205 protein-coding genes, 2 pseudogenes and 2 riboswitches (2 of these 209 cut by a window edge) are annotated in these 228,217 nt (G+C 72.5%); of the genes and pseudogenes, 120 read left to right on the forward strand and 87 right to left on the reverse strand.

What is annotated here, in order from left to right; translation table 11 throughout:
- Positions 1-206: the 5' portion of a sensor histidine kinase gene (locus ACTFAP_RS21575; protein ID WP_500467163.1), read on the reverse strand. The gene continues 994 nt to the left of window position 1, outside the view; only the first 206 of its 1,200 coding nucleotides appear in the window; the start codon lies at positions 204-206; its stop codon lies beyond the left edge, outside the window.
- A gap of 80 nt (positions 207-286) precedes the next feature.
- Between ACTFAP_RS21575 and ACTFAP_RS21580 the strand changes: the two genes are divergently transcribed.
- Positions 287-1,534: an outer membrane protein assembly factor BamB family protein gene (locus ACTFAP_RS21580; RefSeq protein ID WP_495681975.1), complete on the forward strand. Its 1,248-nt coding sequence runs from the start codon at positions 287-289 to the stop codon at positions 1,532-1,534.
- A gap of 129 nt (positions 1,535-1,663) precedes the next feature.
- The gene (locus ACTFAP_RS21585) at positions 1,664-2,242 is read left to right on the forward strand and encodes a hypothetical protein (protein WP_495681976.1); all 579 of its coding nucleotides are present in this window, start codon (positions 1,664-1,666) and stop codon (positions 2,240-2,242) included.
- A 14-nt stretch (positions 2,243-2,256) separates the two neighbouring features.
- On the opposite strand, the gene ACTFAP_RS21590 is transcribed toward ACTFAP_RS21585, so the two are convergent.
- Positions 2,257-2,868: an NADPH-dependent FMN reductase gene (locus ACTFAP_RS21590; RefSeq protein ID WP_500467164.1), complete on the reverse strand. Its 612-nt coding sequence runs from the start codon at positions 2,866-2,868 to the stop codon at positions 2,257-2,259.
- A 101-nt stretch (positions 2,869-2,969) separates the two neighbouring features.
- Here ACTFAP_RS21590 and ACTFAP_RS21595 point away from each other — a divergent pair, with 101 nt between their 5' ends.
- Entirely contained in the window at positions 2,970-3,821 is an 852-nt protein-coding gene (locus ACTFAP_RS21595) for an MmyB family transcriptional regulator (protein WP_495681978.1), read from the forward strand.
- 20 nt (positions 3,822-3,841) lie between these two features.
- On the opposite strand, the gene ACTFAP_RS21600 is transcribed toward ACTFAP_RS21595, so the two are convergent.
- From ACTFAP_RS21600 to ACTFAP_RS21610, 3 genes are all read right to left on the reverse strand, one after another.
- Positions 3,842-4,414 (reverse strand): cob(I)yrinic acid a,c-diamide adenosyltransferase, encoded by a 573-nt coding sequence (locus ACTFAP_RS21600; RefSeq protein WP_495681979.1) that lies wholly within the window; start codon positions 4,412-4,414, stop codon positions 3,842-3,844.
- A gap of 17 nt (positions 4,415-4,431) precedes the next feature.
- Complete coding sequence (locus ACTFAP_RS21605) at positions 4,432-5,187, reverse strand: ABC transporter permease (RefSeq protein ID WP_495681980.1); 756 nt, start codon at positions 5,185-5,187, stop codon at positions 4,432-4,434.
- A gap of 64 nt (positions 5,188-5,251) precedes the next feature.
- The gene (locus ACTFAP_RS21610; RefSeq protein WP_500467165.1) at positions 5,252-6,040 is read right to left on the reverse strand and encodes an ABC transporter ATP-binding protein; all 789 of its coding nucleotides are present in this window, start codon (positions 6,038-6,040) and stop codon (positions 5,252-5,254) included.
- A gap of 81 nt (positions 6,041-6,121) precedes the next feature.
- Between ACTFAP_RS21610 and ACTFAP_RS21615 the strand changes: the two genes are divergently transcribed.
- From ACTFAP_RS21615 to ACTFAP_RS21625, 3 genes are all read left to right on the forward strand, one after another.
- Entirely contained in the window at positions 6,122-6,796 is a 675-nt protein-coding gene (locus ACTFAP_RS21615; protein WP_390121374.1) for a TetR/AcrR family transcriptional regulator, read from the forward strand.
- 134 nt (positions 6,797-6,930) lie between these two features.
- A complete protein-coding gene (locus ACTFAP_RS21620; protein ID WP_500469535.1) occupies positions 6,931-7,701 on the forward strand; it encodes a putative protein N(5)-glutamine methyltransferase in 771 nt (256 codons plus the stop codon).
- Between the two features lie 59 nt (positions 7,702-7,760).
- Positions 7,761-8,261, forward strand: coding sequence for a GNAT family N-acetyltransferase (locus ACTFAP_RS21625; RefSeq protein WP_500467166.1), 501 nt, complete (start codon positions 7,761-7,763; stop codon positions 8,259-8,261).
- 55 nt (positions 8,262-8,316) lie between these two features.
- On the opposite strand, the gene ACTFAP_RS21630 is transcribed toward ACTFAP_RS21625, so the two are convergent.
- Both ACTFAP_RS21630 and ACTFAP_RS21635 read right to left on the reverse strand, forming a co-directional pair.
- Positions 8,317-8,700: a hypothetical protein gene (locus ACTFAP_RS21630; protein ID WP_500467167.1), complete on the reverse strand. Its 384-nt coding sequence runs from the start codon at positions 8,698-8,700 to the stop codon at positions 8,317-8,319.
- A gap of 122 nt (positions 8,701-8,822) precedes the next feature.
- Positions 8,823-9,833, reverse strand: a complete 1,011-nt coding sequence (locus ACTFAP_RS21635; RefSeq protein WP_500467168.1) for an acetylxylan esterase — start codon at positions 9,831-9,833, stop codon at positions 8,823-8,825.
- A 13-nt stretch (positions 9,834-9,846) separates the two neighbouring features.
- Here ACTFAP_RS21635 and ACTFAP_RS21640 point away from each other — a divergent pair, with 13 nt between their 5' ends.
- The 12 genes from ACTFAP_RS21640 (at position 9,847) to ACTFAP_RS21695 (ending at position 27,766) form a co-directional block, all read left to right on the forward strand.
- On the forward strand, positions 9,847-11,106 hold the full coding sequence (locus ACTFAP_RS21640; RefSeq protein WP_500467169.1) for a LacI family DNA-binding transcriptional regulator: 1,260 nt from the start codon (positions 9,847-9,849) through the stop codon (positions 11,104-11,106).
- A complete protein-coding gene (locus tag ACTFAP_RS21645) occupies positions 11,103-12,701 on the forward strand; it encodes an FAD-dependent oxidoreductase (RefSeq protein ID WP_495681986.1) in 1,599 nt (532 codons plus the stop codon). The genes ACTFAP_RS21640 and ACTFAP_RS21645 overlap by 4 nt, the downstream gene beginning before the upstream one ends.
- A 33-nt stretch (positions 12,702-12,734) precedes the next feature.
- Positions 12,735-14,732 carry an ABC transporter substrate-binding protein gene (locus ACTFAP_RS21650; protein ID WP_500467170.1) on the forward strand — a complete coding sequence of 666 codons (1,998 nt, stop codon included), beginning with the start codon at positions 12,735-12,737 and terminating at the stop codon, positions 14,730-14,732.
- 49 nt (positions 14,733-14,781) lie between these two features.
- A complete protein-coding gene (locus ACTFAP_RS21655; RefSeq protein ID WP_500467171.1) occupies positions 14,782-15,762 on the forward strand; it encodes an ABC transporter permease in 981 nt (326 codons plus the stop codon).
- Positions 15,763-15,772: 10 nt separating this feature from the next.
- The gene (locus tag ACTFAP_RS21660; protein ID WP_500467172.1) at positions 15,773-16,894 is read left to right on the forward strand and encodes an ABC transporter permease; all 1,122 of its coding nucleotides are present in this window, start codon (positions 15,773-15,775) and stop codon (positions 16,892-16,894) included.
- Positions 16,895-16,906: 12 nt separating this feature from the next.
- On the forward strand, positions 16,907-17,956 hold the full coding sequence (locus ACTFAP_RS21665; RefSeq protein ID WP_495681990.1) for an oligopeptide/dipeptide ABC transporter ATP-binding protein: 1,050 nt from the start codon (positions 16,907-16,909) through the stop codon (positions 17,954-17,956).
- Positions 17,953-18,990, forward strand: coding sequence for an oligopeptide/dipeptide ABC transporter ATP-binding protein (locus tag ACTFAP_RS21670; protein ID WP_495681991.1), 1,038 nt, complete (start codon positions 17,953-17,955; stop codon positions 18,988-18,990). Before ACTFAP_RS21665 ends, ACTFAP_RS21670 begins: the two co-directional genes overlap by 4 nt.
- Positions 18,987-21,494 (forward strand): beta-glucosidase family protein, encoded by a 2,508-nt coding sequence (locus ACTFAP_RS21675; RefSeq protein ID WP_500467173.1) that lies wholly within the window; start codon positions 18,987-18,989, stop codon positions 21,492-21,494. Before ACTFAP_RS21670 ends, ACTFAP_RS21675 begins: the two co-directional genes overlap by 4 nt.
- A gap of 44 nt (positions 21,495-21,538) precedes the next feature.
- Positions 21,539-23,521 carry a cellulase family glycosylhydrolase gene (locus ACTFAP_RS21680; protein ID WP_500467174.1) on the forward strand — a complete coding sequence of 661 codons (1,983 nt, stop codon included), beginning with the start codon at positions 21,539-21,541 and terminating at the stop codon, positions 23,519-23,521.
- Between the two features lie 203 nt (positions 23,522-23,724).
- Positions 23,725-24,573: a 3-hydroxyacyl-CoA dehydrogenase family protein gene (locus ACTFAP_RS21685; RefSeq protein ID WP_390121355.1), complete on the forward strand. Its 849-nt coding sequence runs from the start codon at positions 23,725-23,727 to the stop codon at positions 24,571-24,573.
- A 164-nt stretch (positions 24,574-24,737) separates the two neighbouring features.
- Complete coding sequence (locus ACTFAP_RS21690; protein WP_030733620.1) at positions 24,738-25,031, forward strand: STAS domain-containing protein; 294 nt, start codon at positions 24,738-24,740, stop codon at positions 25,029-25,031.
- 308 nt (positions 25,032-25,339) lie between these two features.
- Positions 25,340-27,766, forward strand: a complete 2,427-nt coding sequence (locus ACTFAP_RS21695; protein WP_500467175.1) for a P-loop NTPase family protein — start codon at positions 25,340-25,342, stop codon at positions 27,764-27,766.
- A gap of 67 nt (positions 27,767-27,833) precedes the next feature.
- Here ACTFAP_RS21695 and nucS read toward each other — a convergent pair whose 3' ends face one another.
- Entirely contained in the window at positions 27,834-28,505 is a 672-nt protein-coding gene (gene nucS, locus ACTFAP_RS21700; protein ID WP_030733623.1) for an endonuclease NucS, read from the reverse strand.
- A 268-nt stretch (positions 28,506-28,773) separates the two neighbouring features.
- Between nucS and ACTFAP_RS21705 the strand changes: the two genes are divergently transcribed.
- Positions 28,774-29,166 (forward strand): SCO5389 family protein, encoded by a 393-nt coding sequence (locus ACTFAP_RS21705; RefSeq protein ID WP_030733625.1) that lies wholly within the window; start codon positions 28,774-28,776, stop codon positions 29,164-29,166.
- Here the strand turns inward: ACTFAP_RS21705 and ACTFAP_RS21710 are convergent.
- Positions 29,135-30,250 (reverse strand): LLM class flavin-dependent oxidoreductase, encoded by a 1,116-nt coding sequence (locus ACTFAP_RS21710; protein ID WP_495681995.1) that lies wholly within the window; start codon positions 30,248-30,250, stop codon positions 29,135-29,137. The two genes, ACTFAP_RS21705 and ACTFAP_RS21710, sit on opposite strands and share 32 nt — an antisense overlap.
- Before the next feature lie 163 nt (positions 30,251-30,413).
- Here ACTFAP_RS21710 and ACTFAP_RS21715 point away from each other — a divergent pair, with 163 nt between their 5' ends.
- Positions 30,414-30,743: an Rv1322 family protein gene (locus ACTFAP_RS21715; protein WP_400010635.1), complete on the forward strand. Its 330-nt coding sequence runs from the start codon at positions 30,414-30,416 to the stop codon at positions 30,741-30,743.
- 18 nt (positions 30,744-30,761) lie between these two features.
- On the opposite strand, the gene ACTFAP_RS21720 is transcribed toward ACTFAP_RS21715, so the two are convergent.
- From ACTFAP_RS21720 to mce, 7 genes are all read right to left on the reverse strand, one after another.
- Positions 30,762-31,793, reverse strand: a complete 1,032-nt coding sequence (locus ACTFAP_RS21720) for an ABC transporter permease (RefSeq protein ID WP_500467177.1) — start codon at positions 31,791-31,793, stop codon at positions 30,762-30,764.
- Positions 31,790-32,833 (reverse strand): ATP-binding cassette domain-containing protein, encoded by a 1,044-nt coding sequence (locus tag ACTFAP_RS21725; protein WP_495681997.1) that lies wholly within the window; start codon positions 32,831-32,833, stop codon positions 31,790-31,792. Before ACTFAP_RS21725 ends, ACTFAP_RS21720 begins: the two co-directional genes overlap by 4 nt.
- A gap of 71 nt (positions 32,834-32,904) precedes the next feature.
- Positions 32,905-33,672 carry an ABC-2 transporter permease family protein gene (locus ACTFAP_RS21730; protein ID WP_386541973.1) on the reverse strand — a complete coding sequence of 256 codons (768 nt, stop codon included), beginning with the start codon at positions 33,670-33,672 and terminating at the stop codon, positions 32,905-32,907.
- Between the two features lie 3 nt (positions 33,673-33,675).
- Positions 33,676-34,683: an ATP-binding cassette domain-containing protein gene (locus ACTFAP_RS21735; protein ID WP_495681998.1), complete on the reverse strand. Its 1,008-nt coding sequence runs from the start codon at positions 34,681-34,683 to the stop codon at positions 33,676-33,678.
- 95 nt (positions 34,684-34,778) lie between these two features.
- On the reverse strand, positions 34,779-35,720 hold the full coding sequence (locus ACTFAP_RS21740) for a coiled-coil domain-containing protein (RefSeq protein WP_030733631.1): 942 nt from the start codon (positions 35,718-35,720) through the stop codon (positions 34,779-34,781).
- A 205-nt stretch (positions 35,721-35,925) separates the two neighbouring features.
- Entirely contained in the window at positions 35,926-39,303 is a 3,378-nt protein-coding gene (locus tag ACTFAP_RS21745) for a polarized growth protein Scy-related protein (RefSeq protein WP_500467178.1), read from the reverse strand.
- A 184-nt stretch (positions 39,304-39,487) separates the two neighbouring features.
- Entirely contained in the window at positions 39,488-39,940 is a 453-nt protein-coding gene (mce, locus tag ACTFAP_RS21750) for a methylmalonyl-CoA epimerase (protein WP_390123399.1), read from the reverse strand.
- Positions 39,941-40,106: 166 nt separating this feature from the next.
- Here mce and ACTFAP_RS21755 point away from each other — a divergent pair, with 166 nt between their 5' ends.
- The 3 genes from ACTFAP_RS21755 to ACTFAP_RS21765 all read left to right on the forward strand — a co-directional run bounded on the left by ACTFAP_RS21755 (position 40,107) and on the right by ACTFAP_RS21765 (position 43,696).
- Positions 40,107-41,315: an acetyl-CoA C-acyltransferase gene (locus ACTFAP_RS21755; RefSeq protein WP_495682000.1), complete on the forward strand. Its 1,209-nt coding sequence runs from the start codon at positions 40,107-40,109 to the stop codon at positions 41,313-41,315.
- 288 nt (positions 41,316-41,603) lie between these two features.
- On the forward strand, positions 41,604-42,557 hold the full coding sequence (gene meaB, locus ACTFAP_RS21760) for a methylmalonyl Co-A mutase-associated GTPase MeaB (protein WP_390123645.1): 954 nt from the start codon (positions 41,604-41,606) through the stop codon (positions 42,555-42,557).
- Positions 42,554-43,696, forward strand: coding sequence for a M24 family metallopeptidase (locus ACTFAP_RS21765; protein WP_500467179.1), 1,143 nt, complete (start codon positions 42,554-42,556; stop codon positions 43,694-43,696). Before meaB ends, ACTFAP_RS21765 begins: the two co-directional genes overlap by 4 nt.
- Here the strand turns inward: ACTFAP_RS21765 and ACTFAP_RS21770 are convergent.
- Entirely contained in the window at positions 43,680-47,147 is a 3,468-nt protein-coding gene (locus ACTFAP_RS21770) for an AfsR/SARP family transcriptional regulator (protein WP_500467180.1), read from the reverse strand. The genes ACTFAP_RS21765 and ACTFAP_RS21770 overlap by 17 nt on opposite strands.
- 64 nt (positions 47,148-47,211) lie before the next feature.
- On the opposite strand from ACTFAP_RS21770, the gene ACTFAP_RS21775 reads away from it, so the two are divergent.
- Positions 47,212-48,123 (forward strand): pentapeptide repeat-containing protein, encoded by a 912-nt coding sequence (locus tag ACTFAP_RS21775; RefSeq protein WP_500467181.1) that lies wholly within the window; start codon positions 47,212-47,214, stop codon positions 48,121-48,123.
- Between the two features lie 6 nt (positions 48,124-48,129).
- Here the strand turns inward: ACTFAP_RS21775 and ACTFAP_RS21780 are convergent, their stop codons facing one another.
- Entirely contained in the window at positions 48,130-49,065 is a 936-nt protein-coding gene (locus tag ACTFAP_RS21780; RefSeq protein ID WP_500467182.1) for an aminoglycoside phosphotransferase family protein, read from the reverse strand.
- A gap of 225 nt (positions 49,066-49,290) precedes the next feature.
- Positions 49,291-50,253, reverse strand: coding sequence for a helix-turn-helix domain-containing protein (locus ACTFAP_RS21785; protein ID WP_500467183.1), 963 nt, complete (start codon positions 50,251-50,253; stop codon positions 49,291-49,293).
- 72 nt (positions 50,254-50,325) lie between these two features.
- Between ACTFAP_RS21785 and ACTFAP_RS21790 the strand changes: the two genes are divergently transcribed.
- On the forward strand, positions 50,326-51,363 hold the full coding sequence (locus tag ACTFAP_RS21790) for a saccharopine dehydrogenase family protein (protein ID WP_500467184.1): 1,038 nt from the start codon (positions 50,326-50,328) through the stop codon (positions 51,361-51,363).
- 130 nt (positions 51,364-51,493) lie between these two features.
- Here ACTFAP_RS21790 and ACTFAP_RS21795 read toward each other — a convergent pair whose 3' ends face one another.
- Both ACTFAP_RS21795 and ACTFAP_RS21800 read right to left on the reverse strand, forming a co-directional pair.
- Positions 51,494-52,345 (reverse strand): phosphotransferase, encoded by an 852-nt coding sequence (locus ACTFAP_RS21795; RefSeq protein WP_500467185.1) that lies wholly within the window; start codon positions 52,343-52,345, stop codon positions 51,494-51,496.
- Positions 52,346-52,445: 100 nt separating this feature from the next.
- Positions 52,446-52,880 (reverse strand): VOC family protein, encoded by a 435-nt coding sequence (locus tag ACTFAP_RS21800; RefSeq protein ID WP_500467186.1) that lies wholly within the window; start codon positions 52,878-52,880, stop codon positions 52,446-52,448.
- A gap of 133 nt (positions 52,881-53,013) precedes the next feature.
- Here ACTFAP_RS21800 and ACTFAP_RS21805 point away from each other — a divergent pair, with 133 nt between their 5' ends.
- Positions 53,014-53,811 carry a hypothetical protein gene (locus ACTFAP_RS21805; protein ID WP_500467187.1) on the forward strand — a complete coding sequence of 266 codons (798 nt, stop codon included), beginning with the start codon at positions 53,014-53,016 and terminating at the stop codon, positions 53,809-53,811.
- Here the strand turns inward: ACTFAP_RS21805 and ACTFAP_RS21810 are convergent.
- Genes ACTFAP_RS21810 through ACTFAP_RS21820 form a run of 3 tightly spaced genes read right to left on the reverse strand, consistent with a single transcriptional unit; the run spans position 53,804 to position 55,070 of the window.
- Positions 53,804-53,977, reverse strand: a complete 174-nt coding sequence (locus tag ACTFAP_RS21810) for a DUF397 domain-containing protein (RefSeq protein WP_500467188.1) — start codon at positions 53,975-53,977, stop codon at positions 53,804-53,806. The genes ACTFAP_RS21805 and ACTFAP_RS21810 overlap by 8 nt on opposite strands.
- A 19-nt stretch (positions 53,978-53,996) precedes the next feature.
- Entirely contained in the window at positions 53,997-54,188 is a 192-nt protein-coding gene (locus tag ACTFAP_RS21815; RefSeq protein ID WP_500467189.1) for a DUF397 domain-containing protein, read from the reverse strand.
- Between the two features lie 3 nt (positions 54,189-54,191).
- Positions 54,192-55,070 carry a helix-turn-helix domain-containing protein gene (locus ACTFAP_RS21820; protein WP_390123424.1) on the reverse strand — a complete coding sequence of 293 codons (879 nt, stop codon included), beginning with the start codon at positions 55,068-55,070 and terminating at the stop codon, positions 54,192-54,194.
- 328 nt (positions 55,071-55,398) lie between these two features.
- On the opposite strand from ACTFAP_RS21820, the gene ACTFAP_RS21825 reads away from it, so the two are divergent.
- Positions 55,399-55,686 (forward strand): ATP-binding protein, encoded by a 288-nt coding sequence (locus ACTFAP_RS21825; protein WP_500467190.1) that lies wholly within the window; start codon positions 55,399-55,401, stop codon positions 55,684-55,686.
- On the forward strand, positions 55,667-56,104 hold the full coding sequence (locus tag ACTFAP_RS21830) for a DUF7848 domain-containing protein (protein WP_500469537.1): 438 nt from the start codon (positions 55,667-55,669) through the stop codon (positions 56,102-56,104). The genes ACTFAP_RS21825 and ACTFAP_RS21830 overlap by 20 nt, the downstream gene beginning before the upstream one ends.
- A gap of 236 nt (positions 56,105-56,340) precedes the next feature.
- On the opposite strand, the gene ACTFAP_RS21835 is transcribed toward ACTFAP_RS21830, so the two are convergent.
- From ACTFAP_RS21835 to ACTFAP_RS21855, 5 genes are all read right to left on the reverse strand, one after another.
- On the reverse strand, positions 56,341-57,246 hold the full coding sequence (locus ACTFAP_RS21835; protein WP_500467191.1) for a class I SAM-dependent methyltransferase: 906 nt from the start codon (positions 57,244-57,246) through the stop codon (positions 56,341-56,343).
- Positions 57,247-57,364: 118 nt separating this feature from the next.
- On the reverse strand, positions 57,365-58,471 hold the full coding sequence (locus ACTFAP_RS21840) for an NAD(P)-dependent alcohol dehydrogenase (protein WP_500467192.1): 1,107 nt from the start codon (positions 58,469-58,471) through the stop codon (positions 57,365-57,367).
- On the reverse strand, positions 58,468-59,877 hold the full coding sequence (locus ACTFAP_RS21845) for an aldehyde dehydrogenase family protein (RefSeq protein WP_500467193.1): 1,410 nt from the start codon (positions 59,875-59,877) through the stop codon (positions 58,468-58,470). The genes ACTFAP_RS21840 and ACTFAP_RS21845 overlap by 4 nt, the downstream gene beginning before the upstream one ends.
- Positions 59,878-59,885: 8 nt before the next feature.
- Positions 59,886-60,653 (reverse strand): (5-formylfuran-3-yl)methyl phosphate synthase, encoded by a 768-nt coding sequence (locus ACTFAP_RS21850; protein WP_500467194.1) that lies wholly within the window; start codon positions 60,651-60,653, stop codon positions 59,886-59,888.
- 228 nt (positions 60,654-60,881) lie between these two features.
- Positions 60,882-61,319, reverse strand: a complete 438-nt coding sequence (locus ACTFAP_RS21855; RefSeq protein ID WP_500467195.1) for a VOC family protein — start codon at positions 61,317-61,319, stop codon at positions 60,882-60,884.
- 77 nt (positions 61,320-61,396) lie between these two features.
- Between ACTFAP_RS21855 and ACTFAP_RS21860 the strand changes: the two genes are divergently transcribed.
- Positions 61,397-62,026 (forward strand): TetR/AcrR family transcriptional regulator, encoded by a 630-nt coding sequence (locus ACTFAP_RS21860; RefSeq protein WP_500467196.1) that lies wholly within the window; start codon positions 61,397-61,399, stop codon positions 62,024-62,026.
- A 6-nt stretch (positions 62,027-62,032) separates the two neighbouring features.
- On the opposite strand, the gene ACTFAP_RS21865 is transcribed toward ACTFAP_RS21860, so the two are convergent.
- Positions 62,033-62,743: a B3/B4 domain-containing protein gene (locus ACTFAP_RS21865; protein ID WP_500467197.1), complete on the reverse strand. Its 711-nt coding sequence runs from the start codon at positions 62,741-62,743 to the stop codon at positions 62,033-62,035.
- A gap of 70 nt (positions 62,744-62,813) precedes the next feature.
- Positions 62,814-63,653, reverse strand: a complete 840-nt coding sequence (locus ACTFAP_RS21870; protein ID WP_495682022.1) for an EamA family transporter — start codon at positions 63,651-63,653, stop codon at positions 62,814-62,816.
- 121 nt (positions 63,654-63,774) lie between these two features.
- Here ACTFAP_RS21870 and ACTFAP_RS21875 point away from each other — a divergent pair, with 121 nt between their 5' ends.
- Positions 63,775-64,368 (forward strand): helix-turn-helix domain-containing protein, encoded by a 594-nt coding sequence (locus ACTFAP_RS21875; RefSeq protein ID WP_500467198.1) that lies wholly within the window; start codon positions 63,775-63,777, stop codon positions 64,366-64,368.
- Positions 64,369-64,425: 57 nt separating this feature from the next.
- On the opposite strand, the gene ACTFAP_RS21880 is transcribed toward ACTFAP_RS21875, so the two are convergent.
- Together ACTFAP_RS21880 and ACTFAP_RS21885 are read right to left on the reverse strand one after the other, a co-directional pair.
- Complete coding sequence (locus tag ACTFAP_RS21880) at positions 64,426-64,746, reverse strand: hypothetical protein (protein WP_500467199.1); 321 nt, start codon at positions 64,744-64,746, stop codon at positions 64,426-64,428.
- Positions 64,747-65,022: 276 nt separating this feature from the next.
- On the reverse strand, positions 65,023-65,571 hold the full coding sequence (locus ACTFAP_RS21885; RefSeq protein WP_500467200.1) for a hypothetical protein: 549 nt from the start codon (positions 65,569-65,571) through the stop codon (positions 65,023-65,025).
- Positions 65,572-66,199: 628 nt separating this feature from the next.
- On the opposite strand from ACTFAP_RS21885, the gene ACTFAP_RS21890 reads away from it, so the two are divergent.
- Positions 66,200-67,084, forward strand: coding sequence for a nitroreductase/quinone reductase family protein (locus ACTFAP_RS21890; protein WP_500467201.1), 885 nt, complete (start codon positions 66,200-66,202; stop codon positions 67,082-67,084).
- A 64-nt stretch (positions 67,085-67,148) separates the two neighbouring features.
- On the opposite strand, the gene ACTFAP_RS21895 is transcribed toward ACTFAP_RS21890, so the two are convergent.
- Complete coding sequence (locus ACTFAP_RS21895) at positions 67,149-67,838, reverse strand: PepSY domain-containing protein (protein WP_500467202.1); 690 nt, start codon at positions 67,836-67,838, stop codon at positions 67,149-67,151.
- 126 nt (positions 67,839-67,964) lie between these two features.
- On the opposite strand from ACTFAP_RS21895, the gene ACTFAP_RS21900 reads away from it, so the two are divergent.
- Together ACTFAP_RS21900 and ACTFAP_RS21905 are read left to right on the forward strand one after the other, a co-directional pair.
- The gene (locus tag ACTFAP_RS21900) at positions 67,965-68,639 is read left to right on the forward strand and encodes a response regulator transcription factor (RefSeq protein WP_500467203.1); all 675 of its coding nucleotides are present in this window, start codon (positions 67,965-67,967) and stop codon (positions 68,637-68,639) included.
- Positions 68,632-70,125 carry a sensor histidine kinase gene (locus tag ACTFAP_RS21905; protein ID WP_500467204.1) on the forward strand — a complete coding sequence of 498 codons (1,494 nt, stop codon included), beginning with the start codon at positions 68,632-68,634 and terminating at the stop codon, positions 70,123-70,125. Before ACTFAP_RS21900 ends, ACTFAP_RS21905 begins: the two co-directional genes overlap by 8 nt.
- A gap of 29 nt (positions 70,126-70,154) precedes the next feature.
- Here ACTFAP_RS21905 and ACTFAP_RS21910 read toward each other — a convergent pair whose 3' ends face one another.
- Positions 70,155-70,634: a MarR family transcriptional regulator gene (locus ACTFAP_RS21910; RefSeq protein WP_495682028.1), complete on the reverse strand. Its 480-nt coding sequence runs from the start codon at positions 70,632-70,634 to the stop codon at positions 70,155-70,157.
- 77 nt (positions 70,635-70,711) lie between these two features.
- On the opposite strand from ACTFAP_RS21910, the gene ACTFAP_RS21915 reads away from it, so the two are divergent.
- Positions 70,712-71,056: a DUF3817 domain-containing protein gene (locus ACTFAP_RS21915; protein WP_495682029.1), complete on the forward strand. Its 345-nt coding sequence runs from the start codon at positions 70,712-70,714 to the stop codon at positions 71,054-71,056.
- A 58-nt stretch (positions 71,057-71,114) separates the two neighbouring features.
- On the opposite strand, the gene ACTFAP_RS21920 is transcribed toward ACTFAP_RS21915, so the two are convergent.
- Positions 71,115-72,338 carry a peptidoglycan bridge formation glycyltransferase FemA/FemB family protein gene (locus ACTFAP_RS21920; protein ID WP_495682030.1) on the reverse strand — a complete coding sequence of 408 codons (1,224 nt, stop codon included), beginning with the start codon at positions 72,336-72,338 and terminating at the stop codon, positions 71,115-71,117.
- 172 nt (positions 72,339-72,510) lie between these two features.
- Here ACTFAP_RS21920 and murJ point away from each other — a divergent pair, with 172 nt between their 5' ends.
- The 6 genes from murJ (at position 72,511) to icmA (ending at position 78,496) form a co-directional block, all read left to right on the forward strand.
- Positions 72,511-74,214, forward strand: a complete 1,704-nt coding sequence (murJ, locus tag ACTFAP_RS21925) for a murein biosynthesis integral membrane protein MurJ (protein ID WP_495682031.1) — start codon at positions 72,511-72,513, stop codon at positions 74,212-74,214.
- A 31-nt stretch (positions 74,215-74,245) separates the two neighbouring features.
- Complete coding sequence (locus ACTFAP_RS21930) at positions 74,246-74,827, forward strand: SigE family RNA polymerase sigma factor (protein ID WP_495682032.1); 582 nt, start codon at positions 74,246-74,248, stop codon at positions 74,825-74,827.
- Positions 74,824-75,711 (forward strand): hypothetical protein, encoded by an 888-nt coding sequence (locus ACTFAP_RS21935; RefSeq protein WP_500467205.1) that lies wholly within the window; start codon positions 74,824-74,826, stop codon positions 75,709-75,711. The genes ACTFAP_RS21930 and ACTFAP_RS21935 overlap by 4 nt, the downstream gene beginning before the upstream one ends.
- Positions 75,712-75,753: 42 nt before the next feature.
- Positions 75,754-76,263 carry a MarR family transcriptional regulator gene (locus ACTFAP_RS21940; protein ID WP_495682034.1) on the forward strand — a complete coding sequence of 170 codons (510 nt, stop codon included), beginning with the start codon at positions 75,754-75,756 and terminating at the stop codon, positions 76,261-76,263.
- A 76-nt stretch (positions 76,264-76,339) separates the two neighbouring features.
- Positions 76,340-76,696, forward strand: a complete 357-nt coding sequence (locus tag ACTFAP_RS21945; protein WP_386534505.1) for a DUF3817 domain-containing protein — start codon at positions 76,340-76,342, stop codon at positions 76,694-76,696.
- 102 nt (positions 76,697-76,798) lie between these two features.
- Positions 76,799-78,496 carry a coenzyme B12-dependent isobutyryl-CoA mutase large subunit gene (icmA, locus tag ACTFAP_RS21950; protein ID WP_495682035.1) on the forward strand — a complete coding sequence of 566 codons (1,698 nt, stop codon included), beginning with the start codon at positions 76,799-76,801 and terminating at the stop codon, positions 78,494-78,496.
- Between the two features lie 68 nt (positions 78,497-78,564).
- Here the strand turns inward: icmA and ACTFAP_RS21955 are convergent, their stop codons facing one another.
- Complete coding sequence (locus ACTFAP_RS21955) at positions 78,565-79,911, reverse strand: cytochrome P450 (protein ID WP_495682036.1); 1,347 nt, start codon at positions 79,909-79,911, stop codon at positions 78,565-78,567.
- Between the two features lie 105 nt (positions 79,912-80,016).
- The gene (locus tag ACTFAP_RS21960; protein WP_030733680.1) at positions 80,017-80,772 is read right to left on the reverse strand and encodes a squalene/phytoene synthase family protein; all 756 of its coding nucleotides are present in this window, start codon (positions 80,770-80,772) and stop codon (positions 80,017-80,019) included.
- 223 nt (positions 80,773-80,995) lie between these two features.
- Here ACTFAP_RS21960 and ACTFAP_RS21965 point away from each other — a divergent pair, with 223 nt between their 5' ends.
- The 5 genes from ACTFAP_RS21965 (at position 80,996) to ACTFAP_RS21985 (ending at position 86,368) form a co-directional block, all read left to right on the forward strand.
- A complete protein-coding gene (locus ACTFAP_RS21965) occupies positions 80,996-81,985 on the forward strand; it encodes a terpene synthase family protein (protein ID WP_495682037.1) in 990 nt (329 codons plus the stop codon).
- An 87-nt stretch (positions 81,986-82,072) separates the two neighbouring features.
- Entirely contained in the window at positions 82,073-83,044 is a 972-nt protein-coding gene (locus tag ACTFAP_RS21970) for a tetratricopeptide repeat protein (RefSeq protein WP_500467206.1), read from the forward strand.
- A gap of 488 nt (positions 83,045-83,532) precedes the next feature.
- Positions 83,533-84,150 (forward strand): DUF6230 family protein, encoded by a 618-nt coding sequence (locus ACTFAP_RS21975; protein WP_400010585.1) that lies wholly within the window; start codon positions 83,533-83,535, stop codon positions 84,148-84,150.
- Positions 84,151-84,288: 138 nt separating this feature from the next.
- The gene (locus ACTFAP_RS21980) at positions 84,289-84,939 is read left to right on the forward strand and encodes a DUF6114 domain-containing protein (protein ID WP_390123481.1); all 651 of its coding nucleotides are present in this window, start codon (positions 84,289-84,291) and stop codon (positions 84,937-84,939) included.
- Positions 84,929-86,368 carry a hypothetical protein gene (locus ACTFAP_RS21985; protein ID WP_500467207.1) on the forward strand — a complete coding sequence of 480 codons (1,440 nt, stop codon included), beginning with the start codon at positions 84,929-84,931 and terminating at the stop codon, positions 86,366-86,368. Before ACTFAP_RS21980 ends, ACTFAP_RS21985 begins: the two co-directional genes overlap by 11 nt.
- A 71-nt stretch (positions 86,369-86,439) precedes the next feature.
- Here ACTFAP_RS21985 and ACTFAP_RS21990 read toward each other — a convergent pair whose 3' ends face one another.
- The 4 genes from ACTFAP_RS21990 to pta all read right to left on the reverse strand — a co-directional run bounded on the left by ACTFAP_RS21990 (position 86,440) and on the right by pta (position 92,669).
- On the reverse strand, positions 86,440-87,657 hold the full coding sequence (locus tag ACTFAP_RS21990; RefSeq protein WP_500467208.1) for a DUF418 domain-containing protein: 1,218 nt from the start codon (positions 87,655-87,657) through the stop codon (positions 86,440-86,442).
- A 144-nt stretch (positions 87,658-87,801) separates the two neighbouring features.
- Complete coding sequence (gene pyk, locus ACTFAP_RS21995; RefSeq protein ID WP_390123487.1) at positions 87,802-89,232, reverse strand: pyruvate kinase; 1,431 nt, start codon at positions 89,230-89,232, stop codon at positions 87,802-87,804.
- 60 nt (positions 89,233-89,292) lie between these two features.
- Positions 89,293-90,501, reverse strand: coding sequence for an acetate kinase (locus tag ACTFAP_RS22000; RefSeq protein ID WP_500467209.1), 1,209 nt, complete (start codon positions 90,499-90,501; stop codon positions 89,293-89,295).
- Positions 90,498-92,669, reverse strand: a complete 2,172-nt coding sequence (gene pta / locus ACTFAP_RS22005; protein ID WP_495682041.1) for a phosphate acetyltransferase — start codon at positions 92,667-92,669, stop codon at positions 90,498-90,500. The genes ACTFAP_RS22000 and pta overlap by 4 nt, the downstream gene beginning before the upstream one ends.
- 221 nt (positions 92,670-92,890) lie before the next feature.
- Between pta and ACTFAP_RS22010 the strand changes: the two genes are divergently transcribed.
- Both ACTFAP_RS22010 and ACTFAP_RS22015 read left to right on the forward strand, forming a co-directional pair.
- Entirely contained in the window at positions 92,891-93,916 is a 1,026-nt protein-coding gene (locus tag ACTFAP_RS22010) for an ATP-dependent 6-phosphofructokinase (RefSeq protein ID WP_390123493.1), read from the forward strand.
- Between the two features lie 98 nt (positions 93,917-94,014).
- Positions 94,015-95,553 (forward strand): alpha/beta hydrolase, encoded by a 1,539-nt coding sequence (locus ACTFAP_RS22015; RefSeq protein WP_500467211.1) that lies wholly within the window; start codon positions 94,015-94,017, stop codon positions 95,551-95,553.
- 71 nt (positions 95,554-95,624) lie between these two features.
- Here ACTFAP_RS22015 and ACTFAP_RS22020 read toward each other — a convergent pair.
- The 4 genes and pseudogenes from ACTFAP_RS22020 to ACTFAP_RS22035 form a co-directional block, all read right to left on the reverse strand.
- Positions 95,625-95,984: pseudogene (locus tag ACTFAP_RS22020) on the reverse strand (Scr1 family TA system antitoxin-like transcriptional regulator); the annotation flags it as partial.
- Between the two features lie 93 nt (positions 95,985-96,077).
- Complete coding sequence (locus tag ACTFAP_RS22025) at positions 96,078-96,590, reverse strand: DUF6879 family protein (RefSeq protein WP_500467212.1); 513 nt, start codon at positions 96,588-96,590, stop codon at positions 96,078-96,080.
- Positions 96,580-96,795: a hypothetical protein gene (locus ACTFAP_RS22030; protein ID WP_500467213.1), complete on the reverse strand. Its 216-nt coding sequence runs from the start codon at positions 96,793-96,795 to the stop codon at positions 96,580-96,582. Before ACTFAP_RS22030 ends, ACTFAP_RS22025 begins: the two co-directional genes overlap by 11 nt.
- 85 nt (positions 96,796-96,880) lie before the next feature.
- Positions 96,881-97,165, reverse strand: coding sequence for a hypothetical protein (locus tag ACTFAP_RS22035; protein ID WP_500467214.1), 285 nt, complete (start codon positions 97,163-97,165; stop codon positions 96,881-96,883).
- A gap of 111 nt (positions 97,166-97,276) precedes the next feature.
- Here ACTFAP_RS22035 and ACTFAP_RS22040 point away from each other — a divergent pair, with 111 nt between their 5' ends.
- The 4 genes from ACTFAP_RS22040 to ACTFAP_RS22055 all read left to right on the forward strand — a co-directional run bounded on the left by ACTFAP_RS22040 (position 97,277) and on the right by ACTFAP_RS22055 (position 99,565).
- On the forward strand, positions 97,277-98,485 hold the full coding sequence (locus ACTFAP_RS22040) for a Shedu anti-phage system protein SduA domain-containing protein (RefSeq protein WP_500467215.1): 1,209 nt from the start codon (positions 97,277-97,279) through the stop codon (positions 98,483-98,485).
- 285 nt (positions 98,486-98,770) lie between these two features.
- The gene (locus ACTFAP_RS22045; protein WP_500467216.1) at positions 98,771-99,160 is read left to right on the forward strand and encodes a DUF5753 domain-containing protein; all 390 of its coding nucleotides are present in this window, start codon (positions 98,771-98,773) and stop codon (positions 99,158-99,160) included.
- A gap of 10 nt (positions 99,161-99,170) precedes the next feature.
- Entirely contained in the window at positions 99,171-99,374 is a 204-nt protein-coding gene (locus ACTFAP_RS22050) for a DUF397 domain-containing protein (RefSeq protein ID WP_495682049.1), read from the forward strand.
- The gene (locus tag ACTFAP_RS22055; protein WP_495682050.1) at positions 99,371-99,565 is read left to right on the forward strand and encodes a DUF397 domain-containing protein; all 195 of its coding nucleotides are present in this window, start codon (positions 99,371-99,373) and stop codon (positions 99,563-99,565) included. The genes ACTFAP_RS22050 and ACTFAP_RS22055 overlap by 4 nt, the downstream gene beginning before the upstream one ends.
- Here ACTFAP_RS22055 and ACTFAP_RS22060 read toward each other — a convergent pair.
- Complete coding sequence (locus tag ACTFAP_RS22060; RefSeq protein WP_495682051.1) at positions 99,554-99,943, reverse strand: MerR family transcriptional regulator; 390 nt, start codon at positions 99,941-99,943, stop codon at positions 99,554-99,556. The two genes, ACTFAP_RS22055 and ACTFAP_RS22060, sit on opposite strands and share 12 nt — an antisense overlap.
- A gap of 56 nt (positions 99,944-99,999) precedes the next feature.
- Here ACTFAP_RS22060 and ACTFAP_RS22065 point away from each other — a divergent pair, with 56 nt between their 5' ends.
- The 4 genes from ACTFAP_RS22065 to ACTFAP_RS22080 all read left to right on the forward strand — a co-directional run bounded on the left by ACTFAP_RS22065 (position 100,000) and on the right by ACTFAP_RS22080 (position 104,039).
- Positions 100,000-100,749: an alpha/beta fold hydrolase gene (locus tag ACTFAP_RS22065; protein WP_500467217.1), complete on the forward strand. Its 750-nt coding sequence runs from the start codon at positions 100,000-100,002 to the stop codon at positions 100,747-100,749.
- Between the two features lie 117 nt (positions 100,750-100,866).
- Positions 100,867-102,090, forward strand: coding sequence for an amidohydrolase family protein (locus ACTFAP_RS22070; protein ID WP_495682053.1), 1,224 nt, complete (start codon positions 100,867-100,869; stop codon positions 102,088-102,090).
- 138 nt (positions 102,091-102,228) lie between these two features.
- Complete coding sequence (locus ACTFAP_RS22075) at positions 102,229-103,128, forward strand: alpha/beta fold hydrolase (protein WP_500467218.1); 900 nt, start codon at positions 102,229-102,231, stop codon at positions 103,126-103,128.
- A 2-nt stretch (positions 103,129-103,130) separates the two neighbouring features.
- Entirely contained in the window at positions 103,131-104,039 is a 909-nt protein-coding gene (locus tag ACTFAP_RS22080) for a Vgb family protein (protein ID WP_500467219.1), read from the forward strand.
- Here ACTFAP_RS22080 and ACTFAP_RS22085 read toward each other — a convergent pair.
- From ACTFAP_RS22085 to def, 4 genes are all read right to left on the reverse strand, one after another.
- Complete coding sequence (locus ACTFAP_RS22085) at positions 103,997-104,377, reverse strand: VOC family protein (RefSeq protein ID WP_453856745.1); 381 nt, start codon at positions 104,375-104,377, stop codon at positions 103,997-103,999. The genes ACTFAP_RS22080 and ACTFAP_RS22085 overlap by 43 nt on opposite strands.
- A gap of 41 nt (positions 104,378-104,418) precedes the next feature.
- The gene (locus ACTFAP_RS22090) at positions 104,419-104,664 is read right to left on the reverse strand and encodes a DUF7848 domain-containing protein (RefSeq protein ID WP_030733700.1); all 246 of its coding nucleotides are present in this window, start codon (positions 104,662-104,664) and stop codon (positions 104,419-104,421) included.
- The gene (locus ACTFAP_RS22095; protein ID WP_390123516.1) at positions 104,661-104,798 is read right to left on the reverse strand and encodes a hypothetical protein; all 138 of its coding nucleotides are present in this window, start codon (positions 104,796-104,798) and stop codon (positions 104,661-104,663) included. Before ACTFAP_RS22095 ends, ACTFAP_RS22090 begins: the two co-directional genes overlap by 4 nt.
- Positions 104,799-104,949: 151 nt before the next feature.
- Positions 104,950-105,555: a peptide deformylase gene (def, locus tag ACTFAP_RS22100; RefSeq protein WP_500467220.1), complete on the reverse strand. Its 606-nt coding sequence runs from the start codon at positions 105,553-105,555 to the stop codon at positions 104,950-104,952.
- A 68-nt stretch (positions 105,556-105,623) separates the two neighbouring features.
- Here def and ACTFAP_RS22105 point away from each other — a divergent pair, with 68 nt between their 5' ends.
- Positions 105,624-106,145: a winged helix-turn-helix domain-containing protein gene (locus ACTFAP_RS22105; protein WP_500467221.1), complete on the forward strand. Its 522-nt coding sequence runs from the start codon at positions 105,624-105,626 to the stop codon at positions 106,143-106,145.
- Here the strand turns inward: ACTFAP_RS22105 and ACTFAP_RS22110 are convergent.
- The 6 genes from ACTFAP_RS22110 to ACTFAP_RS22135 form a co-directional block, all read right to left on the reverse strand.
- Positions 106,075-106,758: a response regulator gene (locus tag ACTFAP_RS22110; protein WP_400010560.1), complete on the reverse strand. Its 684-nt coding sequence runs from the start codon at positions 106,756-106,758 to the stop codon at positions 106,075-106,077. The two genes, ACTFAP_RS22105 and ACTFAP_RS22110, sit on opposite strands and share 71 nt — an antisense overlap.
- A complete protein-coding gene (locus ACTFAP_RS22115) occupies positions 106,755-108,326 on the reverse strand; it encodes a sensor histidine kinase (RefSeq protein WP_500467222.1) in 1,572 nt (523 codons plus the stop codon). The genes ACTFAP_RS22110 and ACTFAP_RS22115 overlap by 4 nt, the downstream gene beginning before the upstream one ends.
- Positions 108,327-108,525: 199 nt before the next feature.
- Positions 108,526-110,700: a 1,4-alpha-glucan branching enzyme gene (gene glgB / locus ACTFAP_RS22120; protein ID WP_500467223.1), complete on the reverse strand. Its 2,175-nt coding sequence runs from the start codon at positions 110,698-110,700 to the stop codon at positions 108,526-108,528.
- Positions 110,701-110,787: 87 nt separating this feature from the next.
- On the reverse strand, positions 110,788-112,236 hold the full coding sequence (locus tag ACTFAP_RS22125; protein WP_500467224.1) for a maltokinase N-terminal cap-like domain-containing protein: 1,449 nt from the start codon (positions 112,234-112,236) through the stop codon (positions 110,788-110,790).
- Positions 112,237-112,447: 211 nt separating this feature from the next.
- Positions 112,448-114,154: a maltose alpha-D-glucosyltransferase gene (treS, locus tag ACTFAP_RS22130; RefSeq protein ID WP_495682063.1), complete on the reverse strand. Its 1,707-nt coding sequence runs from the start codon at positions 114,152-114,154 to the stop codon at positions 112,448-112,450.
- Positions 114,141-116,186: an alpha-1,4-glucan--maltose-1-phosphate maltosyltransferase gene (locus ACTFAP_RS22135; RefSeq protein ID WP_500467225.1), complete on the reverse strand. Its 2,046-nt coding sequence runs from the start codon at positions 116,184-116,186 to the stop codon at positions 114,141-114,143. Before ACTFAP_RS22135 ends, treS begins: the two co-directional genes overlap by 14 nt.
- A gap of 256 nt (positions 116,187-116,442) precedes the next feature.
- On the opposite strand from ACTFAP_RS22135, the gene ACTFAP_RS22140 reads away from it, so the two are divergent.
- The 6 genes from ACTFAP_RS22140 (at position 116,443) to glgP (ending at position 124,921) form a co-directional block, all read left to right on the forward strand.
- The gene (locus ACTFAP_RS22140) at positions 116,443-118,116 is read left to right on the forward strand and encodes an ABC transporter substrate-binding protein (protein ID WP_495682065.1); all 1,674 of its coding nucleotides are present in this window, start codon (positions 116,443-116,445) and stop codon (positions 118,114-118,116) included.
- Between the two features lie 102 nt (positions 118,117-118,218).
- A complete protein-coding gene (locus ACTFAP_RS22145) occupies positions 118,219-119,223 on the forward strand; it encodes an ABC transporter permease (RefSeq protein WP_500467226.1) in 1,005 nt (334 codons plus the stop codon).
- Positions 119,223-120,173 carry an ABC transporter permease gene (locus ACTFAP_RS22150; RefSeq protein ID WP_500467227.1) on the forward strand — a complete coding sequence of 317 codons (951 nt, stop codon included), beginning with the start codon at positions 119,223-119,225 and terminating at the stop codon, positions 120,171-120,173. Before ACTFAP_RS22145 ends, ACTFAP_RS22150 begins: the two co-directional genes overlap by 1 nt.
- A gap of 5 nt (positions 120,174-120,178) precedes the next feature.
- On the forward strand, positions 120,179-121,189 hold the full coding sequence (locus ACTFAP_RS22155) for an ABC transporter ATP-binding protein (protein ID WP_030733713.1): 1,011 nt from the start codon (positions 120,179-120,181) through the stop codon (positions 121,187-121,189).
- A complete protein-coding gene (locus ACTFAP_RS22160; protein WP_234389663.1) occupies positions 121,186-122,286 on the forward strand; it encodes an ABC transporter ATP-binding protein in 1,101 nt (366 codons plus the stop codon). The genes ACTFAP_RS22155 and ACTFAP_RS22160 overlap by 4 nt, the downstream gene beginning before the upstream one ends.
- Positions 122,287-122,377: 91 nt before the next feature.
- Positions 122,378-124,921 (forward strand): alpha-glucan family phosphorylase, encoded by a 2,544-nt coding sequence (glgP, locus tag ACTFAP_RS22165; protein WP_500467228.1) that lies wholly within the window; start codon positions 122,378-122,380, stop codon positions 124,919-124,921.
- A gap of 94 nt (positions 124,922-125,015) precedes the next feature.
- On the opposite strand, the gene ACTFAP_RS22170 is transcribed toward glgP, so the two are convergent.
- Complete coding sequence (locus ACTFAP_RS22170) at positions 125,016-126,881, reverse strand: ABC transporter ATP-binding protein (protein WP_500467229.1); 1,866 nt, start codon at positions 126,879-126,881, stop codon at positions 125,016-125,018.
- Complete coding sequence (locus ACTFAP_RS22175) at positions 126,878-128,713, reverse strand: ABC transporter ATP-binding protein (protein ID WP_500469539.1); 1,836 nt, start codon at positions 128,711-128,713, stop codon at positions 126,878-126,880. The genes ACTFAP_RS22170 and ACTFAP_RS22175 overlap by 4 nt, the downstream gene beginning before the upstream one ends.
- Before the next feature lie 139 nt (positions 128,714-128,852).
- On the opposite strand from ACTFAP_RS22175, the gene ACTFAP_RS22180 reads away from it, so the two are divergent.
- Positions 128,853-129,173: a hypothetical protein gene (locus ACTFAP_RS22180; RefSeq protein ID WP_030733718.1), complete on the forward strand. Its 321-nt coding sequence runs from the start codon at positions 128,853-128,855 to the stop codon at positions 129,171-129,173.
- Here the strand turns inward: ACTFAP_RS22180 and ACTFAP_RS22185 are convergent.
- From ACTFAP_RS22185 to ACTFAP_RS22195, 3 genes are all read right to left on the reverse strand, one after another.
- A complete protein-coding gene (locus ACTFAP_RS22185) occupies positions 129,160-129,633 on the reverse strand; it encodes an ATP-binding protein (protein ID WP_390123545.1) in 474 nt (157 codons plus the stop codon). The two genes, ACTFAP_RS22180 and ACTFAP_RS22185, sit on opposite strands and share 14 nt — an antisense overlap.
- A gap of 205 nt (positions 129,634-129,838) precedes the next feature.
- Positions 129,839-130,615, reverse strand: a complete 777-nt coding sequence (locus tag ACTFAP_RS22190; protein ID WP_495682069.1) for an enoyl-CoA hydratase-related protein — start codon at positions 130,613-130,615, stop codon at positions 129,839-129,841.
- 83 nt (positions 130,616-130,698) lie between these two features.
- Positions 130,699-131,910: a L,D-transpeptidase gene (locus tag ACTFAP_RS22195; RefSeq protein ID WP_500467230.1), complete on the reverse strand. Its 1,212-nt coding sequence runs from the start codon at positions 131,908-131,910 to the stop codon at positions 130,699-130,701.
- A gap of 274 nt (positions 131,911-132,184) precedes the next feature.
- On the opposite strand from ACTFAP_RS22195, the gene glgX reads away from it, so the two are divergent.
- From glgX to ACTFAP_RS22255, 12 genes are all read left to right on the forward strand, one after another.
- Complete coding sequence (glgX, locus tag ACTFAP_RS22200; protein ID WP_500467231.1) at positions 132,185-134,404, forward strand: glycogen debranching protein GlgX; 2,220 nt, start codon at positions 132,185-132,187, stop codon at positions 134,402-134,404.
- A 42-nt stretch (positions 134,405-134,446) separates the two neighbouring features.
- A complete protein-coding gene (locus tag ACTFAP_RS22205; RefSeq protein ID WP_500467232.1) occupies positions 134,447-135,040 on the forward strand; it encodes an ADP-ribosyltransferase in 594 nt (197 codons plus the stop codon).
- 163 nt (positions 135,041-135,203) lie between these two features.
- Positions 135,204-137,045, forward strand: a complete 1,842-nt coding sequence (locus tag ACTFAP_RS22210; protein WP_500469540.1) for an AfsR/SARP family transcriptional regulator — start codon at positions 135,204-135,206, stop codon at positions 137,043-137,045.
- A gap of 7 nt (positions 137,046-137,052) precedes the next feature.
- Positions 137,053-139,164 carry a TOMM precursor leader peptide-binding protein gene (locus ACTFAP_RS22215; RefSeq protein ID WP_500467233.1) on the forward strand — a complete coding sequence of 704 codons (2,112 nt, stop codon included), beginning with the start codon at positions 137,053-137,055 and terminating at the stop codon, positions 139,162-139,164.
- Positions 139,165-139,208: 44 nt separating this feature from the next.
- Positions 139,209-141,080, forward strand: coding sequence for a TOMM precursor leader peptide-binding protein (locus tag ACTFAP_RS22220; protein ID WP_500467234.1), 1,872 nt, complete (start codon positions 139,209-139,211; stop codon positions 141,078-141,080).
- Between the two features lie 12 nt (positions 141,081-141,092).
- The gene (locus ACTFAP_RS22225) at positions 141,093-142,688 is read left to right on the forward strand and encodes a nitroreductase family protein (protein ID WP_500467235.1); all 1,596 of its coding nucleotides are present in this window, start codon (positions 141,093-141,095) and stop codon (positions 142,686-142,688) included.
- 234 nt (positions 142,689-142,922) lie between these two features.
- Positions 142,923-145,565 carry a lantibiotic dehydratase gene (locus ACTFAP_RS22230; RefSeq protein ID WP_500467236.1) on the forward strand — a complete coding sequence of 881 codons (2,643 nt, stop codon included), beginning with the start codon at positions 142,923-142,925 and terminating at the stop codon, positions 145,563-145,565.
- On the forward strand, positions 145,565-146,626 hold the full coding sequence (locus ACTFAP_RS22235; RefSeq protein ID WP_495682077.1) for a lantibiotic dehydratase C-terminal domain-containing protein: 1,062 nt from the start codon (positions 145,565-145,567) through the stop codon (positions 146,624-146,626). The genes ACTFAP_RS22230 and ACTFAP_RS22235 overlap by 1 nt, the downstream gene beginning before the upstream one ends.
- A complete protein-coding gene (locus ACTFAP_RS22240) occupies positions 146,608-147,726 on the forward strand; it encodes a peptidase M50 (protein WP_500467237.1) in 1,119 nt (372 codons plus the stop codon). The genes ACTFAP_RS22235 and ACTFAP_RS22240 overlap by 19 nt, the downstream gene beginning before the upstream one ends.
- Positions 147,727-147,763: 37 nt before the next feature.
- Positions 147,764-148,669: an ABC transporter ATP-binding protein gene (locus ACTFAP_RS22245; RefSeq protein WP_390123567.1), complete on the forward strand. Its 906-nt coding sequence runs from the start codon at positions 147,764-147,766 to the stop codon at positions 148,667-148,669.
- A gap of 19 nt (positions 148,670-148,688) precedes the next feature.
- On the forward strand, positions 148,689-149,444 hold the full coding sequence (locus tag ACTFAP_RS22250; RefSeq protein WP_500467238.1) for an ABC transporter permease: 756 nt from the start codon (positions 148,689-148,691) through the stop codon (positions 149,442-149,444).
- A 15-nt stretch (positions 149,445-149,459) separates the two neighbouring features.
- Positions 149,460-151,328 (forward strand): TOMM precursor leader peptide-binding protein, encoded by a 1,869-nt coding sequence (locus ACTFAP_RS22255; protein ID WP_500467239.1) that lies wholly within the window; start codon positions 149,460-149,462, stop codon positions 151,326-151,328.
- Positions 151,329-151,771: 443 nt separating this feature from the next.
- On the opposite strand, the gene ACTFAP_RS22260 is transcribed toward ACTFAP_RS22255, so the two are convergent.
- Positions 151,772-151,987, reverse strand: a complete 216-nt coding sequence (locus ACTFAP_RS22260; RefSeq protein ID WP_500467240.1) for a hypothetical protein — start codon at positions 151,985-151,987, stop codon at positions 151,772-151,774.
- Between the two features lie 197 nt (positions 151,988-152,184).
- On the opposite strand from ACTFAP_RS22260, the gene ACTFAP_RS22265 reads away from it, so the two are divergent.
- Entirely contained in the window at positions 152,185-153,525 is a 1,341-nt protein-coding gene (locus ACTFAP_RS22265) for a helix-turn-helix domain-containing protein (protein WP_500467241.1), read from the forward strand.
- On the opposite strand, the gene ACTFAP_RS22270 is transcribed toward ACTFAP_RS22265, so the two are convergent.
- The 3 genes from ACTFAP_RS22270 to ACTFAP_RS22280 all read right to left on the reverse strand — a co-directional run bounded on the left by ACTFAP_RS22270 (position 153,522) and on the right by ACTFAP_RS22280 (position 155,237).
- Positions 153,522-154,136: an HAD-IA family hydrolase gene (locus ACTFAP_RS22270; RefSeq protein WP_500467242.1), complete on the reverse strand. Its 615-nt coding sequence runs from the start codon at positions 154,134-154,136 to the stop codon at positions 153,522-153,524. The two genes, ACTFAP_RS22265 and ACTFAP_RS22270, sit on opposite strands and share 4 nt — an antisense overlap.
- 59 nt (positions 154,137-154,195) lie before the next feature.
- The gene (locus ACTFAP_RS22275; RefSeq protein WP_500467243.1) at positions 154,196-154,930 is read right to left on the reverse strand and encodes a class I SAM-dependent DNA methyltransferase; all 735 of its coding nucleotides are present in this window, start codon (positions 154,928-154,930) and stop codon (positions 154,196-154,198) included.
- Between the two features lie 130 nt (positions 154,931-155,060).
- A complete protein-coding gene (locus ACTFAP_RS22280; RefSeq protein WP_030733737.1) occupies positions 155,061-155,237 on the reverse strand; it encodes a thiazolylpeptide-type bacteriocin in 177 nt (58 codons plus the stop codon).
- Between the two features lie 176 nt (positions 155,238-155,413).
- Here ACTFAP_RS22280 and ACTFAP_RS22285 point away from each other — a divergent pair, with 176 nt between their 5' ends.
- Positions 155,414-156,751: an amidohydrolase gene (locus tag ACTFAP_RS22285; RefSeq protein WP_500467244.1), complete on the forward strand. Its 1,338-nt coding sequence runs from the start codon at positions 155,414-155,416 to the stop codon at positions 156,749-156,751.
- Positions 156,741-157,013, forward strand: coding sequence for a hypothetical protein (locus tag ACTFAP_RS22290; RefSeq protein WP_046724895.1), 273 nt, complete (start codon positions 156,741-156,743; stop codon positions 157,011-157,013). The genes ACTFAP_RS22285 and ACTFAP_RS22290 overlap by 11 nt, the downstream gene beginning before the upstream one ends.
- Positions 157,014-157,062: 49 nt before the next feature.
- On the opposite strand, the gene ACTFAP_RS22295 is transcribed toward ACTFAP_RS22290, so the two are convergent.
- Positions 157,063-158,058, reverse strand: a complete 996-nt coding sequence (locus ACTFAP_RS22295; protein ID WP_495682086.1) for a LuxR C-terminal-related transcriptional regulator — start codon at positions 158,056-158,058, stop codon at positions 157,063-157,065.
- Positions 158,059-158,520: 462 nt separating this feature from the next.
- Positions 158,521-158,709, reverse strand: a complete 189-nt coding sequence (locus ACTFAP_RS22300; protein ID WP_500467245.1) for a CsbD family protein — start codon at positions 158,707-158,709, stop codon at positions 158,521-158,523.
- A 140-nt stretch (positions 158,710-158,849) separates the two neighbouring features.
- Between ACTFAP_RS22300 and ACTFAP_RS22305 the strand changes: the two genes are divergently transcribed.
- From ACTFAP_RS22305 to ACTFAP_RS22315, 3 genes are all read left to right on the forward strand, one after another.
- A complete protein-coding gene (locus tag ACTFAP_RS22305; protein ID WP_030733745.1) occupies positions 158,850-159,020 on the forward strand; it encodes a hypothetical protein in 171 nt (56 codons plus the stop codon).
- A gap of 81 nt (positions 159,021-159,101) precedes the next feature.
- Positions 159,102-159,350 (forward strand): DUF6186 family protein, encoded by a 249-nt coding sequence (locus ACTFAP_RS22310; RefSeq protein WP_390123582.1) that lies wholly within the window; start codon positions 159,102-159,104, stop codon positions 159,348-159,350.
- Positions 159,351-159,359: 9 nt separating this feature from the next.
- Positions 159,360-159,731 carry a DUF6256 family protein gene (locus ACTFAP_RS22315; protein ID WP_500467246.1) on the forward strand — a complete coding sequence of 124 codons (372 nt, stop codon included), beginning with the start codon at positions 159,360-159,362 and terminating at the stop codon, positions 159,729-159,731.
- 19 nt (positions 159,732-159,750) lie between these two features.
- Here the strand turns inward: ACTFAP_RS22315 and ACTFAP_RS22320 are convergent, their stop codons facing one another.
- The 5 genes from ACTFAP_RS22320 to gcvT form a co-directional block, all read right to left on the reverse strand.
- Complete coding sequence (locus ACTFAP_RS22320; RefSeq protein ID WP_500467247.1) at positions 159,751-160,185, reverse strand: hypothetical protein; 435 nt, start codon at positions 160,183-160,185, stop codon at positions 159,751-159,753.
- Between the two features lie 553 nt (positions 160,186-160,738).
- A complete protein-coding gene (locus tag ACTFAP_RS22325; protein ID WP_500467248.1) occupies positions 160,739-162,121 on the reverse strand; it encodes an L-serine ammonia-lyase in 1,383 nt (460 codons plus the stop codon).
- A 70-nt stretch (positions 162,122-162,191) separates the two neighbouring features.
- The gene (glyA, locus tag ACTFAP_RS22330; RefSeq protein WP_500467249.1) at positions 162,192-163,463 is read right to left on the reverse strand and encodes a serine hydroxymethyltransferase; all 1,272 of its coding nucleotides are present in this window, start codon (positions 163,461-163,463) and stop codon (positions 162,192-162,194) included.
- Between the two features lie 14 nt (positions 163,464-163,477).
- The gene (gene gcvH, locus ACTFAP_RS22335; RefSeq protein WP_262833958.1) at positions 163,478-163,858 is read right to left on the reverse strand and encodes a glycine cleavage system protein GcvH; all 381 of its coding nucleotides are present in this window, start codon (positions 163,856-163,858) and stop codon (positions 163,478-163,480) included.
- A gap of 102 nt (positions 163,859-163,960) precedes the next feature.
- The gene (gene gcvT, locus ACTFAP_RS22340) at positions 163,961-165,070 is read right to left on the reverse strand and encodes a glycine cleavage system aminomethyltransferase GcvT (RefSeq protein WP_500467250.1); all 1,110 of its coding nucleotides are present in this window, start codon (positions 165,068-165,070) and stop codon (positions 163,961-163,963) included.
- Between the two features lie 58 nt (positions 165,071-165,128).
- A riboswitch (glycine riboswitch) is annotated at positions 165,129-165,218 on the reverse strand.
- Position 165,219: 1 nt separating this feature from the next.
- Positions 165,220-165,314: riboswitch (glycine riboswitch) on the reverse strand.
- Between the two features lie 113 nt (positions 165,315-165,427).
- On the opposite strand from gcvT, the gene ACTFAP_RS22345 reads away from it, so the two are divergent.
- Both ACTFAP_RS22345 and ACTFAP_RS22350 read left to right on the forward strand, forming a co-directional pair.
- Positions 165,428-166,231 (forward strand): enhanced serine sensitivity protein SseB, encoded by an 804-nt coding sequence (locus tag ACTFAP_RS22345; RefSeq protein WP_500467251.1) that lies wholly within the window; start codon positions 165,428-165,430, stop codon positions 166,229-166,231.
- Complete coding sequence (locus ACTFAP_RS22350; protein ID WP_500467252.1) at positions 166,228-166,947, forward strand: enhanced serine sensitivity protein SseB C-terminal domain-containing protein; 720 nt, start codon at positions 166,228-166,230, stop codon at positions 166,945-166,947. The genes ACTFAP_RS22345 and ACTFAP_RS22350 overlap by 4 nt, the downstream gene beginning before the upstream one ends.
- On the opposite strand, the gene ACTFAP_RS22355 is transcribed toward ACTFAP_RS22350, so the two are convergent.
- Positions 166,923-167,486 carry a GNAT family N-acetyltransferase gene (locus ACTFAP_RS22355; RefSeq protein ID WP_500467253.1) on the reverse strand — a complete coding sequence of 188 codons (564 nt, stop codon included), beginning with the start codon at positions 167,484-167,486 and terminating at the stop codon, positions 166,923-166,925. The genes ACTFAP_RS22350 and ACTFAP_RS22355 overlap by 25 nt on opposite strands.
- A 96-nt stretch (positions 167,487-167,582) precedes the next feature.
- On the opposite strand from ACTFAP_RS22355, the gene ACTFAP_RS22360 reads away from it, so the two are divergent.
- The 3 genes from ACTFAP_RS22360 (at position 167,583) to ACTFAP_RS22370 (ending at position 170,071) form a co-directional block, all read left to right on the forward strand.
- Positions 167,583-168,056, forward strand: coding sequence for a Dps family protein (locus tag ACTFAP_RS22360; protein ID WP_030738798.1), 474 nt, complete (start codon positions 167,583-167,585; stop codon positions 168,054-168,056).
- Positions 168,057-168,371: 315 nt separating this feature from the next.
- Positions 168,372-168,833, forward strand: a complete 462-nt coding sequence (gene kilB, locus ACTFAP_RS22365; protein WP_500467254.1) for a plasmid transfer protein KilB — start codon at positions 168,372-168,374, stop codon at positions 168,831-168,833.
- A 158-nt stretch (positions 168,834-168,991) separates the two neighbouring features.
- Positions 168,992-170,071, forward strand: a complete 1,080-nt coding sequence (locus ACTFAP_RS22370) for a peptidoglycan recognition protein family protein (protein WP_500467255.1) — start codon at positions 168,992-168,994, stop codon at positions 170,069-170,071.
- Between the two features lie 36 nt (positions 170,072-170,107).
- On the opposite strand, the gene ACTFAP_RS22375 is transcribed toward ACTFAP_RS22370, so the two are convergent.
- The 3 genes from ACTFAP_RS22375 to ACTFAP_RS22385 form a co-directional block, all read right to left on the reverse strand.
- Complete coding sequence (locus ACTFAP_RS22375) at positions 170,108-170,293, reverse strand: hypothetical protein (protein ID WP_390123623.1); 186 nt, start codon at positions 170,291-170,293, stop codon at positions 170,108-170,110.
- 42 nt (positions 170,294-170,335) lie between these two features.
- Positions 170,336-170,953 carry an SRPBCC domain-containing protein gene (locus tag ACTFAP_RS22380; protein ID WP_390123625.1) on the reverse strand — a complete coding sequence of 206 codons (618 nt, stop codon included), beginning with the start codon at positions 170,951-170,953 and terminating at the stop codon, positions 170,336-170,338.
- 62 nt (positions 170,954-171,015) lie between these two features.
- Complete coding sequence (locus ACTFAP_RS22385; protein WP_500467256.1) at positions 171,016-171,672, reverse strand: N-acetylmuramoyl-L-alanine amidase; 657 nt, start codon at positions 171,670-171,672, stop codon at positions 171,016-171,018.
- A gap of 89 nt (positions 171,673-171,761) precedes the next feature.
- On the opposite strand from ACTFAP_RS22385, the gene ACTFAP_RS22390 reads away from it, so the two are divergent.
- Entirely contained in the window at positions 171,762-172,931 is a 1,170-nt protein-coding gene (locus tag ACTFAP_RS22390) for an aminotransferase class V-fold PLP-dependent enzyme (protein ID WP_495682106.1), read from the forward strand.
- A gap of 408 nt (positions 172,932-173,339) precedes the next feature.
- Complete coding sequence (mnmA, locus tag ACTFAP_RS22395) at positions 173,340-174,509, forward strand: tRNA 2-thiouridine(34) synthase MnmA (RefSeq protein WP_400013658.1); 1,170 nt, start codon at positions 173,340-173,342, stop codon at positions 174,507-174,509.
- On the opposite strand, the gene ACTFAP_RS22400 is transcribed toward mnmA, so the two are convergent.
- From ACTFAP_RS22400 to ACTFAP_RS22410, 3 genes are read right to left on the reverse strand one after another with little or no spacing between them, the layout of a single operon-like run.
- Entirely contained in the window at positions 174,490-174,720 is a 231-nt protein-coding gene (locus ACTFAP_RS22400) for a helix-turn-helix domain-containing protein (protein WP_030738822.1), read from the reverse strand. The two genes, mnmA and ACTFAP_RS22400, sit on opposite strands and share 20 nt — an antisense overlap.
- On the reverse strand, positions 174,720-175,430 hold the full coding sequence (locus ACTFAP_RS22405; RefSeq protein WP_500467257.1) for a DUF2975 domain-containing protein: 711 nt from the start codon (positions 175,428-175,430) through the stop codon (positions 174,720-174,722). Before ACTFAP_RS22405 ends, ACTFAP_RS22400 begins: the two co-directional genes overlap by 1 nt.
- 35 nt (positions 175,431-175,465) lie before the next feature.
- The gene (locus ACTFAP_RS22410) at positions 175,466-176,269 is read right to left on the reverse strand and encodes a nitrilase-related carbon-nitrogen hydrolase (RefSeq protein WP_495685003.1); all 804 of its coding nucleotides are present in this window, start codon (positions 176,267-176,269) and stop codon (positions 175,466-175,468) included.
- Between the two features lie 133 nt (positions 176,270-176,402).
- On the opposite strand from ACTFAP_RS22410, the gene ACTFAP_RS22415 reads away from it, so the two are divergent.
- The 10 genes from ACTFAP_RS22415 (at position 176,403) to ACTFAP_RS22460 (ending at position 190,037) form a co-directional block, all read left to right on the forward strand.
- Entirely contained in the window at positions 176,403-177,092 is a 690-nt protein-coding gene (locus ACTFAP_RS22415) for an SDR family oxidoreductase (protein ID WP_495682109.1), read from the forward strand.
- Between the two features lie 43 nt (positions 177,093-177,135).
- The gene (locus tag ACTFAP_RS22420; protein ID WP_451749739.1) at positions 177,136-178,188 is read left to right on the forward strand and encodes a methionine synthase; all 1,053 of its coding nucleotides are present in this window, start codon (positions 177,136-177,138) and stop codon (positions 178,186-178,188) included.
- A 16-nt stretch (positions 178,189-178,204) separates the two neighbouring features.
- A complete protein-coding gene (gene ligA / locus ACTFAP_RS22425; protein WP_500467258.1) occupies positions 178,205-180,448 on the forward strand; it encodes an NAD-dependent DNA ligase LigA in 2,244 nt (747 codons plus the stop codon).
- 193 nt (positions 180,449-180,641) lie between these two features.
- Positions 180,642-182,783, forward strand: a complete 2,142-nt coding sequence (locus ACTFAP_RS22430) for an EAL domain-containing protein (RefSeq protein ID WP_495682111.1) — start codon at positions 180,642-180,644, stop codon at positions 182,781-182,783.
- 166 nt (positions 182,784-182,949) lie between these two features.
- Positions 182,950-183,249: an Asp-tRNA(Asn)/Glu-tRNA(Gln) amidotransferase subunit GatC gene (gene gatC, locus ACTFAP_RS22435; protein ID WP_019434265.1), complete on the forward strand. Its 300-nt coding sequence runs from the start codon at positions 182,950-182,952 to the stop codon at positions 183,247-183,249.
- Entirely contained in the window at positions 183,246-184,739 is a 1,494-nt protein-coding gene (gene gatA, locus ACTFAP_RS22440; protein WP_400013662.1) for an Asp-tRNA(Asn)/Glu-tRNA(Gln) amidotransferase subunit GatA, read from the forward strand. Before gatC ends, gatA begins: the two co-directional genes overlap by 4 nt.
- Positions 184,736-184,978 (forward strand): hypothetical protein, encoded by a 243-nt coding sequence (locus tag ACTFAP_RS22445; protein WP_030738856.1) that lies wholly within the window; start codon positions 184,736-184,738, stop codon positions 184,976-184,978. Before gatA ends, ACTFAP_RS22445 begins: the two co-directional genes overlap by 4 nt.
- Positions 184,979-184,990: 12 nt before the next feature.
- The gene (gene gatB / locus ACTFAP_RS22450; RefSeq protein WP_030738860.1) at positions 184,991-186,502 is read left to right on the forward strand and encodes an Asp-tRNA(Asn)/Glu-tRNA(Gln) amidotransferase subunit GatB; all 1,512 of its coding nucleotides are present in this window, start codon (positions 184,991-184,993) and stop codon (positions 186,500-186,502) included.
- Positions 186,503-186,777: 275 nt separating this feature from the next.
- A complete protein-coding gene (locus ACTFAP_RS22455) occupies positions 186,778-186,939 on the forward strand; it encodes a hypothetical protein (protein WP_495682113.1) in 162 nt (53 codons plus the stop codon).
- Complete coding sequence (locus tag ACTFAP_RS22460) at positions 186,936-190,037, forward strand: helix-turn-helix transcriptional regulator (protein WP_500467259.1); 3,102 nt, start codon at positions 186,936-186,938, stop codon at positions 190,035-190,037. Before ACTFAP_RS22455 ends, ACTFAP_RS22460 begins: the two co-directional genes overlap by 4 nt.
- Here ACTFAP_RS22460 and ACTFAP_RS22465 read toward each other — a convergent pair.
- Positions 190,003-190,194 carry a DUF6191 domain-containing protein gene (locus tag ACTFAP_RS22465; RefSeq protein ID WP_495682115.1) on the reverse strand — a complete coding sequence of 64 codons (192 nt, stop codon included), beginning with the start codon at positions 190,192-190,194 and terminating at the stop codon, positions 190,003-190,005. The genes ACTFAP_RS22460 and ACTFAP_RS22465 overlap by 35 nt on opposite strands.
- Positions 190,195-190,433: 239 nt before the next feature.
- Here ACTFAP_RS22465 and ACTFAP_RS22470 point away from each other — a divergent pair, with 239 nt between their 5' ends.
- Positions 190,434-190,640, forward strand: coding sequence for a hypothetical protein (locus ACTFAP_RS22470; protein ID WP_400013667.1), 207 nt, complete (start codon positions 190,434-190,436; stop codon positions 190,638-190,640).
- A 77-nt stretch (positions 190,641-190,717) separates the two neighbouring features.
- Positions 190,718-193,732 (forward strand): helix-turn-helix transcriptional regulator, encoded by a 3,015-nt coding sequence (locus tag ACTFAP_RS22475; protein ID WP_500467260.1) that lies wholly within the window; start codon positions 190,718-190,720, stop codon positions 193,730-193,732.
- A gap of 95 nt (positions 193,733-193,827) precedes the next feature.
- Here the strand turns inward: ACTFAP_RS22475 and ACTFAP_RS22480 are convergent, their stop codons facing one another.
- On the reverse strand, positions 193,828-194,844 hold the full coding sequence (locus tag ACTFAP_RS22480) for an aldo/keto reductase (protein ID WP_390125965.1): 1,017 nt from the start codon (positions 194,842-194,844) through the stop codon (positions 193,828-193,830).
- A gap of 145 nt (positions 194,845-194,989) precedes the next feature.
- Between ACTFAP_RS22480 and ACTFAP_RS22485 the strand changes: the two genes are divergently transcribed.
- From ACTFAP_RS22485 to serA, 6 genes are all read left to right on the forward strand, one after another.
- Entirely contained in the window at positions 194,990-195,931 is a 942-nt protein-coding gene (locus tag ACTFAP_RS22485; protein WP_500467261.1) for a 2-hydroxyacid dehydrogenase, read from the forward strand.
- A 229-nt stretch (positions 195,932-196,160) separates the two neighbouring features.
- Positions 196,161-199,232: a putative bifunctional diguanylate cyclase/phosphodiesterase gene (locus tag ACTFAP_RS22490; protein WP_500467262.1), complete on the forward strand. Its 3,072-nt coding sequence runs from the start codon at positions 196,161-196,163 to the stop codon at positions 199,230-199,232.
- 234 nt (positions 199,233-199,466) lie between these two features.
- Positions 199,467-201,338 carry an acetolactate synthase large subunit gene (locus ACTFAP_RS22495; RefSeq protein WP_390125956.1) on the forward strand — a complete coding sequence of 624 codons (1,872 nt, stop codon included), beginning with the start codon at positions 199,467-199,469 and terminating at the stop codon, positions 201,336-201,338.
- A gap of 44 nt (positions 201,339-201,382) precedes the next feature.
- A complete protein-coding gene (gene ilvN / locus ACTFAP_RS22500) occupies positions 201,383-201,907 on the forward strand; it encodes an acetolactate synthase small subunit (RefSeq protein WP_019434252.1) in 525 nt (174 codons plus the stop codon).
- A 107-nt stretch (positions 201,908-202,014) separates the two neighbouring features.
- Entirely contained in the window at positions 202,015-203,013 is a 999-nt protein-coding gene (ilvC, locus tag ACTFAP_RS22505) for a ketol-acid reductoisomerase (RefSeq protein ID WP_390125952.1), read from the forward strand.
- Positions 203,014-203,290: 277 nt separating this feature from the next.
- Positions 203,291-204,880 (forward strand): phosphoglycerate dehydrogenase, encoded by a 1,590-nt coding sequence (serA, locus tag ACTFAP_RS22510; protein ID WP_030738885.1) that lies wholly within the window; start codon positions 203,291-203,293, stop codon positions 204,878-204,880.
- Between the two features lie 72 nt (positions 204,881-204,952).
- Here the strand turns inward: serA and ACTFAP_RS22515 are convergent, their stop codons facing one another.
- Together ACTFAP_RS22515 and ACTFAP_RS22520 are read right to left on the reverse strand one after the other, a co-directional pair.
- Positions 204,953-205,993 (reverse strand): NAD(P)-dependent alcohol dehydrogenase, encoded by a 1,041-nt coding sequence (locus ACTFAP_RS22515; RefSeq protein ID WP_500467263.1) that lies wholly within the window; start codon positions 205,991-205,993, stop codon positions 204,953-204,955.
- 134 nt (positions 205,994-206,127) lie between these two features.
- A complete protein-coding gene (locus ACTFAP_RS22520) occupies positions 206,128-207,147 on the reverse strand; it encodes a glycoside hydrolase family 6 protein (protein WP_495682121.1) in 1,020 nt (339 codons plus the stop codon).
- A gap of 245 nt (positions 207,148-207,392) precedes the next feature.
- On the opposite strand from ACTFAP_RS22520, the gene ACTFAP_RS22525 reads away from it, so the two are divergent.
- The gene (locus ACTFAP_RS22525; RefSeq protein WP_495682122.1) at positions 207,393-208,145 is read left to right on the forward strand and encodes a hypothetical protein; all 753 of its coding nucleotides are present in this window, start codon (positions 207,393-207,395) and stop codon (positions 208,143-208,145) included.
- On the opposite strand, the pseudogene ACTFAP_RS22530 reads toward ACTFAP_RS22525, so the two are convergent.
- Both ACTFAP_RS22530 and ACTFAP_RS22535 read right to left on the reverse strand, forming a co-directional pair.
- A pseudogene (locus ACTFAP_RS22530) lies at positions 208,129-208,383 on the reverse strand (hypothetical protein); the annotation flags it as partial. The gene ACTFAP_RS22525 and the pseudogene ACTFAP_RS22530 sit on opposite strands and share 17 nt — an antisense overlap.
- Positions 208,384-208,442: 59 nt before the next feature.
- Entirely contained in the window at positions 208,443-209,531 is a 1,089-nt protein-coding gene (locus tag ACTFAP_RS22535; RefSeq protein ID WP_500467264.1) for a PucR family transcriptional regulator, read from the reverse strand.
- A gap of 184 nt (positions 209,532-209,715) precedes the next feature.
- Between ACTFAP_RS22535 and ACTFAP_RS22540 the strand changes: the two genes are divergently transcribed.
- From ACTFAP_RS22540 to ACTFAP_RS22575, 8 genes are all read left to right on the forward strand, one after another.
- A complete protein-coding gene (locus ACTFAP_RS22540; protein ID WP_390125939.1) occupies positions 209,716-210,645 on the forward strand; it encodes a proline dehydrogenase family protein in 930 nt (309 codons plus the stop codon).
- A 34-nt stretch (positions 210,646-210,679) separates the two neighbouring features.
- On the forward strand, positions 210,680-212,311 hold the full coding sequence (gene pruA, locus ACTFAP_RS22545) for an L-glutamate gamma-semialdehyde dehydrogenase (protein ID WP_500467265.1): 1,632 nt from the start codon (positions 210,680-210,682) through the stop codon (positions 212,309-212,311).
- Between the two features lie 274 nt (positions 212,312-212,585).
- On the forward strand, positions 212,586-212,765 hold the full coding sequence (locus ACTFAP_RS22550) for a hypothetical protein (RefSeq protein WP_030738909.1): 180 nt from the start codon (positions 212,586-212,588) through the stop codon (positions 212,763-212,765).
- Positions 212,766-212,854: 89 nt separating this feature from the next.
- Entirely contained in the window at positions 212,855-213,907 is a 1,053-nt protein-coding gene (locus tag ACTFAP_RS22555; protein ID WP_500467266.1) for a 3-isopropylmalate dehydrogenase, read from the forward strand.
- Positions 213,908-214,159: 252 nt separating this feature from the next.
- Positions 214,160-215,269, forward strand: coding sequence for a branched-chain amino acid aminotransferase (locus ACTFAP_RS22560; protein WP_500467267.1), 1,110 nt, complete (start codon positions 214,160-214,162; stop codon positions 215,267-215,269).
- A 378-nt stretch (positions 215,270-215,647) separates the two neighbouring features.
- Positions 215,648-217,258, forward strand: a complete 1,611-nt coding sequence (gene cimA / locus ACTFAP_RS22565) for a citramalate synthase (protein WP_436978513.1) — start codon at positions 215,648-215,650, stop codon at positions 217,256-217,258.
- A 184-nt stretch (positions 217,259-217,442) separates the two neighbouring features.
- Positions 217,443-219,026 carry a carboxyl transferase domain-containing protein gene (locus ACTFAP_RS22570; RefSeq protein WP_495682128.1) on the forward strand — a complete coding sequence of 528 codons (1,584 nt, stop codon included), beginning with the start codon at positions 217,443-217,445 and terminating at the stop codon, positions 219,024-219,026.
- Positions 219,027-219,055: 29 nt separating this feature from the next.
- Entirely contained in the window at positions 219,056-219,268 is a 213-nt protein-coding gene (locus ACTFAP_RS22575; RefSeq protein WP_030738921.1) for an acyl-CoA carboxylase subunit epsilon, read from the forward strand.
- Between the two features lie 137 nt (positions 219,269-219,405).
- Here the strand turns inward: ACTFAP_RS22575 and ACTFAP_RS22580 are convergent, their stop codons facing one another.
- Positions 219,406-219,585, reverse strand: a complete 180-nt coding sequence (locus ACTFAP_RS22580) for a hypothetical protein (protein ID WP_390125922.1) — start codon at positions 219,583-219,585, stop codon at positions 219,406-219,408.
- A gap of 538 nt (positions 219,586-220,123) precedes the next feature.
- Between ACTFAP_RS22580 and ACTFAP_RS22585 the strand changes: the two genes are divergently transcribed.
- The 5 genes from ACTFAP_RS22585 to ACTFAP_RS22605 form a co-directional block, all read left to right on the forward strand.
- Positions 220,124-223,954, forward strand: coding sequence for a sensor histidine kinase (locus ACTFAP_RS22585; protein ID WP_500467268.1), 3,831 nt, complete (start codon positions 220,124-220,126; stop codon positions 223,952-223,954).
- 19 nt (positions 223,955-223,973) lie between these two features.
- Positions 223,974-224,387: a roadblock/LC7 domain-containing protein gene (locus tag ACTFAP_RS22590; protein ID WP_390125918.1), complete on the forward strand. Its 414-nt coding sequence runs from the start codon at positions 223,974-223,976 to the stop codon at positions 224,385-224,387.
- A gap of 67 nt (positions 224,388-224,454) precedes the next feature.
- Positions 224,455-224,862 (forward strand): DUF742 domain-containing protein, encoded by a 408-nt coding sequence (locus ACTFAP_RS22595; RefSeq protein WP_030739487.1) that lies wholly within the window; start codon positions 224,455-224,457, stop codon positions 224,860-224,862.
- Complete coding sequence (locus tag ACTFAP_RS22600) at positions 224,843-225,436, forward strand: GTP-binding protein (RefSeq protein ID WP_046724916.1); 594 nt, start codon at positions 224,843-224,845, stop codon at positions 225,434-225,436. The genes ACTFAP_RS22595 and ACTFAP_RS22600 overlap by 20 nt, the downstream gene beginning before the upstream one ends.
- Before the next feature lie 367 nt (positions 225,437-225,803).
- Positions 225,804-228,217 carry the 5' portion of a sensor histidine kinase gene (locus ACTFAP_RS22605; protein ID WP_500467269.1) on the forward strand. The gene runs 388 nt beyond the window's last position, so 2,414 of the gene's 2,802 nt are visible here — the first part of the coding sequence; the start codon lies at positions 225,804-225,806; the stop codon falls past the right edge of the window.

The following is a 228,217-nucleotide window of genomic DNA, read 5'->3' on the forward strand; positions in this document are numbered from 1 at the left end:
CCGATGCCCAGACACCACCCCGGTGCGTTGCGACGCAGCAGCTCCGCGCCGCACATGACGAGCAGCCCGATCAGCGCCACCGGCGAGTACGGGCCGACGCTGACCACCGAGAAGACGTCGTACCGGACCCCGGTCAGCCCGCCGGCCAGTCCGACGACGGCGATACCGATGTCGTAGCGGTGCGGGCGGACCAGTGGCAGGGGCATGGAACCATCACAGCACGCCGGGCATCTTGTGGGGGAGCGCGGGACGGTGTCGTGGACCGGCGCGATGTGAGGGGAACGGGATGCGTGGAAGTCAGCTGCTCCGGGCCGGTGTGCTGGTGGGGGCGGTCCTCGTGGTCGGCGGGGTGGCACTGCTGACGTCCGATCACACGCCGGACCCGCCGGAGCTCGCCGAACGCTGGGTCTCCGGCTCGATGGCCGGTGTGCACGAGCCGGGCGATGTGGTGGCGACCTGGTTGACGGATGGCGCCGTCGTCGCCGTCACGGGGGTCGGCACGTGGGCGTTCGACGCGGCCACCGGGGAGAGGCGGTGGGAGCTGCCGGTCCGGGAGACCGGGCTGGTGCCCTGCGCGGCCTCCCCGGCACCGAACGCCGACGGGATCGCCGCCCTCCTCTTCGAGGATGTCGCGGAACCGTCGAACGACGGGGAAGGTGGGCGTTGCGACACCGTGGGCGCGCTGGACACCCGCACCGGCGAACTGCTCTGGAGTGAGCGGCTGGACTGGGGCCCGGGCCCGGACCATCGGTCCGCGACGCTGCTCACCGCCGGCAGCGAGGTGATCACCGCGGACGTCGAGGAGTGGTCCAGCCACCGGTTCACCCTCGACGGCACGGCACTGCCGCTGCCGGTGCGCCCGGGCAGCGACCCGTGCTCCGAGACACGATGGATCCAGGGCAGTGAACTGACGCTGCACCTCCATCTGTGCGAGGAGTACAGCATCACCGCCTTCGCCACCCAGAGCGGGGAAGAACTCTGGACCGCGCCCACCACGTACAGCTGGTCCGTGCTGCGCTGGTACGTCGCCGTCGCCGACGCTCCATTCGTCGTGACCACCGAGACCGGGGCGACGGTCTACGGGTCGTCCGGAGCACCGATCCGTCACGTCGAGTACGAGGGCCGGTTGGGCGGCGCGCCGGAGGTGGTGGGCGGGTCCGTGCTGGTGGCTCCGGAGGAGGACGGCACGGGGTCTGGATGGCGCGGCATCCCGTTCGGCTCCGACCCGGAGTGGGTGCACCTGGGGCCGGAAGGCTCCGTGCCGGCGGGCGCCGTGGAAGAGCACGTTCTGCTGGTCTCTCCGGCCGGCGGTGCCGAGGCAGGGGCGCACGAGAATCGGGAAGAGGCCGGTGGCGAGTACCGCCTGTCGTACGTGGCCGCCGCCAACGGGAAGGCGACCGAGAAGGGCCGCTTCCGCACGGACCCGGTGATCGCCGCCGTCGCCGGCGAGGACACCCTCTACACGATCACGGCCGCCGGAACACCCGCCGGGCACCCGATCGCCCACCTCAGCGCTTACCGCCTCCCGGGCTGACGCGCCGGGCGGCGGCCCGCGCTCTTACATCGAAGTGTGTAGCCGGGCGAGTCCGATCTCCTCACGGATGACGACGCGGGGACGGGGTGGCGGGCGGCAGGCTTGAGGGGTGCGGAAGGAGCCCCTGTCGTGATCGTGTACCTGATCATCGCTGCCGAGATCGCCTTCTGGGTGGTCCTGGCGGCCGGTCTCGCGGTGCGGTACGGACTGCGCCGGCCCCGCGCGGGCGGCGCGCTGCTGCTGTGCGTGCCGCTGATCGACGTGCTGCTGCTGACGGCCACGGTGCTGGACCTGCGCGGTGGCGCGGAGCCCGCGATGTCGCACGCGCTGGCCGTGCTGTATCTGGGCTTCACGGTGGGCTACGGCCACTATCTGATCCACTGGGCGGACGGCTGGGCCGCGCACCGCTGGGGCGGCGCGCCGCGCCCGGCCAAACCGCCGCGGTACGGCTGGGCGCGGGCCCGCCACGAATGGCGGTTGTGGCGGATGACGCTGGTGGGGATGGGCCTGTCGCTGGTGGTGGCGCAGCTGATGCTCTGGCTGATCGACCGTCCAGCGGCGGCGGAGCCCCTGCACGGCGCCCAGTGGGCGGCCGTGCGGATCCTGGGCATCCACGGGATCATCGCGCTCAGCTACACGATCTGGCGCAAGAACCCCCCGGCGCCCGCCGCCCCGGCCGCGGAGCGGCGGGAGGCACCGGTGGCCTGAGCGCCCGTGGCCCGTCAGGCGCCCGGGTACGGGCGGTCGCGGCGGGCGTCGTGCAGGATCGAGGCCCACCAGTGGAGCTGGTCCAGCATCGTCCGGGCCGCCTCCGCGGGCTCCTTCGGCTCCTTCAGGCCGCCGTCCGCCTCGAACAGCGTGTAGTAGCGCGGGAAGGCGATGTAGTCACGGACGGTGTGGGCGTGCAGTTCGTTGAAGACCTGCCGCAACTGCTCGATGGCCAGCAGGCCGCCGCTGGCCCCGCTGTAGCCGACGAAGCCGATCGCCTTGTGCCGCCACTCGGTGTAGTGCCAGTCGATCGCGGCCTTGACCGAGGCGGGGAAGCTGCGGTTGTAGTCCGGGGTCACCACGATGAACGCGTCCGCGTCCCGCAGGCGCGCGGTGAGCCCGGCCATGGCGGCCGGGCGTTCCATGTCCGGGTCGAGCGCCGGGGGGACGGCGGGCAGGGCCAGCGGCAGCGGGTGGTCCGCCAGGTCGACGGTGTCCACCGCGAAACGGCCGTGGTCCGCGGCCTGCGCGGTGATCCAGTCGGTCACCACCGGAGCGAACCGGCCCTCCCGGACGCTGGCGGTGATCACGGCGAGACGCAGCGGGGTGGTGTGCTGTGAGGTCATGCCCCGACCGTGCCCGCCCACCGCGCCGCCGGGGAGACCGGGCGGAGACCGGTAGTGACAGGGCCACGATCCGCCCCGCCGCGTGCTGTTACGTTCGCTGGGTGAGCGAGAACGAGCTGGGCCGGTTCCTGCGGAGCCGCCGTGAGGCGGTCACCCCCGCGGAGGCCGGCCTGCCCACCGGGCCCCGGCGGCGCACCCCGGGGCTGCGCCGCTCCGAGCTGGCGATGCTGGCCGGGGTCAGCGTCGAGTACGTCACCCGGCTCGAACAGGGCCGTGACCGGCGGCCGTCCGCCTCCGTGCTCTCCGCGCTGGCCGAGGTGCTGGGTCTGGGCATGGCCGAGCGCATCCATCTGCACCGGCTGACCAAGGCGGCCGAGCCCGGGTTCTCCTGCGGCGCCGAGGGCACCACGCCGACCCGCACCGTACGGTCCCCGGTGCGCGCGCTGCTCGATCAGCTGGAGCCGGGCGCGGCCGTGCTGATGAACCGGCTGGGTGAGCTGCTCGCCTGGACGCGGGGGTTCGAGCGGCTGGCCGGGCCGGTGGGGATGCTGGAGGGCTCACCGGCCAGCATGGTGCGCTACGTCTTCGCCGACGAGCGGGCGCGCACCGCGTTCCCGGACTGGGGGCGGCTGGCGGACGATCAGGTGGCGGCGCTCAAGGACGGCCCGTTCCGCGCCGATCCGCATCTGGCGCGGCTGGCCGACGAGCTGACGGTGACGGCCGGTGCCGGGTTCACCGAACGTGAGGCGTCGGTGTCAGGACCGCCGCGCGCCTCCGGGGTGCTGCGGATGGTCCATCCGGGGCTGAGCGGCGAACTGCGGCTCGCGTACGAGACGCTGGAGCTGCCGGTGGACGACGATCAGCGGCTGCTGGTGTATCTGCCGGCCGACGAGGCCACGGCGGCGGGGCTCGCCGCCCTGACCTCGGCGGGGGAGAGGCTGCGGGCCGTGTAGGGCCCGGCGGCCGTGGCGGTTCAGCGGTTCTCGCCCGGCACCCACAGCACGTCGCCCTGCTCCTTGTTGGCCGTCCTGGCGAGGATGAACAGCAGGTCGGAGAGCCGGTTGAGATAGGTGGCGGTCAGTTCGTTCATCGTGTCGCCGTGCTCGGCCAGCGCCGCCCAGGTGGAGCGCTCGGCGCGGCGTACGACCGTGGTGGCCTGGTGCAGCAGCGCCGCGCCGGGGGTGCCGCCGGGGAGGATGAAGCTGCGCAGCTTCTCCAGATCGGCGAGGAAGCGGTCGCAGTCCTCCTCCAGCCTGTCGATGTAGCTCTGCAGTACGCGCAGCGGCGGGTGCTCCGGGTTCTCGACGACCGGGGTGCACAGATCGGCGCCAACGTCGAAGAGATCGTTCTGCACCCGGATCAGCACGGCGCCGACCTCCTCGGGCAGCGCGCCCAGGGCCAGCGCCGCACCGATCACCGCGTTGGCCTCGTTGGCGTCGGCGTAGGCGGCGATCCGCAGATCCGTCTTGGCGGTGCGGCTCATGTCGCCGAGCGCCGTGGTGCCTTTGTCTCCGGTACGGGTGTAGATCCGGGTGAGATTGACCATGCGGCCGAGACTAGCGCTCAGGCACCGGCCTTGGTGAAGAGGCGGGTGCCGAGGGTGAGGGTGAGGGCGGACAGTGCCAGGGCCACGCCGGTGCCCAGCAGGAGAGTGCCGTCGCCGTAGTTGCCGACGAACGCGGCGCGGACGGCCTCGACCAGGTAGCGGAACGGCACGACGTGCGAGATGACGTTCAGCCAGGTGGGGGCGAGGGCCATCGGCAGCAGGATGCCGGAGAGCAGCATCATCGGCAGGTTGATGGAGTTGATGACGGGGGCGAATTCCTGCATGGTCGTCACCCGCATGGCCAGGGCGTAGGAGAGCGAGGCCAGCGAGATGCCCAGCAGGCCGACGATGACGAAGCCGATGAGCACGCCGAGTACGGGGGCGCGCAGTCCGAACAGCAGCCCGGCCGCCACGACCAGGCAGGACTGGACGAGCAGCAGCAGGGCGTCGCGCAGGATGCGGCCCAGCAGCAGGGCGAGCCGGCTGACGGGGGTGACCCGCATGCGTTCCACGATGCCGAACTGCTTCTCCATGATGATGCCGAAGCCCGCGAACGCGGCGGAGAACAGTCCGAGCTGGATCAGCAGGCCGGGGACCAGGGTCTGCCAGGAGTCGCCCTCGCCGCCGAGCGGCATGTCCTGGAGCAGGGGGCCGAAGAAGGCGAGGAAGAGCAGGGGCTGCATCAGCCCGAAGACGACGCTGATCCGGGAGCGCAGGGTCTGCCGCAGGTAGCGCTGGAAGATCAGTCCGGTGTCCGAGAGCACGGTGGACATGGTGGGGAGGAGTTCCTGTCTGTGTTCGGTGTGGGTGGGTGGCGCGGTCCTGATGCCGGTTCCGTCAGACGGCGACGGGGGCCGGGTCCCGCTCCGGCTGGGGGCCGCGTCCGGTGATGGAGATGAAGGTGTCCTGGAGGGTGGCGTCGGGGGAGCCGCCGTACCGGGTCTTCAGCTCCGCCGGGGTGCCCTCGGCGGCGACGCGGCCGTCGTCCACCACGATCAGCCGGTCGGAGAGGGCGTCCGCCTCGTCCAGGTAGTGCGTGGTGAGGAAGATGGTGGTGCCGTCCTGGGAGCGGATACGCCGGATCAGGTCCCACAGGTCGGCGCGGCTGCCGGGGTCGAGCCCGGTGGTGGGCTCGTCGAGGAAGAGGACGCGCGGGCGGTGGGTGAGCGCCATGGCGATGTCCAGGCGCCGCCGCTGGCCGCCGGAGAGGGCGGCGCACTTGCGGTCCAGGAGGTCGGTGAGGCCGAGGTCCTCGGCCAGTTCGGCGACCCGGGCGCTCGCCGCGGCCTTGGGGAGCCGGTAGAGCCGGGCCTGGAGGGTGAGTTCGTCCCCGGCCGTCTCGTTGGGGTCGGTGCCGCCGGACTGGGCGACGTAGCCGATCGCGCGGCGTACGGCGGCCTGCTCGGTGGCGAGGTCGTGCCCGGCGACGGTGGCGGTGCCCCGGGTGGGGGCGAGCAGGGTGGTGAGCATCCGCAGGGTGGTGGACTTGCCCGCGCCGTTGGGGCCCAGGAACCCGAGTATCTCGCCGGGTTCGACGCTCATGTCGATGCCGCGCACGGCGTCCACCGTGCCGCGTTTGGTGGTGTACGTGAGGGCCAGGTCGTGCGTGGTGAGGATCGGTGCCATGCCGGACACAAAAGCAGAGCCGCTTAAAAAATGCAATCGCCCCAAGTTTTAAGTTGGTCAAGGAACCTTTAGGATGGCGTCATGGCCGGGCTCAGGGAACGCAAGAAGCAGCAGACCAGGCAGCACATCTCCGACGTGGCCACCGGGATGTTCCTGGAACGGGGCTTCGACGAGGTGACGGTGGCGGAGGTCGCGGAGGCGGCGGACGTCTCCGTCAACACCGTCTACAACTACTTCCCGGCCAAGGAGGACCTGTTCCTGGACCGGCAGGAGGAGGTCATCGACCACCCCTCCCTGCTGGTGCGCGAGCGCGCCCCGGGGCAGTCGGCGGCCGAGGCGGTGCTCGGCGCGATCCGGCAGGAGATCATCAGCCGCAGCGTGCGGATCGGCCTGGCCGAGGGCATGGGCCGCTTCATCCAGGTGATGTTCGGCTCCGAGTCGCTGCGGCGCCGGATGATGGAGGTCAACCAGCGGACCGGGGAACGCCTGACCGAGACCCTGCGGGAGGCGGCGGGCGCCGACGAGCGCGACCACCTGCCCGATCTGATCGCCGGCCAGCTGCTGGCCATCCAGGCGATGATCTTCCGCACCGCCGGGCACTGCATGGTCGAGGGGCGCCCGCTGGACGAGGTGGCGGACCTGGCGCTGGAGAAGCTGGACGCCGCCGAGTCGCTGCTGTCCGAGCGGCTGCTCGACTACGCGCGCCGCCCGGCCGGCCCGGACGCGCCGCGGGGCGGCCCCGGCGGCACGGGCTGAGCGAACGGTCCCCGCCCGGCGCATACTGAGAGCCGGTACGACGGACGAAGGAGGTGAGACCCCCGTGACCGCAGTGGCAGGTGGGGTGTTGCCGTGGGCGCCCCCGGGGTGTTCCGAGAGGTCGTCTGTTGATGATGCCGGACGGGAAGATCGTCGAGCGGCTGCGCGCCGCCGGCTGTGTGTTCGCCGAGGATGAGGCGCGGCTGATCATGGGCGCCGCGTGTGGCGCCGCCGAGCTGTCCGCCATGGTGGACCGGCGCCTCGCCGGGCTGCCGCTGGAACAGGTGGTGGGGTGGGCCGCGTTCCACGGCCTGCGGATCGTGGTGGAGCCGGGGGTGTTCGTCCCCCGGCGGCGCACCGAGTTCCTGGTGCGGCAGGCCGTGGCCGGCGGCGCGGTCGCGGCCGGGGACGTGGTGGTCGATCTGTGCTGCGGCTCCGGGGCTGTGGGGGCCGCAATCGCCGCCGCCGTACCGGGCGTCGAACTGCACGCCGCCGACATCGACCCGGCCGCCGTACGGTGCGCCCGGCGCAATGTGGCGGCTGCCGCGGGGCGCGTGTACGAGGGCGATCTGTACGCGCCGCTGCCGCCCCGGCTGCGCGGCACGGTGGCCGTGCTGGCCGCGAATGTGCCCTATGTGCCGAGCCGGGAGGTCGGCCTGCTGCCGGCCGAGGCCCGCGACCACGAGCCGCTGGTGGCGCTGGACGGCGGCGCCGACGGCCTGGACGTGCTGCGCCGGGTGGCGGCCGGCGCGCGGGAGTGGCTGGCCCCCGGCGGGCGGCTGCTGGTGGAGACGACGGAGCGTCAGGCGGCGCGGGCCTCGGCGGTGTTCGCCGCGCACGGGCTGACGGCCCGCACGGCGGCCGACGAGGACGGGACCGCCACCGTGGTCATCGGCACCCGGTAGAATGACGGCAGCGTGCAAGCCTCCCGGCCGGTTATTCTCCGGCCGGGAGGCTTTCTTTCATGACAGAAACACCTGATGTGCGCGTGCGCCGCGCGGGCGCCGACGACTTTCCCGTGCTGGAACGCCTGTGGCCGATGTTCCGCCACGACCTCTCCGAGGTGCGCGGTCAACTGCCCCGCCCCGACGGCACCTTCCGCAGCGACCGGCTGACGGCCGCGTTCCGCGACCCCGGCTGGGCCGCCTATCTGACGCTGTGGGGGGACCGGCCGGCCGGCTTCGCCCTCGTCCGGGCGCTGGAGACCCCGGTCCGGGTGCTCAACGCCTTCTTCGTGGTACGCGGCGTACGCCGCTCCGGGGTGGGGATGACCGCCGTCCGGGAGGTGGTGGCCCAGCACCCGGGGCGCTGGGAGATCCCGTTCCAGGACGACAACCACACCGCCGCAAGGTTCTGGCGCCGGGTGGCCGGTGAACTCGCCGGCCGGGACTGGACCGAGGAGCACCGCCCGGTTCCGGGCCGGCCGCAGTCGCCCCCGGACACCTGGATCGGCTTCACGGTCTGAGGCACACACGTGCCGTGGCCGCCCCCGGGTGCACCGGGGGCGGCCACGGCACGGCTCAGCCGAGGGAGTGGACCGCCACGTGCGGGGCCCCCGTCACACCGGTGCCGTGCGGCGCGGCGGACGTCGCCCACGCCGGCTGGACGATGCCCGGGTCGGCGATCGGCAGGGTACGCGGCACCTCGGTGGCGCCGGCCCCGTGGACCGCTCCGCGCCCGGGCCGGACGATGCCGGGGTCGGCGATCGGCAGTGTGTGTGCCTCGACGGCAGCCTCCTCGATCGTTCCCTCCGCCGGCTGCACGATGCCCGGGTCGGCGATCGGCAGGGTGCGCGGGGCGTCCGCGGCCACCGGCGCGAGGGCCAGGGCCGGAACGGCGCCGAGGGTGAGGGCGGCAGTGGCGACCGCGCCCAGAACACCGGCGCGGAGGCTGGCGTGCGTCATGGGGGTTCTCCCGATTCTCCGAGGTGGGGATGAGACAGCCTCAGAGGTACCCGACGCACGCGGCCCGGCCGTCCCCTTGTGGGTGTGTGTCGCCCGCACGGGGGAAGAGCGGGATGCCTGTGCTAGCCCTCTTGGCGGTGGACGTCCAGGAACCGGTGCTGCGCCGCGATCAGCGCGCTCGCCTCCACCTCCGCCGCCGGATGGCCGAAGTGTCCCGCGGTCAGCACGAACAGCTCCCGGGTGCCCGGCAGCGCGTTGTGGATCGCGAACTGGCCCGGCGGCGGGACCACCGGGTCGAACATCGCCGCGCCCACGTGCACCGGGATGTCCAGGAGGCCGGCGGCCGTCGCCGCGTCGAAGTACGACAGCACCCGGGCCACCCGGGGATCACCAACGTGCCGCTCCCGCACCGCCTCCCCGCTGCCCGCGCACGGCAGGGTCAGCCGCAGCGGATGGTTGCCGAAGCTCGGTACGACCAGGGTCGCCGCCCGGAAGCGGTCGTCCCAGGGCAGGGCGAGCGGGCCGATCCCGCCGCCGAAGCTCGCCCCGTGGTACGAGAGTCCGGCCGCCGCCTCCGGGATCAGCTCCAGCAGTGCCGTCGCCGCGCACCAGATGTCCGCCGCGCAGTCGCCGTGCACATAGGTCTCGCGCGCGTCGATGCCGTGCAGCACGTGTGCGCCGCCCCGCTCCGGGATGTCGGGGAACCGGCTGGCGGTGCCCAGGCCCCGCAGTACCGGCCAGATGGTCGCCGCGCCGGGCGGCGGCAGCCGGAGTTCAGGGAATTCGCGACCGCCATAGCCATGGGTGGCCACACAGCCCCGGGTGACCCGCCCGTCTGCCGGAACGGTCAGCCAGCCGCCGATCCTCCGGCCGCCCACCGAGAGGTAGTCGAGACGGTGCACCCGTATGCCGCCCCCCTCGTGCTCCACCGGGCCCAGGCGCGGGGCCACCTGCACCTCCATCGCCGCCGCGTGCCGCGCCCGCCAGAAGCCGGCGAAGTCCTCCGGGGCCGGCGGGGCGCCCACCGCCAGCAGGGCGTCCAGGTCGTAGCCGTAGGTCGGATCGAAGGGGAAGTCATGGAAGAGATCCACGCGCTGAGTATTCGCTTTCGTCAATTCCTGCTGCCGGGTCATGGGTTCCTCACGGATGTGCGAGCGGGCGGTTCCAGCCAGCGGCGATGAGCCTCCGAGTGGGGCAAGCATCCCTCTTGTCATCCGCCTGAAACTTTTTCGGTCCGCTCCCTTGACGCTCATCACAGCGGTCCCTACGGTCGCTGCAACGAATCAGCAGACAACTCATTGTTGCTGCTTATCAGTTGCTGATACGAAACAGCAAGGGGACGCAGTGCCAGTCAAACGCCACCGGCAGGCGCCGACGCAGTCGGATGTGGCGCGCCGTGCAGGGGTGTCGCAGGCGACCGTGTCGGCCGTGGTCAACGGCCGGGCAGCCAGCAGCCGTATCCCGGCCGAAACCGAACGGCTCGTCAAGGACACCATCCGCGAATTGGGCTATGCGGCGAATCCCGCCGCCCGCTCCCTGAAGGGCAAGGGAAACCGGCTGCTGGGGGTGCACACCTTCGAGGCTGTCTTCCCGATCAGCAGCCGCGACTTCTACCACGGGTTCCTCATCGGAGTGGAGGAGCAGGCCGTCGCCGAGGGCTACGACCTGGTCCTGTTCACCTCCACCGAGGACGACAACGGCGAACGCCGCCTCTACCGCGACGGCACCAACCGCCTGAACGTCGCCGACGGCAGCGTGCTGCTCGGTATCACCCACGACCACTCCGATGTGGCCCGGCTCAGCCGCGACGGCTACCCCTTCGTCCACATCGGGCGTCGCGCCGTCTCCGGCGCCGACATCGCCTGGGTGAGCGCGGACTACACCGCCGGGACCCGGGACGCCGTCCAGGACCTCATCGAAGCCGGCCACACCCGCATCGGATACCTCGGGCTCACCGACCGCACCGAACCGCTCGCCGACCGCGAGGCGGGCTACCGTGCCGCCTGCGCCGCCGCAGGCATCCCGCCGCTGCCCGTACTGATGAACCCGCACGACCTGGAACAGGAGTGGTTCGACCTCGCCATCGGCTCCGGTATCACCGCCTTCGTCGCCGAGGAGGAGTCCCTCACCGACCGGATCGCCGCGTTCGCCGCGCACCGCGCCCTGCGCATCCCCGCCGACCTCTCCGTCGTCACCCTCCGCGACACCAGCGGCGGCCCGTACCCGGGCACCTCCTGGAGCTCGCTGGGCATTCCGCGCAACGCTATCGGCCGCGCCGCCGTCCGGCTGCTGGTCGAGACGCTGCACGAGCCCGACACCCCGCGCCCCCGGCAGATCCTGCTTGCCTGCGCACCGCCCGCGCCCTCCACCATCGCCGCGCCGCCCACCCGCCAGGGAGTGTCATGACCCGGATCAGTGCCGACATCGCCGTCATCGGCGGCGGCCTCGGCGGGGTCGCCGCCGCCCTCGCCGCCGCCCGCAGCGGGCTGCGGGTGGTGCTCACCGAGGAGTACGACTGGGTCGGCGGCCAGCTCACCGTGCAGGGCACCCCGCCCGACGAGCACCCGTGGATCGAGCAGTTCGGCTCCACCGCCTCCTACCGGGCGATGCGCGAGGGCATCCGCGACTACTACCGGCGCTGGTACCCGCTCACCGCCGAGGCTCGCGCCGACCGCGCCCTGAACCCCGGCAACGGCCGGGTCAGCGCGCTGTGCGCCGAGCCGCGGGTGGCACACGACGTGCTGCGCGCGCTGCTCGCCCCGCACCAGGCCGCCGGCCGGCTCGACCTGCGCACCGGGTACCGGCCGGTGGCGGCCACCACCGACGGCGACACGGTCACGAGTGTGACGCTCGATCCGGTACGGGAGGGGGAGCCGTTCACCGTCACCGCCCCGTACATCCTGGACGCCACCGAGACCGGTGACCTGCTGCCGCTGACCGGCACCGAGCATGTCACCGGCTTCGAGTCCCGCGAGGTCACCGGCGAGCCGAGCGCCCCCGCCACCGCCCAGCCGCACAACATCCAGGCCGCCTCCTGGTGCCTGGCCCTGGAACACCGGGCCGGCGAGGACCACACCATCGACAAGCCCGACGACTACGGATTCTGGCGCGACTACCAGCCCCCGTACTGGCCCGGCCCGTTCTTCGGCCTGCTCGCCCCCAAGCCGCAGACCCTGGAGCCCACCCGGCGGCTGCTGGACCCCAACCCCGACCTGGCCGCCCCGCCGCCGCCCATCGCAGGTGACCTCGATCTGTGGGCGTTCCGCCGCATCCTGGCCCGGGAGAACTTCACCCCCGGCGCCCTGGAGTCCGATGTCATCATCGTCAACTGGCCGATGATCGACTACGTCGAGGGCCCGCTGTTCGGCGGCGGCCCCGAGGAGGACGCCCGCCATCTGGCCGGCGCCCGCGCCATGAGCCGCAGCTTCCTGTACTGGATGCAGACCGAACTGCCGCGCGCCGACGGCGGTACGGGGCTGCCCGGGCTGCGGACCCGCCCCGATGTGGTGGGGACGGCGGACGGGCTGACCATGGGCCCGTACCACCGCGAGTCGCGCCGTATCCAGGCCGTGCACACCATCACCGAGCAGGAGGTGTCGCTCGCGGTACGCGGCGCGCACGGCGCCGTCACCCACCCGGACTCGGTCGGCATCGGCTCGTACCGCATCGACCTGCACCCCTCCACCGGCGGCGACAACTACATCGATGTCGGCTCCTGCCCCTTCCAGATCCCGCTGGGGGCGCTGCTGCCGCGGCGGATCACCAATCTGCTGCCGGCCGCGAAGAACATCGGCACCACCCACATCACCAACGGCTGCTACCGGCTGCACCCCGTCGAGTGGAACATCGGCGAGGCCGCCGGGCTGCTGGCGGTCTACTGCCTGCGTGAGCGGGCCACCCCGCACCAGGTCCGCGAGGATGCCACCCATCTCGCGGACTACCGCCGCCTGCTGACCGGCCACGGTGTGGAACTCGCCTGGCCCAAGGTCCACGGCTACTGAGCAACCCCCCGTCCCACCTGGGAGAGACAGCACATGAACGCAATGACGCGTAAGTCCTGGCAGTTCGACCGAAGAAGATTCCTCGCCGCCGGCGGCGCCGTCACCCTGGGGGCCGGCGCGCTGGGTGCTCTCAGCGCCTGCACCCTCTCCCCGGAGGGCGGTTCCGGGGACGGCGGCGGCACGGCCGACGCACAGGGCGAGGCGCCCGAGCTGAAGCGGCTGGTGGACGAGGGCGAGCTGCCGCCGCTGGCCGAGCGCATCCCCGCAAAGCCGCTGGTGGTGACCCCGGTGGACGAGGTGGGCCGGTACGGCGGCACCTGGCGGAACGCGCTGATCGGTGCGGGCGACACCTTCCGGCTCCAGTTCACCCTCGGCTACGAGAACCTGGTGCGCTGGGACCTGGACTGGAACGCGACGGTGCCCAATGTCGCCGAGTCGGTGACCGTCAACGAGGACGCCACCCGGTTCACCTTCGTGCTGCGGGAGGGCATGAAGTGGTCCGACGGCGAGCCGTTCACGGTGGACGACGTGCTGTTCGCCTTCCACGACATCGCCATGAACAAGGCCGTCGTCCCCGACACCCCGGGCCATCTGTCGGTGGACGGCGAACCCGCCCGGCTGGAGCGGATCGACGACCTCACCCTGGAGTTCACCTTCGCCGCGCCCCGGGCGCTGTTCCTCGAACAGCTGGCGAGCGGGCCCAGCGACATGCTCACCCGGCTGCCCAAGCACTATCTGAGCCAATTCCACCCCGATTACGCCGAGGACGCCGAGCAGGCCGCCAGGGACCTGGACTACTCGGGCGCCATGGAACTGCTCCAGGACGCCATGTACGCGGGCGCGCTGTGGACCAATCCGGCGCTGCCCCGGCTGCACGCCTGGATACCGGGGAACGCGGTCGGCGACGGCACCAAGATGCGGTTCCGGCGCAATCCGTACTACTGGAAGGTGGATACGGCGGGCAATCAGCTGCCGTATCTCAACGGCATCGACTTCGCCATGGTGCAGGACTCCGAGGTGCTGCTGCTCAATGTTCTCCAGGGCGAGATCGACATGCTGGACCGGCATGTCAACACCACGCGCAACAAGCCGGTGCTGGCCGCCGAACGCGAATCGGGCGGCTACCGGTTCTTCGATCTGGTGCCGGACAAGCTCAACACCCTCACCATCATGCTCAATCTCACCTGCCAGGACGAGGCGCGGCGGGAGGTCTTCCAGAACCGCGACTTCCGGATCGGGCTCTCGCACGCCATCAACCGGCAGGAGCTGATCACCACCGTGCACGCCCGGCAGGGCGAGCCCTGGCAGGTGGCGCCGCTGCGGGAATCCGATCTCTTCGACGAGGAAATGGCCAAGCAGTACACCGAATTCGATCTCGATCTCGCCAATGAGTATCTGGACCGCACCGGCTGGACCCGGCGCAATGGCGAGGGCATCAGGCTCGGCCCGGACGGCAAGCCGATCTCGTTCCGGGTGCTGGTGGGAACCGGGGCCGGCAAGCCGGAGCTGGCGGACGCGCTGGAACTGATCCGCCCGGGCTGGCGCGCGGTCGGGGTCGACATGCGGGTCCAGAACGAGGACGAGACGCTGCGTACCCAGCTCATCCAGGCCAATGAGCACCAGGCGCTGGTCTGGGACGGTGACGGCGGCCTCGACACGGTCAACACCCCCAATTTCTTCATGCCGGAATGGGGCGACAATTCGGCATTCTGCCCGGATTGGTTCACCTGGCTGGCCACCGACGGTGCCGATGGACAGGAACCCCCGGAGCCGGCCAAGGAGCAGTACCGGATCTACCACGAGCAGATCGCCGCCGAGCCGGACCGCGAGCGCCGCAACGCCCTGATGCGGCAGATCCTGGCCATCGCCAAGGAGCAGTTCTGGACGATCGGCGTGTCCACCGCGCTGCCCGGCTACGGCATCGTCGGCGAGCATTTCCGCAACATGGTCCAGCAGACCTATTTCGCCGGCAAGTTCCCCTATCCGGGTGTCACCAACCCCGAGCAGTACTACCTCGATTCCGACTCCTGACACCTGACATCCGGAAAGACTGACGGGACGGTCTGCGGTGCTGAGCTATGTGGCACGACGGTGCCTCTATATGATCCCGACGCTCTTCGGGATATCGGTGGTGGCCTTCGCCATCATCCAACTGCCGCCGGGCGACTTTCTGACCACACTGGTCGCCCGGATGGAGAACCAGGGCGAACGCATGGACCAGGCCCAGATGGCGGCCCTGCGCGAACGCTACGGCCTGGGCGACCCGATCTACCAGCAATATCTGAAGTGGATCGGCAACATCCTCTTCCACGGTGACTTCGGCCAGTCCTTCGAATACAGCAAGACCGTCTCCTCCCTGGTGATGGACCGGCTTCCGATGACGATCCTGCTGGCCGTCACCACCCTCCTCGCCGGCTGGATCATCGCCTTCCCCATCGGGCTCTACTCGGCGGTCCGGCAGTACTCGGCCGGCGACTACCTCGCCACCACCATCGGATTCCTCGGACTCGCCATCCCCAACTTCATGATCGCCTTGGTGCTCATGTATCTGGGCTACAGCGTCTTCGGCATGAGCGTCGGCGGCCTCTTCTCACCCGAATTCGAGGACGCCGCCTGGAACCTCGGCAAATTCCTCGATCTGCTCGGCCATCTGTGGGTGCCCATCGTGGTGCTCGGTACCGCCGGCACCGCCGGGCTCATCCGCATCCTGCGCGCCAATCTCCTCGACGAACTGCGCAAGCCGTACGTGGTGGCCGCCCGCGCCCGCGGCATGAGCGAACGCCGACTGGTCCGCAAATATCCGCTGCGGGTCGCCCTCAACCCCTTCGTCTCCACCGTGGGCTGGGTGCTGCCGGGCCTGGTCTCCGGCGAGGTCATCGTCTCCCAGGTGCTCTCCCTGCCCACCACAGGACCGCTGCTGCTGGGCGCGCTCCGCAGCCAGGACATGTACCTGGCCTCTTCGATCATCCTCATCGTCAGTGTGCTGACCGTGATCGGCACACTGCTCTCCGACATCCTGCTCGCCTGGCTCGACCCCCGGGTCCGGCTCGGACAGCGGTAGGGGGCCCGCCATGTCAGCCGATCTGTCCACACCCGCCGCCCAGAACTCCGACGACACCGCCGACAAGCGGTTCACCGCCTCCCAGTGGCAGCTCATCTGGTGGAAGTTCCGCCGCCACAAGCTCGCCATGGCCGGCGCCGTCGTCACCTTGCTCTTCTACTTCGTCGCCCTGTTCGCCGAGTTCCTCGCCCCCTACGGCACCGAACACTTCAACGGCGACTACACCTACGCCCCGCCCCAGACACTCCACCTCGACGGCGACGGCCTCTACGTCAACGGCTACACCGCCACCATCGACAACGACACCTACGAGCAGACCTACACCGAGGACCCAGGACAGCGGATCTCCGTCGGCTTCTTCGTCCGGGGCGAGGAGTACAAGATCCTCGGCCTCATCCCCCTCGACCGCCACCTCATCGGCCCCACCGAACCCGGCGCCCCCGTCTACCTGCTGGGCGCCGACCGCACCGGCCACGACCTGCTCTCCCTGCTCATCCACGGCACCCGCGTCTCGATGACCATCGGCCTGGTCGGCGTCGCCCTCGCCTTCGCCCTCGGGGTGGCCCTCGGCGGCGTCTCCGGCTACTTCGGCGGCAAGACCGACACCGTCATCCAGCGCCTCGTCGAGTTCTTCATGTCCGTACCCACCCTGCCGCTGTGGCTCGGCCTGGCCGCCGCCCTCCCGTACGACTGGGGGCCCGTCCAGCGCTACTTCGCCATCACCGTCATCCTCGCCATCATCGGCTGGACCGATCTGGCCCGGGTGGTACGCGGCAGGTTCCTCTCCCTGCGCGGCGAGGACTTCGTCACCTCCGCCCGGCTGGACGGCTGCCGGCAACCCCGGGTGATCTTCCGGCACATGCTGCCCTCCTTCTCCAGCCACCTCATCGCGTCCCTGTCGCTGTCCATCCCCGGGATGATCCTCGCCGAGACCTCCCTCAGCTTCCTGGGCCTTGGCCTCCAGTCACCCGTCGTCAGCTGGGGCGTCCTCCTCCAGGACGCCCAGAACATCCGGGTGCTGTCCACCGCCCCCTGGCTGATGATCCCGGGCCTCGCCGTCATCCTCGCCGTCCTCGCGCTGAACTTCGCCGGCGACGGACTGCGGGACGCCGCCGACCCCTACAAGAAATAGCGGAGTACGACCATGACGACCGCGCAGAAGCCAAGCGCCGAGACCCCGCTGCTGGACATCGCCGGGCTCAAGACCCACTTCCACACCCGGGAGGGCACCGTACGCGCCGTCGACGGCGTCAGCTTCACCGTCCCGCGCGGCAAGATTGTCTGCGTCGTCGGCGAATCCGGCTGCGGCAAGAGCATGACCGCCCGCTCCGTCCTCGGCCTCGTCGACGAACCAGGGCGCATCGAGGCCGGCACCATCCACTGGCACCCCGGCAGCCGCGAACGCGCCGTCGATCTCGCCGCCCTCGACCCCACAGGCCCCGAACTGCGCGCCGTGCGGGGCGGGGAGATCGCCATGGTCTTCCAGGAGCCGATGGCCGCGCTCTCCCCGATGTACTCCATCGGCGACCAGCTCACCGAAGCCATCCAGCTGCACCTGCCGCTGAATCGCGCCGCCGCCCGCGAACGCGCCGTGCACCTGCTGCGCAAGGTCGGCATCCCGCGCCCCGAGGAGCGCATGGACGCCTACTCCTTCCAGCTCTCCGGCGGCATGTGCCAGCGCGCCATGATCGCCATCGCGCTCGCCTGCGACCCCGCCCTGCTCATCGCCGACGAACCCACCACCGCGCTGGACGTCACCACCCAGGCCCGCATCATCGACCTGCTGCGCGAACTCCAGGCCGACACCGGCATGTCCGTCCTCTTCATCACCCACGACCTCGGCGTCGTCGCCGAGATCGCCGACGAGGTCGTCGTCATGTACCTCGGCCGGGTCGCCGAACAGGGCCCCGTCGACGCGATCTTCCACGACCCGCAGCACCCGTACACCCGCGCCCTGCTCGGCTCCGTCCCCCGCATGGGCGCCGGCACCGGACAGCGCCTCACCACCATCCCCGGCAACGTCCCGCACCCCTCCGAACGCCCCGCCGGCTGCCCCTTCCACCCCCGCTGCGACCGCGTCCGCGCCGGGTTGTGCGACACCACCGAACCCCCCGAGATCCGCACCGCGCCCGACCGCCGGGTCCGCTGCGTGCTGCACGCCCCGCACCCGCTCACCGAAGGAGCACCCGCATGACCGCGCCGCTGCTCGACATCCAGGGGGTACGGGTCCACTTCCCCGTCAAGCGCGGGCTGCTGGGGCGCACCGTGGGCCACATCCGCGCCGTCGACGGCATCGACCTGGCCGTCAAGGAGGGCGAGACCCTGGGCCTGGTCGGCGAATCCGGCTGCGGCAAGACGACGCTGGGCCGCTCCCTGGCCCGCATCCTCGCCCCGACGGCCGGCCGCGTCGCCTACCGCCGCGCGGACGGCACCTCCGTCGACGTCGCCACCCTCTCCGGCACCGCCCTGCGCGACTTCCAGCGCGAGGTCCGCGTCGTTTTCCAGGACCCCTTCTCCTCCCTCAACCCCCGCATGACGCTGCTCCAGATCATCGGCGACCCGCTGCGCTCGTACGGCATCGCCACCGGCAGCGAACTGGAGGACCGCGTCGCGGCGATGCTGCGCCGCGTCGGGCTCTCCCCGCGCTATCTGCACCGCTACCCGCACGCCTTCTCCGGCGGCGAACGGCAGCGCGTCAACATCGCCCGCGCCCTCATCGTGCGCCCCCGCCTGGTCATCGCCGACGAACCCGTCTCCGCCCTCGATGTCTCCGTCCGCGCCCAGATCCTCAATCTGCTGCGCGACCTCCAGGAGGAGCTGGGTCTCACCTACCTCTTCATCTCGCACGATCTGTCCGTCGTCGAAAGCGTCTGTGACCGCGTGGCCGTGATGTACCTGGGCAAGATCGCCGAGGTGGCCGACACCGGCGAGCTGTACTCCCGGCCGCACCACCCGTACACCGAGGCCCTGCTGTCCGCCGTGCCCCGCCCCGACCCCCGGCTGCGCGACACCGGGCGCCGCATCCGGCTCACCGACGACCTGCCCGACCCCGCCCATCCGCCGAACGGCTGCTCCTTCCACACCCGTTGCCGCTACGCCGTGCCCGGTGTCTGCGACGTGGCGGGAGCACCGCCGGCCCTGGGCGGCGAAGGCCGGCTCGCCGCCTGCCACCGCACCACCGAACTCGAACTGACCGGCGTCGAACCGACAGGAGCCCCGACACCATGACGCCCCGCACCACCACCGACGCGACCGATACGACCGACGCGACCGACACCGCCGCGCTGCGCGCCCTCGCCGGCCGGCTCACCCTGGAGCAGAAGGTCCGGCTGCTGACCGGCGCCGACAGCTGGAGCCTGCACGCGGAACCCGCCATCGGACTGCGCCGTATCGTCGTCTCCGACGGCCCCAGCGGCATCCGCGGCGAGAGCTGGGACGGCCGCTTCTCCGCCCTCAACCTGCCCTCCGCCACCGCCCTGTCCGCCTCCTGGGACCCGGACCTCGCCGCCCGCTACGGCGCCGTCCTCGCCGTGGAGGCCCGCCGGATGGGCGCCGACGTGGTACTCGGCCCCACCATCAACCTGCACCGCAGCCCGCTGGGTGGCCGGCACTTCGAGGCGTACTCCGAGGACCCGCTGCTCACCTCCCGGCTGTGCGCCGCCTATGTCCGCGCCGTCCAGGCCGGTGGCGTCGGCGCCACCCCCAAGCACTACATCGCCAACGACTCCGAGACCGACCGCTTCACCTACGACGCCCGCATCGACGAACGCACCCTGCGCGAGGTCTATCTCGCCGCCTTCGAGGACACCGTCGTCCACGAGCGCCCCTGGCTGGTGATGTCCGCCTACAACTCCGTCAACGGCCACACCATGACCGAGAACCCGCTGCTCGCCGAACCCCTGTGCGGCGAATGGGGTTTCGACGGCGTGGTCTGCTCCGACTGGTGGGCCGCCCGCACCACCGAGCCCGCCGCGCTCGCCCGCCAGGACCTGGTGATGCCGGGGCCCGACGGGCCGTGGGGCGAGAAGCTGGTGGCCGCCGTACGCGAGGGACGGGTCCCGCAGGCCGACATCGACGAGAAGGTGCTGCGCGTCCTGCGGATGGCCGCCCGGGTCGGCGCCCTGGACGGCTTCACCCCCGCCGTCACCACCCCGCCCGCCGCCGAGGACGGCCCGGCACTGGCCCGGGAGGCCGCCGCCGAGGGCATAGTGCTCGTCCGCAACGCCGGCGGCGAACTCCCCTGGGCACCCGGCTCCCTGAGCTCCGTCGCCGTCATCGGGCACAACGCCTATCTGGCCCGCACCCAGGGCGGCGGCAGCGCCTCGGTCGAGCCCGACCATGTGATCTCTCCGCTGGACGGGCTGCGCGCCGCCCTGCCCGGTGCCGACATCTCCTGGCACATCGGCGCCGAGGCGCAGCGCGGCATCGCCCCGTTCGCCGGCACCGACCTGACCGACCCGGTGAGCGGGGAGCGTGGGGTACGGCTGATCGCCCGCCGCGCGGACGGCACCGTCGTCATCGACGAACGCCGCCGGGACGCCAACCTGGTACGGCTCGGCACCGCCCGGCTCGCCGACGCCACCCGCATCGAGCTGCGGACCCGCTACACCCCCACCCACAGCGGCCCCGCCCGGATCGGCGTCGCCACCGCGGGGCGGCTGCGGCTGCTGGTGGACGGCACCGAGGCGGTCGCCACCGAGCTGACCCACGACGGCGAGGAATTCGGCGGCGGCCTGGTGGCCCCGCCGTCGGCCGCCACCCCCGTCGAGCTCACCGCGGGCACCCCCCTCGACCTCACCGTCGAGCTGACCATCCCGGAGCGCGAGGGTCCCGAGTCCGGCGTCACCCTGGTGGCCGGCTTCGACCTGGTGACCGCCGACGGTGACCGGCTCATCGCGGACGCCGTGGCCGCCGCCCGCGCCGCCGAGGTCGCTCTCGTGGTGGTCGGCACCAGCGCCGAGGTGGAGAGCGAGGGCTTCGACCGCACCACTCTCGCCCTCCAGGGCCGCCAGGACGAACTGGTACGCGCGGTCGCCGCCGTCAACCCCCGCACCGTGGTCGTCGTCAACTCCGGCGCCCCCGTACTGCTGCCCTGGCGCGACGAGGTGGCCGCGATCCTGCTCACCTGGTTCGGCGGCCAGGAGTTCGGCCACGCGCTGGCCGACGTGCTGCTCGGCCTGCGCGAGCCCGGCGGCCGGCTCCCCACCACCTGGCCGAAGAGCGAGACGGACGTACCCGTCCTCGACACCACCCCGCGCGACGGCGCGCTCCCGTACTCCGAGGGCATCCACCTCGGCTACCGCGCCTGGCTCAAGGCCGGCACCGAACCCGCGTACCCCTTCGGCTTCGGCCTTGGCTACACCGACTGGGAGCTGACCGGCGCGCACGCGGAAGGTACGGAGCTGACCGCGACCGTACGCAACACCGGCCGGCGGGCCGGCAAGCAGGTCGTCCAGGTCTATCTCTCCCGTCCGGAGTCGGCGATCGACCGCCCGGTGCGCTGGCTGGCGGGCTTCGCACCGGTACGCGCGGGCGCCGGTGAGGAGTCCACCGTCACCCTGCGGCTGCCGGCCCGCGCCTTCCAGCACTGGGCTTGTGGGGGCACCTCCCAGACGGAGTCCGGGGGAGGCGGCTGGCGCACCGAACCCGGCGCCTTCCGCGCCCACCTCGGCTTCGACAGCCGGCAGTTGCCGCTGGCCGTCGATCTGACCATCACGGAAGAGGAGGCGTAACCGCACCACCCGGCACACACCCCCCACTCCACAAGGAGAGCCGCGTGCTCAGTACAGCGAAGAAGCTTCTGAGAACCCTGACCGCCCTCGCCATCCCGCTCACCCTCCTCGCCGGCCCGGCCTCCGCCGCGCGCGCCGAGGAGCCCACCCCGCAGCCCGCCGCCGACGCCATCCAGTGGCTGTCCGTCGACGGCAATCAGATACGGGACGAGGACGGCCGTCCCGTCACCCTGCGCGGGGTCTCGGTGCTGGCCCCGCGCCACAACGCCGAGTGCGGCGACTGCAACCCCAAGCCCATCTCCGAACTCATCGACATGTCGGTGGACGCCGCTGGGGGCTGGCACTCCAAGGTGCTGCGGCTGCCGGTCACCGAATGGGCGCCGAACGACTCGCTGCCGCTGGCGGAGAACTTCGCCCGGCATGTGGACCCCTATGTCCAGCAGGCCATCGACCTCGGCATCTATGTCATCGTCGACTTCCACCGGGTGCAGAACTACGGCGACGGCAACGGCGGCGTGCCGCAGTCCATCGTCAAGGAGTTCTGGGACTATGTCGCGCCCAAGTACGCCGGCGTCCCCAATGTGATTTTCGAGGTGTACAACGAGCCGCTGGCGCCCACCAACTGGGCGACCTGGAAGAGCTACATCACCCCGGTGGTGGACTCCATCCGGCAGGTGGCCCCGGACAACCTCATCCTGATGGGCAGCCCCAACTGGTCCACCATGGTGAATGAGGCCGCCGCCGACCCGATCGACGACGCCAACACGGCGTACGTCTATCACCTCTACCCCAACCAGGGGCCCTCCAGCGTCGCCAACCTCGACCAGAAGTTCGGCAACGCGTCCCGGTCCATCCCGGTGATCCTCACCGAGTTCGGCTGGAACCCGGCGGGTGAGTTCACCGACCCGGCCGTCACCCAGGGCACCACCAAGTGCTGGGGGAACGGACTGCGGAACTATCTGGACGAGCGTCCCTGGATCAGCTGGACCGCCTGGGTCTTCGACAACTACTGGAAGCCCCAGATGTTCGACAAGAACTGGAATCTGCTGGGCGGCGACCACCAGGGCCAGTTCGTCAAGGACTGGCTGGGCCAGCTGAAGGACCACAACCAGCCGGGCACCGACAACCCGCCGGGTGCCGGTGACAACCTGGGTGTGCCGCCGTCCCGCACCGGCGTCGTGGTGGACAACACCTCGCCCGGCTACAGCGACAGCGGCGACTGGACCACGGCCGACACCGCGCACGGCTTCCACGGCATCGACTACAAGCACGACGGTTCCGGCACCGCCTCCGCCAAGACCGCGACCTTCACCCCCGACCTGCCCGCCTCCGGCCGCTACAACGTCTACATGTGGTGGTCCCCGAACAGCAACCGCACCGCGGCCGCCCCGGTGAGCATCACGCACGCCGGTGGCACCGCCGCGCTGACGGTCGATCAGCGCACGGGCGGCTGCGACTGGGGGCTGCTGGGCACGTACGACTTCGCCGCGGGCGCCGGACAGAAGCTGACCCTGTCGGCCGACAGCCCCGGCTACACCATCGCCGACGCGGTGCTCTTCGAGCCGGCCGACGGCACCGACCCCGGCACCGGTGACGAACTGCTGGTCAACGGTGACTTCGCGGCCGGTCTCGACCCCTGGTACAGCATCGGCCAGGCCACCCCCGGCACCCCGGCGGGCGGTGAGCTGTGCACCGCGGTGGCCGGCGGCACCACCCAGACCTGGGACGCCCTGATCGGCCAGGACAACATCCCGCTCACCAGCGGCGGCCAGTACGCGCTGAGCTTCACCGCCAGCACCTCGGCAGCGGCGGCGCACACCATCCGTGCCGCCGTCGAGAGCACCGTCTTCCCGCATCCGACCCAGCTGGACGCCTATCCCCGGCTCACCGGCGAGGAGCGGCGTTACACCTACGTCTTCAGCCCCACCGACTCACTGGACGCCGCCCGGCTGCGTTTCCAGCTCGGCGGCCAGGCCCAGCCGTACACCTTCTGCCTCGCCGAGGCTTCTTTGACCCGGCGGAACTGACGACACACCGACCCCAGCCACATCTCTGACACCATCCGCACCACCCGCACCACGGGCCCCCGGTACGGCAGCCGCCGCACCGGGGGCCCCGGCGTGATGCGCGTCTCTTCATCCCCACGGGGTACCTGACGGACACTAAGGTCTAGGGTCCCCGGGAACGCGACCCTGAGGGGGTCGTCGTTGAGGATCAAAGGAGATCACACGTGGCCAGGAACCTCGCCGTCGTCGGAGCCGGACTCATGGGCTCGGGCATCGCACAGGTCGCCGCCCAGGGCGGCTGGACCGTGACGCTGGTGGACACCACCGAGCAGGCACTGGCCAGGGGACGCGGCGGCATCGAGGCGTCGCTGGAGAAGTTCACGGCCAAGGGGAGGATCAGCGCCGAGGACGCCGGGGCCGCGCTCGGCCGCATCAGCACCGGCACCGAACTCGACGCCGCCGCCGACGCCGACCTCGTCGTCGAGGCCGTCTTCGAGCAGGCCGACATCAAGCGCGACATCTTCGCCACCCTGGACGGCCTGGTGAAGGACACCACCGTGCTGGCCTCCAACACCTCGGCCATTCCCATCACCAAGCTGGCCGCCGCCACCTCCCGCCCCGAACGCGTCGTGGGCACCCACTTCTTCTCCCCGGTGCCGATGATGGCGCTGTGCGAGCTGGTGCGCGGCCGGCACACCAGCGACGAGACCCTGGCCACCGCCCGGGAGTTCGCGGAGTCCGCGGGCAAGACCTGCATCGTCGTCAACCGGGACGTGGCGGGCTTCGTCACCACCCGCCTCATCTCCGCGCTCATCGTGGAGGCCGCCAAGCTGCACGAGTCGGGCGTGGCCACCGCCGAGGACATCGACATCGCCTGCAAGCTGGGCTTCGGCCACGCCATGGGGCCGCTCGCCACCGCCGATCTGACGGGTGTCGACGTCCTCACCCACGCCAGCGAGAACATCTACACCGAGTCCCGCGACGAGAAGTTCGCCCCGCCGGAGTCGATGCGCCGCATGGTGGACGCCGGTGACCTGGGCCGCAAGACCGGGCGCGGATTCCACAGCTACTGACCCGGTCCGGGCGGGCGGGGGCCGCGGGCCGCGCTCTTCGCACACTCACCCCCATGGGTGAATTCGCTGCAGATCCCTTACCCAGGGCAACCGGACGGGGGATAGAAGCCGTCAGGTGGAGAGACAGTTGAAGTCAACACGAAAGCAATTCCGGGGAGTGTTATATGCACATCAAAGGCGACCACGCTGAGCTGGTCGTCGAAGGCCGCCTGGACGTCCGCAGCGCCGCGGACGCCCGTACGGCGTTGCACGACGCCGTCGACTCCGGGCAGGGGGACCTCGTGCTCGATCTGAAGGCCCTGCACTCCTGGGACGCGACCGGTCTCGGAGTCATCATGGGGGTGCACCGCAGGGCCGGCCGCTGCGGCCGCAGGCTGGTGCTGCGCGATGTGCCCCCGCAAATGCAGCGGGTCCTGGTGGCCACCCGGCTGCACCGCATCCTGACCATCGCGTCCTGAGCCTCCTCCCGGATCACGGGGCACCGATCACCGGTCACGGGTCACCGATCACACCACCGGTCACGGTCACGGTTCACGGGTCGCACAGCCCCGCGACACCGGGAGGAGGCCGCCCCGGCGGCCCCGCCACGACGCCCCGCGCGCCACGGAACGCCCGAGACGTCCGGGACGCCCGGGTCCGGTGGGACGGATGAGGCCGGTGCGCGGGGCCGCCTACCATGCCGGTGGAGCCGGGCCAGTAGCGTGGAAGCTGCCCGGCGTCCACGCCGCACCCCATCCCGCCCCCGCCGCACCCAGAGGACACATTGATGGAGTCCAGCCAGCCGGCCCCGCACGGTGACCAGCCCCGGGAGTCCGGAGGCACCGGACGCACCACCGAGTTGGTCGCGGGCGACTTCCTGCTGACCATCAACCCGGTGGACGGCAGCGAGATCGCCTCCTGCCCGCCCGGCCGGCGCCCCATATCCCCGCGCAAGGCACCCAGAGGCACCGGCCAGGACACCACCCGCGACCCGCTGGCCCCGCCCCTGCTGGAACGCGAGGAGGAACGCCGCCGCCTCTACCGGCTGCTGGCCCGCGGCCGTTCGGTCCGCCTCACCGGGCCCACCGGAACCGGCCGCACCGCGCTGCTGAACGCCCTCGCCCAGGACTGCGCCGAACTCGCCCCCGACGGCGTCATCCGGCTCAGCGGCCACCGCCGCACCCCCTCCGACCTCCAGCACGAGCTGTACGCCGCCGTACGGCACACCCCCGGCTACCGGCCAGGGCCCACCGAACTGCACGCCGGACTGCGGGAGATCGGCGCCGTCGTCATCGTCGACGACATCGAGTTCGGCGGCACCGCCCTGGACGAACTGCTCGACGCCACCCCCGAGTGCGCGTTCCTGCTCTCCGCCCACCCCGGCACCGCGGCCCCCACCAGCACCTCCCGGATCGAAGAGGTCTTCCTCTCCGGACTCAGCCGCACCGCCGCCCTGGAACTCCTGGAGTTCGCCGCCGCCCGCCCGCTCACCGACGCGGAGACTGACTGGGCCGCCGACCTGTGGATCGCCTCCGAAGGCCGCCCGCGCCGCTTCGTCCAGGCCGCCGCCCTGCTGCGCGCCCGCGACCTCACCGCCGCCTCCGGCGCCCCCACGGGACCGCTGCCGGAGGAGGAGATGCTCATCGCCTCCCTGGCCGCCGCGCTGCCGGACCCCGACCGGGACACCCTGCGCTTCGCGGTCGCCCTCGCCGGTGAACTGCCGGGCCCCGAGCAACTGCCCGCCCTCACCGGCGGCGCCGTCACCGGCCACGAGCAACTCGCCGAGACCGGGCTGCTCACCGCCGCCGGCGGCCGGCTGCGCCTCGCCGAGGGAGTGGCACCCGCGCTGGCCGCCATCGGCTTCGAGGAAGGCGCCGGCTCCCGTGGCCTGGCCACCGCCCAGCACTACACCTGGTGGCTGGTGGACCCCTCCGTCGGTGCCGCCCGCGCCGCAGCCGAGGGCGACGTGCTGCTCGCCGTCATCCAGGCCACCCACCGCGGCGGGCACTCCGCCGCCGCCGCCAACCTCGCGCACAGCGCCGCCCCGACCCTGGCCGCCGCGGGCCGCTGGTCGGTGTGGGAACGCGTACTGCGCTCGGGCCAGGAGGCCGCCCGCGCGGCCGGCGAGGTCGACCAGCAGGCGTACTTCCACCACGAGCTGGGCATCCACGCCATCTGCGAGGGCCGCCTGGACCGGGCCCGCGCCGAACTGGAGGCGTCGATAGCGCTGCGCGGCGTCCTGGCCGACGCCGGCGGCGTGACCGCCGGCCGCCGCGCCCTGGCCCTGGTCCGTGACCTGTCGGGGCCGCCCGCGCTGACCGCGGGACCCACCCCCACCGCGCTGGGCGCCGCCACCCCGCCGCTGGGCCTGCCCGCCGCGCCGGTCCGCGAGGAGGCCGCGGACGAGGCCAGCACCCAGGCCATCCCGCGCCACGCCGACCTGGCCGCCACCGGCGAACTGACGGCCGTGCTGCCCCCGCTCATGCCGCACGGCGAACAGCCGGCCGAGCCGCTCCCCGCCCGGGGCGGCGGCCGGGGCGGACGCCGCACCATGGCCGCGGCGGGCGCCGGGGTGCTGCTCATCGGTGTCCTGGGCACCGTGGTCGCGCTCGGCATGTCCTCGGACGAGGACCCCGCCGGGCCCGAGGACGAGCGCACCACCCGCCCCGTGGTCACCGACCGGGACCGGGAGCCGGTCGAGGAGAGCGAGGAGCCCTCCACCGACCCCGGCACCCCCACCGCCGACGCGGACCCGGAGAGCGAGGAACCGCCGCAGGAGACGCCCACCGACCCGGAGACCGGCGAGCCGGTGGACCCCTCCACCAGCGGCACCCCGGACAACGGCAACGCCACCGGCAGCCCGGAGCCGCCCCCGCCCACCAGCGAGGACCCGGCCTCGGGCGGCAGTGCGGGCAGCGGTCCGGGCGGCAGCGGCCCCGGCGGCAACGGCAATGTCTCCAACGGGAACGGCAACGGCCCCGGCCCTGGTGACGGCGGCGCCGACGCCGGTCAGGACGGCGGTGCGGACAGCGGCACCGGCGAGACGGACGGCGGCGGGGACGACGCGGCCGGCGGCGGCGGTGACTCCGGAGACCCGACGGGCGGCGACGACGGCGACCCCACCGACGGTGCCGCGGGGGACAACGCCACAGCCTCCTCGCCCCCGCCCACCGAGGACCCCGACCCCTCGCCGAGCGCGACCAGCACGGCCTGAGACGGCGAACGGGAGCGGGGCGGGACGGATCCGGTGATCCGCCCCGCCCCGCTCCCGTTCCCGCCCGTCAGAACAGCCGCAGCTTGTCGTCCTCGATGCCGCGCAGCCCGTCGTAGTCCAGCGTCACACAGCGGATGTCGCGGTCGGTGGCCAGCACCCGCGCCTGCGGCTTGATCTCCTGCGCCGCGAACACGCCCTTCACCGGCGCCAGGTGCGGATCCCGGTTCAGCAGTTCCAGGTAGCGGGTCAGCTGCTCGACCCCGTCGATCTCGCCGCGCCGCTTGATCTCCACGGCCACCGTCGTACCGTCCGCGTCCCGGCCCAGGATGTCCACCGGGCCGATCGCCGTCGGGTACTCCCGCCGGATCAGGCTCCAGCCCTCGCCGAGCGTCTCCATGCGGTCCGCCAGCAGCTCCTGGAGGTGCGCCTCCACCCCGTCCTTGATGAGGCCGGGGTCCACCCCGAGCTCATGGGAGGAGTCGTGCAAGACCTCCTCCATGGTGATGATGAGTTTTTCGCCTGCCTTGTTCTCCACCGTCCACACGGTGTGACCGTTGCTGTCGCTCTCCTTGAGCACGCACGGCGGCGACATCCAGTTCAGGGGTTTGTAGGCCCGGTCGTCGGCATGGATCGACACGGACTGATCCGCTTTGACGAGGATCAGCCGGGGCGCGGACGGAAGGTGAGCGGTGAGCCGGCCGGCGTAGTCGACGGAACAGCGGGCAATGACGAGACGCATGGTCGATCACGCTACCGGGCCGGAGGGGCAGCTCGCGACGTGGTCCTCGGGGCAGGCGATGGCTGACGGTATGGGAGGGATTCTTGGGATCCGGTGAGTGGCCGGTTATGTGCTCATTCCACTGACGTGTGCGGGTCAGCAGGCATACGGTGGTCCTCAGGGGGCGTCGCCGTCCGGGTACACCTCGGTTCAGACGCGGTGGCGGTGGTGGCGGGGCCCCTGTGTCCCGTTCGCCCGGCCCCTCCCGGGGCCGCGAAAGGAGAGATCCATGTCGCTCGACGTCTCACCGGCGCTGCTCGAGCAGGCCGAGCGAGGCGAGGTCGACGAGGCCGACTTCGTCGACTGCGTCCGAACCTCCCTTCCCTTCGCCTGGCAGATGATCAGCTCCCTGGTGGCCCAGCTCAAGGTGGACGGCGGTGAGTTCGCGGACAACACCACGCCGCCGCCGGATGAGCAGGCCCGTGGCCAGCTGCTGCGCGCCCTCGCCTCCGACGCCATTCGCGGCGCCCTGGAGCGGCACTTCGGCGTCCGCCTGGCCTTCCAGAACTGTCACCGGGTCGCCGTCTTCCCGCTCGACGCCTCCGCCGACGACCGGCTGGAGAAGTTCACCTCGGTACGCGGACAGTTGCTCAACCAGTCGCCGGAGCTGCGTGATTGCTGAACGCCGGCGCCACGGACGGCCCGGCTGAGGTGCTGGCCGGACCGCCGGGTGCTGCCGCTCCTCCCGGGGGTGTCGGGAGGAGCGGCACCACATCCGCGGCCAGCCGCCGCACATTGTGCTCCGTCGCCCCCGTCTGGCCCGAGCCCTCCACCACCAGGGCGAAACGGCTGATGCCGGTACGCTCCGCCGTGGCCGCGAGCCGGTCCGCGCACAGCTGCGGCGTGCCCACCGGGTGCAGCTCGCACAGCAGCTCGGTGTAGGCGAGCGGATCCCGCATCCGGCGCGGGGCTCCGTCCAGCGTGCGGTGCGCGGCGAGTCCCTGCCGCAGCCAGCCGGGCAGCGTCCGGCGCAGCGTCTGCACGGCCTCGGTGTGGCTGTCGGCGACCTGCGCCACCCCCGCCGACACATGGCCGGCGGTGGCGATGACCTCGCCGTCGACCCCCGCCTCCCGCGCCGCGGTGCGCCACAGGTCCACCATCTGCGCCTTCTCCTCGTCCCCGATGTGCATGCCCAGCAGCATCGGCAGTCCGCGCTCGGCGGCCAGCCGTACGGTGCCGGGCGAGGTGCAGGCCACCACCACGGGTGGGCCGGCGCCGCACACCGAGGGGACCACCGAGACCTCGCGGAAGCGGTACCGGTCGCCGTCCGCCCCGACCTCGCGCTCGCCCAGCCAGCGCAGCAGCAGGTCCAGTGATTCGGGGAAGCCCCGTTCGTACGCGTCGGCCCCGGCGCCGAAGACCTCCAGGTCGACCCACGGCCCGCCCCGGCCCACCCCCAGGGTGAAGCGTCCGCCGGTGAGCAGGTGCAGCAGCGCGCCCTGTTCGCCGAGCGCCACCGGATGGGCGGTGGGCAGGACGGAGATGGCGGTGCCGACCCCGATCCGCCGGGTGCGGCCCAGCAGCAGCGCGGCCAGGGTCACCGCCGAGGGACACAGTCCGTACGGCACGAAGTGGTGTTCGGCGAGCCAGACCGCGTCGAGCCCGGCCTCCTCGGCGACCTCGGCGGAGCGCACGGCGCGCTGGAGGGCCTCGCTCTCCGACTGCCCGGGGTACTGGCCGGCGAGTACAAAGGTGCCTATCCGCATGGTCCTGCCCTTCGTCCGGTGGAGCTCGGTCCCTGTGGGCATTAACGCCTGACACGTGCCAAAGGCACGGTCCAGCGGGAGGTTTTTCCGATGATCTCCCGGCCGTGGGGGATGCGTAGACTTTGTCCCCAGGACGGTGCCGATCCACTCCGAGGTGTTGAACGTGTCCCCGCGTCGCAACCGCTCACGCGGTCAGCAGCAGCCCGCTCGCCGGTCAGGCGAGGAGGAGGGCGGGAACCGGTACGGCCTGGAGAGCACCGAGGACTGGCGGGGCGAGGAGTGGGTGGTGCGCCGGATCAGCGGGGGCGCCGCGGTCAAGCACTACCGCTGCCCCGGCTGCGATCAGGAGATCCCGCCCGGGGTGCCGCACGTGGTGAGCTGGCCGCGGGCCGGGGCGGTGGACGACCGGCGGCACTGGCACCGCTCGTGCTGGGAGGCGCGGGACCGCCGGGGCGTGCGCACCCAGCGGTCCCGCAACGCGCCGCGCTACTGAGCCGGCGCGGCGCCGTGCTCAGGCGTCGGTCGTGGTGAGCTTGGCGTAGGCGGCGATGAGCGCCGCCACCGTGACGGCGGCCAGCACGCCCAGCAGGCCCCAGCCGGACATCGCGTCCTCGTTGCCCATCGGCATGCCGAACAGGGTGGCCAGACCGTTGAGCGCCGAGTACTCCAGCAGGAACTCCTGGAGCGAGGCGAGGCTTTCGCTGAACATGAACATGGCGGCGATCAGCGGCACCAGGACCAGCGCCATCATCGTCGTGATGGCACCCGCCGAGTGCCGCAGCAGGGCGCCGATGGCCAGGCCGAGCACGCCGAGCAGCGAGACGAACAGCGCGGCGCCCACGGTGGCGTCCATCCAGTGCTCGCCGGTGGCCACCACGGTGCCGTTCTCGATCGAGCTCTCCATGTAGGACTCGATGTAGCGGTCGGTCGTCGTCTGGTCGCCCAGCAGCGAGGACTGGATCAGCCCGCTCAGCCCGGTGGCCAGCAGCGTCATGGTGAAGGAGACGGCGAAGAACACCAGCACCTTGGCCAGCAGCACCCGGCCACGCTGCGGGCTCGCGGTCAGGGTGGTGCGCATCATGCCGGTGCCGTACTCGGAGCTGATCACCAGCACGCCGAGGGTCATCACACAGATCTGGCCCAGCATCAGCCCGAAGAAGGTGCCGGACAGCAGCGGCAGCCCCACGTACTCCTCGCCGCTGAGGGCGAGCGCGAAGAGCGACCCGATGCCGACCGTGAGCACGAACATGACGGCCAGCGTCCACATCGTGGAGCGCACGGTGCGGATCTTGGTCCACTCCGACAGCAGGGCGTGGCCCAGGTGCGCGGTGCGCACCGGGATCGCCGAGGCGTACCCGGCCGGCTGCTGCTGGTACGCGTGCTGCTGCGCGGGCTGCTGCTGGTGCGGCGCCGCCTGCGGCGGAACCGGGCCCTGCTGGTACGGCTGCGGAGGCTGCTGCTGGTACGGCTGCCCCTGCGGCGGCGCGTAGGGCTGCGGCGGAGCCTGATGGGGGGTGTGCTGCGGCGGGGGAGGGGTGGTCATCGGGCGTCCTCGGGGGTGTACGCGGGCTGAGCGGGCTGCTGGTGAACGTGCGGGCCGGGGGCGAACTGCGGCGGCTGCTGCTGCGCCATCGCCGCCGCCGCGGCGGCCGCGGCGCGCGGGTCGTCGGTCGAGCGGTAGTCCACCGCGCCCTGCGTCATCCGCATGTACGCCTCCTCCAGCGAGGCCGAGTGCGGCGACAGCTCCCACAGCCGGACATCCGCCGCGTGCGCCAGATCGCTGATCCTGGGCAGCTCCACGCCGATGACCTTCAGCGCGCCGTCCTGCTCGGGCAGCACCTGGCCGCCGGCCTGGGCCAGCGCCCGCGTCAGCTTCTCCCGCGCCTCCGGTTCGCCGTCGGGGGTGCGCACCCGCGCGAAGCCGGTGGAGTTGTGCGCGATGAAGTCCGCCACCGGCTGGTCGGCCATCAGCTGGCCGCGTCCGATCACGATCAGATGGTCGGCGGTCTGCGCCATCTCGCTCATCAGATGGCTGGAGACGAAGACGGTGCGGCCCTCGGACGCCAGCCGCTTCATCAGATTGCGGACCCACAGAATGCCCTCGGGGTCCAGACCGTTCACCGGCTCGTCGAACAGCAGCACCTGCGGATCGCCCAGCAGCGCGCCCGCGATGCCCAGCCGCTGGCCCATCCCCAGCGAGAAGCCCTTGGAGCGCTTGCCCGCCACCTGCTGGAGGCCGACGATGCCCAGCACCTCGTCCACCCGGCTCGCCGGTATCCCGGACAGCTGCGCCAGGCACAGCAGATGGGAGCGGGCGCTGCGGCCGCCGTGCTTGGCGTTGGCGTCCAGCAGGGCACCGACCTGGCGCGGCGCGTTCGGCAGCCGCTGGTAGGGGTGGCCGGCGATCGTCACCGTGCCGCTGGTGGGCCGGTCAAGGCCCAGCATCATCCGCATGGTGGTCGATTTGCCGGCGCCGTTCGGGCCCAGGAATCCGGTGACCTTCCCCGGCTGGACCTGGAAATTAAGGTTGTACACGGCTGTCTTCGAGCCATAGCTCTTCGTCAGGCCGACGGCCTCGATCATGCTGGGTGCCCCTGCTCGGTCGGTTGTTCCGCACTAAGACCTCGGCAGGGGCCCTTTCGGTTCCCGCCGGCTCAGGCGTCCCGCTTCTTGAGCACCCCGTATCCGGCGAGCAACGCGGCGACCACCCACAGCAGCATGATGAGCATTCCGCCCCACGGTCCGTAAGGCCGGTCACCGGTGTCCACCACGGTCATGATCCGCTGCCCCGCCACATCCGGGAGATAGTCACCGACCTTTTTCGTGGCATTCACACTGGAGAGAATGCTGGAGATCATGAAGAAGAACGGGATGAGAATCCCGAACGACAGCATCGGACTGCGCAGAATCCAGGTGACTCCCATCGCGAACAGCGCGATGAGGCCCATGTAGAGCCCCCCGCCGATCACCGCCCGCAGGACGTCGTGCGCGCCCAGCGTCGTACGGTACTGGCCCAGCACCGCCTGGCCGGTGAAGAAGGCGGCGAAGCTGGTGATCATGCCCACCACCAGCGCCAGCACGGTGGCCACCGCCAGCTTCGCGGCCATGAACACCCCGCGCTGCGGCACCGCCGCCAGGGAGGCCCGGATCATGCCGGTGCTGTACTCGTTGGAGACCACCAGGATGCCGAACGCGATCATCGCCAGCTGACCCAGGATCATCCCGGCGAAGCTGGTCAGGGTGGGGTCGAAGGTCAGCTGGTCCCGCGCCGACAGATCCGTGAAGGTGTTGCGCACCACCAGGCTGAGCAGCATGCCCAGCGCCACCGTGACCACCACGGCGGCGGTCAGCGTCCACACCGTGGACCCCACCGAGCGGATCTTGGTCCATTCCGAGCGCAGCACCCGGGCCGTCTGTGCCATGGTTCACGCGCCCTTTCCGCGCCGGGAGTCCCACTGCGCGCCCCAGCCGCCGGCGGCCGGCGGCGCCCCGGGCGGGTCCGGCGCACCGGGCCCCTGCCCGCCGTTGTGCGCCTCGTACTCCACCGAGCCGTGCGTCAGCCGCATGAACGCCTCCTCCAGCGACGCCTGCTGCGGGCTCAGCTCGTGCAGCACCAGGCCCTGACCGGCCACCAGCTCACCGATCCGGGCCGCCTCGGTGCCCTCCACTTCCAGGACGCCGTCCGCCGCCTCCGTCACCGTGACCCCGCCGCCGGTCCGCTCCAGGACCGCCCGCAGCCGCTCGGGTTCGGGACCGCGCACCCGGACGAAGCTGCGGGAGTTCTCCCGGATGAAGTCCGCCATCGAGGTGTCGGCGAGCAGCCTGCCCTGACCGATCACCACCAGATGCTCGGCCGTCAGCGCCATCTCGCTCATCAGATGGCTGGAGACGAAGACCGTACGGCCGTCGGCGGCCAGCCGTTTCATCAGATTCCGGATCCAGTGGATGCCCTCCGGGTCGAGCCCGTTCACCGGCTCGTCGAACATCAGGATCCGCGGATCGCCCAGCAGCGCGCTCGCGATCCCCAGCCGCTGCCCCATGCCGAGCGAGAACCCCTTGGGCCGCTTGCGGGCCACCGCGCCGAGACCCACCAGATCCAGCACCACATCGATGCGCTCGCGCGCGATGCCGTTGCTCTGCGCCAGGCACAGCAGATGGTTGTACGCGGTACGGCCCGGGTGCACGGCCTTCGCCTCCAGCAGCGCCCCGATCGCCAGCAGCGGATCGCGCAGCCGGTCGTACCGCTCGCCGTCGATGAGGACCTCCCCACTGGTGGGGTGGTCAAGACCCAGCATCATCCGCATCGTCGTGGACTTGCCGGCCCCGTTCGGGCCCAGGAACCCGGTGACGATGCCGGGCCGTACCGAGAACGTCAGATCGTTCACGGCCGTCTTCCCGCCGTACCGCTTGGTCAGCCCCGCCAGCTCGATCATGGATCGACGCTAGAACGGCGCAGCCGCCGCCGCCCGGTGGGGCGGCGGCGGCTGCGCCGTTCAGGTGATGCGTGCCGTGCGCGGTGCGCGCGGGATCAGCGGGACTGCTGGGCGGGGACGCCCTTGCTCAGGCCCTCGTCCTCGTCGTCGTCCAGCGAGACCGCCGCGATCTGGGCACCGGTCAGGGTGGCCAGCATCTCGCGGACGTTGGTCAGCTGGGCGTTGATGCTGTCGCGACGGTTGGTCAGCGCCGCCAGCTCACGCTCGGACTCGGTTCGGATCCGCTCGGCCTTCGCGTTCGCGTCCGCCACGATGTCGTCCGCCTGGCGAGAGGCGGTCTCCACCGTCTGGCGGGCCCGGCGGTCCGCGTCGGTGCGCAGCTTCTCGGCCTCCAGACGCAGCTGCTCGGCGCGGTGCTCGATCTCCGCGAGCCGCTTCTCGGCCTTGGCCTGGCGGGAGGCCAGGTCGCGCTCGGACTGCTCGCGGCGCTTGGCCAGGTTGGTCTCGAAGTCGGTCGCGGCCTGCGCGGCCTTGGCGCGGGTGTCCTCGAAGAGGGCGTCCGCCTCCTCCCGCTTGGCCGCGGCGTTCTTGTCGGCCTCGGCGCGGGTGGCGGCCGCGTCGTCCTCGGCCTTCTCGATGATGCGGGCGCCGTCGTCCTCGGCCTTGGCCTTGCGCTCCTGCGCGTAGGCCTCGGCGTCGTTGCGCACCTGCTGCGCGGCGCCCTCGGCCAGCTCGCGGTGCTGCTCGGCGGCCCGGCGGGCCTCCTCGCGCAGATCCTTCGCCTCTTCCTCGGCAAGGCGCAGGATCTTCTCGACACGGGCGCCGAGACCGGCGTAGGACGGCTCGGAATCCGTGATCTGGGCCTGGGCGTTCTGCGTTTCGAGGTGCAGCTCCTCGATCCGCTTTTCCAGAGAGGTGATACGGGCCAGCGCGCTGTCGCGGTCCGATACGAGCTTGGTGATCCGGTCGTCCACCTGCCCGCGGTCGTAGCCGCGCCGCACGAGCTCGAAGCCGAAGGGGGAGGAAGTGTCGCTCATGGGGTTCCTGTCGATTCAGACGGGTGCGTCAGATTCGGGCCTGGCCGCGTGGTCTTCTCGGATCAGCCGGCCAGGCCCAGGGGATAGGCCTGGGCGTTCAGCAATCCTAGGGGGCAAAGCGGCGTGTCTTCGAGTGGATCCGGGCTTTGGTGTGGAGAATGTTCGCCCCAAACGCTCGATCGAGTGGTGAGCAATTCATGGCGGTTCAGCCCCGGGAGGGTTTTCCGCCGCCGGGCCGGGGCGACGAGCCGGCGCCGGCCGTCACCGTGCCGAGCGGACCGTGCCCGCCCGAACCACCGGACCCCTTACCGCTTTTGCCCCCGCCGCCGGAGGTTTTCCCGCCCGGTTTCGCGGCGCCCTTGGGCTCCCCGAAGGAATCGAGCGCCGCCAGCACATCCTGGACCCGGGAGATCTCGGCGTTGATGTCCTCGCGCCGGCGGCTGAGCTTCTCCAGCTCGCGCTTGCTCTCCTCGACGGCACGCTTGGCGTCCCGGTCGGCGTCGGTGCGTACCTTCTGCGCCTCGCGCAGCACCTCGGAGCGCTTGCGCTCGGCGTCCTTCAGCAGCCCCTCGGCCTTCTTCACCGCGGAGATACGGACCTTGCCCGCCTCGGAGTTGGCCTCCTCCAGCAGCTTCTCCGCCGCCCGGCGGGCCTCGGCCCGCTGCTCGTCGGCGGCGCGCATGAGCTTGTCGACGCGCTCGCCGGCGGCCCTGGTCTGCTCGGCCGACTCCCGGCGGGCCCGGTCGTGCAGCGCCTCGACCTCCGCCTCGACCCGGGTGCGCAGCTCCTCGGTGCGCTCGCGGATCGCGGCGGCGTCCCGGCGGGCCTCCTCCAGCAGCGTGTTGGCGTCGGCGCGGGCGGTCTCCACCAGCTCGCTGCCGCTCTCCCGGGCGCCCGCGATGAGCCGGTCGGCCTCCTTGCGGGCGACGCCGACCATGGTGTCCGACTGCTCCTCGGCGGTGGCGCTGATCCGCTGCGCCTCCTCCTGTGCCTTGGAGAGCAGTTCGTCGGCCTGGGCGGCGGCCTCGTTGCGCTTGCGGGAGGCCTCCCGGCGGGCGCTGTCGGCGAGCGCGTCGGCGTCCGCGCGGGTCCGCTCGGCGGCGGCCTCCGCCTCGGTACGGACCCGGTCCGCCTCCGCGATGGCCTCCTTGACGGTGTGTTCGGCCAGCGCCGAGGCGGCTTCCTTCTCCTCGGCGGACTCGCGCAGCACGCGGGCCACCTCGCGTTCGGCCTCGGCGCGGTGGGTGGCGATCTCCGCCTCGGCGGCCTCGCGCAGCCCGGCGACCGAGTCGCGTTCCTGCTGGGCCTTGTGCTCGGCCGCGGCCACCAGGGTCTCGGCACGCCGCTCGGCGTCGTCGACCTTGGCGCGGGAGGCGGCCAGCAGCTCCTCGCTCTGCTCGCGGGCCTGCGCCCGCTCCCGGTGCGCGGCGTCGCGCGCCTCCGCCAGCTGCCGCTCGCCCTCGGCGCGCAGCCGGGCGGCCTCCTCCTGGGCGGCGGCCAGCGCCTGTGCGGCCTCGGTCGCGGTGCGCTCGGCCGCGGCGGCGGCCCGCTCACGTACCCGGTCGGCGGCGGTCTCGGCCTCCTGCCGCAGCCGCTCGCTCTCGGCGGTGGCCTCGCCGCGCAGCCGTACCGCGTAGTCCTCGCCCTCGGCGCGCGCCCGGGCGGCGTCGGCCGCGGCCTCGTCCCGCAACTGCTGGGCGGCGGCCTCGGCCTGCTCGGTGAGCTGCCGGATCCGCTCGGCGGCCTCGGCGCGCAGCCGCTCCGCCTCGGACCCCGCCTCGACGCGCAGCCGCTCGGCCTCCGCCCTGGCCTCGGCCAGCGCCTCCTCGGCGGCGGAGACCCGGCTCTCGGCCTCCTCGCGCAGCCGGTCGAGTTCGGCCTGGGCGGCCTCCCGCTCGGCGCGGGTGGCCTCCTTGGTCTCCTCGCGCAGCTTGCGGGCGGCGTCCTCGGCGTCCTTGGTGGTGCGCTCGGCCGTCTCGACTGCCTCGGCGGTGAGCGTCTCGATCTCGGCGCGCGCCCGGGTGAGCACCTGCTCGGCCTGGTTGCGCAGCGTGGTGGCGCGTTCGATGGCCTCGGTGCGGACCCGCTCGCTCTCGGCGGTGGCGCCGGCCCTGGTCTCCTCGGCGTCCGACTTGGCCTGGGCCAGCAGCTCCTCGGCGGAGGCGGCGGCCTCCTCGATCCTGGAGGCGGCGTCGCGGCGGGCCTCGGCGCGGATGGCCTCGCCCTCCTCGACGGCCTCGGCACGCAGCTGCTCGGCCTCGCCGCGCAGCCGCCGCGCCTCCTCCTGCAGCTCGACCGTCTTGGCGCGGTACTCCTTGGTGTCGTCCTGCGCGGCGCCCTTGAGCTGCTCGGCCACGTCGTGGGCCTCGGCGCGCAGCCGGTCGGCCTCCGCCTCGGCGCTCTCGCGCAGCCGCTCGGCCTCCTCGGTGGCGGCCTTGGTGGTCTCCTGCGCCTCCTTGGCGGCCTTGTTCAGGACCTCCTCGGCGGTGCGGGCGGCCTCGGCGAGCTGCGCCGCGTACTCCTCGGCGGCCTTGGAACGGGCCTCCTCCGCGGCCTCGGACGTCAGCTGCTCGGCTTTGGTCTGCGCGTCGGCCAGCACCTGCTCGGCCTCGGTGCGGCGCCGCTCGGCGTCCCGGGTCGCCTCGGAGACCATCCGGGCGACCTCGGCCTTGGCGGTCGCGGAGCGCTGCTCGTACTCGCTCTCGCCGGCCGCCCGCCGCTTCTCGGCCTCTTCGGTGGCCTCGGCGAGCAGCTGTTCGGCGTCCTCCTTGGCGGTGCGCAGCACCGACTTGGCCTGCTCCAGACGCTCCTCGGCCTTGCGGACCAGCGCGGTGGTCTCGCGCCGCCCGGTCTCCGCCTCCTGGGCGGTGGCGGTGCGCAGCCGCTCGGCGTGCTCGGTGGCCTCCTGCGCCTGGGTGGTGGCCTGGGCCAGCAGCCGCTCGGCGTCCGTGCGGGCCCGGCGCAGCAGGTCCTCGGCCTCGGCGCGGGCGGTGCGCTCCTCCATGGCGGCGCGCTGCCGGGACTCCTCGGTCAGCCGGTGCGCCTCGGAGCGGGCCTGCGCGATGGTGCGCTCGTGCTCGGCCCTGGTCTCCTCCATGAGCCGGCGGGCCTGCGCCTCGGAACGGGCGCGCAGCTGCTCGGCCCAGGCGACGTTCTCGTTGACGTGGGACTCGACGGTGGAGCGGCGCTGGGCCAGCTCCTCGTCCAGGCGCTGGCGGCGGGCGACCGCCTCGGCGTGCAGTTCGCCCTCCAGCCGGGCGCGCGCCTCGGACTGCTCCTGCTGCACCCGCTGCGAGCGGCTCCTGGCCTCGCGCAGTTCGCGTTCGGCCTCCACCCGCATGGCGTCGGCCTGGTGCTGGGCGTTGCGCAGCACCTGCTCGGCGTGGCCGGCCGGGTCGGCGTAGGCGGGTCGCACGGCGAGCACGCGGCGCACCTCGTGCAGTTTGGCGCGCAGCACCTCGACCTGATAGCCGAGGTCGTCGGCATGGTCGACCGCCTTCTCCCGTTCCTTCTTCAGCCGTTCCATCTCGGCTTCGAAACGAGAGAGGTGGTCGTCAGCCTGCACGCTGTCGTAGCCCCGCACCGCGCGGTCCCATCCGTCCCCTGGTCGTGGTTAAGGGTGATCCGGGTCCGGCCGCTGTCCGTGCGGAGCGTGGAGTGGAGCGCCAGTACGGGTCGCCGCCGGTCGGAGTTGTTCGCCGGGAAGAGGCGTCAGGTGTGAGCCCCATGCCCCGGCTCGGCCACTCTACCGGCCGGGGCAGCTTGCGTCAGTGGCCCGAGGGGCCTTCAACACCCTTGGGAGGGGCGGCGGTGACCAGTTCTGTGAGCACTCCGTGACAGTCCTTCGGGTGCAGGAAGGTGATCCGGGAGCCCATGGAGCCGTTGCGGGGGGTGTCGTAGAGCACCCGTACCCCTGCCTGCCTGGCGGTTTCGGCGTCCGCGTCGACGTCGGCGGTGCCGAAGGCGATGTGATGCACTCCTTCACCGTTCTTCGCCAGCCATTTACCGACCGGACTCTCCGGGTCCAGGGGCTGGAGGAGCTGGATCCACGAGGCCCCGCCGTCGTCGGTGCCGTTGATCCGCAGCATGGCCTCACGCACCCCCTGTTCCTCGTTGACCTCCGTGTGGAAGACCTCGAAGCCGTACGTGGCGCGGTAGAACGCGGCGGTGGCGTCCAGGTCGGCGCAGGCGATTCCGATGTGATCGATACGCGTCAGCATGGGTCCAGTGCACCGCCACGCGCGGTGACCGCGCAACGTGCCCACCGTCACATTTCCGTGACGGTGACCGGTGGAGGGGGCGCTGCGTACAGTGACTACACCGTGATGTGAACGCGCGTTCACGACGGCAGGTTCGCGAGGACATGTTCCAGGGCAAAGGAGCCGCATGATGTCTGCCAACGCTTCCCCCGTCACCTCCGTGATCGTCGCGGGAGCCCGCACCCCCATGGGCCGCCTGCTCGGCTCGCTCAAGGACTTCAGCGGGGCCGAACTGGGCGGCTTCGCGATCCGGGCGGCGCTGGAGCGGGCCGGGATCACCGGTGAGCAGGCGCAGTATGTGATCATGGGCCAGGTCCTCCAGGCGGGGGCGGGTCAGATCCCCGCGCGGCAGGCCGCCGTGCACGCCGGCATCCCGATGAACGTCCCCGCGCTGACCGTCAACAAGGTGTGCCTGTCGGGGCTCGACGCCATCGCGCTGGCCGATCAGCTGATCCGGGCGGGCGAGTTCGACGTGATCGTGGCGGGCGGCCAGGAGTCCATGACGAACGCCCCCCACCTGCTGCCGAAGTCGCGCTCGGGCTACAAGTACGGCGCGATCGAGATGCTGGACGCGATGGCGCACGACGGGCTGACGGACGCCTTCGAGGGCATCGCCATGGGGGAGTCCACCGAGCGGCACAACATCCGGCTGGGCATCGGCCGCGCCGAGCAGGACGCCCTCGCGGCGGCCTCCCACCAGCGGGCGGCCCAGGCCCGCGAGAACGGGGTGTTCGCGCAGGAGATCACCCCGGTCACGGTGGCACAGCGCAAGGGCGAGACGGTGATCGTGGAGGAGGACGAGGGCATCCGCCCGGAGACCACGGCCGAGTCGCTGGGGCGGCTGCGTCCCGCGTTCCGCCCCGACGGAACGATCACTGCGGGGTCCGCCTCGCAGATCTCGGACGGCGCGGCGGCCGTGGTGGTCATGTCGAAGGCGAAGGCCGAGGAACTGGGCCTGGAGTGGATCGCGGAGATCGGCGCGCACGGCAACGTGGCCGGGCCGGACAACTCGCTGCACTCGCAGCCCTCCCACGCGATTCTGCACGCGCTGCGCAAGGAGTCTCTGGAGGCCGGCGACCTGGATCTGGTGGAGATCAACGAGGCGTTCGCGGCCGTGGCGGCCCAGTCAATGAAGGATCTCGGGATTGGCCACGAAAGGGTGAATGTGAATGGCGGAGCGATTGCCCTGGGTCACCCGATCGGGGCATCCGGGGCGCGGATCGTCCTCCATCTCGCCCTCGAACTCGCCCGCCGCGGGGGTGGCACCGGTGCCGCCGCCCTGTGCGGCGGCGGCGGTCAGGGCGACGCGCTGATCCTGCGCGTACCGCGCCGGTGAGGGCGGCGCGCGGCCGGGTACGGAGCACGGGGCGCGGTCCCCGGGCTGGACGCGGGGCCGCCGCGCGCACGATCGTACGGAGCGCGGCCGGGACGTGACCGGGGAGCAGGAACCGCGGGACGGCGGGGACCGGGTCACGGCCCCCGCCTCGATGACGGCAGGGACGACGGCCCGGGCGGACGACCGGGCGCGGGAGGACGGCTGATGAGCGGCACCGAGGGCACGGAGGGCACCCGGCCCACCCCCGGCGGGCGGGACGCGCCGGCCCCCGCCCCCGCGGCGCGGACGGTGGACGTGCCGGACCTGGTCGCCCGCGCCCGGCGCGGCGAGCCGCGCGCGGTCGCCCGGCTGATCTCGCTGGTGGAGGGCGGCGCCCCGCAACTGCGCGAGGTGATGGCCGCCCTCGCCCCGCACAGCGGCGGCGCGTACGTCATCGGGCTCACCGGCTCGCCCGGCGTCGGCAAGTCCACCTGCACCTCGGCCCTCACCAGCGCCTACCGCAGGGCCGGCAAGCGAGTCGGGGTGCTCGCCGTCGACCCCTCCTCCCCGTTCTCCGGCGGCGCGCTGCTGGGCGACCGGGTACGGATGAACGACCACGCCTCCGACCCCGGCGTCTACATCCGCTCCATGGCCACCCGGGGCCGGCTCGGCGGCCTCGCCGAGGCCGCGCCGCAGGCCGTCCGGGTCCTGGACGCGGCCGGCTGCGACATCGTCCTGGTGGAGACCGTCGGGGTGGGCCAGTCCGAGGTCGAGATCGCCTCCCAGGCCGACACCACCGTGGTGCTGCTCGCCCCCGGGATGGGCGACGGCATCCAGGCCGCCAAGGCCGGAATCCTGGAGATCGGCGACATGTTCGTCGTCAACAAGGCCGACCGGGACGGCGCCGACGCCACCGTGCGCGAGCTCAACCACATGCTGGGCCTGGGCGCCCCGCGCGGCCCCGGCGACTGGCGCCCCACCGTCACCAAGACCGTCGCGGCGCGCGGAGAGGGCGTGGACGACGTGGTGGCGGCGCTGGAGAAGCACCGCGCCTGGATGGAGGAACACGGCGAACTCACCGCCCGGCGCACCCGCCGCGCCGCCAAGGAGATCGAGACCGTCGCGCTGACCGCCCTGCGCGCCCGCATCGCCGACCTGAGCGGCGACCGCCGGCTGGCCGCCCTCTCCGCCCGCATCGTCACCGGCGACCTGGACCCGTACGCCGCCGCCGACCAGCTCCTCGCGGAGGTGACCGGCCAGTGACGGCGCCCACCCTCCCCGAACCGGACTTCCCGCCCGAGGAGTACGCGCAGCGGCTGTTCACCGTCCGCGCCGCCATGGACCGCCACGGCCTCGACGCCCTGCTGGTCTCCGCGCCCGAGGACGTCCACCACCTGTGCGGCCTGGACCACCAGGGCCACTTCGCCGTCACCGCCCTGCTGGTGCCCCTGTACGGCAAACCGGTGCTGGTCGAACGGGACATGGAGACCCCCACCGCCGCGGCCCAGACCCACGGCGTCGCCCATCACGGCTACGGCGACGCCGAGGACCCGGCCGGCGCGCTGCTGGAGGCGCTCACCCCGCTCCTGCCGGACGCCCCCGTCGTCGGCTACCAGGCCGACTCCCTCAGCCTGCCGCCCGCCGTCTGGGACCGGCTGCGCGGCACGGCCGGCATCACCTGGGCCGACTGCCGGGGCCTGCTCACCGAGGGACGCTTCGTGCACACCGCGCGCGCGATCGAGCGCGTCCGCGAGGCCGCCCGGCTCTCCGGCATCGCCATGGCCGCCGGACTGGACGCCGCCACCGCCGGAGCCGGCGAGCACGAGATCGCCGCCGCCGTGTACGCCGCCATGCTGCGGGCCGGCGGCGACCTCCCCGCCTTCGCCCCCCTGGTGCGCGACACCCACCGCCTCGACCAGGAACACCTCACCTGGTCACGGCGGCGACTGGGGCCGCGTGACGCCGTCTTCCTCGAACTGTCCGCCGCCCGTGGCCGCTACCACGCGCCCCTCGCCCGCCTGCACCACCTCGACCCGGCCGGCGCCGCCCGCGACCGCCGCGCCGCCGAGACCGCGCACGCGGCGATGGACGCCCTGCGCGACGCGCTGCACCCCGGCACCACCGCCGAACGCGCCTTCCACACCTGGCGGTCCGTCATCGAGCGGGCCACCGGCAGCCCCTACGAGCGCCACCACTGCGGCTACCTCGTCGGCATCGGCTTCCCGCCGGGCTGGATGGGCGGCAGCCGCACCCTGCGCCCCGGCAACACCATGGAACTGCGGGCCGGCATGACCCTGCACATCCAGTCCTGGCTGCTGGACACCCCGCTGGGCACCCACGCCTTCTCCGACACCGCCCTGATCACCGAGAACGGCTGCGAAGTCCTCACCCGCGCCCCGTGACCACCGCGATCGCCTCCGGCAGCGTGAGCGCCGCGCCGGCCGCCAACCGCTCCTCGTACACCGCCTCCGGCAGGCCCGCCCGCACCAGCGCCCGGACCCGGGGGGCGAGCGCGGGGTCCGTGGGCATCGGACGGAAGCCCATGCCGGGGACCGGCCGGTAGCGGTCGTACGCGCCCAGCAGCAGCGCCGCCTCCCGGTGCCCGCCCAGGCCCGCCCGGGCCCAGGCCGCCAGCAGCAGTTCGTGCGCCACCATCTGAGGCGCCATCATCCTGCCCGATCCCGCCAGCACTTCCACGGCCTCCCGCAGCCACTCCAGCGCCGTGCCGTACGCCTCAAGCTGACAGTCCAGCCAGCCGTGCAGACCCGCCCACAGCGCGCGGACCAGCGCCGGCGTGTGCTCCGAGAAGTCCTCCGCCAGCGCGCGCAGCGGCTCACGCGCCTGCTCCGGGCGCCCCGTACGGCCCAGGAACTCCGCCAGCAGCAGCGCCGGCAGCCCCGGCGCGCTCAGCGAGAACTCCCGCGAGTCGGCCACCGCGCGCCGCAGCTCCCGCTCCGCCGCCGCGTCCGCCGGATCCACCGCCAGCCGGGCCGCCCCCCACTCCGCCCGCAACAGCGGCACCTGCGCGGGTGTGCCGCTGCGCTCCGCCCACTCCAGCGCCGCCCCGAAGTCCGCCACCGCCCGCTCCTGCCGGCCGCCCAGCAGCCAGGCGTCGCCGCGTACCCACAGCGCCTGGGCGATGGCCAGCGGGTCCCCGGTGCGCTCCAGCTGCTCCAGCGCCTCCTGCGCCACCTCCACCGAGGTCAGCAGCGTGGCCCGCATCAGCAGCGCGGAGCCCAGATCCCAGGTGCTGCCCAGCCGGCGGCAGTCGGCCAGCACCGCGTCCATGGTCGCCTCGACGTCCGGGTATTCGCCCACCATCAGCTTCGCGAAGTACCACATCTGCCCGGGCTGGCCGCACAACTGGGGCAGCCCCGGCCGGTAGGCGGCGATCACCGCCGCCAGCCGGTCCGGGTGCGCGTACTCCCCCTCGCCGGCCGCCAGCAGCAGCATCCGCACCTGGCGGCGTGCCTCCCACCGCCGCTCCGCGTCCCACGGCGGCGGCAGGTCGGTGACCCGGCCGCTCAGCGGGGCGGCGCGGCGCACCGGCGCGGCGAACGGGTCGGGGCCCAGCTCCGCCGCGCCGCGCGCCGCCGAGCGGAAGTCCCCCATGTGGAAGTGGAGCCGCCAGAACCAGCTCATGGCCAGCACCAGGCACAGCGCCTCCTGCTCCTGGCCGGTGTCGAGGGCGTGCCGCACGGCGGTGCGGATGTTGTCGTGCTCGCGGGTGAGCCGCGCCATCCAGTGCGCCTGGCGCGGGCCGTGCAGCCCGGGCTCGGCGGCGCGGGCCAGCTCGCGGTACGTGTGCAGGTGCCGCTGGGCGATCGCGTCCCGTTCGCCCGCCGCCGTCAGCCGCTCGGCGGCGTACTGCGCGACGGTCTCCAGCAGCCGGTAGCGCGTCCCGCCGCCGGAGGGCTCGGGGACGGCGGTCAGCAGCGACTTGTCGACCAGGGCGGGGAGCGCGCCGAGCGTGTCCGCCCCGCAGACCGCCTCCGCCTCGCCGAACGAGCACCCGCCGGAGAACACCGACAACCGGCGCAGCACGGTGCGTTCCGCCTCGGTCAGCAGGTCCCACGACCAGTCGACGACGGCGCGCAGCGTACGGCGGCGACGGTGGCCGCCGCTGCCGTCATCGCTTCCGCTGCCGTCATGGTCGCTTCCGCCGTCGCCGAGCAGGACGAACCGGCGGTCGAGCCGGTCGGCCAGCTCACGCGGGGTGAACGCGCGCAGCCGGGCCGCCGCCAGTTCCAGGGCCAGCGGCAGGCCGTCCAGCCGGCGGCAGATCTCGGCGCAGGCCGCGGGGTCCTCCTGGACCGCGAACCCGGGGCGGGCCGCCGCGCCGCGTTCGCCGAACAGCCGCAGCGCGTCGGCCGGCGGCAGCGGGCCGACCGGCAGCACCGTCTCACCGGGCAGCCCGAGCGGTTCACGGCTGGTGGCCAGCACGGTGACGCCGGGGCAGTGGGTCAGCAGCGCCTCGGTGAGGTCGGTCGCGGCGGCGCGTACGTGTTCGCAGTTGTCGAGAACGAGCAGCAGCCGGCGGCGGGCGCAGGACTCCACCAGCAACCCGAGCGGATCACGCGTCGCACCGCCCCCGCCGCCCAGTGCGGCGGCCTGCACGTCACCGGCCCCGGCCGCCACCTCCTGGAGCACGGCCTCGGCGACATCCGCCGCGTCCCGCACCCCGGCCAGCTCGACCACGCGCACCCGCGCCGCCGGTGCGGCGACGGCCTCCAGCGCCAGCCGGGTCTTGCCCACCCCGCCGGGCCCCAGCAGGGTCACCAGCCGCGCCCCGTCCAGTGCTTCCCGCACCTGGCGCAGCTCCGTCTCCCGCCCGACGAAGGAACTGACCCACCCCGGGGCGCTGACGGGCGCGTCCCGGTCCCGGCCACCGGCGGGTTCCCGGCCCCCGGTGGCCGGGCCCTCGCGCGGTACGGCCTCACGCACCGCGCCCCCTGAGGTGCGGCGTTCCGTCTCGGCGGCGGGAGGCGGAGGCGACGGGTGCTCGCCGCCGGGCGCGCCGCCCCCGGCCTTACGGCTCCCCGCAGCACGCGCCCCGTTCACCCCGCCCGCGGCCGGGCGCGTCCCGGGCCGTGGTTCCGTCGCCGCCCCGTCCCCGGGCGCGCCCAGCAGCCCCGCGTACAGGGCGCGCAGCTCCGGGCCCGGATCGGTGCCGAGCCGTTCCGCCAGCGCGGCACGGGCCTCCTCGTACGCGCCCAGCGCCTCCGCCGGGCGGCCGTCCCCCAGCAGCGCCCGGATGCGCAGCGCGTGCAGCGGCTCGTCCAGCGGCGCCGCCGCCGCCAGTTCGGCGAGTTCGTCCAGGGCCCGCGCCGGACGGCCCAGCGCCACCTCGGCGGCGAGCCGGTCCCGCCGGGCCCGCCCGTACCGCCGCAGCGCGTCCACCACCAGCGGCTCGTCCTCCCGGCCCGGCAGCTCCGCCAGCACCGGTTCGGCCCACAGCGCCAGGGCCTCCGCCAGCAGAACGGACGCCCGCCGCGCGTCCCCGGCACCCAGCGCCGCCGCCCCGTCCTCGGCCAGCTCCGCGAACCGGAACAGATCGATGTCGCCCGCCCCCGCCGCCAGCCGGTACCCGCCGGGCACCGACTCCACCGCCGCCGCCCCCAGCACCCGCCGCAGCCGCCCCACCAGCGCCTGCACCGCGGCCACCGGCTCGGCCGGCGGCGCGTCCTCCCACCACACCCGCGCCACGAGCGCGTCCGCCGTCACCGGCCGCCCGCCCGCGACGGCCAGCGCGGCGAGCAGCGCCCGCAGCCGCCGGCCCCCGCCCACGGCGATCTCCGTCCCGTCCGCCCGGAAGACCCGTACGGTGCCCAGGACCCGATAGTGGTGCTGCATCCCCCCATTGTCGTCGGGAAGAAATCCGGTGGCCCCCCCTTATCGGCCCTGGCACACTGCCCCGGTGCCCGGTACCACCCCCCTTCCGCTGCTCACGGCCGACTGCGCCGACTGCTTCGCCCTGTGCTGCGTGGCCCTGCCCTTCGCCGCCTCCGCCGACTTCGCCACCGACAAGCCGGCCGGTCGCCCCTGCGCCAACCTGCGCCAGGACTTCCGCTGCGGCATCCACGACGGACTGCGTCCGGCCGGGTTCACCGGCTGCACCGTCTACGACTGCTTCGGCGCCGGGCAGCGCGTCTCGCAGCGCACCTTCGCCGGCCGCGACTGGCGCGGTGACGCGGACACCGCGCGCGCCATGTTCGCCGCCTTCCCCGTCGTGCGGCACCTGCACGAACTGCTGTGGTACCTCGCCGAGGCCCTCACCCTGCCGCCCGCCGAGCCGCTGTACGCCGAGCTGCGCCGCGCCGTGGCCGCCACCGACCGGCTCGCGGCCGGCACCCCGGAGGAACTGCGCGCCCTGGACCTCGCGGCCCACCGCGCCGACGTCAACGCGCTGCTGCTGCGCACCAGCGAACTGGTACGGGCCGAGGCCGGCGGCCGGGCCCGGGAGCGGGGCGCTGAGCGCGGGCGTGAGCGGAACCGGAACCGGGGCCGTGAACGGGACCGGGGCCGGGGCTGCACCGGCGACCGCTCCCGTGACCACCGGGGCGCCGACCTCATCGGCGCGCAGCTCAAGGGCGCCGACCTGCGCGGCGCGAACCTGCGCGGCACGCTCCTCATCGCCGCCGATCTGCGCTCGGCCGACCTCACCCGGGCCGACCTGATCGGCGCCGACCTGCGCGACACCCGCCTGCACGGCGCCGATCTGACCGGGGCGTTCTTCCTCACCCAGGCACAGCTCAACGCCGCGCGGGGGGACGCGGCCACCCGCGTCCCCGCCACCCTCACCCGCCCCGCCCACTGGCCGGCCGGCTGACGCCCGCTACCGCATCCGGTCCGCCAGCAGGGCCTCGGCGAGTGCCACCTGCGCCGGTTCCAGCGCGGCCCTGCCGTCCTCGATGTCCCACAGGGCGTTCTGGAGCACCCGGCCGAGCGTCCAGCCGGCCGCCCGCCGGCGGTCCAGGTCCAGCGCCTCGGTCAGCTGGTCGAAGCGGCGCAGCACCGTCCGCCGTACGTTCCCGCTCGGCACCACCACGGTCTCCCAGGCCGAATCCAGGGCGGGCCACAGATCGAACCCCGGGTCACCGGCCAGTGGTTCGGGGTCGATGGCCAGCCAGGGTTCGCGTCCGCCCGCCAGCACGTTCGCGTAGTGCAGGTCCCAGTGCAGCAGCCGGTCCCCGGCCTCGTCCGTCAGCTCGGCGACGGCGTCCGCGCAGATCCGGACCAGACGCCGCTCGTCCGGGTCGGCGAGGGACCGTACGGCGTCGGGTGTCTCCGCCACCATCGCCGCCGCGATGTCGCCGAGCCGCCGCATCCCGTCCGGTGCCGGCAGGGCGACGAGCCGCGCCAGCAGGGTGCCCAGTACGTGCGTGGCGGCGGTGTCGTCCTCGGCGGCGAGCGTGGACAGCGGCCGGGCGGCGTCCAGCCGTTCCAGCAGCAGCGTGTCCGTGTCCGCGTCGGTGTCGTGCGCCAGCAGCCGCACGATGCCGTGTCCGTCCCAGGCGCGCAGCCCGGGGACGACACCTGCGCCGTCCTCGGTCTTCCGCTGGACCTTCAGCACGGCGGGCAGCCCGTCGGCGCGCCGCCGCACGGGCAGCACGATCCCGGCCATGCCGTGGCCGGGGTCGCCGTCGGGGCGCAGCGACCAGAGTTCCAGCAGACGCTCGATCACCCCCGGCAGTCCGTCCACCCAGGCGGCATGCCGATGGTGCGCCGCCCGGAAGGTGTCGGGGACGTGCGGGCGGAACGATGGGTTCATGTGGTGTGGCTCCTTCGCGAGTTCGTTTCGGTGACACGTGGCGAAGGAGTCGGCGGAGGCCCCCGGCAGCGGGAGCGGCGTCACAGCATGGTGTTCACCTTACCGGCGGGTGAGCGCCCGTCAGCGGGCGCGCCCACCGGGGGGCCGTCGGGGAGCGCTCCCGGCGGGCGGGCGGCCGGGGCCCGGTGCCCGACCGCCGCCACCGGCCCCGCGCGACACCGGCCTCTAGCGGTCGCCCCGCCGAACCCTCTCGTCCCGGGGCGACGGCACCCGGCTGCCCCGGAAGGTGCGCCGGTAACTGTCCGGGGGGACCCCCAGCGCGCGGCGGAAGTGCCGGCGCAGCGTCGTGGCGGTGCCCATCCCGGTGGCCGCCGCGATCGCGTCGACGCTGTCGCCGGTCGCCTCCAGCAGTTCCTGGGCGCGCCGGATCCGCTGGTTGAGCAGCCATTGCAGCGGGGTGGTGCCGGTCACCGTCCTGAAGTGGCGGCCCAGCTGGCGCGAGCTGAGGTTCGCGCGGCGGGCCAGGTCCTCCACCGTGAGCGGCTGGTCCAGCCGTTCCATCGCCCAGGGCAGCACGTCGGCCAGCGGATGGTCCTCCCGCTCCGGTACCGGCGTACTGACGAACTGCGCCTGACCGCCCGCCCGGTGCGGCGGAACGACCATCCGCCGGGCGATGGAGTTGGCCACCGCCGAACCGTGGTCCAGGCGCACCAGATGCAGACACAGGTCCAGCGCGGCGGCCTTGCCCGCCGAGGTGAGCACGCTGCCGTTGTCCACGTAGAGCACGTCCGGGTCGACCTCGATCCTCGGATGACGCGCGGCCAAGGCCTCGGTGTGCGCCCAGTGCGTCGTGGCGCGCTTGCCCTCCAGCAGCCCGGCCGCGGCCAGGACGAACGCCCCCGTGCACAGGGACGCCACCCGCGCGCCCGCCCGGTGCGCCGCGCGTACCGCGTCGACCAGTTCGGCGGGCGGCTCCACGTCCACATCGGCCCAGCCGGGCACGATCACCAGGCCGGCCGCCGGGAGGTGGTCAAGGCCGTGGTCCGGCTCCAGCAGGAACCGGTCCACGCGCACGGCCCGTGGCCCGCAGACGGTGACCTCGTACGCGGGATCGCTGAACACCTCGTACGCCAGGGACAGTTCGAAGTGCAGCATCCCGTCGGTGACGGCCAGCGCGACAGTGCTCATGTCCGGAAGTGTATGGGTCGTGTCGTTCCGGACACTCACGCCGGGCGCCTGCCGGACGCCAGGCTGTTCCCCATGAGTGCACAGACGACGAACCCGCAGGTGACCGTGTTCGGCGCGTACGGTCACACCGGCCGCTTCGTGGTGGCGGAACTGCTGGAGCGGGGGTTCACCCCGGTGCTCTCCGGCCGGGACGCGGCGAAGCTGGCGGCGTCGGCCGGGTCCTCCGGCCTGGAAATCCGCCCGGCGTCCGTCGACGACCCGGCCGCCCTGGACCGCGCGCTGTCCGGCGCGGACGCCGTCATCAACTGCGCCGGCCCCTTCGCCACCACCGCCGCCCCGCTGATCGAGGCGGCCCTGCGCGCCGGCATCCCGTACGGGGACGTGGCGGCCGAGATCGAGGCCAACCACGACACGTTCACCCACTTCGCGGACCGCGCCCGCAGCGCCGGAACGGTGATCGTCCCGGCCATGGCCTTCTACGGCGGCCTCGGCGATCTCCTCGCCACCGCCGCCATGGGCGACTGGAAGACGGCCGACGAGGCGCACGTCGCGTACGGGCTGAGCAGCTGGCACCCCACGGCGGGAACCCGCGCGGCGGGCCAGGTCTCCCACGCCCGCCGCGCCGGCCGCCACGTCCGCTACCGCGACGGCGAGCTCTCGTACCACGACGAGGCGTCGCCCATTCTGACCTGGTCCTTCCCCGAGCCCATGGGGGAGCGGAGCGTGATCGGGGACTTCACCATGGCCGACGCCGTCACCATCCCCAGCCACCTGCCCATCCCCGACGTGCACGTCTACATGGCGACCGAGGCCGCCAACGACCTGGCGTCCCCCGCGACACCCGCACCCGAACCCACGGACGAACGGGGTCGCTCCGCCCAGACCTTTCTGGTAGATGTCCGCGTGCGGCGCGGCGGCGAGGAACGCCGCGCCTCGGCGAGCGGCCGGGACATCTACGCCTTCACCGCCCCGCTCGCGGTGGAGGCGGTCCACCGGATCCTCACCGGGCAGACCCGCGCGACCGGAGTGGCCTCGGCGGGGGCGGTCTTCGACGCCCGGGACTTCCTGCGGTCGCTCTCGGCGCATCTGTCCGTCGACGTGGCCCCGTAGGCCCGGTCATGGAGCGTCGCCCTGCCGGCCGGAACCGGACGCCCTCCCGGACGTGCCCGGGGTGCCCGCACAGGCTTCGCGAGGACCGTGGTCGCGCCCGGCCGCGATCCACGATCCGGGAGGCCGGCGGTCAGCGGTCGATGTCGAAGCCGCTGCTGTCCAGAGCGGCCCGCAACTGACCGAGCCACTCTCCGCCCAGGCGCCGCCCGTCGGGGAGTTGGTCGTCCCGGTCCCAGCGCCAGGTGGTGATGATCGCCAGCACGAGGATCCGGCAGGCGCGCAGCAACTCCGGGTCGGCACCCGGATAGTGCGCGCCGACCTCGTCGGGGGCGTGGGTGAGGTCGAACTCGACGGGCCCGCGGCAGCACGTCTCCCAGTCGATGAACAGCAACCCCCGCTCGGTGCCGAGCAGATTGCCCGGGTGCGGCTCGCCGTGCAGCAGTTGCTCGGCGCCGCCCCGCTCGCCGATCACGCGCGGCAGGCTGCGCAGCGTGCCGACGAGCAGGTCCCGGTCCGCGTCGGTGAGCGCGGGCGTGCGCTCGCGGTCCGCCAGGAGCCCGAGGGCGTACGCGACCCGCTCGGTGAAGTGCGGCGCCGGGACGTCGAGCGGGCGCATGCCGGTGTGCAGCCGCTGGAGCGCGTCGGCGTAGTCGGCCGGGGAAGGCTCCTGGGTGCCGACGGGTTCGTAGTAGGTCCAGAACGTGACCACGAAGCCGTCGCGCTCGTAGGCGCGCGGTTCCACGCGGGGGTCCAGGGTGGCCACGGGGCAGTCGGCGGCGGCGAGCCGCTGAGCGAGATCGATCTCGAACCGGGCGAGCTGCTGCGCGTCCGGCGCCACCCGGGCCAGTACGTCACACGGCAGCAGGCGCAGGGTGAGCTTGTTCGAGTCGTGCAGCACGATCGCGTCGTCGGCCGCCAGGCCGAGCGAGGCGGCGATCGACGTGGCCGTGGCCACCGCGCGGGTGATCTCCGATGTCTGCATCCTCGCCCGAGCCCTCTTCCGTGAGACTGATGAGCTGCCGCGTCCGACCGCGATGTACGGAACTAGGGCGCGCAGGGCGCCGTCTCGTACGCGGGACCGCTCAGTCGAGGCAGAACTCGTTGCCCTCGACGTCCTGCATCACCAGGCACGACTCGTTCTCGTCATCGGCGGGCAGCAGGTGAACGCGGGTGGCGCCGAGCGCGACCAGGCGAGCGCCTTCGGCCTCCAGCGTGGCCACGCGCTCCTCACCGACAAGCCCCGCGCCGGCCCGCACATCGACGTGCACCCGGTTCTTCACGACCTTGCTCTCCGGAACGCGCTGGAAGAACAGGCGCGGCCCCACCCCCGTGGGGTCGGAGGCGGCGAACCACGCGCCGCGCTCCTCGGGCGGCAGCGTGAGGTCGAAGTCCTCCCACGTGTCGTACCCCTCCGGAGGCGCGGGCGGAACGTATCCGAGCACCTCGCACCAGAAACGGGCGACCCGCACGGGGTCCGCGCAGTCGAAGGTGATCTGGATCTGCTTGATCGACGCCATCGGGTCATCCTAGGGGCGGGTCGGTGACGCCTCCAGGGATTATTGCCAGGGCGGATGGTCGCCCCGGGGAAGGGCGGGCCAAGGGTCCTCGGCGCCGTTCGCGAGCGGTCCGGAATCCGCTACGGTCCGACGCATGGAACGCCTGTCCGAGATCACCTTGCTGGCGCCTGCTACGCCGGACGCACACGACTTCCTTCACGCGTTGCGCTCACTGCTGGCCGAGGTGACGTACGCCGATACGGCGGCGGGCGCGGCGGACCACCGCCTGACCCTCACTCCGCCCCGGCCCGCCGGGTCTCTGCCGGTGACCGTGGTCGCGCTGGCCGATGTCCCCACCCCCCGGATCGCCTTCGACACCGGGCACTGTGTCGATGTGTGGGTGGGGGAGACCCCCGACCCCCGCGCGGCTGTGCCCCGGATCGGGATGGACGAGCTGACCCGCCGCCTCACCGGACACATCCGGCGGGTGGACCACCTGGGGGTGAGCGTTCCCGCGACCGGCGCCGCCTCCGTGGGGTGGGACGAACTGGTGGCCGCGCTCGCGTCGGCGTCCACGATGTACCGCTACCCGGAGGGGGAGGAGTGGCCGTTCGTCCTTCCCTCGACGGAGGCCGAGTTCGCCGCCGGGATCAGCGACTTCGTGATCGGCCGCGAACCCCGGTTCGAGCTGGTCCACGACCGGTGGCTCAGCCAGTCGCAGGTGCAGTTCGCGCTGTGGACCGACCTGACCCGTGCGGAGTTGGAGCGGATGTTCCCGGAGCCCGAAGGGCTCACCCTCCCGGGCCTGGGAGACATCTTCCGCACCGTCCCGGTCCGCCCCCCGTGGCCGGGTCTGGCCATCCGTTTCGACCTCAGCTACCGGATCGAGGAGGGGCCGAACGTCTGGGAGACCGGCGAGTGGCTGGTCACGGAAGGCGGCCGGATCAGCTGAGCCCGGCGAGGAAGCGGGCCCAGGCGGTGGGGGTGAGGTACAGGTTGGGGCCCGTGGGGTTCTTGGAGTCGCGTATGACCACGGTGGTCCGTATGTTCGTCGCGACTTCGACGCACTCCCCGTTCGTTGTGCTGTAGCTGGACTTGTGGAAGGCGTACTTCGTCATGGTGCGGCTTCCTCGTCTGTTACGGGCTGGGCTCCAGGCTGGAGGTGAGGAAAGCGCTCCAGGCCGCCGGTGTGAGGCGGAGGCTGGGGCCGGTGGGTTGCTTGGAGTCGCGTATCGCCACAACGTCCGGGACATTGGTGGCAACTTCGACACAGGCGCCGTGCTCGTTGCCGTTGCTGTAGCTGGACTTGCGGAACGTGTACGTCGTCATGCCCTAGATCCCCTGGCGGATGTCATTGATGAGTCGGAGCGAGTCGTGCTGGGACAGGCTCAGCCTGGAGGTGTGCTCGAAGTACCTCCGATACTTGGCGCTCTCTTCCTCATTTTCTACCCAGAGGGCGGCACTGATGGTGTCCGTGTAGATCACATCGATGGCCTCGGACTCCGCGAAGGAGAGGATCTGGTACGGGCCGGTGGCACACGGGTGGGAGCCCGCCCGGAAGGGGAGGACCTGCAAGCGGACGTGGGGAAGTTCGGCAACCTCCAGAACATGGGTCAGCTGGCGGCGCATGACCTCCGACCCTCCGACGAGTTGTCGCAAGGCGGCTTCCCACACCACCGCGTACAACTCCACGGGCCGTTCGCCGTGGATCCTCTGCTGCCGCTTCTGCCGGACCTCCACGATCGGTTCGACTTCCTCCGGGTCCTCCCACTCCCCGTGACCCACGACGAGGGCGCGGGTGTACTCGGCTGTCTGGAACAGACCGGGGACGAAGGACAGTTCCCAGGATCGGATGTTCGTGGCCGCGTCCTCCATGGCGATGTACTGGGAGAGTGGACTGCTCTCCGAGACGAATCCCCACCAACCCTTTGCCTTGCGGCGTTCGCGGTCCAGACGGGCCAGTCGTAGCAGCGCTTCGAGCGCGCCGGGGTCGTTGCCGCCGTAGAACTCGTACAGGGCTTTGATGTCAGGATCGCGGACGGGCACCCAGCCGCGTTCCATCTTGACGACCTTGCTCGGCGTCGCACTCAGGACGTCCGACGCCTCCTGCTGTTTTCGGCCGGCGGCATCGCGCAGACGCAGCAACTCCGCACCAAGCTTCCGGCCCAGGACAGTTGACGTCTGGCCGCTTGACTTCACGCGTGGACTCACGGTGACAGTCATACCTCTTTCCGTGGCTATGGGTCGACCACATTCACTCGTTCAGGAAATTATTCCTGAGTCCGATTGCACTCCTGACGGTGGCGGACCTACCGTCAGTCATTGACCGCTCACTCTCGTGGAAGGTGACCGTCCATGACTGCCGCTGCTGCCGCCTCACCCCCGACTCCCGATCCCTCCCTGGTGCTCCGTCAGGACCGCCTCGACTACACCCCTGTCCCCGGCAGTGTCCGGCTCGCCCGGCGGCGGGCCGCGCGGCTCGTGGGGGAGTGGGGGTGTCCCCGGGCTGGCCGGGGATGCCGCGCTGGTGGTCTGCGAGATGGCCAGCAACGCGCTGCTGCACGCCTGCGTTCCCGGGCGGATGTTCCGGGTGCATCTGATGCTGTTGCCCGCCGTGTTGCGGGTGGAGGTCACCGACGCGCTGGGGGAGCGGCTGCCCGTGCAGCGGCCCGTCGTGGGGGAACCGACCTGCGGACGTGGGCTGTTGCTGATCGCCGCATTGGCCGCCCGGTGGGGTGTGACCCCGCTGGTGATCGGCAAGACCGTGTGGGCCGAGTTCGACCTGAAGGAGGAAGAGGGCCGTGGGCATGTGGTTCAGCCGGCGTGACCGCCGGGCCGACGCCGCGCCGATGTCGCACCGGATGCGGTGCGATCTGTGCCGCAAGAAGTCGGAGGCGAGCGTCGAGTTCGGGCGCGTACAGGACTGGCAGCTCGACCACGCGGCCCGCAACCCGGGGCACCGGCAGTTCACCGAGATCCTGACCCGGCCGTGGCGCACCGAACGGCAGGCCGCCACCATCGGGGTGGAGATCACCACGGTGCAGGGCGACGGCTGGTACCGGACGGGGGAGTGCGCGCTGTGCGGGCACACGGGGGTGGCCGTGCACTGGATCGGTTCGGCGCGGGTGGCCGGGCGGTCCGCGCACCTCTTCGGCTGCCAGGACTGTGTGACCGCGCTCCGCGAACGGGTGTCGGGCACTGGGCGAGTCCGTGAGCCGGTCCACCACGATGCCGCTCCCCGGTGACGCCCCGGCGGAGACGGCCGGCAGAGAATAGCCGGGCAAGGGAGGGGCGGTGCCCCGTGCCTACGTACCCCGGGCGTCGCGTTCCGCCCGCCCGGCGCGCATCGGCATCGACATGCTGTCCACCGGGCGGTGCCCGTCACTCCAGTACGACGGGCGGGTCCGGATCAGCGGTCACGTCTCCCGCCGACGGCGGGCGTGCGCCGCCCGCCGCCTCCCCGGGCCCGGCCCCGCCCGCGTCATGGCCGGGGCTTGTGTGCGAACACCCAGCGGTTGCCCTCCAGCGCGTCGTTCGCCTCCGGGAGGGGGCCGCGTCCGTGCTGGTGGGTGAACTCGAACGGGGTGTGCATCCGGGCCGACCAGCCCTTGGCGCGCAGGTCGCCGGTGGAGTCGGGCCGTGGGTCCTTGTTGAAGAGCTGGAGCAGGTCGATGCCGATCTGTTCCCGCGTCGCCGTGTAGGTGGCGCTGTCGCGGTACTGCATCAGGTGCTTCTCCACCTTGGCCTCGAAGGCCAGCGCGCTGCCCCCGGTGGTGAGCTGGTCCACCGTGTCGATCAGGTACGTCTCGGCGGCGCTCGGCAGATAGAAGAGGAGCCCTTCGGCGAGCCACACGCTCGGTGCGGCCGGGTCGAAGCCGGCGCCGGTCAGCGCCGTGACCCAGTCGTCGCGCAGGTCGACCGGTACGGGGACGCGCTTCACCTTGGGGGTGGCCACCAGGTCCGCGAGCACCTGGTGCTTGAACGCCAGGACGCCCGCCCGGTCGATCTCAAAGACGACGCAGTCGGAGGGCCACGTCAACCGGTAGGCGCGGGTGTCCAACCCGGCTCCCAGCAGGACCACTTGAGTGGCGCCCGTGCCGACGGACGTGAGGAGGAAGTCATCCAGGACTCTGGTCCGCAGGCCGAAGTAGCGGGCGAACCGTCCCCACAGCGGGTTGGCGTCCCCGTCCGTGGCCTGCTCGATGCGTACCGGCCACTGCGCGCACCCCGGGGCGGCGCGCACGAAGTGTTCCGCGTAGCTGTCTTGGGCCAGGCTGTCGTGGCGGTGGGTCTCGATCGCCCGTGCGGCGGCGACCAGGAGCGCGGTGAGACCGACGCCTCCGTCCACGCCTTCCACATCGGTGTGCTGTGTCGCCGTGTCGGACATCGTTCCTCCAAGAACGGGAGCGGGAAAGGGGACATGCGGTATCGGGGAGTCAGTGAAGGGGAGTGGCGAGGGTGCCGGTGGCCGGCAGCGGTAGGCCGGCGCCGCCCGCCGGCCCCGCTCAATGGCGTGCTCTCTCCGGGAGCAGGACGGGTTTGACGACGCGGCCCGCCTCGCAGTCCCGTTCGGCCTCGTTGACGGCGGCCAGCGGGTACGTGCGGATCAGCGCGTCGAAGGGGAAGCGCCCGTCCCGCCACAGTCCGGTCAGCAGCGGGATCAGCAGTCCGGGGACGGCGTCGCCCTCGCAGATGTGGCGGATGGAACGGCCCCGGTCCAGCGTCCCCGGTTCGAGCGCGAGCGGGGTGTGCAGCCGTGCCACCAGGCCGAGGACGCCGGTGGGGCGCAGCGCCCGCAGCGCGTCGTTGATGAGCGGCGGCGAGGCCGTGGTGTCCAGCGCGTAGCGGGTGCCGCCGTCGGTCAGTCGCCGGATTCGTTCGGGTAGTCCGGACGTGGTGGCGGGCAGCGGGACCGCGCCGAACCGTTCGGCCAGGGCCAGCCGCCCGGGGTGCCGGTCGATGGCCACGGTCCGTACGCCCGCGGCGGTGGCCGCCATCACCGCGGCCAGGCCGACCGCTCCCGCGCCGATCACGGTGAGGGTGTCGCCGGGTCCTGCGCGGAAGGTGTTCAGTACGGCTCCGGCGCCGGTGAGGAAGCCGCAGCCGAGCGGTCCGAGCAGTTCGAGCGGCAGCGCGGGGTCGACCCGGACGGCGTTGCGGGCCGGGACCAGCGCGTACTCGGCGAAGGAGGACTGGCCGAACCACCGGGGGGCCAGGGCTCCCCCGGCCGCGTCGGTCAGCCGGGGCAGCTCCTCCTTCCGCCCGCCGAAGAGGTTGAGGGAGGCGAAGGACTCGCAGTAGGCGGGGGCCGCGCCCCGGCAGTTGGGGCAGTGGCCGCACGAGTCGAAGCTGAGCACGACGTGGTCGCCGACGCCGATCCCGTTGTCCGGACCCCCGCCGGTCCGCACCACGACGCCCGCGCCTTCGTGGCCCAGTACGGCGGGCAGGGGGCTGCGGCCGGCCGACCGCCGGACCGCGAGGTCGGTCCGGCACATTCCGGCGCCCGCGATCTCCACCAGGATCTCGCCGGCGGCGGGCTCCGCGCCCAGCGCCACCTCCTCGACCGTGAACGGGCCCTCGTTCGCGCGCAGTACGGCTGCCCGGAACCTCACCGCCCCGCCTCCGGCGCGCGGTGGACGACGAACGGCCGCAGGTTCCCGTACAGCCCCCACGCGCCGCCCGCGACGCCGACGCCGCTGTTCTTGATGCCGGCGAAGGGTTGGGCGAGGGAGAGTTCGGCGTGGTGGTTGATCCAGGCCGTGCCGCATTCGAGCCGTTCGGCGACCGCCTCGGCCCGCTCCGGGTCGGTGCCCCACACGGAGCCGCCCAGGCCGAAGCCGGTGCCGTTGGCGGCGTCGATGGCCTCGTCCAGGGTCCGGTACGGCAGCACCGGCAGGACAGGACCGAACTGTTCTTCCGTCACCACCGGGCTGCTGGCGGGGACATCGGTGAGGATCGTGGGGGCGAAGAAGTAGCCCGGCCGTTCCAGCCGGTGGCCGCCGGCCGCCGCGCGGGCACCGACCGCCAGGGCGTGCCGCACGACCGCCTCCACCCGGGCCAGTTGGGGGGCGTTGTTGACCGGCCCCAGCCGGGTGCCGGGGTCGAGTCCCGGCCCGACGGCGACGGTTCTCGCGCGCTGGGCGAGCGCTTCGACGACCTCGGCGTGCAGCCGGGCCGGGACGTAGACGCGTTTGACCGCCATGCAGACCTGCCCGCAGTTGCGGAACGCGGCCCAGAACAGCCGGTCGGCGATCCGCTCCACCTGCACGTCGTCCAGCAGAACGGCCGCGTCGTTCCCGCCCAGTTCGAGGGTGACCCGGGCGAGGGAGGCCGCCGCCGCTTCCGCGACGGCCCGCCCGGTGGGCACCGAGCCGGTGAAGGTGACGTGCCGGATGCCCGGGTGGGCGACGAGGCGGGCACCGAGCGGTTCGCGGCCGGTGACGACGGTCAGCACGTCCTCGGGGAGCACGGCGGACAGCAGGGAGCCGAGCAGCCGGGTGGAGAGCGGGGTGAACGGGGACGGTTTGAGGACCACGGTGTTGCCCGCCGCGAGCGCGGGCGCGAACTTCGCCGCCGCGAGCTGGAGCGGGAAGTTCCACGGCACGATCGCGGCGACGGGTCCGAGGGAGCGCCAGCGGATCTCGCTGGGCACGGGCCGGTCGTCGCTGATGAGCCGGGTCCGGGGGGCCAGGTCCGCGAAGTGCCGCAGGCGGGCCACCGTACGGTCGACCTCCGCGTACGACTCGGCCAGGGGTTTGCCCTGTTCCCGGGTGAGCAGCGGGGCGAGGTCCTCGCGGGCCGTGTGTACGGCGTCGGCCGCCGCCCGCAGCGCGGCGGTACGGGCGGCGGGGTCGGCGCGCCAGCCGTACCAGGCCCGGTGGGCCCGGCCGACGACGGCGTCCAGCTCGTCCGGCGGCTGGTCGGGTGCCTCGTCGAAGGGCTCCCCGGTGGCCGGGTCGAGCACGGCGAACGGTGCCGCCCGGCTCCCGGTGGGGCGGGCGGCCTCGGAGATCGTCATGCCGGTGGTCAGCCCACCGCCGGGGCAGTGGCCGGGGCGGTGGCGGCGTGCTCCTGGGCGTGCCGGTCCATCTCGGCCCGGAAGGCGGCCACCAGGTGCGGCTGGATCCGTCCGGCGTTGCGGTCGCCGCCCTCGCAGACCGCGCCGCGTACGCCCACGATGTCCGTGCCGATGCGGGTCAGCGGGCCGAGGTCGGCCGCCTTGACACTGCCCGCGAGGGCGGCGAGCCGCCCGGAGGCGTGCGCGAGGCGCACGAACTCGGCGCACACGTCCTCCGGCACGTGGTCGAACAGCCGTGTCCCGTCCTTGATGGCGGTGTCCAGCATGGCCGCGTCGGCGCCGGAGCGGGCGGCGATGTCGGGTACGGCGAGCGGGTTGACGCAGCCGATGCGGTGGGCGTCGGCGTAGCCCGAGGCGACGACGAGCGCGTCCGGGTTGTGGTCCTTGACCGCCCGGACGACGGCGCGCATGACGTCGATGCCCTGCTCGGGCGTCGTACAGCCGTAGAGGCCGACCTTGATGTACGTGGCGCCGGAGACGACCGCGCCGAGGGCGGCCTGCGCCACCGTGCCGGGCTTGTACGGAACGTCGCCCACCGTGGCGGACACCGGCTTGTGCGCGGGGACCGCGTCGCGGATCTCCCTGATGACCCAGGGGAAGTTGGCGCCGAGCGAGCCCTCGTCGGGCTTCTTGACGTCGACGATGTCGAGGTGCTCCGCCGCCTTCGCGCAGTCGAGGGCTTCCTCGACGCCGTCCGGGGAGATGAGAAGCAACACCGTGGGCTCCTTCCGCCGCACGTCCGCCCGGCCCGTGGCCGGGGGTGCGGATCACCTGATTGATCTACGGGTGTGCTCATCATTGAGGCCGTTTCTGGGCGCCGGTAGAGCGTGCGGAGTCCCCCCGGGGCGCACGTGACGACGCGTCGTGCGCGGCGTGCGCCGGGCGCGAAAGGCCCGGCCCATGACTCCGTCGAGGTCCGGACCGGGCCTGTCGCCACTCCCGGATCAGGCGTACTGCGCCGCGAACTCCGCCGTGGGGGCGATGGGCGTGATGACGTCGATCAGGACCCCGTTGGGGTCCGGCACGATGAAGTGCCGCTGTCCGAAGTCCTCGTCGCGCAGCGGCAGCGCGGGCGTGAGCCCTTCGCGGGTGACGAGCCGTTCCCACTCCGCGTCGACGTCCGTGACCTCGAAGTTGAGCAGGAGCCCCCGGACCGGGGCGCGGTAGCCCTCGGGCAGCGTCGGGTGGGTGTGGTCCAGGAGCGCCAGTTCGTATCCGGGGGCTGCCGGTTCCCCGTCGACCGCGGCGGCCCCGGGTCGGCGCAGGCTGATGTACCAGTCGGCCTCGAAGGTGATCTCGAAGCCGAGCAGCCGGGTGTAGAAGTCGCGGGATGCGGCGATCCGTGCGGTGCCGATCACGGGATAGAAGCTGGTCAGGTTCATGGTGCGGCCCTTTCGCGTACCATCGGTATGCGAACAAGGTATTTCGCATACCGTCGGTACGTCAAATGGGGAGTGCGATGGCGCAGCAGGGGATCCGGGCCCAGCAGCGGGAACAGACCAGGGCGACGCTGGTCCGGGAGAGCCGGACGCTGTTCGCCACCCTCGGCTACACCGGTGTCGGGCTGGCCGAGATCGTGCGGACCGCCGGGGTGACCAAGGGCGCGCTCTACCACCACTTCTCCGGCAAGGAGGACCTCTTCCGGGTCGTCCTGGAAGAGGTGCAGCGGGAGGTCGGGGAGCGGGTGGCGACGGCGGCCGACGAGTACGGGGATCCCTGGGACCAGCTGACCGCCGGCTGCCGGGAGTTCCTGACCGCGTCCACCGCCCCGGACGTGCGGCGGATCATGCTCGTGGACGGGCCCGCCGTACTCGGCTGGAGCGCGTGGCGGGCGATGGACGCGGCGGCCTCCGCCCGGCACCTGGGCGAGGCCCTCACCACCCTGATCGAGGCCGGGGTCATCCCGGCCCAGCCCGTCGCGCCGCTCGTCCACCTGCTGTCGGGTGCCATGAACGAGGCGGCCCTGTGGCTCTCCTCGCCCGCCGCCCGGCCCGCCGACCTCCCTGCCGCCCAGGCCGCGCTCGACCGGCTGCTCCAGGGGTTGCGGGTGCCGCAGAGCGCGGCGGGGGACGGCCCGGCGGGGGAGTAGCGGCGGTCAGGCGGTGGTGGCCCGGGGGTCCGCCGGGCTGATCCAGTGCGTCGCGGTGGCGTCGGCGTGCGGGGCGAGCAGTGCGCGCAGTTCCACCGCCGCCTGTTCGACGAGGGTGCCGTCACGGTCGGCGTGCAGCGTTTCCAGCAGGAAGGCGACGTGCGTGGAGTCCTCGGTGACGCGGGTGCGGTGGGCGTCGCGGTGGTTCCAGTGGCGGGTGAGGACCCCGGCCGCGTCGGCGTAGATGACCTCGCCCGCCTTGGGGGTCTCGGTGGTGTCCGGTTCGCCGAGCGGGGTGAAGCCCTCGGTGCCCTCCGCGTACCGGATGGCGATGTCGCCGCTGACGTGGTGCAGGTCGAAGGCCCCGGCGGGCAGGCCGTGCCGTACGGAGACGGCGTTGTAGGAGTCGACGGCCGGGTTGATGCGCGGCAGCGCGCCCTTCTTGGCCAGGCGGCGGCCGAGCGCGTCCACGCTGGGGCGGACCCGGCGCGGGTTGGTGCCGAAGGCGCGGTAGGCGGTGTGCCACGCCTCGACGCGCGGGTCGGTGTCATCCGCCGGGTGCCAGGTGCCGTCGGCGAGTTGCCGCTCCAGTTCCGCGACGGCGGTCGTGGTGCCGGGCCAGGGTTCCCGGCCGCGCAGCCCGGTGGCGGTGACCACGGCGATGAGGGTGCCGGGGAAGGCCGCCGCGACGGCGGGGGAGAGGTGGAAGGCGGTCATGGGGCGGAGCTCCGTTCGGTCGGGGATGACGGGTGCGGGCGCGCGGCGGGACCGGCGACCGGCGCCCGCCTCAGGGGGTGAGGGCGAGCAGGCTGACGGCGACGGCGGCGGTGCCCAGTCCGGCGAGCTGGCCGCGGTGGACGCGTTCGGCGAGCACGCCGCGCGCCAGCAGGACCGTGGCCGCCGGGTAGAGAGCGGTGAGCACGGCGACGACGGCGAGGTCGCCGCTGCGGGCGGCGAGCAGGAACAACAGGTTCGCGACCGAGTCCAGCGCTCCCGCCGCCGCCGACAACGCGACGGCGGGGCGTTCCGGGCCGAGCCTGCGGTACAGCAGTCCGGCCGCGGTGAGGGTGACGGCGGAGGAGACGGCGCGGCCGATGATCAGCGGGGCCACGCCGCTGTCGGCGGGCGCGCGGTGCAGAAAGATCAGCTGGAGTGCGATGGCGGCGCCCGCGCCGAGAGCCAGCAACAGCGCGGTACGGGAGGCGCGTGCCGTACGGGCTCCCGCGCCGGCGCTGACGAGCACCACCGCCACCAGGGCGAGCGGCAGCCCCACCAGCCCGGCCGTTCCCAGCCGTTCGCCCTGCGCCAGGCCCACGCCCACCGGCAGCGCGGCGGAGACCAGCGCGGTGACGGGGGACAGTACGTTCATCGGGCCGATGGCCAGGGTGCGGTAGAGCAGGGTGAAGGCGGCGGCCGAGGCGAGCCCGGAGGCGGCACCCCAGCCCAGGGCACCGGCGCTGAACGACGCGCCGAGCACCGGCCACAGCAGGAGTTCGACGGCGAGGGAGGCGGGAGCGGCGATCATCACGGTGCGCAGCACATGGGCCCTGCGGGCGCCGAGGCCGCCGAGGAAATCGGCGCAGCCGTAGGCCAGCGAACTGCCCAGGGCCAGCAGCAGCGCGAACACGGCACCCCTCCCTCTCTCCAGTGAAACGACTGCACCGTACAACGGAACGACCGGTCCAGCCAAACGACCGAATGGTACATTCCAGTGGACCACTGGCGGGCGCGGCGAGAACGGGTGAGCGATGACCGAGACCGATGCGGCCCTGCGGACCCTCGCACGCAACGTCAGAACGGCCCGCACCCGCGCCGGACTCTCCCTGGACGAACTCGGGCGCCGCGCACAGGTGAGCAAAGGCGCCCTGGTGGGCCTGGAGAAGGCCCAGGGCAACCCGAACTTCGCCACCCTCGTCCGGCTCGCCGACACCCTGGGCGTCTCGGTCTCCGCCCTGCTGGAAGGACCGGCCGAGGGCCGCGTCCGCGTTGTCGCCGCCGATGCCGTCGCCCCGCTGTGGACGGGGGAGGCGGGCGGCGAGGCGCGGCTCATGCTGACGACCTCGGGGCCGGCGCCGGTCGAGGTCTGGCGCTGGCGCCTGGAGCCGGGCGAGGAGTACCCGAGTCACCCGCACCAGGGCGGGGTGGTGGAGACCGTCAGCGTCACCTCGGGCCGGATGACGTTGATCGTCGACGGCACCGAACACGCCGTGGCGGCCGGGCAGACCGCCACCTTCGACGCCGACACCCCGCACACCTACCGGGGCGCGGGCACCACGACCTGCCACCTGATCATGACGGTCCACCTCCCACCCGGCCCGGGCGCCTCAACCCTCATGACGTAGGACCGGCGTTCCCGGTGGCTCCCGAGGGGAGCGGAGAAACACGCGGCCGCTCCCGGTTCACTCGCCGGTGAGGCATGTACGAAGGCGTTCACTCAGCACGACATCATGGGGCAGCCGCTCCAACTCGTGCGCTTCCACGTCCACACCCCGCCGTCTGAGGCTCTCGGCCAGCCAGCTCCAGTGGTCGTCCGCCATCTGCCTCTGCGTCCTGCCCTCGAACGGCTCGTCCGGTCCGACCACCACCCGGGCCGTGCTCTCGACCTCCCCGGCCGAGACCCTCGCCCGCATTCCCGGCGCGCCGGAGAAGCTCCAGCCGCGATCGTCCAGCAGCACCAGGCTGCGGCCGTCCTCCAGCACAGCCTCAAGCCGCGCCGACACCGACATCATTCGATCGGTCGTCGCGCCCTCATCCACATCAGCGTGAGTGACCAAACGCGTCACTACCGTCACGTCGCTGCCTCTCCGTTCACCAACACCACGTCTGGAGTCCGGCCTTGAAAACAAGCACACCAGCCGGACCACGGAACAGCCGACCTGCCCAACCGCCTTGACGCACCGGAAGTCCTGCGCAGGCGGCGCCGTTCGCGAAGGACCGCTTCCCGGGCGACGTGGGTTCAGCTACGTCTCCGGCAGAGTCCGAACCCGGACGGCGCGTCAGTCATCGCCTTCGCACTGCTTCCTGACACCGAACCGGTTCATCGTTTCCACGCGATAGGAATCGCCCTTGTACTCGTACGAGACGACGACGCCCTCCATGGAGGCCGCGCCGTCGGCCTTCAGCCCCATGAGGAGATTGACCGACTCGCGGCCCTCGACCGTCGCCTCCCCCACAGCCTCCCGCAGTTCCCAGTAGGCGCCACCGTCGGAATGATCCGTGTACTCGCGCGGGGGATACCCCTCGTCGAGACCGATCAACGCGCGTGGAGGCGCGTCCGAGGGGGGCGGCAGGAACACCGCTTCCACGAGTTCGATGTTCTCGGCGTCGATCAGTTCCACCCCGGTGACCGTCACCGGGCTGTCCGACTCATTGGTCAGCCAGTCGGATCCGAAGGTGAAGACCGATTCCCCGTCCCCCGGCCCACACGCAGAACCGGCTTCGTCCCCGGCCGACAGCGGCCCACGGTGACCGGAGCCGGACGAGCAGCCGCCTGTGGTGACCATGATGACCGCCGCCAGTACGGCCACGGAACGGTGTGATGTCACCGGGACATCGCTCCCTTCGGTGCTGCGCCTCGTGGTGAGCCCTGACCTGGAGCGCTACGCCGACGAGCTGACCGGTGCCCCAAGCCGCGGGCTCATTCTTCCCGATGCCGCCGGGCACGGGGCGAGACCGGTGATCCACGACGATCGGTATGTGGTGGCACACCGGAACTGCCCGATCGTTCATGGGAGTCATCAGCAGGTGAAAGGGCGTCGTATCGCCGTAGGCGAGCAGCTTCCCCCACAGCGGTGGACCGGCGGATCCTTCATGACAGCGATCGTCGTCCCCCGTTCGGCACGGAGCCCCTGAGCGGGCGGGATCCGTCTTGACAGCGGCGCGAGGGGCCCTGTTGCATGGCCGACGTGCCACGTGGCGCCGGCCGGAGAGCAGTGGGCAGGCCGGCAGCCGGGCGAGCACCGTAGTCGAAGGGCTTCCGCCATGAGTACTCACTCCGCGCCCCGGGTCATCTGAGCGTCCTGAGCGGCTGATTCAGCCCCGCTCCCACGCGCAGTTCTCTTCGCGTCATCGTCGCGCGCTCCGACGCGCCCTCTTTCGTCACTTTCACCGTGCCGCCCGCTCTGCCGTGGGCGGTTCACGGACGCATGCGTATTCCCGGGAGACACCACACCCATGTCCTTCAACCAATCCGTGATCGACGAGTTCCGTGCCCACGGCGGCAAGGTCGGCGGGCCCTTCGAGGGCGGCGATCTGCTGCTGTTGACCACCACCGGCGCCAGGTCAGGGCAGGAGCACACCACTCCGCTCGGCTACGTACGGCACGGCGGCGATCTGCTGGTCGTCGGCTCCGCCGCCGGGGCCGACCGGCATCCCGCCTGGTACCACAACCTCCTCGCCCACCCCATGGTCCGGGTGGAGGTCGGCACGGACGACTACTACGCCATCGCGGTACCCGCCGAGGGCGAGCGGCGTGACCGGCTCTTCGCCGAGGTGGTCCGGGCGGCCCCCGGCTACGCCGACTACCAGCGGCAGACCTCCCGCACGCTCCCGGTCGTCGTGCTGCGGCGCAGTGGCCCGGAGGAGGGGGAGGGTCCGGCCGAGGTGGCGAATCTCGCCGACAAGCTGCTGGAGATCCACACCTGGCTGCGGGCTCAGCTGCGCGCGGTACGGACCGAGGCCGAGGCGTACTTCGCCGGCCGGGCCGAGCATCCCGTCCCCGGCCTGGGGATGCAGATCCGGCAGCACTGTCTGGCCTTCTGCGAGTCGCTGGAGTTCCACCACATGAGCGAGGAACACGGTGCCTTCCCGGCGCTGGAGCGCAGCCACCCCGAACTGAGCGAGACCCTGGACCGGCTGCGGGCCGAGCATGTGACCGTCGCCCGGATCCAGTCGGAGCTGCTGGCACTGCTGAACGGGATCGGCGACGCCGACCCCGCCGGGTTCCGGGCGGCGCTGGAGCGGATGACGGACGAGCTGACCGCGCATCTTGACCACGAGGAGTCCACGTTGCTGCCCGCGCTGGCGGTGGTGCCGTTCCCGCCGGTCGCCGCCGGATAGCGCGGGAGGAGCGGCGGGGTGCGGTGCACCGCACCCCGCCGCTCCGGTTCCGGGTTCCGGGGGATCAGTCGTCGTCCTGGTCCTTCTCGTACTGCGTGACCTCGCCCGTCGCGACGGAGATCTTCACCTCGTGCTCGAAGCCGTCGCCGCGCAGCTCGACCTCCCAGTGCCGGCCGTCGTCGTCCAGGTCCACCTCGTTGAAGTGGGCGCCGGTGTGCTCCTCGGCGATGAGGATGGCCTCGACGATGTCGATGCCCGCGTCCGGGATCACCTGCTGGTCGTCGTCATCGTCATCGTCGTCCAGCTTGGCCCGCAGCACCTGGGTGGCGTCCTCGCTGATCTCGACGTCGTACCAGCGGCCGTCGTCGCCGAAGATGTCCACCTCCCACACCACCGTGCCGTCGTCGCGCCGGTCGCGGTCCAGGTCGGTGACGAAGCCGGGCACCTCGGTCAGCGCCAGCGCGGTCACCTGGGTGTACGCGGTGGACGGGGCGGCGGGGGCGTCCGCCTCCGTACGGTCGTCGTCGCGGTCGTCGCGGTCGTCGCGGTCGTCGCCGTCCCGGTCGTCCCGGTCGTCGCCGTCGTCGCCCCGCACCGCCACCTGCGACTCGCTCTGCCCCGCCGGGGTGAGGGCGGCGGCCTGCGTACCCTGGTCCTTCTCCGAGGAGCCGGAGGCCAGGGCGACCCCGCCGATCGTGCCGCCCGCGATGACGGCCCCGGCGGCGGCCACGGCGATGATGGTGTTGCGCTTCATGAGGTTCTCCCCGATCAAGTGACTTAACGGTGTCGCGTTGACGTTCCGTACTCTCGCGCACACTTGCTGAAGCGGAGCTGAAGCCACCTGAAGCCTTCTTCAGGAACGATTTGCGAAGCTGACCCCATGCGCCTGCTGATTGTGGAGGACGAGACGCGGCTCGCCCGCTCCCTCGCCCAGGGACTCAAGGCCGAGGGCTTCGCCGTCGATGTCGTGCACACCGGTACCGACGGTCTGCACCGCGCCACCGAGGGCGCGTACGACCTGATCATTCTCGACATCATGCTGCCCGGCATGAACGGCTACCGGGTCTGCGGCGCGCTGCGCGCCGCCGGCGACGAGACGCCGATCCTCATGCTGACCGCCAAGGACGGCGAGTACGACGAGGCGGAGGGCCTGGACACCGGGGCGGACGACTACCTCACCAAGCCGTTCTCCTACGTCGTCCTGGTGGCCCGGGTCCGCGCCCTGCTGCGCCGGCGCGGCTCCACCGGCGGCGCCACGCCCGCCCTGCGGGTGGGGGAGCTGGTCGTGGACCGGGTGAAGCGGCAGGTGGCCAGGGCCGGGGTCGAGGTGACGCTCACCGCGAAGGAGTTCGCCGTGCTGGAGCATCTCGCCTCGCGGGCCGGCGAGGTGGTCTCCAAGGCGCAGATCCTCGAACACGGCTGGGACTTCGCCTACGACGGCGACCCCAACATCGTGGAGGTCTACATCAGCGCGCTGCGCCGCAAGCTGGGCCCGGGCCTGATCCACACCGTGCGCGGCGCCGGTTACCGGCTGGCGGCGGACCCCCGTGGCTAGCGTCCGGGCGAAAGCCGCCACCGGCGCCACCGCCGTGGTCGCCGTCGCACTGATCGCCGCCGGGCTGCTGATGCTGGTGGCGCTGCGCGGGAACCTGGTCGAGCAGGTGGACCTCCAGGCCGAGGTCACCGCCCGCGACGTCGCCGGCCAGCTCGCCACCGGCACCGCCTTCGACGACCTCGACCTGGACCGCAGCCGGCCCGTACAGGTGCTGGACGCCGATGAGGACCGGCTGCTGGCGGCCAGTGAGGGCCTTGAGGCGATCAGCGGTACGGGCAGCGACCAGGTCACCGTGCGGGAGGAGCCCCCGGCCAGGGACCCCGGCTTCTTCGACGACGACGATGATGACGACGATGACGATGACGACGACGGGAACCGGCTGGGCCCCGGCGAGGTGGACGAGGACATCGACTACGCCGACGGCCACGCCACCGTGGACGGCGCGGCCGGCCCGTACCGTTTCGCCGTCGTGGACGTCACCACCCCGGACGGCACCGAGACCACCGTCTACGCGGGTGCCCCCGCCGATGTGGAGCAGGCCGCGCTGGACAGCGTCCGTACCTCCATGTTCGTCGGCATCCCGGTGCTGCTGGCCGTGGTCGCCGCCATCACCTGGCTGATGACGCGGCGCGCGCTGCGCCCGGTGGAGGGAATCCGCCGGGAGATGGCGGCCATCACCCACTCCACCGACCTCTCGCGCCGGGTGCCCGAGCCGTCCGCCCGGGACGAGGTGGGGCGGCTGGCCGTCACCACCAATGAGACGCTCGCCGCGCTGGAGGCATCGGTGGAGCGGCAGCGGCGGTTCGTCGCGGACGCCTCGCACGAGCTGCGCAGCCCGATCGCCTCGCTGCGCACCCAGCTGGAGGTCGGCCAGGCGCACCCGGATCTGCTGGATCTGGGCGGCGCGGTGCAGGACACCGTACGGCTCCAGGACCTGGCCGCCGATCTGCTGCTGCTGGCCCGGCTCGACGCGGGGGAGCAGCCGGCGGCGGGGCGGCGGGTGGACCTCGCGGAGCTGGCCCGCGAGGAACTGGCGCAGCGCGGGGCGCTGCTGGCGGCGGCGGGCGTGACCGCCCGTACGGAGCTGGCCGAGGTCACGGTGGAGGGGTCGCGGGGGCAGCTGAGCCGGGTGGTCGGCAACCTCATCGACAACGCGGTGCGGCACGCGGCGGGGACGGTACGGGTGTCGCTGCGCCCCGAGGGCGGGGCCGCGGCCGTCCTGGAGGTCGCCGACGACGGCGCGGGGGTGCCGGCCGGGCAGCGGGAGCGGATCTTCGAGCGGTTCGTCCGGCTCGATGACGCGCGCAGCCGGGACGCGGGGGGTGCCGGGCTGGGTCTGGCCATCGCCCGCGATGTGGCGGTGCGGCACCAGGGGACGCTGACCGTGTCGGACGCCCCCGAGGGCGGCGCCCTGTTCCGGCTGACGCTGCCGGTGCCGCCGCCGTCCGCCCCGTCCGGACCGGCCACCCCGCCCCCCGCCGGCTGAGGCGCGCGGCCGGGCCGCCGCCCGTGCCGTCAGGGCCGGCCGGCGCGCTCGCCGTGCAGGTGCCGCGCGACGGGGGCGAGCGCCTCGTACAGCTCGTCCAGTGACCCCTGCGGCAGCAGGTCGACGAAGTGCCGGCGCACCGACTCCACGTGGTGCGGGGCGACCGTGCGCATGGTGTCCCAGCCCTGGTCGGTCAGCACCGCGAACAGGCCGCGTTTGTCCGAGTCACAGTGTTCCCTGCGCACTAGCTGGGCTTTCTCCATCCGGGTGATCTGGTGCGAGAGCCGGCTCTTGGACTGGAGCGTGGCCGCAGCGAGATCGCTCATCCGCATCCGGCGTTCCTCGGACTCGGACAGGTTCACCAGGATCTCGTAGTCGTTCATGGTCAGGCCGAACGGCTGGAGATCGCGTTCCAGCTGGTACATGAGCAGCTTGCTGACGTCCAGGTGGGCGCGCCACACGCGCTGCTCCCCCTCGGTCAGCCAGCGGGTGCCGGTGTCGGAGTCCATAAGCTCGAAGAATAGCCGCGCCGCCCGACCCCGCCCCCGCCCGGAATGATCGTCAGGGCGGCTGCGAGAATTCCGTCATGGACCTCAAGACCGTCTCCGCCCTGCGACGGCTCCGGCTGGTGTCCGCCCCAGAGGCGATCTCCTTCCTGGTGCTTCTCGTGTGCTCCGTACTGAAGCGCACGACCGACTTCAACGCCGTACCCGTCATGGGCGCGGTGCACGGCTTCCTTTTCGTGGCATATGTCCTGCTCTGGGCGGATGCCTGGAACCGGGCGAAGTGGCCGCTGAAGACCGCCGCCTGGTACTTCCTGATGTCCGTGATCCCGCTGGGCGGGTTCTTCGCCGAGCGCAGCCTGCGCCGGACCGAGGAGAACGCGCTGATCGCGCTGCGCGCCCGCCGCGAGGGCGTCGTCAACGCCTGACGGGCCGGATTTCGCCCGTTCGAAGGACCCCGCCCGGCGCCCCCCGGTACGGCGCGTGTCAGCGCCGGGCGAGATAACCGCGCATCGCCTTGTGGAGCGACCGGTTGACCGCACCCGGCAGCGGTCGCTCCCACTCACCCAGCATCTCCACCGCGTCCCCGCCCGTGCCCAGCTTCCAGCGCAGCAGCCCGAACGCCCGCGCGTCCGGGTCCAGGGTCGCCGGGACACCGCGCATGTCGTAGGCCGAGGCACCCGCCATGTGCGCGTCCTGGATCATCCGCCACTGGAGCGCGTTGCTGGGCCGCACCTGCCGCAGATGATCGGCCGAGGCGCCCGACTGGTACCAGACCCGGGCCCCGTCCGCCGAGCGCAGCATGGTGTGCGCGGCCAGCACCTCCCCCTGGTACCGCGCGGTGTACAGGCGCATGCCGCCCTCCGGCTGTTCCTCGTTGAGCACGGCGTACTGGCGCTCGTAGTACTCCAGTGAGCGTCCCAGCCGGAAGCCGTCGCGGCGCTCGGTGATGCCGAGCAGATGGTGAAAGACCGGCAGCTCCGCCGGGCCCGCGACCCCGGTCTCCACGCCCGCCCGCGCCGCCTTCCTGATGTTGCGCCGCCACTCCTGGTTCAGGCCCTGCCACACGTGCTCCGGGTCGCGGCCCGCCAGCGGGATCTCGAAGACCAGACGCGGCTGCGCGTCCCCGCCCCCGCCGCCCTGCCCGGGGTCGCAGCGGGACCAGCCGGCCGTCCGCAGCCGGTCGGCGACCACCGCCCCGACCGGCTCCACCCGGTCCGGCAGCACCTCGTGCACCGAGCGGCCAGGACCGGTGGCGTCCTTGAGGGTGGCGGCGGACCAGCGGCGGTACGCCAGCGGCGGCCCCATCCGTACGGCGAACGCCCCGGACGCCTCCAGATGCGCGAGCAGGGGATCCAGCCACCCCTCCAGCCGGGGCGCGGACCAGTCGATGACCGGGCCCTCCGGCAGGTACGCGAACGTGCGCCGCACCCCGGGCGCCTCCCGGTGCAGCACCAGGGCGGCGCCCACCAGGCGCTCCAGCTCGTCGAACCAGCCCAGACCCTCCGCCGTCCACCCGTCCTTGACCCGCGCCCAGGCCGGGGTCTGCAGAAAGCTCACCTGACCCCCGTGCCCCGCGTCGGTCAGGGCGCGCCGGCCGCGCAGGAACGCCAGGTGCTCGGCGGGCGGCAGCGGCCGTACGCGCAGCGCGGCGGCGGTGCCTGCCGGCGCCGCCGGACGGGGCGTCGCGGTGGTGATCGCCATGGTCATTCCCCTTCCGGATGGCGGGCGCGCGGATGCGCTCCGCCCGTTCATCCGGTGTCACGTCCGGGGCGGGGGAGTTGTGACAGAGATCTTTCCGACAGCCGTGCGATGCGGCGGGCGCGCGGCGCATCGGGCACAATCCTGGCTGCGCACATCAGCTGGAGGGGGACCGGTCGCAGTGACCGTCGAAGCAGCAGACACGGGGACGGCGGCCGAGCGGGCCGCGCAGGGGCAGCCGCCGCCGCGGCCGAGGAGTTCACTGGCACGGGACAGCGCCATCTCGGCCGGCGGGTCGCTGGTCTCCCGGGCCACCGGGTTCGTCCGCAGCGCCGTCGTGGTGGCGGCGCTGGGCACCACGCTGCTCGGCGACGCGTTCAACGTCGCCAACACAGTGCCCAACATCCTCTACTTCCTGCTCATCGGCGGGGCGCTGAACGCCGTGTTCGTGCCCCAGCTGGTGCGGGCCGCCAAGGAACACGGGGACGGCGGCGCCGCCTACACCGACCGGCTGCTCACCGCCTGCGTGCTGGCCCTGCTGTTCCTGACCGCCGCGGCGGTGCTCGCCGCGCCGTGGCTGGTGAGCGCGTACGCCCCCGGCTTCACCGGCGCGCAGCGCGACCTGACGGTGGCGCTCGCCCGCTACTGCCTGCCCCAGGTGCTCTGCTACGGGCTGTTCACGCTGCTGGGACAAGTGCTGACGGCGCGCGGCCGGTTCGGGGCGATGACCTGGTCGCCGGTGCTCAACAACCTCGTGGTGATCGCGGTCTTCGGCCTGTTCATCGCCGTGGCCGGCGAGGTCACCGAGGCGGGCGCGATCACCGACGGGCAGGCGCTGCTGCTGGGGCTCGGCTCCACCGCCGGAATCGCCGTCCAGGTGCTGGCCCTGCTGCCGGCGCTGCGCGCGGCGGGGTTCCGGTGGCGTCCGCGCTTCGACTGGCGCGGCTCCGGGCTCGGCACCCCGTTCCGGGCGGCCGTCTGGACGGTACTGCTGGTCCTGGTCAACCAGGCCGCGTACTGGGTGGTGACCCGGCTGTCCACCTCCGCCGGGGTGCGGGCCGCCGCGGAAGGGGTCGCGGAGGGCGTCGGCTTCACCGCGTACACCAACGCCTATCTGCTGTGGGTGGTGCCGCAGGGCATCATCACCGTCTCGCTGGTGACCGCGATGCTGCCGAGAATGAGCGCCAGGGCCGCCGACGGCGACCTGGCGGCGGTGGGCCGGGACATCGCGCGCGGGCTGCGCGGCAACGCGGTGGTGATCATCCCGGCCGTGCTGGGGTTCATGGCGCTGGCGCCGCAGCTGATGGGCGTGGTCTTCGGGCACGGGCAGACGAGCGAGGGGGACGTCCGGGCGCTGGCCTGGATCCTCATCGCGTTCGCGCCGGGGCTGCCGGCCTTCGCGGCGCAGTACCTGCTGGCCCGGGGGTTCTACGCGCTCAGCGACACCCGTACCCCTTTCTTTCTGAACGTGGTCATCGCGGCGATCAACGCGGGTGCGGCCGTCGCCTCGTACCTGTGGCTGCCGGCCCGCTGGGCGGTGGCCGGCATGGCGGCCGGGTACGCGCTGGCCTGCACGGTGGGGCTGGTGTGCACGGTGCGGGTGCTCTCCCGCCGCATCGGCCGCTGGCCCGGCACGGCGGGGATGCAGGCGCGCCTGCTGCTGGCCGCCGCCCCGGGCGCGGCGGCGGCGTACGCGCTGGCGCGGCTGAGCGCGGACCGGCTGGGCCCGGGGCCGGTGGCGGACGCGGCGGGCCTGCTCGGCGGCGGGCTGCTGCTGGCCGCGTCCGTGCTGCTGCTCGCCCGGCCGCTGCGCGTCACCGAGGTCGGCGCCCTGACGGCCCGGGTGGGCGGCATGGTCCGCCGCCGCTCCGGAAGCCGGTCGTGACCAGGGGCCCGCGCCCGGCGGGAGGACGGGGATGACGGCGGCGCGCGAGCGGCGGGAGCGGGAGGCCCAGGAGTCGTTCGACGCCTACTACACCGCCTCGGCCGCGCGCCTCATCTCCGCCGTGTACGCGGTCACCGGGAACCTCGCCGACGCCGAGGACGCGGTGCAGGAGGCGTACGCGCGGGCCTGGCTGCGCTGGGACACGCTGTGCGCCGAGGGGGACCCGGCGCCCTGGATCCGCACGGTCGCGCTGCGGCTGGCCGTCAGCACCTGGCGCAAGGCCCGCAACCGGCTGCGCGCCCAGTTCCGGCACGGCCCGCCGCCGGACGTACCGGGGCTCGCCCCCGACCGGGTGGCGCTGATCGAGGCCGTGCGGGCGCTGCCCGCCGACCAGCGCAAGGCCATCGTGCTGCACCATCTGCTCGATCTGCCCGTGGCACAGGTGGCCCGCGAACTGGGCGCCACCGAGGTGGCGGTCAGGACCCGGCTCAGCCGCGCCCGCAGAGCACTCGCCGTCCGGCTGGACGGCCCCGCGACGGGCCCGGCACCTCCCGCCGGGGCCCGGCGCCCCACCCCCACCCGCCAGAACCGGAAAGGACTCCCGTCCCCATGAGCGACGACGGCCTCGGCACCGAGCTCCGGGCCCTGCGCGAACACCTGGAACCGGGCGTCGCCCCGGCCGGCCCCGCCGCGGCCCGGCGCCGCGGCGAGCGCCGCCGGGCCCGGCGGCGCACCGCCGCCGTGACCCTGTCGGTCGTCCTGACCGGGGTCGTCGGACTGGGCGCCTGGGCGCTCGCGCCCCGGCCGGGCGGCGAGCAGCCCGTTCCCCCGGCCGCCGCCGACCCGACCCCGACGGACTCCGCGACCACGGCCGCCCCGCCCCCGAACATGCCGCTCGCCGCGCTGCCCGGGGTCTGGCGCGGCTGGGAGTGGGAGATCGCCGCCGACCGCGTCGCGGTGGAGGACCGGCTGCAGGGGTTCACCGGGGACCTGGACTGCGGATGGCCGCTGACCGGGCAGGTCCTGGAGGCCGACTCCGGGCAGCGCACCGTCTACACCGAGGCGCGGGGCGGCGCCTGGTCCTCCTACGAGGTGATGGAGTTCGCGGACCGGAAGGCGGCCGGCGAGGCGTTCGCACGCCTGAGGGGAAACCCGGAGTACTGCACGCTGTACGCCGCCGGCGGCCCCGCCTCCGACCCGGTGCGGCTCCTGGACGAGTCGACCGTCACGCTGCACCAGGTGCTCCTGGAAGCCGACCCCCTGTACGAGGCGGCCCTCGTCGTCGCCTGGCGCGGGGAGCGGGTGGCGGTGCTGCGCACCCTGCTCGACCTCACCTCGGAGACCGCCGCACAGGTGGCCGGCCCGGACCGGGAGGGAGGCGGCGTACCGCAGGCGCCGCTGGACGCGGAGCGGACACCGCACGACTGTCTCGCGGTGCTGATGGCCGACGGCGTGCCGTTCGTCAAGGAGGAATGGTCCTGTCCGGCCGAGGACTGAGACGCCCCGGTGCCGGATGTGACCAGCGGGTAGGGTCTTGCTGTGCCGAAGCCGCTCAGCCTTCCGTTCGATCCCATCGCCCGCGCCGACGAACTGTGGAAGCGCCGATGGGGCGCCGCACCCGCCATGACCGCGATCACCTCGATCATGCGCGCCCAGCAGATCCTGCTCGCCGAGGTCGACGCCATCGTCAAGCCGTACGGCCTCACCTTCGCCCGCTACGAGGCCCTCGTCCTGCTGACCTTCAGCAAGGCGGGGGAGCTGCCCATGTCCAAGATCGGTGAGCGGCTGATGGTCCACCCGACCTCGGTCACCAACACCATCGACCGGCTGGTGCGCTCGGGTCTGGTCACCAAGCGCCCCAACCCCAACGACGGACGCGGCACCCTCGCCTCGATCACCGACAAGGGGCGCGAGGTGTGCGACGCCGCGACCGAGGACCTCATGGCGATGGACTTCGGCCTGGGCGCGTACGACGCCGAGGAGTGCGCGGAGATCTTCGCGATGCTGCGCCCGCTGCGCGTCGCCTCCGGGGACTTCGCCGCCGAGTAGCCGCACCGGGCGGGGAGCGGCGCGGGCGCGGAGGGCGGGTGCGGGGCGCCCGGTATGACCCGATAGGCTGCGCCGCATGAAGCAGAGCGTGCTGACCCGCTACCGGGTCATGGCTTATGTCACCGCTGTGATGCTGCTGGTGCTGAGCACCTGCATGGTCTTCAAGTACGGATTCGGCAAGGGTGAGGACATCACCTTCGTGGTCTCCCAGGCCCACGGCCTGCTGTACATGATCTATCTGGTGTTCGCCTTCGACCTGGGGCAGAAGGCCCGCTGGCCGTTCGGGAAGCTGCTGTGGATCCTGGTGTCCGGGAGCATCCCGTTCGCCGCGTTCTTCGTGGAGCCGAAGGTGGTCGCCGAGGTCAAGCCGCTGATCGCGGCGGACGAGGACGAGGACGCGCAGGACGCGTCCACCTCGCTCAGCAAGGTCTGACCTCCCGCCCCGAGGGGCGCGGCAGTCCGCGCCGGTGCCCGAGCCCCGCGCACCGGCGCACTTCACTCGACATTTACTTGGACGTCCTAGTAAATTGGCGTCATGGGTACCCACGCCGATGCCATCGCCGCCGGCCGCCGTCGCTGGCAGGACCGGTACGACGCCGCGCGCAAGCGGGACGCCGACTTCACCACCCTCTCCGGCGACCCCGTCGACCCCGTCTACGGCCCCCGTCCGGGTGACGTCTACGAGGGGTTCGAGCGGATCGGCTGGCCCGGCGAGTATCCGTACACCCGTGGCCTGCACCCCACCGGATACCGGGGCCGCACCTGGACCATCCGGCAGTTCGCCGGCTTCGGCAACGCCGAGCAGACCAACGAGCGCTACCGCATGATCCTGGCCGCCGGCGGCGGCGGGCTCTCGGTGGCCTTCGACATGCCCACCCTCATGGGCCGCGACTCCGACGACCCGCGCTCGCTCGGCGAGGTCGGCCACTGCGGGGTGGCCATCGACTCCGCCGCCGACATGGAGATCCTCTTCCGGGACATCCCGCTCGGCGAGGTCACCACCTCCATGACCATCTCCGGGCCGGCCGTCCCGATCTTCTGCATGTACATCGTGGCCGCCGAGCGCCAGGGCGTGGACCCGGCGATCCTCAACGGCACGCTCCAGACCGACATCTTCAAGGAGTACATCGCCCAGAAGGAGTGGCTGTTCCAGCCCGAGCCGCACCTGCGGCTGATCGGCGACCTGATGGAGCACTGCACCCGCACCATCCCCGCCTACAAGCCGCTGTCCGTCTCCGGCTACCACATCCGCGAGGCCGGGGCCACGGCCGCGCAGGAGCTGGCGTACACCCTGGCCGACGGCTTTGGCTACGTCGAACTGGGCCTCAGCCGCGGCCTGGACATCAACACCTTCTCCTCCGGCCTCTCCTTCTTCTTCGACGCCCACCTCGACTTCTTCGAGGAGATCGCCAAGTTCCGCGCCGCCCGCCGGATCTGGGCCCGCTGGATGCGCGAGGTGTACGGCGCCACCAGCGAGAAGGCGCTGTGGCTGCGCTTCCACACCCAGACCGCCGGGGTTTCCCTCACCGCCCAGCAGCCGTACAACAACGTCGTGCGCACCGCCGTCGAGGCGCTCTCCGCCGTCCTGGGCGGCACCAACTCGCTGCACACCAACGCCCTGGACGAGACCCTGGCGCTGCCCAGCGAGCGAGCCGCCGAGATCGCGCTGCGCACCCAGCAGGTGCTCATGGAGGAGACCGGCATCACCAACGTCGCCGATCCGCTGGGCGGCTCCTGGTACGTGGAGCAGCTCACCGACCGGATCGAGGCGGACGCCGAGAAGATCTTCGAGCAGATCAGGGAGCTGGGAGCCGAGCGCGCCGAGCACCCCATCGGCCCGATGACCTCGGGGCTGCTGCGCGGCATCGAGGACGGCTGGTTCACCGGGCACATCGCGGAGGCGGCGTTCCAGTACCAGCGCGCCCTGGAGAAGAACGACAAGCGGATCGTCGGCGTCAACTGCCACACCGGATCGGTCACCGGCGAGCTGGAGATCCTGCGGGTCAGCCACGAGGTGGAGCACGAGCAGGTACGGGTGCTGGGCGCCCGCCGCGCCGCGCGGGACGACGCGGCGGTCCGCGCGGCCCTGGCGGAGCTGGTGCGGGTGGCGCGCACCGAGGACAACATGATCGAGCCCATGCTGAACGCCGTACGCGCCGAGGCCACGCTGGGTGAGATCTGCGGCGTACTCAAGGACGAGTGGGGCATCTACACCGAGCCGCCCGGCTTCTGAAGCGGCCCGTCCCGGCGGGGCCGCCCGCCGGCCGGTGCGGAGCCCGCCGCTCCGCACGGCCCCGCAGCTCAGTACGGGCGTTCGCGGGCCAGGACCCGCATGTGCAGTCCCTTCGGCATAAGCGTCACCTTGGCGGCGGCCCGCACCGGGCGCCCGCCGGCCGGGATCAGCCGCCAGCGCGAGATGATCGCGGTGAGGATGAGCGCGGCCTGCGCCATCCCGAAGCGGTCCCCGATGCACTTGCGGGCGCCCGCCCCGAACGGGATGTACGCGCTGCGGTCCGCGAGCGGCGACAGCCAGCGGTCCGGGTCGAAGGTGTCCGGCTCCTTGTAGAGGTCGGGCAGCCGGTGCACCAGGTACGGGCTGTACCCGACGATCGTCCCGGCCGGCAGCACCACCCCGCCCAGCTCGGTGTCGCTGGCCACGGTGCGGGTGGTCAGCCAGGCCGGCGGGTACATCCGCAGGCTCTCCGCGAGCACCCGGTTGGCCATCTCCAGGCTGTTGGGGTCCACCAGCACCAGCGGGGTGTCGCGCAGCGCCTTGCGGGCCTCCTCGTACAGCAGGATGTCCAGGTCGGTGCGCTGGGCGAGCAGATGCAGCGCCCAGGCGACGGCGGCGGCGGTGGTGTCGGAGCCCGCGTACAGGAAGATGATCACCTGGTCGACGAGTTCCTCGTCGGACAGCGAGTAGCGCCCGCCCTTGCTGTCGGGGTCCACGGCGTTGGCGAGGGAGGACAGCAGATCGCCGTGGTCGGTGGTGGCCGAGCGGCGGGCGGCGATGATCTCGAAGACCGTGCTCTGCAGGCGGCTCAGCGCCCGCCGGTAGCGGCGGTTGGCCGGGACCGGCAGCCGGTTGAGCGTGGACGGGGTGACGGCCCGCCGGAAGATGCCCTCGCTCAGGATGATGAAGTCGTCCAGGATCTGGGAGGCGATCGCCGGCGGCAGCGAGCGGGCGAACATCGTCTCCACCGCGACCTCCGCCGTCAGCCGGGTCAGCGACTCGGTGACGTCCACGATCTGGCGGTCCTGCCAGGACTTGGCCAGGTTCTCGGCGAGATCGGCGAACGCCACGTTGTAGCCGGGGAACCGGTCCGTGTGGAAAGCCGGCTGGCACAGCCGGCGCTGGCGGCGGTGCATGTCGTGCGGGCAGCTCAGCAGGCTGTTGCCCGCCACCTCACGGCCCCGCTCGAACAGCGGGCCCCCCTTGTCGAAGACGCTGTCGTTCAGCAGGACCTGCCGGGTGAGCTGGGGATCGCACACCATGACCACCGAGCGGGTACCCATCCGGATCCGGACCAGTCCGCCGTGCGCGGGCAGCGAGGAGACGAAGTCCAGCGGACGGCGTACCAGCGGCACGGCGTGCCCGAGCAGCGGCAGGGCGCCCGGGGCGAGGGGGAGAGAGGCTACAACTGTCACGGATGCACCCCTGCTCCACCGGATCGGTGCCCACACCCCTTCTCCCCCCGCGCACAGGAGCATTGGGGAGGGCGCGTACGGCTGGGGGCACGCCCCTGTCGCACGTCAGGGTCCTGGGCCGGCCCGGACCGTCCGCCAGGCGGCCGCCAGCGGCCGTGAGCAGAACCGGAACGCGGGCCCGTGCGCGGGCAGTTGGGCCAGGTAGCGATCGGCCCGGTGCAACTCCCGCATGGCGTACCCGCGCAGCCGGGCCGCGTCCCAGCCGTCCGGCCAGAAGTCCACGCCCCGGCCCAGGTCTTCGCCCTTGTCCTGGTAGATGTTGACGGCCTGGAGCGCCCGGCCGTAGCCGACGCCCAGGGTGCGGTCCGAGCGGGTGCCGTCGTACCAGCTCCACAGGTCGCTCAGCAGCAGGACGAGGGTGCCGGCCACCGCGTAGGTGTAGCGGTCCAGGTCGCGTTCGGTGTGGATGTGCCAGCCGTGCAGCGCCCAGCCGCCCATCCGTTCGGCCATCGTCGCGAAGGTCTCGCGGATGCGGGGCGCGATCTGGGGCGGTGCCAGCGCCGCCCACTCACCGATGCGCAGGGAGACTTCGGGCAGCGGCACCGAGGTGTCGGCGAGGACGGCCTTGAAGTCCTCGGGGCGGCAGCGCTCTTGGAGGACGGAGCTGATGCCGCACAGGAGAACGTCCTTCTCCTTGGGGAGGAGTTCGGGATGGTCCTCGATCTCGTCAATGGCCCGCATGAGCAGATAAGCCGATGAAAGTGCTTCGTTCAGTCCCGCCGGCATCGTGGTCACCGGCACGTACCAGGTCGTGCTGTACTTCCGGATGGCCCGATGCGCTTCCAGCAAAGCAGCGGTCATCGCCCTATTCCCTACGCAGTCATGGGCACTTTAGCGCCTTCTGCGCCAGCTTGCGGCAACCGCCCGACAGGTGATGAGTGCGCACGGGGGTGGCGTCGGGACTCCGGGGACCCGCCACCGTTCGGGCGAAGCCGCCGCTTCACTCTCCGGAGTGGTTTGCGCAAGGGAGTCCGGGCGGAAAGGCGTAAGGGTCCCGTCCGCCACCAGACAGGAGCGGCCCGCCGTGGCATCTCCCCACCTCCTCCCGCCGGCCCCGCCGCCCTTCACGGCCCGCCGCCACCCCCACGCACGGCGGATGGCGGAGGCCGCCCGGCAGTGGGCCGAGCGCTTCGCGCTGATCCGCGGCGAGGAACAGGCCCGGGCCCTGGCCCGTGGCGGCCCGGCCACCCTCGCCGCCGCGATGCTGCCGGACGCCGCCGAGCCCGGCGCCGGACTGGCCGCCTGCTGGATGACCTGGACCTTCTTCCTCGACGATCAGTACGAGGAGGGATCGGGCGGCACCGAACGCGCCTGGTCGGCCACCACCGGCGCCGTACGCTCCGTGCTGGCCGGCGGCCATCCGCCCCCCGGCTCCCCGCCGCTGATCCTCGCCCTGGCCGACCTGGTCACCCGGCTGCGGGCCCTCGCCTCCCCCCACTGGCAGCACCGGTTCGCCGGACACATGACCGATGCGCTGGCCGCCGTACGCCGCGAGATCGAACTGAGGAACGCAGGGGTCCCGCCCACCCTGGCGGAGTACCGGGTACTGCGCCGCGACACCAGCGGCTTCGTCCCCACCCTCGACATCATGGAGCTGTGCCACCACGCCGAACTGCCGCCGGACGTCTACGCCTCACCCGCCTACCGGGACGTGCTGACCGCCGCCATCGACGTCAACACCTGGACCAACGACCTGTACTCCCTGGAGAAGGAGGTCGCCTGCGGCATGGTCACCAATCTGGTGCTGGTGCTGGAGCACGAACGCGGCCTGGGACGGGACGCCGCCCGGCAGGCCGTACGCGCCCTCATCGAGGAGCGGTCCGCCGAGCTGCTGCGGGCCCTGCGCCGGGTGCCGCCCGGCACCGCCGCCGTCAACCGCTGCGCGACGGCCCTCACCTCCGTGGTGGCGGGCTGGCTGCACTGGCACGCGACCGGCACCGACCGCTACACGGTGGCGGACTCCCCCGACCACGGCCGGACGCCGGCCGAGGCCCGCCCCGGAGCGTCCGGCTGACCCGTCGGCGGCCTCCGGGCGGACTTCCTTACCCGTCCCTCCCCGCCCGCGTACCACCACGGGGCGCGGAGGGGGGAGACTGGTCCCATGCAGCCACGCAATATGTCCATGAGCGGAGCCGTCGATCTCTCCGCGGTGAAGGCCGCCGCCGAGGCGAAGCAGAAGGCCGAGCAGGCCAGGGCCCAGCGGGCGGCCCAGCCGGAGGGGCAGGGCGGCGCGGCGGCCGGCGCCCAGCTGGTGATCGATGTCGACGAGGCGACCTTCGAGCAGGAGGTGTTGCAGCGCAGCGCCGAGGTGCCGGTCGTCATCGACTTCTGGGCCGAGTGGTGCGAGCCCTGCAAGCAGCTCAGCCCGGTCCTGGAGCGGCTCACCGAGGAGTACGCGGGCCGGATCGTCCTGGCCAAGATCGATGTCGACAGCAACCAGATGCTGTTCCAGCAGTTCGGGGTGCAGGGCATCCCCGCCGTGTTCGCGGTGATCGCCGGGCAGGCCCTGCCGCTGTTCCAGGGGGCGGCGCCCGAGCAGCAGATCCGGCAGGTGCTCGATCAGCTGATCCAGGCCGCCGAGGAGCGGTTCGGGATCGTGGGCGCGCCGGTCGCGCCGGGCGAGGGCGGCGAGCCGCGTCCCACCGTCCCGGAGCCGCCGTCCAACCCGACGCTCGCGGCGGCGCACGCCGCCCTGGACGCCGGGGACATGGGGGGCGCGATCCGCGCCTACGAGAATGTGCTGGCCGACGAGCCGGCCAATGAGGAGGCCCGACTGGGCCTGGGCCAGGCGCGGTTGCTGGACCGGGTGCAGGGTGCCGACGCGCAGCGGGTGCGGCAGGAGGCGGCCGACCGGCCGGACGATGTCGCGGCGCAGCTCGCCGCCGCCGATCTGGACCTGGTGGGCGGCCACGTCGAGGACGCCTTCGGGCGGCTGGTGGAGGCCGTGCGGCGTACGGCGGGGGAGGACCGGGACGCGGCGCGGGTCCGTCTTCTCGAACTGTTCGAGGTGGTCGGCCCGGACGATCCCCGGGTCACGGTGGCGCGGGGGGCGCTGGCGCGCGTGCTCTTCTGAGTCATAGTCTGGTCATCTGCTTAGCGGTAGCGGCGGTCGTGTTTTGCCAAAACTTGGCATTCACGGCCGCCGCTACCTTCTGTGGCGTGCATCACGGTTTGACTGGGTCGATGTCCAGTTCGGGGCCTTGCGGGCGCAGTTGGGGGACTCACTCTCCGTGCAACGGGGAGGATGGTCAACAACCCTGTGCGATAAGGCATTTACCGGCTGGTAACCAACCCCTTGTGCCTTTCCGTGAGATGCACCACGATCGGCCAGACCGGTGGAGCCATGCGCCGGACCGGGAATCAGGGGGGTACCCGCCGTCACGACGGCGGGTCCTGGTTCCCGGGGAGACCGTGAAAGGGGCGGTCAGTGGCTGTCGCCGGGGTGCAGTCCGGCGGCATTGCTTCTCCCTCCTGGCCTCCAGGCGGTCCTCCCCGAGAGGGGGCACCCCCGGACCATCGGGCGCCGGAGCCGGAGCAGTTCGTCCGAGAAGGAGGAAATTCATGGAGTCACAGCCTCGCGGCGGCACCAGATGGAAGCGATTCGGTCTGGTCATGGTGCCGAGCGTGGCCGCCACCGCCGCGATAGGCATCGCGTTCGCCCAGGGGGCGCTCGCGGCGTCATTCGCGGTTTCCGGACAGCAGTTCAAGGTCACCACGGAGGTACTGGACGGTACCGGGTTCACCCAGTACGGAGCGCTGGACGTCAAGCACAACGGAGAACGCATTCCGGTCGCGGTCTCGTCGTTCGACAAGGCGACGATCACCGGCCTGTGCCAATCCGTCGTGGTGCCCACCCCCTTGGGCAACATCACGGTGAAACTCACGGCGGGCAACGGTTCCAAGCCGGTGGAGGCACAGAACCTCTTCATCGACATCAGCAATCTGGACGCCAACGCCACGTTCACCAACATCGACATCGGGGTGAGCGTCGACCACACCAGCAAGGGCCCCGGTCCTGCCGACGGCGACGCGTACGTGCCGGGTTCGTTCGCACAGCAGGCCGACCGTGCCGTGCTGACGAACGTCGAGCAGACGGCGTGGGCCACCTCAGCAGGTACCTTCAAGCTGCCAGGGCTCAGCCTGAGCCTGCACCGGGGCAAGGACGCCGAGTGCTTCTGACGGTGTGAGGTCCGCCGGGGGCAGGAGGCCGTACCGCTCCTGCCCCGGGCTGGCCCGCCGAAGCACCTAGACAACCCCACCGGGTCCGGCCCAGCGGACGGCCGCAGACCGGTGTCACGCCAGGGGAGCACCGCGCACATGAGCACCACCACCCAGGGAGAGATTCAGACGTCGCGCCTGGTCAGGGCCAGAGTGGCCTTCCGGCACTGGCGCTGGCGCCGCCCGTTCTGGGCCGGGCTGTTCACCACGCTCGCGGGGCTGCCGATCGTGTACTTCCCGTACGCGACGGTCACCATCGCGGATCTGACCATCCGCATGGCCACCACGGCCGGGGCCGGTTCCCTGGTCATCGGGGTGCTGCTGATCGTGCTGGGCCAGACCATGTGGTTCCAGCCGCACTCCCGGATATTCGCCGGCGTGGCCTCCATCATGCTGGTGCTGGTCTCGCTGGTGGTCTCCAACGTCGGAGGCTTCCTGCTCGGTTATCTGCTGGGGCTGATCGGCGGCGGGATGAGCATCGCCTGGGCACCGGGAGAACCGGCGCAGGAGCACGAACCCGGGGCCGCCCCGGGTGCCGCCGCCCCGGGCACGCGCCCGGCCGGCCCGCCGGCCGCCACCGTCCCGCCCCGGACACGGAACGCCGCACCGGACCCCGCGCCGGTGCCGGCCGCACCCGCCACGACCACGCCGGAGGCGGCCCCCGGAACGGGCAGCGCCCTCGCCGGTTTCGCCGGACGGGTGACGGAGCGGGGGACGGACCCGGAGAAGGGGGAAAGCCGTGCCGAGTGAGCCCAGTGAGGACATATCCGCGCCGGACGACGCGGGCAACGCGCGTCACGCGGCTCCCCGCAAGCGTCTGCGGCAGCGGTTCCGCATGCCGCTCTCTCTCGCCGCGATGCCCTCCGCCGCCCTGCTGGGCATGGGCCTGACCTCCTCGCTGGCCAAGGCGGACCCGCAGCCGGAGAACCCGTTCTCCGGCACGGCCTGCGTGGAACTGCCCGAGCGGCAGGTCACCGAGGTCCAGGACCCGCCCGAGGAGGAACCGCAGGAGCCGCCGGCCGGGCCGGACACCACCGCCGCCGAAGAGGACGAGGCCGAGGCCGAGGACGAGGCCGAGGACGCGGGGGCGATCGAGGAGGACGGGGACGGGGACGAGGAGGTCGCCGAGCGGCACGGCGCGGTCACCGACCCCGGAGCGGACCAGGGGGCGGCCACCGAACCCGAATCCGCCGTGAATCCCGACCCCGAGCCCGCACCGGAGCCGGAGCCTGACCCCGAGCCCGCACCGGAGCCGGACCCCGGGGAACCGCAGCGCCCCGAGTTCAACCCGCTCGACCCGCTGGGTCTGGGCCCGGCCCTGGACCAGCTCGGCCGGGACATCGTGGACTTCTTCACACCCGGCGCGGGGAAGCAGACGCCCCAGGAGCCGCAGGAGCAGCCGGAGTCCGGGGAAGGGGAGCAGACGCCCCCGGAGACCGAGGAGTCCGACGCCTCCCAGGACAGCGACCGCCCGCAGAACCGCGCCCGCGACCCCAAGGAGGAGGCGGGGACGGCGGAGCTGAGCCCGGAGCCGCCGGACGAGCCGGACGAGCCGGAGGGGGACCCGCAGGAGGACGCGGCGGGGGAGCCGGCCGAGGAGCAAGCGGGCGGCGCGCCGCCGGCACCTGAGGAGGAGCCGCCCCCCGCCGAGCCCGAGCGCGAGGTGGTGCACGACCCGGCGGCCGAGGAGGAGAAGCCGGGACTGCCCTGCCCGGTGGAGCTGCGGGTGCCGGGCACCGACGAGCGCACCCCCGTCGTCATCGCCGACAACCCCTGGTACCTGGAGGCCAGCTCGCTGACGCTGCGCGGCCTGGAGTACCACGGCGTGGTCAATGTCACCACCGCCAACGGCTCCGTCAAGCAGGCCCTGAAGTTCACCGCCCGCGAGGTGGACATCGGCGATCTGCACCAGATCGTGGACGGTTCGGACGGGCTGCGGCACCACGTGGCCACGGCGGCCGGCAGCACCTCCACCTTCCGCGGGGGCACGGTCACCATGTACACGGAGCGTCTGAAGGGCCTGCTGTTCGGGGTGATCCCGGTGGAGTACGACGCGGAGCACCAGCCGCCGCTCGACATCCCGTACGCGCACTTCACCGGCGTCAGCCTCACGCAGGCCGCGCAGTTCGGCGGCACGCTGACCATGACGGGCATGCGCCAGTACATGACCGGCGGCTGAGCGGTCCCGCCGTGTACCGGGACACGCGGCGGGCCGCAGCCCACGCCGCCCCCCCGATCAGCATGCCCGGATCAGCGCACCCGGCGGGCCACCCCGGTGGCGCTGTGCAGCAGCTGCTCCAGCGGACCCCGGCGGAAGAAGCGCGTCCACGCCGCCGCCAGAGCCGTCATCAGCACGACGAACCCGGCGAGCACCCCCGGCGGCGAACCCGGCAGCTCCTCGATGCCCAGCAGCCCGATCCCCCCGATGTGCAGCACATAGGCGGTCAGCGACATCGAACCCACCGCGCACACCGGCGCGACCACCCGGCGCGGCCACGTCGCCCGCGCGCCGGTCACCGCCAGGCAGAGCGCGAGCACCAGCAGCGCCACCCCGGTGTTGCCCACGACGGACAGGGTGGTGTCGCTGTGCGGCGAGGCCACCAGCTGCCAGGCGCTGGTCCCGCCGGACGGATAGCCGCCGACGTCCGACCACCACAGGGAGGCGAGGTCCCGTTCGGTGGGCCCGGCGTGCTCGGTCAGCCGCTCCACGACACCGGGCAGGCGCAGGGCGAGCCAGGAGCAGCCGTACCCGAGGATCGCCAGGCCCGCGCCCAGCGCCGCCAGCCGCCCGCGTATCCGCGCGGAGCCGAGGTCGAGGCGGGCCACGGCCATGCCCGCGACGACGAACGGCAGCCAGGTCGGCGCCGGATAGACGCCGGTGACCAGCAGGCCGAGAAAGCCGTCGGTGCCGCTGATCGCGGCGAGCGGGTCGAGCGCGGTGACGTGCTCCGCCCACGCGCCCTCCCGGGCCGAGTCCTGGAGCGGGAAGAGCAGCTGCGGCATGAGCAGCGCCCCGGCCGCCGCGAGGCCGGCCAGGGCACGGGCGCCGAGCCGGTACAGCGGCAGCGCCAGGACGAAGTACAGGCCGTAGGAGGCGAGGATGACGGCCACCGGGGTGCCGGTCATGGTGAGGGCGGTGCCCGCGGCCAGCAGGATCGCCGCCCGGACGAGGACGCGGACGGCGGCCTGCCGCCCGTCCCGGCCGGTTCTGGGGGTGGTGCGGCCCATGATGAGGACGAGGGAGAAGCCGGCCAGCAGGGCGAAGAGCGCGGAGGAGCGGCCGTGCGTCAGCTCCAGGAGGACGCCGCCCACCCCGCCGTCGGCCGGGTCGGGGCCGACGTGGGCGGTGTACATGCCGAACACCGCGAGGCCGCGGGCGAGATCCACCCCGACGAGGCGGGCGCCGGAGGGGGTGGAGGGCGGATCCGCGGTCTTCGCGTGGGGCGGGGAAACGGCGGTCGTCATCATATGGTCAGCTTTCCTGACCACTTGATCGCTAAGCCCTCCGCTGCCCGGCGGGCCCCACCGCCCGCCCCCTCGCCCGCCCCGGAACGCGAACCGGCCCCGTGACGCGACGCCACGGGGCCGGGAAGTCTCCGGCGGAAGCGGGACTCAGACGCCCTGCTGACCACCCAGGTGGTGCACCCGCACCATGTTGGTGCTGCCGGCCACCCCGGGAGGCGAACCGGCGGTGATGATCATGGTGTCGCCGCGGTGATAGCGGTTCAGCTTCAGCAGCTCCGCGTCCACCAGCTCCACCATCTCGTCCGTGTGGCTCACCCACGGCACCACATAGGTCTCCACACCCCAGGTCAGCGTCAGCTGGTTGCGGGTCGAGGGCTCGGTGGTGAAGGCCAGGATCGGCTGGGCCGCCCGGTAACGGGAGAGCCGCCGCGCGGTGTCGCCGGACTTGGTGAAGGCCACCAGCGACTTGCCGTCCAGGAAGTCCGCCATCTCGCAGGCCGCGCGGGCCACCGAACCACCCTGGGTACGGGGCTTCTTGCCGGGCACCAGCGGCTGGAGGCCACGGGCGAGCAGCTGCTCCTCCGCCGCGATCGCGATCTTCGACATCGTCTTGACGGTCTCGATCGGGTACCGGCCCACCGAGGACTCCGCCGAGAGCATCACCGCGTCCGCGCCGTCCAGGATCGCGTTGGCGACGTCGGAGGCCTCCGCGCGGGTCGGCCGCGAGTTGGTGATCATCGACTCCATCATCTGGGTCGCGACGATCACCGGCTTGGCGTTGCGGCGGCACATCTCGATGAGCCGCTTCTGCACCAGCGGCACCTTCTCCAGCGGGTACTCCACGGCGAGGTCACCGCGGGCCACCATCACGGCGTCGAAGGCGAGGACGACCGCCTCCATGTTCTCCACCGCCTGCGGCTTCTCCACCTTGGCGATGACCGGAACCCGGCGGCCCACCCGGTCCATGACCTCGTGGACGTCCCGCACGTCGTCCGCGTCGCGCACGAAGGACAGCGCCACCATGTCGACGCCGAGCCGCAGCGCGAACTCCAGGTCCTCGATGTCCTTCTCGGACAGCGCCGGGACGTTCACCGCGATGCCCGGGAGGTTGATCCCCTTGTGGTCGGAGATCACCCCGCCCTCGATCACGATGGTCCGCACCCGCGGGCCGTCGACCTCCAGCACCTGGAGCGAGACGTTGCCGTCGTTGATGAGGATGGTCTCGCCCTTGGCGACATCCCCGGGCAGCCCCTTGTAGGTGGTGCCGCAGATGGTCTTGTCACCGGGGACGTCCTCGGTGGTGATCGTGAACTCGTCCCCGCGCTCCAGCTCGACGGGGCCGTCCGCGAAGGTCTCCAGGCGGATCTTGGGGCCCTGGAGGTCGGCCAGGACGCCGACGGCCACGCCGGTGTCCTCGCTCGCCTTGCGTACGCGGTGGTACCGCTCCTCGTGCTCCTGGTGGCTCCCGTGGCTGAAGTTGAAACGGGCCACGTTCATACCGGCGTCGATGAGCGCCTTGAGCTGCTCATAGGAGTCGACAGCGGGGCCCAGGGTGCAGACGATTTTGGAACGGCGCATGCAGACGATCCTATCGTTTTGTTCCGTAGCGGAATAATGGCGGCCCCGCTGCCCGTCGCGTCAGGGGCTGACCAGCGCGAACGCCTGCGTCGCGATCTCCAGTTCCTCATCCGTGGGAACCACGGCGACCGCCACGGAAGCGTACTGCGGAGAGATGAACCGCGGCTCGCTGCCAGGTGTCGTGTTCAGCTTCTCGTCGACGACCACCCCGAAGCCGACCAGACCGTCCACGGCGGCGGCCCGCACGTTCGCGGCGTTCTCCCCGACCCCGGCGGTGAAGGCGATGGCGTCCACCCGGCCCAGCACCGCGTAGTACGCGCCGATGTACTTCTTCAGCCGGTAGGTGTAGATCTCGAACGCCAGCCGGGCCGCGTCGTCGCCCTCCGCCATCCGGCGGGTGATCTCCCGCATGTCGTTGTCGCCGCACAGCCCGACCAGGCCCGAACGCTTGTTCAGCAGGTCGTCGATCTCGTCCACCGACATCCCCGCCACCCGCGACAGATGGAAGATCACCGCCGGGTCGATGTCGCCGGAGCGGGTGCCCATCACCAGACCCTCCAGCGGGGTGAGCCCCATGGAGGTGTCCACGCAGCGCCCGCCGGCCACCGCCGAGGCCGAGGCCCCGTTCCCCAGGTGCAGCACGATGACGTTGACGTCCGCCACGTCCTTGCCGAGCAGCTCGGCCGTGCGCCGCGAGACGTACGCGTGCGAGGTGCCGTGGAAGCCGTACCGCCGCACCCGGTGCGCGTCGGCGGTCGCGATGTCCAGGGCGTAGCGGGCGGCGTGCTCCGGCATGGTGGTGTGGAACGCCGTGTCGAACACCGCGACCTGCGGCACCCGCGGGTTCAGCTCCAGCGCGGTGCGGATGCCGGTCAGGTTGGCCGGATTGTGCAGCGGGGCGACCGGGACGAGACGCTCGATCTCGGCGATCACGGCGTCGTCGATGACGGTCGGTTCGGTGAAGCGCTTCCCGCCGTGCACCACGCGGTGCCCGATGGCGGCCAGCCCGGGGTCGTCCAGGCCGTAGCCGTCCGCCGCCAGCTCCCGCGCCGCCGCCTTGAGGGCCGCGGCGTGGTCGGGGAGCGGGGCGTCGGTGACCTCGCGCCGCTCACCGCCGGCCCGGGTGTGCGTCAGCCGGGCGCCCTTCTCCCCGATGCGCTCCACCAGGCCGGCGGCGAGCCGGGAGTGATCGGTCATGTCGAACAGCTGGTACTTCACCGAGGAAGAACCGGAGTTCAGCACGAGGACGCGGGAGGGGTGGTCGCTCACGAATTCACTTTCTGCTGGGGCCGCTGCTGGGGGTGGTGCGGGTTCTGGCGCTGGGCCTGGATGGCGGTGATGGCGACGGTGTTGACGATGTCCTGCACCAGGGCGCCGCGGGACAGGTCGTTCACCGGCTTGCGCAGGCCCTGGAGGACCGGGCCGACCGCGACGGCGCCCGCCGAGCGCTGCACGGCCTTGTACGTGTTGTTGCCCGTGTTGAGGTCGGGGAAGACCAGCACGGTGGCCTGGCCGGCGACCTCCGAGCCCGGCAGCTTGGTGGCGGCCACTGAGGGCTCCACGGCCGCGTCGTACTGGATCGGGCCCTCCACCAGCAGATCCGGGCGCCGCTCCCGCACCAGCTCGGTGGCCGCCCGCACCTTGTCCACGTCCGCGCCGGACCCGGAGGTGCCGGTGGAGTAGGACAGCATGGCGATCCGCGGCTCCACGCCGAACTGGGCGGCGGTGGTGGCCGACTGGATGGCGATGTCGGCGAGCTGCTCGGCGTTCGGGTCCGGGTTGACGGCGCAGTCGCCGTACACGAGCACCTTGTCGGCCAGGCACATGAAGAACACCGAGGAGACGATCGCCGCGTCCGGCTTGGTCTTGATCACCTCGAAGGCGGGGCGGATGGTGGCGGCGGTGGAGTGCACGGCGCCGGAGACCATGCCGTCCGCCAGCCCCTCCTGGACCATGAGCGTGCCGAAGTAGGACACGTCGCACACCACGTCCCAGGCCAGCTCGTAGGTGACGCCCTTGTGGGCGCGGAGCTTGGCGTACAGCTCGGCGAAACGTTCCCGCAGCGGGGAGGTCTGCGGGTCCACCACCCGGGCCACGCAGGCGGTGGTGGTCGCGCCGGGGTCGATGTCGACGGGCTCGGCCGCGCCGTGCAGCCGCAGATCGATGCCGAGATCGGCGGCCCGCTTGCGGACCGCGCCCTCCTCGCCCAGCAGCGTCAGATCGCACACGTTGCGGCGCAGCAGCACCTCGGCGGCGCGCAGCACCCGCTCCTCGGTGCCCTCCGGGAGGACGACGTGGCGGCGCCCGGTCCGGGAGCGCTCGATCAGCTCGTGCTCGAACATCATCGGGGTCACGCGCTCGCTGCGCACCACCGACAGCCGCTCGGTGAGCTGCGCGGTGTCCACGTGCGTCTCGAACAGGCCGAGCGCGATCTCCGCCTTGCGCGGGGTCGCGGCGGTCAGCTTCCCCTCCAGGCCCGACAGCGCGGCGGCGGTGTGGAAGGTGCCGCCGGGCACCGACAGGACGGGGGTGCCGGGGGCGAGCCGGGCGGCGAGCGCCATGGTCTCCGCGCCGGGCCGCTCGCCGAGGGTGAGCAGTACCCCGGCGATGGGCGGGGCGCCGGCGGAGTGCGCGGCCAGGGCTCCCACCACCAGGTCGGCGCGGTCACCGGGGGTGACGACGAGGGAAGCCTCGCGCAGCGCGGTGAGGAAGGTCGGCAGCATGGCGCCGCCGATCACGAAGTCGCGCACGTCACGGGCGAGACCGGTGCGGTCGCCGAGCAGCACCTCGGCGTCCAGCGCCTCGGCGATCTGGGTCACGGTGGGCGCGGAGAGCGCCGGCTCCTCGGGCAGGACGTACACCGGCTCGGGGAGGTGGGTGCCCAGCTCGCGGGCGGCGGCCGCGGCGTGCGAGTCGCGGACCCGGTTGGCGATGGTGGCGATCACCTCGCAGCCCAGCGAGGTGAAGGCGTGGTGCGCGTTGCGGACCTCGGCGACCACGGATTCGGCGCTCTGGTCCAGGCCGGCCACCACGGGCAGGACGACGGAGCCGAACTCGTTGGCCAGCCGGGCGTTGAGGGTCAGCTCGGCGGGCAGCTGGGTGTCGGCGTAGTCGGTGCCCAGGACGAGTACGGCCTCGTAGTCGCGGGCGACGTTGTGGTAGCGCTCGACGAGGGCGGTGACCAGCTCGTCCATGCCGTGCTCGGCCTGGAGGGCGGCGGCCTCCGCGTACTCCATGCCGCGGGCGTCCTCGCGGGACTGGGAGAGCCGGTAGCGCCCGCGCAGCAGTTCGAAGACGGGATCGGGGCCCGGGTGGGCGAGGGGACGGAAGACGCCGACCCGGTCCACCTGGCGGGTCAGCAGCTCCATGACCCCCAGCTCGATCACCTGCCGGCCGTCGCCGCGGCCGATGCCGGTCACGTACACGCTGCGGGTCATGGCGCCATCACTGCCGATCTCATCGTCACCCAATCGTTTATATCTATGGTCTTGACAATACCTATGACGCTGAGTAACCCGCGCGGTGGGTCGGGGTGGCCGATCCGTTCACGATGTGAGCAGGGGAGTGAGGAGGGGGCCGTGGGCGTGAAACAATTCGGGCGGCCTCGAAGAAGCGGCCCCGCGCCACCCTCCCGATCCCCGAAGAGGAGAGCATCCCCATGCGTATCGGAGTTCTCACCGCGGGCGGTGACTGCCCTGGCCTCAACGCCGTGATCCGCTCGGTCGTCCACCGGGCCGTCGTCGACCGCGGTGACCAGGTGATCGGTTTCGAGGACGGCTTCAAGGGCCTGCTGGAAGGCCGCTACCGCGAGCTGGACATCAACGCCGTCTCCGGGATCCTCGCCCGCGGCGGCACCATCCTGGGCTCCAGCCGCCTGGAGCGCGCCCGGCTGGCCGAGGCGTGCGACAACGCCGAGGCGTTCCGCCACAAGCTCGGCCTGGACGCGCTCATCCCGATCGGCGGCGAGGGCACCCTGACCGCCGCCCGGATGCTGGCCGAGGCCGGCATCCCCGTCGTCGGCGTTCCCAAGACGATCGACAACGACATCTCCGCCACCGACCGCACCTTCGGTTTCGACACCGCGGTCGGCGTCGCCACCGAGGCCATAGACCGCCTCAAGACCACCGCCGAATCGCACCAGCGGGTGATGGTGGTCGAGGTCATGGGCCGGCACGCGGGCTGGATCGCCCTGGAGTCCGGCATGGCGGGTGGAGCGCACGGTATCTGTATCCCAGAGCGGCCCTTCCAAGTCGATGATCTGTGCAAAATGGTCGAGGAACGGTTCGCGCGCGGCAAGAAGTTCGCCGTGATCTGCGTTGCCGAGGGCGCCCGCCCGGCCGAGGGCTCCATGCCGTACGAGAAGGGCGAGATCGACCCGTACGGCCACGAGCGGTTCGCCGGCATCGGCAACCGGCTCGCCATCGAGCTGGAGCAGCGGCTCGGCAAGGAGGCCCGCCCGGTCATCCTCGGCCACATCCAGCGCGGCGGGACACCGACCGCGTACGACCGGGTGCTGGCCACCCGCTTCGGCTGGCACGCGGTGGAAGCCGCGCACAACGGCGAGTTCGGCAAGATGACGGCGCTGCGCGGCACCGAGATCGTGATGGCGCCCCTCGCCAGCGCGACCGCCGACCTCAAGCGGGTGCCGCAGTTCCGGATGGACGAGACCGAAGCCGTCTTCTGATCCTCAACCCGGATGCCCTGTCCGGGGGTTAACCCCCGGACAGGGTGGCGGGGCCGCCCCATTCAGCGGGGGTACCGCCCGCGCCTAGCGTCCCTGCCATGCGAACCACAACGCGAGGGAAGAGGGCCGTGGCCGCCGGTGCCGCCGCCTGCGCCGCCGCCGTGCTGATCACCGCCCCCACCGGGGCGGCGGCCACGGAGCGTGACCTGGACGCCTACCACTCCCAGCACCTGCGCTGGCAGCCCTGCGTCGCCGAGAGCGACGGCGACGCGGCCGGCCGGGCGCTCGCCGCCGCCGGTGCCCAGTGCGCGGAGGTGACCGTCCCGCTGGACTACTCCGATCCGCACGGGCCCACCCTCACGGTGGCGATCTCCCGGCTGCCCGCCGACGACACGGGCGAGCGGATCGGCGCCCTGCTGATGAACCCCGGCGGACCGGCCGGCACCGGGCTCGACATGCCGGTGCAGGTCGCCGGGTCGATGGGGGAGGACCTGGCCGGACGGTACGACCTCATCGGATTCGACCCGCGCGGAGTGGGCCGCAGCACCCCGGTGGACTGCGGCTGGCCGGTGGGCTCCGGGATCTTCGGCCCCGGCCCTGACCGGGGAAGCTATCTGCGGCATGCCGCCGCCCAGTGGGAGCTGGCGGAGCGCTGCCGGGCCACCGAGGGCGAGGTGCTGCCGTACCTCACCACCCGCAACACCGCCCGCGACATGGATGTCATCCGGCACGCGCTGGGCGAGCGGCGGATCTCCTACTTCGGCTACTCCTACGGCAGCTACCTCGGCGAGGTCTACACCCAGCTCTTCCCCGGCCGCACCGACCGGGTCGTGCTGGACGGGGTCATCAACCCCGACCGCTACACACCGACCCTGCTGCGGGGGACCGAGGCCGCCAACGAGGCGGCGCTCGCCGAGTGGGCCGACTGGGCCGCGCAGCGCCAGGACCGCTACGGTCTGGGCGCCACCGGCCAGGAGGTGCTGGACGTCGTGGACACGATCCGGGCGGCGGCCGAACGGGCACCGCTGCGGGTCGGCGCGCACACGGTCGACGCGCACACCGTGCCGCTGCTGCTCTTCAGCGGCATCGGCTCGGGCGTCGACGCGTCGCGCGACCGGCTGGCCACCTCCGTCGGGCTGCTGGCCCGGGCGGCGGCCGGCGAACAGGTGACCCCCGACCCGGACTTCGCGGAGGAACTGACCTACCTCACCACCGGCGCCGGCTCCGCCTACGGCAGCGCGCAGATGGCGATCATCTGCGGCGATGTGGCCGCCCAGCGCGGTGTCGACGCCTACTGGCAGGACATCGAACGCGCCCGCGCCGTCCACCCCTTCGCCGGCCCGCTGGCCAACAACATCACCCCCTGCGAGTTCTGGGACGAGCCGCTGGAAGCCCCCACCGTGCTGAACAACGACATCCCCGCCCTGCTGGTCGCCGCCACCGGCGACCCGCGCACGCCCTACGAGGGCACCGTGGAGATGCGCCAGGAGTGGCCCGCCTCCCGGCTCCTCACCCTGGAGGGCGCCGCGCACCACGCGGTGTACGGGGAGTACGGCAGCGCCTGCGTGGACGACCTGGTCAACGACTACCTGCGCACCGGCGTCCTGCCGGCGGGCGACCTGAGCTGCCCGGCCTGACGGCCCCGCATGACGGCCCCGGGCGGCGTCACCGGGGGGTGACGCCGCCCGGCCGGCCGGCACCCGTCCGGTCAGGGCGCCTGACGAGGCGCTGACAACGCCGCGATGGCCTCCTCGATCAACGTCCGCGCTGCGGGCCCGTGCACGGCGATGTCGGCGAGAGCGGTGAAGGTACGGGCATAGGCGGCGACCTCGTTCGGCTGGGTCACGGTGAGATAGGCGGCGACCAGTTCGACATTGACCTGGGCGTCGTCGAACAGCCAGAAACTTTCGACGGGCCACATGCCGGTACGGTCCGCGTCCAGCGGAATCACTCCCAGGCTGAGGTTCGGAAGCTTCGCCAATCGCAGCAGGTTGCGCAGCAGCTCCGCCATGTCCTCACGTTTGCCGATGCGGTTCCGAAGAACGCTCTCCTCCAGCAGGAAAGCAAAGCGCCGAGGCCCCCGGCATCCTTCCGGATCTCCCGCAGTCGCCGGGCCAGTGCCGTGCGGGCCTGCTTACTGTTCCATGAGCTGGTCACGCGGTCAGTCTGGCCAATAATCCTGATGCGGGATGGCCCGCTCCCAGACGGCCTCGAATGCGGTGGCGCACAGCGTCGCCACTTCGCGATCCGTGACCAGCTCCGTCCCGGTCATGTTTCCGTCCCCGTCGAAGTGATTGAGGAGCAGTGTCGTTCCGTCGATGAGCCAGAAGTCATTTCCCGGGAGCGCGAGGTCTGACGCCTGCCTGCGCGGCAGCCAGCGTACGTCCTCGCCCGCCTTGATGTTGAGCGGACCGGTGAGTTCGTACTCGTACCGGATGTAACGGGAGATCGGCTCGGAGACGATCCGGGCCCGATGCACCCGCACGCCACGGGACACCGCGCTGGAGACCAGGCTCGTCCACCACGACCACCGTGGGTCCGTTTCGTCGTACGTACCTCCCGAAGCCCATGCGCGGTAGTCCTCATCCAGCATGTAACCGTCGCGCATCTCCAGGTGATACGCGCTGAGCTGGGCGCTGTTCAGCAGCCCCTCGAAAGGCGACTCACCGGCCACCGGTCACCTCCGGGAAGAACTGCATCATGCGACGGGGGAACTCGATCACCGTTTCGCGATCCGGAATGTCCATCTGAGCGAGATGCTTGGCATCGGACACGCGCCAGCCCTGAAGGATGTAGTTCCCGCTCTCTTCGTTCAGATACACCGTGGGTGAGCCGCCATCGGGACTCTCCGGGTCCTTGCCCAATTTCCGCAACGCCATGTTTCCTCCACTGCGTTGAGTGACGATCCGTAGCCATGATCCTGCACTCGGTTTCCTCTTCGCCGCCAGCTACTTGCGCGGACTTCTACATGTTCGAGGAACCGTCCGGCGGTGGTCCGGGGCACGGAATGGCCCGGCCCGCCGCCGACTTGTGCGGGCAGCGAACCACTGCGACGTGCACCATGCCCGGCCCGGGCGGGGCCGGATGCCACCAGCGCCATACGTTGTCCTCCCCGTGGGAGAGGGTGGTCTCGCTGTACCGGCGTCGGTTGTCCGGGTCCTCGTGCGTGACGGTAGGGGTGTGCGCGTCCCACTGCTGCCGCATCCAGTCGGCCGCCGCCCCGGCGGTCGTCCAGGTGTCCCTGGGCACGGAAGGGACATGGCGCAGCACCCCCGACGGCTTGGGATTAGGTGGTGCGCGGGCGCCTGTCGACGCCTTCAACTCCGCCTGAGTGTCAGACCCTTGGGACACAATCCCCGCATGAGTATCCGATCAGACTTTTCGCTGGAGTTGCAGCTAGTCAAGGTGCTGGAGGAGGCCAGCCATCCTGAGGTAAGGGCTGCCCTTGCCTCGGCACTCAAGCACATGAGAAGTGGAAGTGGAAGGCACCGAAGGGGAGGGAAGGTCCTCGTAGAGATTCTCGAAGGTGCTCGCCAACGTGCGGCAGATGTCAGTGAATGGCAGGTTGTACGGCTGGTTCAGGACTCTCTGGATTATGCCGAAGGGAGAATTCTGCAACCTGACTTCACCGAACGATATCGCCTTTTTCAGGATGGCGTGCGCAATGAGCTGTTGAGGAAATTTGTCGGAAATATTCTTTCGATCAACTTCAGGTATATCGTTGACGCTGGCCATGAATACCTAAACGAGCATCCTGACGCGAGTATAGCGGATCTTATGTCCCACTTTGGCGGGCTCGGAGAGGATGCTCGATTCCTTGACGCGCCGGAGGATCGCCCTGGACGCTATCGCCTTCTTCGTGGCCGGGCAGAGAGAGCTGTGTGGTTGGAGCGTGTACTCCAAGAGCGTGTGGATGTAGAAGATGCCGCCGAAGCCGCGCGGCGAATTGTCACCTCGCCGGAAGCCATTGCCTTGCTTGCCGCTGATACGCATGGGCAGCTAGTCATCAGGGCGGCTGAGTGGCACCGGCGATCGACTGGCCTGGCTGCCTTGCGCGCTGTCGTCGAAGACTGCAAGGCTTCTGAACATGATCTACAGGTTGCCCTGCAAGGGCAGCACTGGATTTTTGGCGGGCGTTTTGTGGGAGAAGCTGCCCGTCGCCGACTCGTGCCAGGTGACGAAGCCGATATTCCGCTGATTCGCGGAGACGGGGCTCTGCACGTGGTCGAATTGAAACGTGCCATGAGCCTATCCGGGAACTTGGTGAAAAAGTACCGTGGATCATGGGTGCCTACCGCAGATGTTCACAATGCTGTTGGGCAGGCAGTGAATTATCTAGTTGGTCTGGACGAGAATCGTCTTCGCATCCGAGAGGAGTTCGGTATAGAAACCCGTCGAGCCAGTGCGCTCGTGTTGATTGGGCACCCTTCGATTCAGCCTTCGGTGCCCGAAGCGGCGGTGTATGAAGCGCTTCGCACTCTCAATACTCACATAAATCGTGTAGAGGTACTCACTTACAAAGAGCTTATCGAAGGTGCTGAGCGCTCATTGGGTTCTGTTCCCGCCTAGTGATTCTGGCTGGCTGGGCTGATAGTTCCTCAGAGCTCGTAACGCGATCTTGTGGTGCGGGGCTGGTGGCCGTGTCCGTGTGAGGATTGAGCCGTTCCTGAAGGTGTGAGCAATAGGCCGTGGATTGGGTGGTGCTCGGGCCGCTGCTGCCGAAGCGGCCCGAGCGGTCACCGGGCCTGCAGCTGATGGACGACCGGCGGTGCCCGCAAGGCGCCATGTTCGCGCTGTACACCGAGATCGCCTGGCAGCGGAACTGGGCTTTAGGCTCCGGCCCAGCCGAGGGCTTTGAGCGATGGCTCGAACCACTCAGGACGGGGCAGGTCGAGTGCTTGGTGCGGCGATGAGGCGGCTCTCAGGATGGGCTTCGGTGGCCTTGACGTCACACGGGAGCAACTGCGGTTCCTCGTCGAGGCGAGCGAACTTGAGAACGTGAAGATTCTTGTTGTCCCCTTCGGATTGGGCGACTATCCGGCCTCCGGACAGCCGATCAGCTATGTCAGCGGACCGGTTCCCGAGCTGGATACGGTCATCCTGGATTCGGACCACGGATGTACCTTCCTGGACGCGGCGGCTCAGGTGAGTCGCTACCGGTCCATCCTTGATCGGATGGAGAGCTGTGCGCTCACGCCGCGGAAGAGCAGGGATTTCATCCGCCGCGTCGCCAAGGAAACCTGAGGGGAAAGCCATGAGGGCCTTCGAGTGGCAGAAGTCGTCCTACAGCACGGAAGGGGCCAACTGCGTCAACATCGCCGCAGGGCCGGACGGCCTGCTGTGGTTGCGGGAAAGTACCGAACCCGAGGAGATACTTACCGCCGGGTCGGGCCGTTTCCGTGGGTTGCTGACAGCGATCAAGAAGGACCGCCTTCCGCTGCGGAGGGCTCAGCGATGAGCGCCTTCGAGTGGCAGAAGTCGTCCTACAGCGCACAGGGCGCCAACTGCGTCAACGTCGCAGCCGCCCCCGGCGGTCTGTTGCGGCTGCGCGAAAGCACCGACCCCGGCACGACGCTCACGGTCCGGCCGGCCGCGCTGCGTGGGCTGCTGAGGGCGATCAAGGCCGACCCGGGGCGGCTATCCGGTTGAGGTCCGGCCGGCTCCGTCCGCCGTGGCGCGGTCCAGGGAGGCGGTACGGAACGCGGTCAGGGCTGTGTGGCGGTCGTGCAGGGTGGCCAGGGTGGTTTCCAGGCGCTCCAGCTCCAGGGCCAGGGTGCGCAGCACCTCGGGGCACGGGTCGGCGCCGCTGTCCGCGCCGTCCGTGCAGGGCAGCAGCTCCCGGATGGCCTCCGTCGGCAGTCCGGCGTCCAGCATCTCGCGGATGCGGACGACCGTGCGCGGGGCGTCCTCCGCGTACTGCCGGTAGTTGTTGGTGTCCCGGCGGGAGGTGAGCAGCCCGCGCTGTTCGTAGTAGCGCAGCAGCCGGGCGGGCACCCCCGTGCGGCGAGACAGTTCCCCGATCAGCATGGCGGGTCCGGCCCTTTCTTGACATTGACACTGATGTCACAGGTCAACGTAGCGGCATGAGTGATTCCTTCCCCGCCCTGTCGACCACCGTCAGTGGCCACGGCCCCGCCCTGCTGCTGGCGCACGGCGCCACCGGCTCCATCGCGGACAACTTCGCCCCGGTACTGCCGGAGCTGGCCGCCGCCCACACCGTCGTCGCCCCCGACTATCCGGGCTCGGGCGGCACCGCGCCCGCCCCGGCACCGCTGGACCTGGACGCGCTCACGGACGCCGTCGTGGCGTCGGCCGTGAGCCGCGGCGTGGAGCGGTTCGCCGTGCTGGGCTTCTCGCTCGGCACCACCGTCGCGGTACGCGCCGCCGTACGCCACCCCGAGCGGGTCACCGCCCTGGTGCTGACCGCCGGTCTCGCCCGCGCCGACGACCACCTGCTCGGGCTGCTGCCCGGTTGGCGCGCGTCCGAACCCGCCCGGCTGCACCCGCACATCGATCTCGTCCCCACCCTGGACACCACCGCCGACCTGCCCCGGGTCACCGTCCCCACCCTGGTGATCGCCACCACCCGGGACAGCCTGGTGCCCCCCGCCAACTCCCGCGTGCTGGCCGACGGCATTCCCGGCGCCTCGTACGCGGAGCTGCCCACCGATCACGTCGCCATGGTGGAGGACCCAGGGGGCTGGCTGAAGCCGGTGCTCACCTTCCTGGCAGCGCGGGAGGAATGGACAGGACGGCACGGATCGCACCTTCCCGGCGTCCGGGATGCGGGAGCGGACTCCGGCCGGCCGCGGGACCTCACCCGTCCGCGCTGACCAATCCCAACCCCCTTCCGTACAGGGCAGGTTGACCGTGAGCAGTGGACCGTACCGCGCTGACCTGCCACTCCGTGGCCCTGGCGGCCCGTCCGGCATGAGATAGGTTCACGATCCATGGATATCGCGATCAGATCCGGATACGTCGTCCCCGTCGCCGCCGAGCCCATCGACGGCGGCACCGTTCTCATCATCGACGGCAAGATCGCCGCCGTGGGCCCCGACGCCGAGGTGACCGTCCCCGAGGGCGTCACCACGGTGGACGCGGCCGGTTCCTGGGTGCTGCCCGGCTTCGTGGAGGCGCACGGCCACATCGGCGTCCACGAGGAGGCCGAGGGCTGGGCGGGCCAGGACACCAACGAGATGACCGACCCCGTCGGCGCCCGGATGCGCGCCCTGGACGCCATCAACCCGGCGGACACCGGTTTCGCCGACGCCCTCGCGGGCGGTGTCACCAGCGCCGTCATCAAGCCGGGCTCCGGCAACCCGATAGGCGGGCAGACCGTCGCCGTGAAGTCCTGGGGCCGCACGGTGGAGGAGATGCTGATCCGCGAGCCGGTCAGCGTCAAGAGCGCCCTGGGCGAGAACCCCAAGCGGGTCTACGGCGAGAAGAAGCAGCTGCCCTCCACTCGGCAGGGCGTCGCGGCCGTCATCCGGGACGCGCTCACCAAGGCGCAGGACTACGCCGCCAAGCGGGCGCACGCGCAGGCCGAGGGCATCCCCTTCGAGCGCGACAACACGCTGGAGATCCTCGCCAAGGTGCTGGACGGCGAACTCCCGTGGTGCCAGCACGCGCACCGCGCCGACGACATCGCCACCGCGCTGCGGCTGGCCGACGAGTTCGGCTACAAGGTCGTGGTCAACCACGCCACCGAGGGGCACCTCATCGCGGACGAACTCGCCCGCCGCGACGTCCCGGTGATCACCGGCCCGCTGTTCACCACCCGCAGCAAGGTCGAACTGCGGCACCGCACGCTGGCCGGCCCCGGCATCATGGAGCGCGCCGGGGTGAAGGTCGCCATCACCACCGACCACCCCGTGGTGCCGATCAACTTCCTGGTGCACCAGGTGACCCTGTGCGTCAAGGAGGGCCTGGCGCGGGAGACCGCGCTGCGCACCATCACCACCCACCCCGCCGAAATCCTGGGCCTGGACGACCGGGTCGGTTCGCTGACCCCCGGCCTGGACGGCGATGTGGTGATCTGGGACGGTGACCCGCTCGATGTGCTCAGCCGGGCCCGGCGGGTCTTCATCGAGGGCCGCGAGGTCTACACGTACGACGAGGCCAGGGGCGCGGGTACCGTCGCCGACCCGTACTACCGCGAGGCCACGACCGCCTGACGCCTGACGCCTGACGCCTGACGCCGGCCGGTGGCCGGCCCCGCCCCGGGGCCGGCCGCCGCCCGCCACCGCCCCGCGCCATTCCTCCCGACCCCGGGGAGTATTACGTTTGCCATCGGTATGCGGACGGGGAAGGGTGTGACCGTGGAGCCACGGGAGATTGCGTTGCCGCTCGGCGGCGGCGAAGACACACTGGCCGGGATCGACTTCGGCGGCTCCGGGGAGGGCCCCGAGGTGCTGCTGGTGCACGGCAGCGGCCACAACGCCGCCGCCTGGACCGATGTCGCTGCCCATCTGCTGCCGTACTGCGGCCGGCTGGTCGCCGTCGATCTGCGCGGGCACGGCCGCACCACCCTCGACTCCACCCGCGCCGACCAGTACTGGCGCGACCTCGGCGACGCCGTCGCGACGCTGGGCTGGCGCCGCCCCGTGCTGGTCGGGCACTCCCTGGGCGGCTACGCCGTCACCGCCGTCACCGCCGCCGGACTGATCGAACCGGCCGCCGTGTGCACGGTGGACGGCCTGGTCCTGGACGACCGCCCCACCGCGGCCCGCCGCCACGCCGGCTGGCACCGGCCGTCCGCGCAGCAGGAGTTGCGCACCATGTTCCACTACGGCTGGCGGGCCGGTACGGCCGAGCGCGACGCCCACATCGAGCAGGCCGTGCGCGACGCCCCGACCGACTGGCTGAACGCGGGGGCCAGGGCCGGTCTCGTACGGGAGCTGACGTCCCGCTCGTTCAGCCCGGACGACCCGCACGGCACGCGCTGGCTGCGCCGCCCGACGGTCGAGGAAATGGTCACCATCAACACTCCGAACCCGGCGGACACCGTCTACCCCACCGTCGACGTCTACGACCGGGTGCGCTGCCCGCTGACCGTGGTGCTGGCCACCCGGGGCTTCTACGCCCACCGCAAAGAGGAGATCGTGGCGCTCACCGCCGCCCGGCCCGACCGCACCCTCATCGAACTCGACTCGCACCACAACATCCCCACCGCCCATCCCGCGACCCTCGCCGCGATCATCAAGGCCCTGTGACCATGCCCACCACCGTTGACCTGTTCGCGCCCGGCCTCGCCGGCACCGCCCCGTACGGCATCACCGAAGGACCCGACGGCGCGCTGTGGGTGACGCTCACCGGCAGCGGGGAGATCGCCCGCTTCGACCCGGCCACCGGCGCACTCGACCGCCATCCGCTGGACTCCGCCGGGGCCGGGCCCATGATCATCGCCGCGGGGCCGGACGGGGCGCTGTGGTTCAGCCGGGGACGCGACCACCGCGTCGGCCGGATCACCACCGGCGGCCGTGGCACCTCGTACACCCTGCCCACTCCGGCGTGCGGCCCGTACGGCATCACGGCGGGCCCGGACGGCGCGCTGTGGTACGCGGCGATGAACGCGGACCTGGTCGGCCGGATCACCACGGACGGGCGGATCACCGAGTTCCCGCTGGGCACCTCCGGCGCCGCCCCCTCCGCCCTCGCCGCAGGCCCGGACGGCGCGCTGTGGTGCACGCTCAACCAGGCGGGCGCCATCGCCCGGATCACGCTCGACGGCGCGGTCACCCTGCACACCCTGCCCACCGGGGCCGCCGGCCCCGTGGGCATCACGGCCGGGCCCGACGGTGCCCTGTGGTTCGCCGAGATCGCCGCCGGCCGGATCGGGCGGATCACCACCGGCGGGGAGATCACCGAGTTCCCGCTGCCCGATCCCGGCGCCAAGCCGCACGCGATCACCGCCGACCCGGCGGGCGACGGCTGCTGGTTCACGGAGTGGGGGGCCGGGCGGATCGGACACATCACACCCGGCGGGGAGTTCCGCCTCCACCCGCTGCCGGACCCGGCGTCCGAGCCGCACGGGCTGGCGTGCACCGGCGACGGCGCGCTGTGGGTGGCCCTGGAGACCGGTCAGCTGGCGCGGCTGCGCTCCACCCACAGACAGAACGGGTGACCGGCCGGATCGAAGTAGACCCGTACGTCCTCCTGCGGCTGGTACTCCGCCGGAACCGCGCCGCAGGAGCGGGCGTGTGCCCCCGCGGCGGCCAGGTCCTCGACCTCGATGTCCAGATGCTGCGTCATGCGCTGGTCGCCCCGCGCCGCCGGCCACACCGGGCGGACGAAGTCGGGGTCGGTGTTGAAGGAGATGCCCGCGCCGCCGCCCGGGGGCGCCAGCCGGACCCAGCCCGTCTCCTCCTGGACCGTGGCCCAGCCGAGCAGCCGGCGGTAGAAGGCCGCCAGTTCATTGGCGTCGGGGGCCTCGAGGACGGTGGCGGTCAGTCGCAGCAGCATCGGATCAGCCTGACAGCGCCGCCCGCACCCCGTCCAGGGCGTCAGGGGTTGACGGTGTGCGGCATCCAGGCGCGCAGCGGGCGCTGGATCAGCTCCCGGTAGCTGTGGTGGGAGGGGTTGCGGGCGGCGTGGTCACGTACCCAGTCCGCCACGTCCTGCTGGAGGGTCGAGCGGGAGGACGTGCGCAGGCACACCGCGCACTGTGCACCGAAGGTGATGGGCTCGGCGTCCGGTTCCTCGTCCGGGGCGACGCTCCACGCCTGGAACTGGAGTACGGCGCGGGTCACTTGGCACCGCCCTCCTTGCTGAGGCGGTTGGCGGCGCTGAGCGCGTTCGCCCTTCTGACCTGGGCGCGCAGCTTGTCCGAGGTGCGGGTGGTGACGGGGGGAGCGGCGGGGGGAGGGGTTGGTGCGGGGGTCATGCCGGGGGGTGCCCTTCTCCGGTGAGCGGGGGAAGCGGCCTCGCGAGGGCGACACTTGTGGTGGCGCAGAGCAACCGTACCGCGACCGTACGGAGCACGGCAGCGATTTGGCGGCGAACAGGTTGTGAAGAGGGGGCGTGTGGGGGCGCTGTTATGTGTGCGTCCGCCCCTCCTGCGTGCGCCCTTCCGCCCGCCATGCCTCCTCCCGGGCCGCCCGGCGCGCGGATACGCCCTCCCGCTGCTCCTCCATCGCGCGCAGCGCCCGCTTGCGCTCCCGCTGGGAGAGCCGGTCCACGTACAGCCGCCCGCTCAGATGGTCGCTCTCGTGCTGGAGGCAGCGGGCGAAGTAGCCGCGCCCCTCCACCGTCAGGGGCTCGCCGTCGCGGTCCCTGCCGCGCACCACGGCCAGATCCGGCCTGGCCACGGTCATGTAGGGGCCGGGGACCGACAGGCAGCCCTCCGGTTCCTCGGCGAGCCGCCGCCGCGCGGCCGGCAGCGGGGCGAGCACGGGGTTGAGGACGTGGCCGCGGTGGCGGGTTCCCCACTCGTCCTCCATGTCCCAGATGAACAGCCGCAGATCCACCCCGACCTGATTGGCCGCCAGGCCCGCGCCCTCCGCCACCGCCAGGGTGGCGAACATGTCCTCGATGAGCCGGCTCAGCTCCGGCGTGCCGAACTCAGGGCCGGCCTCCCGGCAGTCGCGGCGCAGGATCTCCTCGCCCAGCACGGTGATCCTGCGCACCGTCGTCCCCGTCATGGCAGGTCATTCCCCTTCGTCGCGCGATGACTTGACCCAGGACTTTGCAAAATAGCAGACTTTGCAAAGTGCGCACCAGTGACAACGGCCAGGACCGCCCCGCCTCCCCGCTCCCCGACCACCCCGTACGGATCGCCCTGCTCGACCTGCTCGCCGAAGCCGGCACCGTCACCTCCACCGAGGCGGCGCGGCGGCTCGGGTACAGCTCCGGCCTGTGCTCGTTCCACCTGCGGCAACTCGCCCGCTACCGGCTCATCGAGGAGGCCCCGCACCCGGGCGGGCGGGCCAGACCCTGGCGGCTGCGCTGGGAGAATTGGGACGGCTTCCCCCAGGTGGTGCGGGACACGGAACCCGGCGCCGACCCGGTGGACGAGACGTCGTTCAGCGCCGTGCTCCACGTGACGCCCGAGGAGAGCCGGGAACTCACCGCGCGGATACGTGAACTGCTCGCCCCCTACCGGGACCCGCGCGGCCGCCCGGCCGCCGCCGTCCCCGTCACCGCCGCCCTGCGCTGGGACGCTACGCCGGATCGCTCCAGTGGTACACATGTTCGGGGCGGCCCTGCGTCCCGTACCGGGGATGCCGGGTGACCAGGCCCTGGTCCGCCAGATGCTCCAGATAGCGCCGCGTCGTCACCCGCGCCATGCCCAGCCGGTCCGCCGTCTCGGACGCGGTCAGCCCGCGCGGCGCGTGCTCGCGCAGCGCGTCCACCACCGAGGACAGCGTCTGATTGCTCATCCCCTTGGGCAGCGGCCCGCCCACCGAGCCGCGCAGCGCGCCGAACGCCCGGTCCAGATCCTGCTGCGCCGTGGTGCGCCCGTGCCCCGCCAACTGCCGCCGGTACTCCGCGTACCGCTCCAGCTTGTCGCGGAAGGCGGCGAACGTGAACGGCTTCAGCAGGTACTGCACCACCCCGTAAGCCAGGGCCGAGCGCACGATCTGCACGTCCCGGGCCGAGGTCACCGCGATGATGTCCGCCAGTTGCCCGTGGGCCCGCAGCCCCCGGCACACGTCCAGGCCCGTCATGTCCGGCAGATAGAAGTCCAGCAGCACCAGATCCACCGGATGCCGCTCCGCGAAGTCCAGCGCCTCCGAACCCCGGTGGACCGTCCCGGCCACCACGAAGCCCGGCACCCGCCCCACGAACTGGGCGTGCGCGTCCGCGATACGGGGGTCGTCCTCGACGACGAGGGTGCTGATCATGATGATGTGGTTCCTCGATACAGACGTACGGTGAAGACCGCCCCGGCGTGACCGCTGACCTCGACGTCCCCGCCGTACCGGTCGATGACCTGGCGCACCAGCGCCAGGCCCAGGCCCTGCCCGCGCGCCCCGCTGGCCGTCTTGGTGGTCCAGCCGCGGGTGAACATGGACTCCAGTGCCTCCCCGTCGAGCCCGGCGCCCGAATCGCAGACCCGCACCAGCAGGGAGTCCTCCTCGGTGCGCGCGGTCACGGTGACCCGGCGCGGCGGCGGGGCGGCCAGCGCCGCCTCGATGGCGTTGTCCACGAGATTGCCGACCAGCGTCACCAGGTCGCGCGGCGCGATCCCGGCCTCGGTGACGGCCGTGTCGTCGGTGATCTCCAGCTCGACGCCCTTCTCCGCCGCCTGCGCCGCCTTGCCCAGCAGCAGCGCGGCCAGCGCCGGCTCCTGGACCTCGTCGGTGAGCCGGTCGGCGAGCGCCTGCGCCGAGGCCAGCTCCACGGTGGCGAACTCCACCGCCCTCTCCGGCTGGCCCAGCTCGATCATGGTGACCACGGTGTGCAGCCGGTTCGCCGACTCGTGCGCCTGGGAGCGCAGCGCCTCGGCGAAGCCGCGCGCCGAGTCCAGCTCGCCGGCCAGCACCTCCAGCTCGGTGTGGTCGCGCAGCGTGGTCACGGTGCCCAGCCGGCGGCCGTTCTTCTCGATCCGCTCCTGGTTGAGCACCAGCACCCGGTCGCCGTACACGCACAGCCGGTCGCTCACCGGGGCCCCCGAGGTGAGCAGCGGCCCGACGGGGGAGGACAGGCCCAGCTCCTGCACCGGCCGCCCCTCGGCGTCCGCCGACAGCCCCAGCAACTGCCGGGCGTGGTCGTTGACCAGGATCAGCTTCCCGCGCGGGGAGACGATCAGCAGGCCCTCGCGCACGGTGCGCAGCACCGCGTCGTGGTGCTCGTACAGCCTGGTGATCTCCTCGGCGCCCAGGCCCAGCGTCTGGCGGTCAAGACGCCGGCTGATCAGCCAGGACCCGGCCCCGGCCAGCATCAGGGCGCCGACCGAGATGGGGATCACGGGGGTGAGGCGCCGGCTCAGCTCGGCACCGATCTTCTTCTGCAGGACCCCGATGGACAGCAGCGCGCTGACCTCGCCCCGGTCGTCCGTGATGGGGACCACGGCCCGGATGGACGGGCCCAGCATCCCCTCGTAGCTCTCCGTGAAGGGCTGGCCCGCCAGGGCGCGGTCGATATTGCCGATGAAGCGCTCGCCGATCAGCTCCGGGTAGGTGTGGGAGTACCGGGTGCGGTCGGGCGCCATGAACACGATGAAGTCGGTGTCGGTCGACTGCCGCACCGACTCGGCCAGCGGCTGGAGCACGGCGGACGGATCGTCCCCGGCCACCGCCCGCCGGACCTCGGGCAGCTCGGCGAGGCCGGAGGCCAGCGTCATGACCTGGTGCTCGGTGTCCTTGCGGTTGTCGTTGCGCACCTGGAGGAAGACGAGGGCGGCGCTGGTGACCACCAGCAGCAGGATCAGCACGATCTGTAGTGCGAAGAGCTGTCGCGCCAGACTCATCCGTGAGCGTCTGGCACGGGAATCGCGCATGCTGGGGCACCTGCCGAAATATCGAACCTCTGCATGAGTGTAGGCAGGGAGTCGGCCATACGGGCCAGGTCGCGGCGCCACCGGGGGCCCGGGGGCGGACGAGGGAGCGGGCCACCGCCGCCCACCGGCCCGCTGAGCCCTGGGCGGCGCCCGCGGACCGGGCCCCGGATCAGGGCACCGGCCGCAGCCACAGGGTGGCCAGCGGCGGCAGGGTGAGCGCGATGCTGCTCTCCCGGCCGTGCCACGGCAGCGCCTCCGCCTTCACCGGCTCGCTGTTGACCACCCCGCCGCCCCCGTACCGGCGCTCGTCCGTGTTGAGCACCTCCGACCAGGCCGGGACGTGCCCCGGCACGCCCAGCCGGTAGCCCTCGCGGACCACGGCGGAGAAGTTGCTCACCGAGATCAGCGGGCTGCCGTCGGCCGCGAACCGCAAGTGCGCCACCACGTTGTCCACCGCCGCGCCCGCCTCGATCCACGCGAACCCGGACGGCTCGGTGTCCCGCTCCCACAGCGCGGGCGTCGCCCGGTACACCGTGTTCAGCTCGCGCACCAGATCCCGCACCCCGCCGTGGTCCCCGGCCGCCGCGTAGCCGGGGTCCAGCGTCCACCACTGCGGGCCCTCCGCCTCCGACCACTCCGCGCCCTGCGCGAACTCCTGCCCCATGAACAGCAGCTGCTTGCCGGGGTGGGCCCACATGAAGCCCAGGTACGCGCGGTGGTTGGCCCGCCGCTGCCACCAGTCGCCCGGCATCTTGTTGACCAGCGCGCGCTTGCCGTGCACCACCTCGTCGTGGGAGATCGGCAGTACGTAGTTCTCGGCGTAGGCGTACACCATCGAGAAGGTGATCTCGTGGTGGTGGTACGCGCGATGCACCGGATCCCTGGACACGTAGACCAGCGAATCGTGCATCCAGCCCATGTTCCACTTGAAGCCGAAGCCCAGGCCGCCGAACCCCGACTCGCCGATCCGGTCGGTGGCCCGGGTCACCCCGTCCCAGGCGGTGGACTCCTCGGCGATGGTCACCACCCCGGGGCAGTGCCGGTACACGGCGGCGTTCATCTCCTGGAGGAAGGCCACCGCGTCCGGGTTCTCCCGGCCGCCGTGCTCATTGGGGGTCCACTCGCCCTCGGCGCGCGAATAGTCCAGGTAGAGCATGGAGGCCACCGCGTCGACCCGCAGCCCGTCGAGGTGGTACTCCTCGCACCAGTACACGGCGTTGGCCACCAGGAAGTTGCGCACCTCGCGCCGCCCGTAGTCGAACTCCAGCGTCCCCCAGTCCGGGTGCTCGGCCCGCGCCGGGTCCGGATGCTCGTAGCACGGGGCGCCGTCGAAGCACGCCAGCGCCCAGTCGTCCTTGGGGAAGTGCGCCGGCACCCAGTCCATCAGCACTCCGATGCCCGCCCGGTGCAGCGCGTCCACCAGGTGCTTGAAGTCGTCGGGTGAGCCGAGCCGGGCGGTGGGCGCGTAGAAGCCCGTCACCTGGTAGCCCCAGGAGGGGCCGTAGGGGTGCTCGGCGGGCGGCATGAGTTCCACGTGCGTGAAGCCCAGATCGCGGACGTACGGGGGCAGTTGCTCGGCCAGTTCCCGCGCGCTCAGTCCCGGGCGCCAGGAACCGAGGTGGAGTTCGTAGACGGACATCGGCGCGCTGTGCGCGGCGTGCCCGGCGCGCCGCGCCATCCACCGCTCGTCGCCCCACCGGTAGCGGCTCTCGTGCACCACCGAGGCGTTGGCGGGCGGGCACTCGGTGCGCCGTGCCATCGGGTCGGCGCGCAGGGTGTGGCTGCCGTCCGGGCGGCAGATGTCGAACTTATAGCGCGCTCCGGCGCGCACGCCGGGCACGAACAGCTCCCACACGCCGCTCGCGCCCAGCGAGCGCAGCGGATGTCCGGTGCCGTCCCAGTCGTTGAAGTCCGCGGCCACCCGTACCCCGCGGGCGTGCGGTGCCCACACCGTGAACCGGGTCCCGCGCACCCCCTGATGCGTCATCACCCGGGCGCCCAGCGCCTCCCACAGCCGCTCGTGGCGGCCCTCGGCGATCAGGTGCAGATCGAGATCGCCGAGCGCGGGCAGAAAGCGGTACGGGTCCTCCGTCTCCCGTGCCGGCCCCCCGGTGGCCGGGGCGACCAGCAGCCGGTACCGGGGCGGCCGGGGCAGTGGCAGCACCACCTCGAACAGGCCGTCGCCGGTGTCCTTCAGCGCGGTCCGCACTCCGGCCGCCACCACCGTCACCGTGCGTGCCCCCGGGCGCAGTACGCGGATCACCACCCCACCGGGCGCCGTGTGCGCCCCCAGCACGGCGTGCGGATCATGGTGCGCGCCCGTCAGCAGGCGGTCTCGTTCCACGGCGGGTGCTCCTCAGGCAGAAAGGATCGGGGCAGGGCGGTTCGGGGTGCGGAACGGGAGAAGGGGAGGCGCGGCGCTGGCGGCCGGTCAGGGGGTGGCGGCGGCCAGCCGGCGGATCGCGGTCATCGGCACATGCAGCCAGTGCGGACGGTGCCTGGCCTCGTACAGCACCTCGTAGACGGCCTTGTCCGTCTCATAGGCGCGCAGCAGTTCCGGGGTGCTCAGCGGATCGGCGCCGCTGGCCGCCGCGTATCCCCGGCAGAACGCCTTCCGGCTGGCCCGCGACCAGTCCGCCGCCCACGAGCCGCCGTCCTGCTGCTGACAGGCGGCGTAGTCGAAGGACCGCAGCATGCCCGCGATGTCCCGCACCGGCGGGCCCGGGCGGCGCCGGTCCGCCAGCGGCCTGGCCGGCTCGCCCTCGAAGTCGATGACGGACCAGTGCGGTGTCTCGCCCGAGCGCAGCACCTGCCCGAGATGCAGATCGCCGTGCAGCCGCTGCGCCACGCAGGCGCCGCCGCCCCTGGCGTACCCGGCCAGCGCCTCGTAGGCCCGCCCCAGGCCGGTGCGGTACGGGCGCAGGGCCGGCACGGCGACGGCCGCCTCCGCCAGCCGTTCACTCATGGCGGTCGCGGCCTGCTCCAGCTGACCCCGGTCCAGCGTCGAGGTCGGCAGCGTCTGCGCCAGCGCGGTGTGCACCTCCGCCATCGTCCGCCCCAGCGCGTGCGCCGCCGCGCTGAAGTCGGCCCGGCCGCTGAGCGAGCGCAGCGCGAGCTGCCAGCCGTCGCTGGACCCGGCCAGATACGGCTGGAGCACCCCCAGCGTCAGCGGTTCGCTCTCCCCGCCCGGCCAGGACGCCTCGAACCACGCGGAGGGCGCCGGCACCCGGGAGCAGCCGGCCGCCGCCAGCGCGCGCGGCAGCTCCAGATCGGGGTGCAGTCCGGGGGCGACCCGGCGGAACAGTTTGAGGATGTGGCTCTCGCCGTACACCACGGAGGAGTTGGTCTGCTCACCGGTGAGCGCCCGCGCGCCGGGCCCCGAGGGCAGATCGGCGCCGGGCGCGCGGTCGAAGCGGAGCGCGCCCAGCCGGCCCGGCGTCCGCAACCGCTCCAGGAGCACCTCGGCCAGCAGGGGGTCGTACAGCGCCTCGTACACCGCCCGGTCCTGCAACGGGCCCTCGGAGGGGCGGCCCACCAGGGCGGGCATCAAATCCGGGGGCAGCGCCGCGCGCACCCCCAGCAGCAGTTGGTAGCAGTCGCCCGCCGCGGCCACCGGGCCCGACTGCCGGGTGCGCACCAGCAGATGCAGCAGCCCCGGCGCGTACCCCGGCGCGTCGCACGGCAGCAGTTCGGTGACGGACAGGAGACTGAGCCCGGCCAGCGGCCGGCCCTTGCCGGCGAACCAGCGCTGCCGTGGCAGCCAGCGGGCCAGCGGCCCGGTCAGCGAACGCAGCAGCGCCTCGCCCTGCCCGGAGTCGTTCCGGGGAGGTCCCCACGGAAATGAGGAGGCCGCAGCACGGGTTGAGGAGCTTTCCGACATGGCATCCTTTCCCCGGGCACACTTGATTATGTGCTGAAGTGTCCCGTATTGACGCCTTTGTTGCCGGGATGGAGCGGGACGTGTCGCGAAAGGACGTGAAAGGAACAGCCGTGCGGGTGTCAGAACCGGGCCGGCAGCGGGGCCGGCCCCGGGTCGGAACCGGGTCGGAACCGCCGGGCGGAGGCACACCGCCCCCGCCCGCGCGGCCGGCTCAGATCGGCTCCGTCCCCTGCCGCAGCCGGAACCAGTAGAAGCCGTGCCCGGCCAGCGTCAGCAGGTACGGCAGCGAGCCGATCGCGGGGAACCGCACCCCGCCGATGAGTTCCACCGGATGCCGCCCCTCCCACATCCGCAGATCCAGCTCGGTGGGCTGCGAGAAGCGGGAGAAGTTGTGCACGCACAGCACCAGGTCGTCCCCGTGCTCGCGCAGAAAGGCCAGCACCGAGGGGTTGGACGAGGGCAGTTCGGCGTACGTCCCCAGACCGAACGCCGGATTCTGCTTGCGGATCTCCACCATGCGCCGCGTCCAGTGCAGCAGCGAGGACGGTGAACTCATCGCCGCCTCGACATTGGTGACCTGGTACCCGTGCACCGGGTCCATGATCGTCGGCAGGAAGAGCCGCCCCGGGTCACAGGTGGAGAAGCCGGCGTTGCGGTCCGGCGTCCACTGCATGGGGGTGCGCACCGCGTCCCGGTCGCCCAGCCAGATGTTGTCCCCCATCCCGATCTCGTCCCCGTAATAGAGGATCGGTGAGCCGGGCAGGGACAGCAGCAGCGCCGTGAACAGCTCGATCTGATTGCGGTCGTTGTCCAGCAGGGTGGCCAGCCGGCGCCGGATCCCGATGTTGGCGCGCATCCGCGGGTCCTTGGCGTACTCCGCGTACATGTAGTCGCGCTCCTCGTCGGTGACCATTTCCAGGGTCAGCTCGTCGTGGTTGCGCAGAAAGATCCCCCACTGGCAGCCGGAGGGGATCTGCGGGGTCTTGGCGAGGATTTCCGAGACCGGATAGCGCGATTCGCGGCGCACCGCCATGAAGATGCGCGGCATCACCGGGAAGTGGAACGCCATGTGGCATTCGTCGCCCCCCTTGGCGTAGTCGCCGAAGTAGTCGACGACGTCCTCCGGCCACTGATTGGCCTCGGCCAGCAGCACCGTGTCCGGATAGTCGCGGTCGATCTCGGCCCGCACCTCTTTGAGGAAGTTGTGCGAGGCCGGGAGGTTCTCGCAGTTGGTGCCCTCCTCGGCGTACAGATACGGCACCGCGTCGAGCCGGAAGCCGTCGATGCCCAGGTCGAGCCAGAATCGCAGGGCGGAGATCATCTCCTTGCGCACCGCCGGATTCTCGTAGTTGAGATCCGGCTGGTGCGAGAAGAAGCGGTGGAAGTAGTACTGCTTGCGCACCGGGTCGAAGGTCCAGTTGGACGCCTCGGTGTCGACGAAGATGATCCGGGCGTCCGGATAGCCCTTGTCGTCGTCGGCCCACATGTAGTAGTCGCCGTACGGGCCCTGCGGATCGCGGCGCGACTCCTGGAACCAGCGGTGCTGATCGCTGGTGTGATTCATGACCATGTCGATGATGACGCGCATGCCGCGGCTGTGGGCCGCGTCCACGAACTCCACGAAGTCCGCCAGATCGCCGAACTCGGGAAGCACCGCCCCGTAGTCGGAGACGTCGTAGCCCCCGTCCCGCAGGGGTGACGCGAAGAACGGCGGCAGCCACAGGCAGTCGACGCCGAGCCACTGCAGATAGTCGAGCTTCGACGTCAGGCCCTTGAGATCTCCGACCCCGTCCCCGTTGCTGTCCTGGAAGGAGCGGACGAGGACCTCGTAGAACACCGCGCGCTTGAACCACTGAGGGTCCCGGTCGCGGGCTGGCGTGTCCTCGAATGTGTCGAGGACCGGCTCATTGACGCTCATGTTTGGGTGACCCTCCGGTCTGTGAGGACGGTCGCAGGGCGAAAATGTGCGCCGACGGGGTGTGCGCGTCCGCACGCTCCGGACCGAGCCGCACATAATTTTCCCTGCCCCAGTAATAGGTCTCACCGGTGAGCTGGTCGCACACCGGGAAGGGCTCGGCTCCACTCTCCTGAGCGAAAGTGAGACCACACCCCTTGAGTTCCGTCATGTCCAACGAGACCGTCGCTTCGTGGGTGTGGTGCGGATCGAGGTTGACCACGATGAGCACGGTGTCGGCGTGCGGTGTCCGGGTGCGCTTGGAGTAGGCCAGGATGTGCTCGTTGTCGGTGCGGTGGAAGTGAAGATCGCGCAACTGGCGCAACGCCGGATGCGCCCGGCGCAAGCGGTTGAGCGCCCCGATCAAAGGGATGATGTTGTTGCCCGATTTACGGGCCGCGGCCCAGTCCCGTGGACGCAGCTGATACTTCTCCGAGTCCGCGTACTCCTCGGAGCCGGGACCGGCGGCCGTGCCCTCGCACAGTTCGTAGCCGGCGTACATCCCCCACGAAGGGGAGAGCGTGGCGGCGAGCACGGCGCGGATCTCGAAGGCCGCGCGCCCGCCCGTCTGCAGATAGGCGTGCAGGATGTCGGGCGTGTTCACGAAGAGATTGGGCCGCATGTACGGGGCCGACTCGCCGCTCAGCTCGGTGAGGTACTCGGTGAGCTCCGCCTTGGTGGTGCGCCAGGTGAAGTAGGTGTACGACTGCTGGAAGCCGATCTGCGCCAGCGTGCGCATCATCGCGGGCCGGGTGAACGCCTCGGCCAGGAAGATGACGTCCGGGTCGGTGCGGTTGATCTCCGCGATGACCTTCTCCCAGAACACCACCGGCTTGGTGTGCGGATTGTCCACCCGGAAGACGCGTACCCCGTGCGCCATCCAGAACCGCAGCACACGCAGCGTCTCGGTCACCAGGCCGCGGAAATCCTGCTCGAAGGAGATCGGGTAGATGTCCTGGTACTTCTTGGGCGGGTTCTCGGCGAAGGCGATCGAGCCGTCGGCGCGCTTGTGGAACCATTCCGGATGCTGCTTCACCCACGGGTGATCGGGGCTGCACTGGAGTGCGAAATCCAGGGCCACTTCCATGTCGAGCGACCGGGCCGTCGCCACGAAGTGGTCGAAATCCTCCAGCGTTCCCAGATCCGGATGGATCGCGTCGTGCCCGCCGTCCCCCGAACCGATCGCCCACGGGCAGCCGACATCGTCGGGGCCCGCCGTCAGCGCCCCGTTCGCACCCTTGCGGAACGCCGTCCCGATCGGGTGCACCGGGGGCAGGTACACCACGTCGAAGCCCATCGCCGCGATGTCCTTCAGCCGGCGGGCCGCGCCGCGCAGCGTGCCCGAGACCGGGGGCGCGTGCCGGCGTACCACCGCGCCCTCCGAGCGCGGGAACATCTCGTACCACGACCCGAACAGCGCCCGCTCGCGCTCCACCATGAGCGGCATCGGGCGCGCCGAGCTGATCAGTTCACGCAGCGGATGCCGGCCGAGCACCGTGGTGACCTCGGGGGCCAGCGCCGCGGCCAGCCGGGCGGCGCCGGACAGGGTGGTGTCGGCCAGCGCGTCCGCGGCCACCGCGATGATCTCCCGGCCCTCGCTCTTGGGCACCCCGGCCGCCGCCTCGCGCAGCAGCGCCGATCCCTCGAGCAACGTCAGTTCGGTGTCGATGCCGGCCGGGATCTTGATCTTCGCGGCGTGCCGCCAGGTGGCCACCGGGTCGGCCCACGCCTCCACCGTGTATGTCCAGCGGCCCTCGGCGTCCGGGGTGATGTCCGCGCCCCAGCGGTCGGTGCCGGGCGCCAGTTCGCGCATCGGGATCCACGGGCCGCCGCGGCCCGCCGGGTCGCGCAGCACCACATTCGCCCCCACGGCGCCCGCGCCCTCCCGGAAGACGGTGGCGCTGACCTGGAATGTCTCGCCCGGTACGGCCTTGACGGGCCGTCTGCCGCATTCGATGCGCGGCTGGACGTCGAGTACGGGAATTCGACCGATCATCTGCGAATCACCTCATAGGCGTTGGAGGTGGGTATTTACTGTTCTCTTCGTGTCTTTGTCCTTTCTATATGTTTCGTGACTTGCTGGGGGGTTCGCGTCCGGCGGCCCCCGGGGCGCGTTCACCCGTGTGGGGGTGAGTGGGCGTGAAGTCTCAGCTCTGTATCGCCGTTCATTCCACTGTTCACAGCTATGCACTAGCGCAGTAATGTGCGCTCCACCGAAACGCCATACCACCACCGACCCTTCGAGGTGGACGATGTCCATAGCAAGACCCAAGGCCGTGCGGATGCTTGCGGCCATCTTCGCGATCAGCGTGATCGCGACCGGCTGCTCCAGCGACCGCGACAACGGAGACTCCAAGGGGTCCGGTTCCACCGAGACCTTCGTCTTCGGCGCCGCGGGCGACCCCGCCTCCCTTGACCCCTCGCTGGCCAGTGATGGAGAGAGCTTCCGGATCACCCGGCAGGTCTTCGAAACACTGATCGACCACAAGTCGGGCACCTCCGAGATGGAGGGCGGCCTCGCCGACACGTGGGAAAGCAACGACGCCGGCACCGAGTGGACGTTCAACCTCCGTGACGGAGTGACGTTCCACGACGGTTCCGACCTGACGGGTGAGGTCGTCTGCGCGAACTTCGACCGCTGGTACAACTGGACCGGCACCTACCAGAACACCACACTGTCCTATTACTGGCAGACGATTTTCGGTGGGTTCGCGAACAACGAGAACGAGGAGACGCCGGACCCGAACTACGTCGGCTGCACCGCCCCCGATGACCTGACGGCCGTCATCGAGGTCGCCGAGCCCTCCGCCAACTACCCCGGCGGCTTCTCGCTCGCCGCGTTCGGCATCCACTCCGGCCCGGCCCTGGAGGCGTACGCCGCCGACGAGGCCAGCGGTGAGGGCGACGCCATCACCTTCCCCGGCTACAGCCAGGAGGCCGGCACCGTCGTGGGCTCCGGCCCCTTCCAGGCCACCGGCTGGAACAAGGGCAACGGCGAGGTCACCCTCGAGCGCTTCGACGACTACTGGGGCGACAAGGCGGGCGTCGAGAAGCTCGTCTTCCAGACCATCCCCGAGGAATCCGCCCGCCGCCAGGCGCTGCAGAGCGGTGACATCCACGGCTACGACCTGGTCGCGCCCGCCGATGTGAAGACCCTCTCCGACGCCGGGTTCCAGGTCCCGACCCGCGACGTCTTCAACATCTTCTACCTGGCGTTCACCCAGGACAGCCACCCGGCGCTGGAGAACCCCGACGTGCGCACCGCCGTGGCGCACGCCCTGGACCGGCAGAACCTCGTCGACAGCCAGCTGCCCGAGGGCGGCGTGGTGGCGACCCAGTTCATGCCCGACACCGTCGAGGGCTACTCGCAGAACGTCACCACCTACGACTACGACCCCGAGCTGGCCCAGCAGTTGCTCGCTGACTCCGGCGAGGAGGACCTGACCTTCACCTTCTGCTACCCGACCGAGGTCACCCGCCCGTACATGCCGTCCCCGGCCGACCTGTACGAGCTGCTGCGCGCCGACCTGGAGGCCGTGGGGATCACCGTTCAGCCCAAGGCCCTCAAGTGGAACCCGGACTACACCGAGGTCACCCGTGACGGCGGCTGCAACCTGTACCTGCTCGGCTGGACCGGCGACTTCAACGACGGCTACAACTTCCTGGGCACCTGGTTCGCCGGGTACCAGAAGGAGTGGGGCTTCGAGAACCAGGACCTCTTCGACCTGCTGGAGCGCGCCTCCACCGAGCCGGACGTCGAGGCCCGCACCGCCCTGTACGAGGAGGCCAACGAGTTCGTGATGGACTTCCTGCCCGGCGTGCCGATCTCCTCCTCCCCGCCGTCGATCGCCTTCTCGGCCGATGTCAACCCGCCCACCGTCTCCCCGCTGACGCAGGAGAAATTCTCCGAAGCGTCCTTCAAGTAGGGGACCCGACAGCCGGTTCCTCCCGCCGCCCGGCCACGCGTCATCACCCGTGGCCGGGCGGCGGTGTGGTCCGACAAGCAAGAAAGGGGCGTTGACCTCAAGGTGTTGCGTCTCATCGTGCGCCGGCTCCTCCAGCTGATACCCACGCTGGCGGGCCTGTCGGTGCTGCTCTTCCTGTGGCTCAACCGCCTGCCGGGCGGCCCCACCGCCGCCCTGCTGGGCGAGCGCGCCACCGAGGCCGACCGCCGGCAGATCGAGGCCGCCCTCGGCCTGGACCAGCCCGTGCTGGTGCAGTACGGCCGGTTCCTGCGCCGTCTCGTCTCCCTCGACCTCGGAACCTCCGTCCAGACCGGCCGCCCGGTGTGGGAGGAGTTCACCACCCGCTTCCCGGCCACCGTCGAACTCGGCCTGACCGCCCTGCTCATCGCCGTCATCGTCGGCATCCCGCTGGGCTACCTGGCCGCCGCCCGCCGCGGCACCTGGCTGGACGTCGGCGCGGTCTCCGGCTCCCTGCTGGGCATCTGCATCCCCGTCTTCTTCCTCGCCTTTCTCCTGAAGGCCGTCTTCGCCGTCAACCTCGGCTGGCTGCCCAGCGTGGGACGGCAATCCAACGACATCAACGCCACCGAGGTCACCGGATTCCGCATCCTGGACGGGATACTCACCGGCGAGTTCGACGCCTCCTGGGACGCGATCACCCACCTGATCCTGCCCTCGCTGGCGCTGGCCTCCATCCCGCTGGCGATCATCGTGCGGATGACCCGCGCCTCCGTCCTGGAGGTGCTCAGCGAGGACTACGTGCGCACCGCCGAGTCCAAGGGCCTCAAGCGGCAGGTCGTCCGCGCCCGGCACGTGCTGCGCAACGCCCTGCTGCCGGTCGTCACCACCATCGGCCTGCTCACCGGACAACTGCTGTCCGGCGCCGTGCTCACCGAATCCGTCTTCGCCTTCAACGGCATCGGAAACTTCCTGCGCACCGCCATCGACGGCCGTGACTATCCCGTGCTCATGGGCTTCATCATGTTCATCGCACTGCTCTATGTCGTCATCAATCTGCTGGTGGACCTGGCGTACAGCCTGATCGACCCGAGGGTGCGGGTGCACTGATGAGTACCAAGACCACAAAAATCGACCGGCTCGCCGAGCTGACCGCCCAGCGCGAGTCCACCGCCGGCGCCAGCCTGTGGACCGAGGCGCTGCGCCGGCTGCGTTCCTCCAAGATGGCCCTGATCGGCGGCGTCATCATCGCCGTCTTCATCGTGCTGGCGATCATCGGCCCCTGGATCGCCCCGCACAACCCGATCCTGCAGTGGCGCGGCGAGGTGTTCCTCAACCAGAACATCTTCGTCGGCTCCCGCTCCGAGAACTGGCTGGGCCTGGACCACCTGGGCCGCGACCAGTTCTCCCGGATGCTGGTCGGCGCCCGCCAGACGCTGCTCGTCGGCATCGTCGCCACCCTTCTCGGCTTCACCGCCGGCGCGCTGATCGGCGGCCTGTCCGGCGCCGCGCTCGCTTTCGGCGGCAAGATCGGCCGGCGCATCGACACCGCCGTGATGCGCTTCATCGACATGGTGCTCGCGCTGCCCTCGCTGCTGCTGGCCGTCAGCATCGCGGCCATCCTGGGCCAGTCGCTGACCACGGTGATGATCGCGGTCGGGGTGGCGCAGATCCCGATCTTCGCCCGGCTGCTGCGCGGCTCCATGCTCGCGCAGTCCAACTCCGACTACGTGCTGGCCGCCCGCTCCCTGGGCGTACGCCGCCGGCGCATCGTCACCGCGCACGTGCTGCCCAACTCGCTGGGCCCGGTCATCGTGCAGTCCACCCTCGCGCTGGCCACCGCCATCATCGAGGCCGCCGCCCTGTCCTACCTCGGTCTGGGCAACCCGGACGCCGCCCAGCCCGAATGGGGCGTCATGCTCGTGCAGGCCCAGCCGTACTTCGACCACGCGCCGATGATGGCGCTCTACCCGGCGCTCGGCATCATCATCACCGCACTGGGCTTCACCCTGCTGGGCGAGGCGATGCGCGAAGCCCTCGACCCGAAACTGCGGAGCTGATGAGCATGCCACCGGAACCACCACTGCTGAGCGTGGAGGACCTCACGGTCACCTTCACCGGCCGGGGCCGCACCGACGTCCGCGCGGTCTCCGGGGTCTCCTTCGACGTGGCGCGCGGCCAGGTCACCGGCCTGGTCGGCGAGTCGGGCTGCGGGAAGAGCGTCACCTCGCTCGCCCTGATGGGCCTGCTGCCCAAGAAGGGCGTCACCGTGGGCGGCCGTGCCGCCTTCGAGGGCACCGACCTGCTGGGCCTGCGGCGTGAGCAACTGCGCGATCTGCGCGGCAGCAAGCTGGCGATGATCTTCCAGGACCCGCTGTCCTCCCTCAACCCGGTCATCCCGATCGGGCTCCAGGTCACCGAGATCCTCACCCGGCACCGCGGGCTGCGCGGCGAGGCCGCCCGCAAGGAGGCCGCCGCCCTGCTGGAGCGGGTCGGCATCCCCGACCCGACCCGGCGGCTCAAGGAGTACCCGCACCAGCTGTCCGGCGGGATGCGGCAGCGCGCGCTGATCGCCATGGCCGTCGCCTGCGCGCCGCAGCTGCTCATCGCGGACGAGCCGACGACGGCCCTCGACGTCACCATCCAGGCGCAGATCCTCGAACTCCTCAAGGAACTCGTCGACCAGCAGGGCACCGCGCTGCTGATGATCACGCACGACATGGGCGTGGTCGCCGGCCTGTGCGACCGGGTCAACGTGCTGTACGCGGGCAAGGTGGTGGAGGCCGCCGAACGCCGTCCGCTGTTCGCCGCGCCGACCCACCCGTACGCGCACGGGCTGCTGGGCTCCATACCGCGGCTGGACGCGCCGCGCGGCGAGCCGCTGAACCCGATCCGCGGCTCCATCAGCGACACCATCGCCTGGAGCGACGGCTGCGCCTTCGCCCCGCGCTGCGACTTCTACTCCGAGCAGTGCCTGAACGGCACCCCCCAGCTGACCGAACCGCACTCCGCGGGCCACCAGGTGCGCTGCGTCCACCCCGTGGCGGCGACAGGCAAGGAAGGAGCGGACCGGTGAGCCTGCTCGAACTCGACGACGTGAAGGTCCACTTCCCCGTCAAACGCGGCATCCTCTTCGACCGCACCGTGGGCCATGTGTACGCGGTGGACGGCGTCTCGCTGTCCGTGACCGCCGGTCAGACCTACGGTCTGGTGGGGGAGTCGGGCTGCGGCAAGACCACCCTGGGCCGGGCGGTGCTGCGGCTGAACGACATCACCTCGGGTTCCGTCGTCTTCGACGGCACGGACCTGGCCCAGCTGCCCGAGGAGGAGATGCGGCGCGCCAGGCGCCGGCTCCAGATGGTCTTCCAGGACCCGCTGGGCTCGCTCAACCCCCGGCAGAACATCGAGTCGATCCTCGCCGAGGGCATGGCGGCGCACGGCATCGGCGCGGACCGGAACGAGCGGCGCGAGCGGATCAAGGAGATCCTCACCAGGGTCGGGCTGCCGCACTCCGCGCTCTCCCGCTATCCGCACGAGTTCTCCGGCGGGCAGCGGCAGCGCATCGGTATCGCCAGGGCCCTGGTCCTGGAACCCGATGTGATCATCTGCGACGAGCCGGTCTCGGCGCTGGACGTCTCCATCCAGGCGCAGGTCATCAACCTGCTGGAGGAACTCCAGGAGTCGCTGGGCCTGACCTATCTGGTCATCGCCCACGACCTGGCCGTGGTGCGGCACATCTCCGACGTCATCGGCGTGATGTACCTGGGCGCGCTGGTGGAGGAGGCGCCCTCCGACGCGCTGTACGCCGAGCCGCGCCACCCGTACACCCGCGCGCTGATGTCGGCGGTACCGGTGCCCGACCCGGAGGTGGAGGACCGCCGCGAACGCATCCTGCTCCGCGGCGACCTGCCGTCCCCGGCCAACCCGCCCACCGGCTGCCGCTTCCACACCCGCTGCCCGTGGCGGCAGCCGACCCGCTGCGACACCGAGCGGCCCGAGCTGACCGACACCGGCGACGGCCACCGGGTGGCCTGCCACTACGCGGCGCAGATCGCGGACGGCTCGCTGCGGCCGACCTCGGAGCTGGCGCCGCCGGTCCTCGTCGACGTCGAGGCGGGACCGCCCGCCGGTGACGGCGAGGAGGACGAACCGGCCGCGACCGTACCGTCCTGATGGTCCCCGGGGGTGGTTTGGTGACGGTTTCCTGCGTCTTGCGCCGGAAACCACCGCTACCACCCCCGGTGCCCGGATACCGTCGGATGCTGTGAAGGCCATCCGTCGTTTCTCCGTGACAGCCGTCCTCCCCGAGCCGCTGCGACCACTGCGGGAACTGGCGTTCAATCTGCGCTGGTCCTGGCACCCCGACACCCGTGAGCTGCTGAGATCCGTGGACCCGGACGGCTGGCGGCGGTCCGGCGCCGACCCGGTGCGGCTGCTGGCCACCGTCACCGCCGACCGGCTCGCCGCGCTCGCCGCCGACCGGGGCTTCGTACGCCGCCTGGAGGTCGCCGCCGGCGACCTGCGCGACTACCTCACCGAACCCCGCTGGTACCAGCGGGCCGAGGACGGACTGCCCCGCTCCATCGCCTACTTCTCACCCGAGTTCGGCATCACCGCCGCCCTGCCCCAGTACTCGGGCGGCCTCGGCATCCTGGCCGGCGACCACCTCAAGGCCGCCAGCGACCTCGGCGCCCCCGTCATCGGCGTCGGCCTGCTCTACCGGCACGGCTACTTCCGGCAGACCCTGGACGCCGACGGCTGGCAGTGCGAGCGCTACCCGGTGCTGGACCCGCGCGAACTCCCGCTCACCGAACTGACCGGCGCCGAGGGCACCCCCGTGCGCGTCACCCTCGCACTGCCCGGCGGACGCACCCTCGCCGCCCGGGTGTGGCGGGCCGACGTCGGCCGGGTCCCGCTGCTGCTCCTGGACTCCGCCGTGGACGGCAACGCCCCCGCCGAACGCGATGTCACCGACCGGCTGTACGGCGGCGGCAGCGAACACCGGCTGCTCCAGGAGATGCTGCTGGGCATCGGCGGCGTGCGGGCGCTGCGCGCCTACTGCCGGATCAGCGGACACCCCGAGCCCGAGGTCTTCCACATGAACGAGGGCCACGCCGGGTTCCTGGGCCCCGAGCGCATCCGTGAACTCGACGCGCTCGGCATCGGCTTCGACGCCGCCACCCGCATGGTGCGGGCCGGCACCGTGTTCACCACCCACACCCCCGTGCCGGCCGGCATCGACCGCTTCCCCGAGGAGCTGGTGGCCCGGCACCTGGGGCCCGGCGGCGAACTGGACACGCTGGACAGCGGCGCGCTGCTGGCGCTGGGCCGCGAGCCGGACGTCCCGGAACCCGGGCACCAGGCGCAGTTCAACATGGCCGTGCTCGGACTGCGTACGGCGCAGCGCGCCAACGGCGTCTCCACCCTGCACGGCGCGGTGGCCCGGGACATGTTCGCCGGGCTGTGGCCGGGCTTCGACCCCGACGAGGTGCCGATCACCTCGGTCACCAACGGCGTGCACGCCCCCACCTGGACCGCCGACGCGCTCACCCGGGTCGAGGACCCGGCCCGGCTGACCGACGCCGAACTGTGGGAGGTGCGGCGCGGACTGCGCGAGACACTCGTGCACGAGGTGCGGGCCAGGCTGCGCGACTCCTGGCGGCAGCGCGGGGCGGGGGAGTCGGAGCTGGGCTGGATCGAGGACGTCCTGGACCCGGACGTGCTGACGCTCGGCTTCGCACGGCGCGTCCCCTCGTACAAGCGGCTCACGCTCATGCTGCGCGACCCCGAACGCTTCAAGGCACTGCTGCTGGACCCCGGACGCCCCATCCAGGTGGTGGTCGCCGGCAAGGCGCACCCGGCGGACGAGGGCGGCAAGCGGCTCATCCAGGAGCTGGTGCGCTTCTCGGACGACCCCGAGGTGCGCCACCGGATCGTCTACCTCCCCGACTACGGCATGGCCATGGCACGCGGCCTGTACGCGGGCTGCGACGTCTGGCTGAACAACCCGCTGCGCCCGCTGGAGGCGTGCGGCACCTCGGGCATGAAGTCCGCGCTCAACGGCGGCCTCAACCTGTCGGTGCGCGACGGCTGGTGGGACGAGTGGTGCGACCCGGACTTCGGCTGGGAGATCCCCACGGCGGACGGCCTGAGCGGCGGTGACCCCGAGCGGCGGGACGCCGTGGAGGCGGCGGCCCTGTACCGGCTGCTGGAGGAACAGGTCGCCCCGTGCTTCTACGCGCGCGGGCGGGGCCGCTGGCTGGAGATGGTCCGGGCCACACTGGGGCGGCTGGGGCCCAAGGTGCTGGCGGAGCGGATGGTGCGCGAGTACGTGACCGGGCTGTACGCGCCCGCCGCCCGCGCCCACCGCGCGATGGACGCGGCAGCCGCGGCGGAACTGGCGGCCTACGCCGCACGCGTACAGCGGGAGTGGCCCAAGGTGGCCGTGGAGCACGTGGAGACCGGGGAGGAGCCCCCGGTCCTGGGCGGCGCGCTGCCGCTGCGGGCCAGCGTCTTGCTCGGCGAGCTGGAGCCGGCCGAGGTGGAGGTCCAGGCGATCACCGGCACGGTGGACGAGAGCGATCAGCTGCTGAACGCCGAGCCCGTCACCCTGAAGCCGGACGGCGGCCCCGACCTGGAGGGCCACTGGACCTACACGGCCGACCTGCCGCTGCGCCACCCGGGGCCCTTCGGCTACACGGTGCGGGTGCTGCCCAGCCACCCCCTGCTGGCCGGCGCCTCCGAACTGGGCCTGACCGCCCTCCCGGACGCCGCCTCCCGGGAGGAGCCGGGCATCCTGCTGCGTTAGGGCCTGTCGTCACGGGACAGCGAAAAGGACCGGGGCGCGAGCGGTGTCGCTCGCGCCCCGGTCCCGTCGTCCCGCATGGGCGGGGCGCCGCCGCTCAGGCCAGGCTGTCCCGCCAGGCCCGGTGCAGGTCCGCGAACCGGCCGGTGCCCGCGATCAGATCGGCCGGCTTCCCGTCCTCCACGACGCGGCCACCCTCCATCACCAGGACCCGGTCGGCGATCTCCACCGTCGACAGCCGGTGCGCGATCACCACCGCCGTACGGCCGCGCAGCACCGTCTCCATGGCGTCCTGCACCGCCTTCTCTCCCGGGATGTCCAGCGACGAGGTCGCCTCGTCCAGGATCACCACCGAGGGGTCGGCCAGCAGCACCCGCGCGAACGCCACCAGCTGCCGCTGCCCGGCCGAGATCCGGCCGCCCCGCTTGCGGACATCCGTGTCGTAGCCGTCCGGCAGCGCCGTGATGAAGTCGTGCGCGCCGATCGCCTTCGCCGCCCGCTCGATCTCCTCGCGGTCGGCGTCCGGCTTGCCGATGGCGATGTTCTCCGCGACGGTGCCGGAGAACAGGAACGCCTCCTGCGTCACCATCACCACCCCGCGCCGCAGCTCGGCCAGGGTCAGATCGCGCAGGTCCGTACCGTCCAGCAGCACCCGGCCCTCGGTCGGGTCGTAGAACCGCGCCAGCAGCTTGGCCAGCGTCGACTTGCCGGCCCCGGTGGTCCCCACCAGCGCCGTGGTCTGCCCGGCGGGCAGGGTCAGCTCGAAGGTGGGCAGCACCTCGCCGCCCGTGCGGTACGCGAACCGCACGCCCTCGAAGACGACCTCGCGCCCCGGCTGTCCGGCCGGCCGTTCCGCAGGGGTGCGGGGCGCGTCGGGCTCCGGCACGTCCGGACGCTGGTGCAGCAGCCCGGCGATCTTCTCCAGCGAGGCCGTCGCCGACTGGTAGTTGTTCAGGATCATCGCGAACCGGTCGATCGGGTCGTACAGCCGGCGGATGTACAGCGCTCCGGCCGCCAGCGCGCCCAGCTCCATGTCGCCCGACGCCACCCGGTACGCGCCCCACATCACGATCGCCGCCACCCCGGTGGCCGCGATCATCCGCGACAGCAGGACGAAGCGCGCCATCTCCAGGATGGTGTCCCCGTTCACCCGCTCGTGCTGCCGGTTCAGCACCGCGAAGCCGGCGTCGTTCACGGACTCGCGGCGGAACGCCTTCACCGGCCGGATGCCGTTCAGGGTCTCGGAGAACTTCACGATCACCTTGGCGATCGCGGTGGAGCGGCGGCTGAACCGCTCGGCCGAACGCCGCCGGTAGTTCTGCACCAGGAACAGCAGCGGGATGAACGACAGCAGCGCCGCCCCGCCCAGGCCCAGGTCCAGATAGAACAGCAGCGCGCCGATGTACACCACGGACACCAGCACCATCAGCATCTCCTGGAGCCCCTCGTCCAGGAGTTCGCGCAGCGACTGCACATCGGTGGTGGCGCGGGAGATGAGGCGGCCCGAGGTGTAGCGGTCGTGGAAGTCCAGGCTGAGCGCCTGCGCGTGCCGGTAGATCCGGCCGCGCAGATCCAGCAGGACGCGCTGGCTGATCCGGGCCGCCATCCGGATGAAGATGTGCTGAAGGGCACCGCCGCCCACCGCGCACAGCAGGTACGCGACGGCCACCGCGATCAGCGGGCCGTAGTTGTCGTTGTCGCGGACGGCCGGAACGCCCCGGTCGATGGCGTAGGCGACCAGCAGCGGGGTGCCCTGCACCGCCGCCTGCTGGGCGAGCAGCACGATCGCGGCCAGCGCCACCCGCACCTTGTGCGGACGCAGCAGCGAGAACAGCAGTTCACGCGGCGCGGTGCGGGGCGCGGGGAGCCGGTCCTGGGCGATGGGGTCGGGGGCGGCCGGTGACGGTGTCCGGCGCGGATCGCCGGGGCTCTCCTCGGTGGTGGTGACGGTGGTGGTGCTCATCGGACGGTGACCTCTTCTGGCTCGGACGGTCCGCTGTGGGCCGTGCCGGTCATCAGCAGCCGGTATTCGGCGTTGTCGCGCAGCAGTTCGGTGTGGGTGCCCACGGCGGTGATCCGGCCGCCGGACAGCAGGGCGACCCGGTCGGCCAGCTGCACGGTGGAGGGCCGGTGGGCGACGACCAGCGCGGTGGTGGTGGCCAGCACCTCGCGCAGTGCCGCCTCCACCTTGGCCTCGGTGTGCACGTCGAGGGCGGACAGCGGGTCGTCCAGCACCAGGAAGCGGGGGCGGCCGACCACGGCGCGGGCCAGCGCGAGGCGCTGCCGCTGGCCGCCGGACAGGCTCAGGCCCTGCTCACCGACCTCGGTGCCGGCGCCTTGCGGGAGCGCGCCGACGAAGCCGCCGGCCTGGCTGATGCCCAGCGCCCGCTCCAGCTCGGCGTCCGGCGTCTCGCCACCCTCGTCGGGGGAGCCCATCAGGATGTTCTCCCGGACGGAGGCGGAGAACAGGGTCGGCTCCTCGAAGGCCACCGCGACCCGCTCGCGCACCTCGCGCAGCGGCAGGGTGGCCACGTCCGTGCCGTCCAGGGTGATCCGCCCCGAGGTCACCTCGTGCAGCCGGGGAACCAGCGCGGTCAGCGCGGTCTTGCCGCTGCCGGTGCCGCCGACCAGCGCCATGGTCTCGCCGGGGCGGATGTGCAGGTCGATGCCGTCCAGCACGGCCGGGGCCTCGGGCGGGGCGTCGGGGAAGCGGAAGACGACCCGCTCGAAGCGGATGCCCTCGTCCGTCCCCGCGCCCCCGCCCGCCTGCGGCTCGCGGGCCCGCTCCGGCGGCACCTCGACGTCCATCACCTCGAAGAACCGGTCCGTGGCGGCGGCCGTGTCGTTGGTCATGGCCAGCAGGAAACCGATCGACTCCACCGGCCAGCGCAGCGCCATCGCGGTGGCCATGAACGCCACCAGGGTGCCGGCGGTCAGCCCGCCGTCGGCGACCTGGAGCACCCCGATGATCAGGATGGCGCCCATGAACAGCTCGGGCAGCGTCATGATGAACGTCCAGATCCAGGCCAGCAGCTTGGCCTTGCGGATCTCGGTGTCCACCAGCCGCTGGGAGAGCGCCTGGAACGCCTGCGCCTGGCTGCGGTGCCGGCCGAAGCCCTTGATGACCCGGATACCGAGGATCGACTCCTCCACCAGGGTGGTGAGGTCGCCCATCTGGTCCTGGGCGCGGCGGGCCACCACCGAGTACTTGGTCTCGAAGACCATGCACAGGATGATCAGCACCGGCACCGGGGCCATCAGGACGAGGCCGAGCGTCCACTGCTGGGAGAGCAGGATGACGCAGCCGATGACGATGGTGGCGGTGTTGACGATGAGGAAGGTGAGCCCGAAGGCGAGCCACATGCGCAGCAGCTGGAGGTCTCCGGTGCCCCGGGAGAGCAGCTGCCCGGTCGCCCACCGGTCGTGGAAGGACACCGGCAGCCGCTGGACGTGCTGGTAGAGGTCGGCGCGCAGCGCGGCCTCCACCCGGGTCAGCGGTCTGGCCACCAGCCACCGCCGCAGCCCGAACAGCAGCGCCTCGATCAGGCCCACCACCAGCAGGACGGTGCCGCCAAGCCACACACCGGTGGTGTCCCCGTCGGCGACCGGGCCGTCCACGATCCACTTGAGGATCAGCGGCATGGTCAGCCCCAGGGTGGCCGCCGCGATGGCCACGGCCGCCGCGCCGAAGACCCGCACCCGCACCGGCCGCACGTACGGCCACAGCCGCAGCAGGGAACGGACGACGGAGCGCTTGGCGGCAGGGGCGGCTGGGGCGGGGGCTGTGGCAGACATCATCACCGAGCCTACGTTTAGCCACTGACACTTCCCAGCGGGTTTTTGGTCCTACGACCGGGGACGGAGGCCGTCGCGGTCATCGTCCCGCGCCGGGCGGGGGCGGCGCCTGTCGGTGGGGGCCGTTACGGTGGCGGGCATGAGTCGAACCGAAGTGCGCGAGCTCCAAGCCGCGCTGCGTACCGCGTACGACGTCGCCTTCGACCAGGAGAGCCCGGCGGGGGAGCAGGCCGAGGTGCTGGTCGACGCGCTGCGCCGGGCGCTGGTGGCGGCGCAGTCGCTGAGCGACGGGCCGGGGGAGACGGGCTGCCGTGAGCATCCGCGCGGGGCGGTGGATCCGCTGTACGGGGACCGGGAGGATCCGCTGCCGGCGGGCTGGGGGAAGTGCCTGCTGTGCAACGACCGCCGCCGCCGGGCGGGCACCAGACGGCGGGCGGGGGCCGTGCCTAACGGCCGGTGAGGCGCAGCTCGAACCAGGTGGATTTGCCGCGTGGCAACAGGTCCACGCCCCAGCGGTCGGCCAGGGCGTCGACCAGGAACAGGCCGCGGCCGTTGAGGTCCAGCTCGCGGCCGGGGGGCAGCAGACAGGGCAGCGCCCGCGAGGGGTCGCGGATCTCCACCCGGATCCAGCCGCGCCGGCGCCGTACCAGCAGCCCGAAGCTGTGCGCCCCGGCGTGCTGGACGGCGTTGGCGGCCAGCTCGGCGGCCAGCTGCACGGCGTCCTCGGTGAGCTGCCGCGACAACAGCCAGCGGTCCCGCAGCAGGTCGCGGGTCAGCCGGCGCACGAGCGCCGCCGATTCGGGGCGGGCGGGCAGCCGTACCTCGGCGGCCGACGGATCGGAGGTCATGTCCACCGCCGCTCCGCTCGGTCCGCTCACGCCCATGACGTCCCGCATCGGGGTGTCCGCCGTCGCTGCCATGGGCCCATCATGACGCGCATATGCCGGGCGCGTGGGGGGTTCCGGGGTAAGTGTCCCTGGTGGGGTGACTGATCCAGCGGTGACTTCGCACATATGCCAACAGCAGATGAGGCCCCACCAGGTGCGATGACCGGGGCGGTCGGGGTTTGCCGCCGGACGGGGTGTTCCGGCGGCACCAGGGCACGGTTGCCCGACCCGGGCCGGATCAGCCGAAGCTGGCCTTGCCAGGACCTTCCTCGATGAAGCTGCGGAAGCCCTCGGTACGGTCCGCGGTGGCGAACAGACTTGCGAACCAGGTGCGTTCCAGGGCGAGGCCGGCGTCGATCCCGCTGTCGAGGCCGCCGTCCACGGCCTCCTTGGCGGCACGCAGGGCGATCGCGGGGCCCTTCGCGAGCCGGGCCGCCCAGGCGTGGGCCTCCCGGTACACCTCGTCGGCGGGCAGCACCCGGTCCACCAGGCCCAGGGCGAGCGCCTCGGCAGCCTTCACCTGGCGTCCGGTGAAGATCAGGTCCTTGGCGCGGGAGGGGCCGATCAGCCGGGACAGCCGCTGGGTGCCGCCGGCGCCGGGGATCAGCCCGAGCAGGATCTCCGGCTGTCCGAGCCTGGCGTCCTCGGCGGCGAACCGGACATCGGCGCACAGGGCCAGCTCGCAGCCGCCGCCCAGCGCGTACCCGGTGACGGCCGCCACCACCGGCTTGGGGATGCGGGACACCGCGGTGAACGCCTCCTGGAGGCCGCGGGCGCGGTCCACCATCGCGGCGTGGTCCATGGCGCGCATCTCCTTGATGTCGGCGCCCGCCGCGAAGGCCTTCTCGCCGCCCCAGATCACCACCGCGCGGATGTCCTCGCGCCCGGTGATCTCGGCGGCCAGCTCCCGCAGCCGGTCCTGGAGGGCGCTGTCCAGGGCGTTCAGCGGCGGCCTGTTCAGCCGAACCGTGCCGACGCCGTCCGTGACTTCGAGGTGTGCGGTGTCCACAGTCATGCCCGCCACAGTAAGGGCTGGGGCGGAACGCGTGTGGGCCCCGGCCGGAGCGGCCGGGGCCCACACGGGGGAGCGGTGCGGGGTTACTGGCCCGCGCCCCACTCGCTCCAGTCCATGTTCCAGCCGCTGAGGCCGTTGTCCGGGGCGAGGATGTCGTCGTTGGAGTTGATGACCTCGACCACGTCGCCGACCAGCGAGTTGTCGTAGAACCACGCGCCGTCGGTGGAGGGGTCACCGGCGCCCTGGGTGTCGCGCAGGCCGATGCAGCCGTGGCTGGCGCGGCCGTTGCCGAAGATGTCGCCGCCCCAGTAGTTGCCGTGGATGAAGGTGCCGGACTGGCTCAGCCGCATGGCGTGCGGAACGTCCGGGATGTCGTAGTCACCGTCGAAGCCGACGGTGGCGCCGTCCATCCGGGTCTCCTTGTACTTCTCGGAGATGACCATCTTGCCGTTCCAGGTCGTCATGCCGGGCGCCCCGGTGGTGACGTCGAAGGTCTTCACCTTCTCGCCGTCGCGCACCACGTCCATGGTCAGCTTCGCGTCGTCGACGGTGGTGATCTGGCTGCGGCCGATGGTGAAGTTCACGTCCTGGCTGGCGGTGCCGTACACGCCCTGCGAGCCCTCGACGCCGCGCAGCCGGAACTGCACGCCGACCTCGGTGCCCGGCTCCCAGTACTCCTGGGGGCGGAAGTCCACCCGGTGGCTGCCGAACCAGTGCGGCTCGACCTCGACGGCCGGCTCGGTGGTGATGCGGATCGCGTCGGCGACCGCGGAGGTGTTCTCGATCGGCGCGTCGAAGGTGACCGACAGGATCATGCCGACGCCGTACTCGGAACCCTCGACGACCGTCCAGGAGGTGGAGAAGGTGGTGCCGGCCGCCACGGTGGTGAAGGTGGAGGTCTCGGTGGCGCTGGCGCCGTCCTTGTCCTCGGCGGTGGCGGTCACCGTGTACGCCGTGTCGTTGGCGAGGTGGTCCTGCGCCTGCCAGCCCGAGTTGTCGTCCATCAGCTCGCCCGGGACCTCGGTGCCCTCGGCGTCGGTGACGCTGACCGCGGTGAGCGTGCCGTGGTCGACGGCCACCGCGATCTCACCGGTGGTCGCCACGTCCGCGGCGCCGTCCTCGGGGGTGATGGCCAGGGATATCGCGTTCCCGGCGTCACCGCCCTTGCCGTCCTCACCGCTCTTGTCGTCGGCCGCGCTGCTTCCGCTGCACGCCGACACCGCCAGCAGCACCACTCCCAGTAGCGCCGCGACCCCGCTGGAAGCGAATCTGCCGCCCGGCCGCCTACGCACCATGCTTGCGTTCTCCCTCACTCAAACCCACACACCCCGGGGACGCCACGCCCGATGGAAATCCCCTTTCCGGCCAGGTAATCACACTGTGCAGAGGGGAACCGCCGTGGATTGTCACCGTTCCGTCGCAGTTCGGCGCCCTGATGTCAACAGTCCTGCCGAGCGCCATGGCAAAATGCCCTAATCCGGGCAAAAGGGGGCCCGTTCGCGCAGGGCTCCCACGGCACCGGAACACCGTCAGCACACAGCAGTACCACGCGACTTCGGGAGGCCGGACGTGTCCCTGACACCCCAGGACGGACGGCGCACCCAGGTCTGGCCCGGCCGCCCCCAGCCCCTCGGCGCCCGCTTCCACACCGGCCCAGGCGGCACCGAGGGCACCAACTTCGCCCTGTGGGCGGGCGGCGCCGAGGCCGTCGAGGTCTGTCTCTTCGACGACACCGACCGCGAGACCCGCCATCCCCTGGAAGAGGTAACCCACGAGATCTGGCACGGCTTCCTCCCCGGGGTACGGCCCGGCACCCGCTACGGCTACCGCGTGCACGGCCCCTGGGACCCGCCCGCCGGCGCCCGCTGGAACCCCGCCAAGCTCCTCCTGGACCCGTACGCCCGTGCCATCGACGGCGAATTCGCCGCCCTGCCCCCCGAGGTCTACGGCCACGTCCGCGACTGGCCCCGCCAGGACGCCGCCGACACCGTGCGCGACGACCGCGACTCCGCCCCGTACGTCCCCAAGGGCGTCGTCACGGACGACCGCGAGACGCCGTGGACCGACCCCTGGGCCGAGGACCGCCGCCCCAAGACCCCCTGGGCCGACTCCGTCATCTACGAACTCCACGTCCGCGGCTTCACCATGCGCCACCCCGGCGTCCCCCCGCACCTGCGCGGCACCTACGCCGGACTCGCCCACCCCGCCGCCCTCGAACACCTCACCTCGCTCGGTATCACCGCCGTCGAACTGCTGCCCGTCCACCAGTTCGCCCACGAGGACCACCTGCTGCGCCGCGGCCTGCGCGACCACTGGGGCTACAACTCCATCGGCTACTTCGCCCCGCACGCCGGATACGCCGCCACCGGCACCCGCGGCCAGCAGGTCGGCGAATTCCGCGACATGGTCGCCGCCCTGCACGCCGCCGGCATCGAGGTCATCCTCGACGTCGTTTACAACCACACCGCCGAGGCCGACGAACGCGGCCCCACCCTCTCCCTGCGCGGCATCGCCAACCCCGGCTACTACCGGCTCGCCGACAACCCCCGCCACTACGCCGACTACACCGGCTGCGGCAACACCCTGCACGTCGTCCAGCCCCAGGTCCTGCGGCTGATCACCGACTCCCTGCGCTACTGGGTGCAGGAGATGGGCGTCGACGGGTTCCGCTTCGACCTCGCCGCCGCCCTCGCCCGCTCCATGCACGACGTGGACATGCTCTCCCCGTTCCTCGCCGTCATCGCCCAGGATCCCGTGCTGCGCCGCGTCAAACTCATCGCCGAACCCTGGGACATCGGCAGCGGCGGCTACCAGGTCGGCGCCTTCCCCCCACTGTGGACCGAGTGGAACGACCGCTACCGCGACACCGTGCGCGACTACTGGCGCGGCGCGCTGCCCGACGTGCGCGACCTCGGCTCCCGGCTGGCGGGATCCAGCGACCTGTACGCCTGGGGCGGCCGGCACCCGTACGCCTCCGTCAACTTCGTCACCGCCCACGACGGCTTCACCCTGCGCGACCTCGTCTCCTACAACAGCAAGCACAACGAGGCCAACGGCGAGGACAACCGCGACGGCACCGACGACAACCGGTCCTGGAACTGCGGCGCGGAGGGCGAGACCGAGGACAAGGAGATCACCGCGCTGCGCCGCCGCCAGCTGCGCAATCTGCTCAGCACCGTGCTGCTGTCCACCGGCGTGCCGATGCTGGTGGCGGGCGACGAGATGGGCCGCACCCAGCGCGGCAACAACAACGCCTACTGCCAGGACAACGAACTGGGCTGGATCGACTGGAGCGCCTCCCGGGACCCCGCCTGGCGCCCGCTGCTCGACCTCACCCGGCGGCTGATCGCGCTGCGCCGCACCCATCCGGTGCTGCGCCGCCGGGCCTTCTTCTCCGGGCGGCGGCACGGTCCTGGCGGCATGCGCGACCTGGGCTGGTTCACCGCGAGCGGGGAGGAGATGACCGAGGAGGACTGGCACCGGCCCAGCAAGACGCTGGGCATGTTCCTGTCCGGCCGCGACATCCCGCAACGCGACGAGCGGGGCCGCCCGGTGACCGACGACAGCTTCCTGGTGCTGCTGCACGCCGGGGCCGAACCCGCCCGCTTCCCGCTGCCGGGGCCGCCCTGGGCCACCGGGTACGAACTGCTCGTCGACACCTCGCGGGAGGAACAGAGCGCCCCGCCCGGCAGCCACCACGACGGCGGCGGCGAACTGCTGCTGCCGGCCCGCTCGGTCCTGTTGCTGCGTGCCCTGCCCCCCGGCGCCGACACGCCCCCGATCGGGTGATGTTGCGCGGCGCGGCGGCCCCCGGGCAGCAGGGTGTGCGGCATGTTGCTCAAGCGAATCACCCGCCGAGCCGCGGCCGTTGCGCTGCCCCTCGCCCTGCTGTTCACCTCGGCCGGCGCCGTCACCGGCTCGACCACCGCCACCGCCGTGGTCTGCCCCGTCGTCGACGACAAGCTGTACGCCGCCGCCGTCACGGACGTCGACCTGGACCGGATCACCCCCGACCCGGTCTACCGCGACAACTGCCGCCAGCTGTACCGCGCCGAGGGCCGCGCCCCCGAGGTCATCTTCGAGGAGGGCTTCCTGCCCTGGGACACGGTCGACGGGCAGTACGACCTGGAGGCGTACGTGCTGGAGAACCAGCACTCGCCGTTCGTCAGCGCGACCTACGACCACGACCTGTACAAGGACTTCCGCAGGACGCTCTACAACTACTACATCGACGCCCCCAACGGCATCGACGTGAACCTGACCATCGGCGACGACCACAAGTACGCCGGCCAGGTGGAGGTCGCCTTCCCCGGCGGCATCGACCGCGCCTTCATCGCCGGTGCCTGTCCGATCGACCGGACCACCCACACCGAGATCATGGCGCAGTGCGTCGACAACCCGCACTACGACCCCTGGCGGAACTGACCGCTGTGCCACTTCTGACAGCAACCTGAGCGGCACACCTGCAAGATGCTGACGCCGCCGCCCCTCCCCGGGCCCGCCGCCCCGTCCGTACCGTTCGGAACACCGAACACGACGCCCCGACGGGCGGGCGGGGCGAACGGACGGGGAGGGGGACGCGGTGGCCGTGCGGTTCCAGCTCCTCGGCCCGCTGAGCATGACCGACGGCACCGACACCGTCGTCCTGGGGCCCTCCAAGCCGACGAACCTGCTGGCCGCGCTGCTGCTGCGGTCCAACAGCATCGTCTCGGCCGGCTACCTCCAGCAGATGATCTGGGGCGACGAACAGCCCGCCACCGCCAAGGCCGCCCTCCAGACCTGTGTGCTGCGGCTGCGCCGGCTCTTCGAACGCCAGCACGTGCTGGACACCCCCATCGAGGCGGCCCCCGGCGGCTACCGGATCACCGCCGACGAACGGACGCTGGATCTCATCGAGTTCCGCGCCCGGGTGCGCCACGGCACCGCGCTCGCCGATGACCCGGCCGCCGAACTCGCCACGCTGCGGCACGCGCTGACGCTGTGGCAGGGCGCTCTGCTGGCCAACGTACGCTCCGAGACCATGCACCGCGACGAGGTGCCGCGCCTGGTGGAGGAACGGCTGCGCACCGTGGAGCGGGTCTGCGACCTGGAGCTGACGCTCGGGAACTGCGGTGCCGCGCTGGTCGAACTGTGGAGCGCCACCCGCGCCCACCCCAGCCACGGGCGGTTCCGCGAGCAGTTGATCGAGGCGCTGTACCGCACCGGGCGGCAGTCGGAGGCGCTGAGCGAGTACCGGGGGTTCAAGGAGTACCTCCGTGACGAGCTGGGCGTGGACCCCTCGCCCGCCCTCCAGAAGCTGGAACTGGCCATCCTGCGCGGGGAGAGCCTGGGACCCGCGCCGGAGAGCGAACAGCCCCCGGCGCTGCCGCCCGCCGTGCTTCCGGCGGCGCTGCCCGCCCCGGCCGCACCGAGCGCACCGGCCGCCCCGGGCGTGCCCCTCGCCCCGGGCCCGCCCCTGGACCCGTCGCCCGCCGCGTGCGCCGCCGCGCCGCCCGCCTGGACGCCGGTGCCCTCCTTCACCGGCCGCGCCACCGAGGTCGCCGCCCTGGTGGCACGGCTGACCACCCAGCCCGGCACCGAACTCCTGTGCGGCGCCCCCGGCATCGGCAAGACCGCGCTCGCCCGCCACGTCGCCGACCTGGTGCGCGACCACTTCCCCGGCGGCTGCCGGGTCATCGACATGGCGGACCGCGACGCCGCCGCCCCCGGCGCCGGTGACGGGCCGGAGGAGCCGATCGACGCCGACCCCCGTAAGCTCCTGGTCCTCGACGACGTCGAGGACCCCGGACACGTCCGCCCGCTGCTCTCCGCCCGGCGCGGCGCCGCCACCCTCATCACCAGCCGGCGCGGCCTCGCCGCCCTCGTCGCCACCCACGGCGGGCGCGTCACCCGGCTCGACCTCTTCACCGCCGCCGAGGCCCACGCCCTGCTGCGCGCCGCGCTCGGCACCGAGCGGGTCGCCGCCGAGCCCGGCGCCGCCGCCGAACTCGCCCTGCTGTGCGGCCGCCACCCGCTTGCCCTGCGGATCGCCGCCGCCCGGCTGCTCACCCGCCCCGCCCTGCGGCTCGCCGACGCGGTGGGCTGGCTCACCGACGACCCGCTCACCCGCCTCGCCCTGCCCGACGACCCGCGGCTGTCCGTACCCCGGGTGCTGGACGGCGCGCTGGAGCGGCTGGCGCCGCCGCTGCCCGCGGTGTTCGCCGCGCTGGGGCGGCTGGGCCACGACCGGTTCCACCCCGCCGACGCGGCCACCGCCGTGGACGCCGCCGGGACCTCCCCCCTGACCCCGTCCGAGACCGAGAGCGCCCTGGAGCGGCTGGCCGACGCCGGCCTGCTGGAGGACGGGCCACCGGGCCCGTACCGCATGCATCCACTGCTGCGGGGCTACGCCAGAACCCGCTACCCCGACCGAGACCCACAGAAGGTGTGAGACAGGCATGGCCGCAGCGTTCGACACCATCGCCGGCACCCGCCCGCGCATCCGGCGCGACGTGCTGTACACCCAGACCCCGGGCGGGGTGCTGTTCCACAACGCCGACGGCGGTTTCCATCTCGCCGGGCGCACCGCGTACCGGTTCGCCACGCTGATCGTGCCGCACCTGGACGGCGGGACGCCGCTGCGCGACATCTGCGCCGGCATGGGCGAGCAGCAGCGCGCGATGGTCGCCTCGCTCGTCGGTTCGCTGTACGAACGGGACTTCGCCCGCGACGCGAAGGAACCGGCCGCCGGTGACGCGGACGTGCTGCCCGAGGACATCGCGGAACGGTTCGCCGCGCAGATCGCCTACATCGACCACTACGCGGACGACGCGCGGCGCCGCTTCGCGGCCTTCCGCGCCACCCGGGTCCTGGTGCTGGGCACCGGCGAGTGCGCGCAGTGGGCGCAGCTGAGCCTGATCAGGAACGGCGCCGCCGCCGTCACCGCGGAGCGGGTGGGCGGGCGGGTACGGGAGGAGGCCGCGGCACTCCCGGTCGAGGTGCGGGAGGGCACCGACCCGGCCGGCGCCGACGTGGTGCTGGTGACCGGCGACGACGCGCTGATCCGTACCCACGCGCTGCTCGCCGCCAGCCTGCCCGAGGGGCAGCGGGTCATCCCGGTGTGGACCTTCGGCGAGCGCGTCATCACCGGGCCGCGCGCGGCGGCGGGAACCAGCGGCTGTGTCTCCTGCGCGCTGCTGCGGCTGGGCGCCTCGGTGGACGCGGGAGCCGCCGCCGAGCGGTGGAGCGAGATCGCCGCCGGCGCGGTGGCCGAGCCGGGCACGCCCGGCGGCGGACCGCTGACCGGCCCCGTCGCGGCGATGACCGGGAACCTGCTCGGCTACGAGGTGTTCCGGTCGGCGACCGGCGCGCTGCCGGCCGAGACGGACGGCCAGATCCTGATCCAGGATCTGGAATCGCTGGACGTGGTCGCCGAACCGCTGCGCCCCCACCCGCGCTGCCAGCTGTGCGGGCCCACCGCCCCCGCCGCGGACGGCCCGCCGCAGGACCTGCCCGACGCCCTGACCGTGGCCCGCACCGCGACGGTGGAATCCGCCCGGGACGCCGAGGAACTGGTGGACCGGCTCAACGGCCTGGCCACCGCACTGGTCCGCCCGCACGCCGGGGTCTTCGCCCGCTACGACGACGAGTCGCTGACCCAGCTGCCGCTGAAGGTGGCCCGGGTGGAACTGCCGCTGGGCCCGGCCGGCGGCCCGCGCACCATCGCCGCCTTCGACGTGCACCACCTCGCCGGCGCCCGGCTGCGCGCGCTGCGCACGGCGGCGGCGGTGTACGTGGAACGGGTCGTCCCGGCGCCGCTGCTGCCCGGCGGTCCCGGCACGCTGCCGACGCTGCTCGCCGGCGCGGACCGGGAGGTGGCGGCGTGGAGCGCGGTCACCTCGCTGCTGACCAAGGAGCGGGCGGCCGTACCCGCCGCCGCGCTGCGCCCGTACGGCCCGCACAACCGGGACCGGCACCGGCTCACCGGCAGCGGGGGCACCGGCGCCGGGGAGACGCCGGCCGAGGCGGCCGGGCACGCGCTGCTGTCCGCGCTGGCGCAGGACGCGCTGATCCGGGCGGTGCGCGGCACCACCCGGGTCGGCCCGCTCGCGCCTGCGGAGGAGGACGCCGACCCGGAGCTGACGTTCCTGCGCACCGCCGCCGGGCGGCTCGACCTGGCGGTGGAGCTGCTGGACCTGGGCGAGGCGGAACGTTCCGGCGCCCATGTGGTGCTGGCCCGCGCCGCCGACGGCCGCTGGGCCGCCGGGGCCGACACCGGCCGCCGCGCCGCCGCCGTCACCGCGCTGCGCGACCTGCTCGGCCAGGCCCAGCTCCCCGGCGCCGACCTCGGCGACCCGCTGCTGCCCGACCTGGCCCCCGGCACTGTCGCCACCACGGACACCGCCGCCCCGGCCGCCCCCGACACCACCCTCGAAGCCGTCCTTGACCGGCTGCGCGCGGCGGGCCGCGACGTCCTGTACACCGACACCACCCCCACCGACCTGCGCTCCGGCGGCCTGTACACCGCCCGCGTCCTGCTGACGGAGGCCACCGCCGATGCCCAGCGCTGACGCCCCGGCGCGCGCCGTACCCGCCCGCGCCCGGGAGGCGGCCGATGCACACCGCTGAACTGGCCGCCCTGATCCGGCAGGACCGCCCCGAGACCGACGTGGCACCGCTGGGCCTGCACAACGCCCTGACCGACACCTCACCGGTCGCCGCCGACGGCACCCCCGTGCGGCTCTACGGCCGGTACGCGATCGTCGGCCCCACCCCCGCGCCCGGCGGCGACCGGCCGCGCCCCTGCGCCCGCTGCCTGGAACGCCGCTGGCAGGCGGTCAGATCGGTGGCGCTGCGGGACGCCCTGGAGCTGGACCCGGCGCACCCCACCCGCGCCGCCGGAGCGTACCCGTACGCGACGCCGTTCGCCGCCGACACCCTCACCGCGCTGATCGGCGCCCGCGAGCGCGACGGCGGCCCGCACGCGGTGGTGCACCTCGTCGACCTGCAGACCCTGGGCGTACGCCGCTACCCCCTGCTGCCCGACCCCGAGTGCCCGGCCTGCGGCCGTACCGAGCCCGACACGGCGCAGGCGGCCACGCTCACCCTGCGCCCCGCGCCCAAGCACCGGCCGGGCACCTTCCGGGTGCGCCCCCTCGACGCCTACGAACTGCCCACCGACGCCTACGCCAACCCGGTGTGCGGCGCGCTCGGCTCCACCGTCGTGTACGACGTGTCCTCCACCTCGACCTCCGCCACCATCGGCTGCTTCTCCATGCGGTCGGGGGAGTACCTGCGCGAGACGTTCTGGGGCGGGCACGCCGACAGCTTCGGCACCAGCGTGCGCATCGGCATCCTGGAGGGCCTGGAGCGGTACGCCGGGATGCGGGCCAGGGGCCGCACCGCCGCCGTCCGCGACAGCCTGGACGGGCTGCGCGAGCGCGGCACCCCCGCCCTGGACCCGCGCGTCTGCGGCCTGTACTCGGACGCCTTCCACCGGGACAACCCGCACGTGCCGCCGTTCACCGCCGACCGGGTCATCCCGTGGGTGTGGGGTCACTCGCTGCGCGACCACCGGCCGCTGCTGGTGCCGGAGGTGCTGACGTACTACCACGCGCCGGGTCTGGAGAACCGTTTCGTCCAGGAGTCCTCCAACGGCTGCGCCTCCGGCGGCTCCCTGGAGGAGGCCATCTACTTCGGGCTGATGGAGGTCATCGAGCGCGACGCGTTCCTGCTGTCCTGGTACGGCCGCGCCGCGCTCCCCGAACTCGACCCGTACAGCAGCACCCGCCCCGCCACCCGCCACATGGTGGACCGGCTGGCGATGTACGGCTACGAGGCGCGGTTCTTCGACACCCGCGTGAGCTTCCCGGTCCCCGTCGTCACCGGCGTCGCCGTCCGCCCGGACGGCGGCATGGGCCGGATGTGCTTCGGCGCGGGCGCCGGGCTGGATCCCGAATCGGCGCTCGACTCCGCGCTGTGCGAGATCGCCACCGACGCCGTCAACCTCCCCGGCCGCACCGAACGCGACGAGGAGCGGCTGCGCGCCATGGCCGCCGACTTCGGCCTGGTGCGGGCGCTGCACGACCACCCCCTGGTGTACGGCGTCCCGGAGATGGGCGAGCACGCGAGCTTCCTGCTGGATCGCCCGCGCGGGCCGCTGCACCCGCTGGGGGAGCGGTTCGGGGACGGAACGGTGCCCGCCGTCTCGGACGACCTGCGCGAGGACCTGGCCGCCTGCACCGCCGCCGTCACCGGTGCCGGATTCGATGTCGTCGTCGTGGACCAGACCATGCCCGAGCAGCGCGACCTGGGCCTGACCACGGTCTCGGTGCTCGTCCCCGGCCTGCTGCCCATCGACTTCGGCTGGTCGCGGCAGCGGGCGCTCGGGATGCCGCGGATGCGCACCGCGCTGCGCGAGGCCGGGCTGCGCGCCACCGACCTGACGCCCGCCGAGTTCAACCCCGCCCCCCACCCCTTCCCCTGATCGGAGCAGACCATGGGGTACGCCCATGACTACGCGGACGCGATCATGTCGCGCGGCCGGGTGCCGATGGAGCCGGCCGACTTCGTACCCAACTGGAGCGACGGGCCGCGCAAGACCAAGTTCTACCCCGGCACCGAGATCCTGCCGCTGCCGCGGGACGACGGCTTCCCGGACGACGCGACGCTGGCGCGGGGCCTGACCGGGAGCGTCCAGGGGGGCGCGGGCTTCACGCTGCCCGCGCTGTCCGGGCTGCTGCGGGACTCCTACGGGCTGACCGGGCGGCGGCTCGGGGTCCAGGCCAACACCGACCTGAGCGCGCTGCCCAGCTACCCGATGGCCAACTGGTCACGGGGCACCGCCTCCGGCGGCGGGCTCTACCCGGTCGCCGTCTACTGGGCTCCGGGCGCGCACGGCCCCGGACTGCCGGGCCTGCACTACTACTCGGCGCGGCACCACGGGATGCGGCGGCTGCTGACCGGCGATGTGACGGGGGAGATCCGGGCGGCGCTCGGCCCGGACGCCCCGGCGGCCGACAGCTACCTGCTGCTGGGCATCAAGTACTGGCAGAACGCGTTCAAGTACAACAGCTTCTCCTTCCACGCGGTGAGCATGGACCTGGGTGCCCTGCTCGGCACCTGGCGGATGTGGGCGCGGGCGCGGGGCCTGAAGATCGAGCCCGCGCTGTGGTTCGACGAGGCGCGGCTGCAACGGCTGCTGGGCGTCGAGGCGGAGGCGGAGGGCGTCTTCGCCGTGGTGCCGCTGTCCTGGGCGGGCGGCGGAGGCCGCCCCGAGCCGTCCGCTCCCGCACCGGGCTCCGTGGCGGTGCGCCACCGGGACGCCGAACGCTCCCGCACCGTCCTCAGCTTCGACGCGCTGCGCAAGATGCAGCGCGCCACGGCGGCGGGGGCCACGGACCGTCCGGCACCCGGCGCGCTCGCCCCGGCCGCCGCGCGTCCGCCGGCGGCCGACGGCGCGGTGTGCGCACTGCCGCCGGCCGCACCGCTGACCATGACCGTACGGGGCGCGCTGCGGGCCCGGCGCAGCAGCTTCGGCCGGTTCGCCGCCCAGCGCCCGCTGAGCGCCGCCCAGCTGACGGCGGCGCTGGCCGCCGCGCACGCGGGCGCCTCGCTCGGCGGCGACTCGGGCGCGGCGGGCGGCGGGCCGGAACTGGCCACGCTGTACGCCTTCGTCAACCACGTGGACGGGGTCGAGCCGGGGGCGTACGCCTACGACCCGCAGCGCGGCGCGCTGCGCCTGGTGAGCGCCGGGCCGCCGGGACCGTTCCTCCAGAAGAACTACTTCCTGTCCAACTACAACCTGGAACAGGCGGGCGTGGTCCTGGTGCCCACCCTGCGCACCCACGCGGTCCTGGACGCCGTCGGCGACCGCGGCTACCGCGTCGTGAACGCCACGGTGGGGGCCATCGCCCAGGCCACCTACACGGCCGCCGCGGCGCTGGGCATCGGCTGCGGGGTGGCGCTCGGCTTCGACAACATCTCCTACCGCGAGGAACTCGACCTGCTGGGCACCGACGAGGCCCCGCTGCTGATCATGCTCCTCGGCCACGAGCGCCCCGCACCCGCCGACTTCCGCTACGAGATCGCCTGACGGACCGAAGGAGACCACCCCCGTGCGGAGCACTCCCCACCCCCCGCCCCCGGCCCCGGCGACGGCGGACGGTTCCCCCAGGAGCCACCGCCGGGCCGGATCCGGCCCACCCGCGCCCCCGCGACGGACGCCGCCACCCCCGCGCCCGGCCCGGCGCGCGCCGGTGGCGGCACCGGCCGTGCGGGCCGGCGCCGCCGTACCCGGCTCCCCGCGTCACCCCGGGAGGTGCGGGCGATGACGCTCGGACGGCGTTTCATGGTGCGGGTCGGCGGGCTGCCCGTCGAGAGCGTGCGGGGGCTGCGCGCTCCCGCGTCGCGCGCGTGGGCGGACGAGGTGCTGGAGCGCACCGAGCGGCTCGCCGCCGAGGGCGAGCGGATCGGGGATCTGCTGCACGACCTGGTCGCGCGGACCGGAGCGGAGGACGGCGGCGCCCGGCGTGCCCTGCTGCGGCTGCGGCGCGAGGTGTTCAACAACCGGCTGCCGCGTGACCCCGCCGCCGGTCTCGCGCTGGTCGGCGGCCTCGACCCGGCGGCCGGCCGGGCCCTGGAGTCCTGGCTCGGCGACCGGGCCGCGCTCGCCGACCGTACGGAGCAGGGCGCCGCTCTGCTGTCCGCCGAGACCGCGGCGGCGCGCGCCGCGCTGCGCGCACTGGCGGCCGAGGAGCGGCTGCGCTCCGGCCTGCTGCTGGCCTCGCCCGCGCTCGACGCCCAGCTCGACGGCTATCTGCGCGCCCCGGGGGACGACAAGCGGTCGCGGAAGATCGAACGGTCGCTGCTCGCCTACCTCTACCGCACCGCCTGCAAGACCAGCCCGTTCGCCACCTTCACCGGCGTGGCCCCGGGCGAGTTCACCGACGAGGACGCCACCGCCACCGACCGTACGCTGCACGCCGCCGGGCCCTGGCACAGTCACCCGCGTCTCAACGTGCTGGCCCTGGGCCGTATCGCCGAGGCGATCACCGCCGACCCCGCCCGCCGCGCCGACCTCCCGGTGGCCCTCGCCTCCGGCTGGGGCCGCGAGGAGGACCGGGTCCGCTACGTCCGCCGCTGGGTGACCGCCGGGGACGACGACACCGCCGTCACCTTCGACACCGTCAAGGACCGGCTGTTCTTCCTGCGCCGCAGCGGCGCCCTGGAGCGGATGCTCGGCCTGTTCGAGCGCCGCCCGGAGCTGCGGCACGGCGAACTCGCCGCCTGGCTCGCCGAGGTCAGCGGCGCCGACGCCGCCGAGGTGGACCGCTACCTGGGCGCCCTGCTCGACGTCGGCATGGTGCAGATCCCGGCGCTGCGCACCCAGGCCCACGACACCGATCCGCTGCGCGCCTTCCAGGACTCCCTGCGCACCCTGGGCCGCGCCTGGGCGGACGACGTCGCCGCAGCCCTCGACGCACCCGCCGCCGCCCTGGACCGCTACCCGGACGCGGACCCCGCCGAGCGCCGTACCCTGCTCGCCGAACTGCGCGCCCACCTCGCCGCCGTGCAGACCGGCCTGGGCGCCACCACCGCGCGCGTACCGCGCACGCTCCTGTACGAGGACGCCCTCGCGCCCGCCGTGCGCACCCCGCGCGCCGCCTGGGAGCGGCCCCTCGGCACCGGTCTGCGCGCCGTCGAACGCGTCCTGCCCGCCTTCGACCTGACGCTGCCGCAGCGCATCACCTTCCAGGGGTTCTTCCTGGCCCGCTACGGCCGTGGCGGACGCTGCGACGACCTGCTGAAACTGGTCCACGACTTCCACGAGGACTTCTTCGACCAGTACCTGTCGTTCTCGGCCCGCCGCACCCCCTTCGACGCGCAGGGACGCTACGTCCCCGAGCCCAACTGGCTCGGCCTGCCCGCCCTGGGCGCCCTGGACGCCGCACGCCGCGCCTTCACCGACGGCGTCCGCGCCCGCTGGGACCGCCACCAGGACACCGGCCCCGACGAGGACCTCGTCCTGGACGGCGCGCTCCTCGACGAGGTGGCCGACGCCCTCGGGCCCGCCGCGCACGGCCGCCAGTACTACAGCCACCACGTCCAGCTCGCCGGCTCGCGCGCCGTCCTCAACCGGTCCTACGGCGGTCTGTCCTTCCCCTTCAGCCGCTTCACCCACGCGCTGGGCGCTGAGACCACCACGGCGCTGCGCGAGCGCAACCGCGCCCTCCAGCCGCCCGGCGCCGTCTTCGCCGAGGTCACCGGCGGGCCGGTGACCTCCAACCTCAATCTGCACGCCCGGCTCACCGATCACGAGATCGTGTGCCCCGGGGAGACCAGCTCCGCCCCCGAGGAACACCGGCTCCACCTGGAGGACCTCTATCTGGAGCACGACCCCGCCGCCGACCGGCTGGCGCTGCGCTCCACCCGGCTGGGCGGCACCGAGGTCATCCCCGTCTACTTGGGCTACCTCGTCCCGCTCGCCCTCCCCGAGGTGCCGCGCACCCTGCTGCTGCTGTCCCCCAGCTCCATGGCCCCGGTCGATGTGTGGGGCGGGGTCCCGGAGTCCGAGCCGCGCGAGGGCGTCACCCGCCGCCCCCGGGTGCGCCACGGCGAGCTGGTGCTGTCCCGCCGCCGCTGGAGCGCGCCCGCCTCCGTCCTGCCGCTGCGCGGGCCCGGCACCTCCGAGCAGGAGTGGTTCCTCGGCTGGCACCGCTGGCGGCGCCGGCACGGGCTGCCCGCGCAGACCTTCGTCACCGTCGCGGACAGCGGGGCGCGCGGCGCCACCGGCGCCAAACCGCAGTACCTGGACCTCGACAGCCCGCTGTCGCTGGTCGCCTTCGAGGCCCTGCTGAAGGCGCCGTCCGCCAAGGCCGTTTTCCGCGAGGCGCTGCCCGGCGAGGACGCGGCCCTCACCCGTACCGAACGCGGCACCCATGTCGCCGAGCTGTCCGTGGAGACCTTCTGATGACGACGCCGACGACACCGACGACGCCCCCGGCCACCACCGGCGGCGCCTGGCAGGCCACCCACATCCACTACGCCGCCAACCCGCGCCCCCTGCTGCTGCACTGCGTGCGCCCGCTGGTCGCCGCACTGGAGGCGGACGGGCTGCTGGCCAACTGGTTCTTCATCAACTACTGGCTGGAGGGCCCGCATGTGCGGCTGCGCCTGAAGCCGGTCGACGCCGCCGCCGAACCCGAGGTGCGCCGCCGCACCGCCGCCGCCGTGGACGCGTTCCTCGCCGAGCGCCCCGCCCTGTACGAGGTGGACGCCGGCTTCCTCAAGGATTTCTACAACCAGCTCTTCGAGATCGAGTTCCCCGAGGACGAGCGCGGCGCCTATCTGAACCCCGAGGGGCAGATGAATCTGCGCCCCAACAACAGCCACGCGCCGATGCCCTACGAGCCGGAGTACGGCAAGTACGGCGGCCCGGCCGGGATCGAGCTGGCCGAGTGGCACTTCCGGCACTCCAGCGACCTGGTCATCGACGCGTTCCGCACCAAGAACCTGCATCTGCGCACCGTGCTGCTGGGCACCTCGGCGCAGCTGATGACGGTGATGTCGGCGGCGTTCATCCCCGGCGAGCCGGAGCTGGCCGCGTACCTCGACGACTACTACACCTTCTGGCACCGGGCGTTCCCGGGCACCGGGTTCATCGGCTCCACCGAGTACGAGCGCAAGGCCGACGACGTCGGGCCGGAGCTGGCCCGCTGGTACACCCGTATCCGCGCGGCGCTCGCCGCCGGGGAGCCGGACCGGCTGCCCGGGTTCCTGGCGGGCTGGGCGACGCACTGCGTGCAACTGCGCGAGCGGGCGCACGCGCTGGCGCTCTCCGGGGACCTGGTGTTCCGGTCCTGGGAGGGGGACCGCGAGGAGCGCGTCACCGACCCGGACGAGGCCCTGGTCCGGCTGCTCTCCCCGTACATGCACATGACCAACAACCGGCTGCACGTCACCATCCAGGACGAGGCGTACCTCTCCCACGTCCTGGGCCGCGCGCTGCGCGGATGGGTGATGACCTCATGACCGGGGCCGCCGCCACGGCCGACTACCGCCCGGCGCTGCGCGCGGGCGTGCTGCTGAGCGAACCCCTGCTGTACGGGCCGCGCACCGTCCACCTGGTGCACCACCCGGGCAGCGAGCAGTCGTTCGAGATCGGCGTCCGCGAACACTTCCTGCTGACCCGGATGGACGGCCACCGCACCCTGGACGAACTGGGCACGGCGTACGCGCGGGAGTACGGCCGGCGGCTCGGCGACGCCCACTGGCGCCAACTGCTGGCCCTGCTCGGCACCAGGGGCCTGCTGGCGGGCGCCCCCGAGAGCCCCGCCCCGCCCGCCGCGCAGCGCCCCGCCAACCGGCTGCTGCGCGGCTCCCTCCCGCTGGTCGCCGACGCCGACGCCACCGCCACCCGGCTGCACCGCGCCGTACGCCCGCTGCTCGCCGCCCGCTGGATCGCGCCGCTGCTGGTCCTGATCGCCGCCATGGAGATCACCCTCGCCCTGCACGCCGGGGCCCTGCTGGACGGCGCCGTCGCCGTCCTCACCCACCCGGTGCTGCTCGCCGCCGTCTTCGCCCTGCTGTGGCTGAGCACCGCCGCCCACGAACTCGCCCACGGCATCACGGCCCGCCACTACGGCGGAACAGTCGGCGAGATCGGGTTGCGCTGGCGGCTACCGATGGTGATCATGTATTGCACGGTTGACAACTACCGCTATCTGGCGACGCGTTGGCGCCGTATCCATGTCGCGGCGGCCGGGGCCGTGATGAACGCCCTGTTTCTGCTGCCCTTCTTCGTGTGGTGGCTGCTCGCCCCGGACGGCGCCACCTCCGACGCCCTGGCCGGGCTGCTGTTCCTCGGCTCCCTGCACGCCTTCACCATGCTCATCCCGCTCCCCCCACTGGACGGCTACACCATCGTCTGCCAAGCGGTCGGCGCCACCGGCCTCGCCGGCTCCAGCCGCACCTACCTCACCGCCGTCCTGCGCCGCGACCGAACGGCGCTGGCCGGCCATCCGCCCCGCGCCCGCCGGGTGTACGGGGCCTACGCCGCCGCCGCCCTCGCCTCCGTCGCCGCCGCTCTCGCCGTCATCGCCCTCCTCGCCCACGCCACGCTCACCCGCTGAACCACCGAACACCGAACCGCCCGAAGGAGATCCCCCCGTGCCCACCCCCGACCCGGCCGTCGAACTGTCGGACATCCACAAGAGTTACGGCGCCAAACGTGCCGTGGACGGCATCTCCTTCACCATCGCCCAGGGCGAGTTCTTCGGCCTGCTCGGGCCCAACGGCGCCGGCAAGACCACCCTGATCGAGATCATGGAGGGCCTGCGGCAGGCCGACGCGGGCACCGTCACCGTCCTCGGCCACCGGCCCTGGCCCCGCGACATCGCCCTGCTGCCCCGCATCGGGCTCCAGACGCAGAGCTCGGCGTTCTTCGTCCGGCTCACCGCCCACGAACACCTGCGCACCGTGGCCGCCCTCTACCGCGCCGACCGCGCGGCGGTGGACCGTACCCTGGCCCGCGTCGGGCTCACCGCCCAGGCCGACGTCCGCGTCGAGGACCTCTCCGGCGGCCAGCGGCAACGCCTGGCCATCGCCTCCGCGCTGGTCCACGACCCCGAGCTGATCTTCCTGGACGAACCCACCGCCGCCCTCGACCCGCAGGCCCGCCGCGAACTGTGGCAGGTGCTGCGCGAACTCAAGGGCGCCGGCCGCACCATCGTCTACACCACCCACCACCTGGACGAGGCCGAGGCGCTGTGCGACCGGGTGGCCATCGTGGTGGACGGACGGATCACCGCGCTCGACACCCCCAACCGGCTGATCGCCGCCGGCTCCGCCGCCACCCGCCTGGTGGTCCCCGCCGACCGGCTCACCCTGGAGGCGGCCGGCGCCCTGCCCGGCGTCATCTCGGCCACGCTCGACGGCGACGCCGTGGTCCTGGAGACCGCCGACGCCGGCCCGCTGCTCGCCGCCGTGGAGAAGGCCGCCGGCGGCCTGCACGGGGTACAGACCCGCACCGCCACCCTGGAGGACGTCTACCTCCAGCTGACCAACCAGCCCTGAAGCGACGGAGTACGACACCATGAGCGCCTACGCGGCCCTGAGCGAGGCCGGCTACCGGGCCTACACCCGGGACAAGACCACCCTCTTCTTCACCTTCGCCTTCCCGCTCCTCTTCCTGGTGGTCTTCGGGCTGATCTTCAGCGGCCAGACGGTGGAGGAGAGCGGGCGCCCCTACATCTCCTACATCGCGCCCGGCGTGCTGTCCTGGGGCGTGGCCAACGCCGCCGTCTTCGGCGTCGGCTTCGTGCTGATGCAGTGGCGGCGCGACGATCTGCTGCGCGTCATCCGGATGACCCCGACCCCGCTGACCACGGTGCTCGGCTCGCGCTACGTCCTGTCCATCGGCATCGGCCTCGTCCAGGCGGTGCTGTTCGTCGCCGTCGCCCTGCTGCCCGCCTTCGGCCTGGAACTGGACGGCGGCTGGCCGCTGGCCGTACCGGTCCTGGTGCTGGGCATCACGGCGTTCCTGGCGCTGGGCGTGATCGTCGGCAGCTTCGCCCGTACCCCCGAGGCGGTGGCGGCGGTCGCCAACTGCCTGATGGTGCCGATGGCGTTCCTGTCCGGCTCGTTCTTCCCGCTGGACGCGATGCCGTCCTGGATGCAGACCCTGTCGTGGATCTTCCCGCTGAAGTACCTCAACGACGGCGTCTCCGCCGCGCTCACCGGCTCCGGCGGCGGCACCGACATCGCGGTGGGCGCCGCGGGACTCGCCGGGTTCGCCGTGGTGTTCGGCGCGCTCGCCCTGAAGACCTTCCGCTGGAGCGACCGCACCTGAGAAGGGGCCACCCACATGCGTCTCCCCACCGCCACCGCCACCCCGCTGGAGGCGGCCCGCGCCCAGCTGGCCACCGCCCTGGGCACCCCCGTGGTCCCGCTGGGCGCCGGCGACGCGCTCCAGACCGCCGGGCCCGACCCGTACGCCGCCGAGCGGCCCGCCGCCACCGTGCACCTCAGCTCCCGCGCCGTCCTGCTCGGGCCGTGGGGTCGCCCCGGCGCGGGCGGCGGCTGCGGCCACTGCCTGGCCATCCGCTGGCAGCGGCTGCGCTCCCGCTCCGAACGGGAGGCGCTGGAACTGGGCTTCGACCCCGACGGGGCCACCGCCTGGCCGGTGCTCACCGCGTACGCGCTAGACGCGGTGCGGGCCGCCCGCACGGCGCTCGCGCCCCGCGCACTGCCGCCCGGCGAACCCGCCCGCGTCACCCGGATCGACCTGAACACCCTAGCCCTGGCCACCTTTCCGCTGCTCCCCGAACCGCTGTGCCCGCACTGCGTACGGCCGGCCCCCGCGTCCGCCGAGCGCGCCCGGATGCGGCTGACCCCCTCACCCCGGACGGCCGGGCACCGTACCCGTCCGCTGGCCTCGTTCCCGCTGCCCGAGAACGCCCTCGCCAACCCGGTGTGCGGCGCGCTCGGTTCGCGCACCGAACTCAACCCCGTCTCCACCACCACCGCCCCCGTCTCCGGCAGCCACTTCGTGCGCGGGTACGCCGGTCTCAACGACGTCACCTGGAGCGGTCAGGCCTCGCGCTACGAGACCAGCCGCCGGCTCGCCTTCCTGGAGGGCCTGGAACGGTACGCCGGCACCCACGCGCGGCGCGGCCTCCAGCCGGTGCGCGGCTCGTACCACGACCTGCTGCGCGCCCACGGGGAGCGCCAGGTCCTGCACCCGGCGGACTGCGGCCTGTACGCCGAGACCACCTACCGCGAGGACCCGCTGCTCTCCCCGTTCGACCCGGACCGTGAAATCCCCTGGCTGTGGGGGCACTCGCTGGGCAAGGACCACCCCGTCCTGGTGCCGGCCCGGCTGGCGCACTACGGCGCGGGGGAGCGGGCCGACAACTTCGTCTTCGAATGCTCCAACGGCTGCGCCACCGGCGGCACCCTGACCGAGGCGATCCTGTTCGGGCTGCTGGAACTGATCGAACGCGACGCGTTCCTGGTCGCCTGGTACGGGCGGACCCGCCCGACCCGCATCGACCTCGACAGCTGCCGCGACCCGGCCATCCGCACCGCCCTGGACCGGGCGGAACTGCTCGGCTACGAGGTACGGGCCTTCGACACCCGCGCCGACCTGCCGGTACCGGTCATCACGGGTCTCGCGGTACGCCGCGACGGCGGCCCTGGCTACCTCTCCTTCGGCGCGGCGGCGGCCCTGGACGCGGAGTCGGCGGTGGACAGCGCGCTCTCCGAGGTCCTCACCTATATCCCGCACCTGCCCTACCAGGTGGGGGAGCGGCTGGCGGAACTGCGGGCGATGGCACGGGACTACACGAAGGTCGAGCATCTGAAGGACCACGCCCAGCTGTACGGCCTGCCGGAGATGGCCGAGCACGCCCAGCACTTCCTCGCCCCCGCCACGGCCGTCCCCCTGGCGGACGCCTTCGCCGACTGGGAGGCGGTCCGGCCGCGCACCGGCGACCTGCTGGACGATCTGCACGTGCTGCGCGACGCGCTGGCCACCGCCGGACACGACGTGATCGCCGTGGACCAGACCACCCCGGAACAGGCGGCGATCGGCCTGCACACCGTCGCCACCCTCGTCCCCGGCCTGCTCCCCCTGGACTTCGGCCACCGGCGCCAGCGCGCCCCGCTGATGCCCCGACTCCACCGACTGGCAGGCACGAAGGACCTCAACCCGGCCCCGCACCCCTTCCCCTAGCCTCCCGACCGCTGACATCGGGCGTCAGATAACGGGTCACATCGATGGCCGTCCCGCTGTGCAGGACGACGGATTCACCGGTATCCAGCATCAACTTCTTCTTTCCGGGAGGAACATGCCGCAATGACTCGACCCGCCGCGTCGTCCCGCCGATGCTGATCAGATCCCCGCAACGAACCCTGTTCGCGGTCACGCAGAGCAACCCGACGACGGCGCCTCGCGCCGGCACACCACTCATCGCCCGGCTCCGCCGTACGTCCGGGTGACGGTCATCCACGATCCCCGGTTCATCGTGAGTGCCTCTCCGCTTGCGAACAGCACCCGTCGCCCGCCTTCTCGCAGCCGCACGAGATCCACCACGACCAGCAGTCGCCCGCCGACGGTGAACACGTCCCCGCACAACACCGTCTCGGCCGTGACATCCACGGCCCGCCCCGGGCCCCTCACCGCACACCACCGGGCTCGCGGGGCAGCAGATCCTCCACCAGCGGATTCCACTCCCGCCCACCACCGAGCGGACGCACCCACGCACGCCGCACCTGCTCGTCCTCCCCGGGCGGATAACCGACATCCATCACCCGCCCCAGTTGTTCCAGCCGCCGGTCGTAGACGATCGCTCCTCTGCGGAGCCAGGCCGCCCCCCTGGATGTGTCTGTCATATTCTTTCTCCTCATTTCGCGACCGGCCCATGTGGGCGTAATCGTCCCGCGACGCTCCGTGTCCTCCCAAGGTCCTTGTGCCGCCGCATCGCTGAACTTCCACCGAACTTCGTCCCCGATCCAGCGGGGCCGTCCCCCATCGACTGCCAGACTGTGCCCGGTACGCCTCTGAGGCGGGTGAGCCGTTGGAGTAAGGCATGGCAGCGATCGTTCACTGGAGCGGACGAGAGATCCGGGCACTGCGTCAAGCCCAGCGGATGAGCCTGCGCGCTTTCAGCGAGCATCTGGGCGTGAGCGAGCGCATGGTCTCCAAGTGGGAAGCGGGTGGTCCGGCGATCACCCCTCGCCCTGTCAATCAGGCCGCACTCGACACCTCTCTCGCGTCTGCGGCCGCCGATGTCCATGAACGGTTCGCTGTGCTACTGGACTCGGCCGTCGGCACGCCTGACGAAGAAGGGCAGCGGGAGACCGGGGAGCAATGCCCGAGCGCTACTGATGGTTGCCGTTCCACACCGGAGGTACAGGACCAGGGAGAGGAGGAGGAGATGAAGAGACGTTCTCTGATGCGTGGTGCTGTGGCGGCCGGTGTGGCCGCTCCCGCCGTGGCCGCACTCGTCTCGGCCCGGCAGGAACTTGACGCGGCGTTGTCCGACGAGAGCACAGCGGACATCGCGTACTGGGAGTCCGTCGCGGAGCGCTACGCGTACGGATACAACGGTCGTGCTCCCGCCGGGATACTGGCGGAAATCGCGGTGGATCTGGGGCAGTTGCGGCCTGTGCTGAGTCACGCCAGGACAGTCGCCGCGCGCAGCCGACTGTGCCATGTCGTGTCGAGACTGGCCGGGGTGGCGGGCATCGTGCTGCATGATCTCGGCGACCATCGGGAGAGCACTCAGTGGTTCCATGCCGCCGGTCGGGCTGCTGAGGAGAGCGGAGACGGGGACCTGCAGGTGTGGGTGAGGGCCAGAGGAGCGATGGTTCCACTGAACTTCGGTGCCCCCGCACTCGCCGGGAGCCTGGTCGAACCGGTCCTCGCCCTGGGCACGCGCCACACGTCCGCCGCTCGTGTGCTGGGCTGTGCCGTGGCGGCTCGCGCGTATGCGGCAACCGGTGACCGGGAGAGCGCGCTGACCGCTGTGAACGAAGCTGAGTCGGCAGTGGAAAGACTCGGCGTTGGAGACCGTGCCGATTCCTGGTTCGGGTACCCGCCTCAGAAGCATCATGTGCACCTGTCGCAGGCCCTCACTTTGCTCGGCGAGACACGACGTGCCTACGCCCAGCAGGATCGGGCCCTGGAACTGTCGCGCAGCCCCAGCGTCATGACGCGTGGCCTGATCGCCTTCGACCGAGCATCGTGTCTCGCTCAGGACGGGGAGACGGAGGAAGCGGTGTCTGTTGCGGCGGATGCCTTCGAGGCACTGCCACCGTCCTATCGTGACGGTCTGACCCACGCGCGCGCCACAGCTGTCCTGCGGTTGGTGTCCCGCACACCGGAATCCGATCGCTTGCGCACCGCGCTGGAATCCGCGGTCGGTTAGCCGATGGCGAGAAGTCGGGCGAGCTGACGCACGGTGTTGTCGGATTCGGCGGCGTGCAGGGTGGTGATGCCCAGTGCCGCCGCCGGGGGGAGGTTGGCGGGGGCGTCGTCGACGAAGACACATGCGGTGGGAGGGAGGCCCATGCGAGCGAGAACGAGTTCATAGATCTGGGGGTCGGGTTTGGCGATGCCCTCACGTTCGGAGATGACCGCCACGTCGAAAAGGTCCCAGACCCCCATGTGATCGTAGGGATCGTACGGGTCCAGGCCGAAACTGTTGGACAACATGGCTACGGTCATTCCCGCCGAACGGGCGGACCCGGCAAGGTCGATCATCTCCTGGGCCGGGGTCACGTGTGCCCAGGCGCGGCCCATCAGATTCGTGCCGTCGTCCAGACCGAGCAACTGCGAGGTGCGCAGGTTCCATTCGGTCTGGGACATCCGACCGGACTCCAGCGCTCCGTACCATTCCCGTCCCTCCGGGTGTTCCACCAATGCGTGTCGCCAAGAATTCGGTGGCAGCCCCTGAGAAACGCACCAAGCGCGTTGCGATGTGCCCGTGCCCGAGGTCAGGACACCGGCGAAGTCAAGAATGAGCCCCTGATAGGCCACGATGCCCCCTCGGACCGTCGTCCCGGGACAGCGTGTCCGGCAGGGGGCGTGGCCAAACGCTACACGCGGCGGGCCGTGGTGATGATCTCGACGCTGGTCTCCGTCACCGGGGAGCCGTCCCAGTCGCCGTGCTGGGTAACGATCTCCAGGCCGGCTTCGGAGAGGAAGGCGGCCAGCTCCGGGCGTTCCAGGAAACGCAGGGTGGAGTGACTGAGTTCGGGCGGGCCGCCGTCGGTCGTGTAGCTGGTGGTGAAGCTGACCGTGCCGCCGCCGACCGCCCTCACCCGGTGCTCGGAGCGGATCAGCTCGCCGCCGGGACCGGTCACCTCGCGGCCGTGCTCGGGCGTCCAGCGCTCCCAGGCGCGATCCGCCGGGTTGCGGGTGTCGAACGCGAACCGGCCGTCCTCGCTCAGCAGCGAGCGGATCGCCGCGAGATTCGCGCGCAGTTCGTCATCGGTGACGAAGACCTGGAAGGCATGGCCCGACATCACCACCAGATCGAACGCGCCTTCGGGCGCGGCCGTGGACAGATCGCCGTGGATCCACTCGATGTCGGTGCGGGCGCGCGCCACTTCCAGCATCCCGTGGGCCGGGTCGAGCCCCGTCAGCCGCCCGGTGTGCCCCGCCTCGCGGGCCCGGTGCAGCAGCATCCCGGTGCCGCAGCCTACGTCCAGCACCCTGCGCGCCGCCATCACCAGCGGGAAGTAGTAGGAGAAGTCGCCGCGCGGATCCCACGGGCAGAACAGGTCGTACAGGGCGGCGAGGCTCTCGTCCTCGAACTGTCGGTCGGCCATCGCGGCAGTCTGACCGGCGATCCGGCCCCCGGGCAACGGATTTACGACGACCACGACCGTGGCGGCGTCGGCCGCACACGCGAAAGGCGGCCCCCCGCGGGGAGCCGCCCGGACCGCTCGGTGCCCTGGATCAGGCGGAGCAGGAGGTGGTGCTCGTGGTGCTGGAACAGGTCGAGGTGGAGGAGCAGGAGGTCGAACCGGCGAGCACGACCTCGGACTCGTCCGAGTAGTCCGAGATCTCGAAGGTCTCCGACTCCAGCTCCAGGATCTCGTCGGCGAGGGTGGCCAGCTCGGGCTTCTTCGACATGGGAATCTCCTTCGGGGAAAGCGGCATTCGACCCCGTGGCACCGCCGGTCACGGCGGTACGCTTGGGCACCTGTTCATTCCAGCCGCACCCGCTGGCAGATGGGCCCGCCAACCGCTGTCAGTACGCTGACACCTTCTGTCGGTGGCCTGACCGGCCGCTGTGGCGCCGCACCGCGATGATCGATGCCCCGCTGAGTGAGGAGGGAGCCGCCGTGGCCGTACCGCCCACCGTGGCGCCCGATGTGCTCCGCCCCGCGCTTGAGCTGTATCTCGCCCTGCACAGCCACCCCGAACTCTCCGGCGCCGAGCACCGCACCGCCGCGCTGTTCGCCAACTGGCTGGCCGAGGACGGCTACACGGTCACCCGGGGCATCGGCGGCCACGGCGTGGCCGGCGTGCTGCGGCGCGGCGCGGGCCCCGTCGTCATGCTGCGCGCCGAACTCGACGCCCTGCCGGTCACCGAGGAGACCGGGCTGAAGTACGCCAGCACCGTGCCCGGCGTCATGCACGCCTGCGGCCACGATCTGCACCTGGCGGCGCTCGCCGGCGCCGCCCGCACCCTGGCCCGTACCGACTGGCACGGCGGCACCGCCGTGATCGTCGGACAGCCGGCCGAGGAAACCCTCACCGGCGCCCGGGACATGCTCGCCGACGGCCTGTACGAGCGCATCGGCGGCCCGCCCGACGCCGTACTCGCCCAGCACGCCGCGCCCTTCCCTGCCGGACACCTCGCCCACGCCGTGCCCGGCGCACCCGTGCTGGCGGGCAGCGTCACCCTGGACGCCGTGCTGCACGGACTCGGCGGCCACGCGGGGGCCCCGCAGCTGACGGTGGACCCGGTGCTGACGGCGGCGGCCGCCGTGCTGCGCCTGCAGGGCATCGTGGCGCGCGAGATCGCCCCGGCGGAGCAGGCGGTGCTGACGGTCGGCCGGCTGCGCGCCGGGGACCGCGCCAACGTGGTGCCGGACCGGGCCGAACTCGGCATCAGCCTGCGGGCGTTCGGCGAACCCGTACTGGAGCGGATGACCGCCGCCGTACGGCGCGTGCTGCGGGCCGAGAGCGATGCGTCGGGGGCGCCGCGGCCACCTGATCTCACCGAGACCTCACGGTCACCGGTGCTGGCCCCCGACGCGGGGCTGACCGCGGCGCTGCGCGCCGCACACGGGGAGTTGTTCGGAGAGTCCAGGGTGTCCGGCCTGCCGCCGGGGACCGCGACCGAGGACTTTCCGTGGTTCGGGCCCGCTGGCGCGGGCGCCGGGCTGCACGGGGGACGGGGCATCCGGAGCGCGTACTGGATGCTGGGTACGGTCGGCGCCGCGCAGTGGCGCGCCGTCCTCGCCCCGGCCGGTGGGACGGATCAGCCCGTCGCACCGCCGCCCAACCACTCGCCGCGGTTCGCCCCGGACGTCCGTACCGCCCTGCCGACCGGCATCGGGGCGATGACCGGGGCGTTCCGGTGTGCTCTGCGGCACTCCCGGGAGACGGTCGGAGGCATCGAACAGCATGTTCCGTGAGCATGAGCAGCGCCGGCACGGGCGCGAACACCCCGTGCACCCCGTGGACGTCATCGCGGTGCGCCGCGACGAGCGGGCCCCCGGCGGTGAGACGACCGCCCTGCGGCTGCTGTGGCTGCTGCCCGCGCAACTGTCCTGTCACGCGGTGCGGGTGGAGCCGGACCGGGTACGGCTGCGGTTCGACGTGGACGCGGCGGCGGCGCGCGAGGCGGTGCGGCGGGCGCTGGCGGACACGGCGCTGCGCGGCTGGGCCCAGGAGTAGCCGGGCGGGGTACGGGTGGGTGCGGGCGCCGGGCGGTCCGGTCGGCGCGCTAGATCCAGCCGCGCTCGCGGGCGAGCAGGGCGGCCTGCGCGCGGCTGGTGGCGCCGAGCCGGCGCATCACATCGGCGATGTAGCGGCGGTAGGTACGTACCGACACCCCGAGACCCCGGGCGCCGGCCTCGTCCTTGCCGACCGTGCACATCAGCTGCAGGACGCGCAGTTCACCGTCCGACAGCGGCGCGACCTCCTCGCCCGGCCGCTCCAGGCGGACCCCGATGTCCTCGGCGCCCTCCCAGGTCTTCTCGAACAGCCCGACCAGGTTGGCGACCAGCGTGGTGCCCCGGGTGAGCAGCGCGCCCCGGATGGAGTCCCACGGGTCGAGCGGCATGAGGGCGGAGTGGCCGTCGAAGACCAGCACATGCTCGGTGACGGTGTCCGCGATCCGCATCCGCGCGCCGTGCGAGACCAGCTTGCTCAGCATGGCGGCGGTCGGCTGATGGTCCAGCGCGGCGGCCGGGACGACGGCGCGGATGCGCACGCCGCGGCGCAGCGCGCGCAGGGCCAGCGGCTCGCAGTAGGCGACGCGTTCGGCGGGGACCTCGCCCATCGGCTCGGCGTACAGGACCTCGTGGCGGGTGAAGAACGCCAGGTCGTCGATGCGGTCGCGGATCTGCGGCCAGCCGTCCAACTGCTCGATGCCGCGCGGCGCGTTGTGCCGTACGGGGGTCTCCGCGCGTAGTGTGGCGAGAATGTGCTGATTCTGCGTGAGCCGCTGCACCTCCTGGTACAGCTCGCGCAACCGCAGTTCGGCGAGCCGGGCGACGGCGGTCTCGGGGGCGGCGGGGGTGATACGGCCCGGGGCCGTCCCGGGTCTCAGCAGGCCGAGCCCCGCGAGCTTGTCGAGTGCGGCGCGGACGGTCTCCTCGCCGAGGTCGAGCAGCCGGTGCAGATGGCCCGGGGTCGTGTCCGGGTTGCGGAGGAAATGCCGGTACACGGTCTCATCCGCCGCGGAGATTCCGAAGACCGCCATCTCGTGGGCATGCACAACTGAACCTCCTGGTGTGGGGGACATGAGGAGACCTGGTCTCAGAGTAAAGGCGCAAACTGTGACGGTGGTCGCCCAAGGCCAAGAAAACTCCTGCCCGTTGGGGGCAGGTGATGAACGCTCGGCGAATGGCCGGTAGCTGCCTGAACCGGCCTCGGGCCGGCCTTGCGGATGTTTCCGCAGGGTGAGCGGGTGCGGGGCGCGGCGGGACGGCGGCGGCTGCCACACGACGGGGCGACGGGCGGCGCGTGATGGGCGGACGATGGCGAGATCCGGCCACCGGCTCGGCGCGCCACGCTGCCGCCGCCCCCGGAACACGCGAAAGCGGCGCCCCCCGGGAGGGGGCGCCGCTGAACGCTCACGGGACGGCCGGTCGGTCACCGCCGGTCCTGATCGCCGCCGGGGGCGGGCTCGCGCCACGGCCCACGACGGACTCCGCTCCGGGTGGCGGAGGGAACCCGGTCAGCGTTTGAACGCGTCCTTCGCGTCCTTGAGCCGTTCACGCATCGACCGCTCGTCGCTCCCGGCGCGCTTGGCCCGCTGGTCGGCGACCTTCTCCCGGGCCCGGCCCAGCGTCTCCTTCGCCCGGCCGCTCACCTGCTCGGCCTTGGCCTTGGCCTTCTGCTTGTTCGCATCCGACTTCTCGCTCACGGTGCCGCACCTCCTGTGCTGCTCGTACAGCTCGACAACGGGTACTCCCTCCCGCCTCACCCGGACCACCCGGGTTTAAACCACCCGGGAGCCCGGGGTACCCGAACGACTCCGGAGCGGATCACGAGGAGGAATGATTCATGGTTCCGATGCTGTTGGTGCTGCTGCTCGCTCTCGTCCTGTTCGGGATCGGCTTCGCCGCGAAGGTCCTGTGGTGGATCGCGGTCCTGGTGCTGATCGTGTGGCTCGCGGGCTTCATCGTCCGCCCCCTGACGGCGCACGGGCGCCGGGCGCGCTGGTACCGATGGTGACCAGACGCTGACCGACGGTGCGGGGCGCGGCTTCGGCCGCGCGTCCCGGCCCCGTCGCGGAGGGTGCGGAACGATGGCCACATGCCTCAAATGCCACATCACGCCCAGGCCGGCTATCTGGTGTGGGCCATTCTCTTCGCCTGCCTGTTCGCGTGGGAGGCCATCGGCCTGATCAACCCCACCGACTCCTTCCCCACCCTCAGCCAGACGCTGAAAGCGGTGATGCGCTACCAGATCGGCCGCTGGGTGCTGTTCACCGCCTGGCTCTGGTTCGGCTGGCACGCGTTCGTCCAGGGCTGGCACTTCCTGCTCCGCGGCCCGGAGCTGTAACCGGACGCCATGGCGGACAGGATCGCGATCGGCATCGTCTGTGTCGTCTACGTACTGCTGATGATCTACCTCGCGACGGGCGTGCGGATTCTCCGCGCCGAACCCCAGGCCCCGCCGCGCCGCCGCCGTCCGGAGCGCCGCGGCCGGCGGGAATTCCTGCGCCAGGTCATCGGCACGTACGTGGGCGGCTGGCTGCTGCTCATGGTGGTGATCGTCGGCTACTACGGCGGCCTGGCCCGCCACAACCCGTCCTTCGTGCTGCACGCGGTCACCGGCACGCTCGCCCTGCTGGGCCTGACACTCCCGCTCTTCCTCGCCGCCTCCTGGGCCGCCACCCGCCGGGCCAGCCGCCGAGCCCCGCCGCCGGGGGCGGAACCCTGAGCGGACGGCGGGGGAGGGCTCAGACCCCGAGGAACGCCCGGCCGTGCCGCGCCCCGGCTGCCGGGTCCCCCACGGTGCCGGTCACCGCGGCCACCAGCTCCTCGGTGAGATCGGCGTCGGCGTCGATCAGCGCGTCGATGGCGGCGGCCGGGGCCTGGGGCTCCCGGTCCAGCGCGCCGGTGATCCGGCGGTGGGTGCGCTCCCGGCTCAGCGCGGGAAGACCGATGGCGCGGAAACCGTCCTCGATGGCGTAGTCGGCGCGCTGCCACCGCACCCCGTCGAAGCCGTAGACGAAGCCGATGAAATCGTAGGACCGGACGGCCTCCCGCGCCGGGGGCGCCCACCAGTCCGGCGTGCCCACCAGCGGGTCGAAACCCTCCTCGGGCTCGGGCGAGCACTCGTGGTCGTGGCCGACCAGCACGGCGCGCCCGTCACCGAGATGGTGCAGGTCCACCCCAGTTCCCCCCGGCGTCGTCGTAGTGCCACACCCCGTCCCGCGCCCAGCAACCCCGCCCCGACCGCAGCGCACCGTTCACGGCCGCCCACGCGGCCCACCGCCCGCGCAACTGTCCGGGCGTGGGCAGATCCATCACCACAAGCGTCACGATGACCCCCTCGCATTCCTGTCGTACGCCTGTCATCCCATCAGAGGGACAACGCACCACCAGAAACACCCACCCCAACACCCCATGGCGGCGCCCAGCCCTTCCACCCCACACCACCCCCACAACACCCGCCACCCACCGGCCACCACGAGCCGCCATCCCGACACGCGCGGGGAGCACGCGAACAGTGCGTGGGGTGGGTGGCGGCTGTAGGGACCATCCCCGCACGCGCGGGGATGGTCCCCCGGACTCGCCTCGGCACTGGCTCAAGGTCGGCTGCTCCCCCGCCCGCGCGGGGATGGCGCAAGACCGCGAGGTCTTGTCCGGCGCCGCTTCGCGTCCGCCGAGTGTCCGTCCCACCGGAAGGGCTCGCCACACCCGCCGGCGCCGCCCGCCCGGGGCTCAGCACTCGATGATGTTCACCGCGAGGCCGCCGCGGGCCGTTTCCTTGTATTTGATGCTCATGTCGGCCCCCGTCTCCTTCATCGTCTTGATCGCCTTGTCCAGCGAGACGTGGTGCCGCCCGTCCCCGCGCAGGGCCATCCGGGCCGCCGTGATCGCCTTGACCGCCGCCATGCCGTTGCGCTCGATGCACGGGATCTGCACCAGGCCGCCCACCGGGTCGCAGGTCAGGCCCAGGTTGTGCTCGATGCCGATCTCCGCCGCGTTCTCCACCTGTTCCGGCGTGCCGCCCAGCACCTCCGCCAGCCCGCCGGCCGCCATCGAGCAGGCCGAGCCGACCTCGCCCTGGCAGCCGACCTCGGCGCCCGAGATCGAGGCGTTCTCCTTGAACAGCATCCCGATCGCGCTCGCCGCCAGCAGGAAGCGCACCACTCCGTCCTCGTCCGCGCCGGGCACGAAGTCCAGGTAGTAGCGCAGCACCGCCGGGATGATGCCCGCCGCGCCGTTGGTGGGGGCGGTCACGACGCGGCCGCCCGCCGCGTTCTCCTCGTTGACGGCCATCGCGTACAGCGTCACCCACTCCAGGGCCGACTCCGCCCGCGCGCCCTCCCCGCGCAGCTTGCGCGCCACGCCCGCCGCGCGCCGGCGGACCTTCAGGCCGCCCGGCAGGATGCCCTCCTGGGTCAGGCCGCGCGCCACGCACGCGTCCATCACGCCCCAGATGCGCAGCAGTTCGGAGCGGATCTCCGCCTCACCGCGCCACGCCTTCTCGTTCTCCAGCATCAGCGCGGAGACCGACAGGCCGGTCTCCCGTGTCAGCCGCAGCAGTTCGTCGCCGGTGCGGAACGGGTGCCGCAGCACCGTGTCGTCCAGCCGGATCCGGTCCGCGCCCACCGCGTCCTCGTCCACGACGAAGCCGCCGCCCACCGAGTAGTACGTCTTCTCCAGTACCACGGCGCCGGCCGCGTCCAGCGCCGTCAGCCGCATGCCGTTGGCGTGGTAGGGCAGTGACGTGCGCCGGTGCAGCACCAGGTCGGTGTCCGGGTCGAAGACGATGGCGTGGCTGTCCCCTATGTCGGACCCCAGCAGCCGCAGCCGCCGCTCGGCGCGGATGTCCGCGACCCGCGCGTCGGCCCCCGCCACGTCGACGGTGTCGGGCGCGTACCCCTCCAGGCCCAGCAGCACCGCCTTCGGCGTGCCGTGTCCGTGCCCCGTGGCGCCCAGCGAGCCGAACAGCTCGGCGCGTACGGCGTGCGTGGGCGCCAGCGCGCCCTCCTTCTTCAGCCGGTGCGCGAACATCCGCGCCGCCCGCATCGGGCCGACCGTGTGCGAGCTGGAGGGGCCGATGCCGATGGAGAACAGATCGAAGGCGGACAGAGCCATGGGGTCCACTCCTTACAGGGGGACGGGGTGGTGGGACGCGTACCCGTGCGGGCCGCGTCCCACCACGGGCCTAGCGGCCGGGGTAGAGCGGGTGACGGTCGGCGAGCGCGGTGACCCGGGCCGCCAGCTTCGCGGCGGTGCCCTCGTCGTACCCGGGGAGCAGTGCCTGCGCGATGATGTCGGCGACCTCGCGGAAGTCCTCGGCGCCGAAGCCGCGGGTGGCCAGCGCCGGGGTGCCGATGCGCAGCCCGGAGGTCACCATCGGGGGACGCGGGTCGTTGGGGATCGCGTTGCGGTTGACGGTGATGCCGATGGAGTGCAGCCGGTCCTCGGCCTGCTGTCCGTCCAGCGCGGCGTCGCGCAGGTCGACCAGCACCAGGTGGACGTCGGTGCCGCCGGTCAGCACGGAGATGCCCGCGCCCGCCACGTCGGCCTTGACGAGCCGCTCGGCCAGCAGCCGGGCGCCCTCCACGGTACGGCGCTGCCGCTCGGCGAACTCCTCACCCGCGGCGATCTTGAACGCCACCGCCTTGGCGGCGATCACGTGCTCCAGCGGGCCGCCCTGCTGCCCGGGGAAGACCGCCGAGTTGATCTTCTTGGCGTGCTCCTTGCGGGAGAGGATCACTCCGCCGCGCGGGCCGCCGAGCGTCTTGTGCGTGGTGGTGGTCACCACGTCCGCGTGGGGGACGGGGCTGGGGTGCAGCCCGGCGGCCACCAGGCCGGCGAAGTGCGCCATGTCCACCATCAGCAGCGCGCCGACCTCGTCGGCGATGCGGCGGAAGGCGGCGAAGTCCAGCTGCCGGGGGTACGCGGACCAGCCGGCGATGATCAGCTGCGGCCGGTGTTCGGCGGCGAGCGCCGCGACCTCGTCCATGTCGACCAGGCCGGTGCCGGGGGCGACGTGGTAGGGCACGACGTTGTACAGCCGGCCGGAGAAGTTGATCTTCATCCCGTGGGTGAGATGCCCGCCGTGCGCCAGGTCCAGGCCCATGATGGTGTCGCCCGGCTTGATCAGCGCGGCCATCGCGGCGGCGTTCGCCGAGGCACCCGAGTGCGGCTGCACATTGGCCGCCTCCGCCCCGAACAGCGTCTTCACGCGGTCGCGGGCCAGGTTCTCGATGACATCGACGTGCTCACAGCCGCCGTAGTAGCGGCGCCCGGGGAGACCCTCGGCGTACTTGTTGGTGAGCACGGAACCCTGCGCCTCGAGCGCCGCCACCGGAGCGAAGTTCTCCGAGGCGATCATCTCCAGGGTGGACTGCTGGCGGCGCAGCTCCGCGTCGACGGCGGCGGCGACCTCCGGGTCCAGCTCGTGCAGGGACCGGTTCAGTACGGACGACATGACAGCGGCTCCCCTCAGCCCTGGGTGAAGGCGGCGTAGCCGTCGGCGTCCAGCAGGTCGCCGGGCAGCTCGCCGTCGATGCGGACCTTGAACAGCCAGCCACCCTCGAAGGGGGCGGAGTTCACCAGCGCCGGATCGTCGCTGACCGCGCCGTTGATCTCGGTGACCTCACCGGTGACCGGGGAGTAGAGGTCGCTGACCGACTTGGTGGACTCCAGTTCGCCGCAGCTCTCACCGGCGGTGACCGTGTCGCCCACCTCGGGGAGCTGGACGAAGACGACATCGCCCAGCGCGTCGGCGGCGTAGGCGGTGATGCCGACCGTGGCGACACCGTCCTCGACGGCCGACAGCCACTCGTGTTCCTTGCTGTAGCGCAGCTCGACAGGGTTGCTCATGGGATCGATTCTCCTCGATGGTGACAATGCGGGAGGAAAGCGGGGATGAGGGGGCGCGGGGCGTACGGGTGAGGGGGGCGGCGCCGGGGCGCGCCCCGGCCGTTACTTCTCGCGCCGGTAGAAGGGCAGCGCCACGACCGCGAACGGCTCCCGGGCGCCACGGATGTCCACCGCGACCTCCGTACCCGGCGCGGCGTGCGCGGCGTCCACGTACGCCATGGCGATCGGCGAACCCAGGGTGGGGGAGGGGGCGCCGGAGGTGACCTCGCCGATCACCGTGCCCGCCGCGTCCACCACCTGGTAGCCGGCCCGCGGCACCCGGCGGCCCGCGCCGGTCAGGCCCACCAGGCGGCGCGGCGGGTCGCTCTGCGCCCGCTCGGCCGCCGCCTCCAGCGGCGCCCGGCCCACGAAGTCGCCGTCCTTGTCGAACTTCACCACCCGGCCGAGCCCCGCGTCGAAGGGCGTGGTCGCGGCGGTCAGCTCATGCCCGTACAGCGGCATCCCGGCTTCCAGGCGCAGCGTGTCGCGGCAGGACAGGCCGCAGGGCACCAGGCCGTACGGGGCGCCCGCCTCCGTCAGGGCCCGCCACAGCGGCTCGGCGTCCCGCGGCGCGACGAACAGCTCGAAGCCATCCTCGCCGGTGTACCCGGTGCGGGCGATCAGCGCGGGCCGGCCCGCGACGGTGCCCGGCAGGCCCGCGTAGTACTTCAGGCCGGCCAGGTCGGCGTCGGTGAGCGAGCCCAGGATCGCGGGCGAGGCCGGGCCCTGCACGGCGATCAGCGCGTACGCGTCCCGGTCGTCGCGCACCTGCGCCTGGAAGCCCTCGCCGCGGGTGGTCAGCGCGTCCAGCACGATCTGCGCGTTGGCGGCGTTGGCGACCACCATGTAGTGCTCGTCCGCCAGCCGGTAGACGATCAGGTCGTCCAGGATGCCGCCCTCGGCGTCGCAGATCATCGTGTACCGGGCGCGGCCCACCGCCAGCGCCGACAGCTTGCCGACGAGCGCGTGGTCCAGCAGCCGCCCGGCCTGCGGCCCGGTGACCGCGATCTCCCCCATATGGGAGAGGTCGAACAGGCCCGCAGCGGTGCGCACCGCCTGGTGCTCGGCACGCTCACTGCCGTACCGCAGCGGCATCTGCCACCCGGCGAAGTCGGTCATGGTGGCGCCCAGCTCGCGGTGGAGGGCGTCGAGCGCGGTGATACGGGACGTCATGAGGTGGCTCCAGAGGGTACGGGCGGCGGGCGGTGCGCGGTCGCGCGGATACGGCTCGCCCTCCCCATCTGTCATCGGCACCTGAGAGGTTCGCCTTGCGGCTTGCACCGTGGGTGGGGCCCGTTCGGGGGCCCGCTTTTCAGATTCGCCTTCCGCGCGCGGTATCGGGGCCTGAGAGATTCAAGGGAGGACTTGCTCCTTCGGCGCCCCGGTCGTGGACCGGGAACTCTCCCGCGCGTGGTCGAACGGCCATTGTTCGATTGTCCTGCGGTTGTTGTGCGGCTCATCATCGCATGACGGCCCTCACTGAGCCATTAGGGTGCCCTACAGATCCGGATCAGATGGTGGTGGGACGAGATGAACGAGCGTTGGCAGGGCTCCGCGCCCGGACAGGACGGCGGCGTGGACATGGGAGCGGCCGGCGGGGGCGGCTGGCCCGGCAATGAGCTGGAGCACGCGCTGGCCGCCTCGGTCGGCGTGCCGGACGCCGCGCCCCGGCTGCTCCAGGTACTGGGCCGCAGCCCGGTGTGGGTGCCGCTGCCCGAAGGCGGCGGCCCGGACAGCCGCAGCCTGGACCTGCCGACGATCGAGCTGGACGGCGGGGTGTACGTCCCGGTCTTCAGCTCCGCGGAACAGTTCCGGCTCGTCGTCGGCACCCACATGTCCTTCACCGTCGCCCCGGTCAAGGAGTTCGCCCGCGGACTGCCGCCGCAGGCCGGCCTCGCCGTCAACCCCGGCGGCACCGTCGGCGTCCCGGTCCCGCCGGAAGGCGTGGCCCAGCTGTGCCGGGACACCCCGGGCGAGCGCGTGCCCGGGGCGCCCTCCGGCGCCCGGATGCGCCTGTTCGAGCCGGATTGGCAGCAGGAGCCCGTCGACTTCCTGGCGGCGGCGGCCGGCGAGCTGTCCGCGCTGCCGTACGTGCGCACCGCGCGGCGCGGCCTGGCCAGCGCGGAGGGCGGCGCCCCGGCGCTGTTCATCGGCCTGGAGCTGGACGAGCTGGCCGAGGAGTACCGGATCGGCAGCCACGACGCGCTGGGCCGCGCCCTGGCGCGCGGCGCGGTGCCCTGGCCGGTCCAGCTGGTGCTGCTGGACGCGGTGACCGACCCCGTCGTGGACTGGCTGCGCCACAGCGTGCAGCCGTTCTACCGGCGGGACGCATGACCGAAGCCCAGGGGGCGATCGAGGAACTGCTTCCCCGGGTGACGGCCGACCGCCCGGACATCTACGAGACGCTGCTGGGCGCGCTCGCGCGCGGCGAGGTGTGGATGCTGCTGTGGCACGGCAGGCCCGGCGACCCGGACGCCCAGTACGGCAGCGTCGAGGTCGCCGGCCACGGCTACGCGCCGGCCGTCACCTCGCCCGCCGAGCTGGCCGCCAGCGGCTGGCCCCGGGACCACGAGGTGATCGGCGGCCGGGACATCGCCGCCGCCCTGTACCCCGACCACTGGGGGCTGTGGCTCAACCCGCACACCCCCGGCGGCGGCCTCGGCATCCCCTGGGCCGATCTGCGCCGGATCGCCGGCGGCCTGGACCGGTTGCCGGCCGGCCCGCTGGTGATCACCGAGCCGACCGCGCCCGCGGAGCCCTTCTACCGGCGGCTCACCGACGAGGCACGCCGTACCCCCGTGCTGCGCAGCCTGCGGCGCGGCTGGGTGCGGCCCGCCGTGGGCGGCGCCTATCTGGTGATCGGCCTGGAGGTGGACGACCCGGGGGAGGCGGCGGCCGAGTCGGTGCGGCGGATGATGGCGCGGGCCGTCGAGGCCGTCCCGGACGGGCTCGCGGTGGCCACGGTGGCCATGGCCGACGCGTACGACCCGGTCGCCCTGTGGCTGCGCGCCAGGGCCCGCCCCTTCTACTCGGCGCCCACCGCCTCCTGAGCGGCGGGCACCGGCACGGTCGGGGCCGGCGCGCCGGAGTGCGCCGTGAGCGGCCGCTGCCAGTAGCTCACATCGCGCCAGGACCCCATCTTGTAGCCGTTCTCCCGGAACGTCCCCACCTGCCGGAACCCCAGCGACCGGTGCAGCCCCTCGCTGGCCGGGTTGGGCAGCGCGACCCCGGCGATCACCGAGTGGAACCCCTGCTCGGTGAGGAGCGCGAACAGCCGCTCGTACAGCGCCCGCCCCAGGCCCCGCCCGTGCTGCCCGGGCGCCAGGTGCACGGCGCACTCCACGGTCCAGGCGTAGGCGGCACGCGCCTTCCAGGGGAACGCGTAGCTGATTCCGGCGACCTCGCCGTCCACCTCGGCCACCAGCCAGGGGTGGGTACGGTGCCCCTGCTCCCACTGCTCCAGCCACTCGTGCGGCTGCTGCGGCTCGGTGCGGAAGTTGGCGGCGGTGGTCTCGATGTAGTGGTTGACCACGGCGCACACCGCGGGCAGATCCTCGGCGGTCGCGAAGCGGATTCCGGCGGCAGTCATGGCGTTCATGCTGCCATCACGGTTTGCGCTGCCGGGTCCGGGTAGCAGGGGTACCGTGAAAGGAAAGCCGCACATTCGGATGAAAGTGGACGATTCATGTATGCCGTGAAGAGCACACTGCCCGAGCCCGCGCTCAAGGTCGTCGCAGACGCCCTGCAGGGCGCGCTGGCGGACATCATCGATCTGTCCCTGGTGGCCAAACAGGTCCACTGGAACGTGATCGGACCTCGCTTCCGCACCGTGCACCTCCAGCTGGACGACGTCGTGGAGACCGCCCGCGCCCACTCCGACATCGTGGCCGAACGCGCTTCCGCCCTGGGCATCAGCCCCGACGGCCGCGCCGCCACCGTCGCGGGCAGCAGCGGGATCGCCACCGTCCCCGAGGGCTGGCTGCCGGACACCGAGGCGGTCGACATCCTGACCCAGGCGCTGGGCTCCTGCATCGTCCGCATGCGCGACCGCATGGTCGCGGTGGGCGAGGTCGACCGGGTCACCGAGGACAACCTGATCGCCCTGGTCAAGGAGCTGGAGAAGCACCACTGGATGTTCCAGGCCGAGAACGGCAGCTGACGCCGGAAGCCCGGCACCGCGCCGACCCGCACCGTCCCGGACGCGCCGTCCCACCGACGGGTATCCGCGCGGGCATCCGAGCGACCAGCGGCTCTGCCCCCTGTTCCGGCCGGAAGGAATCCGGAAGCGCGAGGCCCCCGACCCGTCACGGGTCGGGGGCCTCGCCGGGTGCGGGCCGCACGCGCCCGCCCGCTCACCGGGCGCCACGGGTAGGGGGCGAACGGCGCGAGGCGGTCCGGGCTACCGTGACGCGCGGGGCGGCCGCCGGGCCGCCGCGAGCGAGGGGGCGGGGGTATGTGGGCGAGCATCGTCGCCGTGGCGGGAACACTGGCGGGCGTGGGGCTGACCGGTTTCACCCAGCAGTGGATCGACCGGCGGGCCCGCCGGCGCGACCACGACCGGGAGGTACGCGCCCAGGTGGGCCGGCTGCTGAAGGCCGTCCTGCGCTACCGCGAGCTGTACTGGCTGTTCGTCCAGGACGTCCGCGACGGAAAGCGGGAGACGCGCGAGCACCGCGTGGCGCGCTACCGGGCCCGCTCGGAGGTCACCGAGGCACTGGACGAACTGGCGCTGACGACCGGTGACCGGACGCTGCTCGAGGCGGCCTCCACCGCGGCGTGGTATGCCATCACGCTGTCGGACATCACGCTCGGGCCGGTACGGCGGCGCCGGTTCACTCCCGAGGTGGAGGCCCGGCTGGCCGCCGGACGTGCCCGCACCCGGGACGCGCACAGCGCGCTGCGGGAGGCCGGCCACGCCTACCGGCCACGCCGGTAGCGGAACGGCCCCCCCGCACACGGGGCGGCGAACGGGCGGGAGTCCCAGGAGTGTTGAAAGGTGCGAGACCGCCGTGGGGGACTCTTGCGCCCCGGGGGCATGCGACGTACCACTGATGGGGAGGCTACTGCGTCGTCGTAAGCGAACGGGGGTCCTTCATGGCCACTCCACTGAGCGCTGACAAGGTGTTGTCCGCGCTGAAGGCCGAGGGCGTCAAGGTCGTCGAGTACAAGTCCTGGCGCACCCACAACCGCAACAGCGCCGGGGCATGGGGCCCGGTGCACGGTGTGATGGTCCATCACACCGTCACCTCCGGCACCAGTGCCTCGGTGGAGCTGTGCTACGCCGGCCGCTCCGATCTGCCGGGGCCGCTGTGCCACGGGGTGATCGACAAGGCGGGCACCGTCCACATGGTCGGGCACGGGCGCGCCAACCACGCGGGCAAGGGGGACGGCGCCGTGCTCAACGCCGTCATCGCCGAGAAGAAGCTGCCGCCCGACAACACGGCGGACACCGACGGCAACCCCCACTTCTACGGATTCGAGTGCGTCAACCTCGGTGACGGCAAGGACCCGTGGCCCGCCGAGCAGGTGGAGGCCATCGTGCGGGCCGCCGCCGCGCTGCTCCGCGCACACGGCTGGGGCAAGTCCGGCGACACCTCGGTGATCGGCCATCTCGAATGGCAGCCCGGAAAGATAGACCCCCGCGGGCCGGGCGTGTCCATGAGCGACATCCGCAAGCGGGTCGCCGCCCGGCTCAAGCAGTCGGCCGGATGGAGCCCCAGCAGCCCCGAGGAGGACGATATGCCCAAGCGGTCGTTATACGAGACGAACTCCTACACCCGGACCGTGCAGCCCGACACCTGGACCACCCTCAACTTCAACCGGTACTACGACGGCAAGAAGTGGGTGGACAAGGATCCCGAGCCCTCCGTGCTGCTCGGCCCCTGCTACTACACCGCCTCGGTCGCCGTGAAGGTCACCGGGCTGGCCACCGGCCAGGAGTTCAAGGTGCGGGTGGCCCGCTACCGGCAGGAGAACGGGAAGTACGTACGGGCCTCGGCGATGCCCACCGACTCACCGGTGAACGACCAGGGCAAGGGCCACTTCGTCTACACCTGGACCGGCCACGTGCCCGCCGCCGACAAGGGCAGACTGCGGGTGGAGGTCCAGCACCACGGCTCCGAACCGGTCACCGTGGAGTGGGCGCGCGCCGAATCGCTGTACTGGCCGGCCTGACCGGCGCCGCGCGCGACCCACCGGGGCGGGGCGGGCTCAGGCCGCCGCGCGTATCGCGGCCAGCCACATGCGGCGCAGCCGCGCCAGCTCGGCGGCCTCCCGCTCCCCCCACGGCCGGTTGCCGTGTGCGCGGACATAGCGGCGGATGGCCTCATTCGCCGCCGCCGCGTCATCGGCACCGGTGGTGGCGGTGGTCGGGGCGTCATCGCAGGTCACGATCATGCCCTCCAGAGTAGAGGGCGACACTGACAGCGCCGACCGGGTTTACGGCCGCTCGCGTGCTTCCTCCGCGGCGAGCTGCGCCCACAGGTCACCGCTGCGGACCGCGAAATTCTGCACTTCCGGTGCTTCTTCCCAGGTCGCCGGGTCGGTGATGGGGTCGCCGCCGAGAAATCGGGCCAGCGAGATCAGCGCGAGTTCCCATCCGGTGCCCAGCCCGAAGAGACCAGTCTCATAGTCGTTGAGCACCGGATCGAGCCGCCGGCCGTCCATGTCGATGAGATCGGGGATCGGCGCCTGCTCCAGTTCCAGGGCCGTCTCACCCCGCGACACATCGGCCAGCCGCAGCATCAGCTCGCTGCTGGGGCCGGTGCCGAAGTTCCAGGTCACCGCCAGCAGGTTGGGGGCCTCGCAGCGCAGGATCTCCCCGCTGGCGTTGCCCTCGATACGGAAAGCGCCGCCCAGTTCCAGCTCACCGCTGACCGGCAGGAACCACTGGGACAGCCGCCCCGGGTCCGTCACCGCGTCCCAGACGTCCACCACCCAGGCCGGGAAGTGGCGGCGGATCAAGATGGTGCGGGCCTCGCCCTCGGGTACGGGGCGCCGCCCCACCTCCCGGTAGGTGTCGTCGATCCAGCTGGTGAACTCGGTCTTCTCGGTCATGGTGGGGCTCTCCCCTGTCACGGCAGGACCTTGCTGGAACGATCCTCACCCGCCGCGCCCGCTCACGCCTGCTGAACCAGCTCCATATAGCGGTCCCAGTCCCAGTGCGGCCCCGGGCACACCCGTATGACGTCGGGCACCTCGTTGTGCCCCACGATGTGCTCACGGTCCACTGGAATGCCGTAACGCCGGCAGATCCCGGCCACCAGCCGGGCCGACGACTCGTACATGGCGTCCGTCAGATACGCCGGATCCTCCGCCCAGCCCTCGTGCTCGATGCCGATGCTGCGCTCGTTGAACCCGCGGTGCCCCGCGTGGAAGGCGACGTCCAGCTCCCTGGCCAGCTGCGCCACATGGCCGTCCTCCGAACGCACCACGTAGTGCGTGGACGCGCCGTGCCCGGGGTCCTGGAAGACCTGGAGCGTGATGTCGTACGTGGCTTCCGGCATATGGATGACGACCCGGTCGATGCCGTAGTCGCGCGGCCGGCTCGCCCGCCGGTAGTTCGCCCGCGCCGCCGGCACCCACTCGGCGCCCACGTGGTCCACCTCACCCGGCGTACGCGGCTCCTCCATCCCCGGCAGCCGCCACCACCAGCGTTCGAGCGTGTCCCGGGCGGCCAGCGCGCCCACCCCGACGGCGGCGGCACCACCGCCCAGGACCAGGGCGCGCCGCCCGAGCCCCCGCCGTCGCTGATCCGGCCCCGCGTGCTCACCCATGTTCATCCTCCGAGGGGAAAGAACGCCACTGTCCGGCATCCGGTTCCATCGGCCGCCCCGTGGGGGCGGCTCGTAGAATCGGCCCCACCATGCCCTACTTCGACCATGCCGCCACCACGCCGATGCTCCCCGAGGCCATCGCCGCGATGACCGCACAGCTGGCTGTCACCGGGAACGCCTCCGCCCTGCACGCCGCCGGACGGCGGGCACGGCGCGCGGTGGAGGAGGGCCGGGAGGAGCTGGCCGCGGCGCTCGGCGCCCGGCCCAGCGAGGTGGTCTTCACCTCGGGCGGCACCGAGGCCGACAACCTCGCCGTCAAGGGACTGTACTGGGCCCGCCGGGACGCGGACCCGCGCCGGGTACGGGTGCTGGCCAGCCCGGTGGAGCACCACGCGGTGCTGGACGTGGTCCAGTGGCTGGCCGACCACGAGGGCGCCTTGGTGGAGTGGCTGCCGGTGGACGCGGTGGGCCGGGTGCACCCCGGCGCGCTGCGCGAGGCCATCGCCCGGGACCCGCGGGATGTGGCGCTGATCACGGTGATGTGGGCCAACAACGAGATCGGCACCGTCTTCCCGGTGGCCGAACTCGCCGCGGTCGCCGCCGAGTACGGCATCCCGATGCACGCGGACGCGGTGCAGGCGGTGGGTCAGCTGGAGGTGGACTTCGCCGCCTCGGGGCTGGCCGCGCTGTCCGTGTCCGCCCACAAGATCGGCGGCCCGTACGGCATCGGCGCGCTGCTGCTGGGCCGGCAGTGGACGCCGGTGCCGGTGCTGCACGGCGGCGGCCAGGAGCGCGAGGTGCGCTCGGGCACGCTGGACGTTCCGGCGGTGGCGGGCTTCGCGACGGCGGCCTCGGTGGCCACCGCCCGCCGGGCCGGCTTCGCCCGCGAGATCGGCGGGCTGCGGGACGAGCTGATCGCGGCGGTACGGGCGGAGGTGCCGGACGCCGTGCTCGGCGGTGACCCGGACCCGGCCGGGCGGCTGCCGGGCAACGCCCACTTCGCCTTCCCCGGGTGCGAGGGTGATTCGCTGCTGCTGCTGCTGGACGCGCTGGGCATCGAGTGCTCCACCGGCTCCGCCTGCACGGCCGGGGTGGCGCAGCCCAGCCATGTGCTGCTGGCGATCGGCGCCGACCCCGAACTGGCCCGTGGCACCCTGCGGTTCTCCCTGGGCCACACCACGACGCGGGCGGACATCGAGGCGGTGGCGAAGGCGATCGGCCCCGCCGTCTCCCGGGCCCGTACGGCCGGCCTGAGCTGACGCCGCACGGGGGACCGGCGCGGCCCGGAGCGGCCTGCCGGGCCCGCCGGTACGCCGTGTGATCTGCCGGCGCAGCGGGCGCGGGTCCCGGCCCTCGCCCGGGCTGTCCGGAGCCCATGGCCGCTGGACAGGAGTACGTGGGTCGGGTCCAACGGCCTGAGGGCGGCAAGCGCCGGGGCGCGTGCCGCGGCGCCACCGGCCGGGCCGTCCGGGTCGGAGGCGGTGGGGCAGGCCGGGAGGGCCCGCTGGGACCCGGCCCGGACGGCCACCGCAGCCGGGCGCGGAGCCCCCGCGCCCGTCCCCGGCCCGGTCGTCCGGGCCCCGCGTCCGTCCCTGACCTGGCTGTCCGCAGCCCGTGCCGGATCGGGCCCGCCGCCCGGGCGGGGCACCCCGTAGGGTGGTGGTGCTATGAATGAGTTCCCCGGTGCTCCCTCCGGCCCCCGCACGGGGCCGCGTCTTCGTGTTCTCGCCGCGATGTCCGGCGGCGTTGATTCCGCCGTGGCCGCCGCCCGTGCCGTGGAGGCCGGGCACGAGGTGACCGGCGTCCATCTGGCGCTGTCCGCCAATCCGCAGTCCTTCCGCACCGGCGCCCGGGGCTGTTGCACCATCGAGGACTCCCGCGACGCCCGCCGGGCCGCCGACGTCATCGGCATCCCCTTCTATGTGTGGGACCTGGCCGAGCGGTTTCGCCAGGACGTGGTCGAGGACTTCATCGCCGAGTACCGGGCGGGCCGCACCCCCAATCCGTGTCTGCGCTGCAACGAGAAGATCAAGTTCGCCGCGCTGCTGGACAAGGCGCTGGCGCTGGGCTTCGACGCGGTGTGCACCGGCCACTACGCCACCGTGGTGACCACCCCCGACGGCGGTCGCGAGCTGCACCGGGCCACCGACCTCGCCAAGGACCAGAGTTATGTGCTCGGTGTCCTGGACGAGCGGCAGCTGGCCCACGCCCTGTTCCCGCTGGGCGACACCCGTACCACCAAGGACGAGATCCGGGCCGAGGCGGAGCGCCGTGGCCTGGCGGTGGCCAAGAAGCCGGACAGCCACGACATCTGCTTCATCGCGGACGGCGACACCCAGGGCTTCCTGGCCGGTCATCTGGGCTCCGCCGAGGGCGACATCCTCGACGAGGACGGCCGCCGGGTGGGCACCCACCAGGGGGCGCACGGGTTCACCATCGGCCAGCGCAAGGGACTGCGCATCGGCCACCCGGCCGCCGACGGCAAGCCCCGCTACGTCCTGGACATCTCCCCGGTGGAGAACACCGTCACGGTGGGCCCCGCCGAGGCGCTGGACATCATGGCGCTGACCGCCATCCGCCCCCGCTGGTGCGGTGCCGCACCGACCGGCCCCGGCCGCTACACCGCCCAGCTGCGGGCCCACGGCGGGGAGACCCCGGTGACCGCCGAGCCGGACGGCGACGGGCTGCGCGTCCGCTTCGCGGAGCCGGTGCGCGGGGTGGCTCCCGGCCAGGCGATCGTGCTGTACGACGGTGCGCGTGTGGTCGGCTCGGCCACCATCGCCGCCACCGAGCGCGCGGTCGCCTCGGTCGCCCCGGTCACTTCGGCCGGTGGCTGAGCAGGTCCCCCGGCTGACACTCCAGCACCTCGCACAGGCGGGTCAGGGTGGAGAACCTGATGGCCTTGGCCCGCCCGTTCTTCAGCACGGACAGATTGACGTTGGTCACGCCCACCTGGTCGGCCAGCTCGGTCAGGGTCATGCGCCGCTCGGCCAGCAGCCGGTCCAAATGCACCTCGATCCCGTGCGGTTCGGCGTCGCCCGCCGCCATCACACCACCCCCTCCAGGTCCTCCCGCATATCCGTGGCCAGCTGTATCAGCCGCGCGAAGGTGAGCAGCCCGAGGCCGATGAAGATCGGCCACCAGCGGACCTGCGTCGGATCGATCAGCCGCGCGTAGCCCCAGTAGTCCGTCGCGTAGGAGATCAGTGTGCCGTAGGCCAGCCCCTGGATCAGGTGCAACCCCACCGCTCCGCCTGCCAGATACCAGCCCATCAGGGTCAGCCCGCGCACCGTGCGCCGGGTGAACGGGCCGTGCCTGCGGGCCCGCCGGATCAGCAGCCAGGCCATCACCAGCGCCCCCACGTGCCACAGCAGCGCCAGCTGCGTCGCGGCGATGAACAGCGCCCGCTGCCCCGTGCTGCCGTCGAAGCAGAACGTCGGCTGTGCCACCACCTCGACGTCGGGCCCGGCGCCGAACATGCCGTCCATCGGCGTGCCGCTGCCGCTCGTCGCCGCGTCGGTCACACACACCCGGTCGGGGAGGTAGAAGCCGACCCCGTCGACGAACACGGCCAGCACCGCCCACAGCGTCAGGACCAGCACGCCCAGCGTGCACACGGCGGTGACCGCCGCCTCGATGGGCTCCAGCGGGTCCTTCCCCGACTTGCCGGCCGCACCCGCCGCACCCGCCCCGCCCCCCTCGGCGGCGGCCGGCCGTCCCCCGCCCGACCTCATCAGTGCCTTCATGGCAGCCTTCATGAGGCACCCCCCTTATCGTTTATCGATGCTATCGATTAACGATAAGTCTCCGGTCGCCGGTTGGCAATCACCGGAACGGATGACCTCGCCGCGGCAACCTGCCCCACCTCCACGTCCACCACCAGCAGCCCCGGCTCCGCCCCCAGCCGCGCCCGTACCTCACCCAGCGGCGAGACCACCATGCTGTGCCCGATCCCGGTCGGCGCCGAGGTCCCCGGATCCTCACCCACCGCCGCCGGATCGGCCTGCCCCACCGCCACCACCCAGCAGGTGGAATCCAGCGCCCTGGCCCGCACCAGCAGCTCCCACTGCTCCCGCTTGCCCTCGCCCGCGCCCCACGAGGCCGGCACCAGGATCACCCGCGCCCCCAGCCCGGCCAGCCGCACGAACAACTCCGGGAAACGCACGTCGTAGCAGGTCGCGAAGCCGAACCTGACCCCGTCCGCGTCCGCCGTGACCACCCGGTCCCCGGGCGCCACCGTCCGCGACTCCGCGAAGCCGAACGCGTCGAACAGATGCACCTTGTCGTACCAAGTGTCCACCCCCCGCCCCGTGATCAGCAGCGTGTTGCGCACCCGCCCGTCCGGGTCCGGGGTGAACATCCCCGCCACCACCAGCAGTCCGTGCCGCGCCGCGATCTCCCGCACCCCCGCCGCCCACGGCCCGTCCAGCGGCTGCGCCACCGGTCCCAGCGGGATGCCGAACCGCGCCATCGCGGCCTCCGGGAACACCAGCACCCGCGCGCCCCGCTCCGCCGCGCGCTCCGCCGTCTGAGCCAGCAGCGCCAGATTCTCCGCCGGGGACGTCCCCGAGAGCACCTGCCCCACCGCGATCCGCACCGTCGCCCCGGACCCCTCCGCGCCCGCGCCCCCGTTCCCGCCCGCGTCCGTGTCCACGTTCGCTCCCGCACCGTCCGTCATGCCGCCGCCTCCCACTGCCGAGCCGTTCCTGTCCGTACGAGACCATGCTCGTATGGCAACGCATGTGATCACAGGCGCGGGTTCCGGAATCGGTACGGCCGTCGCCGAACGACTGGCCGAACGCGGCGACGAGCTGTGGCTGTGGGCGCGCGACGCCGGCCGGGCCGCCCAGCTGCGCGACCGCTTCCCCGGCGCCCGCACCCTCGTCGGTGACCTCGCCGAACCCGCCCGGCTCTCCTGGGCCCTGGGCCACCAGACGCTCCCCGACCGCGTCGACTCCCTCCTGCACATCGCCGGAGTCGTCGACCTCGGCGGCATCGGCGACCTCACCCCCAAGGTCTGGCAGGCCACCCTCGCCGCCAACCTCGTCGCCCCCGCCGAACTCACCCGCCTGCTGCTGCCCCAGCTGCGCGCCGCCCAGGGCCACGTGCTCTTCGTCAACTCCGGCGCCGGACTGCGCGCCAACGCCCAGTGGGGCGCCTACGCCGCCAGCAAGCACGGCCTCAAGGCCCTCGCCGACGCGCTGCGCGCCGAGGAGGCGGGCCACGGCGTCCGCGTCACCACCGTCTACCCGGGCCGCACCGCCACCCCCATGCAGGCCAAGGTGCACCAGCAGGAGGGCAAGGAGTACGACCCGGACCGCTGGATGACCCCCGAATCCGTCGCCACCACCCTCCTCACCGCCCTCGACCTGCCGCGCGGCACCGAGATCACCGACCTGTCCGTACGCCCCACCGGCTGACCGGGCGGCCGGCGCACCCCGGCGGAACTCGTAGGCTGCCGGGGTGAACGACACGGCGAACGACGACGCGGCGAACGCACCGCGACACCCCTGGGGCCCCGCCGCGGCCACCGGGATCGGCTCCATGCCGGGCGAGGACATCAGGGAGTCGGTGCGCACCGTCACCGGCTCCCTGGAGTCCCTGCCGTACCTGCCCGAACTCCCCGCCCGCGGCCCCGGGGCCGACATGACCGGCCGCACCGCCGGGCTGCTGGCCGAGCTGTACGTCCATCTGGAGCCCAGTGGCTGGCGGATCAGCGACCGCCCCGGACGCGACACCCGCCGCGCCCGCGCCTGGCTGCGCGAAGACCTCGACACCCTGGAGGAGTTCACCCAGGGCCACCGGGGCGCGCTGAAGATCTCCGCCGTCGGCCCCTGGACCCTGGCCGCCACCCTCGAACGCCGCACCGGCGAGGCCATGCTCGGCGACCCGGGCGCCTGCCGTGACCTCACCGCCTCCCTCGCCGAGGGGCTGCGCGGCCACCTCGCCGAGGTGCGCCGCCGCGTCCCCGGCGCCCAACCCGTCCTCCAGCTCGACGAACCCTCCCTCACCGCCGTGCTGCACGGCGCCGTCCCCACCGCCAGCGGCTACCGCACCCACCGCGCCGTGGACCGCGCCGTCGCCGAGGGCGCGCTGCGCGAACTGATCGCGGTGGGCCACGAGGCGGGCGCCCCTGTCGTCGTGCACTCCTGCGCCTCCGGCGTGCCCCTCCCGCTGCTGCGCCGGGCCGGCGCCGACGGTGTCTCCCTCGACTTCTCGCTGCTCACCGAGCGTGAGGACGAGGCGATCGGGGAGGCGGCGGAAGGCGGCACGGCTCTCTTCCTCGGCGTGCTGCCCGGCACCGGCGAGCGGGCCGCGGAATTGTCAGACCCGGCCGGTACGGTCAGTGGAGTCAGGTCGCTGTGGCGCAGGCTGGGGCTCTCACCCGGTCTGCTCAGCGAGTCCGTGGTGATCACTCCGACGTGTGGTCTCGCGGGCGCCTCCCCGGCGTACGCCCGGGCGGCGCTGGCGCATTGCGTCCGGGCGGCGAGATCCCTCGCGGACAACCCTGAGTGAGGACGGAGACAAGACGGTGTCGGTCGAACAGCAGTCAGCAGTGCCCGCCGAGGCGCGGGAGCGGCACGCCCGGCTCGCTGAGCAGGTCGAGGAGCACCGCTTCCGCTACTACGTGAAGACGCCGGTGATCAGCGACGCCGAGTTCGACGCGCTGCTGCGCGAACTCCACGTGCTGGAGGAGGCCCACCCCGAGCTGCGCACCCCCGACTCGCCCACCCAGAAGGTGGCCGGGGTGTACGAGACGGAGTTCACCTCCGTCGAGCACGCCGAACGCATGCTCTCGCTCGACAACGCCTTCGACGACGCCGAACTCGACGCCTGGGCGGACCGGGTCGCCGACGAACTGGACGGCATCCCGTACCACTTCCTGTGCGAGCTGAAGGTGGACGGTCTCGCCGTCAACCTCACCTACGAGCACGGCCGCCTCACCCGTGCCGCCACCCGTGGCGACGGCCGGACCGGGGAGGACATCACCCCCAACGTCCGCACCATCCAGGAGATCCCCACCCGGCTGAGCGGGGACCGGATCCCGGCGCTGGTGGAGATCCGCGGTGAGGTGTTCTTTCCCATGGAGCGCTTCGAGGAGCTGAACGCCCGCCTGGTGGACGCGGGGGAGAAACCGTTCGCCAACCCGCGCAACGCGGCGGCCGGTTCGCTGCGCCAGAAGGACCCGAAGGTCACCGCCTCCCGCCCCCTGCAGATGGTGGTGCACGGCATCGGCGCGCGCGAGGGCTTCGACATCGACCGCCTCTCCCACGCGTACGAGCTGCTGCACGAGTGGGGCATGCCCACCGCCCGGGCCGCCCAGGTCGTCACCTCGCTGAGCGGGGTGCGCGAGTTCATCGCCCACTACGGGGAGCACCGGCACGCCGTCGAGCACGAGATCGACGGCGTCGTCGTCAAGCTGGACGAGATCCCGCTCCAGGGGCGGCTTGGCTCCACCTCGCGGGCGCCGCGCTGGGCCATCGCCTGGAAGTACCCGCCGGAGGAGGTCAACACCAAGCTGGTGGACATCCGGGTCGGCGTCGGGCGCACCGGCCGGATCACCCCGTACGCCGTGGTGGAGCCGGTCACCGTGGCCGGCTCGGAGGTGGAGTTCGCCACCCTGCACAACCAGCAGGTGGTCAAGGCCAAGGGGGTGCTGATCGGGGACACCGTCGCGCTGCGCAAGGCGGGCGATGTCATCCCCGAGATCCTGGGGCCGGTGGCCGACCTGCGGGACGGCAGCGAGCGCGAGTTCGTGATGCCCGCCGAGTGTCCCGAGTGCGGTACGGCGCTGCGGCCCATGAAGGAGGGGGACATCGATCTGCGCTGCCCCAACGCGCGCTCGTGCCCCGCACAGTTGCGGGAGCGGCTGTACTACCTGGCCGGCCGCAAGTGCCTGGACATCGACCACTTCGGGTACGTGGCGGCGACCGCGCTCACCCAGCCGATCCAGCCGGCCACCCCGCCGCTGGCCGACGAGGGCGGGCTGTTCGATCTGCGGGTCGAGGAGTTGCTGCCGATCACCTCCTACGTGCTGGACCAGGACACCGGGCTGCCCAAGCGCGACCCGGAGACCGGCGAGCCGAAGGTCGTCACCTTCTTCGCCAATCAGCAGGGCGAGCCCAAGAAGAACACCCTGGCGATGCTGGAGGCGATCGAGGCCGCCAAGCAGCGGCCGCTGGCCAGGATCCTGACCGGTCTGTCCATCCGGCACGTGGGGCCGGTGGCGGCGCAGGCGCTGGCGCGTGAATTCGGTTCGCTGGACCGCATCATGACGGCCGGTGAGGAGGAGCTGGCGGCCACCGAGGGGGTGGGCCCGACCATCGCGGCCTCGCTCACGGACTGGTTCGCCGTCGACTGGCACCGCGAGATCGTCGAACGGTGGCGGGCCGCCGGGGTGCGGATGGAGGACGAGGGGGCCGGTCAGGACGCCGGACCGCGCCCGCTGGAGGGGGTCACGGTGGTGGTCACCGGCACGCTCGGCTCGCACACCCGTGACGGGGCCAAGGAAGCGCTCCAGAGCCGGGGCGCCAAGGTGACCGGATCCGTCTCCAAGAAGACCGGTTTTGTGGTGGTGGGGGACAGCCCCGGTTCGAAGTACGACAAGGCCGTCCAGCTGAAGGTGCCGGTGCTGGACGAGGCGGGCTTCGCGGTGCTGCTGGATCAGGGCGCCGACGCGGCGCGTGAAGTGGCCCTGGGCGTGGGGGAGGAAGCGGAGGAAGCGGGCGAAAACGCCGGGAAGAACGGGCAGGAAGCGGCGAAAGAGAAGAAATGACGCGGAGGCAACAGAAGATGACGTGTGGGTGACGCGGGGCGACGGCATATAGCAGGGAACGTGGCTTCCGCCCGCAAGGTGTGAAGAAAACGCCCGACTTTCCGCCACCCCGCGCACGATGGGGCGGACCGCGGCCTAGTGTGGGGGGTGTGCCTGCCCTGGCGCGGGCAAGGAAGCCGTGAGAGGGACCCGCATGCAGTCAGCCCCCACGGGAAGACCGACCCAGCGGCGCAACTGCGCGTGGCTGGCCCGGTACACCCGGCCCGCCGTCCTCATCACCGCCGCCATCGCCCTGCTCATCGGCGTCAGCCGGGTGGTCGCCGAGGGACATGCCCTCTTCCCGGGCGCCCGCGCCGGATTAGGTTTCGCGCTGCTCACCGGCGTCGTGGTCACCCACCTGGTGGCCGTACGCGGCGACCGCTGGTGGGGCAGCTCCGGCTCGGGCGCCGCCCTGGCGCTGTCCATGCTGCTCCAGTACGGCTGGGTCCCGGCCCTGCTCATCAGCCTCGCCGTGGTCACCCTCGTCGGCGCCGCCCGCCGCGACCGGCGCCAACAAGCTCTGGTCCACGGGTCCATCGACATCCTGGGAGTCGGCGCCGCCGGACTGACGCTGGCCGTCTTCGGCGTGCGGCCCAGCGTCGCGCACCCGTGGCACCCCGACGACTGGACCCCGGCCATCCTCCTCCAGCTGCTGCTGGGCGCCGTGGCCTACCTGGTGGTCTCGCGCACCCTGCACTGGCTGTGCGACACCCCCTCCGCCGCGCTGCCCGCCGCCGGTTCCGCGGTCACCGCCGCCGCGCTGCTGCGGCAGGGCACGATAGCGCTCGCCCTGCTGTGCTTCGCCCCGCTCATCGTCGTGGTCGCCGCCGAAGTACCGCTGCTCATCCCCCTGTTCGCGGTCCCGCTGATCGCCCTGGACCGCACCCTGTGGCTGGCCAACGCCCGCGCCGAGGAACAGCTCCTGGACCCGCTCACCGGACTGCCCAACCGCCAGTGGCTGCTGGACCGCACCCGCGCCGCCCTGGAGGAGGCCACCCCCGAAGCGGCCCCCACGCCCGGGCCGGCCGCCGCCCCGGCCCGCTGCGCCCTGGTCCTGATCGACCTCGACAGCTTCCGCGACGTCAACGACACCCTCGGTCATCTCACCGGCGACCGGCTGCTGCTCCAGATCGCCGACCGGATACGCGCCGGCCTGCCCCCGGACGCCGCCGCCGCCCGGCTCGGCGGCGACGAGTTCGCCGTGCTGCTGCCCGGCGTCGCGTCCGCCGACGCCGCCCGGCACACCGCCCGCGACCTCATCCGTTCCCTCAGCGCCCCGCTCGAACTCGACGGCCTCACCCTGCTGATGGAGGCGAGCGCCGGCGTCGCCGTCGCCCCCGACCACGCCCGCGAGGCCGAGGACCTGCTGCGCCGCGCCGACGTCGCCATGTACGCCGCCAAACGGGACCGGTGCGGCGTCCAGGTGTACGAGGCCAGCCGCGACGAGCACACCCCCGACCGGCTCGGACTCCTCGGCGACCTGCGTCACGCCCTGGAACGCGGCCAGGTCGAACTGCACTACCAGCCCAAGGTCGGCTTCGACGGCGCCGTCGCAGGACTGGAGGCCCTCATCCGCTGGGAGCACCCCGAGCGCGGCCGGGTCCCCCCGGACGAGTTCATCGCCATCGCCGAGACCTCCGGGCTGATGCCGCAGCTCACCGAGTACGTCCTGGAGACCGCCCTGCGCCAGGTGGCGCACTGGCGGGCCGCCGGGCTGACCGTCCCGGTGGCCGTGAACGTCTCACCCCGCGACGTGTACACCGACGGTTTCACCGAGGCGGTGGCCGCCCGCCTCGCGCGGCACCGGGTCCCGGCGGGCTCGCTCCAGCTGGAGATCACCGAGCACGTCATGCTGGAGGACCCGCAGCACGCCGCCGACACCCTGGCCGGGCTCACCGCGCACGGCGTGAAGATCTCCCTGGACGACTTCGGTACCGGCTACTCCTCCCTGTCCTACCTGCGCACCCTGCCGGTCAGCGAACTCAAGATCGACCGTTCCTTCGTCGCGGGCCTGGCGGCCGACCCGCAGAACGCCGAGATCGTCCGCTGCACCATCGAACTCGCCCACTCCCTGGGCCTGGTGGTCGTCGCCGAGGGCGTGGAGGACGACGAGACCTGGGAACGGCTGCGCGACATGGGCTGCGACGCCGTCCAGGGCTGGCTGGTGTCCGCCGCCCTGCCGCCCGTCGAGGCCACCGCCTGGCTGCGCGGGCGGGACAGCGACCCGCCGCCCGCCGAGGCGGCGCGGCCCACCGGCGCCGGGGAACTCCCGCACAACCACCAGCCGGTGCGCTGACCCGCACCCCGCCCGCACGGTGCGCGGCGCCCCCTCCCGTACCCGCCGCGCACCCCGCCCGGCGGCCCGCCCCGGGCCCCCGCCGGTAACGCGCGCGCGGGCGCCCTCGCCGGACCCATAGGATTGGGGCCGAAACCAGCCCTCGACCAACAATGAGGATCGCCGCATGCCAGGCATCACGCGCGAGGAGGTCGCCCACCTCGCCCGGCTGGCACGTCTGGAGCTGACGGACGAAGAGCTCGACCACTTCGCCGGGCAGCTCGACGACATCATCGGCGCGGTCGCCCGCGTCTCCGATGTCGCCGACCAGGATGTGCCCCCGACCTCCCACCCGCTGCCGCTGACCAACGTCATGCGCCCGGACGAGGTACGGCCCTCGCTCACCCCGCAGCAGGCGCTCTCCGGCGCGCCCGCCGCCGCCCAGCAGCGCTTCAAGGTGCCGCAGATCCTCGGGGAGGAGGCATGACCGACGTGATCCACCGCACCGCCGCCGAGACCGCCGCACAGATCGCCGCCGGCTCCGTCACCGCCACCGAGGTCGCCGAGGCGCACCTGGCGCGGATCGACGCCGTCGACGAGAAGGTGCACGCCTTCCTGCACGTGGACCGCGAGGGCGCCCTCGCCCAGGCCCGCGCCGTCGACCAGCGGCGCGCCGCCGGCGAGAAGCTCGGCCCGCTGGCCGGCGTCCCGCTCGCGCTCAAGGACATCTTCACCACCGAGGGCGTCCCCACCACCTGTGGCTCCAAGATCCTCGAGGGCTGGATCCCGCCCTACGACGCCACCGTCACCCGCCGCCTGAAGGCCGCCGGGGTGGTGATCCTGGGCAAGACCAACATGGACGAGTTCGCCATGGGCTCCTCCACCGAGACCAGCGCGTACGGTCCCACCGGCAACCCGTGGGACCTCACCCGCATCCCCGGTGGCTCCGGCGGCGGCTCGGCCGCCGCGATCGCCTCCTACCAGGCGCCGCTGGCCATCGGCACCGACACCGGCGGCTCCATCCGGCAGCCCGCCGCGGTCACCGGCACGGTCGGCGTCAAGCCCACCTACGGCGGGGTCTCCCGCTACGGCATGATCGCCTTCTCCTCCTCCCTGGACCAGGGCGGCCCGTGCGCCCGCACCGTGCTGGACACGGCGCTGCTGCACGAGGCGATCGCCGGGCACGACCCGCTGGACTCCACCTCCATCAACGCGCCGGTGCCCGCCGTCGTCGAGGCGGCCCGCAACGGCTCGGTGGCCGGGCTGCGGGTCGGCGTGGTCAAGGAGTTCCGCGGCGAGGGGTACCAGCCCGGCGTCATGGCCCGCTTCGACGAGGCCGTGGAGCTGCTGCGCGAGCTGGGTGCCGAGGTCGTCGAGGTGTCCTGCCCGTCCTTCGACAAGGCGCTCGCCGCGTACTACCTCATCGCGCCCTCCGAGTGCTCCTCCAACCTGGCCCGCTTCGACGCCATGCGCTACGGGCTGCGGGTCGGCGACAGCGGCGGGCACTCCGCCGAGGAGGTCACCACCCTCACCCGCGGCCAGGGCTTCGGCGACGAGGTCAAGCGGCGCATCATGCTCGGTACGTACGCCCTGTCGTCCGGCTACTACGACGCGTACTACGGCAGCGCCCAGAAGGTCCGTACCCTCATCACCCGCGATTTCGAGCGGGCGTTCGGCGACGTCGACGTGCTGATCTCGCCGACCACCCCGACCACCGCCTTCGCCATCGGCGAGCGCGTGGACGACCCGATGGCCATGTACCTGGCCGACCTGTGCACCATCCCCACCAACCTGGCGGGCAACGCCGCCATGTCGCTGCCCTGCGGCCTGGCGGACGAGGACGGCCTGCCCGTGGGCCTGCAGATCATCGCCCCCGCGATGGCCGATGAACGGCTGTACCGCGTGGGAGCGGCGGTCGAGGCCGGCTTCCAGGCACGCTGGGGACACCCGTTGCTGGAGGAGGCACCCGCGCTATGAGCAAGAAGACCAAGTCCAAGGCCAGTACGTATCTGTCGATCGGCACCACCCTGTTCGGGGCGATCGGCGTGGTCAAGCAGCTGCGCACCGCCCGTGAGGAGCGCGACGCGCTGGAGCTGGCCGACGCCGTCATCTCGGCCGCCGCGATCGTCACCGGCCTCGCCCTGCTGAGCCGGGAAGTGCGCCGCATCAACCGGGAGGCGGAGCTCGCCCTCCCCGAGCCCACTGACCGTGTGTGAGAGGTACGACCCGTGACCGTGACTGACGACCTGGTGTCGTACGAGGACGCCCTCGCGTCCTACGACCCCGTCATGGGCCTTGAGGTCCATGTCGAACTCGGCACCGCGACCAAGATGTTCTGCGGCTGCGCCACCACCCTGGGCGCGGAGCCGAACTCCCAGACCTGCCCCACCTGCCTGGGGCTGCCCGGCGCCCTGCCGGTGGTCAACGCCGTCGGCGTGGAATCCGCCATCCGGATCGGTCTCGCGCTGAACTGCGAGATCGCCGAGTGGTGCCGCTTCGCCCGGAAGAACTACTTCTATCCGGACATGCCGAAGAACTTCCAGACCTCGCAGTACGACGAGCCGATCGCCTTCAACGGCTACCTCGACGTACAGCTGGACGACGGCACGATCTTCCGGGTGGAGATCGAGCGCGCCCACATGGAGGAGGACACCGGCAAGTCCACCCACATCGGTGGCGCGACCGGCCGCATTCACGGCGCCTCGCACTCCCTGCTGGACTACAACCGGGCCGGCATCCCGCTGATCGAGATCGTCACCAAGCCGATCACGGGCGCGGGGGAGCGGGCGCCGGAGGTGGCCAAGGCGTACGTCGCCGAGCTGCGCGAGCTGATCAAGGCGCTGGGTGTCTCCGAGGCCCGCATGGAGATGGGCCAGATGCGCTGCGACGTGAACGTGTCGCTGCGCCCGCACGGGCGGGAGAAGTTCGGCACCCGCAGCGAGACGAAGAACGTCAACTCGCTGCGCAGCGTCGAGCGCGCCGTGCGCTTCGAGATCCAGCGGCACGCGGCGGTGCTGGACGGTGGCGGCGCCATCGTGCAGGAGACCCGGCACTTCCACGAGGAGAACGGTTCCACCACCTCGGGGCGGGTCAAGGAGGAGGCGGAGGACTACCGCTACTTCCCCGAGCCCGACCTGGTGCCGGTGGCCCCGCCCAAGGAGTGGGTGGAGGAGCTGCGCGGCGAGCTTCCCGAGCTGCCGCGCGCCCGGCGCAACCGGCTGCGCGAGGAGTGGGGCATCTCGGAGCACGAGATGCAGTCCGTGCTCAACGCCGGTGCGATCGATCTGATCACCGCCACCATCGAGGCGGGGGCCGATCAGGCCGCCGCGCGCAAGTGGTGGATGGGCGAGCTGGCCCGGCGGGCGAACGAGGCGGGCGCCGAGCTGGCCGCGCTGCCGGTGACGCCGGCCCAGATCGCGCGGGTCGCGGCGCTGGTGGCCGAGGGCTCGCTGAACGACAAGCTGGCCCGGCAGGTCATCGAGGGCGTGCTGGCGGGCGAGGGCTCGCCGGACGAGGTCGTCGAGGCGCGCGGGCTGAAGATCGTCAAGGACGAGGGCGCGCTGGGCGCGGCCGTCGACGAGGCGATCGCCGCCAACCCGGGCGTGGCCGACAAGGTACGCGGCGGCAAGGTCGCGGCGGCGGGCGCGCTGGTCGGCGCGGTCATGAAGGCCACGCGTGGCCAGGCGGACGCGGGGCGGGCCAGGGAGCTGATCCTGGAACGCCTGGGCGTCCAGGGCTGAGCACCCGCTCCGCGCGGCAGGCACCAGGTGGGGGCGGCCCCGTCCGATGAGGACGGGGCCGCCCCCACCGTCGTGTCCGGTACGGGGTCGGCTGCCGCGCGGGTAGGGCGCCGCGCGCCGTCCCCCGCTGTCGCCTAAGGACCCCCGGGGGCCGGGATAAGGCACCCCGGGGCGCGTAACGCGGCGTTCTCCCGATGCGCCGTCAGGGGCTGTCGGCGCACAGTGAAGGCATCGCTCGGCACCGGCCGGCGCGACGCACATCCGGGAGGGACGCCATGACCATGGAGTACGAACTGCACAAGCAGCGGGCCGCCGAACTGGAACGGGCCGCCGCCGAACGCCGCCGCGCCAAGCGGACCGCCCCCACCGGTCGCCGGAAGCCGGCCGCCCCCGCCACGCAGCCGGCGGCGCGCGGAGGATGGTCGACCGCGGCGTGAACGCCGGCCCCGACGCGATATCGGGTGTCGTGGCCCGGATCGCTCGTGCGATGCTCGGGCAGGTGGAGAGCCCTCGGATCAGCCCTGTGTTCATCGGCCGGGCGGCCGAACGCGCCGCCCTGACCGCCGCGCTGAAGCGCGCCGGCACCGGGGAGCCGCAGGTCGTCGTCATCGGCGGAGAGGCGGGGGTGGGCAAGACCCGGCTGCTGGAGGAGTTCCTGGCCGCCGCCCGGGACGGCGGCGCCGTCACCGCCGTCGGCGGCTGCGTCGAACTGGGCGCCGACGGACTGCCCTTCGCCCCCCTGGCGACGCTGCTGCGATCCCTGCACCGCCGGCTGGGCGGTGAACTGACCGCGGCGGCCGGCGGCCGGGAGACCGAGCTGGCCCGGCTGCTGCCGGAACTGGGCGAGGCACCCGCCACGGGCGACGGCGAGCCGGACCGGGCCCGGCTGTTCGAACTCACCGCCCGGCTGCTGGAACGGCTGGCCCCGGCCGGCCGCCCCCTGATCATCGCGGTGGAGGATCTGCACTGGTCGGACCGGTCCACCCGGGAACTGCTCGGGTACCTCTTCCGCTCCCTCCAGGGCTCCCACCTGATGGTGCTGGTCACCTACCGCGCCGACGACATCCACCGCCGCCATCCACTGCGCCCCTTCCTCGCCGAACTGGACCGGCTGCGCACCGTACGGCGGCTGGACCTGGCGCGGTTCACCGAGCACGAGGTGGCTGCCCAGATGACCGCCATCACCGGGTCCGCGCCGGACACCGCGCTGGCCAGGTCGGTCTTCGAGCGGTCCGAGGGCAACCCGTTCTTCGTGGAGGAGCTGACCGCCGACGGCGGCGCGGCCGGCGCGGCGCTCAGCTCCACGCTGCGCGATCTGCTGCTGGTGCGGATGGAGGCCCTGCCCGAGCAGAGCCAGGAGGTGCTGCGTGTGGTGGCCGCGGGCGGTTCCTTCGTGGAGCACGCCCTGCTGGCCGAGGTCGCCGGCTGCTCCGAGGCCGAGCTGCTGGCCGCGCTGCGCACGGCGGTCGGCGCCCACCTGCTGGTTCCCACCGAGGGCGGCGACGGCTACGCCTTCCGGCACGCACTCATGCGCGAGGCGGTGCTGGACGATCTGCTGCCCGGCGAGCGCGCCCAGCTCAACCTCCGCTACGCGCGCGGTCTGGAGCGGGCCGAGGACGCCGTACCGGAGGATCAGCGCGCCGCCCGGCTCGCAGGGTACTGGTACCACGCCGGTCAGCGGGACAAGGCGCTGCCCGCCGTGCTGGAGGCCGCGGTCCACGCCCGCCGCCGCTACGCCTACGCCGAGCAGCTGCGACTGCTCGAACGGGCCCTGGAACTGTGGGAAGGCGTGCCGCAGCCGGTACGGGACTCGCTGCGCCCGGTGGACTACGTCTGGGCCTATCCGGCCGCCTCCGGGAACGGCGGCCTGGACTTCGTCGATCTGCTGGCCGAGGCCACCATGGCGAGCCTGCTCTCCGAGCGGTTCGACCGGGCGAAGTCCCTCAGCCGCCGCGCGCTGCGCGCCCTGGACGAGCACCGCGATGCGCTGCGCGCCGCGTGGTTCTGGCTCCAGCGCTCCCGGATGGACAACGGCCCCGAGCGCAGCGACGGCCGCGCCGAACTGCTCAGGGCGCGGGAGCTGGTCCGCGGACTGCCGCCGTCCGTGGTGCACGCCCAGGTGATGGCGCTGGACGCCGCCCGGCAGTCGTCGGGGGAGCCGGTCGGCCCGCGGATGTTCGAGTCGGCCGAGCGGGCGGTGTCGCTGGCCCGCCTGGTGGACGCCGAGTCCATCGAGCTGTACGCGCGCTTCACCCTGGCCTGTCTGCACACCGAGGCCGGCGACACGGAGGAGGGCATCGCCGAGATGACGGCGGTGCTGGAACGGGTGCTGGCCCGCGGCGAGGTGAGTCTGCTGGGCCGCTGCCTGGTCAACTTCGGCGTCACCGTGGCGGAGGCGGGCCGGCTGGACCTGGCGCTGGAGACGACGGAACGGGGGCTGGCGCTGGCCGAGCGCTTCGGCCTCGCCGACACCACGAGCTGGCTGGCCTGCAACCGGGCGATGGTGATGCTGCACCGGGGCCGCTGGGCGGAGGCCGCCGCCTCGCTCAGGACGGTCGTGGAACGGACCCGTACCGACACGCCCCGGGCCGCCGCACGCGTGATGGCGGCCCAGCTGGCGTTGCTGCGCGGCCATGTGCCGGCCGCCCGCGCCGAACTGGCCGCGGTGCACGCGGGCTTCCGCACCCCGGAACTGCGCCGTGACTTCCTGATCGGGCTGAACCGGGTGGAGCTGGAGCTGGCGGTGCGGGCGGGTGACATCCGGCAGGCCAGGGAGCTGTTCCGGGTGTCCGTGGCAGGCGGCGCGCCGCCGTTCAACGCCAGCTATCTGTGGGGGCTGTTCCACGCGGCGGCCCGCGCCGAGTCGGACACCCGGGGGCTGCCGGAGGCGGACGGGGGCCGCCCGGAGGCGGTCCGCGTGATCCGCGAGGCCATGGCACCGGTATCCCGGCGCTCCCCGCTGTGGGCCGGCATCGGCCGGCTGGTGGACGTGGAACTGCTGCGCGCGGAGAGCCGGGACTCGGCGGGGCGCTGGGCCGAGGCGGTGGCCGGCCTGGAACCGCTGGGGCTGCCGTACCACCTGGCAGACGCCCGGGTGTGCTGGGCGGAGGCGCTGCTCACCCAGGACACGTCGGCGGCGGGGGAGGAGCGGGAACGAGCGGTCCGGCTGCTGCGGCAGGCGCGTACGGTGGCGGCCGAGCTGGGCGCGGCGCCGGTGGTGGCCCGGGTCGATCAGCTGGCGGCGCGCACCCGGGTCGTGCTGGAGCCCCGGCCCGCGACCGCGCCGGAGCTGCCGGCGGCGGCGTCCGCTCCCGGGGACCCGTTCGGGCTCACTCCCCGGGAGCGGGACGTGCTGGCGCTGGTCGCCGAGGGGCGCAGCAACCGGCAGATCGCCGAGCGGCTGTTCATCTCGCCCAAGACGGCGAGTGTGCACGTCTCCAACATCCTGGCCAAGCTGTCGGTCACCAGCCGCGGTGAGGCCGCGGCCCTGGCACACCGGCTCAGGCTGCCGGCGAAGGTGACCCCGGGACGCTGACGGTGACCCGGCCCGACTCCAGGTCGATCGGGCCGGCGCCACCGGGCGCGTTGCTGCCCTCGTCGACCCGGTCGAACTCCAGCCGCCAGGCCTCTTCCTCCGTGTAGTAGCCACTGGGCCGGAACAGCGCTTCCATCAGACTGAACGGATTGGGCATCCTCGCCTCCCAAGTCGAGAACCGATCCTCGTCTCATCGGAAAGGACGATGAGCAGGGGTCCGAGAGTTCCGCCGCCGGGGCCTTACCCGCCGGCGCCCGCCCGCGCCCCCGCACGTCCGCCCGCCTAAGGACCCCGCCGTACGCGCAGATGCGCAGGCTGCCCGATGTGCCGCCGCCGCCTGCCCGAGGAGTGTGGAGGCAACCAGAGATCAGCCACCACGGCGAAGGCGGGGACCCCATGTACGGCGACCTCAACATCGACATCGTCAGGGAACGCATCGAGAGCCTCCAGCGCGAAGCGCGCCACGAGCGCCTGCTGCGCGAGGCCGGCCGGGCACGGCGGGCGGCCCGCGCCGCCCGCCCGGCCGTCACGGAGGCGGACGAGGGGGAGGAACCGAGCGTACGGGCGTCCGTACCCCGCCGCTGGCTGCGGGCCCGCGCGTGACCCCTGCCGCTCCCGCCCCCGGCTCCGCCCCCGAAACTCTCGCGAGGTTGTCGGACGGATGTGCGATCCTGCGAAACATGCAGATCAGATCCGTCAGCCCGGTGTTCGTCGGACGCGACAAGGAGAGCGCCGCCCTCGACCGCGCACTCCGTGAGGCGGACGACGGCGCCCCGCAGGCGGTACTCATCGGGGGCGAGGCGGGGGTGGGCAAGACCCGGCTGCTGGAAGAGGCACTCTCCCGTGCCGCCCGGGACACCGGCGCCCTCACCGTCGTCGGCGCCTGCGTGGAGGCGGGGGCCGACGGCCTGCCGTTCGCCCCCGTGTCCACACTGCTGCGCGGCCTGCACCGGCGGTTCGGTGACGAGCTCACCCAGGCCGCCGCCGGATTCGGCGACGAGCTGGCCCGGCTCCTGCCCGAACTGGGCGAGCCCACCGCCCACCCCGCCCCGGCCGGCACCGAGGAGGGCCGCGGCCGGCTCTTCGAGCTGACCGCGCGCCTGCTGGAAACCCTCGCCAAAACCCGCACCCTGGTCCTGGCCATCGAGGACCTGCACTGGTCGGACCGCTCCACCCGCGAACTCCTCAGCTACCTCTTCCGCTCCCTGCCGCGCGGCCGGGTCCTGCTGCTGATGACCTACCGCTCCGACGACATCCACCGCCGCCACCCGCTGCGCCCCTTCCTCGCCGAGCTGGACCGGCTGCGCACGGTGCGGCGGATCGAACTGGAACGGTTCACCGTCGACGAGGTCCGCCGCCAGCTGGCCGGCATCCACGGCAGCGAACCCCGGGCCCGGGTGGTCGAGCAGGTCTACGCCCGCTCGGACGGCAACGCCTTCTTCGTCGAGGAACTCGCCGGCTGTCTGCGGGGGAACGAGCCGCCCGGCATGATCAGCGACTCGGTGCGCGATCTGCTGCTGGTCCGGGTCGAGGCGCTGCCGGAGAGCGTCCAGCGGGTGATCCGGATCGCGGCCAGGGGCGGCTCCCGGGTGGAACACGCCCTGCTGCGCGCGGTCGTCCCCGGCGACGAGGACGAGCTGATCGAGGCACTGCGCACCGCCGTCGGCGCCAATCTGCTGCGGGTGGACGAGGACGACAGCTACCGCTTCCGGCACGCCCTGGTACGGGAGGCCGTCATCGACGACCTGCTGCCGGGGGAGCGGTCACGGCTCTCCCGCCGCTACGCGGAGGCGCTGGAGGCGGACCCGGCGCTGGTGTGCGCCGACGAACGCCCCGCCCGGCTGGCGGGATTCTGGTACCAGGCCAACGACCCCGTCAAGGCGCTGCCCGCGACGCTGCGCGCGGCGGACGCGGCACGCGGCCGGCACGCGTACGCCGAGCAGCTGAGGATGCTGGAACGCGTCCTGGAACTGTGGGACAGCGTGCCGGCGGAGATCAGGACCGCGCAGCGCCCGGCGCGGGACGTGGAGTCGTACCCGCTGTGCGACTGCGTGGACGAGACCCTGGCCCACCTGGACCTGCTGGCCGAGATCACGCTGACCGCCCGGCTCGCGGGGGAGCCGGAGCGGGGCCTGTCGGTGGCCAGGCGGGCGCTGCGCATCATCGTGGAGCCGGAGCATCCGCTGCGCGCGGCGTGGTTCTGGAGCCAGACGTCACGGCTGCTGCGTCATCTGGCCCGGGGCACCGGCTGGGAGGAGCTCAAGCGGGCCCAGGCGCTGCTGGCCGGCTTCGACCCGTCCCCCACCCACGCCCATGTGCTGACCGAGGCCGCCACCTGGGGGGTGCTGTTCGACGCGGGGCCGGACGCGCTGGAGACGGCACGGCAGGCCGTGGACCTGGCCCGCGCCATGGGCAACGAGGAGGCCGAGCTGCACGCCCTGGTGAGTCTGGGCGGGCTGATGAGCGAGACCGGCGCGGGCGAGGACGGCATCGCCGTGATGCGGGCGGCTGCCGAGCGGGTGCAGGCCGGGCACCACGTCAATGTCTTCACCCGCAGCCACGTCAATCTCCAGTCGGTCCTGGAGACCGTGGGCCGTTCCCGGGAGTCCCTGGAGGTGGGCGAGGAGGCGCTGAAGCTCACCGACCGGTGGCGGCTGCGGCAGACCGCGGTGTGGCTGCACCGCAACCGCGGTGACGCGCTGTACTCCCTGGGCCGCTGGGACGACGCGGCGACGGCCGGGCGCACCGCCGCCGCCGACGCGGCGTCCCCGGTGAACCGGGCGCTGTCGGCCGAGTTCGTCGCCCAGGTGGCGCTTGCGCGCGGCGAGTACGAGGTCGCCGAGGCCGAGATCGCGGTGATGACCGAGCAGTACAACGCGTACGACCGGTCGGTGCAGCACGCCCACCCGGCGGCCCGCTGCAAGCTGCTGCTCGCGGCGGCCCGGGGCCGGATCCTGGACGCGCGGGAACTGTTCGCCGGGGCCGTGACGGCCGGGCTCCCGCCCGGCGCCGGCAGTTACACCTGGCCGTTGGTGCACGCGGCGGCGGTCGCCGAGGCGGACGCGGCCGGGGTGCCGGCCGCCGCGCCCGGGCGGGCGGAGGCGATCGGCCTGATCCGTACGTACGCGGCCGGGCTCCGCCGCCACTATCCGGTGTGGCAGGCCCACGCGGAGCTGGTCGAGGCGGAACTGCGGCGGGCCGAGGGCACGGTGCGGGCGGCCGACTGGGCCGCGGTGATCGCCGCGCTGGAAGGGCTGGAGCGCCCCTACCTGCTCGCGCAGGCCCGCGCGCACGGCGCGGAGACACTGCTGGCGGACGGCGACCGCGAAGGCGCGGGCGCGCTGCTGGTCCAGGCGTACGAGGCGGCCCGCGCCCTGGGTGCGGCACCGCTGATGCGCGGGGTCGAACAACTGGCCCAGCGCGCCCGGCTGCCGCTGGCTCCCGCCGCTGACCCCGGGACGGCGGGGCGGGACGACCGGGGGCTGACCCGCCGCGAACGCGACGTCCTGGCCCTGGTGGCGGCCGGCCGCAGCAACCGCCAGATAGCGGAGGAGCTCTTCATCTCCCCGAAGACGGCCAGCGTCCATGTCTCCCACATCCTGGCCAAGCTGGAGGTGTCGGGCCGCGGGGAGGCGGCGGCACTGGCGCACCGGCTGGGCCTGCTGCGGGAGGAACGGGTCACCCCGCAGGGCTGACCGGGGACCGCCGAGGGGCCGCCGCCCGGCTCTCCGCCGCCCCGGGGCTGGCTCGCCCGGATCCGCGCGGAACCTTCCGCCCCTGGGCACGGACGTCATTCCCAGGAGCCCTGGGCCGCCGGCAGCGCCGCGATCTCCTTCAGGTCCTGCGGCGTCAGCCGGACCTCGTCGGCCGCCGCGTTCTCCCGCGCCCAGTGCTCCTGCTTGGTGCCGGGTATCGGTATCACGTGCCGCCCCTGCGCCAGCAGCCACGCCAGCGCCACCTGGGCGACCGTTGCCCCCTCGTGCCGGGCGGCCACCCGGCGCAGCCCCGCCACCAGCGGCTGGTTGGCCGCCATCATCTCCGCCGTGAAGCGCGGATGCCGGGCCCGCAGGTCCTCCGGTTCGAAGCCGACGCCGGGCGTCAGCGTGCCGCTGAGGAAGCCGTTGCCCAGCGGCATCGCCGCCAGCAGCCCGATCCCCCGCGCCTCGCACCACGGCAGCAGCCCGCGCAGCGCCTCCGGCGACCACACCGACAGCTCCGCCTGGACGGAGTTCACCGGGAACACCTGCTGGATCCGGCCGAGCACCCGCACCGTGCGGTCGTACCGGTCCGGCGCCACCGCGCCGCCCCGTACGCCGCGGCCGTGCCGCCCGCGCGGCTCCAGCGCACACAGCCCCAGGGCCCGCACCTTTCCGGCCGCCACCAGCTCGGCCATCGCCCCCCAGGTCTCCTCCACCGGCACCTCGGGATCGATCCGGTGCAGCTGGTACAGATCGATCACATCGGTCCGCAGCCGGCGCAGCGACGCGTCGCAGGCGCGCCGGATGTAGGAGGGGCGGCCGTTGGCCACGATGTGCCGGTCGCCGGCGAGCAGCCCGCACTTGGCGGCCAGGTACACCTCGTCCCTGCGCTCCTTCAGCACCCGCCCCAGCAGCAGTTCATTGGTGTACGGGCCGTACATGTCCGCCGTGTCCAGCAGCGTGCACCCCGCGTCCAGCGCGGCCCGCACCGTCCGCAGCGAGCCCTGTCTGTCCCGCTGGGAGGCCGAGTACGCCCAGCTCATCGGCATGCAGCCCAGGCCGATGGCCCCTACCCGGACCGCCCCCGTGCCGATCGTCCTGTACCGCACCGAACCGTTCCTTCCCCACTGTTCCCCCGCTGTGCCCCGTCGTGCCCGGTCCCCGCCGTCCCGCCGTCCGCGTCCTCCAACGTAACCGGCGCGGCCGACAGCTTCGCCGGAGGGCCGTCCAACGGCCGCGCGTAGCCTGGCGGTCATGACCACAGGAGATGTCTGGCTGCCCCTGCCCCCCGCCGAACTGGCCCCGCTGCCCGCCTCGCTCAGCTACGTCCACTGGAACGGCGAGGAGGAGTTCCCCGCCGACCCGGCCGACTGTGTGTTCTACACGGTGCCCTACATGAAGGGCCCCGAGGTGGCGGTGCGCCCGCTGCCGCACATGCCCCGGCTGCGCGTGGTGCAGACCCTGACGGCGGGTGTGGACCACATGCTGCCCGTCGTACCGACGCTGCCCACCGGAGCGCTGCTGTGCAACGCCGGACCGCTGCACAACACCTCCACCGCCGAACTCGCCCTCACCCTCACGCTGGCCGCGCTGCGCGGCGTCCCGAAGGCGGTGCGCGACCAGGACGCCGGGCGCTGGGACTCCCGGATGTGGACCTCCCTGGCCGACCGGCGGGTGCTGATCGTCGGGTACGGCGGGATCGGCGCGGCCATCGAGGAGCGGCTGCTGCCGTTCGAACCGGCCGAGGTGGTACGGGTCGCCGGCCGGGCCCGTACCTCCCCGCGCGGCCCGGTGCACGCCTCCACCGATCTGCCGGGTCTGCTGCCGGGGGCCGAGGTGGTGATCGTGGCGACGCCGCTGACCGAGGGGACCCGTGGTCTGGTCGGGGCGGAGTTCCTGGCCGCGCTGCCGGACGGCGCGCTGCTGGTGAATGTCTCGCGCGGCGCGGTGGTGGACACCAAGGCGTTGCTGGCGGAGCTGGAGTCGGGCCGGCTGCTGGCGGCGCTCGATGTCACGGACCCCGAGCCGCTGCCCGCCGGGCATCCGCTGTGGCAGGCGCCGGGGGTGCTCATCACCCCGCATGTCGGCGGCCCCTCCACGGCGTTCAGGCCGCGCGCCGAACGTCTGGTCCGGGCCCAGCTGGAACGGTTCGCGGCGGGGGAGACCCTCGATCACGTGGTGGCCGAAGCCGAATAGATCACAGGAGTCACATCAATCACACAGTGAGATGAGTCCGCTACGCATCGTGCAGAGGGTCCCCCTCATTATCACTCTGGGTTGAATGGCTATGGCGCTGAGTGACGGTGCTGGTGTATCGTCCCTGCCGGGGAGAGTTCAGCGGAGCAGGGGGCGACAGGCGGATGCACGGTCCATGGACGAAATGCCGACTTCAGCACGGCCGCGGTACCGCGTGGCGGACGAGCCGATGAGCACCGGGGACAGCACCACGCCCCCGACCGCCCCGCCACCGCGGCCGGCCCTGCTGGGCGGGCCACTGCCGCAGCTGGCGCTGGCCGCCCTGTGCGGGGCCTATGTGGTGGGCGCCGCGTTCGGCTGGGGAACGCCCCAGGTCGCCGCCGTCATGGGCGACTTCGGGCTCAGCGCCGCCGCCTGGCTCGCCAGCGGATCCTGCCTGTGGTACGCGCGCACCCGCGCCGGATCCCTGCGCCCGGCCTGGGTGCTGCTGGGGCTCTCCTCCGCCATGACGGGCCTGGGCAGCGCGATCTGGGGCTGGTACGAGGTGGTGCTGCGGGTCCCCGTCCCGCGCACCTCGGCCGCCGATGTGTGCTACCTGCTGTTCGCGCCGCTGGCCATCGTCGGCCTGCTGATGCTCGCCAAACGCCCGCTGAACCGCACCGGCTGGTTCTGTTTCGGCCTGGACGCCTGGCTGGTCGCCGGCTCGCTGCTGACGCTCACCTGGAGCGTGGCGCTGGTCCACACCGCCGAACGGCAGGGCGAGTCGGTGGCCAGGGCGGCGCTCGCCCTGGGCTACCCACTCCTGGACATCGCCCTGGTGTCCATGCTGCTGGTGCTGCACTTCCGGCGCGGCCCCGAACACCGCTCCGCGGTCAACATGGCGGTCGGCGGGCTCGCCGTCACGGTGCTGTGCGACGCCCTGTTCAGCTCCCCGATGCTGCGTGAGCACTACAGCTCGGGCCAGTTGCTGGACGCCGGCTGGTTCGCCGGGTCACTGCTGCTGGCGCTGGCCCCCTGGGTGTCGGGGCGGCCCGGGGAGGACGAGCAGCCCGGCGTGCGGGGCCGCGGGAGCGCGGCCGTCGCCGACGGCGCCCCGGACACCGCGTCCACCGCCCCGTCCACGACCTCGCTCATCCCACTCACCCCGCCCCCTCCGCTCACCGCCGTTCCGCCCCTCGCCCCCGCGGCCTCCGTCACCGCGCGCACGGGCGCGACCCTCCCGGAGGACGAGGACGGCGAGGGGCCGCCCGACCGGCTCGGCTCCTTCACCTCTCTGATGCCCTATCTCGCCGCCGCCGTCTGTTTCCTGAGCATCCTGCTCACCTACAACACCGGCGGCGGCCGGCCGGACCCGGTGGTGGTGGTCACCGCCGCCACCGTGGTGGTGGCGCTGCTGGCCCGGCAGGGCATCACTCTCATGGAGAACACGAAGCTCACCCGCGAACTGGCCCGGCAGGAGAACCACTTCCGTTCCCTCGTCCAGGGCTCCAGCGACGTGATCATGATCTCCGCCTCGGACGGCAAGCTCCGGTACGTCAGCCCGGCCGCCGCCGGCGTCTACGGACGGGACCCCGACCGGCTCATCGGCAAGCCGTTCCACAGCCTCATCCACCCCGAGGACGCCGACCGCGTGCTCTACGAGCTGTGCCGCTTCCTGGCCGCCGCCCCCGAGGTCGAGCCGGCCACCCGCATCGAGTGCCGTATCCGGCACGGCGGCCCGGACGAGCGGTGGATGCACATCGAGTCCAGCGTCAACCGCCATCTCAACGGCCTCATCTTCAACAGCCGCGACGTCACCGACCGGGTACGCCTCCAGGAACAGCTGCGGCACAGTGCCTCCCACGACGCGCTCACCGATCTGCCCAACCGCGCCCTGTTCACCGAACGCGTCCAGGCGGCGCTGGGCCAGGGCCCGGTGGCGGCCGGCGAGATCGCGGTGCTCTTCATCGACCTCGACGGCTTCAAGGCCGTCAACGACTCGATCGGCCACCAGGCGGGCGACGAACTGTTGGTCCGGGCCGCCCGGCGGCTGCGGGAATCCGTGCGACAGGGCGATGTGACCGCGCGGCTGGGCGGGGACGAGTTCGCCGCGCTGATCACGGGGGACCCGGGCGCCGCGCCCGCCCCCCGCGAACAGCGCATGACGGAGATCGCCGAACGGGTGCGCGCCGCACTGTCCCGCCCCTACCACCTGCGCGAGGGCGAGGTGCGGGTGGCCGCCAGCATCGGCGTGGCCTTCGCCGAGCCGGGCAGCACCCCCGCCACCCTGATGCGCGACGCCGACCTGGCCATGTACCGCGCCAAACAGGCGGGCAAGGCCCGCGTCGAGTTCTACGCGCCCCACCTGCGCACCGAGGCGGTGCGCCGCACCCAGCTCGCCGCCCGGTTGCGCACCGCCCTGCACACCGGTGAGCTGACCCTGCTCCACCAACCGGTCGTCACCCTGGCCGACGGCCGGATCGCCGCCCTCAGCGCCCAGGCCCGCCGGCGCTCCGCCCACCCGCCGCTGTCCACCCCGCTGGAGCATCTGCGCCCCCGCCGCGAGTACGGCCCCCCGTTCGCCCGCCTCGCCGACCACCACGGCAGCGCCGACCGGGCCACCGACGTCACCCGCTGGCTGCTGGAGCAGGCCGTCGCCGAGGCCGGGCGGCGGCACGCGGCGGGACTGACCCTGCCGGTCAGCGTGCGGGTGCCCGCCGGCCGGCTCGCGGACCGGGCCCTGGGCGCCGGCGGCATCGAGGCCCTCCTGGCCGAGCACGACCTGCCCGCCGAGGCCCTCGTCCTGGAACTCCCCGAGTCCGCCCCCGCGCTCGCCGCGCCCGAACTGCGCCGCCGCCTGTCCGACCTCAGCCGGCTCGGCGTGGGCATCGCGCTGGACGGCTTCGGCGGCGCCGCCACCCCGCCCGCCGTGCTGCACCGGCTCCCCGTCGACCTCGTCCGCCTGGACCGTGAGCTTACCGAAGGGCTGCTGGACTCCCCCTCCCTGCGCACCATCACCGCCGGACTGCTGCGGATGGCCGCGGACCTGGGCGTCCACACCCTGGCCGACGGCGTCGACCACCCCGACCTCGCCGCCACCCTGTGCGCCCTGGGGTGCAGCCACGCCCAGGGCCCTGTCTTCGGTGAGCCCCTGGACCCGATCCGCCTGCACCGGCTGCTGGAGAGCGGCCGGCCGCCCCGGCCGGCCGGGCAGCCCCCGGAGCCGGCCGCCGATCTGGCCACCGTTCCGGCGCCCCGGCTGCACGGCCGCACCGACCCGACCGCCGCCGGGCCCGCCCCGTCCCCGGTGGCGCCCACATAGTGAGACGTGGATTCCGCCCACTTGACACAGGGCCGCCCATAGGTGGAGGGTCATCACCATGCAGACCCGAATTCTCGTACTTGGACGGCGCGTCGGCTGACCCCGGGACACCCCCGCGGACCAGCGACGCGCTCCCCTCGCATGCCATCCGGCACGGGGGGTTTTTTGTTGCACCGATACCGAAACCCGCACCCGCACCAGCGCATCACCCTCATCTCCGAGAAGAGAATGTCGATGACCGAACAGGCCACCGGGGCCCCCAAGCCGCAGCCACGGGCCCCCCGTGGCGGCACCCAGCAGCCCGCCGCCACCGTCGAGCACGTCACGGGCGCCCAGGCGCTCATCCGCTCTCTCGAAGCGGTCGGCGCGGACACCGTATTCGGCATCCCCGGCGGCGCGATCCTCCCCGCCTACGACCCCATGATCGACTCGACCTCCGTGCGCCACATCCTGGTCCGCCACGAGCAGGGCGCGGGCCACGCCGCCACCGGCTACGCCCAGGCCACCGGCAAGGTCGGCGTGTGCATGGCCACCTCGGGCCCCGGCGCCACCAACCTGGTCACCCCCATCGCCGACGCCTACATGGACTCGGTGCCGCTGGTCGCCATCACCGGCCAGGTCGCCAGCTCCGTCATCGGCACCGACGCCTTCCAGGAAGCCGACATCTGCGGCATCACCACGCCCGTCACCAAGCACAACTTCCTGGTCACCGACCCCGCGGAGATCCCGCGCACCATCGCCGAGGCGTTCCACATCGCCGCCACCGGCCGCCCCGGACCCGTCCTGGTCGACATCGCCAAGGACGCCCTCCAGGCCCGCACCACCTTCAGCTGGCCGCCCGCTATCGACCTGCCCGGCTACCGCCCCGCCTCGCGCCCACACGCCAAGCAGATCCGCGAGGCCGCCCGGCTGATCTCCGAGGCCAAGCGCCCCGTGCTGTACGTCGGCGGCGGCGTCCTCAAGGCCGGCGCCGCCCCCGAGCTGCTGGCCCTCGCCGAGCAGACCGGCGCCCCCGTCACCACCACCCTCATGGCCCTGGGCGCCTTCCCCGACAGCCACCCCCAGCACCTGGGCATGCCCGGCATGCACGGCTCGGTCGCCGCGGTCACCGCGCTCCAGAAGTCCGACCTGCTGATCACCCTCGGCGCCCGCTTCGACGACCGCGTCACCGGCCGCAGCGACTCCTTCGCCCCGCACGCCAAGGTCATCCACGCGGACATCGACCCCGCCGAGATCGGCAAGATCCGTACCGCCGACGTGCCGATCGTGGGCGACGCCAAGGACGTGCTGACCGACCTCGCCGCCGCCCTCCGGGCCGAGACCGAGGCCGGCCACCAGGGCGAGGCCGCCGCCACCCGCTACCGCGAATGGTGGCAGCTGCTCAACCGCTGGCGCGAGACGTACCCGCTGGGCTACGACCTGCCGCAGGACGGCTCGCTCTCCCCGCAGCAGGTCATCGAACGCATCGGCGCGCTGGCCCCCGAGGACACCATCTACACCTCGGGCGTGGGCCAGCACCAGATGTGGGCCGCCCACTTCCTCGCCTTCGAACGCCCCGGCACCTGGCTCAACTCCGGCGGCGCGGGCACCATGGGCTACGCCGTCCCCGCCGCGCTCGGCGCCAAGGCCGGCCGCCCCGAGTCCACCGTGTGGGCCATCGACGGCGACGGCTGCTTCCAGATGACCAATCAGGAACTGACCACCGCCGCCCTCAACGGCGCCCCCATCAAGGTCGCCATCATCAACAACGGCGCGCTGGGCATGGTCCGCCAGTGGCAGACCCTCTTCTACAACCAGCGGTACTCCAACACCGTGCTGCGCGACGGTCCGGACGCCGACCCCACGGCCACCAGCCAGGGCACCCGGATCCCCGACTTCGTCAAACTCGCCGAAGCCATGGGCTGCGTCGGACTGCGCTGCGAGACACCCGAGCAGCTGGACGCGGTCATCGAGAAGGCCAACTCCATCAACGACCGCCCCGTCGTCGTGGACTTCATCGTCCACGAGGACGCCATGGTCTGGCCGATGGTCGCCGCCGGAACCTCCAACGACGAGGTCATGGCCGCCCGCGGGGTGCGCCCGGACTTCGGCGACGGGGACGACTGACCGACGAGAGCCATCGCCGTACAGGTAGAGGAACGAAGCCACCCATGTCCAAGCACACGCTCTCCGTCCTGGTCGAGAACAAGCCGGGGGTGCTCTCCCGCATCACCGCCCTGTTCTCCCGCCGCGGATTCAACATCGACTCCCTCGCCGTGGGCACCACCGAACACCCCGAGGTGTCCCGGATCACCATCGTGGTCAACGTCGAGGCCCTCCCCCTGGAACAGGTCACCAAGCAGCTCAACAAGCTGGTCAACGTCCTGAAGATCGTCGAACTCGACTCCGCGTCGGCGGTCACCAGGGAACTCGTTCTGGTGAAGGTCAGGGCCGACAACGACACCAGGTCCCAGATCGTGGAAATCGTGCAGCTCTTCCGCGCCAAGACCGTCGACGTCGCACCCGAGGCCGTCACCATCGAGGCCACCGGCAGCAGTGACAAACTCGAAGCCATGCTGCGCATGCTGGAGCCCTTCGGCATCAAGGAACTGGTGCAGTCCGGCACCATCGCCATAGGACGCGGAGCCCGGTCCATCACCGACCGCTCCCTGCGCGCCCTGGAGCGATCCGCCTAGCGGGAACCGGTCCGTACAGCGAGATCCGCACCCATCCCATCACCGCACCACCTACGGTGGACGCACGCCGCGACCGCCGCAGCAGGAACAACAAGGAGAAAACCGAAGTGGCCGAGCTGTTCTACGACGACGACGCCGACCTGTCCATCATCCAGGGCCGCAAGGTCGCGGTTCTCGGCTACGGCAGCCAGGGCCACGCCCACGCGCTGTCCCTGCGGGACTCGGGCGTCGACGTGCGCGTCGGTCTCCACGAGGGCTCGAAGTCCCGCGCCAAGGCCGAGGAGCAGGGCCTGCGCGTGACCACCCCCGCCGAGGCCGCCGCCGAGGCCGACGTCATCATGATCCTGGTCCCGGACCCGATCCAGGCCAAGGTCTACGAGGAGTCCGTGCGTGAGCACCTGAAGGACGGCGACGCGCTGTTCTTCGGCCACGGCTTCAACATCCGCTTCGGCTTCATCAAGCCCCCGGCCGGCGTCGACGTGTGCATGGTCGCCCCCAAGGGCCCCGGCCACCTGGTGCGCCGCCAGTACGAGGAAGGCCGCGGCGTGCCCTGCATCGCCGCCGTCGAGAACGACGCCACCGGCAGCGCCTTCGCCCTCGCGCTCTCCTACGCCAAGGCCATCGGCGGCACCCGCGCCGGCGTCATCAAGACCACCTTCACCGAGGAGACCGAGACCGACCTCTTCGGTGAGCAGGCCGTGCTGTGCGGCGGCGCCTCCGCGCTGGTGAAGGCCGGCTTCGAGACGCTGGTCGAGGCCGGTTACCAGCCGGAGATCGCGTACTTCGAGTGCCTGCACGAGCTGAAGCTCATCGTGGACCTCATGTACGAGGGCGGCCTGGGCAAGATGCGCTGGTCCATCTCGGAGACCGCCGAGTGGGGCGACTACGTCACCGGCCCGCGGATCATCACCGAGGAGACCAAGGCCGAGATGCGCCGCGTGCTGGCCGACATCAAGGACGGCACCTTCGCCAACAACTGGATGGCGGAGTACAACGCCGGTCTGCCCAAGTACAACGAGTACAAGAAGGCGGACGAGGACCACCTGCTGGAGACCACGGGCCGCGACCTGCGCAAGCTGATGAGCTGGGTCGACGACCAGGACTGAGCGGATCGGCACGGCCGCGGCGGAGGTCCCACCCCGACCCCGCCGCGGCCCGCCCCGTTCCTCCTCGCGTCGCCCCGTACCACCCCCCCGTTCGCGGGGATTCGCTCGATCGAGCGGCCGCCCCGGCCAACCCGTCCCGTGGCGGCACCGCGCCGAATACACTGCACCCAGCACCAAGCGCGTCACAGGCTCACAGCGTCGTGCGTCTCCACGCGGCTGCCTACTCCACCGCCTCGGCCGTCGGGACGCGGCCTTCCGCAAAGGACAGTGAGACCCAGTGAGCAAGCCCGCCGTACTCATCGCCGAAGAGCTTTCCCCCGCCACCGTCGAAGCGCTGGGCCCGGACTTCGACATCCGGCACTGTGACGGTGCGGACCGCGCACAGCTGCTGAGCGCCATCGCCGACGTCGACGCCATCCTCATCCGCAGCGCCACCAAGGTCGACGCCGAGGCCATCGCCGCGGCCCGCAAGCTGCGGGTGGTCGCCCGCGCCGGGGTCGGCCTGGACAACGTGGACGTGGCCGCCGCCACCAAGGCCGGCGTCATGGTCGTCAACGCCCCCACCTCCAACATCATCACCGCCGCCGAGCTCGCCTGCGGCCTGCTGGTCGCCACCGCGCGCCACATCCCGCAGGCCAACACCGCCCTCAAGAACGGCGAGTGGAAGCGCAGCAAATACACCGGCGTCGAACTGTCCGAGAAGACCCTCGGCGTGGTGGGCCTGGGCCGCATCGGTGTCCTGGTCGCGCAGCGGATGGCCGCGTTCGGCATGAAGATCGTCGCCTACGACCCCTACGTGCAGCCCGCCCGCGCCGCGCAGATGGGCGTCAAGCTCCTCCCGCTCGACGAACTCCTGGAGATCTCGGACTTCATCACCGTCCACCTCCCCAAGACCCCCGAGACGCTGGGCCTGATCGGCGACGAGGCGCTGCACAAGGTGAAGCCGTCGGTGCGCATCGTCAACGCCGCCCGTGGCGGCATCGTCGACGAGAGCGCCCTGCTGTCCGCCCTCAAGGAGGGCCGGGTGGCCGGCGCGGGCCTGGACGTCTACTCCAGCGAACCCTGCACGGACTCCCCGCTGTTCGAGTTCGACAGCGTCGTGTGCACCCCGCACCTGGGGGCCTCCACCGGTGAGGCCCAGGAGAAGGCCGGCATCTCGGTGGCCCGCTCGGTCCGCCTGGCGCTGGCCGGCGAGCTGGTCCCGGACGCGGTCAACGTCCAGGGCGGCGTGATCGCCGAGGACGTACGCCCCGGGCTGCCGCTCGCCGAGAAGCTCGGGCGGATCTTCACCGCGCTGGCCGGCGAGGTCGCCATGCGGCTCGACGTCGAGGTGCGCGGCGAGATCACCCAGCACGACGTGAAGGTCCTGGAACTCTCCGCGCTCAAGGGCGTCTTCGAGGATGTCGTCGCCGAGACGGTCTCCTATGTCAACGCCCCGCTGTTCGCGCAGGAGCGCGGCGTGGAGGTGCGGCTCACCACCAGCTCCGAGTCGCCCGACCACCGCAACCTGATCACCGTGCGCGGCACCCTCACCGGCGGTGAGACGGTGGCGGTCTCCGGCACCCTGGCCGGCCCCAAGCACCAGCAGAAGATCGTCGGCATCGGCGAGCACACCGTGGACCTGGCCCTCGCCGACCACATGGCCTTCCTGCGCTACACCGACCGCCCCGGCGTCGTCGGCACCCTCGGCCGCATCCTGGGCGAGTCCGCGATCAACATCGCCGGGATGCAGGTGGCACGCGCCGAGGAGGGCGGCGAGGCCCTGATCGCGCTCACCCTGGACGAGACCGTCTCCACGCAGGTGCTCGCGGAGATCGCCCAGGAGATCGGCGCCACCTCCGCGCGCGGCGTCAACCTCACCGACTGACGGCTGACCCGATCGCTCACCGCGGCGCGGCCGGCGGGCCCCACCGGCCCGCCGGCCGCGCCGTGGGCGTGATCAGCCGTTGGGGAGGATCACCGCGCGGCCCTTGATCTTGCCCTGGTGCAGACGTTCATAGGCGCGCGGTGCCTCGTCGAGACCGTAGGTCTCCACCGTCACCTCGACGCTGCCCGCCCGCGCCAGCTCCAGCACCTCGATCAGCTCACCGCGGCTGCCCCAGTACGGCGCGGAGACCGTCACCTCGAACGCGGTGGAGCCGATGCCCACCGGCAGGGCGCCGCCCGCGATGCCGACGATCGTCACATCCGCCTCCACCGCCGCCATCGCCCCAGCCGCCGTCACGGTGGGCTGCGCCCCCACGAAGTCGAACACCGCCTGGGCACCGAGGCCGCCGGTCAGCTCCCGTACCCGTCCGGCAGCCCGTTCGTCCGACAGCAGCGCCTCGTGCGCCCCCACCTCGCGCGCCAGATCCAGCTTCTCCCGCGCCACGTCCAGCGCGACCACCCGGGCCGGGCTCAGCGCCCGCAGCAGCTGGATGGCCACATGGCCGAGCCCGCCGGTGCCGATCACCACCGCCGTGCTGCCGGGCACCAGTTTGGGCAGCGAACGCTTGATGGCGTGGTACGGGGTCAGGCCGGCGTCCGTCAGCGGCACGGTGGTCACCGGGTCCAGATCGCCGAGCGGCACCAGGAAGCGGGAGTCGTCGATCAGGAGGTACTCCGCGATGGCGCCGGGCGCGCCGAGCCCGGGCGGGAAGATCCCCAGCTCGGCGGCGCGGGTGCAGTAGTTCTCCTTGCCGTGGGCGCACTTGGCGCAGCGCCCGCAGCCCTGTGGTCCGTACACGGCGACGGAGTCGCCCTCGGTGAGCCCGGTGACGCCCTCGCCGAGCGCAGCCACCACGCCCGCGCCCTCGTGGCCGAGCGTCAGGGGCAGCGCGTAGGGAAAGCTCTCGGCCGGCCACTCCATGACAGCGATGTCCGAGTGGCAGACCCCGGCCGCCGACACCTTCAGCAGCACCTGTCCCGGCCCGGGCTCGGGGTCGGGAACGGTGACCACCTGCGGCGCGGCACCGATCTCCCGGTACTGCACGGCTCTCATGCCCGACCTCCTCGACTGCGCCGGCCCCGTCCTCCCACGGTCGGGCCGGGCGCGTACCGGCGCAACCCGTACGGACGCGCGTGGGCCCGCGCCGCCCCGGTGACCCACCGGGGCGCCGCGGGCCCGTGGGGGCGTCAGCCGCCGGCCAGCTCGAAGGCGTATTCGGGGGAGAACTGCCCGGCCGGCCCGGCGCAGCCGTCCAGCTCACCGGGGCGCTTGATCCACAGGTAGGCGTCCACCCGCGCGCTGCCGGTGTTCGCGGTCGGGCTCTCGCCGACCAGCCGCCCGGCCGGGTCGCACCACTCGCTGCCGCTCGGCCCGTTGCCGTTGCGGCTGGTGTCGATGACGGCCTGGAGAGCGGGGTCGCCGAGCTGCCCGAGGACCGCCTCGGCGAACGCCGTCTCGTCCGCGGTGGTGCGGTAGTTCGAGGCGTTGGTGTAGATGCCGTCGCCCTGGGCCACCGCACCGGCGTCGCGCAGCCGCTGGGCGATCGCCGAGGGGCTGTGCCAGCCCGAGTGCCCGGCGTCGAAGTACACCCGGGCCTGCGGGTTGGCGGCGTGGATGATGCCGGCCGCCTCGCCGAGCGCGGAGAACCGCTGGGCGACCTGGCTGTCGTCGAGGCAGTCGGTCAGCGCGATCGCGTCCGGCTCCAGGATCACCACCACGGGATCCGAGCCGAGGCCGGCCGCGAAGCCCTGCGTCCAGGCGAGGTAGCTGGGGAAGTCGGGCGCGCCGCCGGCGGAGGCGCCGCCGCAGTCGCGGTCGGGCAGCACGTACGGCACCAGGACCGGCACCTCGCCGGCCGCCGCGGCGGGGCCGGTGACCGCGGCGACGTCCTGGGTCACCGAGGCCGGCTGGTAGGTGGCGAACCAGATGCCCTGCGGCTGGTCGGCTATGCGCTGTTCGATCAGCTGTCGCCGGGCGTCGCCCGGGTTGGCGGCGACCCAGTCGTGGACGGCGCCGGGGTGGTTGTGGAAGACGGTGCCGGCCGGCAGCTCGGCGGCGTCCTCGCGCGGTGTCTCCTGCGGCGCCGTGGCCTGCGCCGGGGCGAGCAGGCCGAAGGAGAGCAGACCGCCCAGGGCCGCGGCCGCGGCGGCGAACAGCAGCCGGGGCCGGGTGCGGGATCGTGCGTGGGGGGCGTGGGGGGTGCGCACGTGAATCGTTCCTCTCACAACGAGGGGATGGAAAGGGGTCGCGGTGGGGGACGCGGGCTATGGGAGCGCTCCCAAGGTGCTGTCGAAGCTAGCGGCTCGGGCGGCTTCCGTAAACCGTCCCGGCGGCCCCCCGGCGAACGCGCTGCGCCGTCCGGGTGGCCGGCCGGGCGGGGCTGGCCGCGCGGCGCCCGGGCACGTCCGATCATGGGCCTGCCGGAGTGCCGAGACCTGGGGAGTGACGCATCGTGACCACCACCACGCGGCGCGGGGCGCGCGCTCTGCGGGCGACGCTGCTGCTTCCCCTGCTTCCGCTGCTGCTGGCCGCCTGCTCGTCCTCCCCGGGGGACGCCGAACGGGCCGCCGAGGAGACCAGCGCGTCCCCGAGCCCGGCGCCGTCCCCCTCCATCGACCCGGCGAACTTCGTCGACGAGATCGACAACCCGTACCTCCCGCTGGCCCCCGGCACCGGACACCACTTCGACGGCATCTGCACCCACGGGAAGCAGACGATGGTGACCGAGGTGACCCAGGACCGCGAGAACATCCTCGGCGTCTCGACGCTGGTGGTCCGCGAGCGACAGCACTGCCAGGGGGAACAGCCCACCGAGCTGCGGCACTTCTACGCCCAGGACGAGGGCGGCAACGTCTGGTACTTCGGACGCGACACCGGCACCGCGCACGGCAGCTGGCGGGCGGGCATGGACGGTGCGCAGCCCGGTGTGGTCATGCTGGCCGACCCGATGGTGGGCGAGATCTACCAGCAGCAGTTCGCCCCCGACGTCGCGGAGAACGAGGCCAAGGTGATCAGCCTGAACGAGGACCTGGCGATCAGCCTGGGGCGGTTCAGCGAGGTGCTGAAGATCCGGGAGACCAGCCGGCTGGACCCCGAGGTGATCACCGAGAAGTACTACGGCAAGGAGCTGGGGCTCATCCGCTCCCAGCGGGTCCAGGGCGGCGACGACAACCTGGAGCTCGCGGACATCACCGGCGTCGACTGACGGACGTCCCCGGCCCCCCGCCGGCCGTCACCGCGTGCAGCCAGGCCCCGACATCGGCGAAGTCCGCAGCCGTGAGGCCGGCCCCGGCGTCGACACGGTGGAGCAGCGCCGGCCCCGGATGGTGCGCCGCCACCCAGTCGCGGTCGCGCCCGGTGATCTCGTCGTCCAGCCAGACGAACGGCCGCCCGGCCGCCGTGTCGACCAGCGTCCGGGTCTTCCAGTGCAGGGGGCCCGTCCCCGGCTCCCGCGCCGACTGTCCGCCGCCGGGGGCGGTCGTCGGGGACCGACCCGCCACCGTCACCCGGTGTCCCGCAGGCGGGCCGCCTTCAGGGCCAGGTGGAGGAGGAGCCGGTGTTCGCCGTCGGCCAGGTCCAGGCCGGTGAGGGCCTCGACCCGGGTGAGGCGGTAGTACAGGGTCTGCCGGTGTATGCCCAGGGCGGTGGCGGTGCGGGCGGGGGAGCCGGCCTGGTCCAGGAAGATCTCGGCGGTGCGGGCCAGCTCCCGGTGGGCCGGGGCCAGCAGCGGGGCCACAGCCGGGTCGGGGGCGGCCGGCGGGAGGGTGGTGAGCAGCCGGTAGGGGCCGATCGCGTTCCAGGAGGCGATGGGGCCCAGCGCCGGTTCGGCCCGCGCCGCCCGCGCCGCGCCCAGCGCCTCCCGCCAGGCGGCGGGCAGCTCCGCCGCCACCGCGCGGTCCGCGCCGATGCCCACCGTCGCCTCGGGCCCGCTCAGCCGCCCGGCCACCACCCGCGCCGAGGCCGGACGGACCAGCGCCGCCAGGGTGCCCTCCAGCGGGCACAGCGCCAGGGCCCCGGGCAGCGCGGGGGCGCCGTCGTTCCACGGGAGCGCCGCGACCATGGTCAGCGGCCCGGTGGCCGCCGGGCCGAGCGCCTCCGTCAGCTCCCCGGCCGCCGCCTCCCGCTGCGGCGTGGTCAGCAGGGTGTGCAGCAGCGCCCCGAGCCGGCCGCCGAGCCCCGCCGAGCGGGCGAGCAGGCTGCCGATGCGTTCCGCCGTGGCCTGGGCGTCGGCCAGCCGCGGGTCGGTCAGCTCCAGCGCGCCGTCGTCGACCAGCCAGATGTACCCGTACACCACCCCGTGGTGCCGGGCGGGGAGACAGATCCGCCCCGTGCGCACCCCGGCCGCCGGGTCGGGCGGGATGCGCACCGGGCCGCGCGCCCTGGCGATGCCGAACCGCTCGAACCAGGCCCGTACCTCCACCGAGGAGCGCCGGTGCAGGATCGAGCGGGTGCGCACCGGGTCCATCACCCGGTCGTCCGCGCTGTCGTGGGCCCCGAACGCGATCAGCGCGAAGTCGCGGCCCTCCAGCGTCGCCGGGGTGCCCAGACGGGCCGAGACCTCGTCGATCAGCTCCTGGTAATCGGGTTCCACCCGGCCTACCGTCCCTCTCCCGCCGTCTCCGCGTCGCATCCGGCCGCCGTTGCGCGCACCATTCTCATACAGATGTCTGACGCGGGTGCCCCCGGCGGCAGACATCTGTTGATAGCCCGTGGGCCGGGCGCTGCCTAGGTTGCGGATAACTGAGTTCTTCCTGGTATCCGGAGGTGAGGTGCCCGTGCTGGGACCCGTGCTTCTCGCGGCCGCGCGCAGCGATGTCATCCGGCGGGCCGTCTCCGCCACCCCGCTGACCCGCCCGGTGGTGGACCGTTTCGTGGCCGGCGAGCGGCTCGACCAGTCGCTGACGGCGGTGCGGGAGCTGGCGGGCGCCGGGCTCGCGGTCACCCTGGACCATCTCGGCGAGGACGTCACCGACAAGGCGCAGGTGGTACGCGCCCGGGACGCCTATCTGGCGCTGCTGGAGGCCCTGCGCGCGGAGGGCCTGGGGGACCGGGCCGAGCTGTCGCTGAAGCTGTCCGCCTTCGGGCTGCGGCTGGCGGGCGGCGGCGAGGAGTTCGCACACCGCGCGGTGGAGCCGGTGGTGGCGGCCGCCGCCGAGGCCGGGACCATGGTGACCCTCGACATGGAGGACCACACCGCGGTCGACGGCACCCTCGCCGTGCTGGGCGCGCTGCGCGGCCGGTTCCCGCGGACCGGTGTGGCCGTGCAGTCCTACCTCTACCGCACCGAGGACGACTGCCGGGCGCTGGCCGCCACCGGCTGCCGGGTGCGGCTGGTCAAGGGCGCGTACCGGGAGCCCGCCTCCGTGGCGCACCAGGAGAAGCGGCAGGTGGATCTCGCCTATGTGCGGGCCTTGCGCATCCTGCTGACCGGCGGGGGCTATCCGATGATCGCCACCCATGACCCGCGGCTGATCGCGATCGCCGAGGAACTGGCGCGGCGGCTGGAGCGCGCCCCCGACAGCTACGAGTTCCAGATGCTGTACGGGATCCGTACCGAGGAGCAGCTGCGGCTGGCCCGCGCCGGGCATCTGATGCGGGTGTACGTCCCGTACGGCACCGACTGGTACGGCTACTTCATGCGCCGGCTCGCCGAGCGGCCCGCCAATCTCGGCTTCTTCGCCCGTTCCCTGCTGACCCGGGGCTGAGTGCCCCGCCTCTTTCCGAAGGAGACCCACGGCCATGGACGCTGTGACCCAGGTGCCGCCGCCGGTGAACGAGCCGGTGCACACCTACGCCCCCGGTTCGGCGGAGCGCGCCCGACTGGAGCGCAAGCTCAAGGAGCTGTCCGAGAACCCCATCGAGCTGCCGATGACCATCAACGGGGTCCGGCGGATGGGCGGGGGTGACCGCTTCGACGTGGTGCAGCCGCACCGCCACCGGGCCCGACTCGGCACCTACGGCAACGCCACCCGGGCCGACGCGCGGGACGCGATCGACGCCGCGCTGGCGGCGGCCCCCGCCTGGCGGGAGCTGCCCTTCGACGAGCGGGCCGCCGTCTTCCTGAAGGCGGCCGAGCTGCTGTCCGGGCCGTGGCGGGAGACGATCGCGGCCTCCACCATGCTGGGCCAGTCCAAGACGGTGCAGCAGGCGGAGATCGACGCGCCGTGCGAGCTGATCGACTTCTGGCGCTTCAACGTGCACTTCGCCCGGGAGATCCTGGCCGAGCAGCCGCTGGTGCAGCCCAAGGGGGTGTGGAACCGTCTGGACTTCCGCCCGCTGGAGGGCTTCGTCTACGCGATCACGCCGTTCAACTTCACCGCCATCGCCGGCAATCTGCCCACCGCCCCGGCGCTGATGGGCAATGTGGTGGTGTGGAAGCCGTCGCCGACGCAGACCCACGCGGCGGTGCTGCTGATGGAGCTGCTGGAGGAGGCCGGGCTGCCCCCGGGGGTCATCAACCTGGTGACGGGGGACGGCAAGGAGGTCTCGGAGGAGGCGCTGCCGCACCCGGACCTGGCCGGGGTGCACTTCACCGGCTCGACCGGCACCTTCCAGTACCTGTGGCGGGAGATCGGCACCCACATCGAGCGGTACAAGGGGTACCCGCGGATCGTGGGGGAGACCGGCGGCAAGGACTTCATCGTCGCCCACCCGACCGCGGACCCGGCGGCGCTGAAGACGGCGATCACCCGGGGCGCCTTCGAGTACCAGGGCCAGAAGTGTTCGGCGGCCTCCCGGGCGTACATCCCGCGCTCGCTGTGGGAGGGCGGGCTGCGTGACGCGCTGGCGGCCGAGACCGAGGGTCTGTCCATGGGTGATCCGAGCGATCTGTCGAACTTCATGGCCGCCGTCATCGACGAGCGGGCCTTCGCCAAGAACAAGGCGGCGATCGAGCGGGCCAAGGCCGACCCGACCTGCGAGATCGTGGCGGGCGGCACCTGTGACGACTCGGTCGGCTTCTTCGTGCGGCCCACGGTGCTCACCTGCTCCGACCCGGAGAACGAGGTGTTCACCACGGAGTACTTCGGCCCGATCGTCGCGGTGCACGTGTACGAGGACGACTCCTTCGACGCGATGCTGGAGCAGATGGAGTCGGTGGCCCCGTACGCGCTGACCGGCGCGGTGCTGGCCAGGGACCGGGCGGTGGCCGCCGCGGCGAGCGAGAAGCTGCGGTTCGCGGCCGGCAACTTCTATCTGAACGACCGGCCCACCGGGTCGATCGTGGGGCAGCAGCCGTTCGGCGGGGCCCGGGCCTCGGGCACCAATGACAAGGCCGGCTCGAAGTTCAACCTGCTGCGCTGGACCTCGCCGCGCTCGCTGAAGGAGACCCAGGTACCGGCGACCGACTACCGCTACCCCCACATGGGCTGACCGGTCGGGAGCGGTCGGGAAACGATCGGCAACGGCCCCGGTGCGCACGGAAAGTGCGCGCCGGGGCCGTTCTCGTCTCACATACTAGGACGGTCGAGTATCTGGCGGGACATCACTGCTGAAGGCCGCTACTTTTGTAGAAGCCGACAGTGACGCTCCATCCAGCGTGCGGCGGTCGCGGCCAGGTGCAGCAGTGCGGGCGACCCCCGCCGCGCCGGGCCCCACCCCCTGCGGCAGCCCTCGCCGTACCCCCACTCCCTGGAGCCGATCCGCCATGGACGACACGCTCACCGTGCCCGCAGCCGAGCAGACCGCCCGGCGCACCCCCCGAGTCCCGCGCACCTCCTCCTCCGTCGCCGTCCGCGACGACGCGTCCCGGCGGTTCGCCGCCGACGCGCTCCAGCGCGCCCTGGACCGCCGGGACAACGGCGGCGCCCCGGCCGCCGCCCACTGATCCCACCGGGGTGCGCGCGTTCCCCCGCCCGCTGTCCGGATCGTGGACGCCGTACGTCCGCTCCCCGGACCCGACGTAAGGTCCCCTCCATGGCGCGCAGTATCGATCTCGCAGTAATCCCCGGCGACGGCATCGGCCCCGAGGTGGTGGCCCAGGGCCTCAAGGTCCTCAGCTCCGCCCTGCCCTCCGACGTCAAGCTGGAGACCACCACCTACGATCTGGGCGCCAAGCGCTGGCACGCCACCGGGGAGACCCTCCCGGACGCGGACCTGGAGCGGCTGCGCGGCCACGACGCCATCCTGCTCGGCGCCATCGGCGACCCGGGCGTCCCCTCCGGGGTGCTGGAGCGCGGCCTGCTGCTGAAGCTGCGCTTCGCGTTCGACCACTACGTGAACCTGCGCCCCTCCGTCCTGCTGCCGAACACCACGACCCCGCTGGCCGGGAACCCGGCCATCGACTTCCTCGTGGTGCGCGAGGGCACCGAGGGCCCGTACGTCGGCAACGGCGGTTCGATGCGCACCGGTACCCCCGCCGAGGTGGCCACCGAGGTCTCCATCAACACGGCCTACGGGGTCGAGCGCGTGGTCCGCGACGCCTTCGAGCGCGCCGCCGCCCGCCCGGCGAAGAAGCTGACCCTGGTCCACAAGAACAACGTCCTGGTGCACGCCGGCCACCTGTGGAAGAACACGGTGGACCGCGTCGCCCAGGAGTACCCGCAGGTCACCACCGACTACCTGCACGTCGACGCCGCGACGATCTTCTTCGTCACGCAGCCCGAGCGCTTCGACGTCATCGTCACCGACAACCTCTTCGGCGACATCCTCACCGACCTCGCCGCCGCCATCACCGGCGGCATCGGGCTCGCCGCCTCCGGGAACATCAACCCCACCGGCGCCTTCCCCTCGATGTTCGAGCCGGTGCACGGCTCCGCGCCCGACATCGCGGGCACCGGCAAGGCGGACCCCACCGCCACCGTGCTCTCCGTCGCCCTGCTGCTGCGCCACCTCGGCTACCAGGAGCAGGCCGCCCGGATCGAGGCCGCCGTGACCGCCGACCTGGCGGAGCGCGACGGCACACCGCGTGACACCGACACCATCGGGGACGCCCTCGCGGTACGCGTAGCCGGTTCCGTAACCGGCTAGCCCGCGGCACCGCTCACGCCACACGCACCCCCACCGCCGCCGGGCACACATTCTGCCCGGCGGCTGGGCTTACCCGCCGCTGGGTGCCACCATCACCATCAGGACCGCATCCCGTGCGCATGCCGAACCTCCCCGCGCGATAATCGGACGCGGGGCCGAACTGTCTCCCGATGCTCGGACTTCCTAGTACCGCGTCCATCGGGGGGACGGGCCGGCGGTCCGCCACATCACTCAGCGAAGGACGCGCTCACCATGACGACGCCGCCGATCGAATTCGACCTCAAGCCCTCCGCCGCGCCGCTGGCGGACGCGGAGCGCGAGGCCCTGCTCGCCGCTCCCGGCTTCGGCCGTTACTTCACCGACCACATGGTCACCATCAAGTGGAGCAAGGGCCGGGGCTGGTACGACGCGCAGCTCACCCCGTACGCGCCGTTCCAGCTCGACCCGGCGAACAAGACGCTGCACTACGGGCAGGCGATCTTCGAGGGGCTCAAGGCCTACCGGCAGCCCGACGGCTCCATCGGGGTCTTCCGCCCCGACGCCAACGCCCGCCGCTTCCAGGAATCGGCCCGCCGCCTGGCGATGCCCGAGCTGCCGGTGGACACCTTCATCAAGGCCATCAACCTGCTGCTGGCCCACGACAGCGCCTGGGTGCCCGCGCACGGCGGCGAGGAGTCGCTGTACCTGCGGCCCTTCATGTTCGCCACCGAGTCCGGCCTGGGCATCAACGAGCCGGCCGGTGAGTACCTCTTCGTGCTCATCGCCTCCCCGGCCGGCGCCTACTTCCCGCGCGGCGTCAAGCCGGTCTCGGTGTGGCTGTCGAAGGAGTACGTGCGCGCCGCCCCCGGCGGCACCGGCGCGGCCAAGTTCGCCGGGAACTACGCGGCCTCCTTCCTCGCCCAGGCGGAGGCCGTCGATCACGGCTGCGACCAGGTGGTGTGGCTGGACGCGGTCGAACGCCGCTGGGTCGAGGAGATGGGCGGCATGAACCTGTACTTCGTGCGCGGCTCGGGCGAGAACGCCACCGTGGTCACCCCGGAGCTGACCGGCACCCTGCTGGCCGGCATCGTCCGTGACTCGCTGCTGACCATCGCCGCCGACCTCGGCTACACCACGGGCGAGACCAGGATCACCACCGAGGACTGGGAGCGCGGCTGCGCGGACGGCTCGCTGACCGAGACCTTCGCCTGCGGCACCGCCGCGGTGATCACCCCGGTCGGCTCCGTGAAGTCCTCCGACGCCGCGTGGACGGTCGGCGACGGGCAGCCGGGCCCGGTCACCCTGCGGCTGCGTGAGGCGCTGCTGTCCGTCCAGCGGGGTCAGGCCCCCGACCCGCACGGCTGGATGCACCGGGTCGGCTGACCCCCCGTATCCCCGCCGCGCCGGTACGGTGCGGGCCCCCGGCCCGTCCCGCACCGGCGCGGGCCGCCGCCGGTGCGGGACGGGCATGGGCATACCGCCCGACTATCGTCCGAATCGTGAGACGCACCCGTCGGTGCGGACATCCTGTGCCACACTGGGCACGTGCTCTCGTTCGCCATGATTATGGGTGACGAGCGCGCCGGTCCGCAGTGATCGCCGCCCCACCCCACCCCGGGTGACGCGGCCACCGTGCCTCGACCCGCGCGCAGACCTCTCGCATCCGCGAGGGGTTTTTTCGTTTTCCGGCCCCACCACGGCCGGACGGGAGCAGGGCAGTGGAGCCGACCACAACCGCACCCTCCGCAGGAGCCAGCCACCATGACCGCACCGGACACCTCCGCCGCACCCGATGACGGCTTCCACGTCTTCGACACCACCCTGCGCGACGGCGCCCAGCGCGAAGGAATCAACCTGACCGTCGCCGACAAGCTGGCCATCGCCCGGCACCTCGACGACTTCGGCGTCGGCTTCATCGAGGGCGGCTGGCCCGGGGCCAACCCCCGCGACACCGAGTTCTTCCGCCGCGCCCGTGAGCTGCCCTGGCGCCACGCCCAGCTGGTCGCCTTCGGCGCCACCCGCAAGGCGGGCACCACCGCCGCCGAGGACCCCCAGGTACGCGCCCTGCTGGACTCCGGCGCCCCCGTGGTCACCCTGGTCGCCAAGTCCCACGACCGGCACGTGGAACTCGCCCTGCGCACCACCCCCGACGAGAACCTCGCCATGATCGCCGACACCGTGCGCCACCTGCGCGCCGCCGGCCGCCGGGTCTTCGTCGACTGCGAGCACTTCTTCGACGGCTACACCGACAACCCCGGCTACGCCCTGGAGGTCGTGCGCACCGCCGCCACGGCCGGCGCCGACGTCGTCATCCTGTGCGACACCAACGGCGGCATGCTCCCCGCCCAGGTGCAGGCCACCGTACGCACCGTCGTCGCCGACACCGGCGCCCGCATCGGCATCCACGCCCAGGACGACACCGGCTGCGCCGTCGCCAACACCCTGGCCGCCGTGGACGCCGGCGCCACGCACGTCCAGTGCACCGCCAACGGCTACGGCGAACGCGTCGGCAACGCCAACCTCTTCCCGGTGGTCGCCGCCCTGGAGCTGAAGTACGGCAAGCGGGTGCTGCCGCCCGGCGCGCTCCAGGAGATGACCCGCATCTCGCACGCCATCGCCGAGGTCGTCAACCTCACCCCCAGCACCCACCAGCCTTACGTGGGCCTGTCCGCCTTCGCCCACAAGGCGGGCCTGCACGCCTCGGCGATCAAGGTGGACCCCGACCTCTACCAGCACATCGACCCGGAGCTGGTCGGCAACTCCATGCGGATGCTGGTCTCCGACATGGCGGGCCGCGCCTCCATCGAGCTCAAGGGCCGCGAACTGGGCTACGACCTGGAGGGCGACCGCGAGCTGGTGGGCCGGATCGTCGCCCGGGTCAAGGAGCAGGAGCTCAAGGGCTACACGTACGAGGCCGCCGACGCCTCCTTCGAGCTGCTGCTGCGCGACGAGGTCACCGGCCGCGCCTCCCGCTTCTTCCGGCTGGAGTCCTGGCGGGCCATCACCGACCAGCGCCCGGACGGCACCGTCGACAACGAGGCCACCGTCAAGCTGTGGGCCAAGGGCGAGCGGGTGGTCGCCACCGGTGAGGGCAACGGGCCCGTCAACGCCCTGGACCGCGCGCTGCGCGGCGGCCTGGAACGCACCTTCCCCGAACTGGCCAGACTCCAGCTGGTGGACTACAAGGTCCGTATCCTGGCCGGGCGCTCCGGCACCCAGTCCACCACCCGGGTGCTGATCACCACCGGGGACGGCACGGGCGAATGGTCCACGGTGGGGGTGGCGGACAACGTCATCGCCGCCTCGTGGCAGGCGCTGGAGGATGCCTACACCTACGGTCTGCTGCGGGCCGGACTGCGGCCGACGGACTGAGCCGGGCCGGGGGGAGCGGGAGGAATTATAGGGTTCCTCTAGTTCCCCCCGGGTCTGCTGTGTTACTTCGCTGCACCTTTACCGCGTAACCCGGTGGTTCTGTACAGGACGACCACGAAATGGCGGCGGAGACTGTACGGATCTGACGAGAGCGTTCGCTCCTGGCGTTTCATAGGGTCTATACATGACCGATGAGTCCCTGACGACCGTGGCCGCCCCCGACGCGCGGGGGCGCGTTGCGGAGCTGCGCGCCATCCGCGAAGAGATCGGCCGCGGTCCCAGTGAGAAGGCGACCGCGGCCCAGCACGCCAAGGGCAAGCTGACCGCCCGGGAGCGGATCGAGCTGCTGCTGGACGAAGGCTCCTTCCAGGAGGTCGAAGGGCTGCGCCGGCACCGTGCCACCGGCTTCGGCCTGGAGACCAAGCGCCCCTACACCGACGGTGTGATCACCGGCTGGGGCACCGTGCACGGCCGTACCGTCTTCGTCTACGCGCACGACTTCCGGATCTTCGGCGGGGCGCTGGGCGAGGCCCACGCCCAGAAGATCCACAAGATCATGGACATGGCCATCGCGGCGGGTGCCCCGCTGGTCTCCCTCAACGACGGTGCGGGCGCCCGCATCCAGGAGGGTGTCTCGGCGCTGGCCGGCTACGGCGGCATCTTCCAGCGCAACACCAAGGCGTCCGGCGTCATCCCGCAGATCTCCGTCATGCTCGGCCCCTGCGCGGGCGGCGCCGCCTACAGCCCGGCCCTGACCGACTTCGTGTTCATGGTCCGCGAGACCTCGCAGATGTTCATCACCGGCCCCGACGTGGTCAAGGCCGTCACCGGCGAGGAGATCACCCAGAACGGTCTTGGCGGTGCCGATGTGCACGCCGAGACCTCCGGGGTGGCGCACTTCGCCTACGACGACGAGGAGTCGTGCCTGGAGGAGGTGCGCTTCCTGCTGTCGCTGCTGCCCTCCAACAACCGCGAGAACCCGCCCGCCTCCGAGACCGAGGACCCGGCCGACCGCTCCGGCGACGCGCTGCTGGACCTGGTTCCGGCGGACGGCAACCGCCCCTACGACATGCGCGCCGTCATCGAGGAGCTCGTCGACGACGGGGAGTTCCTCGAGGTCCACGAGCGCTGGGCCACCAACATCATCTGCGCGCTGGGCCGGCTCGGCGGCCAGGTGGTCGGCATCGTCGCCAACCAGCCGCAGTCGCTCGCCGGGGTGCTGGACATCCACGCCTCCGAGAAGGCCGCCCGTTTCGTCCAGCTGTGCGACGCCTTCAACATCCCGATCGTCACCCTGCTCGACGTCCCCGGCTTCCTGCCCGGCGTGGACCAGGAGCACGGTGGCATCATCCGGCACGGCGCCAAGCTGCTGTACGCCTACTGCAACGCGACCGTGCCGCGGATCTCCGTGGTGCTGCGCAAGGCGTACGGCGGTGCCTACATCGTGATGGACTCCCAGACCATCGGTGCCGACCTCACCTACGCCTGGCCGACCAACGAGATCGCGGTCATGGGCGCGGAGGGCGCGGCCAATGTGATCTTCCGCCGCCAGATCGCCGCCGCCGAGGACCCCGAGGCCACCCGGGCGCGGCTGGTGAAGGAGTACAAGACCGAGCTGATGCACCCGTACTACGCGGCCGAGCGCGGTCTGGTGCACGACGTGATCGACCCCGCCGAGACCCGCGCGGTGCTGATCCAGTCCCTGGCGATGCTGCGCACCAAGCACGCCGATCTGCCGGCCCGCAAGCACGGCAACCCGCCCCAGTGACGTCAGTGACGACCGAGGAGACACCGCAGATGAGCACGGAGACGGACACCAAGCTGGTCCGCGTGGAGAAGGGTGCCGCCAGCGACGAGGAGCTGGCGGCGGTGACCGCGCTGCTGATCGCGCGGGCCGCCCAGAGCCCGTCGGCCGGCGCCGGGCACGCGGCCGGTGGCCGCAGCACGGCCGGCTGGCGCCGGCTGGAGCGCACCCCGGGCTTCCGGGCGCCGCACAGCTGGCAGGGCTGACCGCGCGGGGCGGGCGGCGGCGCACCGTGCGGCCGTACGCCGCCCGTGCCGCCGCGCGTACGTCACAGGGCGGGCCGGACACCGTGGATCGGTGTCCGGCCCGCCCTGCTGTGTGCGGCGTACGGGGTGACCGTGCGTCAGCTCGCGTCCGGCAGCTTCATGAGGATGGTGCGGCGCGGGTTGGCGGTCTGCCCCGGCAGCTCCTCCGAGACCGTGTACGTGACCGGGGCCGGTGCCAGCTCCTGCGCGTCCCGCAGATGTGCGAGGGTGGTGCGCCGGGGGTTGGCGGTGGAGCGGACGCTCAGGGTGCTCTTCACGGAGGATCTGCCTTAGGTAGAGCTGCTGCTTGTAAAGCCTGACACTAGGTGCCGTATACCCGCGAGCGTTCCTTATCGGCCATCGCCCTCATGTGATTTTCCTCACGAGCTTAGGGGCAAAAGCCGCATAGGGGACGGGAATCTGACGGTGTGAAAGGGGGACAGGGCGGATGAAACCGTACGTAGCACCTCGGTTGACGCACCCTCCGGTGTATCGATTCGATGGCGATGGTGTGGAGAAAAGTCCGCTATGCCTGCTCCCCGCTTCCACGGCAGGTAGTGAGGCGCGTGCGGAGCGTCATAGATGTCACGGGACCATTCCGGGCCCTTGTTGGAGATCGGCCACTGTGCTGGAATTCCACGGACCGCCGCGTGACACGAGCTCATGTGCAGGGCGCGCCCCAAGCGTCACGTGCTGGCTGAACACCGGACACGCCGGTTACCGACGACGACGACCGCCGGGGGGTCGTATGCCCCTGGCTCGATACCGTCACGCCGCATCGCGGCGCGACGCCTGGTCCAGAGGTTGCGACGCATAGTGCAGGGACGTTTCAAGAGGGAAGGCAGCGCTGCGGGAGAACCGGAGCAGGGTGGTGCCACGCAGCGTGGCTCCTCCGGCGGACCTGCCTCCAGCGGCGACCCGGCGCGGAACGCGCCCGGTTCCGGGGAGGCCCCGGCCGACCGGAGTACCGCCCAGAACGACCCCACGGCCGCTGCCGAGGCGAGACCCAGCCGGGCGGGTTCCCGGCTGGCGCTGCGCAACTGGCGCATCAGCACCCGCCTGGTCTCCCTGATCGCCCTCCCCGTGATGGCCGCCACCGTGCTGGGCGGCCTGCGTATCCAGTCCTCGATGGACGACATCGAGCAGCTGGACACGATGCAGCTGCTCACGGACATGACCCAGCAGGCGACCCTGCTGGCCGCCGCCCTCCAGGAGGAGCGCGACCGCTCGGCCGGCCCGCTGGTGGCGGGCATGAGCGCCAAGAGCGACGAGATCGCGACCGCCCGGGAGCGGACGGACGACGCGCGGGGCGCGTTCAGTGACGCCACCAACGCGATCACGGCCGACGACGACGTCATGCGAGGGGTCCAGGCCACCGTCCTGGACATCAGCCGGCAGCTGACCGGCATCAAGGAGATCCGGGACGAGGCGTACGCCGACCCGGACTACGTCTCGCAGACGATCATGCGCTACAACGACCTGATCGAGGCGCTGCTCTCGCTCTCGCAGGACATGGCGCAGGCCACCAGCAACAGCGAGATGATCCGCTCCACCCGCGCCCTGGCCACCTTCTCGGCGGCCAAGGAACACGCCTCCATCCAGCGCGCCGTCATCACCGCCGGCCTCGCCCGCGGCGAACGCGACGGCGACGAGATGGGCCTGTCACCCAGTGACTGGCGGTACGGCAAGACGCACGCGGCCAGTGAGGCGGCCTCGCTCAACAGCTTCACCCAGATCTACGGCAACGACCTCGGCGCCAGCGGCCTGCTCGACCCCCTCGAGGGCGGCATCGTCAACGTCGTCTCGGCCGACACCTACCGCGACATGGTCTTCGCGTCGCTGGACGGCATCCAGCGCCAGGAACGGTCCTACCGCGACTGGTTCGACCAGGACCGCACCAAGATCGACGCGATGAACGCGATCGAGCGGACCCTGATCACCGAGATGGAGGAGCAGGCCCGCGACCTGCGCAACGAGGCGCAGCAGGAAGCCATCCTCAACGGCGCCATCGTGGTGCTGGTGCTCGGCATCTCCCTGGTCGGCGCCTTCGTCGTGGCCCGCTCCATGGTCCGCTCGCTGCGCCGCCTCCAGGACACCGCGCAGGAGGTCGCCCACAAGCGGCTGCCCGAGGTCGTCCGCCAGATGTCCGAGGCGGAGCCCGAGGATGTCGACACCTCCGTGCAGTCGGTCGGTGTGCACACCCGCGACGAGATCGGCCGGGTGGCCGAGGCGTTCGACGACGTGCACCGCGAAGCCGTCCGACTGGCCGGTGAACAGGCCCTGCTGCGGGGGAACGTCAACGCGATGTTCACCAACCTCTCGCGGCGCAGCCAGGGCCTCATCCAGCGTCAGCTGTCGCTCATCTCCGAACTGGAGTCCCGCGAGGCCGACCCCGACCAGCTGTCCTCGCTGTTCAAGCTCGACCACCTCGCCACCCGCATGCGCCGCAACGGCGAGAACCTGCTGGTTCTCGCCGGTGAGGAGCCGGGCCGCCGCTGGACGCGGCCGGTGCCGCTGGTCGACGTGCTGCGCGCCGCGGCCTCCGAGGTGGAGCAGTACGAGCGCATCGAGCTGAGCGCCGTACCGAAGACGGACGTGGCCGGCCGGGTCGTCAACGACCTCGTGCACCTGCTCGCCGAGCTGCTGGAGAACGCCACCTCCTTCTCCTCGCCGCAGACCAAGGTCAAGGTCACCGGTCACGCGCTGCCCGACGGCCGGGTGCTCGTGGAGATCCACGACACCGGCATCGGGCTCTCCCCGGAGGACCTGGCCGAGATCAACGACCGGCTGGCCAACCCGCCCACCGTCGATGTCTCCGTCTCGCGCCGGATGGGTCTGTTCGTGGTCGGCCGCCTGTCCCTGCGGCACGGCATCCGCATCCAACTGCGTCCCTCCGACTCCGGCGGCACCACCGCGCTGGTGATGCTGCCCGCCGAGGTGGCCCAGGGCGCCGGGCGCGGTCCGCGTCCGGGGCAGGGCGCCGCGGGCATGCCGGGAACCGGCATGCCGGGCGGCGCCGCCGGTGCCCCCGCCGCGGCACCCCCGACCACCACCGTGCAGCGGGAGACCCCGCCCGGGCGTCCCGGCGGGCCGCAGGCCCCCGGTGGCCGCGGGCGCGGGCTGGCGAACCTGGGCAAGGGCCCCTCCGCCTCGCGCGGCCAGGTGGCCGGCGGCCAGGAACGCCCCGCGCTGCCGCCGCGCCCCGGCAACACCTCCTTCCCCACCACCGGTTCCGGCTCCCCGGCGGCCCCGGCGAACCCCGCCGCGTCCGAGCCGGGGCGTGACCCGCTGACCGGTGCGCCCGGCGACGGCGCGTCCGACCGCTCGGGCCGGCCGAGCTGGGCCAGCCGGGTCGAGGACAGCGGCCGAATACCCGTGGTCGGCGACCAGGGTGAGGGACCGCGCGGGCACGAGGAGCCGGACACCGGCGAGTACGCCCGCCCCGGTTTCACCGGCGCCAGCGGCCCCGCGCCGCGCCCGGCGGCCTCGTCCGGCCGCTCCCAGCAGTTCGACGCCTTCGGCGACACCGGCGAGTTCCGCTCGCCCACCGCCCAGGGCCCCGGCCCCGGCCGCCCCGGCGCGGGATACCCCGCCGACACGGCCGAGTTCCCCGCGGTGGGCGGCCAGGACTTCGGTACGGGCCGGCCCGGCGCCGGCCGGCAGGGCCCCGGTGACTACCCGGGCACCGGCGAGTTCCCGGCGATCGGCCAGAACCAGGGCCAGGGTCAGAACCAGGGCCAGGGCCGACAGGACGCCGGCTCCGGCGGCTACCCGTCAGGACCCGCCGACACCGGCGCCTTCCCCGCCCTGGGGCAGGGGCCCGACCAGTCCCGCCAGGGCTTCCCCGCCGACACCGGCGCCTTCCCCGCGGTGGGCCCCGCATCCGGCGGCGGCTACCCGGACGGGACCGGGGAGTTCCCGGCCCTCGGCCAGGACCAGGGCGCCGCGGGATACCCCGCCGACACCGGCGAGTTCCCCGCCTTCGGCACGCAGGCGCCCGCCGCCGGGCCCGAGCGGTACGAGCCGCAGCAGCCGGCGCAGCCGGCCGCGTTCACCGACCCGCTGCCCACCGGTGGCCCCACGACCTCGGAACGCACTCCGATCTTCGAGGAGATGGAGTCCACCTGGTTCGGGACCCGGCGGGTGGCACCTCCGGCCCCCGCGGCTCCCGCCGCGCCGGAACCGGCCGCGGGCCCCGCGCCCGCCACCGGATCGGGGCTGCCGGTACGCGGCCAGAGCACGCCGCGTACCGAACCGGAAGCCGCACCGGCCGGCGGTGGCTTCGGCGCCGCGCCGCGCGACGACTTCCCCCGTACCGAACCGGCCGCCGCGACGCCGGGCGCCTCGCCCAGCTGGCGGCCCTCACCCAACGACGAGCTCGGGCGTCAGGCCGGGCAACTGCGTCAGCCGAGCGCCGGCGGGGTCACCACCTCGGGTCTGCCCCGGCGGGTGCCACGCGCCAATCTGGTGGCGGGCGCCGCTCAGCAGTCGCAGCAGCAGGCCGCCCCGACCGGCCCGCAGGTCTCCCGCGCACCGGACGCAGTCCGGGGCCGGCTGACCAATCTCCGCCGGGGAATTCAGCAGGGGCGCCAGGCCAATTCCACGGCCGGCCGGACCGATCGGGGCTCCGGCCCCAGATACCAGTAGGAGCGTTAGTGTGAGCCCGATGAGCCAGGCGGCGCAGAACCTGAACTGGTTGATCACCAACTTTGTGGAGAACACTCCTGGGGTGTCGCATACGGTGGTGGTGTCGGCTGACGGTCTTCTGCTGGCGTTGTCCGAGGGTTTTCCCCGGGATCGTGCGGATCAGTTGGCTGCGGTGGCGTCTGGGTTGACGTCGTTGACGGCTGGTGCGTCGCGGATCTTCGAGGGTGGTGCGGTGAATCAGACGGTGGTGGAGATGGAGCGTGGTTTTCTCTTCATCATGTCGATCTCGGATGGTTCGTCGTTGGCGGTGCTGGCGCATCCGGATGCGGATATCGGTCTGGTGGGGTATGAGATGGCCCTTCTCGTCGACCGCGCCGGTACCGTACTGACCCCCGCGCTACGGGCCGAATTGCAGGGCAGCCTGCTCAACTGATCCCCAGCTCCCCCCGCATGAGTACCACCACCCGCATGACCGACCTCATGTCCCGCTCGGAGGAGCCATGAATACGCCACCCTCGCAGGGCGCCTACGGCGCAGGCCATCAGCCCTACGGTCACCATGACGACAGCGATCAGCCGCTGGTGCGTCCGTACGCCATGACGGGTGGCCGGACCAGGCCGCGTTATCAGCTGGCGATCGAGGCGCTGGTGTCCACCAGCGCCGAACCGATGCAGCTCTCCGGGCTGCTGCCCGAGCACCAGCGGATCTGCCAGCTGTGCATGGAGGTCAAGTCGGTGGCCGAGGTCTCGGCCCTGCTCTCGATGCCGCTGGGTGTGGCGCGCATCCTGGTGGCCGACCTCGCGGAGGCCGGCCTCATCGCGATCCACCAGCCCGACCAGGGCGAACCGGGTGGTCAGCCTGATGTGACACTGCTCGAAAGGGTGCTCAGTGGACTTCGCAAGCTCTAGCGGTGCGGGCCGTTCGGCTCCTTCCCGTTCCACTACTTCTGCGAAGATTGTGGTCGCGGGTGGGTTTGGTGTGGGGAAGACCACGTTTGTCGGTGCCGTGTCGGAGATCAATCCGCTGCGTACCGAGGCCGTGATGACGTCCGCGTCCGCCGGTATTGATGATCTGACGCATACCGGTGGTAAGACGACCACGACGGTGGCGATGGACTTCGGTCGTATCACGTTGGATCAGGATCTGATTCTGTATCTCTTCGGTACGCCGGGGCAGGATCGTTTCTGGTTCATGTGGGACGACTTGGTGCGTGGTGCCATTGGTGCGGTGGTGCTGGTGGATACGCGTCGTCTGGCGGATTGTTTTCCGGCGGTGGATTACTTCGAGAACAGTGGTCTGCCGTTCGTGATCGCGTTGAACGGTTTCGACGGGCATCAGCCGTATTCTCCGGAGGAGGTGCGGGAGGCGTTGCAGATCGGTCCGGATGCTCCGATCATCGTGACGGACGCGCGGCATCGTGCGGAGGCGAAGTCGGCGTTGATCACCCTCGTCGAACACGCCCTCATGGCCCGCCTGGGCTGAATCGGGCCGCCCGAAGGCCCGCGCCGCACTGTGGCATTGAACACGTCGTCTCCCCAAGTCGATCACGATTCCACACACCTTCCGCGCACGGTCTGCACGGGCAGCGAGCGGGCTGCTCCACGCCGTGCCCAGGTTTCGTGCGGCTATGTCGCTTCTTGCTCCACCGTGACCTGAATGTCCATCCCGCCCGGCGTCCGGATCCACCGGCCCGGGGGGATTGGAAAGTGCCCCCACAACGTGCTGGAATCCACAGCAACTCCGCAGTCGTGGCGGCCATCCGGACGGTGTGCCGATGCCGAGAGGTGAGAGGCCAGTGAGGCGCAGCAGAGCGACGCCCCCGTTTCCGAATCCGCCGGACGCCCCGGGCATGTCAGGGCGCGGCAACTTCACCCCGCCCACCGCCGGCGCACCCTCCGGCGCGGGAGAGGTGCCCGAGCGGGACGAGGGCGCGGCGCCCGGCCCGAGCGGCAGCCGCTTCGCGCCCCGCAACTGGCGGGTGGCCACCCGGCTGAACGCCATCCTGCTCATCCCCGCGCTGCTCGCCCTGATCTTCGGCGGCCTGCGTGTCTACGACGCCTATGACACCTGGCAGGAGGCCGACGCCGCCGAGCGCACCGCCGAACTCGTGCGCGCCGCCGGTGCCTACGCCCACGCCCTCATCGACGAGCGCGACGCGACCGCCCGCCCGCTGCTGGAGGGCCGCCCCGACGATCCGGTCATCGAACGGGCGCGCCGGCTCACCGATGAGGCGGCGGCGGAGTTCCGCGCCCTGGTCCAGGACGCCCCGCGGACGGAGAGCCTCCAGCGCCGCCTCGCCCTGGTGGAGGCCACCGAGCCGACACTGCCGGCGCTGCGTTCGGCCGCGTACGGCGAGGACCTGCCCGGTGTGGAGACGGAGGAGGGGTACATCGCCGTCCAGCACCCCCTGATGTCCTTCGCCAACGAACTGGGTCTTGGCACCGGCAACATCACCTCCTACGGCCGCACCGTCTACGCCATCTCCCTGGCCAAGTCGGCCAGCTCGCTCCAGCGCGCCATCGGCACCCATCTGCTGGTGGACCCCGGCCCCGGCGCCGCGCAGACCCAGCGCCAGCTCACCGCCTTCAGCAGCTACGCCTACCTGGAGAACATCGCCCGCAACGAGTACTCCGCGGCCGGCACCGAGGCGGACGCCGCCCGGCTGACCGAGGTGCTCACCCAGAGCGGCGCGGGAACCGACTCCGAGCTGCAGCGGATGGTCGCGCTGATCGCCTCCGGCACGGACGGGTCCGAGCTGGAGGCGGCCGAACTGACCCCGCAGAACTGGTACGCCGCCTCCACCGACCGGTTCGACGCCTACCACACCATCGAGCGGGAGCTGGTGGACACGGCCGTCGGCGAGGCCCGTGACATCGCCTCGACCGCCCGCCGCGACATGATCATCAGCGCCGGCATCGTGGTGACCGCGCTGCTGCTCGCCTTCGTCATCGCCATGCTGATGGCCCGCTCCATGAGCCGTTCCATGACCCAGCTGCGCTCCGCCGCGCTGAACGTCGCCGAGGACCGGCTGCCCGCCCTGGTCGAACAGCTCTCGCGCACCCAGCCCGGCTCCGTGGACACCCGCGTCGAGCCACTGCCGATCAGCAGCCGCGACGAGATCGGCGAGGTGTCGCGGGCGTTCGACCACGTGCACCGTGAAGCGGTGCGGCTGGCCGCCGAGCAGGCCCTGCTGCGCGGCAACGTGAACGCCATCTTCACCAACCTCTCCACCCGCAACCAGGGCCTCATCGAGCGCCAGCTGGGCCTGATCGGCGAGCTGGAGTCCCGGGAGGCCGATCCGGAGCAGCTGGAGCACCTGTTCAAGCTGGACCACCTGGCCACCCGGATGCGCCGCAACGGCGAGAACCTGCTGGTGCTGGCGGGGGAGGAGCCCGGCCGGCGGCTGACCGAGCCGGTGCCGCTGGTGGACGTGCTGCGGGCCGCGGCCTCCGAGGTCGAGTCGTACGCCAGGATCGACATGTCCGGCGTCCCGGCGAACGACATCCACGGCGCGGTCGTCACCGACCTGGTGCACCTGCTGGCCGAGCTGCTGGAGAACGCCATCACCTTCTCCTCGCCGCAGACCAAGGTGCGGGTGACAGCGACCCGATTGCCCGACGGTCGTATCATGATCGAAATCCATGACAAGGGTATCGGTCTGACCCCGGAGGACTTCGCGGAGATCAACAAGCGACTGGCCGATCCGCCCTCCGTGGACGCGTCGGTCTCCCAGCGCATGGGTCTGTTCGTCGTCGGCCGGCTGGCCGAGCGGCACGGCATCCGCGTCCAGCTACGCCCTTCGGGGGAACGCTCGGGCACCACCTCCCTGGTGATGCTCCCCGAGTCGGTCACCCGGGGCGGGGGCGCCGAACCGGCCGCGGCGGGCGAGGAATTCACCGTTTCCCGGATCGTTACACCGGCACAGGACGCCCACATCACCGAGGCACAGCGGCAGGCAGGTCTGCGGACCGCCGCCGAGCTGGGCTTCGACGACTCGCGGTACGGGGCGCCCGCCGTCGCGCCCGTACCGGCACAACCGGCCCTCCCCCAACTCCCGCAAACCGGTACACAGGCCCCGTACGACCGTGGGTACGAGGGTGGGTACGAGCCCCCCCGGACGCCCCCCGTCGAACCGGCGTACGATCAACTCTCGGCGCAGGGAGAGCAGTTCACGGGCTACCCGGCGCCCACAGAATCTCCGCAGGATGGTCCCGCGGGCCCCGGGCAGAGCGTAGGCTTCACTGCACCGGAGCCGGGTACGGC

The sequence above is a fragment of the Streptomyces sp. PH9007 genome (assembly GCF_059813725.1).

Coding starts and splice junctions, on each gene's coding strand:
- ACTFAP_RS21580 (WP_495681975.1), top strand. CDS start 287: ATGCGTGGAAGTCAGCTGCTCCGGGCCGGTGTGCTGGTGGGGGCGGTC.
- ACTFAP_RS21590 (WP_500467164.1), bottom strand. CDS start 2,868: ATGACCTCACAGCACACCACCCCGCTGCGTCTCGCCGTGATCACCGCC.
- ACTFAP_RS21600 (WP_495681979.1), bottom strand. CDS start 4,414: ATGGTCAATCTCACCCGGATCTACACCCGTACCGGAGACAAAGGCACC.
- ACTFAP_RS21605 (WP_495681980.1), bottom strand. CDS start 5,187: ATGTCCACCGTGCTCTCGGACACCGGACTGATCTTCCAGCGCTACCTG.
- ACTFAP_RS21610 (WP_500467165.1), bottom strand. CDS start 6,040: ATGGCACCGATCCTCACCACGCACGACCTGGCCCTCACGTACACCACC.
- ACTFAP_RS21615 (WP_390121374.1), top strand. CDS start 6,122: ATGGCCGGGCTCAGGGAACGCAAGAAGCAGCAGACCAGGCAGCACATC.
- ACTFAP_RS21620 (WP_500469535.1), top strand. CDS start 6,931: ATGCCGGACGGGAAGATCGTCGAGCGGCTGCGCGCCGCCGGCTGTGTG.
- ACTFAP_RS21625 (WP_500467166.1), top strand. CDS start 7,761: ATGACAGAAACACCTGATGTGCGCGTGCGCCGCGCGGGCGCCGACGAC.
- ACTFAP_RS21630 (WP_500467167.1), bottom strand. CDS start 8,700: ATGACGCACGCCAGCCTCCGCGCCGGTGTTCTGGGCGCGGTCGCCACT.
- ACTFAP_RS21635 (WP_500467168.1), bottom strand. CDS start 9,833: ATGACCCGGCAGCAGGAATTGACGAAAGCGAATACTCAGCGCGTGGAT.
- ACTFAP_RS21640 (WP_500467169.1), top strand. CDS start 9,847: ATGTGCGAGCGGGCGGTTCCAGCCAGCGGCGATGAGCCTCCGAGTGGG.
- ACTFAP_RS21645 (WP_495681986.1), top strand. CDS start 11,103: ATGACCCGGATCAGTGCCGACATCGCCGTCATCGGCGGCGGCCTCGGC.
- ACTFAP_RS21650 (WP_500467170.1), top strand. CDS start 12,735: ATGAACGCAATGACGCGTAAGTCCTGGCAGTTCGACCGAAGAAGATTC.
- ACTFAP_RS21660 (WP_500467172.1), top strand. CDS start 15,773: ATGTCAGCCGATCTGTCCACACCCGCCGCCCAGAACTCCGACGACACC.
- ACTFAP_RS21665 (WP_495681990.1), top strand. CDS start 16,907: ATGACGACCGCGCAGAAGCCAAGCGCCGAGACCCCGCTGCTGGACATC.
- ACTFAP_RS21670 (WP_495681991.1), top strand. CDS start 17,953: ATGACCGCGCCGCTGCTCGACATCCAGGGGGTACGGGTCCACTTCCCC.
- ACTFAP_RS21675 (WP_500467173.1), top strand. CDS start 18,987: ATGACGCCCCGCACCACCACCGACGCGACCGATACGACCGACGCGACC.
- ACTFAP_RS21690 (WP_030733620.1), top strand. CDS start 24,738: ATGCACATCAAAGGCGACCACGCTGAGCTGGTCGTCGAAGGCCGCCTG.
- ACTFAP_RS21695 (WP_500467175.1), top strand. CDS start 25,340: ATGGAGTCCAGCCAGCCGGCCCCGCACGGTGACCAGCCCCGGGAGTCC.
- nucS (WP_030733623.1), bottom strand. CDS start 28,505: ATGCGTCTCGTCATTGCCCGCTGTTCCGTCGACTACGCCGGCCGGCTC.
- ACTFAP_RS21705 (WP_030733625.1), top strand. CDS start 28,774: ATGTCGCTCGACGTCTCACCGGCGCTGCTCGAGCAGGCCGAGCGAGGC.
- ACTFAP_RS21710 (WP_495681995.1), bottom strand. CDS start 30,250: ATGCGGATAGGCACCTTTGTACTCGCCGGCCAGTACCCCGGGCAGTCG.
- ACTFAP_RS21720 (WP_500467177.1), bottom strand. CDS start 31,793: ATGACCACCCCTCCCCCGCCGCAGCACACCCCCCATCAGGCTCCGCCG.
- ACTFAP_RS21725 (WP_495681997.1), bottom strand. CDS start 32,833: ATGATCGAGGCCGTCGGCCTGACGAAGAGCTATGGCTCGAAGACAGCC.
- ACTFAP_RS21730 (WP_386541973.1), bottom strand. CDS start 33,672: ATGGCACAGACGGCCCGGGTGCTGCGCTCGGAATGGACCAAGATCCGC.
- ACTFAP_RS21735 (WP_495681998.1), bottom strand. CDS start 34,683: ATGATCGAGCTGGCGGGGCTGACCAAGCGGTACGGCGGGAAGACGGCC.
- ACTFAP_RS21740 (WP_030733631.1), bottom strand. CDS start 35,720: ATGAGCGACACTTCCTCCCCCTTCGGCTTCGAGCTCGTGCGGCGCGGC.
- mce (WP_390123399.1), bottom strand. CDS start 39,940: ATGCTGACGCGTATCGATCACATCGGAATCGCCTGCGCCGACCTGGAC.
- ACTFAP_RS21755 (WP_495682000.1), top strand. CDS start 40,107: ATGATGTCTGCCAACGCTTCCCCCGTCACCTCCGTGATCGTCGCGGGA.
- ACTFAP_RS21770 (WP_500467180.1), bottom strand. CDS start 47,147: ATGCAGCACCACTATCGGGTCCTGGGCACCGTACGGGTCTTCCGGGCG.
- ACTFAP_RS21780 (WP_500467182.1), bottom strand. CDS start 49,065: ATGAACCCATCGTTCCGCCCGCACGTCCCCGACACCTTCCGGGCGGCG.
- ACTFAP_RS21785 (WP_500467183.1), bottom strand. CDS start 50,253: ATGAGCACTGTCGCGCTGGCCGTCACCGACGGGATGCTGCACTTCGAA.
- ACTFAP_RS21790 (WP_500467184.1), top strand. CDS start 50,326: ATGAGTGCACAGACGACGAACCCGCAGGTGACCGTGTTCGGCGCGTAC.
- ACTFAP_RS21795 (WP_500467185.1), bottom strand. CDS start 52,345: ATGCAGACATCGGAGATCACCCGCGCGGTGGCCACGGCCACGTCGATC.
- ACTFAP_RS21800 (WP_500467186.1), bottom strand. CDS start 52,880: ATGGCGTCGATCAAGCAGATCCAGATCACCTTCGACTGCGCGGACCCC.
- ACTFAP_RS21805 (WP_500467187.1), top strand. CDS start 53,014: ATGGAACGCCTGTCCGAGATCACCTTGCTGGCGCCTGCTACGCCGGAC.
- ACTFAP_RS21810 (WP_500467188.1), bottom strand. CDS start 53,977: ATGACGAAGTACGCCTTCCACAAGTCCAGCTACAGCACAACGAACGGG.
- ACTFAP_RS21815 (WP_500467189.1), bottom strand. CDS start 54,188: ATGACGACGTACACGTTCCGCAAGTCCAGCTACAGCAACGGCAACGAG.
- ACTFAP_RS21825 (WP_500467190.1), top strand. CDS start 55,399: ATGGCCAGCAACGCGCTGCTGCACGCCTGCGTTCCCGGGCGGATGTTC.
- ACTFAP_RS21830 (WP_500469537.1), top strand. CDS start 55,667: ATGTGGTTCAGCCGGCGTGACCGCCGGGCCGACGCCGCGCCGATGTCG.
- ACTFAP_RS21835 (WP_500467191.1), bottom strand. CDS start 57,246: ATGTCCGACACGGCGACACAGCACACCGATGTGGAAGGCGTGGACGGA.
- ACTFAP_RS21845 (WP_500467193.1), bottom strand. CDS start 59,877: ATGACGATCTCCGAGGCCGCCCGCCCCACCGGGAGCCGGGCGGCACCG.
- ACTFAP_RS21855 (WP_500467195.1), bottom strand. CDS start 61,319: ATGAACCTGACCAGCTTCTATCCCGTGATCGGCACCGCACGGATCGCC.
- ACTFAP_RS21860 (WP_500467196.1), top strand. CDS start 61,397: ATGGCGCAGCAGGGGATCCGGGCCCAGCAGCGGGAACAGACCAGGGCG.
- ACTFAP_RS21865 (WP_500467197.1), bottom strand. CDS start 62,743: ATGACCGCCTTCCACCTCTCCCCCGCCGTCGCGGCGGCCTTCCCCGGC.
- ACTFAP_RS21875 (WP_500467198.1), top strand. CDS start 63,775: ATGACCGAGACCGATGCGGCCCTGCGGACCCTCGCACGCAACGTCAGA.
- ACTFAP_RS21890 (WP_500467201.1), top strand. CDS start 66,200: ATGTCCTTCAACCAATCCGTGATCGACGAGTTCCGTGCCCACGGCGGC.
- ACTFAP_RS21895 (WP_500467202.1), bottom strand. CDS start 67,838: ATGAAGCGCAACACCATCATCGCCGTGGCCGCCGCCGGGGCCGTCATC.
- ACTFAP_RS21900 (WP_500467203.1), top strand. CDS start 67,965: ATGCGCCTGCTGATTGTGGAGGACGAGACGCGGCTCGCCCGCTCCCTC.
- ACTFAP_RS21910 (WP_495682028.1), bottom strand. CDS start 70,634: ATGGACTCCGACACCGGCACCCGCTGGCTGACCGAGGGGGAGCAGCGC.
- ACTFAP_RS21915 (WP_495682029.1), top strand. CDS start 70,712: ATGGACCTCAAGACCGTCTCCGCCCTGCGACGGCTCCGGCTGGTGTCC.
- ACTFAP_RS21920 (WP_495682030.1), bottom strand. CDS start 72,338: ATGACCATGGCGATCACCACCGCGACGCCCCGTCCGGCGGCGCCGGCA.
- ACTFAP_RS21930 (WP_495682032.1), top strand. CDS start 74,246: ATGACGGCGGCGCGCGAGCGGCGGGAGCGGGAGGCCCAGGAGTCGTTC.
- ACTFAP_RS21935 (WP_500467205.1), top strand. CDS start 74,824: ATGAGCGACGACGGCCTCGGCACCGAGCTCCGGGCCCTGCGCGAACAC.
- ACTFAP_RS21945 (WP_386534505.1), top strand. CDS start 76,340: ATGAAGCAGAGCGTGCTGACCCGCTACCGGGTCATGGCTTATGTCACC.
- icmA (WP_495682035.1), top strand. CDS start 76,799: ATGGGTACCCACGCCGATGCCATCGCCGCCGGCCGCCGTCGCTGGCAG.
- ACTFAP_RS21960 (WP_030733680.1), bottom strand. CDS start 80,772: ATGACCGCTGCTTTGCTGGAAGCGCATCGGGCCATCCGGAAGTACAGC.
- ACTFAP_RS21970 (WP_500467206.1), top strand. CDS start 82,073: ATGCAGCCACGCAATATGTCCATGAGCGGAGCCGTCGATCTCTCCGCG.
- ACTFAP_RS21975 (WP_400010585.1), top strand. CDS start 83,533: ATGGAGTCACAGCCTCGCGGCGGCACCAGATGGAAGCGATTCGGTCTG.
- ACTFAP_RS21980 (WP_390123481.1), top strand. CDS start 84,289: ATGAGCACCACCACCCAGGGAGAGATTCAGACGTCGCGCCTGGTCAGG.
- ACTFAP_RS21990 (WP_500467208.1), bottom strand. CDS start 87,657: ATGATGACGACCGCCGTTTCCCCGCCCCACGCGAAGACCGCGGATCCG.
- pyk (WP_390123487.1), bottom strand. CDS start 89,232: ATGCGCCGTTCCAAAATCGTCTGCACCCTGGGCCCCGCTGTCGACTCC.
- pta (WP_495682041.1), bottom strand. CDS start 92,669: ATGACCCGCAGCGTGTACGTGACCGGCATCGGCCGCGGCGACGGCCGG.
- ACTFAP_RS22010 (WP_390123493.1), top strand. CDS start 92,891: ATGCGTATCGGAGTTCTCACCGCGGGCGGTGACTGCCCTGGCCTCAAC.
- ACTFAP_RS22015 (WP_500467211.1), top strand. CDS start 94,015: ATGCGAACCACAACGCGAGGGAAGAGGGCCGTGGCCGCCGGTGCCGCC.
- ACTFAP_RS22030 (WP_500467213.1), bottom strand. CDS start 96,795: ATGGCGTTGCGGAAATTGGGCAAGGACCCGGAGAGTCCCGATGGCGGC.
- ACTFAP_RS22040 (WP_500467215.1), top strand. CDS start 97,277: ATGAGTATCCGATCAGACTTTTCGCTGGAGTTGCAGCTAGTCAAGGTG.
- ACTFAP_RS22050 (WP_495682049.1), top strand. CDS start 99,171: ATGAGGGCCTTCGAGTGGCAGAAGTCGTCCTACAGCACGGAAGGGGCC.
- ACTFAP_RS22055 (WP_495682050.1), top strand. CDS start 99,371: ATGAGCGCCTTCGAGTGGCAGAAGTCGTCCTACAGCGCACAGGGCGCC.
- ACTFAP_RS22060 (WP_495682051.1), bottom strand. CDS start 99,943: ATGCTGATCGGGGAACTGTCTCGCCGCACGGGGGTGCCCGCCCGGCTG.
- ACTFAP_RS22065 (WP_500467217.1), top strand. CDS start 100,000: ATGAGTGATTCCTTCCCCGCCCTGTCGACCACCGTCAGTGGCCACGGC.
- ACTFAP_RS22070 (WP_495682053.1), top strand. CDS start 100,867: ATGGATATCGCGATCAGATCCGGATACGTCGTCCCCGTCGCCGCCGAG.
- ACTFAP_RS22080 (WP_500467219.1), top strand. CDS start 103,131: ATGCCCACCACCGTTGACCTGTTCGCGCCCGGCCTCGCCGGCACCGCC.
- ACTFAP_RS22085 (WP_453856745.1), bottom strand. CDS start 104,377: ATGCTGCTGCGACTGACCGCCACCGTCCTCGAGGCCCCCGACGCCAAT.
- ACTFAP_RS22095 (WP_390123516.1), bottom strand. CDS start 104,798: ATGACCCCCGCACCAACCCCTCCCCCCGCCGCTCCCCCCGTCACCACC.
- def (WP_500467220.1), bottom strand. CDS start 105,555: ATGACGGGGACGACGGTGCGCAGGATCACCGTGCTGGGCGAGGAGATC.
- ACTFAP_RS22110 (WP_400010560.1), bottom strand. CDS start 106,758: ATGATCAGCACCCTCGTCGTCGAGGACGACCCCCGTATCGCGGACGCG.
- ACTFAP_RS22115 (WP_500467222.1), bottom strand. CDS start 108,326: ATGAGTCTGGCGCGACAGCTCTTCGCACTACAGATCGTGCTGATCCTG.
- ACTFAP_RS22125 (WP_500467224.1), bottom strand. CDS start 112,236: ATGTCGGAAAGCTCCTCAACCCGTGCTGCGGCCTCCTCATTTCCGTGG.
- treS (WP_495682063.1), bottom strand. CDS start 114,154: ATGAGCGTCAATGAGCCGGTCCTCGACACATTCGAGGACACGCCAGCC.
- ACTFAP_RS22135 (WP_500467225.1), bottom strand. CDS start 116,186: ATGATCGGTCGAATTCCCGTACTCGACGTCCAGCCGCGCATCGAATGC.
- ACTFAP_RS22140 (WP_495682065.1), top strand. CDS start 116,443: ATGTCCATAGCAAGACCCAAGGCCGTGCGGATGCTTGCGGCCATCTTC.
- ACTFAP_RS22150 (WP_500467227.1), top strand. CDS start 119,223: ATGAGTACCAAGACCACAAAAATCGACCGGCTCGCCGAGCTGACCGCC.
- ACTFAP_RS22155 (WP_030733713.1), top strand. CDS start 120,179: ATGCCACCGGAACCACCACTGCTGAGCGTGGAGGACCTCACGGTCACC.
- ACTFAP_RS22170 (WP_500467229.1), bottom strand. CDS start 126,881: ATGAGCACCACCACCGTCACCACCACCGAGGAGAGCCCCGGCGATCCG.
- ACTFAP_RS22175 (WP_500469539.1), bottom strand. CDS start 128,713: ATGTCTGCCACAGCCCCCGCCCCAGCCGCCCCTGCCGCCAAGCGCTCC.
- ACTFAP_RS22180 (WP_030733718.1), top strand. CDS start 128,853: ATGAGTCGAACCGAAGTGCGCGAGCTCCAAGCCGCGCTGCGTACCGCG.
- ACTFAP_RS22185 (WP_390123545.1), bottom strand. CDS start 129,633: ATGGCAGCGACGGCGGACACCCCGATGCGGGACGTCATGGGCGTGAGC.
- ACTFAP_RS22190 (WP_495682069.1), bottom strand. CDS start 130,615: ATGACTGTGGACACCGCACACCTCGAAGTCACGGACGGCGTCGGCACG.
- ACTFAP_RS22195 (WP_500467230.1), bottom strand. CDS start 131,910: ATGGTGCGTAGGCGGCCGGGCGGCAGATTCGCTTCCAGCGGGGTCGCG.
- ACTFAP_RS22205 (WP_500467232.1), top strand. CDS start 134,447: ATGTTGCTCAAGCGAATCACCCGCCGAGCCGCGGCCGTTGCGCTGCCC.
- ACTFAP_RS22215 (WP_500467233.1), top strand. CDS start 137,053: ATGGCCGCAGCGTTCGACACCATCGCCGGCACCCGCCCGCGCATCCGG.
- ACTFAP_RS22220 (WP_500467234.1), top strand. CDS start 139,209: ATGCACACCGCTGAACTGGCCGCCCTGATCCGGCAGGACCGCCCCGAG.
- ACTFAP_RS22225 (WP_500467235.1), top strand. CDS start 141,093: ATGGGGTACGCCCATGACTACGCGGACGCGATCATGTCGCGCGGCCGG.
- ACTFAP_RS22230 (WP_500467236.1), top strand. CDS start 142,923: ATGACGCTCGGACGGCGTTTCATGGTGCGGGTCGGCGGGCTGCCCGTC.
- ACTFAP_RS22235 (WP_495682077.1), top strand. CDS start 145,565: ATGACGACGCCGACGACACCGACGACGCCCCCGGCCACCACCGGCGGC.
- ACTFAP_RS22240 (WP_500467237.1), top strand. CDS start 146,608: ATGGGTGATGACCTCATGACCGGGGCCGCCGCCACGGCCGACTACCGC.
- ACTFAP_RS22250 (WP_500467238.1), top strand. CDS start 148,689: ATGAGCGCCTACGCGGCCCTGAGCGAGGCCGGCTACCGGGCCTACACC.
- ACTFAP_RS22255 (WP_500467239.1), top strand. CDS start 149,460: ATGCGTCTCCCCACCGCCACCGCCACCCCGCTGGAGGCGGCCCGCGCC.
- ACTFAP_RS22260 (WP_500467240.1), bottom strand. CDS start 151,987: ATGACAGACACATCCAGGGGGGCGGCCTGGCTCCGCAGAGGAGCGATC.
- ACTFAP_RS22265 (WP_500467241.1), top strand. CDS start 152,185: ATGGCAGCGATCGTTCACTGGAGCGGACGAGAGATCCGGGCACTGCGT.
- ACTFAP_RS22275 (WP_500467243.1), bottom strand. CDS start 154,930: ATGGCCGACCGACAGTTCGAGGACGAGAGCCTCGCCGCCCTGTACGAC.
- ACTFAP_RS22280 (WP_030733737.1), bottom strand. CDS start 155,237: ATGTCGAAGAAGCCCGAGCTGGCCACCCTCGCCGACGAGATCCTGGAG.
- ACTFAP_RS22285 (WP_500467244.1), top strand. CDS start 155,414: ATGATCGATGCCCCGCTGAGTGAGGAGGGAGCCGCCGTGGCCGTACCG.
- ACTFAP_RS22290 (WP_046724895.1), top strand. CDS start 156,741: ATGTTCCGTGAGCATGAGCAGCGCCGGCACGGGCGCGAACACCCCGTG.
- ACTFAP_RS22305 (WP_030733745.1), top strand. CDS start 158,850: ATGGTTCCGATGCTGTTGGTGCTGCTGCTCGCTCTCGTCCTGTTCGGG.
- ACTFAP_RS22310 (WP_390123582.1), top strand. CDS start 159,102: ATGCCTCAAATGCCACATCACGCCCAGGCCGGCTATCTGGTGTGGGCC.
- ACTFAP_RS22315 (WP_500467246.1), top strand. CDS start 159,360: ATGGCGGACAGGATCGCGATCGGCATCGTCTGTGTCGTCTACGTACTG.
- ACTFAP_RS22325 (WP_500467248.1), bottom strand. CDS start 162,121: ATGGCTCTGTCCGCCTTCGATCTGTTCTCCATCGGCATCGGCCCCTCC.
- glyA (WP_500467249.1), bottom strand. CDS start 163,463: ATGTCGTCCGTACTGAACCGGTCCCTGCACGAGCTGGACCCGGAGGTC.
- gcvH (WP_262833958.1), bottom strand. CDS start 163,858: ATGAGCAACCCTGTCGAGCTGCGCTACAGCAAGGAACACGAGTGGCTG.
- gcvT (WP_500467250.1), bottom strand. CDS start 165,070: ATGACGTCCCGTATCACCGCGCTCGACGCCCTCCACCGCGAGCTGGGC.
- ACTFAP_RS22345 (WP_500467251.1), top strand. CDS start 165,428: ATGAACGAGCGTTGGCAGGGCTCCGCGCCCGGACAGGACGGCGGCGTG.
- ACTFAP_RS22350 (WP_500467252.1), top strand. CDS start 166,228: ATGACCGAAGCCCAGGGGGCGATCGAGGAACTGCTTCCCCGGGTGACG.
- ACTFAP_RS22355 (WP_500467253.1), bottom strand. CDS start 167,486: ATGACTGCCGCCGGAATCCGCTTCGCGACCGCCGAGGATCTGCCCGCG.
- ACTFAP_RS22360 (WP_030738798.1), top strand. CDS start 167,583: ATGTATGCCGTGAAGAGCACACTGCCCGAGCCCGCGCTCAAGGTCGTC.
- ACTFAP_RS22370 (WP_500467255.1), top strand. CDS start 168,992: ATGGCCACTCCACTGAGCGCTGACAAGGTGTTGTCCGCGCTGAAGGCC.
- ACTFAP_RS22375 (WP_390123623.1), bottom strand. CDS start 170,293: ATGATCGTGACCTGCGATGACGCCCCGACCACCGCCACCACCGGTGCC.
- ACTFAP_RS22380 (WP_390123625.1), bottom strand. CDS start 170,953: ATGACCGAGAAGACCGAGTTCACCAGCTGGATCGACGACACCTACCGG.
- ACTFAP_RS22385 (WP_500467256.1), bottom strand. CDS start 171,672: ATGGGTGAGCACGCGGGGCCGGATCAGCGACGGCGGGGGCTCGGGCGG.
- ACTFAP_RS22390 (WP_495682106.1), top strand. CDS start 171,762: ATGCCCTACTTCGACCATGCCGCCACCACGCCGATGCTCCCCGAGGCC.
- mnmA (WP_400013658.1), top strand. CDS start 173,340: ATGAATGAGTTCCCCGGTGCTCCCTCCGGCCCCCGCACGGGGCCGCGT.
- ACTFAP_RS22400 (WP_030738822.1), bottom strand. CDS start 174,720: ATGGCGGCGGGCGACGCCGAACCGCACGGGATCGAGGTGCATTTGGAC.
- ACTFAP_RS22405 (WP_500467257.1), bottom strand. CDS start 175,430: ATGAAGGCTGCCATGAAGGCACTGATGAGGTCGGGCGGGGGACGGCCG.
- ACTFAP_RS22415 (WP_495682109.1), top strand. CDS start 176,403: ATGGCAACGCATGTGATCACAGGCGCGGGTTCCGGAATCGGTACGGCC.
- ACTFAP_RS22430 (WP_495682111.1), top strand. CDS start 180,642: ATGCAGTCAGCCCCCACGGGAAGACCGACCCAGCGGCGCAACTGCGCG.
- gatC (WP_019434265.1), top strand. CDS start 182,950: ATGCCAGGCATCACGCGCGAGGAGGTCGCCCACCTCGCCCGGCTGGCA.
- gatA (WP_400013662.1), top strand. CDS start 183,246: ATGACCGACGTGATCCACCGCACCGCCGCCGAGACCGCCGCACAGATC.
- ACTFAP_RS22445 (WP_030738856.1), top strand. CDS start 184,736: ATGAGCAAGAAGACCAAGTCCAAGGCCAGTACGTATCTGTCGATCGGC.
- ACTFAP_RS22455 (WP_495682113.1), top strand. CDS start 186,778: ATGACCATGGAGTACGAACTGCACAAGCAGCGGGCCGCCGAACTGGAA.
- ACTFAP_RS22465 (WP_495682115.1), bottom strand. CDS start 190,194: ATGCCCAATCCGTTCAGTCTGATGGAAGCGCTGTTCCGGCCCAGTGGC.
- ACTFAP_RS22470 (WP_400013667.1), top strand. CDS start 190,434: ATGTACGGCGACCTCAACATCGACATCGTCAGGGAACGCATCGAGAGC.
- ACTFAP_RS22475 (WP_500467260.1), top strand. CDS start 190,718: ATGCAGATCAGATCCGTCAGCCCGGTGTTCGTCGGACGCGACAAGGAG.
- ACTFAP_RS22485 (WP_500467261.1), top strand. CDS start 194,990: ATGACCACAGGAGATGTCTGGCTGCCCCTGCCCCCCGCCGAACTGGCC.
- ACTFAP_RS22490 (WP_500467262.1), top strand. CDS start 196,161: ATGAGCACCGGGGACAGCACCACGCCCCCGACCGCCCCGCCACCGCGG.
- ACTFAP_RS22495 (WP_390125956.1), top strand. CDS start 199,467: ATGACCGAACAGGCCACCGGGGCCCCCAAGCCGCAGCCACGGGCCCCC.
- ilvN (WP_019434252.1), top strand. CDS start 201,383: ATGTCCAAGCACACGCTCTCCGTCCTGGTCGAGAACAAGCCGGGGGTG.
- ACTFAP_RS22515 (WP_500467263.1), bottom strand. CDS start 205,993: ATGAGAGCCGTGCAGTACCGGGAGATCGGTGCCGCGCCGCAGGTGGTC.
- pruA (WP_500467265.1), top strand. CDS start 210,680: ATGGACGCTGTGACCCAGGTGCCGCCGCCGGTGAACGAGCCGGTGCAC.
- ACTFAP_RS22550 (WP_030738909.1), top strand. CDS start 212,586: ATGGACGACACGCTCACCGTGCCCGCAGCCGAGCAGACCGCCCGGCGC.
- ACTFAP_RS22555 (WP_500467266.1), top strand. CDS start 212,855: ATGGCGCGCAGTATCGATCTCGCAGTAATCCCCGGCGACGGCATCGGC.
- ACTFAP_RS22560 (WP_500467267.1), top strand. CDS start 214,160: ATGACGACGCCGCCGATCGAATTCGACCTCAAGCCCTCCGCCGCGCCG.
- cimA (WP_436978513.1), top strand. CDS start 215,648: ATGACCGCACCGGACACCTCCGCCGCACCCGATGACGGCTTCCACGTC.
- ACTFAP_RS22570 (WP_495682128.1), top strand. CDS start 217,443: ATGACCGATGAGTCCCTGACGACCGTGGCCGCCCCCGACGCGCGGGGG.
- ACTFAP_RS22575 (WP_030738921.1), top strand. CDS start 219,056: ATGAGCACGGAGACGGACACCAAGCTGGTCCGCGTGGAGAAGGGTGCC.
- ACTFAP_RS22590 (WP_390125918.1), top strand. CDS start 223,974: ATGAGCCAGGCGGCGCAGAACCTGAACTGGTTGATCACCAACTTTGTG.
- ACTFAP_RS22595 (WP_030739487.1), top strand. CDS start 224,455: ATGAATACGCCACCCTCGCAGGGCGCCTACGGCGCAGGCCATCAGCCC.